At 64.4% G+C, this 165,039-nt stretch carries 144 protein-coding genes and 2 CRISPR repeat arrays (1 of these 146 cut by a window edge); of the genes, 64 read left to right on the forward strand and 80 right to left on the reverse strand.

Features of this window, described 5'->3' with window-relative positions; all coding sequences use genetic code 11:
- From C458_RS00825 to C458_RS00840, 4 genes are all read right to left on the reverse strand, one after another.
- Positions 1-568, reverse strand: the 5' portion of a protein-coding gene (locus C458_RS00825) for an ABC transporter substrate-binding protein (protein WP_008572377.1). 464 nt of this gene lie to the left of the window's left edge; the window shows 568 of its 1,032 coding nt (coding positions 1-568); it begins with the start codon at positions 566-568; its stop codon lies off the left edge, out of view.
- 256 nt (positions 569-824) lie between these two features.
- Positions 825-1,253, reverse strand: a complete 429-nt coding sequence (locus C458_RS00830) for a CopG family ribbon-helix-helix protein (protein ID WP_008572380.1) — start codon at positions 1,251-1,253, stop codon at positions 825-827.
- A gap of 348 nt (positions 1,254-1,601) precedes the next feature.
- Entirely contained in the window at positions 1,602-2,960 is a 1,359-nt protein-coding gene (locus tag C458_RS00835; protein WP_008572382.1) for a hypothetical protein, read from the reverse strand.
- Position 2,961: 1 nt separating this feature from the next.
- Positions 2,962-3,570, reverse strand: coding sequence for a hypothetical protein (locus tag C458_RS00840; RefSeq protein ID WP_008572385.1), 609 nt, complete (start codon positions 3,568-3,570; stop codon positions 2,962-2,964).
- Between the two features lie 110 nt (positions 3,571-3,680).
- Between C458_RS00840 and C458_RS00845 the strand changes: the two genes are divergently transcribed.
- Together C458_RS00845 and C458_RS00850 are read left to right on the forward strand one after the other, a co-directional pair.
- On the forward strand, positions 3,681-4,253 hold the full coding sequence (locus tag C458_RS00845; RefSeq protein WP_008572388.1) for a hypothetical protein: 573 nt from the start codon (positions 3,681-3,683) through the stop codon (positions 4,251-4,253).
- A 38-nt stretch (positions 4,254-4,291) separates the two neighbouring features.
- A complete protein-coding gene (locus C458_RS00850; protein WP_008572389.1) occupies positions 4,292-4,750 on the forward strand; it encodes a hypothetical protein in 459 nt (152 codons plus the stop codon).
- A 22-nt stretch (positions 4,751-4,772) separates the two neighbouring features.
- Here C458_RS00850 and C458_RS00855 read toward each other — a convergent pair whose 3' ends face one another.
- The 5 genes from C458_RS00855 to C458_RS00875 all read right to left on the reverse strand — a co-directional run bounded on the left by C458_RS00855 (position 4,773) and on the right by C458_RS00875 (position 11,022).
- Entirely contained in the window at positions 4,773-5,252 is a 480-nt protein-coding gene (locus C458_RS00855) for a high-potential iron-sulfur protein (RefSeq protein ID WP_008572391.1), read from the reverse strand.
- A gap of 159 nt (positions 5,253-5,411) precedes the next feature.
- A complete protein-coding gene (locus tag C458_RS00860) occupies positions 5,412-8,084 on the reverse strand; it encodes a heavy metal translocating P-type ATPase (protein ID WP_008572393.1) in 2,673 nt (890 codons plus the stop codon).
- A gap of 95 nt (positions 8,085-8,179) precedes the next feature.
- A complete protein-coding gene (locus C458_RS00865; RefSeq protein WP_008572394.1) occupies positions 8,180-9,589 on the reverse strand; it encodes a hypothetical protein in 1,410 nt (469 codons plus the stop codon).
- Entirely contained in the window at positions 9,586-9,843 is a 258-nt protein-coding gene (locus C458_RS00870; RefSeq protein ID WP_008572395.1) for a hypothetical protein, read from the reverse strand. The genes C458_RS00865 and C458_RS00870 overlap by 4 nt, the downstream gene beginning before the upstream one ends.
- 114 nt (positions 9,844-9,957) lie before the next feature.
- Complete coding sequence (locus C458_RS00875) at positions 9,958-11,022, reverse strand: hypothetical protein (RefSeq protein WP_008572396.1); 1,065 nt, start codon at positions 11,020-11,022, stop codon at positions 9,958-9,960.
- Positions 11,023-11,221: 199 nt separating this feature from the next.
- On the opposite strand from C458_RS00875, the gene C458_RS00880 reads away from it, so the two are divergent.
- A complete protein-coding gene (locus C458_RS00880; RefSeq protein ID WP_008578794.1) occupies positions 11,222-12,871 on the forward strand; it encodes a PAS domain-containing sensor histidine kinase in 1,650 nt (549 codons plus the stop codon).
- Between the two features lie 84 nt (positions 12,872-12,955).
- On the opposite strand, the gene C458_RS00885 is transcribed toward C458_RS00880, so the two are convergent.
- Positions 12,956-13,372, reverse strand: coding sequence for a VOC family protein (locus C458_RS00885; RefSeq protein ID WP_008572398.1), 417 nt, complete (start codon positions 13,370-13,372; stop codon positions 12,956-12,958).
- Between the two features lie 171 nt (positions 13,373-13,543).
- Between C458_RS00885 and C458_RS00890 the strand changes: the two genes are divergently transcribed.
- From C458_RS00890 to C458_RS00915, 6 genes are all read left to right on the forward strand, one after another.
- Positions 13,544-13,912: a hypothetical protein gene (locus C458_RS00890; RefSeq protein ID WP_004040984.1), complete on the forward strand. Its 369-nt coding sequence runs from the start codon at positions 13,544-13,546 to the stop codon at positions 13,910-13,912.
- A 422-nt stretch (positions 13,913-14,334) separates the two neighbouring features.
- Positions 14,335-14,766, forward strand: a complete 432-nt coding sequence (locus tag C458_RS00895) for a type IV pilin (protein ID WP_008572399.1) — start codon at positions 14,335-14,337, stop codon at positions 14,764-14,766.
- A gap of 240 nt (positions 14,767-15,006) precedes the next feature.
- Positions 15,007-15,453 carry a type IV pilin gene (locus C458_RS00900; RefSeq protein ID WP_008572400.1) on the forward strand — a complete coding sequence of 149 codons (447 nt, stop codon included), beginning with the start codon at positions 15,007-15,009 and terminating at the stop codon, positions 15,451-15,453.
- A 174-nt stretch (positions 15,454-15,627) separates the two neighbouring features.
- Entirely contained in the window at positions 15,628-16,977 is a 1,350-nt protein-coding gene (locus C458_RS00905) for a M20 family metallopeptidase (protein WP_008572402.1), read from the forward strand.
- 6 nt (positions 16,978-16,983) lie between these two features.
- Entirely contained in the window at positions 16,984-18,099 is a 1,116-nt protein-coding gene (locus tag C458_RS00910) for an aminotransferase class V-fold PLP-dependent enzyme (protein ID WP_008572405.1), read from the forward strand.
- Positions 18,100-18,161: 62 nt separating this feature from the next.
- The gene (locus tag C458_RS00915) at positions 18,162-18,638 is read left to right on the forward strand and encodes a YbaK/EbsC family protein (RefSeq protein WP_008572407.1); all 477 of its coding nucleotides are present in this window, start codon (positions 18,162-18,164) and stop codon (positions 18,636-18,638) included.
- A 186-nt stretch (positions 18,639-18,824) separates the two neighbouring features.
- On the opposite strand, the gene eif1A is transcribed toward C458_RS00915, so the two are convergent.
- Positions 18,825-19,109, reverse strand: a complete 285-nt coding sequence (gene eif1A / locus C458_RS00920) for a translation initiation factor eIF-1A (RefSeq protein WP_013035036.1) — start codon at positions 19,107-19,109, stop codon at positions 18,825-18,827.
- Between the two features lie 980 nt (positions 19,110-20,089).
- Here eif1A and C458_RS00925 point away from each other — a divergent pair.
- Positions 20,090-21,340, forward strand: a complete 1,251-nt coding sequence (locus C458_RS00925; protein ID WP_004040991.1) for an orc1/cdc6 family replication initiation protein — start codon at positions 20,090-20,092, stop codon at positions 21,338-21,340.
- Positions 21,341-21,936: 596 nt separating this feature from the next.
- On the opposite strand, the gene C458_RS00930 is transcribed toward C458_RS00925, so the two are convergent.
- The 3 genes from C458_RS00930 to msrA all read right to left on the reverse strand — a co-directional run bounded on the left by C458_RS00930 (position 21,937) and on the right by msrA (position 24,599).
- The gene (locus C458_RS00930) at positions 21,937-22,527 is read right to left on the reverse strand and encodes a hypothetical protein (RefSeq protein ID WP_008572411.1); all 591 of its coding nucleotides are present in this window, start codon (positions 22,525-22,527) and stop codon (positions 21,937-21,939) included.
- Positions 22,520-23,344, reverse strand: a complete 825-nt coding sequence (locus tag C458_RS00935) for a ParA family protein (protein WP_008572414.1) — start codon at positions 23,342-23,344, stop codon at positions 22,520-22,522. The genes C458_RS00930 and C458_RS00935 overlap by 8 nt, the downstream gene beginning before the upstream one ends.
- 721 nt (positions 23,345-24,065) lie before the next feature.
- Positions 24,066-24,599 carry a peptide-methionine (S)-S-oxide reductase MsrA gene (gene msrA / locus C458_RS00940; protein ID WP_008572415.1) on the reverse strand — a complete coding sequence of 178 codons (534 nt, stop codon included), beginning with the start codon at positions 24,597-24,599 and terminating at the stop codon, positions 24,066-24,068.
- 141 nt (positions 24,600-24,740) lie between these two features.
- Between msrA and C458_RS00945 the strand changes: the two genes are divergently transcribed.
- On the forward strand, positions 24,741-25,145 hold the full coding sequence (locus tag C458_RS00945; protein WP_008572417.1) for a CBS domain-containing protein: 405 nt from the start codon (positions 24,741-24,743) through the stop codon (positions 25,143-25,145).
- Positions 25,146-25,172: 27 nt separating this feature from the next.
- On the opposite strand, the gene surE is transcribed toward C458_RS00945, so the two are convergent.
- Positions 25,173-26,060, reverse strand: coding sequence for a 5'/3'-nucleotidase SurE (surE, locus tag C458_RS00950; RefSeq protein ID WP_008572419.1), 888 nt, complete (start codon positions 26,058-26,060; stop codon positions 25,173-25,175).
- Positions 26,061-26,479: 419 nt separating this feature from the next.
- On the opposite strand from surE, the gene C458_RS00955 reads away from it, so the two are divergent.
- Positions 26,480-26,776 carry a winged helix-turn-helix domain-containing protein gene (locus C458_RS00955; protein ID WP_008572421.1) on the forward strand — a complete coding sequence of 99 codons (297 nt, stop codon included), beginning with the start codon at positions 26,480-26,482 and terminating at the stop codon, positions 26,774-26,776.
- Between the two features lie 54 nt (positions 26,777-26,830).
- Here the strand turns inward: C458_RS00955 and C458_RS00960 are convergent, their stop codons facing one another.
- From C458_RS00960 to C458_RS01005, 10 genes are all read right to left on the reverse strand, one after another.
- Positions 26,831-27,868 (reverse strand): lipid II:glycine glycyltransferase FemX, encoded by a 1,038-nt coding sequence (locus C458_RS00960; RefSeq protein WP_008572423.1) that lies wholly within the window; start codon positions 27,866-27,868, stop codon positions 26,831-26,833.
- An 88-nt stretch (positions 27,869-27,956) separates the two neighbouring features.
- Entirely contained in the window at positions 27,957-29,045 is a 1,089-nt protein-coding gene (locus C458_RS00965; RefSeq protein ID WP_008572424.1) for a GNAT family N-acetyltransferase, read from the reverse strand.
- Positions 29,046-29,315: 270 nt separating this feature from the next.
- Positions 29,316-30,632, reverse strand: coding sequence for a hypothetical protein (locus tag C458_RS00970; protein WP_008572426.1), 1,317 nt, complete (start codon positions 30,630-30,632; stop codon positions 29,316-29,318).
- A gap of 96 nt (positions 30,633-30,728) precedes the next feature.
- On the reverse strand, positions 30,729-31,784 hold the full coding sequence (locus C458_RS00975; RefSeq protein ID WP_192815231.1) for a polysaccharide deacetylase family protein: 1,056 nt from the start codon (positions 31,782-31,784) through the stop codon (positions 30,729-30,731).
- Entirely contained in the window at positions 31,777-32,862 is a 1,086-nt protein-coding gene (gene wecB / locus C458_RS00980) for a non-hydrolyzing UDP-N-acetylglucosamine 2-epimerase (protein WP_008572429.1), read from the reverse strand. Before wecB ends, C458_RS00975 begins: the two co-directional genes overlap by 8 nt.
- Positions 32,859-34,286: a nucleotide sugar dehydrogenase gene (locus tag C458_RS00985; RefSeq protein ID WP_008572431.1), complete on the reverse strand. Its 1,428-nt coding sequence runs from the start codon at positions 34,284-34,286 to the stop codon at positions 32,859-32,861. The genes wecB and C458_RS00985 overlap by 4 nt, the downstream gene beginning before the upstream one ends.
- Positions 34,283-35,341 carry a Gfo/Idh/MocA family protein gene (locus tag C458_RS00990; RefSeq protein WP_239638819.1) on the reverse strand — a complete coding sequence of 353 codons (1,059 nt, stop codon included), beginning with the start codon at positions 35,339-35,341 and terminating at the stop codon, positions 34,283-34,285. The genes C458_RS00985 and C458_RS00990 overlap by 4 nt, the downstream gene beginning before the upstream one ends.
- Positions 35,338-36,441, reverse strand: coding sequence for a DegT/DnrJ/EryC1/StrS aminotransferase family protein (locus C458_RS00995; RefSeq protein WP_008572435.1), 1,104 nt, complete (start codon positions 36,439-36,441; stop codon positions 35,338-35,340). Before C458_RS00995 ends, C458_RS00990 begins: the two co-directional genes overlap by 4 nt.
- The gene (locus C458_RS01000) at positions 36,438-37,013 is read right to left on the reverse strand and encodes an acyltransferase (protein WP_008572437.1); all 576 of its coding nucleotides are present in this window, start codon (positions 37,011-37,013) and stop codon (positions 36,438-36,440) included. Before C458_RS01000 ends, C458_RS00995 begins: the two co-directional genes overlap by 4 nt.
- Before the next feature lie 182 nt (positions 37,014-37,195).
- Entirely contained in the window at positions 37,196-37,783 is a 588-nt protein-coding gene (locus C458_RS01005; RefSeq protein WP_008572439.1) for a metal-dependent hydrolase, read from the reverse strand.
- Positions 37,784-38,144: 361 nt separating this feature from the next.
- Here C458_RS01005 and C458_RS01010 point away from each other — a divergent pair, with 361 nt between their 5' ends.
- Both C458_RS01010 and C458_RS01015 read left to right on the forward strand, forming a co-directional pair.
- Positions 38,145-39,224, forward strand: coding sequence for a DUF354 domain-containing protein (locus C458_RS01010; protein WP_008572440.1), 1,080 nt, complete (start codon positions 38,145-38,147; stop codon positions 39,222-39,224).
- Between the two features lie 199 nt (positions 39,225-39,423).
- On the forward strand, positions 39,424-40,482 hold the full coding sequence (locus C458_RS01015) for a glycosyltransferase family 4 protein (RefSeq protein ID WP_008572441.1): 1,059 nt from the start codon (positions 39,424-39,426) through the stop codon (positions 40,480-40,482).
- A 46-nt stretch (positions 40,483-40,528) separates the two neighbouring features.
- Positions 40,529-42,665: a CRISPR direct-repeat array (repeat unit 30 nt; unit sequence GCTTCAACCCAACAAGGGTTCGTCTGAAAC).
- A gap of 100 nt (positions 42,666-42,765) precedes the next feature.
- On the opposite strand, the gene cas2 is transcribed toward C458_RS01015, so the two are convergent.
- The 9 genes from cas2 to C458_RS01060 all read right to left on the reverse strand — a co-directional run bounded on the left by cas2 (position 42,766) and on the right by C458_RS01060 (position 55,581).
- Positions 42,766-43,026 (reverse strand): CRISPR-associated endonuclease Cas2, encoded by a 261-nt coding sequence (gene cas2, locus C458_RS01020; protein WP_004064679.1) that lies wholly within the window; start codon positions 43,024-43,026, stop codon positions 42,766-42,768.
- Position 43,027: 1 nt separating this feature from the next.
- Entirely contained in the window at positions 43,028-44,020 is a 993-nt protein-coding gene (cas1b, locus tag C458_RS01025; protein WP_008572446.1) for a type I-B CRISPR-associated endonuclease Cas1b, read from the reverse strand.
- A gap of 2 nt (positions 44,021-44,022) precedes the next feature.
- A complete protein-coding gene (cas4, locus tag C458_RS01030; protein WP_008572448.1) occupies positions 44,023-44,571 on the reverse strand; it encodes a CRISPR-associated protein Cas4 in 549 nt (182 codons plus the stop codon).
- The gene (locus tag C458_RS01035; protein ID WP_008572450.1) at positions 44,568-47,213 is read right to left on the reverse strand and encodes a CRISPR-associated endonuclease Cas3''; all 2,646 of its coding nucleotides are present in this window, start codon (positions 47,211-47,213) and stop codon (positions 44,568-44,570) included. Before C458_RS01035 ends, cas4 begins: the two co-directional genes overlap by 4 nt.
- The gene (cas5b, locus tag C458_RS01040) at positions 47,213-48,007 is read right to left on the reverse strand and encodes a type I-B CRISPR-associated protein Cas5b (protein WP_008572452.1); all 795 of its coding nucleotides are present in this window, start codon (positions 48,005-48,007) and stop codon (positions 47,213-47,215) included. The genes C458_RS01035 and cas5b overlap by 1 nt, the downstream gene beginning before the upstream one ends.
- 1 nt (position 48,008) lies before the next feature.
- Positions 48,009-49,088 carry a type I-B CRISPR-associated protein Cas7/Csh2 gene (gene cas7b / locus C458_RS01045; RefSeq protein ID WP_008572454.1) on the reverse strand — a complete coding sequence of 360 codons (1,080 nt, stop codon included), beginning with the start codon at positions 49,086-49,088 and terminating at the stop codon, positions 48,009-48,011.
- A gap of 1 nt (position 49,089) precedes the next feature.
- A complete protein-coding gene (gene cas8b / locus C458_RS01050) occupies positions 49,090-51,252 on the reverse strand; it encodes a type I-B CRISPR-associated protein Cas8b/Csh1 (protein WP_008572456.1) in 2,163 nt (720 codons plus the stop codon).
- On the reverse strand, positions 51,239-52,045 hold the full coding sequence (cas6, locus tag C458_RS01055) for a CRISPR-associated endoribonuclease Cas6 (protein ID WP_008578786.1): 807 nt from the start codon (positions 52,043-52,045) through the stop codon (positions 51,239-51,241). The genes cas8b and cas6 overlap by 14 nt, the downstream gene beginning before the upstream one ends.
- 158 nt (positions 52,046-52,203) lie before the next feature.
- Positions 52,204-53,580: a CRISPR direct-repeat array (repeat unit 30 nt; unit sequence GCTTCAATCCCACAAGGGTTCGTCTGAAAC).
- A gap of 150 nt (positions 53,581-53,730) precedes the next feature.
- Positions 53,731-55,581 carry an asparagine synthase-related protein gene (locus C458_RS01060; RefSeq protein ID WP_008572460.1) on the reverse strand — a complete coding sequence of 617 codons (1,851 nt, stop codon included), beginning with the start codon at positions 55,579-55,581 and terminating at the stop codon, positions 53,731-53,733.
- A gap of 305 nt (positions 55,582-55,886) precedes the next feature.
- Here C458_RS01060 and C458_RS01065 point away from each other — a divergent pair, with 305 nt between their 5' ends.
- Complete coding sequence (locus C458_RS01065) at positions 55,887-57,689, forward strand: hypothetical protein (RefSeq protein WP_008572463.1); 1,803 nt, start codon at positions 55,887-55,889, stop codon at positions 57,687-57,689.
- A gap of 156 nt (positions 57,690-57,845) precedes the next feature.
- Here the strand turns inward: C458_RS01065 and C458_RS01070 are convergent, their stop codons facing one another.
- Entirely contained in the window at positions 57,846-58,172 is a 327-nt protein-coding gene (locus C458_RS01070; RefSeq protein WP_008572465.1) for a NifU family protein, read from the reverse strand.
- A 448-nt stretch (positions 58,173-58,620) separates the two neighbouring features.
- Between C458_RS01070 and C458_RS01075 the strand changes: the two genes are divergently transcribed.
- Both C458_RS01075 and C458_RS01080 read left to right on the forward strand, forming a co-directional pair.
- Positions 58,621-60,141, forward strand: coding sequence for a lipopolysaccharide biosynthesis protein (locus C458_RS01075; protein ID WP_008572466.1), 1,521 nt, complete (start codon positions 58,621-58,623; stop codon positions 60,139-60,141).
- 454 nt (positions 60,142-60,595) lie between these two features.
- A complete protein-coding gene (locus C458_RS01080) occupies positions 60,596-63,334 on the forward strand; it encodes a hypothetical protein (RefSeq protein WP_008572467.1) in 2,739 nt (912 codons plus the stop codon).
- Between the two features lie 192 nt (positions 63,335-63,526).
- Here the strand turns inward: C458_RS01080 and C458_RS01085 are convergent, their stop codons facing one another.
- The 3 genes from C458_RS01085 to C458_RS01095 form a co-directional block, all read right to left on the reverse strand.
- Positions 63,527-64,576, reverse strand: coding sequence for a DUF1616 domain-containing protein (locus C458_RS01085; protein WP_008578782.1), 1,050 nt, complete (start codon positions 64,574-64,576; stop codon positions 63,527-63,529).
- A gap of 73 nt (positions 64,577-64,649) precedes the next feature.
- Positions 64,650-65,771, reverse strand: a complete 1,122-nt coding sequence (locus C458_RS01090) for a glycosyltransferase family 2 protein (protein WP_008572469.1) — start codon at positions 65,769-65,771, stop codon at positions 64,650-64,652.
- Between the two features lie 345 nt (positions 65,772-66,116).
- On the reverse strand, positions 66,117-67,373 hold the full coding sequence (locus tag C458_RS01095; protein ID WP_008572470.1) for a polysaccharide deacetylase family protein: 1,257 nt from the start codon (positions 67,371-67,373) through the stop codon (positions 66,117-66,119).
- Positions 67,374-67,766: 393 nt separating this feature from the next.
- On the opposite strand from C458_RS01095, the gene C458_RS01100 reads away from it, so the two are divergent.
- The 4 genes from C458_RS01100 (at position 67,767) to C458_RS01115 (ending at position 71,703) form a co-directional block, all read left to right on the forward strand.
- Positions 67,767-69,200 carry a twin-arginine translocation signal domain-containing protein gene (locus C458_RS01100; protein WP_008572471.1) on the forward strand — a complete coding sequence of 478 codons (1,434 nt, stop codon included), beginning with the start codon at positions 67,767-67,769 and terminating at the stop codon, positions 69,198-69,200.
- 72 nt (positions 69,201-69,272) lie between these two features.
- Entirely contained in the window at positions 69,273-69,548 is a 276-nt protein-coding gene (locus tag C458_RS01105) for a hypothetical protein (protein WP_008572472.1), read from the forward strand.
- The gene (locus tag C458_RS01110) at positions 69,545-69,973 is read left to right on the forward strand and encodes a type II toxin-antitoxin system VapC family toxin (RefSeq protein ID WP_008572473.1); all 429 of its coding nucleotides are present in this window, start codon (positions 69,545-69,547) and stop codon (positions 69,971-69,973) included. Before C458_RS01105 ends, C458_RS01110 begins: the two co-directional genes overlap by 4 nt.
- 1,286 nt (positions 69,974-71,259) lie before the next feature.
- Entirely contained in the window at positions 71,260-71,703 is a 444-nt protein-coding gene (locus C458_RS01115; RefSeq protein ID WP_008572474.1) for a hypothetical protein, read from the forward strand.
- 78 nt (positions 71,704-71,781) lie between these two features.
- Here C458_RS01115 and C458_RS01120 read toward each other — a convergent pair whose 3' ends face one another.
- On the reverse strand, positions 71,782-73,080 hold the full coding sequence (locus tag C458_RS01120; protein ID WP_008572476.1) for a hypothetical protein: 1,299 nt from the start codon (positions 73,078-73,080) through the stop codon (positions 71,782-71,784).
- A gap of 394 nt (positions 73,081-73,474) precedes the next feature.
- Positions 73,475-73,714 (reverse strand): hypothetical protein, encoded by a 240-nt coding sequence (locus tag C458_RS01125; protein ID WP_004978002.1) that lies wholly within the window; start codon positions 73,712-73,714, stop codon positions 73,475-73,477.
- 201 nt (positions 73,715-73,915) lie between these two features.
- Here C458_RS01125 and C458_RS01130 point away from each other — a divergent pair, with 201 nt between their 5' ends.
- On the forward strand, positions 73,916-74,527 hold the full coding sequence (locus tag C458_RS01130; protein ID WP_008572478.1) for a hypothetical protein: 612 nt from the start codon (positions 73,916-73,918) through the stop codon (positions 74,525-74,527).
- A gap of 58 nt (positions 74,528-74,585) precedes the next feature.
- Entirely contained in the window at positions 74,586-75,302 is a 717-nt protein-coding gene (locus C458_RS01135) for a hypothetical protein (protein WP_008572480.1), read from the forward strand.
- A 28-nt stretch (positions 75,303-75,330) separates the two neighbouring features.
- Here the strand turns inward: C458_RS01135 and C458_RS01140 are convergent, their stop codons facing one another.
- The 3 genes from C458_RS01140 to C458_RS01150 form a co-directional block, all read right to left on the reverse strand.
- On the reverse strand, positions 75,331-77,100 hold the full coding sequence (locus C458_RS01140; RefSeq protein ID WP_008572483.1) for an archaea-specific SMC-related protein: 1,770 nt from the start codon (positions 77,098-77,100) through the stop codon (positions 75,331-75,333).
- Positions 77,097-77,885, reverse strand: coding sequence for a rod-determining factor RdfA (rdfA, locus tag C458_RS01145; protein ID WP_008572485.1), 789 nt, complete (start codon positions 77,883-77,885; stop codon positions 77,097-77,099). The genes C458_RS01140 and rdfA overlap by 4 nt, the downstream gene beginning before the upstream one ends.
- Before the next feature lie 64 nt (positions 77,886-77,949).
- Positions 77,950-78,747 (reverse strand): V-type ATP synthase subunit D, encoded by a 798-nt coding sequence (locus C458_RS01150; protein ID WP_008572486.1) that lies wholly within the window; start codon positions 78,745-78,747, stop codon positions 77,950-77,952.
- Positions 78,748-78,854: 107 nt separating this feature from the next.
- On the opposite strand from C458_RS01150, the gene C458_RS01155 reads away from it, so the two are divergent.
- Complete coding sequence (locus C458_RS01155) at positions 78,855-79,838, forward strand: ABC transporter ATP-binding protein (protein ID WP_008572487.1); 984 nt, start codon at positions 78,855-78,857, stop codon at positions 79,836-79,838.
- A complete protein-coding gene (locus tag C458_RS01160; protein WP_008572488.1) occupies positions 79,835-80,686 on the forward strand; it encodes an ABC transporter permease in 852 nt (283 codons plus the stop codon). Before C458_RS01155 ends, C458_RS01160 begins: the two co-directional genes overlap by 4 nt.
- 6 nt (positions 80,687-80,692) lie before the next feature.
- On the opposite strand, the gene C458_RS01165 is transcribed toward C458_RS01160, so the two are convergent.
- The 5 genes from C458_RS01165 to C458_RS01185 all read right to left on the reverse strand — a co-directional run bounded on the left by C458_RS01165 (position 80,693) and on the right by C458_RS01185 (position 87,966).
- Entirely contained in the window at positions 80,693-83,128 is a 2,436-nt protein-coding gene (locus tag C458_RS01165; RefSeq protein ID WP_008572489.1) for an amino acid permease, read from the reverse strand.
- Positions 83,129-83,252: 124 nt separating this feature from the next.
- Entirely contained in the window at positions 83,253-84,719 is a 1,467-nt protein-coding gene (secY, locus tag C458_RS01170) for a preprotein translocase subunit SecY (protein ID WP_008572491.1), read from the reverse strand.
- A gap of 183 nt (positions 84,720-84,902) precedes the next feature.
- Entirely contained in the window at positions 84,903-85,625 is a 723-nt protein-coding gene (locus tag C458_RS17640) for a hypothetical protein (RefSeq protein ID WP_008572493.1), read from the reverse strand.
- An 864-nt stretch (positions 85,626-86,489) separates the two neighbouring features.
- Complete coding sequence (locus C458_RS01180) at positions 86,490-86,945, reverse strand: hypothetical protein (RefSeq protein WP_008572495.1); 456 nt, start codon at positions 86,943-86,945, stop codon at positions 86,490-86,492.
- A 103-nt stretch (positions 86,946-87,048) separates the two neighbouring features.
- Positions 87,049-87,966, reverse strand: coding sequence for a DUF106 domain-containing protein (locus C458_RS01185; RefSeq protein WP_008572496.1), 918 nt, complete (start codon positions 87,964-87,966; stop codon positions 87,049-87,051).
- A 237-nt stretch (positions 87,967-88,203) separates the two neighbouring features.
- Between C458_RS01185 and C458_RS01190 the strand changes: the two genes are divergently transcribed.
- Positions 88,204-88,944, forward strand: coding sequence for a helix-turn-helix domain-containing protein (locus C458_RS01190; protein ID WP_008572497.1), 741 nt, complete (start codon positions 88,204-88,206; stop codon positions 88,942-88,944).
- A gap of 112 nt (positions 88,945-89,056) precedes the next feature.
- Here the strand turns inward: C458_RS01190 and C458_RS18760 are convergent, their stop codons facing one another.
- Both C458_RS18760 and C458_RS01195 read right to left on the reverse strand, forming a co-directional pair.
- Positions 89,057-89,185, reverse strand: coding sequence for a hypothetical protein (locus C458_RS18760; protein ID WP_255348185.1), 129 nt, complete (start codon positions 89,183-89,185; stop codon positions 89,057-89,059).
- A 72-nt stretch (positions 89,186-89,257) separates the two neighbouring features.
- On the reverse strand, positions 89,258-89,485 hold the full coding sequence (locus C458_RS01195; protein ID WP_008572498.1) for a hypothetical protein: 228 nt from the start codon (positions 89,483-89,485) through the stop codon (positions 89,258-89,260).
- Between the two features lie 353 nt (positions 89,486-89,838).
- Between C458_RS01195 and C458_RS01200 the strand changes: the two genes are divergently transcribed.
- Genes C458_RS01200 through C458_RS01210 form a run of 3 tightly spaced genes read left to right on the forward strand, consistent with a single transcriptional unit; the run spans position 89,839 to position 92,718 of the window.
- Positions 89,839-91,305 carry a sodium-dependent transporter gene (locus C458_RS01200; RefSeq protein ID WP_081603301.1) on the forward strand — a complete coding sequence of 489 codons (1,467 nt, stop codon included), beginning with the start codon at positions 89,839-89,841 and terminating at the stop codon, positions 91,303-91,305.
- A gap of 1 nt (position 91,306) precedes the next feature.
- Positions 91,307-91,630 carry a hypothetical protein gene (locus C458_RS01205; protein WP_008572500.1) on the forward strand — a complete coding sequence of 108 codons (324 nt, stop codon included), beginning with the start codon at positions 91,307-91,309 and terminating at the stop codon, positions 91,628-91,630.
- A complete protein-coding gene (locus C458_RS01210; RefSeq protein ID WP_008572501.1) occupies positions 91,627-92,718 on the forward strand; it encodes a proline racemase family protein in 1,092 nt (363 codons plus the stop codon). Before C458_RS01205 ends, C458_RS01210 begins: the two co-directional genes overlap by 4 nt.
- A 30-nt stretch (positions 92,719-92,748) precedes the next feature.
- Here C458_RS01210 and C458_RS01215 read toward each other — a convergent pair whose 3' ends face one another.
- Together C458_RS01215 and C458_RS01220 are read right to left on the reverse strand one after the other, a co-directional pair.
- Complete coding sequence (locus tag C458_RS01215) at positions 92,749-94,215, reverse strand: MATE family efflux transporter (RefSeq protein ID WP_008572502.1); 1,467 nt, start codon at positions 94,213-94,215, stop codon at positions 92,749-92,751.
- The gene (locus C458_RS01220) at positions 94,212-94,802 is read right to left on the reverse strand and encodes a TetR/AcrR family transcriptional regulator (RefSeq protein ID WP_008572503.1); all 591 of its coding nucleotides are present in this window, start codon (positions 94,800-94,802) and stop codon (positions 94,212-94,214) included. The genes C458_RS01215 and C458_RS01220 overlap by 4 nt, the downstream gene beginning before the upstream one ends.
- 148 nt (positions 94,803-94,950) lie before the next feature.
- Between C458_RS01220 and C458_RS01225 the strand changes: the two genes are divergently transcribed.
- Entirely contained in the window at positions 94,951-96,963 is a 2,013-nt protein-coding gene (locus C458_RS01225; protein WP_049897156.1) for a histidine kinase N-terminal 7TM domain-containing protein, read from the forward strand.
- Between the two features lie 37 nt (positions 96,964-97,000).
- On the opposite strand, the gene C458_RS01230 is transcribed toward C458_RS01225, so the two are convergent.
- The gene (locus C458_RS01230) at positions 97,001-98,164 is read right to left on the reverse strand and encodes a pyridoxal phosphate-dependent aminotransferase (protein ID WP_008572505.1); all 1,164 of its coding nucleotides are present in this window, start codon (positions 98,162-98,164) and stop codon (positions 97,001-97,003) included.
- A 144-nt stretch (positions 98,165-98,308) separates the two neighbouring features.
- Between C458_RS01230 and acs (C458_RS01235) the strand changes: the two genes are divergently transcribed.
- From acs (C458_RS01235) to C458_RS01265, 7 genes are all read left to right on the forward strand, one after another.
- The gene (gene acs / locus C458_RS01235) at positions 98,309-100,225 is read left to right on the forward strand and encodes an acetate--CoA ligase (protein WP_008572506.1); all 1,917 of its coding nucleotides are present in this window, start codon (positions 98,309-98,311) and stop codon (positions 100,223-100,225) included.
- Between the two features lie 143 nt (positions 100,226-100,368).
- Positions 100,369-102,135, forward strand: a complete 1,767-nt coding sequence (locus C458_RS01240; protein WP_008572507.1) for a bacterio-opsin activator domain-containing protein — start codon at positions 100,369-100,371, stop codon at positions 102,133-102,135.
- Between the two features lie 198 nt (positions 102,136-102,333).
- Positions 102,334-104,334 carry an acetate--CoA ligase gene (acs, locus tag C458_RS01245; protein ID WP_008572508.1) on the forward strand — a complete coding sequence of 667 codons (2,001 nt, stop codon included), beginning with the start codon at positions 102,334-102,336 and terminating at the stop codon, positions 104,332-104,334.
- 51 nt (positions 104,335-104,385) lie between these two features.
- Positions 104,386-104,823 (forward strand): DUF4212 domain-containing protein, encoded by a 438-nt coding sequence (locus C458_RS01250; protein ID WP_008572509.1) that lies wholly within the window; start codon positions 104,386-104,388, stop codon positions 104,821-104,823.
- Positions 104,820-106,469 (forward strand): VC_2705 family sodium/solute symporter, encoded by a 1,650-nt coding sequence (locus C458_RS01255; protein ID WP_008572510.1) that lies wholly within the window; start codon positions 104,820-104,822, stop codon positions 106,467-106,469. Before C458_RS01250 ends, C458_RS01255 begins: the two co-directional genes overlap by 4 nt.
- 3 nt (positions 106,470-106,472) lie before the next feature.
- Positions 106,473-106,961 (forward strand): universal stress protein, encoded by a 489-nt coding sequence (locus tag C458_RS01260; RefSeq protein ID WP_008572511.1) that lies wholly within the window; start codon positions 106,473-106,475, stop codon positions 106,959-106,961.
- Positions 106,962-107,028: 67 nt separating this feature from the next.
- The gene (locus C458_RS01265) at positions 107,029-107,244 is read left to right on the forward strand and encodes a hypothetical protein (RefSeq protein WP_008572512.1); all 216 of its coding nucleotides are present in this window, start codon (positions 107,029-107,031) and stop codon (positions 107,242-107,244) included.
- A 72-nt stretch (positions 107,245-107,316) separates the two neighbouring features.
- Here C458_RS01265 and C458_RS01270 read toward each other — a convergent pair whose 3' ends face one another.
- The 5 genes from C458_RS01270 to C458_RS01290 form a co-directional block, all read right to left on the reverse strand.
- Entirely contained in the window at positions 107,317-107,733 is a 417-nt protein-coding gene (locus C458_RS01270) for a hypothetical protein (RefSeq protein ID WP_008572513.1), read from the reverse strand.
- Between the two features lie 491 nt (positions 107,734-108,224).
- On the reverse strand, positions 108,225-109,892 hold the full coding sequence (locus tag C458_RS01275) for an MFS transporter (RefSeq protein WP_008572514.1): 1,668 nt from the start codon (positions 109,890-109,892) through the stop codon (positions 108,225-108,227).
- Complete coding sequence (locus tag C458_RS01280; RefSeq protein ID WP_008572515.1) at positions 109,882-111,291, reverse strand: metallophosphoesterase; 1,410 nt, start codon at positions 111,289-111,291, stop codon at positions 109,882-109,884. Before C458_RS01280 ends, C458_RS01275 begins: the two co-directional genes overlap by 11 nt.
- Positions 111,288-112,688, reverse strand: a complete 1,401-nt coding sequence (locus tag C458_RS01285; protein ID WP_008572516.1) for a TIGR00341 family protein — start codon at positions 112,686-112,688, stop codon at positions 111,288-111,290. Before C458_RS01285 ends, C458_RS01280 begins: the two co-directional genes overlap by 4 nt.
- A 54-nt stretch (positions 112,689-112,742) precedes the next feature.
- Positions 112,743-113,246: a hypothetical protein gene (locus C458_RS01290; RefSeq protein ID WP_008572517.1), complete on the reverse strand. Its 504-nt coding sequence runs from the start codon at positions 113,244-113,246 to the stop codon at positions 112,743-112,745.
- 168 nt (positions 113,247-113,414) lie between these two features.
- Here C458_RS01290 and C458_RS01295 point away from each other — a divergent pair, with 168 nt between their 5' ends.
- Positions 113,415-113,879, forward strand: a complete 465-nt coding sequence (locus tag C458_RS01295; protein ID WP_008572518.1) for a DUF1269 domain-containing protein — start codon at positions 113,415-113,417, stop codon at positions 113,877-113,879.
- A 529-nt stretch (positions 113,880-114,408) separates the two neighbouring features.
- On the opposite strand, the gene C458_RS01300 is transcribed toward C458_RS01295, so the two are convergent.
- A complete protein-coding gene (locus C458_RS01300; RefSeq protein WP_008572520.1) occupies positions 114,409-115,656 on the reverse strand; it encodes a tyrosine-type recombinase/integrase in 1,248 nt (415 codons plus the stop codon).
- Between the two features lie 206 nt (positions 115,657-115,862).
- Between C458_RS01300 and C458_RS01305 the strand changes: the two genes are divergently transcribed.
- Together C458_RS01305 and C458_RS01310 are read left to right on the forward strand one after the other, a co-directional pair.
- Positions 115,863-117,332 carry an APC family permease gene (locus C458_RS01305; protein ID WP_008572522.1) on the forward strand — a complete coding sequence of 490 codons (1,470 nt, stop codon included), beginning with the start codon at positions 115,863-115,865 and terminating at the stop codon, positions 117,330-117,332.
- Entirely contained in the window at positions 117,325-118,131 is an 807-nt protein-coding gene (locus tag C458_RS01310; protein WP_008572524.1) for a universal stress protein, read from the forward strand. The genes C458_RS01305 and C458_RS01310 overlap by 8 nt, the downstream gene beginning before the upstream one ends.
- A gap of 915 nt (positions 118,132-119,046) precedes the next feature.
- Here the strand turns inward: C458_RS01310 and C458_RS01315 are convergent.
- The gene (locus C458_RS01315) at positions 119,047-119,862 is read right to left on the reverse strand and encodes an IclR family transcriptional regulator (protein ID WP_008572526.1); all 816 of its coding nucleotides are present in this window, start codon (positions 119,860-119,862) and stop codon (positions 119,047-119,049) included.
- Positions 119,863-120,261: 399 nt separating this feature from the next.
- A complete protein-coding gene (locus C458_RS01320; protein WP_008572529.1) occupies positions 120,262-121,509 on the reverse strand; it encodes a Zn-dependent hydrolase in 1,248 nt (415 codons plus the stop codon).
- A gap of 412 nt (positions 121,510-121,921) precedes the next feature.
- On the opposite strand from C458_RS01320, the gene C458_RS01330 reads away from it, so the two are divergent.
- The 4 genes from C458_RS01330 to C458_RS01345 are packed head-to-tail and all read left to right on the forward strand — an operon-like array spanning position 121,922 to position 127,619.
- Positions 121,922-123,595 (forward strand): ABC transporter substrate-binding protein, encoded by a 1,674-nt coding sequence (locus C458_RS01330; RefSeq protein WP_008572531.1) that lies wholly within the window; start codon positions 121,922-121,924, stop codon positions 123,593-123,595.
- A gap of 15 nt (positions 123,596-123,610) precedes the next feature.
- Positions 123,611-124,570 carry an ABC transporter permease gene (locus C458_RS01335; RefSeq protein WP_004064568.1) on the forward strand — a complete coding sequence of 320 codons (960 nt, stop codon included), beginning with the start codon at positions 123,611-123,613 and terminating at the stop codon, positions 124,568-124,570.
- Positions 124,570-125,469: an ABC transporter permease gene (locus tag C458_RS01340; protein ID WP_008572536.1), complete on the forward strand. Its 900-nt coding sequence runs from the start codon at positions 124,570-124,572 to the stop codon at positions 125,467-125,469. Before C458_RS01335 ends, C458_RS01340 begins: the two co-directional genes overlap by 1 nt.
- Positions 125,466-127,619, forward strand: coding sequence for an ABC transporter ATP-binding protein (locus C458_RS01345; protein WP_008572537.1), 2,154 nt, complete (start codon positions 125,466-125,468; stop codon positions 127,617-127,619). The genes C458_RS01340 and C458_RS01345 overlap by 4 nt, the downstream gene beginning before the upstream one ends.
- A 39-nt stretch (positions 127,620-127,658) precedes the next feature.
- Here C458_RS01345 and C458_RS01350 read toward each other — a convergent pair whose 3' ends face one another.
- Entirely contained in the window at positions 127,659-128,348 is a 690-nt protein-coding gene (locus C458_RS01350) for a DUF1028 domain-containing protein (protein ID WP_008572539.1), read from the reverse strand.
- 368 nt (positions 128,349-128,716) lie between these two features.
- On the opposite strand from C458_RS01350, the gene C458_RS01355 reads away from it, so the two are divergent.
- Entirely contained in the window at positions 128,717-128,911 is a 195-nt protein-coding gene (locus C458_RS01355; RefSeq protein WP_004043247.1) for a hypothetical protein, read from the forward strand.
- Positions 128,912-128,940: 29 nt separating this feature from the next.
- On the opposite strand, the gene C458_RS01360 is transcribed toward C458_RS01355, so the two are convergent.
- The 3 genes from C458_RS01360 to dgoD form a co-directional block, all read right to left on the reverse strand.
- On the reverse strand, positions 128,941-129,537 hold the full coding sequence (locus C458_RS01360; RefSeq protein ID WP_008572545.1) for a SprT-like domain-containing protein: 597 nt from the start codon (positions 129,535-129,537) through the stop codon (positions 128,941-128,943).
- A 1,142-nt stretch (positions 129,538-130,679) separates the two neighbouring features.
- Positions 130,680-131,450: an IclR family transcriptional regulator gene (locus tag C458_RS01365; protein WP_008572547.1), complete on the reverse strand. Its 771-nt coding sequence runs from the start codon at positions 131,448-131,450 to the stop codon at positions 130,680-130,682.
- A gap of 66 nt (positions 131,451-131,516) precedes the next feature.
- Positions 131,517-132,671, reverse strand: a complete 1,155-nt coding sequence (dgoD, locus tag C458_RS01370) for a galactonate dehydratase (RefSeq protein WP_008572549.1) — start codon at positions 132,669-132,671, stop codon at positions 131,517-131,519.
- A gap of 120 nt (positions 132,672-132,791) precedes the next feature.
- Between dgoD and gfo6 the strand changes: the two genes are divergently transcribed.
- Both gfo6 and C458_RS01380 read left to right on the forward strand, forming a co-directional pair.
- Complete coding sequence (gene gfo6, locus C458_RS01375; RefSeq protein WP_008572550.1) at positions 132,792-133,865, forward strand: D-xylose 1-dehydrogenase Gfo6; 1,074 nt, start codon at positions 132,792-132,794, stop codon at positions 133,863-133,865.
- 81 nt (positions 133,866-133,946) lie between these two features.
- A complete protein-coding gene (locus C458_RS01380; RefSeq protein ID WP_008572552.1) occupies positions 133,947-134,594 on the forward strand; it encodes a bifunctional 4-hydroxy-2-oxoglutarate aldolase/2-dehydro-3-deoxy-phosphogluconate aldolase in 648 nt (215 codons plus the stop codon).
- An 82-nt stretch (positions 134,595-134,676) separates the two neighbouring features.
- On the opposite strand, the gene kdgK2 is transcribed toward C458_RS01380, so the two are convergent.
- Complete coding sequence (gene kdgK2 / locus C458_RS01385) at positions 134,677-135,633, reverse strand: 2-dehydro-3-deoxygalactonokinase KdgK2 (protein ID WP_008572553.1); 957 nt, start codon at positions 135,631-135,633, stop codon at positions 134,677-134,679.
- Positions 135,634-135,734: 101 nt separating this feature from the next.
- On the opposite strand from kdgK2, the gene C458_RS01390 reads away from it, so the two are divergent.
- On the forward strand, positions 135,735-135,986 hold the full coding sequence (locus C458_RS01390) for a hypothetical protein (RefSeq protein ID WP_008572554.1): 252 nt from the start codon (positions 135,735-135,737) through the stop codon (positions 135,984-135,986).
- A gap of 859 nt (positions 135,987-136,845) precedes the next feature.
- Here C458_RS01390 and C458_RS01395 read toward each other — a convergent pair.
- From C458_RS01395 to C458_RS01405, 3 genes are read right to left on the reverse strand one after another with little or no spacing between them, the layout of a single operon-like run.
- Complete coding sequence (locus tag C458_RS01395; RefSeq protein WP_008572555.1) at positions 136,846-137,427, reverse strand: hypothetical protein; 582 nt, start codon at positions 137,425-137,427, stop codon at positions 136,846-136,848.
- Positions 137,424-138,179, reverse strand: coding sequence for an ABC transporter ATP-binding protein (locus C458_RS01400; protein ID WP_008572556.1), 756 nt, complete (start codon positions 138,177-138,179; stop codon positions 137,424-137,426). Before C458_RS01400 ends, C458_RS01395 begins: the two co-directional genes overlap by 4 nt.
- Complete coding sequence (locus tag C458_RS01405; RefSeq protein ID WP_049897153.1) at positions 138,176-139,057, reverse strand: ABC transporter permease; 882 nt, start codon at positions 139,055-139,057, stop codon at positions 138,176-138,178. The genes C458_RS01400 and C458_RS01405 overlap by 4 nt, the downstream gene beginning before the upstream one ends.
- A gap of 107 nt (positions 139,058-139,164) precedes the next feature.
- On the opposite strand from C458_RS01405, the gene C458_RS01410 reads away from it, so the two are divergent.
- Both C458_RS01410 and C458_RS01415 read left to right on the forward strand, forming a co-directional pair.
- On the forward strand, positions 139,165-139,872 hold the full coding sequence (locus C458_RS01410; protein ID WP_239638817.1) for a hypothetical protein: 708 nt from the start codon (positions 139,165-139,167) through the stop codon (positions 139,870-139,872).
- Between the two features lie 321 nt (positions 139,873-140,193).
- Positions 140,194-140,901, forward strand: coding sequence for a hypothetical protein (locus tag C458_RS01415; RefSeq protein WP_049897152.1), 708 nt, complete (start codon positions 140,194-140,196; stop codon positions 140,899-140,901).
- A 580-nt stretch (positions 140,902-141,481) separates the two neighbouring features.
- Here the strand turns inward: C458_RS01415 and C458_RS01420 are convergent.
- Complete coding sequence (locus C458_RS01420) at positions 141,482-141,805, reverse strand: hypothetical protein (protein WP_004064542.1); 324 nt, start codon at positions 141,803-141,805, stop codon at positions 141,482-141,484.
- Position 141,806: 1 nt separating this feature from the next.
- Positions 141,807-142,163 (reverse strand): helix-turn-helix domain-containing protein, encoded by a 357-nt coding sequence (locus C458_RS01425; protein WP_008572560.1) that lies wholly within the window; start codon positions 142,161-142,163, stop codon positions 141,807-141,809.
- 222 nt (positions 142,164-142,385) lie between these two features.
- On the opposite strand from C458_RS01425, the gene C458_RS01430 reads away from it, so the two are divergent.
- The 4 genes from C458_RS01430 (at position 142,386) to C458_RS01445 (ending at position 144,599) form a co-directional block, all read left to right on the forward strand.
- Positions 142,386-143,333: a hypothetical protein gene (locus tag C458_RS01430; RefSeq protein WP_008572561.1), complete on the forward strand. Its 948-nt coding sequence runs from the start codon at positions 142,386-142,388 to the stop codon at positions 143,331-143,333.
- Between the two features lie 432 nt (positions 143,334-143,765).
- On the forward strand, positions 143,766-143,996 hold the full coding sequence (locus tag C458_RS01435; protein WP_049897151.1) for a hypothetical protein: 231 nt from the start codon (positions 143,766-143,768) through the stop codon (positions 143,994-143,996).
- Between the two features lies 1 nt (position 143,997).
- Entirely contained in the window at positions 143,998-144,393 is a 396-nt protein-coding gene (locus tag C458_RS01440; protein WP_008572563.1) for a hypothetical protein, read from the forward strand.
- 5 nt (positions 144,394-144,398) lie between these two features.
- On the forward strand, positions 144,399-144,599 hold the full coding sequence (locus C458_RS01445; RefSeq protein ID WP_008572564.1) for a helix-turn-helix transcriptional regulator: 201 nt from the start codon (positions 144,399-144,401) through the stop codon (positions 144,597-144,599).
- Between the two features lie 8 nt (positions 144,600-144,607).
- Here C458_RS01445 and C458_RS01450 read toward each other — a convergent pair whose 3' ends face one another.
- On the reverse strand, positions 144,608-145,402 hold the full coding sequence (locus C458_RS01450) for a winged helix-turn-helix domain-containing protein (RefSeq protein ID WP_008572565.1): 795 nt from the start codon (positions 145,400-145,402) through the stop codon (positions 144,608-144,610).
- Between the two features lie 219 nt (positions 145,403-145,621).
- Here C458_RS01450 and C458_RS01455 point away from each other — a divergent pair, with 219 nt between their 5' ends.
- Complete coding sequence (locus C458_RS01455) at positions 145,622-146,542, forward strand: halocin C8-like domain-containing protein (protein WP_008572566.1); 921 nt, start codon at positions 145,622-145,624, stop codon at positions 146,540-146,542.
- A 108-nt stretch (positions 146,543-146,650) separates the two neighbouring features.
- Complete coding sequence (locus C458_RS01460; protein ID WP_008572569.1) at positions 146,651-147,343, forward strand: hypothetical protein; 693 nt, start codon at positions 146,651-146,653, stop codon at positions 147,341-147,343.
- A 1,830-nt stretch (positions 147,344-149,173) separates the two neighbouring features.
- Here C458_RS01460 and C458_RS17655 read toward each other — a convergent pair.
- Positions 149,174-149,980, reverse strand: coding sequence for a TrmB family transcriptional regulator (locus C458_RS17655; protein ID WP_008572571.1), 807 nt, complete (start codon positions 149,978-149,980; stop codon positions 149,174-149,176).
- Positions 149,981-150,139: 159 nt separating this feature from the next.
- Here C458_RS17655 and C458_RS17660 point away from each other — a divergent pair, with 159 nt between their 5' ends.
- Complete coding sequence (locus C458_RS17660) at positions 150,140-150,766, forward strand: small multi-drug export protein (protein ID WP_239638816.1); 627 nt, start codon at positions 150,140-150,142, stop codon at positions 150,764-150,766.
- Between the two features lie 440 nt (positions 150,767-151,206).
- Here the strand turns inward: C458_RS17660 and phnE (C458_RS01470) are convergent, their stop codons facing one another.
- Genes phnE (C458_RS01470) through phnD form a run of 4 tightly spaced genes read right to left on the reverse strand, consistent with a single transcriptional unit; the run spans position 151,207 to position 154,665 of the window.
- Positions 151,207-152,001, reverse strand: a complete 795-nt coding sequence (gene phnE, locus C458_RS01470) for a phosphonate ABC transporter, permease protein PhnE (protein WP_008572575.1) — start codon at positions 151,999-152,001, stop codon at positions 151,207-151,209.
- A complete protein-coding gene (gene phnE, locus C458_RS01475; protein WP_008572576.1) occupies positions 152,001-152,801 on the reverse strand; it encodes a phosphonate ABC transporter, permease protein PhnE in 801 nt (266 codons plus the stop codon). Before phnE (C458_RS01475) ends, phnE (C458_RS01470) begins: the two co-directional genes overlap by 1 nt.
- A 1-nt stretch (position 152,802) precedes the next feature.
- Complete coding sequence (gene phnC / locus C458_RS01480) at positions 152,803-153,642, reverse strand: phosphonate ABC transporter ATP-binding protein (RefSeq protein WP_008572577.1); 840 nt, start codon at positions 153,640-153,642, stop codon at positions 152,803-152,805.
- On the reverse strand, positions 153,643-154,665 hold the full coding sequence (gene phnD, locus C458_RS01485) for a phosphate/phosphite/phosphonate ABC transporter substrate-binding protein (protein ID WP_008572579.1): 1,023 nt from the start codon (positions 154,663-154,665) through the stop codon (positions 153,643-153,645).
- 426 nt (positions 154,666-155,091) lie between these two features.
- On the opposite strand from phnD, the gene C458_RS01490 reads away from it, so the two are divergent.
- A complete protein-coding gene (locus C458_RS01490; protein WP_008572580.1) occupies positions 155,092-155,910 on the forward strand; it encodes a hypothetical protein in 819 nt (272 codons plus the stop codon).
- A gap of 125 nt (positions 155,911-156,035) precedes the next feature.
- On the opposite strand, the gene C458_RS01495 is transcribed toward C458_RS01490, so the two are convergent.
- On the reverse strand, positions 156,036-156,686 hold the full coding sequence (locus C458_RS01495) for a ribonuclease HI family protein (protein WP_008572581.1): 651 nt from the start codon (positions 156,684-156,686) through the stop codon (positions 156,036-156,038).
- A gap of 411 nt (positions 156,687-157,097) precedes the next feature.
- Between C458_RS01495 and C458_RS01500 the strand changes: the two genes are divergently transcribed.
- Positions 157,098-157,817 carry a hypothetical protein gene (locus tag C458_RS01500; RefSeq protein WP_008572582.1) on the forward strand — a complete coding sequence of 240 codons (720 nt, stop codon included), beginning with the start codon at positions 157,098-157,100 and terminating at the stop codon, positions 157,815-157,817.
- Between the two features lie 72 nt (positions 157,818-157,889).
- Here C458_RS01500 and C458_RS01505 read toward each other — a convergent pair whose 3' ends face one another.
- Positions 157,890-158,522 carry a TetR/AcrR family transcriptional regulator gene (locus tag C458_RS01505; RefSeq protein ID WP_008572583.1) on the reverse strand — a complete coding sequence of 211 codons (633 nt, stop codon included), beginning with the start codon at positions 158,520-158,522 and terminating at the stop codon, positions 157,890-157,892.
- 481 nt (positions 158,523-159,003) lie between these two features.
- Here C458_RS01505 and C458_RS01510 point away from each other — a divergent pair, with 481 nt between their 5' ends.
- Genes C458_RS01510 through C458_RS01520 form a run of 3 tightly spaced genes read left to right on the forward strand, consistent with a single transcriptional unit; the run spans position 159,004 to position 163,626 of the window.
- Positions 159,004-160,392, forward strand: a complete 1,389-nt coding sequence (locus tag C458_RS01510) for a COG1361 S-layer family protein (RefSeq protein ID WP_008572585.1) — start codon at positions 159,004-159,006, stop codon at positions 160,390-160,392.
- Positions 160,392-162,908, forward strand: coding sequence for an RND family transporter (locus tag C458_RS01515; RefSeq protein WP_008572587.1), 2,517 nt, complete (start codon positions 160,392-160,394; stop codon positions 162,906-162,908). Before C458_RS01510 ends, C458_RS01515 begins: the two co-directional genes overlap by 1 nt.
- A gap of 28 nt (positions 162,909-162,936) precedes the next feature.
- Positions 162,937-163,626 (forward strand): hypothetical protein, encoded by a 690-nt coding sequence (locus C458_RS01520; protein WP_008572589.1) that lies wholly within the window; start codon positions 162,937-162,939, stop codon positions 163,624-163,626.
- Between the two features lie 18 nt (positions 163,627-163,644).
- Here C458_RS01520 and C458_RS01525 read toward each other — a convergent pair whose 3' ends face one another.
- Entirely contained in the window at positions 163,645-163,866 is a 222-nt protein-coding gene (locus tag C458_RS01525; protein ID WP_008572591.1) for a hypothetical protein, read from the reverse strand.
- A gap of 142 nt (positions 163,867-164,008) precedes the next feature.
- On the opposite strand from C458_RS01525, the gene C458_RS01530 reads away from it, so the two are divergent.
- Positions 164,009-164,761, forward strand: a complete 753-nt coding sequence (locus C458_RS01530) for a pirin family protein (protein ID WP_008572594.1) — start codon at positions 164,009-164,011, stop codon at positions 164,759-164,761.
- Between the two features lie 79 nt (positions 164,762-164,840).
- Positions 164,841-165,039, forward strand: a 199-nt coding sequence (locus C458_RS01535; RefSeq protein ID WP_008572596.1) for a VOC family protein, incomplete at its 3' end; no start/stop codon positions are given.

A 165,039-nucleotide genomic window follows, 5' to 3' on the forward strand; every position in this document is an offset into this window, starting at 1 on the left:
TCGCCGGCGGGACTTTCGATTTGTTGATGACGGCGTCCATCTCGCCGAGGTCAAGGTCCTCCTGAATCCAGTACCGAAGCACGATGTCCGGAACGCTCCCGTCCGGCGGAGCCCCGAACCTCACCTTGCGACCGTGTTCCTGTTCGAAGCTCTCGAACGCGGCGTTCCCCTCCCGTTCGTAGCGGTCGACGAGATCGGAAGTTCCGAGGATCTTGAACCCGTTTCGCGAGTTCGCGGCGAGGATCCCCGCGTCGGTTCCCTTGTCGGTGAGGACCATCGCCGGCGTGATTCCGAAGAGCGCAACGTCGACGTCCCCGCTGGCGAACGCCTTGACGACGCTCGGCCCGGAGCTGAACCGCTCGATGGTGACATCCGCCGGAAGTTCATCGTAGTAACCCTCCTGTTCCATCACGTAGTGTTGCATGTTCGGGTAAATCGGGACGTACGCGACAGTCAGAGAGCCGAGTGAGTCGCCACCACCCCGACCGAGACAGCCGGCGACTCCCGTCCCGGCGACCGCACTTGCGCCCGCCCCCTGTAGCAGTCTTCGTCGCGTGAGTTCGACCATTGTATTGCTAACTCTGAACTAGAATATAATAACTTCTGTGATTCTATCATTGAGTATTATTAAGTAGAGAGTGACACGGTCGAACGATACACCGACGACGACGCCTCTCGCCGGTCGAACAGAGCATCTACCCGTTCAGCGTTCGCTACAGCGGTCCACTGATGAAGAGAGAGCCCCGCTAACAAACTACCCAAGCGCTACGACCAATCTGTCCGGGTGAGGCGACAGCGTGGGGTCCGAACGTGGGACAGAGAATTCAGCGCATATCCGCGAGCGGACCGAAGTCGTCGACCGGAAGCACCGAGTAGTCGACGGTAAGCGTATCTTTCGTCGCTCTGATTTTTCCGACGAACGTCGAGATGTCTTCGAGCGACCCCTCGAGAACGAACAGTTCCATACAGTGGTGCCCGCCGACGTGGCTGTGGAAGTTCGACGCAACGATGTCCTCGTACTCGTGGCGGAGTCGCATCATCTTCTCTTCGACGCTCGTCGTCTCGTAATCGAAGACGACAGTTACGACGCCCATCAGTTCGCGGTCTTCGAGTTTCTTGTCCTCGAACTCACCGAGGAGGTTCCGACCCGCCTCTCGGAGCACTTCGCTCCGACCCGTATATCCGTGGTCCTCGGAAAACTGGTCGATTCGCTCGAGTAGTTCCTCCGGCATCGAAACGCTAACGACGGCCATATAACAATCAAACCGCCATCAAATATTAAACCTTATTATCGGGTTGGGTAGCGTTGCGACGGAGGACACCCAAACGTTGCCAATCTCCCGCGTTTCACCGAGGCGAGGAGGTGCTATCTAAGGAGCACCTCACCCGGTGTTCGTCCATCGAGCGCTCGATTCGGTCGAGTGTGATAGTAGTGCGCGGGTTGCATGAACCAGTTGTGAGCGCCCCTATGACTCGCCATCCACGGGTTATCGAAGCGGTCGTCTCGAGAGGTTCCGAGAGTCGATGCAGAGACGCGACAGTCGGACCGGTTACCGTTCAAACAGTTCGCGGGGATACGACAAAACGGAAGAAACGACTCGTCAGCGGCCGACGCCGCCGCGCTCGGCCGCGAGCGTCCCGAGCACCCACGCGCTCGCACCCGGCGTCTCGCGCGCGGCGAACTCGGTGGTCGCGTACTGCGCGAGCGCGTTTCGCGCGGCCCGAGGGTCGCCGTCCTCGTAGTAGTCGTCGCGGAAGTAGCCGTCCCCGCGGCCGATCTGGTGGGCGATATCGACCAGCGCGCGACGCGTCAGGTGGGGGTTCGACCTGTCTGACCGAGCGGCTTCGAGCGCTTCGAGCGCGCCGAGTTTCGCGTCCCTGACCGCGGCCGCGGAGTCGACAGTTTCGTACCGGCCTCGCTTGACCGCCGTGACGGCGTCTTCGAACGCGCGACGATGCGTCTCGGCGGTGTGGGCACCCACGAGCGCCGTGGCGAATCGCCTGCTTCGGAGGCCGTTGCGGGCGTCCCGAAGCCCGCGTTCGACTTCGACGAACGTCTCCACCAGCAGGTCTTTGGCCGGTGTGGATTCGAGTTTCTCGGTGTCGAACCCCTCGCCCTCGACGACGGCTTCGAGCCCTCCCTCCTCGGGGTACTCGGCCCGGCGGTCCTCGGTGATTCCGGCGAGCGAGGACGCGGTCGACTCGAACGCGTCGGTGAAGTCTACCGGGTCGGTAATCGACGCCAAGTAGCGGTCGCGGACGTGGCGCGCGCCGTCGAGCGACGCCCGCGCGGACTCGACCGCGTCGAGCAGTTCACCGGCTCGCGGGGCGCTGGCGGCGTAGCGGCCGTACTCGTCGGCGTTGTCGAGGTACCGGACCGCGGCCGCGACGAGGTCTTCGACGGCCTCGTACACGACGAGCGCCCGGTCGGGTTCGTCGCCGAGGTAGCGCGTGCCGAGCCTGAACGACTCGATGTCCGCACGGACCGATTCGGCCTCGTCGCGCACGTCGGCCTCGGTGAGGTCACCGACCGCGGCGTCGTAAGTCCCCTTCGCCATCGCCGCGGCCCCGCGAGCGTAGCGCAGTCCCCGAAGCGCCTCGAAGGGCGACTCGTCGGCGTCCGAGGGGGCGAGGTCCTCGGCGGCGTCCGCGTACGCCTCGGCGTAGACGTTTCGGACGGCCTCGTTCGGGACTTCCTCGGGAGACATCGTCTCGGGGCAGGAGTCGAGGAGTTCGCGGGCGCGAGCGCGGCCCCGTTCGAGGAACGAATCGGCAATCGGGACCGGAACGCGGGCCGGGAACGCCGGCGACCCGAGTTCCATGACCTCCCGGAGCGCCGCCGGGTCGAGGGCCGGGTCGTCCGATTCGGATTCGCCCGCGTCGAGCGCGGTACAGCCCGCGAGTCCGGCGACGCCGACCCCGGCGAGCGAGGCGAGCACGTCGCGTCGCGTCCGGGGCATCTCAGGCGTCCTCCGTCTCGGTTCGGAGCGACGGCGGGAGGCGACAACTGCTTCCGCCGCCGTGTCCCCAACTCGACTCGCCCTCCGAGGAGTAGGGCAGTCGGACCAGCGAGGCGACGACGTGGCGGTCCTCGACGGAGCACTCGACCGACGCATCTCGGAGCGGGTGACAGAAGTCGAGGTGGACGACGCTGTCCGGCGGGTGCGTGACGTACAGCAGTTTCACCCGGTGGCAGGCGTCCACGCGGTGCTGGGTGATGACGAGCGTCTGCGCGTCGAACTCCGTCTCGTCGATGAACGCGCGGGCCGCGTCGGCGTCGGCGGGGTCGGCCGCGAAGGTCACGTCTTCGCGCTCCTCGTCGGTGGTGACGAGGAAGTCGTCGAGGTACGACGACCCCGTTTCGTCGTCTCGGGACGCGTCCCGGAAGATGGCGCTCTCGGCGTCGTTGCGGAGGCGGAGCTGGTCGTAGTCGGTGACGAGTTCGTCCGGGGAGGGGCCGTGCGGCTCGTCCGAACTGGAACTCGACCCCTCGCCGGAACAGCCGGCGAGCGCGGCGACGAGGGACGCGCCGCCGGCGTGGAGGACCTGTCTGCGAGTCGGCAGGGACATCTGTCGGTTTTCCAACCGAACGCCGGCGGTATGTGCCTTCTGGTGTGTCGGGCCTCCGGCGGGCGAACCGCGGGACATTTCCCCGACGGTCGCCTCGTCTCAGCCGACAGATGCGCGAGGACGAGTTGGCGACGCGGGTGGTCGAACATTTCCGGGCGGCCTTCGACGACGTGGAAATTCACCTCGAAGAGCCGTACGACCACTACGGGAACCGCGGCGTCGCCGACGTGTACGTCAGGGTGCGGACGCCCGAACCGGTGGATTACCTCATCGAACTCAAGGCCGACGCCGCCGTCCGCCACGCCACCGGCGCGAACGAGATACTCCGCCAGTACCGCCGCATGGAGCGCTACTTCTACAAGGACGACGAACACGCCATCCGAACGAAACTCGGCCGCGAGGGGCCGGGCGTCCACGCGCTGTTGCTGTTCGCGCCGACGAAACGCTGCGTCGAACACGTCCGGGAACACGCCGCCCTGTACGAGTCGGTCGACCCCGACGCGACCGTCGAGGGCGTCGAGGCCGTCCGCAAGGTGGCCTTTCTGACCAACCTCGACCGCGCGCCCGGGGGCGAACTCGGTTTTCTTTCTCTCAACGGGCCGCTCGCGTTCGACTCGGTCTCCTTCCGCGAGGCCGTCCCGTCGGGGTCGCGCCTCGCGGACGCCCTCTGGGGCGACGACTAGCGGACACGCTCATACACCCCCCGTTCGTAGGGGCGGGCATGGGAACGATTCGAGAGTCGGTTCGAATCCCGTTGGGGGACCTCCGTCAGCAGGTCGCTGACACCTTCGGCGTCGCGGCGTCGCTCGTCGAGATACACGGCATCCGGCTCGAAGACGGGGCGCTCGAAGTCGACGCGAGCTATCCCGACGGCGAGGACGTGCCGGTGGTCGAGCTGTTCGTCACCGACCCGGCCGGGAACACCGAGTCCTACGTCACCGAGTTGGACGGCGCGAAGAACCTCCTCATCGCCGGCGAGGACGTGCTCGTCGAACTCGTGGACTACGACCCCGAGCGCGGCGAGGTGTTCGTCTCGGTGAAACACCGACAGGACGGCGAGCTGGTGACCGTCCTCGGCTGCGGCGAGAAGTGGGTGATTCCGGTCGAGCGCGACGGCGTCGAGGAGTCCATCCGCTGTCGGATTCAGAGCGCCGTCGGGCCGACGGACGAGGAGTCCTGACCGCGGCGGAGAGTCGGACGCGCTACCCCTCGTACTCGACGTAGGAGACGCAGTAGCCCTCGGGAGCGATTTCGCCCGCGACGATGGCGCACGCGCCCGCGCCGTCCCCGTTTTTGTCCTCGATGTAGTACCGGCAGGTCGAACACTGCCTGCCCTCGCTCGGTTCGTCCTGATACGAAACGGCCTCCTGCGACGAGAGGCTGTCGGGGTTGCGCTGCGTGCCGTCGAGCGAGGTGGCCGTCGCGTACGCCTCGGGGACGCCCCCGGTCGACCCCGACGACTGCGTCGTGGTCGCGGTCGCCGTCGTCGTCTCGGTCGCGCCGCCACCGCCGCCGGAACAGCCGGCCAATCCGGCCATCGCGGCGGTCCCGGTGAGCCAGATGAACCGTCTCCGGGTGCGTCCCGCGTCGGTCTCGGCGGTCTCGCCGGCGTCTCGACTCCGCGTCGGTCGGGCCGGTCGCTCGCTCGCGTCTCTGCGTGGCGTCCGCTCGTCGTCGTCCATGCCAGTCTCCGACGCGCGGCGTCGGGAAAACCGAACCAGCCGTTTCTCGTGTGGCAAGAATTGCGGACGCGTTGATAGTGTCACGCCACTAAGTAGCGCGGATACGCGAATCCGGCAGGGACGGACCGGAAAAGCCGGAGACGGTCAGCCTCCCGCGACTCACTCGTCGGGCCGAATCCGGGCGAGTCGCATCGCGTTGCCCGTCACGCCCATGGTCATCCCGGCGTCGCCCGCGAGGACCGCGAGCGCGACCGAGACGTAGCCGAAGGGGACGCCGACCGCGAGGACGGCCTTGATGGCGAGCGACGCCCAGATGTTCTGCCGGATGACGTTGTTCGCCCGGTGGGAGAGTTCGTAGAGGTACGGGAGCTTCGAGAGGTCGTCGGCCATGAGGGCGATGTCGGCCGTTTCGAGGGCGGTGTCGGTGCCGGCCGCGCCCATGGCGACGCCGACGGTGGCCGTGGCGAGCGCCGGGGCGTCGTTGATGCCGTCACCGACCATGGCGACCGAGCCGTACTCGTCGAGCAGTCCCTCGACGGCGGCGACCTTGTCCTCCGGGAGGAGGCCCGCGCGGAAGTCGTCGACGCCGACCTGCTCGGCGATGGCGCGGGCGGTCCCCTCGTTGTCGCCGGTGAGCATGACGACCGAGAGACCGGCCTCGCGGAGCTTCGCGACCGTCTCGCGGGCGTCGGGCCGGACCTCGTCGGCGACGGCGACGACGCCTTCGAGGTCGTCTTCGGTCCCGACGACGACGACCGTCTTGCCCTCGGACTGGAGGCGCGGAATCGTGTCCTCGACGAGGTTGAGACAGCCGTGGCGGTCACAGAGCTGTCGGACATCCTCGGAAAGTTCCTCGCCGGGACCGGTGACGTGGACGTGTTCGAGGTCGAAGCCGAGTTCCTCGAAGAAGCCGGGCTTGCCGGCGAAGTGCGGGACGCCGTCGAGGTCGGCGCGGACGCCCTTGCCGGTGACGCTCTCGAAGTCGTGGACCTCGCGGCCGGCGACGCCCGTGCCCTCGGCGTGGGAGACGATGGCCTCGCCGATGGGGTGTTCGCTCCGGGATTCGAGGCCGCGGGCGCACCGCAGCACGTCCGCTTCGGAGTTGCCGTTGAGCGGGACCACGTCGGTGACGGTGAGTTCGCCCTTCGTGAGCGTGCCCGTCTTGTCAACGGCGACGGCCTCGACCGAGCCCATCGCTTCGAGGTGCGTGCCGCCCTTGATGAGCACGCCGTTCTTCGCGGCCGACGTGATGCCCGAGACGACCGAGACGGGCGTCGAGATGACGAACGCGCAGGGGCAGGCGAGCACGAGCATCGTGATGCCGTAGACGAACCACGTCACCCAGTCGAGGCCGAACGCGATGGGCGGAATCGCCGCGACCGCGACCGCGACGACGACCATGAGGGGCGTGTAGTACGACGAGAAGCGCTCGACGAACTGCTCGCGTTCGGTCTTGTTGGCCTGCGCGTCCTCGACCATCGAGACGATGCGCGAGAGGGTGTCGTCGCCCGCGGCGGACTCGACGCGGACTTCGAGGTAGCCCGCCTCGTTGACGGTGCCCGCGAACACCTCGTCGCCCTCGGCCTTGTCGACCGGGACGGACTCGCCGGTGATGGGGGCCTGATTGACCGCGCTGTCGCCTTCGACCACCGTCCCGTCGACGGGAATCTTCTCGCCGGGCTTGACGGCGACCACGTCGCCGACGACGAGTTCCTCGACGGGGACGACCGTCTCGACGCCGTCGCGGAGGACCGTCGCCTCGTCGGGCGAGAGGTCCATCAGTTCGCGGAGGGAGTCGCGCGTGCGGTCCATCGAGTAGCGTTCGAGCAGTTCGGAGACGCTGAAGAGGAACGCGAGCGTCGCGGCCTCGAAATAGAGGCTCGTCGGCCCGGAGATGAGGCTGGCGGCCACGGCGCTGAGAATCGCCGTCGACATCAGGAAGTCGATGTCGAGGCTGCGGTTCTTCGCCGAGTAGTAGCCGTTGCGGAGGATGGCCTGCCCGCCGACCGCGGCCCCGAGGACGTACAGCAGTTCGGCGGCCGTGAACGAGACGCCGAGGACGCTGGCGACGACGAGTTCCAGCCCGAGCAGGTACTCAACCGTGATGCCCGCCGCGAGGAAGCCGCCGCTTAGCCACGTTTTCACCGCGCGCGTGCTGCGCCAGACGCTCTCGCGGTCCGCGTCGGCGCCGCCGCCGTGGGAGTGCCCGTGACCCTCGTCCCCGTCGTCGGCGTCGGTTCCGGTGACCTCGTAGCCCGCGGCTTCGATAGCCGAGACGACCGCATCGAGGTCCGCGTCGGCCGCGAGCGTGACGACGGCGGTCCCGGTCGTCGGGCGCGTCTCGTACGACAGCACGCCCGGCGCGCCGCGGAGCGCGTTCTCGACTTTCCCGGCGCAGGAGGCGCAGTCCATGTCCGGCACGGAAACCGACACCTCGCGCGTCGAGGGGCCGTCTTCGACGGCGTAGCCCGCGCCCTCGACGTTGCCCCGGATGTCGTCGGGCGTGGTCCGGTCGGGGTCGTACTCGACGACGAGTCGGCCGGTCGTCGCCCGCGGGTCGATATCACCGACGCCGTCGAGTTTCCGGACGCTCGTTTCGACCTTGCTCGCACAGGACGCGCAGTCCATGTCGGGGACGCTGAACTCCGCACGGACCGCACCGGCGGATTCGCCGGCCGAGTCGCCGGACTCCGTCTCGCCGGGCACTCCCGATTCCGACGCGCCCTCGACCTCGCAGGCGTCGTCGCACCCGCCGTTGTCGCCGCCCCGCGGGTCCGTGGACGCGTCCGCCCCGTCACCGGGGCCGGGGTCGCGTCCGTCGTGTTCGCTCATACTCGGCAGTAGTCAGCGACTGGTTAATAATTCACCTGTTAGAAAACGGGGGTTAGATATTTTGTCTTCACAAATTGAAGCCAATCAGTTAATAATCAGAGGAACGGGGGGTTCGCGGTCGGCAGCGAGATGAGCCACAGGCTGAGAATCGTGTAGAGAATCATCACCGCGACGAAGGGGAACTGGCTCCGGACGGCTTGCAGTCTGCTGGGGAAGGTTCGGTAGGCCTGCGAGTGCGCTACCCACACCGCGAGCAGGTGGCCGAGGAGAACGAACGCGACGTTCAGGCCGCCGAACCACGCGGGGAGCGTGAGCACGACCGGGTTCGCCGGCGACGACAGCGGCGACGACAGGGCGTGGACGAGCATCGGTGACAGCGAGACGAAGAAGCCGACGTAGTGCGCGAGGTGGTAGCCCGCGGCGATGGCGAGCAACGAGGGCGCGAATGTGACCGCGAGGTCGAGCGGCGTTTCGAAGGTGTCGATGCGGCGGGCGGTCACCCGCGCGGCGAGGACGTAGAGACCGAGGAAGACCCCGAAGCCGCCGAGGTAGAGCAGTCCGTAGACGAAAAGCGGCGGGAGGCCGACGCCCGCGAGCCACCGGATGACCGCCGCGCCCTGTTCGGTCGTGACGAAGCCGCTGAAGGTGAGTTCCCAGACGAGGACGACCGCGACGGCCACGTCACCGAGGTCGGTCAGGTCGTCGTCGGTGACGAGTCGCATCCCCGGCAGGCGGAACGAGAGGCCGTCGTCGTCGAGGCGAACCGGCGCGACCCGGCCGTAGAAATGGAGGAAGACGGAGACGGGGTCGACCTTGTCGAACCACGCGTCCGCGCCGACGACGACCGCGCCGGCGAGCGTGACGACCGAGTAGGCGACGAGCGCGGTCGCGAGGACCGAGGGCCGGGTCGTGACGGCGGTCGCGGTCTCGACCCAGACGAGCGCGAGAATGCCCGCCACCGCGGGCCAGCGACCGAGTCGTTCGGGGTACGAGACGAAGCCGTTCGGAACCGCCGAGACGACGGTCCGCCACGGGTTCAGCGCGCGCCACGTATCAGCGACGAGATACGAGAGCATCGTGTAGCCGGCGCGGAGCCCCGCGAAGACGACGATGACGGCGAAGTTGACGGTCGGGACCTGCGGGCCGGTGTAGCCGAGGAAAACCGCGAGCGCGAGGACCGCGAGGCCGAGGACGCCGCCCGCGACTCGGAGCGCGCGCAGGAGTCCGTCCGAGACGCCCGCATCGGGACCGGTCTGCCACAGGTGGACGCGCTCGATGAATCGGCGGTCGGTGACGAAACTGGCGAGGAGCGCGGAGGCTCCGACGGTCGCGCCGCCGGTGGCGAGATAGAGCCACCGCGGGACCGCGAGGTTGTCCTGCGACGCGCCCGCGAGTCCGACCGCGGCGTTGCTCGCGGCCGCCGGGTCCGCGAGGAGCGACAGGAGACTCGCCAGCAGGAGACCGAGACCGAATCGTCTGAGGGAGATGGGTCGGAGTGGGGTCATGATGCGAAGACGATAAACAGCATGAGGAAGCCGAAGTACAGCAGCACGATGACGCCGAGCGCACGGACGCGGAACGACTTGAGTTCCGCTTCCTCCTCGTGATACGCCTCGCGGTACGCCTCGACCTCCGCGGCGTCGAGGTCGTCGGGGTGTCTCGCGCCCCGGTGGAGGACCAGCAGTCGCTCGGTCGGGTACGCCTCGCCGCACGCTGTGCAGGTGTGGCGGTCGCGCGTCGCGTCTGTGTCCGTGGTCATCCGAGAGTCACCGAGAGTTCGGGGTTGTTGGCTTCTGAACGTTTCCATCGCGGGCGTCCGCGTCGGGGTGTCCGGGTCGCCCGACGGGGGATGAGGCGGCGACGAAGCGACACCTCAGACCTCGAACCGCATCGGCTCGAACGCCATGAACGCCGTCTCGTAGCCGTCGTGGCGGGCCACCTGCGGCGGCACGTCCACAGAGAGCGTCAGCGCGTCGCCGGATTCGACGGCCTCGACGCCCGTACCGTAGTGGTAGCTGAGGTCGGGGTCGAGCGTCCGGTCGAGTCGCGCCCCGTCGAGCACCGCGGTTCCGTCGCGTTCGAGCGTGGCCCGAACGCCCATCATCGGCAGGACGAACTCGTTGTGCGGCGTCCGCGCCGACACGTAGAGGTACGCGCCGTCGACGCCGAACCGGGAGCCGTCGTCGACGACGAAGGCGTCGAACAGGGCGTCGGCGCTCGTCCGCCGGCCGAGGTGGCGACCGGGGAGGTCGCTGACGGCGGGGGCTTTGCCGGTCGGAACGCCCATCATCTCCATCGCCGGGACCGCGCCGCGCGACCCGGCCTCGTCGCCGAGGCGGCGCAGTTCCACGTCGTAGAGGTCGTCCGTGTCGAACGCGAACTCGAACGTCGCCGTCTCGGCCGACTCGAACCGCCCGGCGAACGAGCCGGTTCGGGAAAGCGAGGTGCCGCCGACGTGGACGCGGGCCTCGTAGTCGCCCTCGCCGTCGAGGACGTAGTTCGAGCCGTAGTGCATCCCCATCTGCTGGGAGAGCATCGGGTAGGCGACCTCTTCGCTCACGAGGTCGCCGTCGCGGAGAATCTCGATGGAGACGCCGGCGTCCAGCGGGAGCACGGTCCCCGTCTCGGCGTCCCACAGCGACGCCATGAGGTGAATCGAGTCGTCGGCCTCGACGACGGTCTTCTCGAGGTCGGAGCCGGCGGCGGTCCAGAAGCGATGGGGGTACGAGTAGGTGAGCGCGACGCCGTACGGGCCGGCGGTCGTCTCCCCGTACATCTTCATCCCCTCGGTGACGGCGGGCAGGTAGACCGCCGCCGGCCGGTCGTCGACGAGCGGCGGGTCGCGCCACGCCGACTGTTGTTCGAAGCCGCCGAGACAGCCCGCGGTGGCGGCGAGTGCGCCGATGCCGAGTGTCTTGAGTGCGTCTCGTCGTTTCATGGTGTCTCGATGGCGTCCCGCCGGCTCGTGGTGGGCATGGTTACGATGTCGCGCGTCTCGGGAAGCGGTAGTCACCTTCGCTAGCGTCCCGGTGGCAATGTCGGTTGCGCTTCCGCGTCGGGTTTCGAGGGGTGGTGCCGTCGTTATCAACCGCCGGATTACCGCACCACGTTTATATTTTCGCTCGCGCTCCGTTCGGATGATGAACGACTCGCCGCTCGACGGTCTCGACGCCCGCGCCATCGCGCTGGCGTATCTCGGCTTCGGGACCGCGGGCATCCTCGGCGGCGAGCTACTCCTGTCGGCCACGCTGGGTGCGCCCCCGGCCCCCGAAGCCGAACTCGTCAAGGGACTCGCGTTCGTCGCCGTCTCCACCGCGTTCGTCTGGGCGCTCGTCTCCCGGAAGAACCGTCGAATCGAGCGCCAGCAGGCGTCGGTTCGGTCGTCGCTGGATCAGCTTCGGACCGTGGTCGCCGCGTCCCCGGTGCCGATTATCGCGGTCACGCCCGAGGGGCGCGTGACGAGGTGGAACGACGCCGCCACTGAGACGTTCGGCTGGGGGCGCGAGGAGGTGCTCGGCGGACCGCTCCCCTACAACGCGGGCGAGGACAGCGAGGATAGCGAGGAGATTATCCGGCGAACCATCGCAGAAAACGGCCTCTCGAGCGTTCAAGTCGAGCGACAGCCGGCGGACGGCGACCTCCGCGAGTTTCGGCTTTCGACGGCGGTCGTCCGCGACGCCAACGGCGAGGTGGCCGAGGTCGTCGGCGTCTTCGTCGACGTGACAGAACAGCAGCGGCGGGAGCGCCGCCTCCGCGAGTTCGAGCAGGCCGTCGAGCAGGCGGGCCACGCGATTTACCTCACCACGCCGGACGGGGAGATTACGTACGTCAACCCGGCGTTCGAGGAGACGACGGGCTACGACGCCGCGGAGGTCATCGGCGAACCGGCGTCGATACTCAGTTCGGGCGAGATGCCGGAGACGTACTACGAGCGACTGTGGCGCGCCCTCCAGTCCGGCGAGACGTGGCAAGAGCGAATCATCGACCGACGGAAAAGCGGCGAGCTCTACACCGCGATACAGACCATCGCGCCCATCGAGAGCAACGGCGACATCGACGGCTACGTCGCCATCCAGTCCGACGTCACCGAGTCGGAGGTGACCAGGCAGCGACTCGGCGTCCTCAACCGGATGTTCCGGCACAACCTCCGAAACCGGATGAACGTCATCGAGGGCTACGCGGAGCTGATTCGCCGGAACGAGGCCACGGACACCGACGAGGAACTCGCCGAGGCTGCCGAGGCCATCGTCGAAGCGGCGGACGACCTCGCGTCGCTCTCCGAAAAGGCGCAGACGGTCTCGGACGCCCTCGAATCCGAGGGGACGCCGCGGCGCGTCTCGACGCTCGTCGAAGACGCCGTGTCGAGGGCCGAATCGACGTATCCGGAGGCGGCGGTGCGGACGGACATCGAGACGGGGCTCTACGCGCGAGTCGACAGCCGCGTCGGCGCGGCGCTCGACGAGCTAATTGCGAACGCGCTCAAACACGGCGGCGAAACGGTCCATATCGACGTGTGCCGAACCGAAGCCGACGACTCGAAACTCGTCGTGCGCGTCGACGACGACGGGCCGGGAATCCCCGACGAGGAGTGGCGAGTCATCAAGCGCGGCGAGGAGACGCCGCTCGAACACGGGACCGGGATGGGCCTGTGGCTGGTCCACTGGGTCGTCAAGAAAGCGGGCGGGAGCATGGAGTTGGAACCGTCTTCCCTCGGGGGGACGGCCGTGACGCTGAAGCTTCCAATCGGGTCGGAGCGGCCGCGGGCGTGGTCTCCGACCGACGAGTGACCACACCAGCGCCCTAGTATTGCAGTTCGAGAACAATTCAGCGGCGAGTTTCGAGCGGCGAGCCCGTCGAACGAAGCGGCCGGGTCAGGCGTCGAGGAGTTCGACGAGATTCCCCTCGGGGTCGCGGACGAACGCGATTCGCGTGCCGGTTTCGGTCGTCTGCGGTTCGCTGAGCGTCTCGGCGTCGGCCGGGAGTTGAGCGACCGCGGCGTCGACGTCCTCGACCGAGAGCCCGAGGTGGGTCGCGCCGGGACGGTTGAGCGTCGGTTCGTCGGTGTCGGTGCCGACCGGGTCGTACTCGACGAGTTCGACGCGCACGTCGCCGCCGTCGAGGTGGGCGAAGCGCGCCGACGCGCCGTCGACGGAGACGGCGGTGGCGAACTCCTCGCCGCCGACTTCGAAGCGGGAGAGGACCGGCAGGTCGAGCGCGTCGCGGTAGAATTCGAGCGTCGAATCGAGGTCGCGGACGGTGAGACCGACGTGGTGTGCGCTGGAGTTCACGGTTCGTCTGCGCGCGCAGAGCCCCAAAGGCGCTTCGCTCGGAACGCGGGGCGACGCGAGTCGGTCGGTGTCCGGACCCGCGCCGCCGGAGACCGTATCGCATATACCCGCTCGGCCGCCCAGATAGGGTACGATGGAACCGACAGGTGCGCGACGCGAGGTGGTGCGACCGTGAGCGAACCGTTCGTCGAGTCGCTCCCCGGACGGGCCGTCCCCAAATCGTTCGTCGCCGAACTCGAGACGAAGGAGGCGATTCAGCAGGCCGTCGCCGTCCGCGGCTACAACATCGAACGCGACGGCGAGACGGTCCAGCACGCCTACCAACTGGTCGTGAACGTCCGCGGGAAGTACATCCTCGGACTGCACCTCACGAACGGGACGTGGCGCGTCGTCTTCGACACGCGCGACCACCCGAAACTCGCACAGGAAGGCCCGCGCGCGGCCTACGAGGCCGTCCACGACGCGCTCTACGAGCGCGCGCCCTCCGACGCGAAGATAGATTTCGAGTCGACGCCGCGCTTCTGGAACGCCTCCCAGTAGGCCGTTTTCCCGACGTTTTCGACCGCCTCGGCGTTTCGAGTCGCGTGAGCGACGCGTATGGGACGCGCGCCGCGGCCGACACCCTCCCGAACCCACACCACCATGTCCGCAGAAATCGGGAGCGCAACAGTTCGAGCGGGTGCGTCGGGCGAGCGAGAGAGCCGGATCCGCGTGTGTAGCGCGTCAGGTCGGCGGTTCAGCACCGACCGCCTCTGCTGGTGGTACGCAGGTGGGATGGAACGGCTTAAACCCCGAATTCGACGGTTAGGAGCGTCCTAACCCCTCGAATAGACCGGTAAGTCGCTGCGAAATTAAATATATCCGGAACATACGGAAGGCCAACAGGAGCCGGAACATGTGGCCGCTCGCGGTCCCGTGCAGGTGGGCACGAGGTGGGTCAGAGGCCGGTCCTGGGTAGAACAATGGATATCAAGAACTTCCTTAGCGAATCACGCGCAGTCTCGCCGGTCATCGGCGTCATCCTCATGGTCGCGATTACCGTCATCCTCGCGGCCGTCATCGGTACCTTCGTCCTCGGTCTCGGCGACCAGGTCGGTGACACCGCCCCGCAGGCGAGCTTCAGCTTCGACTACGATGGTGCACAGGAAATCACAATCACGCACGAAAGCGGTGATTCCATCGCCAGCGACCAACTGAGCGTCGTCATCCCGTCGGACTTATCGTCGCCAGTCATCTCGAAGAATGATGGCTCCGACGACAGCATGAACGCCGGTGACACCATCGTTGTGGACCTCGACGACACTGAAACTCTCGACGACGGCGACGAAGTGCGCCTCGTCTGGACCTCCGAATCCGGTTCCAACTCCGCGACCCTACAAACGTACACGCACTAAACGGTCCGCGGCGACACAACCGACCGAATCTCAATTTTTTCGAACGTTACACCGTGAGCGATAGCACCAGCCGATTCTGGTACGAATCACGCATGAGACGTGAAACGCCTTCTCAATACTAGTTTATAGCTTCGGAGAACGTCAGTAAACTTGTTAGGTTAGAACGCAGGCGTTCGAGGACCGATTCGTATTTTTCTCGACGGTCGCCTCTCGTCCGGCACACCTAGGAGAAACACAACTATGCAAATCAAGAGAATCTTCACAGAATCGCGCGCAGTCTCGCCGGTCATCGGCGTCATCCTCATGGTCGCGATCACCGTCATCCTCGCGGCCGTCATCGGTACCTTCGTCCTCGGTCTCGGTGACCAAGTCGGTGACACCGCTCCCCAAGCGAGTTTCACGTTCGACTACGACGGGCAGACGGAACTGACCATCACGCACGAAAGCGGCGCGCAGATTGACGGCGATTTAGTCACTATCGCGGGAAATGTCAACGTCACTGATGCTGGTGACGCAAACAAGTGGTCGAGCCTCGGCTCAGACACCATCAGCGCGGGTGAGTCCGTCGTCGTCCAAGACGACACTGCAAGCGATGGGTTCGAAAACGGCGACACCGTCCGCGTCGTCTGGACCTCTCAATCCGGCTCCAACTCCGCGACCCTCCAGCGGTGGACCTACAACGCCTGATACCGGAATCAGCACCGCACCCCACCGCATCCCATCCCATCCCACTCTCCCCCACTCGGAGTGACGATTTCTTTCGGACCTGTCCCACAGAGGCACCCGTATCTCGCCCCACCAATATTGTATTTTTAGCACAAACTTATTCGTCGTCAGTACGTACATCCGGACAGAGAGCTCATGTCCAGCGACCCACCCGCCGCCGTCGCCTCCCTCCGCGAGCACCGCGAGGACATCGTCGACCTCGCGGCGACGCTCGTCGGCCACGACACGCAGAACCCGCCGGGAGACACGCGGGGCCTCGCGTCGTGGGTCGAATCGTTCTTTTCGGAGCTCGGTATCGAGGCCGAGCGCGTCACCTCGGACCCGAGAAAGCCGAATCTCGTGGCGACGCTCCCGGGCGCGACAGACCGGACGCTCGTCCTGTTGGGACACCTCGATACGGTCCCGTTCGAGGCGGCCGAGTGGACGCGCGACCCGCTCGGTGAGCGGGCGGGAAACCGGCTCTACGGGCGCGGCGCGACCGACATGAAGGGAGCAGTCGCCGCGATGCTCGCGGTGGCACAGGCGTACGTCGAAACCGACACGACGCCGGCGACGACCCTCGTGTTCGCGTTCGTCAGCGACGAGGAAGTCGCCGGGAGCGCGGGGCTGCCGACGCTGCTTGACCGGCGCGGGCTCGCCGCGGACGCCTGCGTCATCGGCGAGACGACCTGCGAGAGCGACCGCCACTCGGTGACCGTCGCGGACCGGGGGAGCATCTGGTTGGAACTCGAAGCGACGGGGACCGCCGCCCACGGCTCCCGACCGATGCTCGGTGAGAACGCGATTCACCGGCTCTACCGCGCCGTGAGCGACATCGAATCGACGCTCGCTGATTACCGATTCGAGTTCGACCCCGCGGTGCGGGCGCTCGTCGACGAGTCCGTCAAGCACTACGCGCCGCGATTCGGCGCGGACGCGGCGCGAGAGCTGTTCGAGCGCCCATCGGTCAATCTGGGCGTCCTCTCGGGCGGCGACCGGGTGAACGTCGTCCCCGACGCGGCGCGGGCGAAACTCGATATTCGCGTGACGGCGGGCGTCGAGACGGCGGCGGTGCTCGACCGCGTTCGAGAGGTGGTCGCCGGTCACGACGGCGTCGAGACTTCGGACGCGGACTGGTCGGTCGGGACGTTCGAAGACCCCGACAGCGCGCTGGCGAACGCCGTGGTCTCGGTCGTTGAAGGCGTCACCGGCGGGCGTGCGTACCGCCGGAGCGCGACCGGCGGCGGCGACGCGAAGCGAATGCGAAACGCCGGCGTCCCGACCGTCGAGTTCGGGCTGGGGACCGAGACGGCGCACGCGGTCGACGAGTTCACCACCGTCGAGGCGCTCGTCGGCAACGCCGAGGTGTACGCCCGCCTCCCCGACGAGTTGTTGCGGCAATTCGATAGTGGTACCAGAACGTTTGATTCGACGGGCGTATCACCAGCAGACACGACTCCTTCGCGGCGCGACCGACGAGAAAACACCCCCGATGACACCCGATAACGCACTATGACACCCGACGAACTCCGAACGACGATTCCGGCCCTCGACGACGTCACGTATCTCAACACCGGCGCGCACGGCCCGAGTCCGCGCCCCATCGTGGAGCGCGCGACCGAGTTCCTCGAATACCACGAGTACGAATCGCCGGGCGACGACGGCCCCTATCCGACCGCGTTCGACGCCTACGAGGCCGTCCGCGAGGACGTGGCCGCGTTTATCGGTGCCGAGACCGAGGAGGTGGCGCTGACCCAGAGCACTACCGACGGCATCAACCGCATCGCCACCGCGCTCGACTGGGAGCCGGGCGACGTGGTCGTCCGAACCGACCTCGAACACCCGGCCGGCATCCTCCCGTGGCGGCGACTCGAACGCGAGGGGGTCGAAGTCCGCGTCGTCGAGAGCGAGGCGGGGCGGCTCGATATGGACCAGTACGCCGAGGCCGTCAGCGACGCCAAACTCGTCTGTTTCAGCGCCCTAACGTGGAACTACGGGACGCGACTCCCCGTGCGCGAACTCACCGATATCGCCCGCGACGCCGGCGCGCTGTCGGTGGTCGACGCGGTCCAGTCGTTCGGCCAGTACCCCGTCGCCGTGGACGACTGGGGGGCTGACATCGTCGCCGGCGCGGGCCACAAGTGGCTGCTCGGGCCGTGGGGCGCGGGCTTCCTCTACGTCCGGCGCGAGGTCGCGGAGGGCATCGAACCGCACGCCGTCGGCTACCGCGGCGTCACGGAGCCGAACGCCGACGGGCTCGACTTCGCGCCCGGAGCGAAACGCTTCGAGGTCGGAACCACCAACCCCGCGCCGCACGTCGCGCTCCGAGAGGCTATCGACATCGCCGAGCGCGTCGGCCTCGACCGAACCGAGGAACACGTTCGCGACCTCGCAAGCCGGTTCATCGAAACCGTCCCGGAGGGACGGCTGTTGAGCCCGCACGACCCAGAGTCGGGGCTGGTTTCCTTCGAAGTCCCTGACCCGGAGGGGGCGGTCGAACGGCTCAAATCGGCGGGGGTTGTCGTCCGGACGCTTCCCGAACCGACGGCGGTCCGGGCGTCGTTCCACAACTTCAACGACGAGTCGGACGTGGCGGCGCTTCGCGACGGACTCGACGGGGAGTGGTGAGTGCAGCGCAGTATCTGCCACGGCGGTAAACGTTCATATCCACCGACGCGGAAGCCCTGGGCATGCATCCCACGGCACGCAAGTTTGCCGACCAAGTACGCGATTCTCACGGCTTCGAAGCGACCATCGAGGAGTTCCCCGAGGGAACCAAGACGGCCGACGACGCGGCTGCGGCCGTCGGCTGCGACGTCGCCCAAATCGTCAAGAGCATCGTGATGCGCGTGGGCGACGAGACGGTCGTCGTCCTCACGAGCGGTGCGAACCGCGTCGATGAAGCCTCGCTCGGCTCCGAGTTCGATGCCGAACAGGGCTCGGTTCGAAGCGCCAATCCCGACGAAGTGAAAGCGGCGACCGGTTGGAGCATCGGCGGCGTACCGCCGACCTGCCACGCGACCGACTGTCCCGTCCTCGCGGACCCGACGTTCGAGTCGTTCGACCGGATTTGGGCCGCTGCGGGAACCCCCGAAGCCGTGTTCCAACTCACGCCGGACGACCTGCGGGCGCTCTCCGCGCCGCGGTTCGTCGACGTGTTCGAGTGAGGCGAGCGCAGAATCGAGGCGGACACCCGATGCGGTCCGCCGCGGACCGCGACGAGAACAACACCACTATGTCCGCTGTTCTGGTCGGTCGGCGTGAAGTGAGTATCGCTGGAGAGAAACTCCGAGGCTATCGTAGAGCCGCGGCTGGTCGTCAGGCGAGATAAACTCTCCTTTCGGAGAAAATGATTACTGAATGTGGCCTTCGCGCCGAAGTTGGTCCGCGTCCTCGCCGGTGTAGCGCCATTCGATGTTGGCTTTCTCGTCCTGCCAGTCCCACGGTTCGACGAGCACGACGTCGCCCTCGTTGATCCACGTGCGGTACTTCATTCGGCCGGGGATGCGGCCCATGCGGTTCTTTCCGTCTTCACAGCGGATTCGGACGTGGTTGCCACCGTTGTGCTCTGTGACGACTGCGAACAGCTCGTTGTCGTTGGGCATTCGAAGGTTTCGACGCCCTTGATTTTCACTCACATTCTTGCTCGGGGACGGAGACGGATAACTTATCGGATACTCGTGATAGCAAATGTCACGGCGTTGAAACGGAGTGATTGCAGTTTCGAACACCACGTTGTCCGCTGTTTTCCGACAGATTGGCCGCCAAGAGAGGAAGATACATCGTGATAACTACTCACAAACACTGTTCGAGGTTTCGTTGGAGATTCCGTTGGGGGGCCATGTTCGCGGTCGGCCATCGCCGGTTCGTCGTTGGGTGGCCGCTGAGTCGACACTGAGTCGTCGCTGAGAGCAGGCGGTGACGAGGTCATCCACGATTCCCCTACAACACCACTTCGTCCGCAGTTGTTCGTCGTCTCAGCACCTAAAAAGACGCTTTTACCGGCTCACGGAACTTCGTAGAGTCACAGAGACCCACGGAGAGCGGATTCCGTCGGTAACCGAAGGCAAGCGACGAAGTCAGTCGACTCGACCGGACGAGACAAACCGCGCGATCGTGTGACGACCCGCGTCAACGAGCGGTCGAGACGTGTTCGGTGAGTGTTGACACAGACACCACGTTGTCCGCTGTTCTCGATGAATGTGAGTGTGAAGACGAGACGGTTGGTACGACGGGGAACACTCACACCACTTTGTCCGCTGTTCTCGGTGCGAAGCGGTACCCCCCGTCGGCGTGAGACGGCTCGTTCCACGGATTCTCAATCGGGGAGATTAGTTTAGATTCAAAGATAGACGAATAAAACAGGCCGTCCTCAAACAGCTGCTATATAACTAGAATAGTTATCCGTATTACGGACTCAGTTTAAGTTATAGTATTATAAATCTTTCTCTATATCAAGACAAACAAACTCGTCCACTTGTTCCACCGGTTACCGTCGTCTCCCAGAACAGCGGACAAAGTGGAGGGGGTGTGTCCCCGCCTAAGTATATAAAGAACGAGAACAGCGGACACTCCGGACGCGGTGGTTTTATCAATGAAGTGGTCGAACCGTGGTAGTATGCCCCTATTCGAGCGGGACACCGAGATCTATCGGGACCGGGACGCCCTCCGCGAGGATTACCAGCCCGAGGAACTCGTGGGGCGTGACGAGGAACTCCGTACCTTCCAGGCTGCGCTGCAACCGGTTATCAACGGCGAACAGCCCAACAACATCTTCCTCTACGGGAAGACCGGCGTCGGCAAGACCGCCGCGTCGCGGTACTTACTCGGTCACCTCCGCGAGGACGCGAGCCACTACGACGACATCCACCTCACCGTCGTCTTCCTGAACTGCGACGGACTCACGAGTTCGTATCAGATTGCGACCCGCCTCGTCAACGAGTTCCGGTCGGAGTCGAACCAGATCAGCACGACGGGCTACCCGCTCGGCTCCGTCTACGAGATGCTCTGGCAGGAACTCGACGACTGCGGCGGGACGATAATCATCGTCCTCGACGAAATCGACCACGTCAACGACGACAGCATTCTCTACCAACTTCCGCGAGCGCGGGCCAATGGGAACCTCGACGCGGCGAAGGTCGGACTCATCGGCATCTCCAACGACTTCTCGTTCCGCGACGACCTCTCGCCGAAGGTCAAAAGCTCCCTGTGCGAACAGGAGATTCACTTCCCGGCGTACAACGCCAAGAACCTCCGAGCCATCCTCGAACAGCGCGCGAAAGTGGCGTTCCGCGAGGGCGTCCTCTCCGACGAGGTGATACCGCTCTGTGCCGCCTACGGCGCGAAAGACGCCGGGGACGCCCGCCAATCCATCGACCTGTTGATGAAAGCCGGCGATTTGGCCCGCGACGACGACACCGACCGCATCGAAGAAGAGCACGTCAAACGTGGTCGGCGGGCCCTCGAACGCGGCCGCATCAAGGAGGGAATCAACGGACTCACCGAACACGGCCACCTCGTGCTCTACTCGCTTTTGACGCTCGAACTGGAGGACGAGACGCCGATTCGTTCCCGCGACGTTCGCCCCCGCTACACCCGGTTTACCGAACTCGCCAACCGCGACCCGCTCGTCCCGCGGCGGATGCGCGACCACCTCAGCGAGCTCGCGATGCTCGGTATCGTCTCCGTCACCGAGCGAAACGAGGGTCGACGCGGCGGGACGTACCGCGAATACGCCCTCGATATGGACGTCGGGCTTATCGTCTCGGCCATGCGCGACACCATCGAACTCGTCGGCGTTCACGAGACGGTCGAACCCTTCCTCGACGGCGACAAAACGAGCACGCTCGACGACTTCATCGAGCAGTAGGCAGGTCGACGCTCAGTACCGCGGACATCGTGGTGTGACCTCGCATCCGGTTTCGGTGGCACATCCGGTTTCGGTGGAACAGTTCCCCGTGGCGGCGTCGGCACGACTGGTCGTTGACCTGCTCTACGGAAACGTGGTTCGCCGGATGCGCCGACCGCTCGGATTCAGTCCCGACCAGTCGGAACACCACTCTGTCCGCAGTAATCCGGCAACGTTAGCCGACTACTGAAACAGCGGACATCGTGGTGTGGCCGTCCGCCCACAACGAGCCATCCCCCCGGTAGCAACGCTCTGTGCGGCTCGTCATCGTCACAACAGCGGACATACTGGTGTTCGATATCGCGTTTTTACCGTGTAAAATCGACCTGTGGTCTCGGGGCTGTGACAACAGCGGACGCGGCGGTGTTCGCCAGTCGCTTATCTCGTTCGTCGTCGATTGTCGCTGGTCAGTCGGCAGTCGGATGACGGACCACGGGTCTCGAACACCACGTTGTCCGCTGTTTTCCGATGTCAGGGACGGTTTTATGCCTCTTCCAGCGCGCTTGTCCCGCTCCGCGCCATCACCGCGCGGTCTCCCCCGCCTCGTTTGCCGCGCGTCACTCGTTGCGACGTTCGAGGACGGCATCGGCGATTTCTTCGGGGTACTCGGCGGCGACGCGGACGAGCGCGTCGTGGAACTCGCGGCCGGTCAGGTCGCGCACGTCGTGTTCTCGGCGGAGGAGCGACTCGACTTCGAACTCGGCGTCGTCAAGTCGGTCGAGCGTCGCGGTTCGGACGTAGATGCTCTTTGCGGTCGTCGCCTCGAACTCGAACGCCGGGCCGCCCGCCGTCTCCGTCGCCTGCTCCGTGTCGACGGCGCTTTCCGCCCCGTCTGTCTCGGCGTTCGATTCAGTTGCCTCTTCGGCTTCGTCGCCGTCGTTCCTCTCAACGACTTCGCTGCCTTCGCCCGCGTCATCGCTCTCGCTCGCTTCGTCTGACTCCGGGTCGGATTCGGCTTTCGAGTCGGGCGCAGAGTCGCCCTCGCCCTCGGATTCGGATTCGGATTCGACCGCTGGTTCGGGTTCCGACTTCTCGGATTTGGCAGTGGTGCCCTCGTCCGCGGTCCGCTCGCCGTCGGATTCTGCGTCCGGTTCCGACTCGGATTCCATCGCCTCACCCAGGCCGGCGAATCGGTTCTCCTTAGGCATCGTCGGTCCCTCCGTGCTCGACGATTTCCGCGAGCCGGTCGAGCCGGTCTACCATGTCGTTCGACGGGTCGTACTCTCGGAGGGTCTTCCCGTCGCGCCAGGCGCGACTGAACGCGATTCGGTGTCTGATGCCCGGCCCCTTGGAGTCGGGGTCGTCGAACAGGTTCGAGCGGGCGAACGGCGGGATGAACTGCTCGAAGGGCGAGTCTTCGAGGTCGCGGATGATCCGTTTTTCCTCGTTGTTTCCGGTGAGGTCGTTCGGGACGATAGCGAGGATGTCGAGGTCGACCTCGCGGCGAATCGGGCCGATCTGTTGTTCGAACATCCGCTCGAAGCCGCTCACGCTCGGCTCGCTCATGAGGAGCGGGACGACGACGTTCCCGGTTCCGATGAGCGCCGCGTCGGACAGCGGGCCGAGGCTCGGCGGCGAGTCGATGACGATGTAGTCGTAGTCGTCGCCGAGAAGCGGGTCGACGATTCGACGACGGACCCAGAGCATGCCGAACGTCGAGTTCCGAACGCGGTCTTCGATGTCGTCGAGGTCGACGTGAGACGGGAGCACGTCGAAGCCCTCGCGGTCGCGTATCACTTCGCGCACGTCGATGGGTTCGTCGTCGGTCAGCACGTCGCCGATGTTCGGCTCCAACGACTCGTAGTCGTCTTTCAGCCCGACGCCCTCGGTCGCGTTCCCCTGTTGGTCGAGGTCGACCAACAGCACGTCGTTCCCCCGCGCGGCGAGCGCGTCGGCGAGGTTGATAGCTATCGTCGTCTTTCCGACTCCGCCCTTCTGGAGGGAGACGCTCACGGCTCGCGACACCTATCTGCCCTCCCGCGGAACGCGATGTTCACACATTGCACACAGTCTACGCTGTGTCTGCTGTTTGGGCGGTGCAAACTCCGTCTGAACTGCGGACTGTTCGGACATCTGGAGGCTCGAACGGACGTTCCGCGGCATGCCACATAATTTTATCCACGACTTTTGAACCGTTGGGACTTCGTCTACATTCTGCACCCTTTATACCTTCTACAATTTCTACAAATTGTAAACGTTCGGCCATCGACGGCCGGTGACTCGCCTCCGTTCCGTCCTGAGAAGTCTCTACTTCGCTCACCGTGTCCGATTCTCGGGCATCGCTCGCATTCTTTGCTGTTCTCACAGCGTACGAATCTCACGCGGTGAAGGCTGTCTAAAGATTCTACAATTTCTACAATTTGTAGGATGTATACAAATTCTAAATTTCGGGAGCAGTACGGAATTCGCGAGCGGTGCGAACCGCGTGGACGGTTTCGACTGCCTTCGCTGTTCGCACCGGTTGAACTGCTCTGACTGTCGAGACCGCTTTGACTGTTCAGACTGCCCCGACTGTCCGCGCTCTCCTCACGGTTTCCACCGCGCTCGAAGTCCGCCCGATTTCGACTGTTCGAACGCCGCCTCCGACGTTGCACGGGTCACTATGTTCACCAGAAATCGATCACTCAGCGGCGCTATCGAGAGAATACTGCGGACATGGTGGTGTCCGCCGGCCGCCACATCCGGCTCAGTTGGCGAGTTTGTCGGCGAACTTCTCGCGGACTTTCTCGACTTTCGGGCTCGCGTGGAACTGGCAGTACGCGTCGTTGGGGTTTTTCTCGAAGTAGTCCTGGTGGTGTTCCTCCGCCTCGTAGAAGGTCTCAAGCGGAACTAACTCCGTGACCACCTCGTCGTCGTACTCCTCGTCGAGCGCCTCGATGTAGGCCGACGCCTGTCGCTTCTGGTCGTCGTCGTGGAACAGGACGATAGAGCGGTACTGCGTCCCCACGTCCGGCCCCTGTCGGTTGAGTTGGGTCGGGTCGTGGACCGCGAAGAACACGTCGAGCAGTTCGTCGTAGCCGACGACCGCGGGGTCGTAGTCGACCTGCACGACCTCGGCGTGGCCGGTGCTCCCCGAACAGACCTGCTCGTAGCTCGGGTTCTCCGTCTCGCCACCGGCGTAGCCAGAGGTGACCTCGCTGATGCCGTCGAGTTCCTTGAACGCGGCTTCGACGCACCAGAAACAGCCGCCGCCGAACGTCGCAGTCTGTGTGCTTCCCATAGCCTCGGTTACGTCGCCGGGGAATTAAGCCCCGCGGCGGGGGCAGTCGCGGCCGGGGCCCGCGGTCGTCATCCCGATGTACCCCTCCACGAAACTGTACGCGAAGCCAACATTTATCCGCCCCGTCTGTCAGCAATTACCATGGAAGACGTATTCGTCGCGAGACTCATGTCCACGACCCTCCACACGGTCACGCCAGACACGCTCGTCGAAGACGCGGCGCAGTTGATTCTCGACAACAACATCAGTTCGGTCATCGTCGTCGACGAGAACAACCGACTCGAAGGCATCCTGACGACGACGGACTTCGTCGACATCGTCGCCAAGAGTCAGCCGAAAGCGCAGACGACCGTCGAGCGGTACATGACTACCGACGTGATTACCGCGGGCGCGCAGGACTCCATCCTCTCCGTCGCGGAGTCGATGACAGAACACGGCTTTCACCACATGCCCGTCGTCGACGAGGAGGAGGGCGTCATCGGGATGATTGCCACGTCGGACCTCGCCGCGTACCTCTCGCAGACCGGGCAGTTGGCGCGGTCGTAACGCGGTCGCTTCCGGCTGACTTCCGCGCTACTCCACCTGTTCGGAGAGGCTCTCGACGATGCTCGCCAGCCGCGGGTCCGTCGCGTGGCCGTGGTGGACCGCCAGCGGCGAGACGCTTACCTCGCCGTCGACCATCGCGCGGCGGTCGCTCCCGACCGGATAGCGGTCGCGGTGTTCGTCGTCGAGCGGGAACGGGTTCTCGAAGCCGACGGAGTCCGGCCACGAAATGTCCTGTAACCGGACGTACACCTCGTCGTCGTCGAGGTCGTGTTCGCGGTCGCCGTCCGGGAGCGCGCCGGCGTCCGGGTCGTGGTCGACCTGCTGGTCGTAGTCCGCGAAGGGGCGGGTCACGCGCATCCGGGGGCTCGGCACGTCGGCGGGGGCGTTGACGTTCAGGAGGTCGACTTCGTCGAACACGTCGGTGCCGAAGACGCGCTCGGTCAGGGCGCGGGCGACCCGCGCGGGGCGGGAGAAGTCGTACTCCTCGGGCGGGTGACAGAAGAAGTCCCGGGCGTGGTAGCTGGAGACGGCGATGGCGGGCGTCCCGAGGAACGCGGCTTCGACGCCCGCGCCGACGGTCCCCGACCGGCCGACGACGTAGTTGCCCGCGTTCGGGCCGTCGTTGATACCGGAGACGACGATATCGAAGTCGGCGTCGAGGCCGCGAAGGGCGTAGGCGACGCAGTCAGCGGGGGTTCCTTCGAGAGCGTACCCCCACGGGTGGTCGCGGCGGACCGCGTGTTCGTTGCGGGCGCGGCCGACGCCGCTTTGGTTCTCGGCGGGCGCGACGACGGTCACGTCGCCGACGGCGGTGAGTTCCTCGCGCATGGCGGCGATGCCGGGCGCGTCGATGCCGTCGTCGTTGGTGAGGAGGATTCGGAGGGGAGACGAGGTGTCGGTCATCGAGTCGTGCATTTCCGCCGGTCGCCGTAGCTATTCCGAATTCTGAGCCGAGGTCGCGTCCTCCCCCGCGTCGCCGTGCCGCTGCATCGCCGTGCCGCTGCACCGCCGCGTCGCCGTCGACCGCCGAGCCTACTCCATGCCGACGGGCGCTCGACCGAACTCCTGTCAGCGTCACATCCACAAAACCGAGACACTCAGGAATAGACGAATATAATTCAAACGATGACTTTATGTAATTAAGTTCGTACTAACGAACGAATGCGCACCGAACCGATGCGGCCGGCACGCCGGGCACCCGCCGACATCGCGGTTAACGTTCCGTTAACTCGTCTGTTTTCGGTAGTTTCGTCTCTGTCACGGTCGGCGGTCCCGTCCTCGTTGGCTGTCACGACCGCCGACCGCCCCGCCGCCCTAAGCGAGGTGAGCGTTGCGTGAACTCCGCCGGTGGAACCGACGACGTGCCGTGGGACGACGTGGGCTTCGTCATCAGCTCTCGCTACCGCGTCTCCGTCCTCGATAGACTCTCGGAGGGGCCGGCGACGCCGACGCAAATCGCCACCGACTCCGAGAGCGCGGTCGCCCACGTCTCGCGGGCGTTACAGGAACTCAGAGACCGCTCGCTCGTGGAACTGCTCGTCCCGGAACAGCGCCGAAAAGGGCGGGTGTACGGCATCACCGACGACGCCGAGAACATCTGGCACGTCATCCAAACACAGCAGATGGCGTGAGCGCGGTCGCCCGCGTCTCGCGGGCGCTGCGGCGCGTCGTGTGACCCCGACGACTCACTTCGTGGCGATTCGCTCCGACCCCTTGTTCAGGAGCTGGTAGGTCCGCTTTGCGAGGTTCATCCCGACGCCGGTCGACTCGACGACGTAGTACGGGACGAGTTCGCCGCCGAACTTGGATTTGTAGTTGCAGAGCCGCTCCGTGTTCGCGCCGACGAGGTCGTACTTCGTGACCGACGCGAGCGCCTCGTCCTCGACGATGTCCTCGATGATGGTCCAGTGGAGCAGGCTGTTGATGCTGACGCCGTCGTACTCCCCGCGCGCGCCGCCGAGCCAGAAGTAGCCCACCTCGGCGGAGAAGGGAACTATCATCCCGCTGAGGTACTCGCCGTCGGGGTCGCGGGCGACGTACACGCGACACCGGTCGCCGAGGTTCTCGACCAGCGACTCGACGAACTCCCACGGCATCCCGAACGGTTCGTCCTGCTCGTCGTACCGCGAGACCACGTCGTCGTAGACGACGCGAGCGCCGTCGAGTCCCTCGTCCGCGATGGTGACGTCGAGTTCGCGCGCCTGCCGAATCTCGCGGCGGAGGCTGCTGCTGAACTGGGCCTGTATCTCGTCGAGCGAGCGCCCGCCGAGGTCGAGTCGGTAGGTGAAGGAGGGCTTGACCGCGAAGCCGGTCCACTCGAACGGGCGGGGGTCGAGGTACGCCGGCGAACAGAGCAGGCGGACGAACGTCCGGTTCGAGCGGATGCCGAGCTCCTCGACCACGAGGTCAGCGAACTCGCGGTTCACCGACTCGTAGGCGCTCTGTTTCGGGCTGTTCGGCATCATCACCGGGCCGATGTACGGAATCGCCATCGACGGCGGCGGCGAGACGACGACCCGTCCGAGGGGGTTTCGGCGGACGAACGTCGGGAACAGCGCGACCGGCTCTTGGCCCTTGAAGACGCCGAACAGGTGCATCTCGCCGTCGAAGTGCTCGTCGATGGCGGCGAGCACCGCGGGGGTGTGGAAGACTTCGGTGCCCGACGAGGGGAGCGCGGCTCCCCACTCGTCGAGGCTCAGGGGTTCGATACGGAGTTGTGACATGTGTCGTGGTCGTGTGGGTGGATGGTCGTCGGTCGGTGCGTGGGTTGACGCGTCGGTCGGTGCGTCGGTCGGCTCGTCGAGCGGGTCGTCATCGGTGGAGGAACCCCGAGACGAGCCGCGACGGGAGGCTCGTCCCGTTTCCCCGGGACAGCATCTCGATGCCGGGGCCGAGGCGGCTCTTGTACAGGTGCGCGATGGTTCTGACCGGGAGCGCGCCGTGTTCTATCTGGTAGAACGTGACGAGCTCGGGGTTGTACTTGCTCTTGTAGCGGTTGAGCCGGCGGTTGTTCGCGCCGACGAGGTCGTAGCGGCGCATCCCGGCGTCCATGCCGTCGCGCATGATGCGCCAGTCCAGTAGGTCGTTGACGTCGATGCCGAAATCGAGCTGGGGGCGGACGCCGCCGAGCCAGCGGTAGAGCGTGTCCCCGTACTGGAGGACGACGATTCCGCTCACGAACGCCCCGTCGTACCGGAAGACGTAGGGCCGGACCTGCCCCGTCGGAAGCGCGTCGTACAGGTCCATGACGAACTGCGGCGGCACGTCGAACGACAACTCCTGTTCCTTGTAGCGGTTCTTGACCAGCGTGAGAATCGAACAGATGTCGTCGCGGTCGCCCTCCTCGATACCCGAGACGAGCTTTCGACCGTCGCGGATGTTCCGGCGGGCGCTCCGGCTGAACGACATGAGGAGGTCGTCCTCGCCGCGGGTCAGGTCGACGTTGTAGGTGTACTTCGGCGACACGTCGCAGCCGCCCCACAGGAACGTCCGCATGTCGGTGTAGTAGTCACCGACGCGGACGTGCGTGTAGCTCGGGCCGATGTGTTCGCCCAGCCACTCGGTACAGCCGTCGATGAACTGGTTCCTGCGGCGCTCGAACTTCCGGCTCTTGATGTTGCCGGCGTCGAGCATCACCGGTCCGAGGTAGGGGACGCCGATGTGCGGCGGCGGCGAGAACGCCGTCTTGACCAGCCCCTTTCGAATCTCGAAGACGGGGAACAGGCCGACCGGCTCCTCGGTCTTGTAGCCGACCAGCAGGTGGAGCTTCGAGTTCGAGTAGTTCGCTTGGAGCCGAAGCGCCTCGTACTGGTGAAAGAGGCTGGCCTGACTCGACCGCTCGACGTACGTGTCCCACTCGTCGCGGTCGCGGTCGTCGAACTCGACGATTTCGATGGTCATAGACTGCGGGCCGACCGGCGGTCTTCGCACTGCGTCCGTTGTCGTCGACAGCATCGGTTCCGGGCGACGCCTCCGAGGCGTCCGGTCCGACCGAACCGGCCGAAATAAGCCGATTCACCGGCCGATTCGGCGGCCCCGTAAATCGACCCGCGATTCGGTCGGGTCGCGTCGGCGTGTATCATTCGAAAAGACATTCTCGAACTACTGTGACGGGAGGACGGGGATTTGTTATGAAGCGACTAGCCGGCGTTCGCGCCGGCCTACACGCCGTCAGGGACTCTCTGCCGCCGCCCGTAGGCGCTCGATACCGTCGGCGTCGATGCCGTAGCCGTGCGTCGGTTCCCCGGAGATTCTGGTGGCCACGTACTCGGCGATGGCGTAGGCCATCCACGCCTGACACCACCGCATGAGCGTCATGCGCTTGGTGTAAAAGCGGTGTTTGCGGAAGTAGAACCGTCCCTCGGACGGGACGTACATGTTCGCGAGCGCCCAGTCGATGGCGCGCTCGGCGCGGTCGTACTGCCCGGCGTAGGTGAACACGAGGATGCCCTGCGCCGTCGCGTGGATATCCCGCGGGTAGGGGTTTTCCTCGTCGAAGTTCGGCGCGCCGTCCTCGTCGAACAGCTCGCGGGCGTAGAAGTCGAGGCCGCGGGCGAGCGTGTCGTCGTACCGGCCGCTTTCGACGACCTGCTCGTAGCGCTGGAAGCACTCGACGATGAAGCCGTTGTGGTGGTTGTCCATCGAGAGGTGCGAGGCGCTCGCGGGCTCGCGGTAGTACCACCCGCCGCGGTCGGTCTGCTTCGACGCGACGAAGTCGTACACTTTCTCGGCGCGCGTCAACAGCTCGTCGTCACCGAAGTGGTCGTACAGCTCGACGAACAGCCGCGCGCCGATGGCCAGCGCGTTGAGCGTGTAGCTGTCCTTCGGGTGCGAGAGGTAGTAGTCCATGACCGCGCCGTCGTCTTTCGGCCGGTAGTTGAGGTCGTCGAGCAGCACGTCCACGGCGGTCTTGGCGATGTCCGGGTAGTCCGGGTCGAACTCCCGGCCCGCGAGGAGCGCCTTGACGCCGTAGGCCGTCGAGACGATGTTCGGTGAGTGCGGAATCCCCGACCGCGGGCCGTTGCGACCGGAGATGTGCTGGATGACGTGGCGGTGACTGCCGGCGAAGCCGCTGTATCCCTTGGCCTGGTTCTCGACGAGCCACTCCGTCAGCGCCGCCGCGTCGTCGCGGTACGTCTCCGCCGGGCGGTCGCCGTCGAACCGCTCGGCCAACTGGGCGCGGGTCCGGTTCGCCATGGCGAACAGCGCGATGCCTTTGAAGTTCCGGCGTTGCTCCACGAGGAACAGCGGGCGGACGTTGACGGGCGAGCGCTTGATGAACTCCTGGACCGCGAGGTTGAACCAGCGGTTGTCGATGGGGACCGAAAGCAGGAGCCTGCTGCTCATGCCGTCGCCGTAGTCCCAACCCTTGTAGTCGCGGTCGCGGGCGTAGTCGAGCACGTCGTCGAGCACGTCGACGTACCGCTGGAGTCGTTCCGTGTCGGCCGCGTCGTCCCCGTCGCGGTGATACTGCGTTGGTTGTTTCATGGTACAGAATAGCCTCTCTGAAGGGTGTTGGCTGTCCGAGAGGTCGCCCGCTCGTGGCTTTGTTATGGGGCCGATACCGACCGACGACGCCGAATTCTACGGCGAGAGCGAGCGGTTCGCGCCGCCGGCGGTCGCGTTGTCGGTGGTCGCGCTGTCGGTCGCTCTCCCGTCCGATTCCTCGCCGGCATCGTCGGAGTCGCCGGAATCGCGCTCGGCGAGGAACTCGCGGTAGTAGTCCGCGACGGGGCCGACCCACGCGCCGCGGTCGAGCGCCCGTTCGACGATGCGGCGGTAGAGCCGGCGGTAGCCGGGGAACTCGTCTTCGTTGAAGTACCGCGGGTGCCACAGCACCGTCATCACGGCGTCGTTCGCCTCGGCCTCGTCCAACAGGCGCTCGCACTCGGCCCACGCCTCGTCGAACGCCGACCCGGGGTCGGGAAGCGACACCTCCATCAGCGTCAGCGGGAAGACGACGAAGTCGTCGTCGAAGGGGCGGAACGGCCGGTAGCCGTGCTGGAAGCCGTGTTCCGAACTCGACCCGGGGCTGGCGTCGTACTTCAGGCCGAGTTCGCGGTGGTAGCGCCATGTGTTCGGCCCAAGTTTGAGGTGGTGCTGGCGGCCGCCGACGACCTCGTGGCCGAGCACCGCTTCGAGTTCGCGCTTCTCGGTCCGGAGGCGGTCGAAGTCGTCGCACGACCGGAACGAGCCGTGGATGCCGACCTCCCAGCCTCCCTCGTCGAGGTCGCGGACGGCGTCGGCTATCGACGCCGAATCGAGGTCGTACCGGCCGAGGTGCTCGACCCAGTTTTTCGGTTCGAGCCAGTCCGACAGCGACCCCGTTTCGAGCAGGCTCGGCTCGTTGAGGAAGTAGAACGACGAGCGGACGCCGAGGTCGCGTTCGAGCGCCACGATATCCTCGAACTGCCAGTAGGGGTTCTCCCGCCGGAGGAGCGTCCGAAGGTGGTAGCCGGGGTTCGACTTCGCCGCGTAGTACAGCCCCTGATACGTCTTGTACGGGCGGTCCACGTCGTGAGTCAGACAGACCGCGAAGCCGGGACCGGAGTCGACGGGCCCGCTCGGTTCCGAGGCGGTCACGCGCGACTCACTTCGCGCGTCCGCATCTCCATCTCCATCTCCCGTCTTTTCACGCATCCTCGTACTCCGAGAGCGCGGCGACGATTCGCTCGGCGGCGCTCCCGTCGCCGTACAGCGACGGCTTTTCGGGAAGCGGGTCGTCGTCGGCCAGCGCCGCTCGAATCGCGGCCCCGTCCGCGCCGACGAGGACGTTCCAGCCGGCGTCGACGGTTTCGGTCCACTCGGTCTCGTCGCGGAGCGTGAGACACCGGGTGTCGAGGTAGAACGCCTCCTTCTGGACGCCGCCGGAGTCGGTGGCGACGCGCTCCGCGCCGTCGAGCAGGCGGACGAAGTCGAGGTAGCCGACCGGCTCCACGAGGACGACGTTCTCGGCGTCGGCGAGCCGCGACCAGAGGCCGCTGGCTTCGAGCGCGCCCTCGGTCCGGGGGTGGACCGGGAACACGACCGGGAGCTCCGACGATACGAGCCCCTCCACGATGCCTTCGAGGCGGTCGCGGTCGTCGGTGTTGGCGGCGCGGTGGACCGTCGCGAGGACGTACTCGCCGTCGCGGAGGTCGAGTCCGTCGAGTATCGACGACCGCTCGCGGGCGGCCTCGCGGACCCGGAGGACGGCGTCGTACTGCACGTCGCCGGTCACGGAGACGCCGTCGCGGATGCCCTCGGCCGCCAGCGTCTCGGCGGCCGACTCGGAGGGCGCGAACAGCAGGTCCGAGCAGTGGTCGGTGAGCACGCGGTTGACCTCCTCGGGCATCGCCCAGTTGTGGCTCCGCAGGCCGGCCTCGACGTGCGCCAGCGCGGGCTCGCGCTTCGCGGCCACGAGCGCCGCCGCGAGCGTGGAGTTGGTGTCGCCGTAGACGAGCACCACGTCGGGGGCTTCGTCGGCGACGACGGCGTCGAGCCGGGTCATCATCTCGGCGGTCTGGGTCGCGTGGCCGCCCGAGCCGACGCCGAGGTTGTAGTCGGGTTCCGGGATGTCGAGTTCCTCGAAGAACACGCCCGACATCGACTCGTCGTAGTGCTGGCCGGTGTGGACGAGCACCTCGTCGTGGTCGCGTCTGAGCGCGTCGGAGACGGGGAACGCCTTGATGAACTGCGGGCGCGCGCCGACGACCGAGAGCACTTTGAGACGGCTCATCGGCCCGACCCTCCGTGCGGCGCGTCGGCCGCAATCTCGGGGTTGACCTCGGTTTCGGACGGCCCGCCCCGCGGTCCGCCGCCGATTTCGTACACGCGGTGGCCGATGTCACCGAGGGTGCCGCGGCCGTCGACGACGACGAGGTCGTCGAAGGCGGTCCAGTCGATGCCGTCGAACTCCTCGTGCGGCGTGACGACCACGGCCGCGTCGATGGCGCGGGTCGGGAGGTCGGAGAGCGCGACGGGGGTCGCGCCGAACGAGGCGACGACCTCGTCGGAGAGCATCGGGTCGACCGCGAGGACGGTCGCGCCGAGGTCGTTCAGTCGGTCGATGACGCCCGCGGCGGGCGTCGCGCGGGTCTCGGCGACGCCGGGGCGGTAGGTGACGCCGAGGACGGCGACGGTCGCACCTTCGACGTCGCGTCCCGCCGCGGCCAGTTCGTCGCGGAGCTTGTCGGCGGTGAACGCCGGCATGCTGTCGTTGACTTCGCGGGCGGTCAGGAGCAGGGGCGTCTCGGCCTCGACGCGGCTCGTGATGAAGTACGGATACCACGGGATGCAGTGGCCGCCGACGCCCGGGCCGGGCGCGTGGATGTCGCAGTACGGCTGGGTGTTGGCCGCGTCGATGGCCTCGGTCACGTCGATGCCGAGGTCGTCGCGGAGCCGCGCGAGTTCGTTGGCGAGCGCGATGTTCACGTCGCGGTAGACGCCCTCGAACAGTTTCACGGCCTCCGCGGTCGTCGCGTCGCGCACGGGAATCACCTCGTTCGCGGTTATCTCGCCGTAGACGAGCGCCGCCACGCGGGTGCTCTCGGCGTCGACGCCGCCGACGATTTTCGGATGCGACTCGGTGATGTCGCGGAGCGCCCGACCCGACGAGGTCCGCTCGGGGCAGAACGCCACGCCGAACGCGCCGGCCGCGAGGCCGCTTCGGTCCGCGAGATACGGGACCACGAGGTCGCTGCTCGTCCCCGGCGGGACGGTGCACTCGACGACGACGAGGTCGCCGGGCGCGAGGCCCCGCGCGATGCTGTCGAGGACGGCTTCGAACGCCGCGAGGTCGGGTTCGCGGTCGTCGGTCAGCGGCGTCGGGACGATGACGACGTGAATCGCCGCGGACTCGGCCGCGGCGACGCCGTCGGTGGTCGCCCGGAGCGCGCCGCGGTCAACCTGTTCGGCGACTAACTCGGGGAGTCCCGGTTCCTTCGCGACGTGGCACGCGCCGTCGTTGACGCCGCGGACCACGTCCTCGCTGATGTCGACGCCGGTGACGGTGCCCGTCGCGCGGGCGTAGACGGCCGCCAGCGGGAGGCCCATCTTCCCGAGGCCGTACACCGCGACGGGGACCTCGCCGGCGCGCAGGGCCCGCGTCTGTTCGTCGGGCGAGCGGTCGGAGCCGTACAGTCCGGGGTGTTCGCGGCTCATCGCTGACCCTCCGAGGGTTCCGTCGTCTCAGCGTTCTCCGCGCTCTCCGCGGTTTCGATGCGCTGAACCGTAGATTCGGCGTCGGCCTCGATGCGCCGGGCAAGGCCGATAGCGCGCAGGCCGTCGGCCGGCGAGACGAGGACCGGACCGCCGTCGGTCGCGGCGTCCACGAACGCCTGTAACTCGCGTTTCAGCGGCTCGCCGGTGGAAATCATCGGCTGTTCCATCACCACTTCGTGGCGGTAGCGGACGCCCCCGTTGTCACGGAGGTAGTCCGGGCGCGACTGGCGGAAAATCTGGACCGACTGGTTCAAGTAGTCCACCCGGATGAGCCGGTCGCGCGCGGTGATGTCGAGGGTCCGCGTCTTCTGCTGGGTGAGCCGACTCGCCGTGAGCGAGGCGATGACACCGTTCTCGAAGGTCACCTGCGCCGTCGCGTACTGCTCGTCGGGCGTGGCGGTCGCGGCCACGCGGTCGGCCTCGGCGTCGACCAGCGAGAGCACCACGTCGATGTCGTGAATCATGAGGTCCATGACGACGCCGTCGCCCATCTCGCGGTTCAGCGGCGGGCCGAGTCGATTCGCGGTGATGGCGATTGGCTCGACGCCGTCGAGGAGGTCGGGGAGGGCGCGGACGGCCGGGTTGAACCGCTCGATGTGGCCGACTTGGAGCACGACGCCGCGCTCTTCTGCGAGCGCGGCCAACTCCGCGCCGACGCCGAGGTCGTCGACGAAGGGTTTCTCGACGAGCGCGTGGACGCCGGCGTCGATGCACTGCCGGGCGACCGACGCGTGGTAGGGCGTCGGTACTGCGACCGTCACCACGTCCACGCGGTCGAGCAGGTCGTCGATGCCGTACGCGTCGGTGCCGAAGTCGGCGGCGACCTCGGCGGCGCGCTCCGTGTCCGCGTCGGCGACGCCGACCAGTTCGACGCCGCGAAGCTCCGCGTAGACCCGCGCGTGGTTGGTCCCCATCGACCCGACGCCGATGACGCCCGCGCGGACCGGGCGCTCGCGGCCGCCGTCGGTTCGCAATCCGGCTGAGTCTCGGCTCACCTCGCCACCTCCGCGTAGTTGGCGACCGCAGTTCCGACGCGCTCCACGTCGGCCTCGCTGAGCCCGGGGTGGACCGGCAACGAGAGCACCCGTGTCGCGGCCTCTTCCGCGACGGGGGCCGACACCGTGAGGTGTTCGTACGCGGGCTGTTTGTGGACGGGCTTCGGGTAGTAGACGCCCGTCGCGATGCCCTTCGCGTCGAGGTACGATTTGAGGGCGTCGCGCTCGATGCCGTCGCAGGCGACCGTGTACTGGTGGAAGACGTGGGTCCGGTCCGGCGGCGTGTGTGGCGTCGTGACCGGCGAGTCGTCGAGGTACTCGGTGAGCGCGGCGGCGTTGGCCTGTCTCGCGCGGGTGAACTCGGGGAGGCGTTCGAGCTGGACTCGGCCGATGGCCGCGGCGATGCTCGTCATGCGGAAGTTGTGGCCGACCTCGGCGTGTTCGTAGCCGGAGACGCGGCCGTGGTCCACGAACCGGGCGGCGCGCTCTGCGACGTCGGCGTGGGTGGTCGTAATCATGCCGCCCTCGCTCGTGGTCATGTTCTTCGTCGGGTAGAACGAGAAGCACGCGGCGTCGCCGAGGGAGCCGACGCGCCGTCCCTCGACTGCCGCGCCGTGGGCCTGCGCGGCGTCCTCGACGAGCAGGAAGTCGTACTCGTCTGCGAGTTCCGCGAGCCGTGTCATGTCCGCCGGGAGGCCGTAGAGGTGGACCGCGATGACCGCGTCCACCCGCTCGCCGGCTCTGAGTCGCGCTTCGAGCGCGTCGGGGTCGATGTTGTACGTCCGCGGGTCGATGTCGACGAAGTCCACCTCAGCGCCCGCGAAGGCGACGGCGTTGGCCGTGGCGATGAACGTGAAGGGCGCCGTCAGGACGCGGTCGCCGGGGCCGACGCCGAGCGCGTGGAGCGCGGCGTGGAGCGCCGTCGTTCCGTTCGAGGTGGCGACGCCGTGGTCGGCGTCGCAGTAGTCAGCGAACTCCCGTTCGAAGCTCCGAACCTCGGGGCCGTCGGCTATCATGCCGCTTTCGAGGACGGCCGCGATTCGGTCCCGTTCCGCCGCCCCGAGCTGGGGCGCGGCGATTGAGATGTGGTCTGCACTCATCGTCGTATCCTGTTTTCTCCCCGCAGTTGCTCCGGCAACTCGCGGTGGACGGCGGGGACGCCCACGGCGAGGGTTCGCGGCGGCACGTCGTTCACGACGAGCGCGCCGGCGGCGACGAACGCGCCCTCGCCGACCGTCACGCCGGGGAGGAGCGTCGCGTTCGCGCCGATTGAGGCGTGGTTTTCGATTCTCGGGCCGACGAGTTCCGCGTCGGTGCGGACCGGATAGGGGTCGTTCGTCATCACCACGCCCGGCCCGACGAACACGTCGTCGCCGATGCGGGTGTTGGTGGGGATGTAGACGTTCGTCTGGATGCTCACGCGCGACCCGATGGTCGTGGTGCCGTCGACGACCGTCTCGGTCCCGAGGAGGACCCCGTCCCCGATGGTCGTGTGTTCGCGGACGAGCACGTTGTGGCCGGTGACGAAGTCGTCGCCGATGGTCACGTCGTCGTAGACGATGGTGCCGGCGCGGATTCGCGCCCGGTCACCGATGACCGGGTCGTCGCCGTCGCCGTAGCCGATGGTGACGCCGTCGTCGACGTGGGACTCGACGCCCACCTCGGCGCTCATCGTCGTTCACCTCGCGTCGGTCGCGCTCCGTCGGCCGTCTGTGTCGACTCGGCGGTCGACCGAATCGACTGGAAAATCTGGAATCTCATATCATGTCGGCGGGGAGTCTGCCTGCCTTAGCGAAATTCAGTCTCGGTGAGGGCTTTGTTATGGAGTGATTGCCGCCCGGATTCCGGTCGCAGTCACTTCGTAACGCCGCGGCGGATTCCGGTCACGGAACGCTTGAGAAGCGCCACGCCGGGCGCGCCGTCCCCGAGCCAGAGCCAGACGGCGCTCCCGAGCAACGCGAGTTCGAACGCGACCAGCACCCACGCCTCGGGCCGCGCGAGGAAGACGACGAAGCGGCGCAGGTAGAACCACGTCTGGGCGAAGAAGCCCCCCATCGACGACTCGCTGCCGTGGGACAGCGGCCAGAGGAACGCCCGAATCACGCCGTAGTTCCCGAAGAAAAAGCCGTTGAACAGCAGGTCCGCGGGGATGTGCGAGAGATAGCCGAGTGCGAAGGCGACCCCGACCGTCGCCGCCCCGTAGCGCCGCGCGACGGCCACGACGACTATCGAGACCGGCACCGAGACGAGAATCGAGTGCGCCATCGAGATACCGCTCGGGAGGACCCCGAACGACCACGCTAGCGGCTTGTCGACGAGGTCGGGAAACTGCGTTCCGACGAGCACCGCCAGCGCGGCCCAGCCGTCGAGTCGCCGGCCGGTCACCCGCGCCCACAGCGAGACGAGGATGTAGCCGACGGCGGCGTGTTCCCACGGGAACATCAGCGGTCGCTCCCGGCCGGTCGGCCCGTCGTCGGGTCCGTGCTGGCGGTTCGTCGTCGCGGGGTGAGAGTGGGGATAGGCGTCTGAAACATTTGGCTTGTGGGGCGCGTCGCGGTCGGTTTGGAGGGCGGGGATGCTGTCCGCGTCGGGGAGTGGACTGCCCGTCCGCGTCGATGCAGACGGGCGAAACGGCGCGCGAGCGCCCGGTCAGGGAACCCGAGTGCTCGTCCGGGTTTTGTTATGGCGATCGTAACGGCCTCGGGTCGGTCGTCGCGGCGGCGACTCGGCGTCTCTTCGACCGACTGCGACGGGTAGACGCCGTATAACTACTCCCGCGCGGCGCGTGGAACTTCCAGAGAGTATGCGATACCTGTTCTTCACCAACACGCCCGCGCACGTTCACCTCTACAAGTACGCCGTCAGAGAGCTTCAGGCGATGGGTCACGACGTGCTCGTCCTCGGCCGCGACTACGGCTGTACCACGGACCTCCTCGAGTACTACGACCTCCCGCACGAGATTTACGGCTCCTGCGGGACGACCAAGTACTCGCTTTTCAAGTCGCTCCCGTTCCACTACGTCAACATCTTCCGGGCCGTGCGGCGGTTCAAGCCGGACCTCATCTTCGGAATGGGCGGCTACGCGGCCCACGCCGGGGCCGTCTCGCGGACGCCCGTGATTCTCCTCCTCGACTCCGAGCCGACCTCGCTGGACCACGTCGTCTCCCGGCCGTTCGCCAAGGCGATTCTGACGCCCCACACCTTCGGGAAGGACCTCGCGGACAACCACTACCAGTTCCGCGGGTTCAAAGAAACGGCGTATCTCCACCCCGACGTGTACGAGCCCTCGGTGGACATCCGGGCCGAACTCGGCCTCGACCCCGACGAGAAGTTCGTCGTCGTCCGGTTCAACGCGTTCGGCTCGCACCACGACGTTGGCCACGGCGGCTTCACGCCCGAGCGCCGCCGCGAACTCATCGAGCTGCTGGGCGAGCGCGCGACCGTCTTCGTCCTCGACGAGAGCGAGGAGCGCCGCGACGGCGACCTCGACACCCGCCCGTTCGACTTCCACCCCGCGCTCGTCCACGACGTGCTCTCGGAGGCGAGCCTGCTCGTCGCCGACACCCAGACCATGGTCACCGAGGCGGCGCTCCTCGGGACGCCCGCCATCCGGTCGAACTCCTTCGTCGGCGACGACGACATGGGCAACTTCGTCGAACTCGAACGGCGGGGGCTCATCTCCAACCTCAAATCGTTCGACGACGTGCTGGCCCGCGCCGACGAACTCCTCGCCGACGACGGCGCGAAGGCCCGCTGGGCCGCAAAGCGCGACGCGTTCCTCGCGGACAAAGTCAACCTCACCGAGGTCATCGTTCAGGTGGCGCTGAACTACGGCTCCGTCGAGACGGTCGACTCGCTGACGCGACACACCATGCCGGCGTAGTCGGTCTCCCTCCGCGCGTTCCTCGCCTCTCCGCGGTCGTTCAATCGACCCATAACTAACCGCCGAACCACCGAATTTTCCCGCAGTGACCGTCGCGCTCGCGCCCGTCTCGACGCGTCTCACCTCACCTCACCTCGCGTCCGCGCCGCGTCCCGTGACTCGGTCCGCGACTCCTCGACTGCGACCCCAAACTCAACCCATGACACCCAAGCAAACACTCCTCATCGTCGGCCCGAAAGGCACCGGCGGCATCGACCGCTACATCACCGAACAGCGTCGCTACCTCGAAGACCGGATGGACGTGCGCGTCTACACCCGCTACACCGCGCCGAAGGGCGAGGGGCTCGAACTCGCCGCGCGGATGCTCCTCTCGTCGCTCGTCGCCGTCGCCCTGTTTCCCTTCCAGCGACGCCCGGACATCGTCCACGTCCACTCGTCGCACACCTACTCGTTCTACCGCGCGGCGTTCTTCGCCCTGTTTTCGAAGTTCGTCTGGGGCGTCCCCGTCGTCCTCCACATCCACGGCTCGTCGTTCGACGACTTCCTCGCCACCGACTCGCGGGTCGTCCGCCGACTCCAGTCGCTCGTCTTCGACGCCGTCGACGACGTGGTCGTCCTCTCGGAGTACTGGCGCGGCCTCGTCTCCCGACTCGCCGGCGAGGAGAAAGTCCACGTCATGGCCAACGCCGTCGAACCCGCGGAGTACGACCCGACGTACCCGACCGACCCCGTCCACCTCGTCTTCGTCTCGAACCTCATCGAGCGCAAAGGCATCCGCGAGTTCCTCGACGCCGTCGAGAGACTCGAATCCACGCCCGGCCTCGACTTCGAAGTGAGCATCGGCGGCCGCGGCCCCCACGCCGACCGCGCCGAGGCGGTCGCCGCCGCCCACGACAACGTCTCGTACCTCGGATTTCTCTCCGAGGAAGACAAGCGCGACCTCATCAGCCGCGGGACCGTGTTCGTCCTCCCGACCTACGCGGAGGGGCTTCCGATCGCCATGCTCGAAGGCATGGCCGGCGGCAACGCCATCGTGACCACGCCCGTCGGGAGCATCCCCGAGGTCATCACCGACGACCGCGGGATTCTCGTCACGCCCGGCGACGCCGAGGAACTGGCTCGCGCGCTCGCCCGACTCGTCTCCGACCCCACGGAGGCCGTCCGCATGGGTCGGACGAACCGGGCGGTCATCGAAGCGCGCTACTCGTGGCAGTCGAACGCGGACGAGTTGGTGGCGATGTACGCCGAGGCGGCGTAGCGCCCGTGTCTGTTTCTTTCACGCGCTTTCGTCTTAATGACTCTCCGATTTAATCCCACACGGGCTCGTCTGAAACACAATGAAGAAGCCAAGAAAACAGCGAAAGACTCGCTTCAACCCAACAAGGGTTCGTCTGAAACACGTCTGTCCCCTGCCGGTCGATGTGGCGCTTGATGCTTCAACCCAACAAGGGCTCGTCTGAAACCAGGCCCTCAAACAAGCCGTCGCAGAGGTTAGAGTCGCTTCAACCCAACAAGGGTTCGTCTGAAACTGGTGGAAGGGTGGAAAAACAGAGCTCGTCGACGAGAGCTTCAACCCAACAAGGGTTCGTCTGAAACGAGTCGTCCGAGTCGAGCCGCGAGAGGGTTGCGCGGCTTCAACCCAACAAGGGTTCGTCTGAAACGCTACCTGTCCGCACAGGTCGCAACAGGCGTGTCAGCTTCAACCCAACAAGGGTTCGTCTGAAACTGGAGAGCCGCGGCGAGGCGACTCTCCGGACCCACGCGCTTCAACCCAACAAGGGTTCGTCTGAAACGAGATGACTGCCCGCGACGGGTCTTCGGTGCAGTCGCAGCTTCAACCCAACAAGGGTTCGTCTGAAACAGGGAAGCGTCCGACTGCCCGGTTCTTCGATGTTCCCGCTTCAACCCAACAAGGGTTCGTCTGAAACACGTCAACGACTCCGATGCAGCAACAACGGCCCAGAGCTTCAACCCAACAAGGGTTCGTCTGAAACCGCTTGCGGCACACGACTCAATCCGGATTGACAATGCTTCAACCCAACAAGGGTTCGTCTGAAACGGTAAAAGCAACCGCGACCATGGACGACCGTTCGGTCGCTTCAACCCAACAAGGGTTCGTCTGAAACCCGTGTCGTGTGGTTAGAGGGACAGTGCAACCGCGCTGCTTCAACCCAACAAGGGTTCGTCTGAAACGCTACGACATTCGCGCCCGCGTCTCGTCGGGGGGAGCTTCAACCCAACAAGGGTTCGTCTGAAACACGGTTTACAAATATTGGGGAGACGCTGGACGCGGGGCTTCAACCCAACAAGGGTTCGTCTGAAACGGTTCCGGGGTCTTCGGGGAATTCCCCCTCAAAGTTGCTTCAACCCAACAAGGGTTCGTCTGAAACTGCTTTTCGTGTTCCTCGACGCGAGAGAGGACGCCATGCTTCAACCCAACAAGGGTTCGTCTGAAACTACCAAGGCGAGACCGGGGAGGGCCTCATGGGGACGCTTCAACCCAACAAGGGTTCGTCTGAAACACGAGAGCAGGCCGCCGTGGAGGTACATCCACCGGCTTCAACCCAACAAGGGTTCGTCTGAAACTGGGGGTGTAGAAACAGCGGAGTAGAGGTTACTTCGCTTCAACCCAACAAGGGTTCGTCTGAAACAGTAGTCGATTCTCGGAAGTGCTCACACCGTACTGAGCGCTTCAACCCAACAAGGGTTCGTCTGAAACTGGACCAGTATGTCTAATCGGCGGCGAAAAATAGGCGCTTCAACCCAACAAGGGTTCGTCTGAAACCAGTCATGGTCTTCCTCTAACTTGTCGATGGTAGCCGCTTCAACCCAACAAGGGTTCGTCTGAAACGCGGGCGGGTCGTCAGAGTTCTCGGTGAGTACGACGAGCTTCAACCCAACAAGGGTTCGTCTGAAACGACTCGTCCTTGCCGACCATAACCCCGAGGTGGTGGCTTCAACCCAACAAGGGTTCGTCTGAAACGACCATGACTACGCAACTCTACCTCACGGCACTTCCCGCTTCAACCCAACAAGGGTTCGTCTGAAACACTCGCTCGAACACCCGAGCGAGGCAGAGTAGCCGCTTCAACCCAACAAGGGTTCGTCTGAAACGGCCATCGGCAGTATCATCGGTCAGAACCCCGCGACTGCTTCAACCCAACAAGGGTTCGTCTGAAACACAACACGGGCTACACCGACCGTTCAAACAGGCAGGGCTTCAACCCAACAAGGGTTCGTCTGAAACTCCGGCTCTGTGGTTAGTGACATGGTCGTGTGTAGCTTCAACCCAACAAGGGTTCGTCTGAAACACTTGTATGGCAAGTGCCATAGAAGACATCGAAATTGCTTCAACCCAACAAGGGTTCGTCTGAAACCGGTTCCCGAGGACTTCAAGGAAGGAGTCAACATGCTTCAACCCAACAAGGGTTCGTCTGAAACCATGCCCGATATCACGGACACAGACCCTCTGAAGGAAGACTATGATAAAGAAGTTCCGTCGACCTTCAGTAACCCGAGTCGACCGGGGGGTCGACGGAAGTCAGAGGAAGCGTTTCTCGTCGGTCGGGTCATCGCCGTAGACCGAGCGGTCGAGAAGTGTATCCGAGGACAGTTCGTAGATGATCGTTGACTCACCCGGCTTCAACAGGTCTTCGACCTCGTTTCGAAGCGTCGCTAAGTCACCTTCTGAAATCTCGCCTTCGAGCACGGAGTTCTGAACGTGCGTCAGATAGCGCCGCCCAAGTTTGAGCGCTTTGTGCGTCCGTTCGGCTTCGAGGTCGTACACCATCACGACGTACATCTTACCACCACCGTTCGAAGGGTTCGTACTCTTCGCCGGCCAACAGATGCTTCTTCAGTTTGTACGCTTCGAGTCGCATCAGGTACTGGTAGCTCACCTTGCGATTGAGTTTCGGATGGTCGACGGTACGCTCAAGCGTCTCTTCGAACGCTTTCGTGTACGTCTGTCGACCTCCTTCGTTGAGAAGGCAGGACCCGAGTTCAGTCTCGAAATCGTCCGGCGTAATCTGATTTCTGTTGATGAGTCGAAACAGCACCCGATCAGCGAGGACGGGTTTGAACAGGTCGGCGAGATCGAGCGATAACGAGTAGCGACGCTCTCCGGGTTCGTGGAGATAGCTGATCGCTGGGTCGAGCGCAGTCGCGCGAATCGCCGTGACGCAGTTGGCGTAGACGAGCGCGTTGCCGAACGAAATCAGGCTGTTGATCTCGTTCGGCGGCGGGTTGTATTCCCGGCGTTCCAACCGGAACTCGTCGGGGAGAATTCGATTGAAACTCCGGTAGTACGCCTTTCTGGCAGTCGCTTCCACGCCCATGAGTTCGTCAATCGGACGCGTCTGGTCGACGCGCGCCGACGCGGCGTCCAAATCGCCAATCTCAGCCTCTAACCCTCGATTCCGGTTGTTGTAGTAGACGACGTTCGTCCGCATATTGTGGATGCTCGCCGAGACCATTGCCGCCGCGAGCCGCCGCCTGTGGTCGGTGTCCTCGTACGCACGGACTTGCTCGACGACCGTTCGACCGGAGGTCTGCCCGCGCTTCGGCATCACCGAGCCCGCGTAGTAATCCTCCCAGCCGAAGACGTGGAGTGCGACCGTGCGCTGATTGAGAAACGACATCAGTCGGGTGTTGAAGTCGATTTGTCCGTGCAAGAAGAACGCCTCCGCGTTCTCTATCGGGACGTACTTCTTGTCGCCGGCTTCGGTGACGAGCCTGAGCGTGTCGTCGCTTCGTTCGAGTCGACCGTCGGAGAATACGTGATAGTTCCTGTCCATTGTCAACACCAGCAGAAGTCGTGGTACGCACACGACTCGCAGAAGGGCTTTCGCTCGGCGGGCGGCGGCGAAGGTCGGCGTACGAGTTCGTGAATCGCACGAATCGACGACTCGACTTTTTTCGCTCGTTCTTCCGTGAGCTCGACCGACTGCCGGCGGCGCTCTCGCGGGTGGGCGAGGACGCCATCACGACGAACGCCGGCGACTCTGTCGAGATACCACAGGTAGTACGACAGTTGCATTTCGGCGGGCTCGGTGAGCGCCGACGAGGGTTTGACTTCGACGACTCGACCGTCGTCGAGCAAGTCCAGTGAGATCATTCCGAGGCGGAGGCTCTCCCGTTTTTCGTCGTACGCGGTCTCGTCGACCCGAGTTCCTCTCACGACGGTCGTGTTCTCGCGGTCGATTTCGAGGCTCCGGCTTTCGAACCAGAGCTCCCGCTCGCAGACGTAGTAGTACTGCATCATCACTCCGGTGACGCGAAACGGCTCGGCGACGGGCGCTCCCCGTGCGGTCGCGAGCAGCCGGTCGACCGGATCGCTCGTCGTCATAATATCCGGTTGTCGACGCTACTCTCTGCGACCAGTCCGGTCGTCGAATCGAAGTAACTGTCGTGCCGGCTGTCTCTCGTGTCGATCCACCGCGTTTCAGTGTCTTCGTGAATACGCGCTAAGCCGCTGAGTGCCTGTGCCTCCTCCGAATCGCTCCGATATATCGGAATCGACACGGTCGCTTCCTTTAGACTATCAATAAGTTGGCGTACCCGCTCGAACTCGTAGTCCCGCCACGCGGCTCTGGCGGCTTCGACTCGTTTTCGTTCAGTGGCGGTCCGACAGACGACGACCTCCACGCTCCGCCGCTTTTCGATCAGCGACAACTCCGCGAGATCGTCCGCTCTCGCGTGGTTCACGTACTCGACGTATGCGTCTTTTCCGACGTTCTTCTCGTCGTGGAGTCGACGGTAGTACTCTTCGACGGCCGTTTTCGAAACCTCCGCTTCCGGAATCGTGCCTTCGCCCCCACCGATATCGTCGAGCGTCTCGGTCGCAACGGGGAGTAGCGCCGTTCCTCGGTTGTACACCGCTTCCGACGGCGTCTTCGTCTGTTCGTCAGGCGCTTCGAGCCACCAGATGACGACGCGACCGCGGTCCCTCTCGAACGAACGGTTGCAACGTCCGGCGGCTTGGACGATGTTGTCTATGGGTGCGAGGTCTCGGCAGACGCGGTCGAAACTGATGTCGACGCCGGCTTCGACGAGCTGGGTCGAAACCACGACGAGCGAGCATCCTCGTTCGGTGAGCAGTTTCGCGGTCTCGATGAGCCGAAGTCGGTCGACCGGACGTAATCGAGTGGAGAGGTGGAGGACTGGCCGCCCTCCGGCGTCGGCGACCCGCTCTGCGACTGTCGCCACCTCTATGCCCGTACTATCTCGGTCGGTGCTTTCGAGCACGTCGGCGTAGACCGACCCGACTGACATCGCGTCTGACAGGGCCTCGGTGACGTGCGTCGTCAGCGCTTGTGCACTGTCGATCGTGTTGCAGATTGCGAGTACCGACTCCGTTTCACCAGCCTCGTCGCTTCTGGTCCCATTGGCTCCGGCACTCCCGTCGACTATCTCACTTGCCGCCTCGGCATACGATTTCGGTTCTTCTCGTGAGTCGATATACCGAGTCGCTGAGTCGTCCAGTTCGTACCGGACGCGTTCTGTCGCTTCGAAGTACGTTTCGGGTGCGGAGACCAGCTCAGTCGCGTCATCGAATAATTGCGGTTGCGTGGCGGTCATGGCGATAACCGTCGCACCGTACTGCTCGGTGAGCATTCTCACGAGCCGCGGAACCAACTTCCACCAGTCCAACGGGAGACTCTGCGGTTCGTCCAGCACGACGACGCTGTTCCGGAGGGCGGGGAGCTTCATCGACTGTCTGTTGGCCGGTCCGGCGAGGCTTTCGAACAGTTGGACGAACGTCGTCACCGTCATCCCGGCGCGCCAACTCTCCGCCAGCATCCCGGCGATGTCGTCGTTCGCGTCCGCTTCGTCGGCACTCTCGTCGCTTTCATCGACGATTGTCGCCTCCGAAAGATGATGGTGCGCGGTCAGCAACCGCCCGGTCGTATCGACTTGATATATCTTTTCGACCTCGGCGACGACTTGGTCAATGATGCTCGTAAACGGGAGCGCGTAAATCACGCGCTTCTGACCGAGCCGGTCACGAACGCTGAGAGCAGCTGTCAGGCCGGTAAGCGTCTTCCCCATCCCGGTTGGAAGCGTTACCGTTCCGACCCCACCGTCGGCGTCGGCGAACGATTCGACGTTCGACAGAACTGACGCTCTCGCTTTCCCTCGGAGGAAATTCAATCGCTCGCCCCGGTTCCCGTGTTGGTCGGAGTCGGCGGTTCGCTCTATCGACTCGATGTACTCGTCGAGCCGCTCGAACGTTGGCTTCTCTGCGTCGTAGGTTCCCGCGGACGCGTCGGAACCGCTCGCGGCCGCCGCGGCGCTCGTTTTGTCAGCGAGGACCAGCGACCCCCAACACTCTAGCACAAGCCCGTAACAGCGCTCTGAGAGCGTTTCACGGTTAATCGTCGTTGCGCTCGACCCCGTCGATTTTCTGACTTCCGTCAGGAGTTCCCTGAACGAACTCCGGAACGACGACCATGACCCCTCCCCGACGGTCGCGCTCTGGAACACCTCTCGTGCGAGCTCCGGCACGTGCTCGTCGATGTCTTTGAGCTGCTTCGCAATCGCCACCTGTTGCATCTCGGCGGCGTTTTGGTTCCCCCGCGAAACGTTCTCGCGGCGGTTCGCCCGACTGAAGACGTACGCCGCAACGTCGGGGAGCCGACCGTGGTGTTTTGCGACCGCGACGAAGCCGGCGAGACAGGTCTCCGAGTCGAAATTCTGGGCGCTGAGCGCGTAGTACGCGGCGAACGAGCCGAGCGGCGCGTGGTAGCGGTACTGCTCGTATCTCGGTTCGCTCGACCGTAACAGGTAGTCCTGAAAGTACGTCGTTGCCTTTCCGAAGTCGTGCACGTATGCGAGCGTTTCGACGACCGCTCGGAGCGGTTCGTCGGCCGGCGTCTTCGCGTCGCCCGGAACGATGTATCCGACACGTCCGGCGACATCCTCGAGATGGTCGACCAGCGGAACGCCGTCGTGAACGTCGTTCGGCGGGTGAGAGTACCGCTCCGTCATCAGACGAACACCACGTTCCGGCCGTCGACCTCGACGCTGTCAACACCGTCGATGACCAGCGGTTCCGCGTCAGGGTTGTACGCGTACGTCGTGAACTCCGTCGTCGTTCGGCCACCGGCGTCCGCTTGCATAAACGCGGGTGATTCTTCCACCTGGCACCGCGTCCCTTCCCGCAGCACAACATCGTCCACCGCGTTCGGAACAGCGGAGTCTACTTCGACTCGGCCGGCTTCGGAGCCTGACTCGATATCGAACTCGCCGTGATAGTCGATTTCTGCGAGGTGTTCCGACAGACCGAGGCTCGGAACGTAGTGTGACTTCCCGGCTTCCAGTAGCTCTCGGAGCTCTCTGTACCGAGCGGTTTCTGCGAGCCATACGTCGACTCGGTAGGCGGGTTCGACGAGCACCTCGTAGTTGTGTTGTTGGCGGAGCGCCGTCGGATTCGGTAGCTTCACGCTGATTTTCCCGCGACCGTTGAGCGACTGTAAGTTCCCGCCCGCGGTCGACAGCGTGTTCATCGGCATATTGAGCGTTCGAACCGCCCGAACTGGCTCGATTGCAATCTCCGACGAATCGGGTGCGAACAGGTCGTAGTAACCGTCGCGTTCGATTCCGAGCACGGCCGCGAGCAGTCCGGCCACTGTCGTCCGCGGGATGATGCGGTACGTCTGCTTGACGACGTTCCCCTCGACCCGCCGGAAGTGCCCCCACGGACCGCTGACAGTGAACGACAGACAGCGGTCCGGACGCCCGCCGTCGTCACCGACCCACTCGTCCAACGATTCCTGTTCCATCTTATGCGGCGTCGCCAGTCGGAAGCGTCTCGGTGTGTTCCTCGTAGACGTCGACGACCTCGACGGCGTCGTCGCCCACGGCCTCGCGAAGCGCCCCGTACAGGAGCTCGGAACTCCCCACGTCTCCGTCGTACGAGATGTCGAGGATATCGCTCGCGACGATTCGAATCCGGTTAATCCGGGCACTCGCGGCCGCCAGTCGGTCGATGAATCCGTCGATTTCGAGGGTGAGGTCCCGAACCGTTCGGAGTTCCTCGTCCGGCTTGGAACGGTCGTCGTCGAGGACGAGGTCCCTGTCGAGACCGCCGAGGTGGAAACTCTCGTCGGCGTACTCGACGCGGCAGTAGAGCCGCGGTTCCTGACCGACTTTGCTTCGGCTTATGGTCTGATTCTTGATGGCTCGCCAACAGAGCGTGTCGAGTCGCTCGACGTCGCCGACGGTGAGGTTCGTGTCGGCGGCACCGTGTTCGTCGACGAGTCCGTGGAACCGGATGAGTCCGTACTGTATCCGGTGGTCGTCGAGGTCGAACCCTCCCTGCTGTTTGTTATCCTGCGTGGCGATAACGCTCGTGAGACTGTCGTACTCCTCGTTTTCGTTGACCGCGTGCATCGACTTCCCCGGCGAGAACTGCACGGGGCCGGTGAAGTGGTCGGGGAGGTGCTTTGCGTACACGTCGTCGGTATCGACGGACATCGTCGCGCCGAAGTATCGAACGTCGACGCTGTTGTCGAGGAACCCGCCGAACACGTCGTTTCGGAACCGCTCTGCTTCGTCGCCATCGTCGAGATCGTATTCGTCCGGTTCGACGTCTTTGAGGCGGTCTTCGAGGAGTTTACCCCGCGTGTACTGGTTCCCCTCGCGCTGGACGTTCCTGATGTAGACGCCGTGACCGTCGTCGTCCAACTGGTCGCGGAGATAGCGTTTCAGCCGAACGTCGGTGACGATGGCCTGTTGGGTCTGCGGGTCGATTCGCGGCCGGTTAGAGCCGCTGAGCGGATTCCCGTTCGGATTCGCGTCGACCGCGTCGTACAGGAAGACGATTTCCGAGCGGTTCGTGACGGCGTCGTTCGTGTCTGACATCTTAGTATTCCTCGTCGGCGGGGAGTTCGTCGTTCGCGTCGCTGCTCTGTTGGTTCCAGTCGGGATGGTCGTTCATGCCGTAGGTCACGCCGAGGGCGTAGTAGAAGCGGAGGTCGTCGGTGTCGATTTGCCAGTCGTCGGGGTCGGGGTCGAGAACCGTCTCTCGGAGTCGGTCGACGATGTGCTCGGCTTTCGTCCCTGGGTAGCTCTTTCCTTTCTTTTTTTCTTGGCGCGTGTAAGTCAGGGTCTTGGCGACGGTCTCCTGAGTGACTTTCTTGATTCGCGCTCGCGTGATTGACTTGACCGGGTACTGGTCGACGAGCGTCGTGGACCGGTCCTCGGAGTACTCCTGGTAACTTCCGATGTCTCCGACGAGCGCACCGAGAAGGAACGCCCCCCGGCGCTCGCTGGTCACGGAGTCTTCGTCGTCGTCGTGTGCCGGCGAGAGCGCGGGCGTCTCGTTGATGAACGATTCGAGTTTCTGTTCGGCGGGGGAGCCCCCGTCGGCGATAAGGATTTCGTCTAGTGTTGGCATCGTCAATCTCCCGTAGGTCGGTTCGCGGGTAATCCGGATTTTCGCGGGGTCGTTCGTCTTCAACAGTTCGAGTTCGCCATCGGCGAGCGCACAGAGCTGTGCAAACTGGCTGGCGACCAGAAACGACGGAAACCCCTCGAAGTCGTCGTCTGACTCCCCGTCGATGATTCGGGTGACGTACTCTTCGAGCAGCACGTCGACGGCTATCGCGTCTCCGCTCAGTACGCTCACGAGCGCTTCGATTCGCGGGTCGTCCGCGTCCGCTTCGGCGTCGTCCCGCTCTGCGAACGTCTGATAGAAGTACCACCCTGTCGAAACCGCGTGGAGTTGGTCGTCGTTCACCGACAGCAGCCCCCACTTGTCGTTTTTCGGGAGTGGTGCCGTCCAGTCGGTGTCCGAGTTGAACGCGGACGCGTCTCGGACGAATCGATTGTGGGTGAACGCGAGTTCTTTCGGATAGTGTAAGCGGCCGTTCAGCGTTTCACCGAAGACGTCATACCTGGACATCTGGTGTGGCATGACCGCCGAGACGTAGAACCGGAGCCTCGTGTCGGCGTCGTCGAGTTCTCGTTCCTCCATGTACGCCTGCTCGATTGGTGTCGCGTCACCGCCGTCTTCGACTGCACTAAACAGCATCTCGTAGAGGCGATACACTCGCTCTGGCGTCAGCCGTCCGAAGAAATACGGCAGATAGTACACTTTCGCACCGAACGTCCGATACGTACACGCCTCGACGAACGCCTCGGCGTTCATCACCGTTACTGCGGCGTCCTCCGAGATTGGGTGGGCACGCCACGCGTTTTCGATATCCAGCCCCGGGAACTTTTCGAGTTGCTTGCCAAGGAAGTAGTTCTGTGGATCTTCCGCGGTTCCAACCGTTCGGGAGGGTCGCCCGGTTACGATATCGGTCGCATCTCCCGATGAGTCGTCGGCCTTGTTCTTCGTGACGAGTTTCGATAGTTTGCGTTGGCGCATCGCCTCGTTGAACGCGGCGATGTCGCCGGGCCATCGATAGTCGCCATCTCGTTCGGTCTTTACTTGGACCGTCAACAGCGCGGTTGCAGATTCACCACCTAACGCTCGAACGACCGCTTCTTCGATGGCTTCGAGCGCAGCGTCCCGTGTTCCAAGCTCAGCGAGACGGTCGATAACCCAGCCGTCCGGGTGTTCACTGGCAGCAGTCGCGACGACGTCGTCGGTCGCCCATTTCGTGAGCCGTTCTTTGGCGTATCGCGCGAGCTTTTCGGGGTCGCTGTTTCGTCCGGCTTGATGGGTGATACTGTGGTCGATTCCGCGCGCAGCCGGGTATTTTGAGTGTCCTACCTGTTGAATCAGGTCTTCCGTGTACCGCGTCACCAGTACTGGCCCACGGGCATCGTCGGCTAACTGTGGTTCGTCTCTCGAGAGATCGACGCGAACGACGATGAGACTGTCGTCCGTGTCTACGAGGTCCCGTGCCGCATCCGGTGTGAGATACGGGGCGTACTCTCCGCCACCCGTCGTGGCGAGCGTGTAGAGTTTCCCGTAGAGGTACTGCAAATCGCGGAGCGAGCCGACCGGTGAATCCGGGAGCTCGTCGACCAACTCGTCTTCTGGATATCGGTCGCGAAACTCGCTAGGCGAAAGCATCGCGCTCCTCTCCCATCGTCTCACCCGGACGAGTTCGCTCTGCAACGTTCATGAATCCGAGTCCGAGCGAGTTTCGCTCTCCCAGCCCGCAGTCGAGCGCGAGGTTCAGATGTCTCCGGTGGTCGTCGTCTCGAACGGTGTATTCGAACTTCCACTTGCTCAGGACGTAGGTCATCTCTTGTCCCTCGGTCACGGTCAACGGAAGTGCGAAGGTCTTCAATAGCTCGTAGCCGTCGAACAACTCGCCCGAGACCTCGCTCGGTCCGGGGAGATGGTCGTGAGCGAATCGGTCGTGTTTCTGGTCGAGGTTCGCCTCCAACTGCTCTCGAAGTGGGGCCGTGGTGTGTTCCGGCCGCCAGAACGTCGCGGTATCGCCACCGGGATGGTCGATTCCGTACTCGTCGCACCGCCACGGCGGGATTCGAATGAGGAGCCCGGTCCCGGTTTCGAGCGTCCCCCTGGTCCCTGGCTCGCCCACGTCGGGTTCGAGGGATGTTACCTCGTCGACGTGAAACGGCATCTCACCGACGTTGAACTCTCGGTCGTCGAGCAGATTCGCCGCCACGTTCGCGAGTAGTTCCTCGTCGGGAGACGCGACCAGCAACTTCCGGTCGTCACCTTCCCGCATATTTCGAGGCGGAAACGGATTCGAGTAGGCGAATCCCGGCGGCTCGCCGGAATCGTGTCGTTCTCCGTAGACCGTCCCGTCGAGCGCGTTCCAGATTCGCCCGCGAATCTTGTGATGGTAATCGTTCTGATACGCGGCGTCGGAACGCGCTGATAAGTGAGCCATAATCCGCACCGTTACCCGACGCCTCCTTGTGTACTCATTGCTGTCTCCACGGTTGTTGGCTACTCGACATAAAGTTATTCCCGTCATTTGACGGGTCCGCAATAATTGAAATTAGAATTGACTGTTCGGGTGATTGTTTTCGTTGGATGGTTTTCTCTGCTTCAATCCCACAAGGGTTCGTCTGAAACGGTGTCCGGGGCTGACTGCTCGTCTTCGAGCTCGTGCTTCAATCCCACAAGGGTTCGTCTGAAACGCCGGCACCGCGGTCATCTCGGCCGCCAACTCGACGCTGCTTCAATCCCACAAGGGTTCGTCTGAAACACTCCGGCAGTACGACCCGGACACCGACACATGGCCGCTTCAATCCCACAAGGGTTCGTCTGAAACGGGCGACGACTACCAGGTCGGCGTCCGCGTCAAGCTGCTTCAATCCCACAAGGGTTCGTCTGAAACGCCAGCCTCGCGCTCGAACGCCTCCTCTGCCGAGTCGCTTCAATCCCACAAGGGTTCGTCTGAAACATTGACTATTGTACGTGACCGAGACGGCCGCCGTGGCTTCAATCCCACAAGGGTTCGTCTGAAACACGCGTCAACATCGTGTTCCGTCTCTTGACGAAGCCGCTTCAATCCCACAAGGGTTCGTCTGAAACTCGGACCGCCCGGCTGGGTGTGGGCGCATGGGCTGTCCGCTTCAATCCCACAAGGGTTCGTCTGAAACAACGTTCACCCGACCTACGGTTCTGATGCAGTAAAAAAGCTTCAATCCCACAAGGGTTCGTCTGAAACACCCGCGAGGAAGATGAACAGTACGGCGAAGAAATAGCTTCAATCCCACAAGGGTTCGTCTGAAACTGTCGAGGTAGTTCCCGATTGGCGTGTTGCCGCGATCGCTTCAATCCCACAAGGGTTCGTCTGAAACGGGCGGCCGTATAGAACTGTTCAACGAGCTGCAGGCTTCAATCCCACAAGGGTTCGTCTGAAACACTCTCGGAATGTAAATACTGCTCTCGGCACAGAGCTTCAATCCCACAAGGGTTCGTCTGAAACGTGAAAGCCCCGAGGTGTCCAGTTCCATCCCGAATGCTTCAATCCCACAAGGGTTCGTCTGAAACTGGTGACGCTGTCGGCCGAGGCGGCAAAGTACGGCGCTTCAATCCCACAAGGGTTCGTCTGAAACTGACGTTGACTGTGGGGGCGGCGACTAATGCCGAAGCTTCAATCCCACAAGGGTTCGTCTGAAACGCGCGTGGTGGCCGCCGGTAGCTATTTTCAAAGCGGCTTCAATCCCACAAGGGTTCGTCTGAAACNGCTTCAATCCCACAAGGGTTCGTCTGAAACGCGCGTGGTGGCCGCCGGTAGCTATTTTCAAAGCGGCTTCAATCCCACAAGGGTTCGTCTGAAACTATTGTCCCAGTCTTCGACATCGGCCACGCACGCGTCGCTTCAATCCCACAAGGGTTCGTCTGAAACCCGGCGCGGGACTCTACATCAAGGACAAGCTCCTCGCTTCAATCCCACAAGGGTTCGTCTGAAACCGTCCCGAAATCACGGGCGTAACGTCGCGTACGAACCGAATTCAAAAGAACGTTTCCGTCGACCCTCAGTAGTCCTCGCTCCCCCGGGGGTCGACGGAAACGAATCTCAGTTCCACACGACTGGACAGTCCATCGAGTGGTTCGAGTAACTCAGTCGGCCGGTTGCGGCGCGTCTTCGGCTTCCGCCGCACCGACGGAACCCTCCTCGACGCCGCGATCTTCGCGGTCGATATACTTGCGGACCCAGAGTTCGCCGGTGATGATGCCGGAGATGGCGCTCATGTGTTCGGCTTCGCCCGTGCGTTCCTCGCGTTGGAGGCGACGAATTTCGGCGGCGTCGAAGTACGGACGCTCGCACGCGGAGTCGAGTAGGTCGTCGATGCGCTCGCGGAGCGCGCGGTTCGTCCGGTACCAGTCGCCGATGGTGGAGCGGCCGCCGTAGGTGTGGACGTCACCGACGAGGCGCTCGCGGATGCGGTCGACGGAGGTGCCGACGACGAAGCCGGCGGCGTGTTGCCACATCGGGCGCGCCGGCGGCACTTTCGTCCGTTCGTAGGGGATGGCCGCGAGTCGGCTGTCGAGGCGGCGGACCAGTTCGACCTTCGGGTAGGCCGTTCCGGCGGGAACCTTCCCGTTGGTGAGTGGAATCGAGCCGACGCGGTGCGACAGCGGCATCCGCGTCACGGCTTCGAGGAACTCGGTGTCGCTGAACGGGACTCGGGTGCCGGCCTGGCTCTCGGCGATGGGGTTGCTGGCGAAGTCGCACCGCGGGAAGTAGTTGCGGTAGTAGCAGTCCATCGCGGTGCTGAAGAGGTCCGGCTGGTCGCTCTTGCGAACCTCCTCTCGGTAGGTCGTCATCGGGTCGAACTCCGTCCGCAGGAGCCGGCGGGCGTCGTCCACGTCGATGCGGTGTTTCGCGCGGTAGAGCGCCGCCTCGGGCGACTTGCTCCCCTCGACGGCGGCTCGGCCGATGCCGTCGCCCATCATCCCGCCCTGTCCGCAGCCCTCGATGAGCACGTCGGGCATGTCCTCGATGTTGAACACGTTCGCGAGGTTGACGAACGTGGAGAGACCGACCATCCCGCTGGTCAGTTGGACCGATTTGTCGAGCGAGTCGACGAGGGCGTCGGACTCGACCGGCACGCGCCGGTTTTCGAGGCCGAGCACCGCAGAAACCTTCGCGGCGAGTTCGAGGTTGCTCCCGTTCGCGGGGTTCGAGTCGTAGGTGTAGGTCGTGAGGTCGTGGTAGCGGCTGAGCTCCCCGGCCATCGAGCGACTGTCGAGGCCGCCGGAGAGCCACAGGCCGATGTCGCCGTCTATCGTGTCGGCCATGTCGGCGATGACGTCCTGATAGGCCGCGGTGAGGTCGTCGAGGTAGGAGTCGTCGGGGCTCTGTTCGAACGTGTGATGCCAGTAGGTGTCGAGCTCGGGCCCCGCGTCGGCCCGGTAGTCGAGGACGGTCCCCGAGGGGAGGAACTTCACGCCCTGCACGAGCGTCTTGTCGCCCCAGACGTGCCCGATCATGAGCAGGTCGCTGATGGCGCGTTCGTCGACCTGCGGGTCGTCGAGGAGGGTCGTCAGCGCGCCGACTTCGGTCCCGAAGGCGAACGGCTCGCCCGCGACGTAGAAGCACTGTCGCGTCCCGAGTTTGTCGCTGGCGAGCACGACGCGCTCGTCGTCGCCGTCGACGCCGACGACGAGGAACGAGCCGTCGAGTTCGGGGAGGAGCGCGTGCGGCTCCTCGAACAGTCGCTCGAACAGCCCGTCTACGTCGAGTTCGAGTTCGTCGAGGTTCGTCACCGCGCCGTATATCGCTCCCACGCGCGGGCCGTCCTCCCAGACGGTACAGCCCTCGGGGTCTCTCGCGCCGTGGTGGAGCACCGAGACGCCGAAGCGGCCGGTCGACCGCGCCGCCGACTCGTACCAGTCTTCGCGGTGGAGTTCGGCCGCGCAGGCGTCGAGCGTCGCCGCGTCGAGCGCGCCGCCGACGAAGCCGGTCATCGACGGCCCTCGCGTTCGGTTCGCCCGGCGGTCTGCGGCGTGACTGCTGTGAGTGACATCGTTGTCCGATATCCGCGTGCGTCGGGTTTTGTTATCACGCACCTATACGGCCGCGTGGCGGTGTCGAACGCCGCCGAACCGAACGGTAGCTCGGCTTCGTCGGGCCTCTGTGCCGGCCGGACCCTCGGCGTTCGTCTGTTCGGCGCGCGACGCCCGAAGAAAAACACCGGGAAGAACACCTCTCACGCCGCCTGAGTCGATTACACGCTCAATAACAAACTACGCGACTCGCCTTCTCTCACGGGATGACGCAACGTGATTCGCGGCTCACGAGAACGCTCCTCCTCGTCGGATTTCTCGCGATAGCCGTCGGCATCCTCGTCGCTCGCACGTCGCCAGCGCGCGCGTACGAGGTCTCGATTTACCAGTCGACCCCGGCGGTGTTCTGGGTCGGCGTGGCGGTGGCGGTGCTGACCGCGCTGGTCGTGGTCGTTCGCGCCCCGAACAGTCGGTTCGCGGCCGGCGGGGTGGCGCTGGCGGCGCTCGCGATAGCCGCGGTCTCCGCCCTCCCGCTCGTCCGAGCGTACCACTTCTACGGGTTCAACGACTCGCTGACGCACCTCGGCTGGGCGAAGTCGCTCGTCTCCGAGACGCTGACGCCGCTGGACATCGTCTACCCGAGCGGCCACGTCTCGGCGGGGATGGTCAGCGCCGCCCTCGGCGTCGAAATCACTACCGCGATGATGCTGGTGGTGTTTTTCGTCTCGGCCGTCTACCTCGTGTTCGTCCCGCTCCTGGTCTCGCTCGTCGTTTCCGACCGGCGGGCGGTCCTCATCGCCGTGTTCTCGGCGCTGTTGTTCCTGCCGGTGAACCTCAACGGCTTCAAGCTCATGTTCTTCCCGTACTCGATGGCGTCGTTCCTCGGCTTGGTGCTTCTGTACCTCTTCTTCAAGCACCAGTTCTCCGGCACCGACGCCGTCGAGAGCCGGTGGCGCGGCCACGTCACGCCCGTCTCCGTCTTGTTCGCCATCGGGACGGTCGCGCTGGTGTCGTACCATCTGCAAGTCGCCGTCAACTATCTCGTGTTGTTCGCCGTCGCCGCGGGCATCCAGCTCGTCCAGCGCTGGCGGACCCCGGATGCCGTCGCTGAACAGCGCCCGGTGTACGGCCTGACGCTCGTCTTCGCCGCGGCGTTCGTCTACTGGCTGACGCAGTACACGGTCGGCTTTTCGACCGGCGGCCTGTTCGTCGAAGGGATACTCGGCATCCTCTCGGGAAGTTCCGAGGCCGGGACGGCCATCTCCCAGCGCACCGGCTCCGTCACAGCCGTCGGCGGCGGTATCTTCGACGTGTTCGTGAAGCTGTTCCTCGTGAACGCGGTGTACGCCCTGATAACTCTCGGTGTCTTCCTCGGCGTCCTGTTCGGGCGGTTCTCGCGGCTGTCGGCTCAGGGCCGGTCGGTCCTGCGGACGCTGACGTTCAGCCTCGTCGTGTTGGTGCCGTACTTCTTCGCGCACCTCCTCGGAGTCATCTCGGAGACGAACTTCTTCTTCCGACACGTCGGCTTCGCGATGATTCTGTCGACCGTCGTCGGGAGCGTCGGGCTGTTCTACGCCTTCGAGTGGCTCTCGGGGACGGAGTACTGGTCGAAGTACGGGGCGGCGGTCAGGACGGGCGCGCCCGTCGCGTTGGCGCTCGTCATCGGGCTCACGCTCATGGTGCTGTTCCCGTCGCCGTACATCTACCTGCCGTCGAACCACGTCCCCGCTCAGCAGATCGGAGCGTACGACACCGCGTTCGGGATGTCGGACGAGGATATTCGGTACGTGGGCATCCGCGGGAACCCCGACCGCTTCGTCGACGCGCTGCCCGACAGCCCCACGCCGGCGCTCGGTTTCACGACGCCGGACGAGGCACTCACCGACCTGCCGAGTTACTACGACGGCCCGCGATATCTGATGGTCTCGAAGACCGATCACGACCGCGAGGTGGTCGCGTACCGCGAGCTCCGCTACTCCGAGGCGAACCTCACCGCGGTCCAGAATCAGCCGAACGTGAACCGCGTCATGTCGAACGGCGCGGCCGACCTCTACTACGTGTCCGGGTAGCGACACCGAGTCCGAGTTTTCGTTTTTCGCCGCCGTAGCTGCTGCCGTCGATTTCGCCGCTCCGGCCGGTGCCGCCGCTGTCTCTTCCGTTCGGTCGCTCGCCCGCTTCGACCCGCGGGTCAGAAAAACGAGGGGAGGTGTCGACGCCCCACCGGCTCAGAACGGCGGGTTGTAGTCCTCGTACTCCTCCATCTGGTCCATCTCGTCGGTCTTCGACGGCATCACGGCGGCCCGCGGGCCGCTGGCCTGTCGCACGGTCACTTCGGAGATGTCGTCGACCTCGGCGGCGATGCGCTGTTTGATGGCCTTCATCGTCATCGGCGCGATGCCGCATCCGGAGCACGCCCCGCCGATTGCGATGGTGACCTCGCCCGTCTCGTCGTCCACGTCTTCGATTTCGAAGTGCCCGCCGTGTTCCTGAATCTGCGGGACGTTGTTGCTCAGGTAGTTCCGGGTTCGTCGCTCGAGTGATTGCGCGCTCATATTACAGGTGAACGTACGGCTTTATTTATAATAAATCTGTCCTATTAGGGGTACCTAAATTAGGGGTATATAGCGCTTGCAGCGCGGTTTTAGGCGATACGAATATTTTATACTCTGATTCTTATCATTTTTCGCGTGGCCTAAAACTCCGCGACTTTCAACTTCCGCTTCGACTCCGGGAGCCCCCACACTCGTCGGCGTCCGTGGGCGTTGTCGTCCGGTCGCTCACCATCTCGATTCCCTCGGTCGCCGTCACTCGCCGTCCGGCCGTCGGGTCCGTCGTCCCGTCAAACAGCGCCTAATTCCCGCGGCCGCGGGGGCCGGGGCTCCCGCGGAATCCAGTAGCGAGTCAATAATTAATCGCCTCGTGAGCCGATGTGTAGCCGAGTGTTACCGTTCGTGAATACGCCGGGTCGTCGTCGAAGCGGCGTCCCGAGAGGTGCCTTCGATGAGAGATAGGATACGCTCGGTCGCCCGGACGATTCGCCGCCGGTTCGTTCCCGGCGACGACGACGGCGACCTCGCAGAGCGGACGGTGAAAAGCGGGATGTGGGTGTCGGCGATGAACGTCCTCGACCGGGTGCTGAAGGTCGTCATGTTCATCGTCCTCGCGCGACTGCTCGGCCCGGAGGCCATCGGGCTGATGGGCATCGCGCTGCTCACCATCTCGGCGCTTCTGAGCCTGACGAACCTCGGCATCGACGCCGCGCTCATCCAGCGCGTCGACGACGACGTCGACGACTACCTGAACACGACGTTCACGCTCGAACTCCTCCGCGGCCTGCTGATGAGTTCGATTCTCTACTTCGCGGCCCCGTCGCTCGCCTCGCTGTTCGGCGAGCCGGCCGCGCGGGACCTCATCCGCGCCATCGCCCTGGTCCCGATTTTCCTCGCGCTGCGGAACCCAGCGATGGTCTACTTCAAGAAGGACCTCGCGTTCCACAAGGAGTTCGCCTACCGGGTCAGCGGCACGACCGCCTACGTCGTTGTCGCGCTCGGCTACGCCGCGGTCAGCCCGACGGTCTGGGCGCTCATCTTCGGCTACCTCGCGGACGCGGGCGTCCGGTCGGTCGCGACCTACTTCCTGCACCCGTACCGCCCGCGTCCCGCGCTGAACCGGGCGTACGCCGCCGAGCTCATCGGCTACGGGAAGTGGGTCACGGGGTCGTCCATCGTCGAGTTCCTCTACGGGCAGGGCGACGACGCCGTCGTCGGCTGGCTCCTGACCGCGACCTCGCTCGGCTACTACCAGCTCGCCTACCGCATCTCCAACGCGCCGGCGACCGAAATCGCCGTCGTCGTCTCCAGCGTGATGTTCTCGACGTACTCGAAGCTCCAAGAGGACCAGCGCGCCCTCCGCGAGGCGTTCTTCAGCACCTTCCGGCTCACGGCGTTCGTCGCCCTGCCGATGTCGGTCGGCATCTACCTCGTCGCGCCCGCCTTCGTCGGCGCGTTCCTCGGTGCGGACTGGCTTCCGATGGTGCTCGCCATGCAGATTCTCGTCGCCTACGGGCTCTTTCGGACGCTCTTCGCGACGTTCAACCCCGTCTGGCGCGCCGTCGGCCGCCCCGACGTACAGACCAAACTGGGCTTCCTCCGAGTCGCCCTGCTCGCGATAGCCATCGTCCCCGCGACGAACGCCTACGGCATCGAGGGGACGGCCCTCGCGGTCACGGGCATCCTCGCGTTCCCGATGGTTCCGCTCTACGCGCGCGAGATGAAGCGAACGCTCGACACGACCTACCGACGGTTCCTCCGGGAGCTTTCCTATCCCGTCGCGGCCAGCGGCGCGATGGCGCTGGCGGTCCTCGCGGCGCAGAACCGCGTCGGGTCGCCGCTCGTCGAGTTCGCGCTCCTCGTTTCCATCGGCGTCGTCGCCTACGTCGTCAGCGCCGCGTCGCTCATGACGCTCTTCGACTGGCGGGTCAAACAGAACCTCCGGGAACTCGTCTCGGTGATGTCGAAGTGACGGCGTCGCCCGGCCGACTCGGCGGACCCGACGAGCGGTCGATTCGATTGACTCTCATTGCTAGCTGAACCTTCGACGTGAATCAAACCTATCAGAACCTCGTCAGAAAATGTGGGTGCGGTGAAACGAACGCCCTCGCAAGGTTCGGTGGGAGCGTAATTACCAGTTCATAGATTGATTATCCGACGAGTAGAGACGTTTCACGGGCCACGGCTGACTCGGTACGGGATACCGATTTACTCCGTATAGTCTCGATTAAGCGGTTGTTTCACGGACGCAATCCGCCCCATAACCATATTTGGTTGATACTATTATGTGAGAATATAAGGTGTGTCTTTGATATACAACTGGTAATTAACTGGGTTCCATCCGAATCAATCCCGAAAGTAACCGTAGCTAACTAGATTATACCCTGCAATAATGATTATCACCTTAACGAGGGCTTTCCTGAGATATGGTACGACTAACCGATGGAGACGACGACGAATCCGCCGCGGATTCGGACTCCATCCTCGAATCGCAACTCAACAGGCGGAACTACCTCAAACTCGGTGCGATGGCCGCATCGACTGCCCTCTCTGCCGGCGTCGCGTCGGCTGCGTCTGGACCAGAGGAGCGCTTCGGTATCCAATGGGACCGCGTCGTCAACGCGGTGGACGACCTTGGAATGGACCCCAACGGAAACGAACCGATAGACGACCAACTCGATTCCGCGTACGAGAGCGGGACGCTCATCGAATTCCCTCCGGGTGAGTACCTCGCCACCGAGACGCAGTACTGGAACGACGATGTCTCCCGCTTCGGGATGGTCGGCACCGGTAGCTCTCACAAGGACGTGCAGTTCGTCTTCCCGTCGGGCAACAACGGCGAGAAGTACCGGTTCCTCGAAATCACGAGCGGGGACCACCACGTCCTGAAGAACTTCTCCATCCAGCAGACCGACGACGACACCACCACGGCGGACATCTGGATGATAAACGACGACGGCGGCCTTATCGAAGACGTCGAGTGGCTCGGTCGCACCCCCACCGACAACGACGCTCGCCGCCAGCTCCTCGCGTACGACTGTTCCTCCGTCGACGGCGTGAACGTCGCCCGCCGCGTCTACATGCGCGAGGGCGCTGAACTTCCGGGCTACCCCGACGGCGTCGCGGGCATCCGCGTGCAGGGCGGTTCCGTCGGCGAGATTCGCCTCGTCGACTGCCACATCGAACAGCGCGGGTCGTCGTCGTTCCGCGCGACCCACACTCGCGGCGTCCTCCGCGTCGAGGGCGGGCTGTTCAAGAACAACGACAACACGAACATGCGCATCTCCGCGGGCGACCATCCGACCAAGACCTCGTGGATTAAGGGCGCGACCGTCATCATGGACGCGGACAACCTCAACGAGCACGCCCGCGACGGCGACAGCCTCGACAGCCCCGAGGGGCTCCGCATCGACTCCACCGGCAACGGGTACGCGGGCGTCCTCATCGAGGACTGCGACTTCATCTTCAAGTCCTGCCCCACCTCGCGCGGCGTCGTCTCGTCGCCGACGTGGGCCGGCCACGGCGGCTTCACCCTGCGCAACTGCCGCATCCAGAACGACACGTCGGTCCAGACGATTCACGCCGATTCCGTCGACACCGACACCGCGGACAAGCCGTGGGGTGTGAACCTCGAAAACGTCTCCATCACGGGCAGCACGCGGTCTCAGCCCGCCGGCGCGGCGGTCTGCATCGACAACGACCGCAACGGCTCGACCGTCCAGAACAGCTGTATCCACTTCCCGAACGGCGACGTGGACGGCGTCCTCGTCAACGACGCCACGAACTGCGAAATCGTGGACTCGAACATCAACGTCACCGGGCAGGCGACGGTGTTCAGCGGGGCCGACGTGGACACGAGCAACATCACGAGCGGCGATTCCTGTCCGCTTCCCAGCGCCGACGGGAGCACCGGCGGCGACTCGTCGACAACCGACGACTCGACGGATTCGACGACGGATTCGACGACGGACGACAGCACGACCGAACCCCTCCCGAACGAGCTTCGCCTCGTCGGCACGGGCACGACGACCCAGTACGAGTTCACGGTGACGGACTCGCTCCAGGCGTCGGGCGACACCATCGAGGAGTGGGACGACATCGAAAGCGGCACCGCGACCGGTTGGATTACGACCGACGGCGTCGAAGACGCCTATACGTTCTCCGGCGACATCGACTCGTTTTCCTTCCTCGAAGGCGAGTCCGAGATTCACGTCAACGGCGAGCGGGTGACCGAGAGTACCGTCACGGGTGCGACGAGCGACTCGTCGACCGACGGCTCGACGGATTCGAGCACGGACGGTTCGACCGACGACTCCACGACCGACCTCTCGCACGAACTGCGTCTCGTCGGTACGGGCACGCAGACCCAGTACGAGTTCACCGTCAGCGACGCGCTCGAAGCCGCCGGCGACACCATCGAGACGTGGGACACCATCGACGGCACCGCCGCCAGCGGGTGGATTACGACCGCGGGCGTCGAGGACACGTTCAACTTCGCTGGAAGCGTCACCTCCTTCGGCTTCGTCGAGGGCGAGGCCGAGATTTACGTCGACGGCGAGCGGGTGACCGAGAGTACCGTCACGGACGCCGTGACCGACTCGGGCACGGACGGTTCGACCGACTCGGGCACGGACGGTTCGACGGATTCGACCGACGACACCACCGACAGTCAGAACGAACTGCGCCTCGTCGGCACCGGTGCCGAGACGCAGTACGAGGTCACGGTTAGCGGCACGCTCGAAGCCTCGGGCGACACCATCGAACAGTGGGACGACGTGTCCGAAAGCTCCGCGACGGGCTGGGTGACCACCGAGGGCGTCGAGGACGTGTACGCCTTCACGGGCACGATTACGTCGCTGTCGTTCCTCGAAGGCGAGGCCGAGGTCTACGTCAACGGTACGCGGGTCGACCCCGCCGTGTTCTCCCTGCCGAACACCCTCGTCGTCGAGGGCGACGGCACGGAGACGACGTACGACTTCATGGTCTCCGGCGACATCCTGAACGACCCGCTCGTCGGGCCGACGGAGAGCGACGACAGCCTCACCAACGGCAAGGCGAAGGGGTCGGTCACGGACGGTATCGACGCCTTCCGGTTCTCGGGCGACATCACGAAGATGAACCTGGCCGGCGACGCGGCGCTGACGTTCGAAGACAACGACGGCTGAGGCGACGCGGGAAAACGACACGACGGCACAGCACGGACACAGAAACTACGCGCGGCGCGCCGCTCGCGCGGTGACGCCGCAGACGACAGAGGCACCCACGTTCGCATTCCGACGCGGTTTTTTCGATGCTCTACTCGACGACCGAGCGACCGCCAGCTTCGCCGGGGCCGACGCGCCGCGGGCGAGTTCGCGTTACGCGTCGTCGCCCGCGTCGTCCGCGCCGCCGGCGGTCGGCTCTTCGGTCACGGTGACCCAGACGTACGCCGAGCGGTACGCCGTCTCGGTGCTCGGCTCCGCCGGCGCGTCGCCCTCGTACAGGAAGTAGGTGAGCCGGAGGTCCTCGCCGGTCAGCGCCGGGGCGAAGCTGTGGCGGGTCCGCCACGTCTCGCCGTCTTCGACGGTCTCCGTCCGCGACCCGAGGACTTGCCGTTCGACGACCGTCACCTCGCCGTTCGACCGCTCGACTCGCTGGAGTTCGGCCACGAGCGTGTAGCTCGTTGCCTCGCCCTCGGCGTTCCCGACGGAGACGAATAGGTCGGTCTGTTCGTTGACCGTCAGCGCTTCGGGGTAGTCGGCGGCGACGAACTCCCCCCCGGCGTCCCGTGTGAGAAGCGACAGGCTCGAATACGACTCGCCCGCCCCCGGCGCGACGAGCGCGTAGCTCAGGCTCGCGACGGCCACGATGACCGCGAAAGCGAGCGCGACGTTCAGAAGCGAGTCCACCCGCGAGGGCTGGTCGAACGACCGAACCACGTCGGCGTACCAGCGACGCATCGGAACGCGGAACCGCTCTGCTTCGGGGAGTCGCTGCCGCCGGGCTTCGCCGGCCGCGAGGCCGACGACGATGACCGCCGCCAGCGCGAGGAGGACGGGCGCGGTGTCCAACCCGACGCCGGTCCAGAGGAGCGTCAGCCCGACGACCGGCAGCAGCGCGACGCTCATTCCGAAGGCGAGCGCGAGGCGCTCCGTGAGGCTGAGGTTGGGCTGCCACTCGAACCGACCGAACGACGGTCCCTCGGTGGGCGCGTCCGACGACCCGGCGGGAAACAGCGCGAGCAACAGCGCGTACCCGGGGAGAAACAGCAGTACGGGGAGTCCGACGAGCGCTTGGACGGTCGGAACGACGTTGAGCGCCGCGACGAGACTACTCGCAACGACGATTACCAGCGCGAAGGGCACGTCCAGCGAGAGTTCGCCGAGCGCCCGGTTTAACCGTCCTTTGCCGTGTGATGTAGACCCCATTACTGGATAGATGACGCGACTAGGCTGTTGTTATTGAGCGCCTCACGCCCCCGATTTCGGCGGTACGAGGTGACTAACCTCCGAGTACCTCGCGGTCTGCGACACCGTCGGTCTCGCTGTCTCCCCGCTGGTCGCTCTTGTCGTCGCCGCCGACGCGAGACGACCGCGAGTCGCTCGGTTCGTCCCGCTCGAACGACGCGGACGGTGCCGCCGCGACCCGTAATCGCTCGTTCTCGCGGCTGTCGAAGAGCATCGCGCCACCGAGGGATGCGAAACCGGCGACGGCCCCGGCGAGCGACAGCCGACCCGGACGCTCTCCCGACGCGACGCCGCCGACCAGTCGGAGCACGCCGGCGAGGACGCCCACGACGCCGAGCGCGTAGAGGACCGCCACCGGATGGACCCCACCGTCGAGATATCGAACGCGGAGCCGCCAGAGGAAGTCCCTGAGCAGGAGGAACGACAGTCCGGGGACGAACGTCGAGTACCTGATGCCGCTTTCCTCGTCGCCGTAGCGGGCGCGCATCGGCACGGTCGCGACGCGTTTCCCCGCGACGTTCAGGTGCACGAGCAGGTCGTTCAGGAAACCGTACTGGTCGTACAGCCGGTCGAACTCCAACTCCGAGAGCGCGTCCGCCGAGACGGCCGTGTAGCCGTTCTGCGGGTCGCGGATGTGCCAGTAGCCGCTGGCGATGCGCGTCAGGCCCGACAACAGGAGGTTGCCGAACAGCCGCCACGGCGGCATCCCCCGGCGGGTGTCCCGCGCGGCGAGTCGGTCGCCGACGGCGTAGTCGGCGTCCCCGTCGACGACGGGGTCGATGATGGCGGGCATGATGTCCGGGTCCATCTGGCCGTCGCCGTCCATCACGACGACGATGTCCATCCCGTCGACGAGGGCACGCTCGTAGCCGGTTTTGACGGCCGCGCCGCGCCCGCGGTTGACCGCGTGTCGAATCGGAACGACGCGCCGGTCGAGCGACGCGCCGCCGTCGGCCGCGGCGACGACGGGCGCGGCCTCCCGTTCGTTCGCGCGCGCGGCGTGCCGCCGAATCACCGCCCACGTCCCGTCGGTCGAGCGGTCGTCGACGACGTAGGCGCGGTCGACGAACGCGGGGAGCGTGTCGATGACGCCGCCGACGAACCGCGCCTCGTCGTACGCGGGGACGACGACGCCCACGGCGTTACCGCGGTACATCGCCCCTCGCGTGCGACCCCTGTGTTGAACGCGGCGTGTCGACCGGTCCGCCGCCGTCGGGCGCGTCGTCCCGCGGCCGCGAATCGAGTTGGAGAGTGCGTAGGAACATCGATACTTCGACCCGCAGATTGGGCGGTTCGGGTCTTTGTTAGTCGTCAGCAACACGTACGTAAATGCGACTTTCAGGCGTTCCTGTCGGTCGGAACGGGTCTCTAACGTTCAGCGAGACGTGACTGACAGCATCCGTATCACGTCCGTCGAGACTATCTCGAAAATCAACATGTCGGCCGTGCTCGAATCGGTCTCCCGCGCTGCACGGGTCAGCGTTTCGGGCGAGTCGCCGCGTCAGACCGTGTCTCGAATCGACTCCCAGTAGCTCGACGCCGTGACCACGTCCAGCCCGAGTTCGTCCACGTAGTCAATCGTCTCGGCGAACGCCGCCGGGCTGACGGAGCGCCCCTTCCCGGTCACGTCGTGGTACATGAGCACCGCGAGCTGGTTGTACTGCGCGGCGAAGTCGAGCGCCTGCTTCGCCGTCTTCACGTCGTCGCCGTCGGTCCGGCCGACGATTTGCGGGTCGGAAACCGCACCCGTCGGTCCACCGACCGTCACGAACCCGAGGTAGTGGTAGTCGCTCGCGGCGTCGAGCGCCGATTCGTCGTACCGGCCGTACGGCCAGATGATGAAGTCGGCCCCGCGCTCGAACCCGTTTTCGACGAGCCACGCCTTCGACTCCCTGATGCTCGCGCGCTGGTCGACCGGCGAGAGGTCGCGGAACGAGTCCGACCGCTGGGGGTGGCTCACCATGTCCCAGCCGGCGTCGACCATCTCGTCCATCCCGTTCCGGGGAATGCGGTGGCTCGACCCCACGGTCCACGGGATGACGCCGACGACGCCGGGGAAGCCGTGGGACTCCAGTATCGGATACGCCGTATCGTACTGGCTCCGGGTGTTGTCGTCGAACGTTATCATCACCTTACCCGCGTCGGCCCGGGGTTTGGCACGGAGCGAGTCGACGTAGAACCGCGCCGTCGTGCCGCCGCCGGTGTACAACTGGATGCTTATCTCGGTGACGTTCGTCAGGTCCGGCGACCCGGTGACGCGCCGCGGCCCGAGGTCGAGGCGCTGCCAGCCCGCCCGCCAGATGTGGCGGCCGAGAAGCAGCGTGTTGTCGTAGTCGGGTGCGGCGAGGCGAACCGTGATACCCTCGGTGTCGGGCGTTTCGAGGTTGACCGCCAGCGAGAGGTCCGCCCCGGAGAGGTCGATACCGCCGTCGAACGCCCGGTAAATCCACACCCGTTCGTCGGCCGGCGTCGCTTCGAGCCGGAGCGACTGAGACCCGCAGTAGACGACGTCTTCCTCGACGGCGAGCCGCCCCGCGAACGTCTCCCACCGGCGCTCGTCCTCGAAGTCGTCGACGAGCCATCCCACGTCTCTGAACCGCTCGCGGCTGTTGAACGCGACCGCAAGCGGGTCGCCCGGCGCGTCGACGCTCGGGTCGTCGTAACTGAAGCGTGGGGTCGGAACTGGCGGCTCGCTGGTCGCGGTCGCCTCGGGCGTTCCGGCCGGTTCTCCACCCCTCGCGACACAGCCGCTGAGCACGGCGGCGCCCAGTCCGAGGTATGAACGCCGTGACAGATTCATACGGATAACTGTCGCCACGAGTGGATAGTAATGCGACTCGTAATTTCCATCGCCCCGGACTGAACGCGTCGAAAACTGCGGCGACGCCGGTTTTGTCCCGTGTTTTCGTACGTCTCCTTCCCCGGACTCGCCGCCACCGACGAGCCTTGATTCCGCGCCCCTCGCGACGTCAGCCACGGTTACACACCGTTTACCAATCACCTTCCCCGTCCAACTGACGGGAAACATGTGCAACCGATGTTGGTCCCTCTCTCTCCCGCTTTCATCTCGCCCTTCGAGACGACTCGACGCCGATGCACGGGCGCCCGATAGTCGCCCGGAACGCCGCGAGCGCACGGGGGTTCCCCGCCGGTGAAGCGCAGAACCTATCTGCGGACGCTCGGCGCGGTCGGCGTCGGGGCCGCGCTCGCCGGCTGTAACACGCCGGACGAGGAGACGCCGACCGAGACGCCGAGGCCGACCGAGGGGACGCCCACGCCGGAGCCGGAACTCACCGTCTTCGACGCGGTCGACGACCTCGGGATGGACCCGACGGGCCAAGAGCCGGTCGACGACATCCTCGACGGGGCGTACGGCGACGATACGGCCGTCGAGTTCCCGCCGGGCGAGTACCTCATCACCCGCGAGCACGACTGGGACCGCGGCGTCTCGAACTTCCAACTCGTCGGCCTCGGCGACTCGCACACGGACGTGCAGTTCGTCTTCCCGCCGGCGGACCCCGGCGAGCGGTTCCGGATGCTCCGCATCACGAGCGGGACGGACCACGTCCTGAAGAACTTCTCCATCCAGCAGACCGACGACGACACCACGAGCGCCGACATCTGGCTCGCCAACGACGACGGCGCGCTCATCGAGGACGTCGAGTGGCTCGGCCGCACTCCCACCGACAGCCACGCGCGCGACCAACTACTGCTGTTCGACTGCACCTCGGTCGAGGGCGTCAACGTCATCCGGCGCGTCTACATGCGCGAGGGCGCTGCGCTCCCCGGCTACCCGAACGGCGTCGCCGGGATTCGCATCACCGAGCGGTCGGTCGGTGAGGTCAGGATGATAGACTGCCACATCGAACAGCGGGGGTCGTCGTCGTTCCGCGCGACCCACACTCGCGGCGTCCTCCGCGTCGAGGGCGGACTGTTCAAGAACAACGACAACACGAACATGCGCATCTCCGCGGGCGACCACCCGACGAAGACCTCGTGGATTAAGGGCGCGACCGTCGTCGTCGACGCCGACAACCTCAACGAGCACGCCCGGGATGGGGACCGACTCGACAGCCCCGAGGGGCTCCGCATCGACTCGACGGGACACGGTTACACGGGCGTCCTCATCGAGGACTGCGACTTCGTCTACCGGTCGAGTCCGTCCTCGCCGGGCATCATCACCGTCCCGACCTACGGGAGCCACGGCGGTTTCACGATGCGTAACTGCCGCATCATCAACGACACCGGCGTCCAGACCATCTACGCGGGCCCGGTCGACACCGACATCGCGCGGGAGCCGTGGGGGATGGTCCTCGAAAACGTCACCATCTCGGGGGCGTGCGAGAGTCAGCCCTACGGCTCTGCGGTCGTCGTCGACGAGAACCGAAACGGCTCTCGCATCGTCGATAGCTGTATCTACCTGCCGAACGGCCGGGTCGGCGGCGTGCTCGTCAACCGCGCGTCCGACTGCGCTATCGAGCACTCCAGCATCAACGTCAGCGGCCCGCCGACCCGGGCCCGGGGCGTCGAACTCGCGCTCGACGACGTGTCCTACACCGCCACCTGCGCGTTCCGCGACGAGTGAGCGGGCGTCGGTCCGTATTCCTCCCTCGGATTGGTAGCAAACCTTACCCAGTAGCATGTTCTACCAACGGATATGGTCACGTCGGTGAAGATGGACGACGACACGAAATCCCGCCTCGAGCGGATACAGGCCGAAATTCGGCTGCAAACCGGGAAACGAGTGACGCAGCAGGAGGTCTTGGCGCGACTCGTCGAGAACGCCGTCGAGTCCAAGGCGGACCTCATCGACTCGTTCCGCGAGGAGCGCGTCCCGCTTTCGGAGTCCGAGCGCGAACAGTTCCACGACGGGATGGTCTCGTCCGGCATCACGACGACGGAAGAAGACATCGACGACGTGCTCTACGGATGAGCGTCTTCGTCGATACCGGCGTGTTCTTCGCCCACCACGATACGGATGCCGACCGGCACGACCAAGCCGTCAGCGCGTTCGACGAACTGTTCGACGGGGAGTTCGGACAGCCGTACACGAACGACTACGTTCTCGACGAGACGGTCACGCTCACGCGCGCTCGAACGGGTTCGTTCGAGGCTGCGGACACCGTCGCCAGTCGCATTCTCGGCGAGGACCCGTTTCCGAACGTGTTCGAGACGCTTCACGTCGACCCGGACGACGTCCGGGCGTCGCTGGAGACGCTCCGTCGATACGAGGACCACGACCTCAGCTTCACCGACGCGACCATCGTCTCGCTGTGTGAGTCTCGTGGCATCGACGCCGTGTTGAGTTTCGACACGGATTTCGATGGGCTCGTCGACCGCATCGAACCGGGGTACTAAGGTGTCAGTTCCGGGCTGTTCGAGCCGAATCAGTGGTGGCTCTCCTACTGCTTGGTATAAGTACTAGTCCAAGGATTCACTTTTTCTCATGGGTGCTTGTGAATCGAATTAGTGTCCACTACCAAGGATGCGACTATGCGGAAAGACTAAGGACCAAATAGGATATATTTGGGTAATGGTGAATTATCGTGGCAGATGATGATGAAGACAACCCTATCGTTTCTAATTCGAAAGCCTGCTTAGAATCTAATTGCACCTCTCGAGTGGGGAGACAACACGACTACTGCCCAAAGCATAGAGATTGATTAGTACTTGGTTGGTCCACCCACTATTGCTGGCGGGACCATTCATTCTCAGCCAGCTTTTAAAATTAATAGTTAACCCCGATAGCTTATCGAAGACGCCAACCTCTGAGAATGCGATTGGCGACGTTGATAAAACAGCTACGAGATCAATCGCAATTTTTTCTGTTGTATTAGTAGTGATTCGGTTCACTCTCCCGGATGGCACTGGACACAGATTGGACTCGTTGGAATCAACAGCAATCGTTTTTCTTACGCTCTCTGCGGGATTTTTAGTGATTGCATTTGTGCTGGAGTTATGGGGCTCCGTTACAGTCTTTCTTTTTAATTCGCAACTCACAGCGCATCGGTATGCTGGCTTATTGCTATTTAGTGGATTATACCCGATTCTGGAATTGAACGTTCAAGGACCTGTTCCGTCATCATTTGGTTTATTCGTTGTGATTGGCTGGTTCCTTTGGATTATTCATGAGATTGACTACATTTTCATCTCCGAACGGAGAGAGTGGGGATGTAACGAATACAGTTCCAGAGTAGGATATCTAAAGTCCAACTTAGGGTCTCTACAAGAACAGGCGCGTGAGTCACTGAGAGATTGGCACTAGTCGTGACTCATCTGGATCTCCTGTGATAATATCGCACACCACAATATAAATTTTTTATAATTATAATATCTAGAATGAAGATACTATCGTATCGACAACGCCCGCTCCACTCACCCGCCACTTCAGAACACGCTCCAAATCTCAACAGCCCGCAGAGCGGTGATACGATGACACCCGGACGACTCACCGGCCCCTGACGCTGAGTCCCGGCGTCAGCGTGATACCGGTCCCTCGGTCCCGCTGCAACCCGACAAATGTATTTGCAATAACATTTATCCGGACGTGCGCCGCAGTTCGACCTATGGTTCGGCTCTGTCATCGGTACGGTCCCGGACGGCTCCCGTACGCCGGGCGAAACGATATCGGCGGCGGGATAGCGATGGCTGCAACCGGATTGTTGGCAATCTCCCTCTGGTTCGGTGCTGCGGGGCTGCTGACTCTCGTCGGCGCGATGAACGGGACGCTCGGGTTCGTCTTCGGTCTCGGACTGGTGGCCGTTCCGGTGGCGATACCGACCTCGTTTATCGTGGGCACGTTGCTCTGGCGACGGCTCCGACCCGACGGCGACCGCCAACGATACGGTGCGCTTTTCGGCGGGCTGACTGCACTCGGAAGTCTTGTCACGGGCGGATTCGGGCCCGCGTTCCTCGTCGGCGTCTCGAACTTCACCCGCGGTGAGATGGTTCTACTGGACGCGGTCGTCTTCACCGCGCTACTGCTGCCAGTGAGCGTGGTTTTCGCCGTTATCGCTGCCGGTTGGTTGGTCGTTCCACTCGGCGCGTTCGGCGGATGGTATCACGAGCGCGCGAAGGCGCGCTCCTGACGCGAACCGACTGCTACCCGTGTTCCGCGGCGTTCCACAGCGCCGCAGCGAGCGCCCGGGTAATGACACCCGGACGACTCACCGACCCCTGACGTTGAGTCCCGGCGTCAGCGTGATGCCGGTCCTCGGTTCTTCTGATTCGTCACCGCCACCGTCGCGGCCGGCGGTCGATTCCGTCTCGCCATCGTCGTCGCCCCGGTTGAACAGCGCGTGGTGCACGTAGCGGGCGAAGGGGACCGGGTCGTCGAGGCGCGCGAGGTCGAATCTCGGCTCGCGGTAGATGGACGCGCCGACCTCCCAGACGGTCTTGAGGAACGACGGGCGCTCGACGAGCGGCGAGTCGTCGCGGCGGACGCTCAGCACGTAGCCGAGTTCGCCCCAGAGGTAGTGGGTGCCGACGCCGAGTTCGTAGCCCGGTTCGATGCGGTGTTTCTGCCCGGTCGCCTGCAGCCAGTAGTAGTACGGGAAGTCGGCCCCGGCGCGGACGGTCGAGGGCAGCGACTGCCACATCCGGGGGTTGATTTCGATGAGTTTGAACTCGCCCGTCTCGGCGTCCTTGAGGTACTCGATGCACGCGAGGCCGTGCCAGTCGATGTGGCCGAGGAGCTTTCGCGCGACTGATTCGAGTTCGGGGTCGTACACCGAAGTCCGGTAGACGCCGCCGCCGCCGGTGTAGGAGTTCCCGCGAATCTGGAGGTGTTGGAACGTCGCGAGTGGCTCCCCGTGGTCGTACAGCGCCGCGAACATGTACTTGTCCTCGGTCGGAACGTAGTCCTGTACGATGGGGTCGTGTTTCATCTCGGCGTATATCTCGTCGGCGTCGGGTCGGTCGCCGGGCCGGACGTGGCGGACGCTCTTGACGATGTCGTACTCGTGGGGGTCGTAGCTCTCGACGTACTCGCCGGCGACGACGTTGTACCGCGGCTTGATAATCGACGGCTCGTCGAACGCCTCGACCTCGCTGAACAGGCGGGTCCGCGGCATGGGGACGCCGGCCTCGACGGCGGCCTCGTAGAGGAGCGCTCGGTCGTGGACCCGGCGGAGCGTCTCGAAGTCGGGGACGACGAGGTCCACGTACTGCTCGAACTCGTCGCGGTACTTCGAGAAGACGTAGCCGTCTTCCGGTCGCGTCGGGATGACGGTCTTCACGTCCGGGCGGGCGGCGATACCGACGAGGGCGTCTTTGTAGGCCACGAGGTCGTCTTTCGGCGCGGGGATGCGGACGAGTTCGTCGCAGAAGCGAGACGAGGCCGCCGGCGTGTCGTCGTGTTCGGAGGCCATGACCGTGTGGACGCCCCGCTCGCCGAGCGACCGGACGCAGGTGTAGTTACCCGATGGAACGAGTACCGATTCCCGGGCGTTCGCGCGTTTGGACATACTCGAACCGTCGCGCGGTGACGGAATTAGTATGGGTCGGCTAACGGATTCGGGGTCGGTGACGGGAGCCGATTTGTCCCGGGTGGCTCGGGAACCGGGCCGCCCTCGTCCACCCGTGACGGGCCCGGACCGCGCCGTCGGGCGAGCATCTCCGTGGCGACCGAACTGTGGATTCGGACGCGACGAACCGGATTCGATTCGTGAATGTCGAGCAATCCGACGGTTTCGAGTCGGTTATCCACAGCATACCGGGGAACTGGCGAAACTGTCGCCCCGGGACGACCTGATCGAGTTGGCGAGGCAGTCGCTCTCGACCGAAAGACAAAGAACAGTTAGCAGTTCGGCGCGGTGTCGCGCGAGGCGACGACTCAGATGGCGCGGCCTGACCGCCGCCTCAGAGCACGTCGTCGTCGAGGCCGCCGGGGTCGCCGGCGGTGTCGAAGAGGTTGTTCTGGGCGCTCTGGACGAAGTCGGACTGGACGCCGTCCTCGTCGTCGACGGGGGCACCGTAGGCGTCCATTCCCATCGAGAGGAGCTCCTCGACGGCCTGTTCTTCGCTGATGAACTCTTCGTCGACGAGCTGTTCGAACTCGACGAGCAGTTCGTCCGGGAGATTGACTTCTACGACGGGCATAGAGACGCGTTCGTGCTCGACATACTTGAGCGACCGGGTGTGAGTAATCGCGTCGTGGGGTCGGGCCGTGAGCTGTCGTCGGGAGCGACACTCCGCGTCGCGCGTCAGTCACAACCGCGTGTCTTATCAGTTCTCCGTCGGACCCTCAACCCGACGAACGTCGGGGCGTCGATTGCCGACGCCCCGGACCGAGGGACCGACGTGACACGCGACACAGACCCGGCGACTGACGACGCCACCCCGGCCGAGAGCGACGCGCTCGGCTGGCTTCCGGAGCGCGTCGAACTGCCGAGCGACGAGTGGGTCATCTACCCCCCCGGCGAGCCGCGGCCGGCGAACTTCGCGCTCCGCTTCGAGAAGGCCGTCCCCGCGGTGCTCGTCGGCGTCGACTCCGGCGACTCGCCGGGCGTCCACGTCCTCCCGCACCCCGGCGGTCTCTCCGTCTCGGCCCGGTTCGGCGGGGTCGTCGACGACTCGGTCCGCGAGTTCGACCCGCCGGCGTCCGATGCCGAGCGCGGGGCGGTCGCCGCGTGGACGCAGACGTGGGTCGAGCGCGTGGACGACCGGGCCGAGCGGGCGCGCATCCGGACGGCCTGCGCGCCGGTCCCGAACGCCGGCGACCGCGTCTCGCGGGCGCTCTTCGACCACTTCGGGAGCGCGGACGCCGTCGCGGCCGCGGTGCTCGAACGGGATACGGCCGCGCTCAGGCGCGCGTCCGGTGTCGCCGAACAGACGGCGACCGACTTGGTCGTCCACTACGGCACCGACGCGGAGTGGGAGCACTACCGCCGCCACCGCGACGCCGCCCCGTGACTCAAATCGCGATTTGACTCTCACGTAGGGTTATTTCCGTCCGCGACGACTTCCAGGTATGTCCCTGACACGACGCACCGTCCTCGGTTCGGCCGCCCTCCTCTCGTTTGGCCTCCTCACCGGCTGTGTCGGCAACGGCGGGTCGGACGACGGCGCGACGACTGACGACGAACGGACGGACACGCCGACTGACGACCCCACGACCGACGAGCCGACGGACACGACGGACGACCTTCCGGACGGAAACGGCACCGACGACGGAGCCGGCGGCACCCGCCCGTCCGGCGGTCCCGGCATCTCACTGGTCAGCGTCGACGACACCCCCGACGTGCCCGTCGAACACGACATCGAGATAACGGAGGACCTCGCGACCGACGAGCACCCGCCGCAGGTCCGCATCACGCTGACGAACACCGGCGACGAGGTCGTCGAGGTCGGTGAGGGAAGAACGGTCTTCTTCCAGTACGTCTCGGATACGACGAACGACCTCATCTTCCTCCCCGCGGACGGCGAGTACCCCGCCGAGGCGGGCTGTTGGCGGCTCGAAGACCACATCGCCGTGACCGATGAGTATCGGATTCTCTCGTTCGACCCCGGCGAATCGCGGTCGGCACTGGTGGACCTCTACGGCGTCGCCCAGTCCGAGGGCGACGAAGCGAGTTGTCTCCCGGTCGGGGAGTTCCGCTTCGAGGCGAACTTCGCCACCGGCGGGCTCTCGGGGTCCGACGACGAGAGACGGGAGGCGACGTGGGGGTTCTCGCTCACGCTGGAGTGAGCCGGTCGCGGGTGTCTCGGCACTCGGCTCACTGTGCAGCCGAGTCCGAGACGACAGACCAGTCCGAGGGGTCGATGTCGCGGCCCGCAACGGCGCTGTGTTCGGGATACGCCGTCATGACGAGATACGTCGCCGTCCCGGAGAGGTAGTCGGTCAATCGCCCGAGGTTCTCGTCGGCGATGCCGCCGAGGCGGTCCACGAGCATGACCGGGACTCGCTCGGCCACGTCGAACGCCTCGTAGCCCGCGAGCGCCGTCGCCAGCCCGAGGAGTTCGACCTCGCCCTCGCTGAGCGCGCCGAGCGACGCCTCGCGGCCGTCGCGGGCGACGACGAGGTCGAACTCGCTCGTCAGCCGCGCGCTCTCGAATCCCGTCTCGAACAGCGGGACGATTTCGCGAATCGCGTCGTCGAACGAATCTCGTGTCTCTTTCTTTATCTCTTGTTTTCGCCGTCGGAGGCGGGTTATCTCCTCGGTCAGCGACTGTCGCTGTGAACGCAGCGATTCGAGCTTTTCGGCCTCCGATTCTGCCGATTCGAGTTCAGACCTCGCGTCGTCGAGACGCGCGCTCGCGTACTTCAGCTCGCTTTCGATATCGGTTACCTGTTCGGAATCTGATTTGATTTGCTCGCGGAGGTAGTCGATACGCTCGGCGAGTTCGGCGTCGCGTTCGCGCGCGTCGTCGAGGCGGCGTTCGAGGTCCGACCGGCGCTCGCGGAGCTCTCGGAGTTCGGTCCGAAGTTCCCGTTCGCGTCGGCGTCGCTTCTCGCGCGACTCGACGCGCTCGGTGAGTTCCTCGACGCGCTCTCGGCTGGCTTCGGCCGCCGTGGTTCGGCGTTCGATACGCTCGGCGAGTTCGTCGAGCCGCTCGGTCACCGACGAGGCGTCCGTCTCGGCACCGCAGACCCAACACGCGAGTTCGTCGTCGACGAGGCCGTGGGTCACGTCGGTCAGCAGTTCGGTCCGGTCTTCGGCCACGACTCGGCGGTTCGCGTCGTAGACGCCCCGGAGAAGCTCGATATCGCGTTCCTGCCGGTTGAGTTCCCGCTTCGCCGCGTCGAGTTCGCGCGCCAGTTCCTCGTCGTCTTCCACGTCGAGTCCGTCGAGTTCCTCGTTGCGCGCGTCGAGTTGTTCTCGGACCCGCTCGGCGGTCGATTCGAGTCGGTCGATGCGGCTCTTGACGCGGGAGCGCTCCGCGCGGGCGTCGCTGAGCGCCTCGCGCGTCTCGTCTTCGCCGGCGGCGTCGGCCGCCGCGCGCTTCGCCTCCAACTCCTCGACCTCGGCTTCGAGTTCCGACACCCGTCCGGTCAGCGTCGGCAGGCGGTCGGCCGCGTCTTCGGCCTCCGAGAGCGCCTCGTCCACGCGGTCGCGCTCGCGGCGCGCCTCGGCGATGTTCGCGTCGATGTCCTCGAAATCGAGCGGTCGCGTGAGGAGGGGTTCGAGGTCGTCGCCCTCGCGGACGGCCCGCCGAATCTCGTTTTCCTCGCCGAGGAACGCGAACAGGTCGGCGCAGACGCGGTCGGCCTCGTCGGACAGATACGGCTCGCCGGTCGTCCGGACGCGCCCCCCGTCTCGGGCCAACTCGACCGCGTACTCTCCGTCGTCGGTCGAAAGCGAGACGCGACCCTCGGTCGCGCCCTCGGTCAGCGGCGACGCCGTCCCGAGGACGGTCGCTATCGCGGCGAGAAAGCTCGATTTCCCCTGCCAGTTGCTCGCGCGGACGGCGTTCAACCCCGGTTCGAGCGTCGCGCTCCCGCGTCGAATCCCGGCGACGTGCTCCACGTCGAGGTGCCAGCTCATGCCATTCCGGCGGCCGCGACGAGTTCGAGCGCCGTCCCGGTGTACTCACCGAGCGCGAGGCCGGCGCTGGAGAGCGCGCCGATGGGGAGCACCGCCCGGAGCCGCCCGCCCGAGTCGGCCCCGCCGTCGGGCGCGACGCCGGTCTCGCGGACGGCCTCCTCGGCCATTTCGTCGGCACCGGCGTGGTGCTCCTGACAGACGAACCCGCGGTCGAGCGCGTCTTCGAGCGGGACCCGCGTCGGGCACTCCGCGCAGGACACCTTCACCTGCACGTCGACGCCGGCGTCCTCGGCCCCGGCGAGTCGCCCTTTCTTCCCCAGCGACGCGAGCGCCGACTCGGCCTTCTCTGCGACCGTCTCGCGCGCGATATCGACGCTGTTTCGCTCCCAGTCCGAGGACGCCTCGACGGTCGGCTTCTCGCCGTCGAGGCAGTCGTTGAGATGGCGTCGCATCGTGCTCCACGACGCCATCGCGCCCGTCACCTCGTCGGCGTCGATGTCGTCGGTGGCGAGGTCCGCGGCCACGTCGCCGTAGTCGAGTTCGTCGTCACCGACGAGTGCCTCGTACTCCGCGTCGAGGCGCACGTCGGTCACGTCGCGACCGTTCCGCTCGTAGACGCGCGCGAGCAGTCGCTTGTTGAACCACGTCGTGAGCGACTTGTATCCCTCGCTTTCGCCGCCGTCGGCCCCGGTCCACCGCGCCAGCAGATAGTCGTCGACGGAGTCGTACCTGCCGGTCGGCGCGGCGAGTCCGTACCGTTCGATTGCCACGTCGACCTTGCACATTGTCTCGTTGCACGGAACTGGTGGCGCGACGGTAATAAGACTACGCTTGGCGGGTGACCTCGTCTCAGTCGCGGTCGCCGCCGTCGGTTCGTCGCGTCTCCATCCCCCGCTCGTTTTCTTGCTGTTCTGCTTCCCGTTGCTCGGCTTCCCGTTGCTCGTTTTCTTGCTGTTCTGCTTTCCGCCGTTCTGCTTTCCGCCGTTCCGCTTCCCGTCGCTCCGCTTGCCGTCGTTCGTTGCGCTGTTTGGTCCGGAACTGTCGGAAGCGCTCTTCCTGTTCGCGTTCGTCGAGGTACCGGCGGATATACCGCTTTTCCACCTCCAACTCCGGGATGAGCCGCTGAGTGAGGTAGTTGACGCGGAGCCGGAGCCGCCGAATCTCCGCGAGGAGGCGCAGGAGAACCGCCCGCATCTCCGCCAGTCTGACGACGTCCTCCACGACCGACTCGTAGGAGCCGACGAGTTCGTCGTCGAGCGCGCTCGTACCGAGGACGCCGTACCCTCGCCCGTCGAGCGACCGCCGCGCCGACGTGCTCAGAAAGAACGGGACGGTCAGCCCGACGAGCTTCGTCTCGGAGATGATGAGCTCCGTGTGAGCGCTCCGCGCCTCCGAGAGCGTGCGAAGCGCGATTTCGCCCTCCCGCTCTGCGCCCCAGACGTGGAGGTCCGTCGCCTCGCGGAACGCCTCGTCGGTCTCGCGGCGCAGTTCCGTCCACCGGTCCAAGAGGTCGAGGAGGACGAAGACGAGACTGTCGCGTCGGCGTTCGAGGATGCGTTCTCCCTTCCGCGCGAGCGCTAACTCGTCGGTCACCGAGAGCAACTCGCGGTGCGTCGGGGCCGTCCGCCGGTGTCGCCGGTTTGGCATTGTCTACGATACGGTCGTCCCGACGGTTGATATAGTTGTGTCACCGACACGTATCCGGCCTATTTGACAAGGACTAAGCCGTTGTCAATATCGACTCGAACACGAGTATGTCCAGACACGCGGCCGCCGAGTCGACGCGCCCGGCGGTCACGGCGACGGCCGTGCGGAAACAGTACGGCGACACTGTCGCGGTCCGGGACGTGTCGCTCGACGTTCACAACGGGGAGGTGTTCGGGCTCATCGGTCCGAACGGAGCCGGGAAATCGACGCTTATCGGTCTGCTGACGGGGACGCGAACCCCGACCGAGGGCTCGATTCGGGTGTTCGGTGAGTCCCCGACCGCGGTCGACCGCTCGCGGCTGAGCGTGCTCCCGCAGGAGTTCTCGCCTCACCGGCGGCTCACGGGCCGCGAACTCGTCTCCTACTACGCCGGGCTCTACCCCGACCCGCGACCGGTCGACGAGGTGCTCGACCGGGTCGGCCTCGACGCCGAGGACGCGGCGACGGCCTACACCGACCTCTCGGGGGGTCAACAGCGCCGCGTCTGCGTCGGCGCAGCGCTCGTCAACGACCCCGAACTCCTGTTTCTGGACGAGCCGACCACCGGCATCGACCCCGCGGGCCGCCGCGACGTGTGGGACCTCGTCGACTCGCTGGCCGACGACGGGACCGCCGTCGTGCTCACCACGCACTACATGGCCGAAGCCGAACACCTCGCCGACCGCGTCGGACTCCTCACGGACGGCGAACTCGTCCGCGTCGGTCCGCCGCGGGACCTCGTCGAGCGCTTCGGCGGCGAGACCCGACTCGCGGTTCGGACCGAGCGCCCCCGCGCGCTCGACCTCGACGCGACGCCCCTCGACGGCCGCCGGTACGGCGACTACGAGTACCGCTTTTTCGACGCCGGTCCCGACGACCTGACCGCGATGCTCGACCATCTCGACGCGGCCGCTGTCGCCTACGAGGAAGTGAGCCTCGTCCGCCCGACGCTGGAGGACGTGTACCTCAACCTCGCCAGCGAGCGCGGCCACGACTGCATCGCGAGCGCCGGTCCGGCGGGCGTCGCTGGCGACGCGGGGGTGACGCGATGAGCGCGACGGAGGCGGGCGGAACGGACGAGACGCCCCCGGCGGCCGAGACGAAAAGGACGGGCGACGGCGGTCGGTCGCGCGCCCTCGCCGAGGCGGCCCGACGGGTCCGCTCGGAGGCCGTCGCCGAGACGCGCGCCTTTCTCCGGCGGCGGACGGCGGTCTTTTTCACGTTCTTCTTCCCCGTCTTCATCGTCCTCATCTTCGGCGTCCTCGTCAAGACCGGCGCGACCGACGGTCTGTTCTCCCGCTCGGACACCTACTATCTGCCCGCGTACCTCGGCGTCGTCGTCGTGTTGACGCCGCTGTCGCGGGTCGGAAGCACCGTCGCGCGAAACCGAGCGTCCCGCCGCTTCGAGAAGCTGGCGACGACGCCGCTGTCGCGTCTGGAGTGGCTCTCCGCGCACGCGGCCGTGAACGTCGCGCTCATCGGCCTCGCGGGCGTCTTCCTTGTCGGCGTCCTCGCCGCCGTCGGCGACCTCGGCGCGGCCCCCTCGCTCGGCGGCGACGCGCTGGTCGTCGCCTTCCTCGTCGTCGGCATCGCGCTGTTCTGCGGGCTCGGCTCCCTCGTCGGCTCGCTCGCGGACTCCGAAGACGGCGTCATCGCCGCCAGCAACGCCGTCGGCATCCCGATGGTCCTCCTCGCGGACACGTTCGTCCCCGCGTCCAGACTCCCCGCGGCGCTCCGCCCGGTTATCGACGCGCTCCCGCTCACCTACTTCGCGCGCGGCGTGCGCGCCGCGGTCGCCGGCGGCGAACTCCCGACCGCCGTCTTCGACCTCGCTATCCTCTGTGGCTTCACCGTCGCGCTGTTCGCGCTCTCGGCGCGACTGCTTCCGTGGCGTGAGTGAGACCGCTCACTCGCCGCCACTGTTCGGGACGTGGTAGTCGTCGCGCCGGTGCTCGAACCACCGCGTCACCCACGAGATAACCCCGAGGTCGCGCTTCGCCATGATGACCGTGCTCGCGGCGTCGCGGCCGACCGTCTCCGGAATCGCGCCGAAGACGAGCTGTTGGAGCAGGCCCTCTCTTGTCGCCCCGATGACCGTCAGGTCGAACGCCTCGGTCGCGGCGACGATGGTCGCCGCCACGTCGTCGCCCTCGCGGACCGAGGTCGTCACCGACACGTCGTCACCGAGCGCCGCGGCCGTCGAGTCCACCCGGCGCTGGGCGTCCTCGCGGGCCGCCTCGTCGGCGTCGGGCGCGACGACGTTCATGACGTGAACCTCGGCGTCGTTGGTCCGCGCGATGGCGCGGCACACCTCCGCGGCGAGTTCGGCGTGCGGGCCGCCCGCGGTCGGCAGGAGAATCGAGTCCACCTCGCCGTCCGTCGGGCCGATGCGCTCGACGAGCACGTCGCAGGGGGCCTTGGTCACGACCTCGTCGACGTTGCTCCCGAGGATGTAGTCGCGGCGGCGACCCCGGCCGCGCCAGCCCATCAACACCGCGTCGCTGTCGTGTTCCTCGATTGTGTTGAGGATGGCCGTTCCGGCGTCGTGGCCCAGTCTGACGGTCCCGCCGACGGGTACGCCGGCGTCGGTCGCCAGCTCCATCACGGCGGCGATGGTCTCGCGCTTCTCGTCGACGAACCGCCGCCCCTCCGAAATCGGCGTCTGCGACGGCACTTCGACGGCGCTCATCACGAGAATCTCTGCGTCGCGGTCGCGAGCCACGTCGATGGCGGTCCGCATCAACTGCGCCGCGTTGTCGGGGTTGGCAATCGGGACGAGCACCTGCGACTCGCGCCGCTCGGGGGCGCGTTCGGTCACGACGGTCGGGGTCTCTTCTTCGAGCTTCTCGGCCTCCTTGCCCTCGGAGTAGCCGTAGTACACGACGAGTCCGAGCGCCATCCAGACGGCAGTGGTCACGAGCGCGACGAAGCCCTCCGACCCCGCGCCGAGCCCCGGCGTCAGCCCGAGTTCGAGGAGCAGGAACGGCGTCAGGATGAACTGGAGGACGATGCCGATGAGCGGGGGCCACGGCATGTACGGAATCTCGTACGTCCGCGGGAGGTCGGGGTGGGTCGCCCGCATCTTGACGACGGTCCAGTTCACCTGGATGAACAGGAAGATGAACATGATGTCGGCGGCGGCCGCGACGCTCTCGATGGGGAGCAACACGGCCATGAGGCCGATGAGGACCGCCGAGAGACCGATTGCCCAGTGGGGCGTCCGCTTGTCGCCGTGGATGCGCCCGAAGAAGCCCGGGAGGACGCGGTCGCGGCCCATGGCGAACGACACCCGCGACGAGGAGTAGATGGTCGCGTTGAGCGCGCTCATCGTCGCCGCGAGCCCGGCGAACAGGAGCAGCGGGACGCCGTACGGGACGAACTGCCCGGCGGCCTCGATGATGCCGAGTTCACCGAGGTTCCCGAGGACCTGCCACGTCGGCGCGGCGGTCGAGAGCCCGGCGCGACTCGCGAGTTCGGCGGTCACGTCGATGCCGCCGATGGCTGCGAAGGCGACGAGGACGTAGATGGGGACCACGATTGCCATCGAGTAGAACACCGCCTTCGGGACGTTGGTGCCGGGGTCGACGACCTCCTCGCCCGACTGGACGATTATCTCGTAGCCCTCGAAGGCGATGTAGGTGAATCCCATCGCGCCGATGACGCCGACGAGGCCGTTCGGCGCGAACGACGGGCTATCGAAGAACGTCGCCGTCCAGTTCGGCTCGCGCACCGTCGCGAGGATGCCGAAGGCCACGAAGACACCGAGAATGAGTATCTTGATGGTCGTGACGACGACGCCCGCTTTCCCCGTCTCCTCGGCCCCGCGGTAGTTGATGTACGCGAACGCGAGCACCATCGCGACCGCGAGCAGTTTCTCGACGAGCAGGCGGTCGACGAGTCCGAACAGGACGAACCCGTCCGGCAGACCGGCGAACACCACGAAGAACTCGGTGAGGAAGACGCCGAACGTCACGGCGTAGAGCGCGCACGCGACGGCGTGGGCGAACCAGCTCATCCACCCGGCGTAGAAGCCGTTGGGGTCGGCCAGCGCCTCTTTCACCCAGAGGTAGCCGCCGCCGGCCTCGGGGAACGCCGCCCCGAGTTCGGCGTAGGAGACGGCGGTGAACATCGCCACCAGCCCGTTGAGTACGAACGCCACCGTGAGCGCCGGACCGGCGAGTCCGGCCGCGAATCCGGTCAGCGCGAAGACGCCCGCGCCAATCATCGCGCCGACGCCGATGAACGTGATGTCGGCGAGACTCATGTCGCGCGAGAGCTCCGTTTCCACCGACTCCTCAGGGGGAGCGTCGCCGCTCCCCGCGGTCGATTGCGTGTCGGCCATCAGGTGAACCCTCGAAGGCCGGATAGAAAAATCCCGATGGGCGACGGGCCGCGTTCGAGCCGCCGTCGCCGGGTTCTCACCCGCAGAATGCGGGTGTTTTTCGACCGGGGTGCGTTCCGGCGCGTTACCCGCCGAACATCGTCCGCATCATCGGGTGCATCTCCATGAGCTGTTCCTCCGCGATCTCCTCGTACAGCTTGTACGTGATGGAGACCGTGAGGAGGAGCGAGGTCCCCGAGACGCCGCCGATGGTGCCGAGCATGTTCGCCATGACGGCGAGCAGGCCGACGAGGACGCCGCCGACGACCGTCACCTGCGGGATGTACCGCTCCATGACCCGCTCTATCACCTGCGGGTTGCGTCGGAAGCCGGGAATCTGCATCCCGGAGTTCTGAATCTGCCGCGCGGTCGCTTCCGGGCCCATGTCGGCGGTCTCGACCCAGAAAATGGAGAAGATAGCCCCGCCGACGAGCATCAGCGTCAGGTCGATGGCGACGCGGACGAGAATCTGCCACGGCTCCTGGGACGCCGACCCGAGCCACCACATCCACTGGCTGGGCGCGTGAATCGGGTTCAGGTAGTAGAACAGGCCGCCGGTGACCTGCCCGCTCGTGTACCGGCCGAGCCACGCGGGCATGCCGGCCCACTGGCTGTTGAGGATGCGCCCGACGAACTGGACGTTCGCCTGCAGCGCGCGGACGAAAATCATCGGCAGGACGCTCGCGTAGATGAGCTTCACCGGGAAGCGACCGCGAGCGCCCTTGACGCGGGCGTGCGAGAGCGGAATTTCGACGCGGACGCTCTCGGCGTAGACGACGATACCGAAGATGAGAAGCGTCGTGACGAGCGGGACGACGCCCCCCACGCCGAACAGGAGCGCCTGTACCCCGCCCGCCGTCGCGAGCGACGGGACCGCCTCGGTTCCGGCGAGGACGTGGGCCCACTCGGAGACGATGCCGGTCGTCGACGCGCCGATGGCGGGGTCGGCAAAGAGGCCGCCGACGAGACGCTGGCTGACGCCGGCGATGATGAACAGGCCGACGCCGGAGCCGACGCCCCACTTGCTGACGACCTCGTCCATGAACAGCACGAGCGCGCCGCCGGCGAATATCTGCGCGAAGATGAGCCACTTCACGCCGACCGCGCCGACGCCGAGGGCGCTCGCGACCGCGGGGTCGGCCGGGAGGTAGCCCCCGGCGAAGACGATGGGGAGGCCTTGGAGGGCAATCATTCCGAAGACGAGCAGTTTCTGGAGGCCCTGATAGAGGATTTGGTCGCCCGGGTCGTCCGTGTCGAGGCCGAGCAAGTCCCCGCCTTGCAGCAGTTGGAGGACGATGCTCGCGGTGACGATGGGACCGATACCCAACTGGAGGATGGTTCCCTGTCCCCCGCCGAGGATGGAGCGGAACTGTCCGAAAACGTCCTGGCTCCCGGTCCCGACGCCGAACAGCGTGACGTTCGTCAGGAAGAAGTACAGGACGAGAATCCCGGCGGTCCAGCCGAGCTTTCGGCGGAACGGGACGTGACTCTCCGGGCGGGCCACGGCGGGCATCCGACTCAGAACCGGCGCTGCGGTGTCTTTCCAACTCATGGTCGATTGCGAGTGGCTGTTGGCGATTGCATGGTCTGTCGCGCCGACCGGCGTCGTCACTACGCGAGCGGCGTCAGAACGGGGGCCGCACGGGGGCCGCACCGGACGCCGTCGCTGTGCTCGCGAATCGGCGGTTCAGTCAGTCGTGGCCAGTCGTCGCGTATAACTGTATCGATGCGGTGACTATCCGTCCGCCGGCGTCGGTGTCGGCGGAGACGCCGCGGGACCGGCCGCCGAAACCGCCTCGTCGAACGACTCGCGCGGTTCGGCGTCGACGACGCGGAGCGGACGCCGCCGCCCCGCTCGGTCGAACGCGGCCACGCAGTCGTCGTCCCACGGCGGGACCGCGACGAAAACGACCTCGCGGAGCGTGTCGCGCTTCGTCGCCGCCAGCGGTCCCCACGGGTGCGAGACGAACTGCCCCGGCGTCCGTCCCGGCGCGGTCGAGAGGTCGACGCCGAAGACGCCCCGGACCGCCGCGCCGGCGCTCGGGTGGACGAAATGGCTGAACACCGGTCGGGTCGCGTCGAGCGACTCCGCCCCGTCTAACTCGCCCGCGGCGGTCGTGCCGAGCGACAGCGATTCGCGGCTCGGTTCGGCCCGCGCGGCCCGGTTCAACAGCGCGTCGAGCAGTCCGCGAGTGACGTAGACCGCCTGTCGCGTCGGGTCGCGTTCCGGGCCGACACGTCGTTGAGTGCGCCACGGCCCGACGAGGCGGGTGGCGACGGCGACCCACCAGAGGCCGACGCCCAGCACCTCGGCGTCGCTCGCGGCTCGGAGCCCCCACTGGAGGTGCGGAACTCCGAGTCGAAGCGTCGTGACCTGCACGGCGAGTCCGGCGAGGACGAGGGCGGCCCCGACTGCGGTGACGAGACGAGTGAAACGGGCGACGGAAGCGCGGTTCATCGGTGTGCTGTGGTCGGGCAGCCGCGGTGTCGTTTTCGGTTTGGCAATCACTAAGTGGTTGTCGGCTGTTTCGAAAGATCAGTCCTTGAAAAAGACTATAAGCGTCCACGCCAAACCACCGATTGCCGTGTTTCACGGCCACGAAGCGGCCAACTGCTATCCGTCGTCTTCGATCTGACAGCCCCTTCGGTGGTTTAGCCTGCCCGGTGTCGCCACCGTTGACCGCTTCGACACGCGACACCCCATCCGGCGCACTCCCCCTTGTTTCGGCATCGCGTCGGCGGGTGCGCGGTCGACAGCCATGACGAGTCCGCAGCCGCGATCGCCGGTCGAACGCTCGCTCGCGCGAACGGCGCTCGGTGCCGACCTCGCGTCGGCGGCGGCGCTCGCCGTCGCGGCCGTCGTGTTCCGCGGCCCCGGCGGACGACGCCGACGCCGTCGTCAGCGACCTCCTGTTGGGCGTCGCCTGTACCGGCCCGTTAACCGCTCGCGGCGCGTGGCGGCCTCTCCGACGCCACGAGGTCCGCGGGTACCCTCGTCGGACCGTGGCTCGTCGGCGTGTCGTTCGACCCCGGCGCGGGTCACCTCCTGATGTGGGTCGGCGTCGTCGCGGGCGGCTGCGTCGTCACGACGCACGCCGCGCTCGCGCGTGCCACCCCCTTGACCCGCTTCGCGGCCGCTCGTCGCCCGGCTGTTCGACGTGACACTGACACGCCTTCTCGCGCAAGAGTGACTCGAACGCTCCACAACGCGAGCGATGCGTCTCCCCTGCGAGCGTTGGTGCGCTGGTGCGGTCCGCCTCGCGGGCGGCGCTCAACCGCGGCGCTCAACCGCTGAGCCGACCCCGGGGCCGGCGACGGAAACTCAGTTCGCGCCGGCCTCGGGGCCGATGAGAATCCAATGGAGCCGGTCCTCTCCGCCGGGGTGGCGCTCCCACCGGACGTGGTAGACGGCCGGCCCGTGCGGGCACGACGGACAGCCTTCGGCGCACGGCGCGCGCTTGTGGATTTCGAGGTAGCCCGCGTGCGGCACGACTCGCGTGAGCACCTCGTCCGGCCCGCGGACGCGCTCTATCGCCGCCTCACGGTCGAGCGCGTGGCCGCTTCGGTCGCCGGGGTCGTCGCCTTCGCCCCCGTCTCCGCCTCCGCCTTCCCCGTCGCCGTCGCGGTTTTCGCCCCTGTTGCGGCGTCCGCTCGGCGCTCCGCGTGCCCGACCGTTTTCGACGTACTCGACGAGCGCCTCGATTTCGCTTTCGACGAGTTCGGGCGTCGTCGCGGACGAGTCGCTGGGCTCTCGCCGCTCGGGTTCGTCGCGGTCCATGCCGAACTCTCGTCGCGGCGTCGGTTTATACGAACCGATTTGAAAATCACTTAGGGGTTGTCACAATCTCCTCGATGCGATTTTCGAGGGCAGTTCGCGTCGCTCACGAAGAGGTCGTGGACTCCGAGTCCGAGCGAGCGGTCCCGGAGGGGTCGATACCGAGGAACTTCTGACAGAGCTGTCTGGCGGCGAACGAACAGAGGAAGTACCAGACGATCCACGCGGGCATGGGGCCGAAGACGGCGTCCTGCCAGCCCACTCGGCCGACGAGCGGGAGAATCATGTGCGCGGAGCCGGCGGCGACGTGGCCGCCGCGGACCTTCCAGCGCATCCAGAGGAACGCCGGGATGGTGACGAGCATTATCCAGACCATCGGCTTGAACTGCGCTTTCATGACGCTCCACTGGTCGCTCATCGCCTCCATCTGCTCCGCCTCGATGCGTTCGAGCGCGTCGTCGTCGCCGCGCTCTTTCGCCGCCTCCCGGCGCGACTTCAGGTCGTCCATCCGGGCCCGGTGGCGCTCGAGGAGTTCCGTGTCCTTCAGCCGGTCCTGCATCACGGTCGAGTAGAGGCCGGTCGCCGCGGCGAGGACGATGACCACGGCGTAGAACGGTACCGAGTGCGCCAGCGCCCCGAGCACGACGTTGTCGATGCCGGCGACCGCGTTTCGGACGCCGGCGTTCCAGTAGCCGGCGAACAGGACGACGACGCCGAGCGCGCCGAACTTGTCCCACCGAGACCACGACGAGTCGGCGTCGTCGCCCTCGTCTTCGGCTCCGGAGTCGCGCGATTGCAGTTTCGAGGCGATTCGGTCCGGGTCGGACAGGACGAAGCCGCCGGCCGCGGCGTCGGTCAGGACGCCCCGCTCGATGAGGCGACCCCACTGACCGCTCGACAGCGCGTCGTTCACGTCGCGCCAGCGGAGTTCTTCGGTCCCCCGTTTCGACCGTTCGACGACGACCGAGACCGCCTCCCGCATCGCCGGATTGTCCAGTAACGTCTCTAAAGAGTCCGCGGGCATTCACTCGCCCCTATTCGTGCGGTCGTTATCAACGCTTCCCTCCGCCGGAACGCGGACCCGGTGACCGCCGCCGACCAGGTGGGCCCTAACCGGTGGCCGCGGTCGCACTGGCTTGCGGTTCTCGAATGTGATATGCAGCCCGGCCTGCTCCGGCCGACGACCACGGTCGGTCGCGCTCCACTACCGGCCTCCCATGGTCGGTTGAATATATACTACGCGGGGGCGTAACCGTCTCGTATGTCGAACGCTAGCGCACCGACTTCCGAACTCACGGGCCCGACCAGACTCACGCTCAAGGTCTGGCACCCGGACTGCTGGACGCTGGAGGTGACGGAGAACGTCGACGCCGGCGTCACCGCTCACACCGTGTACAACACGCCCGACGACACCGTCAAGGGACACTTCACGGTCTACGCCGACCGGGTCGAGGATATCGACGATTTCGTCCGCGCGACCGAGCGGTCGCGGCTGACCGACTCCGTCTCGGAGTTGAGCCCTCGCCACGAGTTCGACAACGGCGCGTCGAACGTCGGCAACACGACGCGGGAGTTGATGGTCGAGTACGACCCCGAAAACAGCATGACTGACTCGCTTCTGTCACACGGCTTCGTCCACGACGCGCCCGTCCGCGTCGACGACGGCTGGGAGTACTGGCCGGTCATCGACACCGCCGACCGGGCCGACCTCCGCGAACGCCTCGACTCGCTGGAGGCGGCGAAGCAGGCCGAAATCATCGTCACCAAGGTCACCTCGGTCGCCGGCGCGAAAAACCACGTCTCGCACCAACTGGACAAGCTCTCGAACCGCCAGCGCGAGGTGTTCGAACTGGCCTGCCGGCGCGACTACTACGCGTGGCCGCGGGAGACGACGACGCGAGAGTTGGCCGACGAACTCGACATCTCGAAGACCACGCTGCTCGAACACCTCCGGAAGGCCGAGGCGAAACTCCTCAACCAGTATGCGGAGTCAACTACGTAGCGCCGTCGACGACGCTCGTTATCCGATTCGATAACTAAACCGCCGGATTACTCCGGACACGGTGGTGTCCGTTCGCCGGGTCGCGTCCGCGGTCGCGGCCGCGTCTTTGCGGTCAGTCGGCCCCCTGTGGCGCGCGCCACTCGCAGTCCGTACAGCGTTCGATTCCGTGTTTCACCTGCGTCTCCGAGTCGCACTCCGGGCACCGCTGGGCCGACAGTCGCTCCGTGGTCGCGTTCCTCATAGCCGGATTCTCGGCGGAGGGTGAGTTATACTAGTGTCTGTCCATGGGAGGGTGCACCTCGCGAGGGCTCGTTCACCGCGCGCGTCGCCGCTCGCGGTCGTCGCTCGGGCGGTCGTACACGCCGCAACTCCGACTTCGGAGTTCGCCCGCGCGCTGGAGTCGGCTACAGGCGTGTTCTATCTCGATCGGATGGCCGTCCACCTCGGCGAGTATCTCGTCTATCGGCGTCGGTCCACGGCGGTCGAGAAGTGCGAGTACCGCCCGCTCGACCTCGTCGGTCCGCTCGTCTCTCACGCGCACCGACGCGCTTCCGAGTCGCGTCTCGTTCCGCGTTCGTCCCTCGGTGTCCGGTCGTCTTCGACTCGCTCGTCGCTGGTCGTGACCATACCGGTGGTGTCCGCTTCGCGGTTATATACCCATCCCCGACTATGATACGGTCCGGTCGACGATTCGGGTCGAAACTTCCCAGCTGTTGATGTTTGGTTCCTAATCCTCAAACCCATAGATAACTCCTGAGGTGGGTCAATTTCGGAATATCGTGGGAATACTAAACCCATTACAACAGCGTTCATATACATTTTCTATTGACGACCCCGACCATAGTAGCACATCTGTATAACTACCTTCTGTTCAAGCGTTTGGGTAGGATTATCATGTCAGACTCAGAGGCGAGAACGGCGAGAGAAGAGTGGGGAAGCCGGTTCGGTTTCCTCATGGCGATGCTCGGCGCGATGGTGGGCGCGGGCAACATCTGGCGCATGCCGTTTACGACGGGCGAAAACGGCGGCGGTGCCTTCCTCGTGGCCTACATTCTCCTGTTGTATCTCATCGCGGTTCCCGGGTTGATGGCCGAGACGATGATCGGCCGCTACACGAACCACGGGGTCATCGGAGCGTTCAGGAAGGTCCTCGGGAGCAAGCGGGCGCAGGGTCTCGGCCTCGTGGTCCTCATCGTCAACGTGGCGCTGATGTCGTACTACGCGCCCATCATCGGCTGGGCGCTCTACTACGCCGGCCATTCGGTACTCATGACGTTCACTCAGCCGGGATTCCAGCCGCAGGCGTTCTGGGACGGCTTTATCAGTAACCCGGCGCTCGTCGTCGGGACGCACACGGTGACGATGGCCGGTTTGGCCGGCGTCCTCGTGTTCGGCATCCGCCGCGGCATCGAACGCGTCGTGAAGTGGATGATTCCGCTGCTCGTCGTCGCGCTCGTGGCGGTCTCGATTCGCGGCATCACGCTCCCGGGCGGCATGGAGGGGGTCGCGTTCGTCTTCACGCCTGATTGGGGCTATCTCACCCGCGGCAGTACGTGGGTCGCCGCGCTCAGTCAGGCGCTGTTCTCGACGGGTCTCGGGTGGGGTATCGCGCTGACCTACGGGAGCTATCTCAGCCGATACGACGACGTGCCGCTCGGCGGCGGCCTGTTCACCGCCATCGGGAACACGAGCATCGGTCTGCTCGCGGTGTTCGCCACGTTCCCCGTCGTCTTCGCGTTCGGGCTCGAACCGAGCGCCGGGTCGAACCTGCTTTTCATCTCGATGGCGCAGGTGTTCCCCGAACTCCCCGGCGGGAGTCTGTGGGCTATCGTGTTCTTCGTCTCCTTTTTCTTCGCGACGTTCACTTCCGGCCTCGGCATCACCGAGGTCGCCGTCACCACGGTCTCCGAGGAGACGCGCCTCTCGCGGACGGGGGCCGTACTCGCGTCCTGCGGCGCGATTTGGCTGTTCGGCCTCCCGAGCGCCTACTCGTCGGCGTTCCTCGGGCAGATGGACTTCATGTTCGGGAGCTTCGGACTGCCGCTCGCGACGCTGTCTATCATCGCGCTCGTCGCGTGGAAGTTCGGCCCCGAGCGCGCCCGCGTCCTCGACCTCAACCGTAACGCCGGCGTCTACGTCGGCGCGTGGTGGAACCCGGTCGTGAAGTACGTCATCCCCGTCGTGATGGTGTTCATCCTCGGCTACGGCGTCTACTCCAGCATCGGAACCGCGAACCAGCGGTTGATGCTGCTCGGCGTCGCGTTCATGGCCGGACTCGTCGTCGTGAGCACGCTCGTGATGAGCGTCGTCGGCGACGAGCCGCCGTCCGGTTCCGCGACGGTCCCGGGAGGTGACGACTGACATGGCGCTTTCGACGCTCACCTGGGTCTCGATGCTCGTCTCGCTCCTCCTGTTGCCCGGCGTCGCGGCCGCGGTCCTCGTCAGGTCGCTCCGCACCGAGGAGCGCAAACTCGCGCTCTTACGGGAACAGGGCGATGTCGATAGCTACTCCCCGCGGGCGCTTTCCGACCTCCGCGAGTGGATTCGCGCGAACCCCGACGACCCCTACGCGCCGATTGCCCGTCGCCGCTACAACGAATGTGTGCGGTCGCTTCGGGGGATAGACGAGCCGCACTACGACTGGTCCGACGAGGAAATCGCCCGGCTCGAACTGGTGGACGAATGAACGCGGACTCCGACGCAGGCTCCGGAACCGACGCCGACGCTGACACCGAGTCCGTTCGCGCGCGCGACGACCTCGCGTTCGACGAACTCACCACGGACGCGTCGTTCACGACCATCGACACGCACACCGAAGGCGAGCCGACCCGTATCGTCGTCGGCGGCATCGACCGCGACGCGCTCGCGGGCGACTCGGTCCGAGAGCGCCGCGACTCGTTCGCCGAGACACACGACTGGGTGCGCGACCTGCTGATGCGGGAGCCCCGCGGCCACGACGACATGTTCGGGGCCGTCGTCGTCGATGCCGACCGTCCCGACGCGGACGTGGGGGTCTTCTTCATGGACAGTCGAGGCTACCTCGACATGTGCGGCCACGGGACCATCGGCGTCGTCTCCGCGCTCCTCGAACTGGGCCGACTCGACCGACGCGAGACCGTCCGCGTCGAGACGCCGGCCGGACTCGTCGAGGCGACGCCAGAATACGCGTCCGACGGCGGCGTCGAGCGCGTCACGATAGAGAACGTCCGGTCGTTCGTCTACGACGAGGCGACCGTCTCGGTCTCGTTTCTCGACTCGCCGCTCCGCGTCGATGTCGTCTACGCGGGCAACTTCTTCGCGCTGGTCGACAGCGACCAACTCGGTCTGCCCGTCGAACCGCGGCACGCGGCGGCGTTCGTCGATTGGGGCCTCGAAATCCGCGACGCCGTCAACGAGCGCCTCGATATCGTCCACCCGCTCACCGGCGAGGAGGGGTCGGTCTCGATTACCGAGATATACGGCACGCCTGACGAGGTGGACCGGAGCATCGTCGTCTTCGGCGAGGGACAGGTCGACCGCTCGCCCTGTGGGACCGGGACGTGCGCGAAGATGGCGCTCCTCCACGGCGCGGGCGCGCTCGACATCGGCGAGTCGTACATCCACGAGAGCATCGTCGGCACGCGCTTCGAAGGCAGACTCGTCGCGGCCGACGAACGCGACGGCGTGACGCTGACGACGCCGCTCATCACCGGGTCGGCCCGAATCACGGGAAAACACACGTTCGTCAAGGACGCGAAGGACTCGCTTTCCGGGTTCAGTATCTCGGCCGAGTAGCGGGTTCGGCCGGACCGCTCTTCTTCGCCTTCAGTCCATCCCGCTCGATAGCTCCACGTCGTCGTTCTCCAACTCGCCGCCGGCCGGCGTCCCGCGGACGTCGCCCTCGCGCCAGGTTCCCCGGCGGAACCAGAGCCACGCGATGGCCGCGCCCACGACGTTCGAGATGAAAAAGGCGATCCAGATGCCCCGAACGTCGGTGCTCCCGAGGAACCAGAAGTCGGTCGGCAGGAGCCCCTGCGACGCGACGAAGGCGACCGGAAGCCGGATGCCGGCGAGCGTGACGACCGAAATCACCGCGGCGATGAGGGTTTTGCCCGCGCCGCGGAAGCCGCCGGTGAACGCCCGCATGATGCCGATGAAGCCGAACGACAGCGAGACGTATCGCAGGAACTCCGCGCCCACGTCGAGCACCTCGGCGTTGGTGGTGAACACCGAGACGATGGGTTCGGGAACGAAGAAGATGGCGACGCCGAGCAGGCCGAGGACGAAAAACAGCCCCTTGGCGGCGACGTAGTTCGCCTGCTCCGCGCGGTCGTACTTCCCCGCGCCGATGTTCTGGCCGGACATCGTCTCGACGCCGCGGGCGACGGCGATAGCCGGGAGGAAGATGACCGAGAACACGCGGGTCCCGATACCGAACGCCGCGACGACGGAGGTCGAAAACAGCCCGACGACGATGAGAAGCGCGTTGATGGAGAGCGCGCGACCCGTCCCCTCGATGCTGGCGGGGATGCCGATGCGGAGAATCTTCCGCAGGTACTCGAAGTCCGGGCGCATGTCCGTGAGGTGAATCTGGATGCCCCTGCTCCCCGACACCATGATGGCGATGCCGACGACCATCGCGAGGACCCGCGAGATGACGGTTGCGATGGCCGCGCCCTGAATCCCGAGCTGGGGGAACTGAACCGGCCCGAGCGCCCATCCGTTGATGAAAAACGGGTCGAGGACGACGTTGAGGACGACGGTCCCGAACATCACGAGCATCGGCGTGATGGTGTCGCCCGCCCCGCGCATCAGCGAGATGAACACGAAGAAGCCGAACATGAACGGCAGGCCGAGCGCGATGACCTGCATGTAGGCCGTCGCGCCCGGCAACACGTCCGGCGAGGCCCCGAGGAAATCGAGGAACGGCCGGACGAGCGGGTAGCCGAACGCGCCGAGCATCGCGGAGCCGAGGAGCGCGAACGTGACGGTCTGTGAGGCCGCGTACTCGGCTTTGTCCGTCTCCTCGGCCCCGGTGTGCTGGGCGACGAGGACGCTCCCGGCGACGGACAGCCCCATCCCGAGCGAGATGAGGAGAAACACCATCGGGAAGGCGAACGAGATGGCGGCCAGCGCCTCCGTCGAGTACTGGCCGAGCCAGAACGTGTCCGCGAGGTTGTACGCCGTCTGGAGGAGGTTCGTGACGACGATGGGGAGCGACAGATAGAGAAGCGGCTTGATGATGCCGCCCTCGGTGAGGTTGAGCTCGTCTTGCCCCTTGAACAGACTCATTCGTCCACCCTCGCGTCCGGCCGCCAGCCGAGGTGGAGTTCGAGGGCGTCCTCGACGATTCGTCGGGTCTCGGCGGGGTGCTCGTCGAGCGCGACGACGCGGGCGTGCGCGCCGTTGCTCATGGTCGTGATGAGCCGCGCAATCTTCTCGGGGTCGGTCTCGTCGAACTCTCCGCCGGCGACGCCGTCGCGGACGATGTCTGCGACGACCTCCCGCATCACGCCGTCGAAGTCGAGGAAGCGCTCGCGGAACAGTTCGTGGTAGGGCGCTTGGGCCTTCAGTTCCATGACCGCCACGGGAAAGCCGTCCGCTCCGGGGTTTTTCGGGCTGAACACCGCATCGAGAACCGTGTCCAGACGCGTCCGCGGGTCGGCCGACTCGCACGACAGCTCCGACTCGAACCGCCCGATTAAGTCGTCGAGAAACGCGTTCAAAAGCTCCTCTTTCGTGTCGAAATGGTAGTGAATCGCGGCGCTCGTCACCGACGCCTCGTCCGCGATTCGCTGTACCGTGAGGCCGGCGTACCCGTGTTCGCAGAGCGCCCGATTGGTCGCTTCGAGTATCTCGGCTCTGGTCTCTGCGTCCATCTTCTGTCGGGCTTACTAACCGGTCAGTTAAGAGGCTTTGGACCGCGAATCTCTCCGTCAGAGCATCCCACAGCCGTCCGACTGCCGGTGTCTCTAAGTAGCCGAGTCGGCTACCGACGTAGTAGTGACCTTCTCGTTGTCACCGTACGTGGGTGCGCTTTTCCTCGCGGCCGCGATATCCGCCGGCGTCGCGAGCTACGGGTGGCGATACCGAGACGAACCGAGCGGTCGGTGGTTCATCGCCCTCACGGTCAGCGCCGGCTGTTGGTCGCTTTTCGAGGCGTTTTTCCTCCTCGCTGACTCGCCGTTCACCCGGCTCCTGTGGTTCGCGCTGGAGCCGGTTCCGGCGGAGTCGTCGGTGTTTTTCACCCTGCTTTTCGCCCTCGAAATCGCGGGCTACGAGCGGTGGGTCTCGCGGCGGACCGCCGCGCTGCTCGCCGTGTGGCCCGTGTTGACCATCGCGGGAGTGACGACGAACGCCCTCGGCGTCCACGCGCTCCTGTGGGAGTCGCTGTCGTTTGCGACCGCCGGCGGAATCACCGCGACCGAGGTCGTTCCCGGGCCGCTGTTCTGGGCCGACGTGGTCTACAGCTACGTCGCCATCGGAGCCGCGCTCGTCGTCCTCGGTATCCACTGCCTCCGGAGCCGACAGATATACAGAAAACAGGCGCTCGTCCTGTTCGTCGCAATCCTCACACCCGCCGTCGTCGGCGCCGTTTATCTCCTGCGACCGTTTATGCCCGCCAACCCCATCGCCGTCTCGTTCGCCGCCACGTCGTCGCTGCTCGCCGTCGGGCTCTCGCGGTACCGCATCCTCGACATCAGCCCAATCGCGCGCGACCTCGTCATCGAGCGGATGGCCGACCCCGTCATCGTCGTCGACCGAAAGGCCAGGCTGGCCGACAGCAACCCGGCGGCGAGGGCGCTGTTCGACGTTTCGCACTCGTCGCTCGGCTCAGCCCTCGCCGACGCGTTCGACCCGGAGACCGTCGAGGCGCTCGAATCCGGCGGGGAACTGCGAGTCGTCGACGACAACGGCGAGGCGCGGCACTTCGAGGTCGACCGGTCGGCCGTGACCGACGGTCGAGACGCGGTTCGCGGCCACCTGCACATCCTCCACGACATCACCGAGCGCCGCGTCCGCGAGCGGTGGTTCCGCGCGCTCACGGAGAACGCCTCCGACCTCATCTTCGTCCTCGACGCCGACGGCTCGGTCACCTATCTGAGCGACTCGGCCGCCCAGACGCTCGGGACCGACGAGGACCCGAGCGAGGTGCAGTCGCTGCGGCGGTTCCTCCACCCCGACGACGAGGACGCCGCCATCGAGACGTTTCGGGAGGCGTTGCAGCGCCCCGACGAGGACGCCACCGCCGAACTCCGGTTCCGCAGTTCGACCCGCGGGTGGCGCGTCTTCGGCGTCCGGTGTCGGAACCTCCTCGACGACCCCGTCGTCGGCGGCGTCGTCGTCAACGCCCAGGACGTGACCGACCGACGGAAGCACGAACAACAGCTCGAAACGTTCGCCAACGTCGTCTCCCACGACCTGCGGAACCCGCTGAACGTGGCGGAGGGCTACCTCGAACTGGTGAAGGAGGCCGACCGCCCCGACCCGGACCACGTCGAGCGAATCGAGTCGGCCCACGAGCGAATGGGCGAAATCATCGCCGACGTACTCGCGCTCGCCCGCGGCGGGACGGTCGACGAACACGAGACGGTTTCGCTCGACGCCGTCGCGGCCGAGGCGTGGACGAACGTCGAAACCGGGGCCGCGACGCTCGATATCGTCGAGAGCGCGTCGTTCGACGCGGACCGAACCCGACTGCTCCAGCTGTTCGAGAACCTGTTTCGAAATTCCATCGAACACGTCGGCGACGGCGTGACGGTCACGGTCGGCGCGACCCCCGACGGCTTTTTCGTCGCGGACGACGGCCCCGGTGTGCCGCCGGCTGACCGCCCGAAGCTCTTCGAATCCGGCTTCACGACGGCCGACGACGGCACCGGCTTCGGCCTCGCCATCGTCCGCACCATCGCGGACGCTCACGGCTGGTCGGTCGGCTACGAGGACGTTGCGGACGCCGGCGCGCGGTTCGTGATTCGCGGCGTCGAGCGCGCCGGGGACTCGGCGCAGGAGCCGAGTCCGGCGTCGTCGGACGACGCCTGACGACGGCTGAGTTGGCCGCTACTGGACCGCCGCCGAGCTACCAAAAGCGGTTCTCGTCGAGCCGCCGCAGCGCCTCCTCGATGGTCGCCTCGTTGCGGGAGAACGTAAACCGGACCCAGTCGGCGGAGCCCTCGGTGTAGAAACTGCTCCCGGGGACGACCGCGACGCCGGCCTCGCGGACGAGTCTGTGGGCGAACTCGGTGTCGTCGTCGTCGCCCGGGTAGCGCGTCAGCATGTAGTACGCGCCGTCCGGTTTCACGGGGTCGAGGCCGACCTCCCGGAGGCCGTCGTACAGCAGTTCGCCGCGGCGCTCGTAGGACTTCGAGAGGTCGTCGTAGTAGTCCGCCGGGAGCGATAGCGCCTCGACGCCCGCCCGCTGGAACGGCGTCGGCGCGCAGATGCTCGTGTAGTCGTGGACCTTCCGCAACTCGGCCGACAGCGGTTCGGGTGCGAGCGCGAACCCGACGCGCCACCCCGTCACGGAGTACGTCTTCGACAGCCCCGTGCAGACGACGGTCCGCCCGGCGAGGCCGTCGATTTCGACGGGGCTGACGTAGTCGTCGGCGTAGACGATGTGCTCGTATATCTCGTCGGTGACGACGACGAGGTCTTCCTCGGCGGCGACCTCCGCGACGAGTTCGAGTTCGGCGGGCGAAAAGACGTTTCCCGTCGGGTTGTGCGGGTGGTTGAGAATCAGCACGGACGCCTCGTCGGCGGCGTCCCACAGCGCGTCGGCGTCGAGTTCGAGGCCGTCTGTGATGTCGAGCGGCATCGGCTCCCCGCCGGCGAACTGGACGGCCGGGATGTAGCTCTCGTAGGTCGGCTCGAAGTAGATGACGCCGTCGCCGGGGTCGCAGAGCGCGAGGAGCGTCGAGACGACCGCCTCGCTCGTTCCCGTGGTGATAGTGACCTCCGTTTCGGGGTCGTAGCGGACGCCCTTCCAGTCGGCGTAGCGCTCCGAGACCGACTCGCGGAGTTCCGGCAGCCCCCAGGTGATGGTGTACTGGCTCGACGTGTCGATTGCCCCTTTGGCGGCCTCCTTCACGCTCGCCGGCGTCTCGTCCTCGTCGGGAATACCCTGCGAGAGGTTGATGGCGTCGTGTTCGTGCGCCTCGCGGGTCATCTCCCGGATGACGGACTCGCGGGTTCCCGCGACGCGCTCGCTCCCGATTCGTCGAGAAAAGGGGGACGGTGTCGGCATACGTGGGCTGGGACCGGCTGCCACAAGAAGCTTGGCGGACGCGCTCGACGCGCCGGGTCGCCCACCCCGACGAACGTTTTAATGCGATGAGGCCGACGTACCTCCTGTATGTCGAACCGTCGTGGGCCGGACTTCGAAACGAGGATGGCCGAAGACGAGGAGATCGACCCCCCGTCGTCGTTCGTCGAGCAGGCCACCGTCACCGACGACTCGGTCTCCGACGAGTTCGAGGAGAACTGGCCCGACTGCTGGGCCCGAGCGGCGGCGACGCTCGACTGGTTCGACCCGTACGAGTCGGTGCTTCCGGACGACGAACCCCCGTTCGAGTGGTTCGCCGGCGGGACGCTGAACGCCTGTTACAACTGCGTGGACCGCCACGTCGAAGCCGGGGCGAAAAACCGCGTCGCCATCAAGTGGGAGAGCCACGTCGGCGAGACGCGGACGTACACGTATCAGGACCTCTACCGCGAGGTCAACGAGTTCGCGGCCGCGCTCCGCGCGCAAGGCGTCGAGGAGGACGACGTGGTCACGCTCTACATGCCGATGATTCCGGAACTCCCCATCGCCATGCTGGCGTGCGCCCGCATCGGCGCGCCCCACAACGTCGTCTTCGCGGGGCTGTCGGCGGACGCACTCGCGACGCGACTGGAGAGCGCGGATTCGGCGTTCCTCGTCACTTGCGACGGCTACTACCGGAGAGGGAGCGCCATCTACCTGAAGAGCAAGGCCGACGACGCCCGTCTCAAGGCCGCCCACGACCTCGAAGAGATGGTGGTCGTCGAGCACCTCGGGGAGACCGAACACCTCGGCGCGGGACAGCACACCTACGACGAACTCGTCGACGCCCACGCCGGCGCGGCGGTCGCCCCGGTCGAACGCGACGCCGACGACGTGCTGTTTCTCATCCACACGTCGGGGACCACTGGGGAACCGAAGCGGGTCGAACACGTCACCGGCGGCTACCTCGCTCACGTCGCGTGGACGTCGCAGACGGTGTTGGACCTCACCCCCGAGGACACGTATCTCTGCACGGCGAACATCGGCTGGATTAGCGGCCACTCGTACGTCGTCTACGGGCCGCTGGCGCTCGGTGCGACGGCGGTCATGTACGAGGGGACGCCGAACTACCCGGAGCGAGACCGCATCTGGGACCTCATCGAGGAGAACGCCGTCGACGTGTTCTACACGGCTCCGACGGCGATTCGCTCGTTCATGAAGTGGGACACGTCGCTCCCGGCGTCGCGGGACCTGTCGAGCCTCCGCCTGCTCGGAACCGTCGGCGAACCCATCGACCCGCGGGCGTGGCACTGGTACTACGAACACATCGGCAACGGGAACTGCCCCATCGTCGATACCTGGTGGCAGACCGAGACCGGCGGGATGATGATTACGACTCTGCCGGGCGTCGAGAAGATGAAACCCGGTTCAGCCGGGCCGCCGCTCCCCGGCGTCGGCGCGCGGGTCGTCGACGGCCGCGGCGAGGAGGTCCCCGTGAACGAGGCCGGCTATCTCGTTCTCACGCGCCCGTGGCCCGGGATGCCGCTCGCCCTGCGACACGGCCACCGCTGGGGCGAGGAGGCGGCGAAACTCGACGTAGACGGCTGGCACTACTTCACCGGCGACGGCGCGAAAGTGGACGACGACGGCTACATCACCGTCCTCGGCCGCGTCGACGACGTCATCAACGTCTCGGGCCACCGCCTCGGAACGATGGAAATCGAGTCGGCCATCGTCGGCGTCGAGGGCGTCGTCGAAGCCGCCGTCGTCAGCGTCGACGACGCCGAGACGGGCGGCATCCACGCCTACGTCACGCTGGAGACGGGCGTCTCCGGTGACGACGACCTCCGCGAGCGAATCGCCGCACACGTCCGCGAGCGCATCGGGCCGATTGCCACGCCGGACGCCGTCGTCTTCACGCCCGACCTCCCGAAGACGCGCTCCGGGAAGATTATGCGCCGGTTCCTCGAAAACATCACCAACGGCGAGGAGTTCGGCGACACGTCCGCGCTCCAGAACCCGGAAATCGTCGGTGAACTCGAATCCATCGTCCGTGACGGCTGACGACGTTTCGGGCAATTCTCTCTAAGCGAAACGCAGTGACTATCGTTCGGGAGCGACTTCCACGCTGATTGTCGCTTTCACCATGTCGGTTCTGTGCTCTCATCGGAAGCTTTAGTTCGCTTATCGACAGTGTTGCGAAACGAATGCGGGACGGAACCTCCGAACCGACGCCGCTGTCGGCGGGCGGGTACGAGCGACTGCGACGGGCGACCGAGACGTACCGCGAGGACCTCGTGCTCCGCCTCGGCGCGGAAGTCGGCCTCACGCCGGCCGAGATGAGTCGGTTCGAACCCGCACACGTAACTCAGCGGCGACACCGGGGAACGGACCTGTACTTCCTCGCCGTCCCGACCGACGGACGGGAGGCGTATCTGCCGAGCGAGGTCGAACACGACGTTCGGAAGTACGTCACGACGACCGGCATCGACGAGACGGAGCGAGTGCTTCCGGTCACGCCGCGGCGTCTCCAGATGCTCGTGGCGTCGATCGGCACGCGCGCCGCCGAGGAGACCGGCCGCGAGGAACTGGCTGAGGTTTCGACTCGCGACCTGCGACGGCACTTCGCCCGAACGATGCTTGCCGACGGCGTCCCGCCGAGCGTCGTCATGCGAATCGGCGGCTGGGACCGTCTCGAGACCCTCGCGCCGCTCCTCGGTGAACCGAGCGAAGACGAGGTGCTCGATGCGCTCTCGCCGGACCCCGCCGACGGCGGCAGTCGTGCCGTCAGCGGCGACCCCGACCGAACGCGTCAGGTCATCGAAGCCGCGCGAAGCGTCGGGTCGGCGCTCTCGGCGGTGAACACGCGCAGCGAGGTCGAACAGGCCGTCTGTGACCGACTCACCGATTCAGACCGCTACCGTTTCGCTTGGATTGAATCGGGCGAAACCGACGCGCGAACGTCGCGCACCGCCGCCGGTCTCGACGAGCTGTCGTTCGAAGCGGTCCGGGGGTCGCTCGCCGGTCGCGGCACCGACTTCACTCGACGCGCGTGCGACACCCGCGACGTGCAGACGGTGCGTCCCGACTCGCTCCCGAACTCGGAACCCGGGCCGATTGCGGTCGTTCCGCTGGCGCACGGCGACACCGCCTATGGAGCGCTCTACGTCGCGCTCGACGGCCAAGCGGTTCCCGACGCCGAGGCGGACGTACTGGTGACGCTGGGTCGCCACGTCGGACAGGCAATCGCCGCCGCCGAGCGTCGGAAGCTACTCCTCGCCGACACAGTCGTCCAACTGGAGTTCGAATCCTCTGACGAACGGGATGTGCTCGTTCGACTCTCCGCGGCCCTCGGCTGTTCGGTTCGGCTCCGCGGCGTCGTCCCCATCGAAGAGCGGTCGTTGCTGTGTTTCCTCACCGTCCGAGCGGCGACGACGGACGCGGTGTTCGACGAGTTGCAAACGACGGACGCCGTCGAGCACATCCGCCTCATTCGCGACCGAGGGACGGAGTCGCTCCTCGAAGTCGCGCTCTCCGCGGGGTCGACGATTACGACGCTCACCTCCTACGACGGCACCGTCTCGCGGTTCGTCGCGGAGGACGGCGTCGCCCGTTTCGTCGGCGAGTTCTCGAACGAAACGCCGCTCCGAGACGTGCTGTCCGACCTGACCGACGCCTATCCCGCCACCGAACTCGTCGCGAAACAGGAGGTCGAACGGCCCACGCGGAACACCGCCGACTTCCGGGCATCGCTCGTGGCGCGACTCACCGACAAGCAAGAGTCCGTCCTGCGGGCGGCCTACCTCGCCGGCTATTTCGAGTGGCCCCGCGGCAGTACCGCCGAAGACCTCGCCGATTCGATAGATATCTCGTCACCGACGCTCCACCAGCACCTCCGAACCGCACAGCAGAAGCTCATGACCGCGTTCTTCGACGACGACACCGACGAACGCGCTTCGACCCTAGACCCTTAGGCGTGCGACGAATTAGCACACGAACGTCCGTTATTGATTGATGGATTATTAAAATTTATAGACAATAGTCTGTGCCGTTCATCTGTGGCTCTGAAGCCTATACGCGCGCCCACAGTCTATTATGTATAATCGTGGTGTTAATTTTCGATAATTAGTTATCCTACTTATGCCCTTTGTCGAGACTCGTTAGCACGTACTATGGCAGACGGTGACGCTGAACTGGAGGCACGGCTAGCAGAACAAGACGAGTTCGAACCCACCGAGGAGTTCGTCGCGCAGGCGAACGTCTCGGACGCCGGTATCTACGACGAGTTCGAGGAGAACTGGCCCGACTGCTGGGAGCGCGCGGCCGACCTGCTCGACTGGGACGAGGAGTACGACGAGGTGCTGGACGATTCGAACCCGCCGTTCTACGAGTGGTTCACGGGCGGCGAACTGAACGCCTGTTACAACTGCGTGGACCGCCACGTCGAAAACGGGGACAAGAACCGCGTCGCCATCAAGTGGGAGGGCGAACACGGCGAGACGCGAACCTACACNTACACCTATCAGGACCTGTATCGCGAGGTGAACGAGTTCGCGGCGGCGCTGCGCGACCTCGGCGTCGAGGAAGACGACGTGGTCACGCTTTACATGCCGATGGTTCCGGAACTCCCCATCGCCATGCTGGCCTGCGCCCGCATCGGCGCGCCCCACAACGTCGTCTTCGCCGGATTCTCCGCCGAGGCGCTGGCGACGCGGATGAACGCCGCGGACTCTCGGTTCCTCGTCACCTGCGACGGCTACTACCGCCGCGGCGACCCCCTCGACCACCTCGACAAAACCAACGAAGGACTCGACAGCGTCGACCACGGCGTCGATGCCACGGTCGTCGTCGACCGACTGGGCGACGACGGCTTCGGCCACGACCTGAAGGGCAACCAGCACGACTGGGACGACCTCCTCGACGAACAGAGCGGCGAGCGAGTCGCGCCGGTCGAACGCGACGCCGAGGACATGCTGTTCCTCATGTACACCTCGGGCACGACGGGACAGCCGAAGGGGGTCAAACACACCACCGGCGGCTATCTCTCCTACGCGACGTGGACTTCGCACGCCGTGCTCGACATCGAGAGGGAAGACACCTACTGGTGTTCGGCCGATATCGGCTGGATTACGGGCCACTCGTACATCGTCTACGGGCCGCTCGCACTCGGTTCGACGACGGTGATGTACGAGGGCACGCCCGACTTCCCGAACCGCGACCGGATGTGGGAAATCGTCGAGAAGTACGCCGTCGATATCTTCTACACGGCTCCGACGGCGATTCGCGCGTTCATGAAGTGGGGCAGCAAGTACCCCGAGTCGCGCGACTTGTCGAGCCTCCGCCTCCTCGGGACGGTGGGCGAACCAATCAACCCGCGCGCGTGGAAGTGGTACTACGAACACATCGGCAACGAGAACTGCCCGGTGGTAGATACGTGGTGGCAGACCGAGACCGGCGGCATGATGATAACGACCCTGCCGGGCGTCAAGAACATGAAACCCGGGTCCGCCGGGCCCCCGCTGCCGGGCATCGACGCCCAAATCGTCGACACCGACGGCGACGAAGTCGAACCCGGCCGGGCGGGCTATCTCACGGTGAACAAGCCGTGGCCGGGGATGCTCCGGACGCTCTACGACAACGACGAGCGCTACGTCTCCGAGTACTGGGCGGAGTACTCCGACACCGACAGCGACGACCCCGACGACTGGGTCTACTTCCCCGAGGACGGCGCGAAAGTGGACGACGACGGCTACATCACCGTCCTCGGCCGCGTCGACGACGTTATCAACGTCTCGGGCCACCGCCTCGGGACGATGGAAATCGAGTCGGCCATCGTCGGCGTCGAGGGCGTCGCGGAGGCCGCGGTCGTCGGCGGGAATCACGAGGTGAAGGGCGAGGCCGTCTACGCCTACGTCATCACCGAAGACGGGTACGAGGAGGGCGAAGACCTTCGTTCGCGCATCATCGAGGGCGTCGAGGACGCCATCGGCCCCATCGCCAGACCCGAACAGGTCGTGTTCACGCCGGAACTGCCGAAGACGCGCTCGGGCAAAATCATGCGTCGCCTGCTCGAAGACGTGGCGAACGGCGCGGAACTGGGGAACACCTCGACGCTCCGGAACCCGGAGGTCGTCGAGGAGATAGCGGCGAAGGTCGGCGCGCGGGGCGACTGACCCGCCGCCATCGGCCGAGCGTATCGAGAGTAACCACGACACGACGAATCTATGTCAAGCGAAACCACCGAGTCAGAGATTGACTCACACGTCGAGAGCACCGACCGGAGCACGGCTCCGAGACACGACGAGATAGACTACCTGTCGCGGGAGGTGAACCTGCTGAAGCCGAGCACCCCGTTCATGCGAGACCACCTGAAAGTAATCTGGACCGGCTTCATCGCGTGGGCGCTGCTCACGTTCGGACCGCCGGTGCTCACCTACGTCGCACCGGCGACGATGACCGCACGGCTCCCGGTCATCGGCTTCCCGATGCATTACTTCCTCGTCGCCGTGTTGTCACCGACGAGTTCGCTCGTGCTCGCGTTCGTCTACTCCCGCAAGCGCGACCAGCTCGACGAGCGCTACGGCATCGACCACACCGCCTCGCAGATGCGCTCGAAGAGTGAGAGCGAGGCCGCCGTCGCCGACGGAGGGCGCGCCGAATGACGCCGAGCGTGTTCCTCCAGTCGGGCGACCTGCTCCCCGAGGCGCTCAACATCTCGTTCAAACTCGTACCGGCTATCATGGTCGTCGGGATGTTGACCCTGTTTCTCGCCATCGGCTACGTGTTCAAGGTCGCTGACACCGAGGGGATGTGGGTCGCCGGTCGGTCGATTGGCAACATCGAAAACGGGATGGCAATCGGCGCGAACTGGATGTCTGCGGCGTCGTACCTCGGGTTAGCGGGGCTCGTCGCCCTCTCGGGCTTCTACGGGCTCGCGTTCATCATCGGCTGGACGGCCGGCTACTTCGTCCTGCTCATCTTCCTGGCCGCGCAGATGCGCCGGTTCGGGAAGTACACCGCACCCGACTTCGTCGGCGACCGATTCAACTCCGACACGGCGCGGGCAATCGGCGCGCTGACGACCATCCTCATCGGGTTCGTCTACTCGGTTGGGCAGGCCCGCGGGATGGGTCTCGTCGGGTTGTACGTCTTCGGGACCGACTACGTCACGATGGTCATCGTGATGATGGCGATTACGGTGGGCTATCTGACCATCTCCGGCATGATGGGCGCGACGAAGAACATGGCCGTCCAGTACGTCATCCTCATCATCGCCTTCCTGACGGCCGTCTACGTCGTCGGCTTCACCGGCGGCTACTCGACGGTCCTCCCGCACATCGAATACGGCCAACTCATCGGCGAACTCTCCACCGAGTTCTCCGAACCGTTTGTCAACGCCGGGTTCTACCTCTGGATTGCCACGGCGTTCTCGCTCATCTTCGGCACCTGCGGGCTCCCGCACGTGTTAGTGCGGTTCTACACGGTCGAAAACGAGAAGACGGCGCGGCAGTCGACCGTCTGGGGGCTGTTTTTCATCCTGCTCCTGTACTGGAGCGCCCCGGCGCTGGCGGCGTTCGGCGTCGACCTCTACGACGCCTCCCAGTACGGCCCGACGTTCGCGGCCAACGGCGGCATGAGCGGCGGTGAGGGGGACCTCATCGTGGTACTCGCGGCGCAGCTTTCGAACCTGCCGACGTGGTTCGTCGGCCTCGTCGCGGCCGGCGGCATCGCCGCCGCCATCGCCACGACGGCGGGGCTGTTCATCACCGCCTCGTCCGCCGTTTCCCACGACATCTACACGAACATCATCAACCCCGACGCGACCCAGCGCCAGCAGGTGTTCGTCGGCCGGGCGACCATCGTCGCGCTCGGCGTCATCGTGACGATAACCGCGTTCGACCCGCCGGCGCTCGTCGGCGAACTGGTCGCGCTCGCGTTCTCCCTCGCGGCCATCGTGCTGTTCCCGATGTTCTTCCTCGGCCTCTGGTGGGAGAACACGAACCGTCAGGGGGCGCTGGCGGGCATGAGCGTCGGCCTCACGCTCTGGGTCGCCGCCGTGGTCAACGACCTCATCTTCCACTTCAGCGACCTCTTTGCCGAGTTCGTGCCGGCCATCGGCGCGGCGCTGGTCGGCACGCCGCTGGTGTTCGTCATCACCATCGCCGTCTCGATGGCGACTGACGAACCGCCCGAGCGAATCAAGAAGATGGTCCGGCAGTGTCACAGCCCCGAACCGATGGGTCAGCAACAGTCCGCAGAAGACGTCGTCATGAGCGCCGACGGGGGCCAGTCCCCCGCGGACGATTAACCAATGTACGAACACATCCTCGTTCCGACTGACGGAAGCGACGCGGCGGAGTACGCCGTCGAACAGGCGGTCGACATCGCGTCGAAGTACGGCGCGACGGTTCACGCGCTGTACGTCGTCGACGTCGACGCCACAAGCTACTCGCTGGGAACGGAACAGGTCGACCGCATCCGGCAGGGCCACCTCGACGACATGCCCGAAGTGAAGGAGGCGGCCGACGCGGCCACGGGCTACGTCGCCGACGCCGCCGCCGAACACGGACTGGCCGTCCGCGAACACGTCGTCCCGGGCGAACCGGCGCGCGCCATCAGGAAGTTCGTCGAGGACAACGACATCGACCTCGTCGTGATGGGCTCCCACGGCCGTTCCGGCCTCTCCCGGGTCGTTCTCGGAAGCGTGACCGAACGCGTCCTCCGGCGGACTCGACTCCCGGTGCTCGTCGTCGACGTCCACGAAAAGAAAGCGGAACCAGACGCGGAAGCGGACGCGTAACGATGTCCGACACCACCCGCGCGAAGACGAGCACGTCGCCCGCGACTCCCGGCGAGGTGCCCCGTCGATGAGCCTCGCGGAGGCGGTTCGCACCCACGTTCGGGAACACCGCTCGGGCATGCTGACCGACCTGCTGTTCGCCCTGGCGTGGGTGACGGTCGTTTCGGTCCTGTTCGACGTGCTCGACGGGCCGCAGTGGGCGTTCTACCTCTGTATGGGTGCGGGCGTCGTCGCGTACTTCGGCTTCTTCGCGTCGGTCGAAGCCGCGCGCGAGAAGCGCTGACGACGGATTCACTCCCGGACTCTCTTCTCGTCCTGACTCGGGGCGGTTGCGGATTCTCGCTCGCCAGCGCGGTCACTCGTTCGTCGCCGTCGCCGACGGCGGACCTGATGTCGTCAGCGCCGCGCCGACCCTCGCACCCGCGCCGCCGATGAGTGCCGACAGGCCGAACCCGAGCACGCCGACGACGAGGCCGGCGAAGAACACCGCGGTCAGCGACATCGACGACCGTCCGTCCAGATAGCTCCACGAGACGAACGCCGCCGCGACGAGACCGTCGACGGTGAGCGTCGTGTTGTACGGTTGCTGTGACGCCCCGGTGTTTTCGACGGTGACGTTCACCGCGACGGCGCTTCCCTCGTAGAGCGTCGTCGGCGTCACCGAGAGGTTCGAATGCGTGATATCCGCGCCGTTCGTGACCGCCGCCGCGCCGACCGGCACCCACGCGATGAGCGAAATCACTGTCACGAGCGTCAGCACGAGTGTGCTCACCCGCTGTCGCGTTATTCCGACCCCCCCTCGTCATCGAGTGTTCGCCTCTCTGTCCGTCCTGCCGTGGCGCCTGATTCCCTCAAATCTCATACTACTGCCAAATACGGATTCACGTCCGATAATTAGGTGATACAGACTAACGGGGATATTGTATAACGATGCCGAATAAAATCAGGCCATTGAATATAAATATTTTAAATATAATTTCGAATCCAACTTTGTTGTGTTTAATACTTGCACGATTATTTATAGAAACATTTTACAAATTCTAGGATTTGTATTTTGAGGGTTGAATTGAGATGTCTAGATGAGTCTTCTCAGTCATCTCAAAATTTAATATTGATAGTTTTATACATTATTGTCTGGTAGGGGAGTTATCAAAATAAATATTTTGAACGACGGTCTCACGCCAGTCTGCTCGTTCGACGCACTGTTGTCACGACGCCGACAGCGATGAGAGCGACGGCAGCGAGCGACGCTGTGCTCACGGCTCACGGGCCGCCGCTGGTCCCTCCGTCCGGTAGAAGCGTCGAAACGAGGAGCACGAGCAACACGAAAAGGGCGAGGAGGAACAGCGTCGCCCGCTGTGCCTGCACTATCGCGGCGTCGAACACGCCGGCCAGTAGCTCCCGTTGCGCCGGCGTGAGGCCGGCGAGAAACGCCCGTTGGGTCCCTTCGGTCGCCGTCTCGGCGGCGGTTTCCAGCGCGGCGACGAGCGCCCCTCGCTCGCTCGCTGACACGCTCGCGCCCGCGGCGGCCAACACGCCGTCGACGACGCCGTCGTAGAACCGCCTGAGCAGGTACGTGCCCACGATGGCGGTCCCGAACGAGTAGCCGAGCATCATCGTCGCGTTCAACAGCCCGGACGCCGCCGCCGAGTCCCGCTGGTCGACCGCCGAGAGCGTCATATCGATGAGCTGTGCCATCACGAGGCCGAGCCCGAGGCCGACGAGCGCCATCGGCACGGCGAGCTGTGCGACTGTCGCGTCCAGCGCCGTCTGCGACGCGAGCGCGAGCACGCCGAGTCCCATGAGGACGACGCCGGCCTGAACCAGCAGTTTCGGTGCGACGAACCGCCGCCAGCCGGTCGTGAAGACGGACGCGACGAACGTCGCAACCGAGAACGGGAGCATCGCGACGCCGGTCTCGAACGCGGTGTATCCGGCCCCGGTCTGGAGGAAGAACGGGACGACGAAGATGAACCCCGCGAGGACCAGCGACCGCGCGGCGTTCGTGGCGATGGCGGCGGTGAACGCCCCGTTCGACAGGAGGTGGACCGGGACGAGCGGCGACCCTCCCTCGCGCTCGACGCGGCGCTCGTACTGGACGAAGGCCGCGAAGACGCCGACGCCGATGCCGACGAGCCAGACGGTCGGAGACGCGCCGAACAGGTCCAGTTGCACGCCGCCGACGACGAACGGCCGGCGGGCCGCTAGCCAGCCGTACCGCCCGGCCAAGAGGACGCCGGCGACGAGGGCGGTCGTCCCCGCCACCGAGAGGAGCGTACCGCCGATGTCCAGTTTCGTCGGCGTCTCGTTCAGGGACGCCTCCGGGAGATACCTGACGAACGCGAGCGCGACGAGGACGATTAGCACCTCGATGCCGAACCCCCAGCGCCAACTCGCAAACGTCGTGACCGCGCCGCCGAGCAGCGGCCCGAACGCGGCACCCGCCGCGTTCACGCCGGCGAGGATGCCGAGCGCTTTCGCCCGGTCCGCGCCCTCGTAGCTGACGAGGAGGACGGTGAACGTCAGCGGGAGCAACACGGCGGCGGCGGCCCCCTCGATGACCGACCAGCCGACGTAGAGCACGACGACGTTCCAACTCAGTGCCGCCAGCGTCGTCCCGACGCCGTACACGAGGAGCGTCGCGGTCATCAGCCGTCGAACCCCGTACATCGACGACAGCTTGCCGCCGGGGAGAATCAGCGCCGCCATGACCATCGCGTAGAACGAAATCGCACCTTGGACGACCGTGACGGTCGTGTCGAGGTCGGTGACGATGGACGGAATCGCGACGTTCATCAGCGTCGAGTCGATGACCCCGATGAACATCGCGAGACTCACCGCCACGGCCGGCCCCCAGTACGCCAGCCCGCTCGCCGAGTCGGTCCTCGCTCCCCTCTCGTCGAGAACGTGCGCGTTCGCGTCAGAGTCCATCGTCCTCGATACCACGTCTCGTTCGATAACCCTCTCTGCGCACCGGACGCCTCGGAGCCTCAGTAGTCGCGTCACCGCCACTCGGGTTCGTTGCGGCCGCGCCGCTTGATTCGGTGGTCGGTCGGACGACCGTCCGGGACGGAATATCGTCTTCCCGCCTCGGCGCTGGTGTGACGAGCCGTTGGAACCGCGTCTCCTCGTTCGGTGCGTCCTTCGCCACGCGTTCGTAGTCGACGGCGACCCCGCCGTCTTCCGTCGCGGACACGCGCACGTAGTTGAGTTGGTACCACGAGTAGAAGACGGGCGGGAGGACGCCGAACGCGGACTCGACGCGCCGCAGTCGCTTCAGCCACGTTCCCGTGTTGACGACGACCCCACCGTCGAGTTCGGTGACCGCGGGCCGGTGGGTGTGGCCGTAGACGAACACCGCGATTGTCGGGTCCGACGCGAACAGCTCTCTGGCCGCCGTCAGATAGGAGTCCGCCGCCGACCCCCGTTCTTCCGGTCGGTCGATGCCGAACCGCCGGAGCGTCTTTCGAACGTCCCTGGCGAGGACGAAAAGCGGTATCGCGACGAGCAGCAGCAACAGCGTGACGGCGAGGTTTGCGGTCAAAAGCAGGTCGACCAGCGTCCCGACCGGGCCGAACAGCCCGAGGAACCGTTCGATGAGGTCCATTGGGAGCGACCAGACGCCGGCGGCGTCGAGCGCAAACGCGAGCACGTAGAGAAATCCGACGTTGAACAGGAGGAGAAACGGGGCGGAGACGTATCTGAGCCACGGGCTCATCTCCCGATAGAAGTAGTTCGACAGCATCCACGCGGGAATCTGCGTCATCGGCGTCACGGCCTGCACGTCCTTGAGCCAGTTGAACTTCCCGCGCTCGGAGAGCCGGCCGGCGCGGCTCGTGACCTGTCTGTTGACGAAGTAGCCCGGCGGGTTCGCGTGGGGGTTTCCGAAGTCCGGAATCCGGTTGTTGGGGTCCCGCTGCATCCCGTGTTCGACGTAGACGATGGCGTCACCGACGCGCCGGGTTATCGAGACCTCCTGCCGGAGCGTGACGTTGAACTCGGCCAACCGGTCGACGTACTCCGGGTAGGCGGCGAGTTCGTAGTCGTGATTTCCGGGGATGAGCGTGATGGGGACCCGGTCGCCGGTCGCTTCGAACTGGTCGAACAGCTCCGGATAGCGGCCGACGAGCGCGTCGAACTTGTCGAGGCCGTCGATGTCGGTGAACTCCCACAGCCCGAACGCGTCGCCGTTGATGATTAGCTCGGCGTCCTCGTCGGTCGCTTCGAGCGTCCGCAGGAACGACAGCAGTTCGTCCAGAAAGTCGACCTTCCCCAGTTGCTCGTCGCCGCCGATGTGGAGGTCGCTGATGAAGTAGTACGCGTCGGTCACGGCCGTCCCTCCGGAGTGCGAGCGAACGGGGGTCGGTCGGGGAGGGCTGACGGGCGGTCGAGAGAGATATTCACGGGAGCAAGCCCACCGGTCGAGGCCTGTGTTGCCGTGTCGTCGGAGACCTGCGCTTCCACGAAGCCGACTCTGACGACCACGTCCCGGCCCAACTCCGCGGTCAGTTGGTCGTCGAACCGCTGTGCGAGGTCGGGCGGCGCTTGCAGGTCCCGCGGAATCCCGACCAGCACGTCGACTCGCGGCTGGTTCCCGAGGAGGTAATCGATGGGCCGGTAGTCGACCGTGACGCTGACGAGTTCGACGCCCTCGATGTCCGCCTCGTCGAACTGCCGCTGGAGTTCGGCCTGCGTCTGTCGCTCGAACGACGCGGTCTGGAACGACGCGTACGTCACCCCGGCGAGGACGAGCGAGAGCACGGCGATGCCCACACCGATGACGGCGATACGGGTGGCGACCGACGTTCTGACGCCCTCCCGCTCGTCGGCGTCGAGCGGTTTGAACCCCGACAGATAGAACAGAATCAGCGCCGAGAGGTTGATGGCGAGGAGGTTGACGACGACGAGCACCGCGCCCGCGACGGCGACTCCGGGGAGTCCGAACGCGATACCCAGCCCCGATGTCGCCGCCGGCGGGACGAGCGCGACGGCGATGGCGACGCCGACGAGCGTCGACCCGGACCCGCGCATGATGCTTATCGCCCCCGCGATACCCGACCCCAACGCGAGAAACAGCGACAGGACGTTCGGACTGGTTCGCTCTGCGACCTGCGGTATCTCCTGAATATCGACGCCCGGCGGAATGAGAATCGTCTGCTGGAGCACCACTCCGAGCACCGCGGCCGTCGCGATGGCCGCCGCGAGGCCCGTCACCTGGAGGACGACGCCGCGAGTCGCCATCCGTTGGTCGGCCAGTATCGCTCCGACGGACGCCGAAACCGCCGGTCCCATCAGGGGGGCCACGACCATCGCGCCGATAATCGTCGCCGCGGAGTCGAGAAGCAGTCCCGTCGCGGCGATGACCGTGCTGAGTATCAGGAAACTGAAGAACGTCGAGTTCGCCGGCGCGAGGTCCTCGGCCCTGGCGTGGAGTTCTTCGCGGGAGATTCTGAGCCCGGGAAAGCGCTCTTTCAGAGCCGAGAGCCGCTGCGAGACGACCGTCTCCGTGGGGAGCACGATGGTGTAGCTGTCGTCTCGGACGCCCGCGTTCGTCAGCTTTTCCATCACCGTCTCGACGCCGCCGGGCGGGACCGGAAACTGCACCATCGCCTCGAAGTCGCCCCGGCCGACCTCCTCGAAGACGGCGTAGTCGACTCCCTGTCCGTCGAGCGACTCCAGTACGCTCTCTCGGCTCCCCCGGGGTATCAGCACCTGAACGAGTCGCATACGGGATACAACGTCACGAAGCACCAAATAATATGAGTGCTTTGATAGGATACCTCACCCGCTTGTCTCGCTCGGCGTATCGGCAACGGCGAGCGTCTCCCCGATGGCGTCGATGAACGCCCGCTCGGCCGGGCTGACCGGCCGGCCGCCCAGTCGGAGTATCCCCCCTTCGACCCCGGCGTCCGCGACCCGTTCGGCGCACCAGCGAACGAACCGTCCGTACTCGTCTCGTTCCGCCGGGGTCGCCCGCGCTCGGATGACTGCCGTCGCTTCCCGGCAGTGGTCGTGCGCGCGAGCGATTGCCACCGGGCGAGTGAAATCTCGCGTCTCCGCGTCGCGTCGCACCCGGTCGGCGTTCACCCGGACGAACCCGGCGACGTGGGTGACGAGCTCCGACTCCGGGCCGAACTCGTCGGTGTGTCGGAGAGTCCGACGAATCGTCTTCAGCTCTCGCCGCAGGCCGCCGTTCGAGGCGACGACGACGCCGAACATCACCTCGACCGGCGTCTGCGCGAGCGTCCGCCACTCCGCGGGCGTGAACGACTCTCGATCGGTCATACCGGAGATTGGCGGGCGGAGACCATAGAGATGCGGGTCCTCGCGCCCCGTCGGATTACTGGATACGAGACAATCACAACCTCGATAAACGCAGTTTATTATGCTTTCCCGCTTACGTGTGAGTGAGTTGATGAGATGAGTTCACTAGTCGTACTCGCGTTCGATACGATGGACGGCGCGGAGAACATGCGGGAGAAACTGTACCACCTCCAGAAGCGCGAACTGATTACGATAGAGGACGCCGCCATCGCCGTTCGAAAAGAGAACGGGCAGGTGAAGGTCAAACAGGCACAGAGCCTCGTCGGCGTGGGCGCGCTCGGGGGGTCGTTCTGGGGACTTCTCATCGGCGTCATCTTCTGGATGCCGTGGCTCGGGATGGCGGTCGGAGCGGTGACGGGCGCGCTCAGCGGGAAGTTCACGGATATCGGCATCGACGACTCGTTCATCAAAGAGGTCGCGAACACGGTCGAACCCGGAACCTCCGCGTTGTTCCTGTTGTCCCGCGGCGCGCAGACGGACCGAATCAAGGCGGAACTGTCGGACGACGAGTTCGAGATTATCGAGACGAACCTCTCGCCCGAGGACGAAGACCGACTTCGTGAGGCGTTCGCCGCCGAGGAGATTGCGGGATAGATTCCGAACGGCCACAGGTGACCGTCTGCGCGGTGCCGAGAGCGTCGTCCACGCCTGACGACGTGTGCGCCGGACACTCCGGAGCGGTCTAGTTTACCCTTTTCGCGATTCCCGCTTCGTCCTGTTCTCTCGGAGACGTGCGACGAATATCTGTGAACCGCCTCAGACGGACGTTTCGACGCTCGCAAGTGTCTTACTCCCCGGAACGTGAGTCTCTATACTTTACAAAGGTAGTCGTGTAACAAAAACATCGGTGAGTCATCATTATCGGGGGTGAACGAGTGTCCGATGGCTGCGTAGTCTGCCAGCGATTCGTGAGAAGAACGTCTCTCTGGACTGAGCAGAGCGTTTCCGTCGAACCGCCGGTCCGTTCCGAACGCTGGCGGCTTTTCAGTACAGAAATGCGGTCGCATCGCTGTCGGTCTGCATACCCTCGGAGACTCCCACCACGAGATAGTTGTATATCGCGACATATGATTTATCAGGCCGCCGACCCACCTCGTGTCTCACGCAGCGACCGGCGCGACAGTCACTGCGGCATCTGCGTCTCGACGGTCGCAGACTCGCCGGCGGACTCGAACACCGCTGCCAGCGTCTCGCGCATCGCCTGCCGGCGGAACGACCGGCGGCGCTCCTCGGAGAGGTAGTTCGACATGACGACACCGGCGCTTTTCGACCCTTGGTCGGCGGCGACGCCCTCCAACTGCGCGAGCATCTCGTCGACCGCTTCCTGATATGCCGTGTACCAGAAGCGCCGACAGAGTTTCGCGGTCGGAACCTCGCCGTCGACGGTCACGCCCGCCTCGTCGGCGAGGCGCTTGAACCGGCGGTTGACCGTCTCGCGGGCGATGTGACCCGAGGCGGCCCGCGAGGAGGGAAACAGCGCGCCGTTCCAGTCGTCGTCCGCGGCGAGCGCGTCGATGCGCGCGGCGACGGCGTCGACGCCGTAGAGGAGCGCGACGGTTCCCGGCCCGTTTTTGCGCTCGTCGAACGCGATGTGGGGGTCGTCGCCGGAGAGGGCGAGCTGGGAGGCGCGGAGCGACGCGAGTTCGTTCGGTCGCAGCCCCCACCCGGCGAGTCCGAGGACGAGAAGCCGGTCTTCGAGGTCGTCGGCGACGGCGTACACGTCGCTCACTTGGTCGGCCGTCATCGTGCGGTTGTCGGGTTGGCCCTGCTCCCAGCGGAACTGTTTCGCGGCGTTCTCGACGGGGTTGTACCGCGCGCGCCGGAAGTCGACGAGGTACTCGTAGAACGACCGGACCGTCTGGAGGTATTTGAGCTTCGTTCCGTCCGTGGCGAGCTCGGCGTCGAACTCGTCGAGGACCGCGAGACAGCGGTCTATCTCGTCGGGCTCGGCGTCGCGGTCGTCGAGCCGGGAGAGCAGGTCCGCCGACCCGTACCGGTCGCGGTAGATTCGGGCGAACCGCGCGAGGTGGGTGCGGCGGGTCGGCAGCGTCGAGTCCGCGAGGCCGCGCCGCGATTCGAGCATGTCGAGATAGGACTCGAACGCCTCGACGGTGCGGTCGTCGTCGACGCCCCAGTCGTAGCTCTCGTCGTCTCCGTCGCCGAGGCCGACGACCTCGACGAAGAACTCCCGCGGGGTGAGGTCGTGTTTCTCGCGGAGCGCGTAGGCGATGCCCGACCAGCCGCGTTCGGTCAGCCACGCGTAGGTCGGCACGTCCCGCGTCGGGTCCATCCCGTCGCGGTCCATCGCGGGCGCGATGGTCTCCCAGTAGAACGCTTCGAGCTCGTCGAGCGACTTCCGTGACCAGTTCACCGCGGCTCACCCCGCCCGAACCGGCCGCCGCGTCGCGTTCCGTGCGCCATCGTTCTGTATGCAGGGCGTGCCGCGGACGGATTAACCCTTTCTCTCGTCGGGGGCGACGACGCACCGCCGGCGGTGTCGCACCCACCGGCCGACCGACTGCCCTCAATATGACGGGTAGTAGATATATTGGGGAGCCGTGATAACAGGGCGTTACAATGTCCGATGGAAACGACGGCGGTTCGGTGCTCGGGGCGGACCCGCCCGACGGCGGGGAACCGGTCGGTGACGCGGACCCGGCGGTCGATGTCGGGGCCGCGGCCGACGAGGTGACGGTCCTCGAAAGCGGGACCGAGTTGGAGCGAACGATCGGCCTCCGCGGCGGGTTGGCAATCGGTATCGGGACCATGGTCGGCGCGGGTATCTTCGTCTTCCCCGGTCTCGCCGCCGGGCAGGCGGGCCCCGCGGCCGCGCTCTCGTTCGCGCTCGGGGCGGTCATCGCGCTGTTGGTCGCGCTTCCGACCTCCGAGTTGGCGACGGCGATGCCGAAAAGCGGCGGCGCGTACTACTTCATCTCCCGCGGGATGGGGTCGGCGTTCGGCGCGGTCGTCGGCATCGGTCTCTGGCTGGGGCTGGTGTTCGCCTCGGCGTTCTACCTCGTCGGCTTCGCGCAGTACGCCATCGCCGTGCTGGCGGAGTTGGGCGCGGCGTCGATGGTTTCTGACCTGCCGCTCGTGGCGACGCTCGGCGTCGGCTTCGGGCTCGTCCTGACGGCGCTCAGCATGTTCGGGACCGAGAACGCGACGAAGCTGCAAAACGGTATCGTGAGCCTGCTTCTCGGCATCCTCCTCGTGTTCCTCGTCTACGGCTCGCTCGACACGCTCGGGCTGTTCGGCCGGCGGACCGTCCCCGAGGAGTTCATGCCCTACGGGACGCTCAGCATCTTCACCACGGCGGCGCTCGTGTTCACCTCGTACCTCGGGTTCGCGCAGGTGGCGACCGTCGCGGGCGAGATAACGAAGCCCGGCCGGAACCTCCCGCTGGCGATGGTCGGGTCCGTGGTCGTCGTCGGGGTGCTGTACGTCGTGACGATTCTCGTCTCGACCGGCGCGTTCGGGAGCGCTAGACTCGCCACCTTCGGCGAGACGGCCATCGTCGAGGTCGCCCGCTCGTACCTCGGCTTCCCCGGCGCGGTCGCCATCCTCGTCGCCGGGCTCTTCGCGACGGTGTCGAGCGCGAACGCCTCGATTCTCAGCTCGTCGCGCGCGCTCTACGCGCTCAGCCGCGACGCGCTGGTCCCGCCGCAGCTCGCGCGAATCAACCTCCGGTACGGGACGCCCCACGTCGCGCTCGCGCTCGTCGGCGGGCCGACGGTCGTCCTCGTCGCCGTCGGCCGGACGGAGGTGCTCGCAGAGGTCGCGTCGTTCCTGCACCTCGTCACCTACGGGCTCATCTGCGTGGCGCTCATCGCGCTCCGTCAGTCGAACCCCGCGTGGTACGACCCGTCGTTCCGCGTCCCCGGCTACCCGGTCGTCCCGGTGCTCGGGGCGCTCGCGAGTTTCAGCCTCGTCGCGTTCATGCAACCGCTCTCGCAGGCGGTCGGCGTCGTCGTCGCGCTCGCGGCGCTGGCGTGGTACTTCGTCTACGCCAGAGACGTGCGCCTCAAGGGGGTGAGCTCAGATGCGTAATTCCGACGACGTTCGCGTGCTCGTCCCCGTCGCGGTGCTCGAAGGACAGGTGATTCCTGACCAACTGACCCGTCTGCTCTCGGGGACGACGGTCGTCATCCTCGCGTATCACGAGATTCCCGAGCAGACGGCCCCCGAACAGGCCAGAGAACAGTTCGAACCGAAGGCGCGCGAGGAGCTCGACGAGCTCGTCTCGGTGTTCGAAGCCGCCGGTGCGACCGTCGAGACGCGGCTCGTGTTCACCCACGACGCCGACCAGACGATGGAGCGCATCGCCACGGAGGCGGACTGCGACGCGGTGTTGCTCTCGAACCCCGCCCCGATTATCGACCGCGTTATCGTCCCGGTAAAAGAGGATATCAACCTCGAAACGATTACCAAGGTCGCCGCGGCCGTCGGGAGACACGAGGATATCGAGCTCACGCTGTTCCACGCCGCCGAAGAGGACGCCGCGGTCTCGGACGGCGAAGACCTGCTCAGCGAGGTCGCCAACGAACTGGCCGCCCTCGGGGTCTGCCGCGAACACATCTCGCGCGTCGTCGTCGTCGCCCAGAACCCGCTTCAGGCGCTCATCGAAGCCGCTGACGACCACGACGTGGTCGTGATGGGCGAGGAGAAACCCACGCTCCGCGGTCGGCTGTTCGGTGAAACGTCCGACCGCGTCGCCGAACAGACGGTCGGTCCGGTGCTCGTGGTCCGGCGACCGCTCGACACCGAATCCGGTGAGCCCGACGAGCCCGACGAGCCCGACGAATTTGACGCCCCCGGCGACCCCGGCGACAACGCCGACCCGGCGTGAGAGAACCACCTCGTCCCTCTCTGACGCTCTCGTTATAGTATTGCGACAACAAAACATGTTTTATGGAAAGCGTTGATTGATGAGATAGAATTAGAAATTTTGAACACTTCACAAATTTCACAATTTGTAGAAATTTCATTTTATTACGTTTAGTATAACCCACTGGGTCGGTCCGCTCGTATCGCCGTTACCGTTCGAAACAGTTGGACATTCAGGCGACGGATATACCATATCTGGCACCGTATTATTGTTTGTAATATACAATATCCTCGCGACCAGAAGACCGTGTTCGACTGCTCTTCCGCGTCTCGACTCGTCCGATCGGTGCGGAGTGTTCGTCTATCGACGACGAACTCGGCCGGTCCGGTCGTGCGCGGACGACATTCGAACTTCGGCGTGCGGAACTGTGTCGCGTGACCGCACTTGCATTACACACATAGCCTCGTAATAGAATTCGGCTCGTCCGTCGGGGTGATAGTCGTCGTCCGCCCTTCGGTGAGGCGTCTCGGTTGCGGTGACGATTTCGGAGACTAGCTGGAATCTCGTGTCTCGTCGAATATTCGTCGACTGATTATCTATTCGCGTTCTTATATAGTCAATACTGCGGGCTATCAGTTGTTGTCTCTGGACTCCTCGACGTTCCGCTCTCGCAACTTTTGGGGGCGTGTTGACCGTCCGATGGTCGAAAACGTCACTCTCGACTGACGGACGGCGTCGACGGTCCGAGTGCGGCTTCGACACCGCAGCGCCGAGATTTGAGAGCGGGGGAAGTCCTCGGCCCACCGCTCGTCCCATTTCGGGGTCTTCGACTCGACCGCGACGCGGTCGAGACCGCCGGTTCTCCGTTTGTGAACCGGACGGGAGGTGTCGACGTGAAGACGACTCCGGCGTGCTGTCCGGCGAGGACGCGACCGACTAACTGAACGTCGGGAAGTCGTCGTCGGACTCCTCCATGTTGACGTTGACCTCGATGACGTTGGCGGTGTTGACGACGCTCTCGATGAGTTGTTCGTGGTACTCGGGCTGTTTCATCCGGCGGACGGGCCCGGAGACGCTGATGGAGCCGAGGACGCGTCCGTGGCGGTTCGTTACCGGCGCGCCGATGGCTTGCAGGCCCTTGATTTCCTCCTCGTCGTTGAGCGAGTAGCCCCGGTCGCGAATCGTCTCCAACTCCTCGAAGAGCTCCTCGCGGGTCGTGATGGTCGCCTCGGTCTTGCCCGGCAGGCCGTACTGGTCGATAATCCACTCGACGCGCTCTTTGGGAAGGTGGGCGAGAATCGCCTTTCCGGTCGCCGAGAAGTGGAGGTAGTCGGCGCGCTGGAGCTTGTTCACCTGGTAGTCGCTCCCGACGGCCTTCTCGCCGCTCACCTTGTAGAGGTTGACGCCCAGCCCGTGCTGTTCGGTCGCTAAGTGGGCGTACTCGCCGGTCTTCTCCGCGAGCTCTTCGATTTCGGGCTTGCCGATGCGGTAGAGGATGTTCTGGTATCGGACGTACTCGCCCACGAGGAGGAACTGCAGCGACAGCCGGTAGGTGTCTCCTTCCTTCACGACGAACTTCTCGGCCCGCAGCGTGCTCAGGTAGTTGTAGACGACGCTCTTCGAGAGGTCGAGGTGGTTTGCCAACTCGGTCACTCGCGCGCCGTCTAGCTCTTCGAGCGCACGAACGACATCGAACGCACGAGACACCGTCTTCAGGGTCCGCGGCGAACCGGTCGTGTGTTCGTCTGCCATAGTCCAGTTCGAAGCTCCCGCGCCATAGATGTTTGTATTTGACGAACGTTCACTTTCGAGAGAACCGATAAATCGCACTGATTGCCGCAACGTAGCGCTATTTCGGGGTCAATAAAACTGAATTCGACCTTATCACGGGCTGAAACAGCGAACTCGACCGCTGATTAGTTCTGTTCTCATTCCACAAACGATTCGATGTGTTACGTGACTCGATTCGCCTCGAATTGTGTGAATAGCGGGTCTTCAGCGGCTCTACTCGGTGATTCGTGTTTCGCCCGAGCGAGCGGTTTCGACGACGCGGCCGTCGCGGAGATGCGAGAGTCACCGACTCGGACTCGCCAGTCGCAGCGGTCCATCGGAGCACGGAAACGAACACACAGTCGTCGTCCGGCGGCCTCGTCACTCGGTCGCGAGGTCTGCGAGCGCCCCGGCGAGCACGCGGGTCGCGTCGGCGCAGTCCGCCCAGTCGGTCCACTCGCGGGGGTTGTGGGAGATGCCGTCGCGGGAGGGGGCAAAGAGCAGCGCGGCGTCGGTGACGGCCGCGACGTGCATGGTGTCGTGGCCCGCCCCGGAGTGGAGGTCGAGGGTGTCGAGGTCGGCGTCGGCCCCTGCGTCGTGGAGCGCGGCGCGGCAGCGCTCGCTCATCTCGACGGGCTTGCGGTCCCACGGGTGCGAGAGCGCGGTTTCGACCGGGCGCTCGGCCCCGATGCGGTCGAGGCTCGCTTCCGCCTCGTCGATGACGTACTCGATGGAATCGTACGCCACGTCGCGGATATCGACGGTCAGATCGACTTTCCCGGCGATGACGTTGGGCGCGTTCGGTGAGACTTCGAGTTTGCCGACGGTTCCGACCGCGGTCTCCGAGACCTCGCCGCGCTCGTTCGTCGCGCGCTCCACGTCGAGGACGAACTCGCTGGCGGCGGCGAGCGCGTCCGACCGGTCGCCCATGAGCGTCGACCCGGCGTGGTCGGCCTCGCCCGTGATTTCGACGGCACAGCGCGAGAGGCCGACGATGCTCGTGACGACGCCGGCCGGGACCGCCGCGTCTTCGAGGCGTTCGGACTGCTCGATGTGGAGTTCTATCCACGCGTCCCAGTCGGCGGCGGCGACGCGCCCGTCGCCCCGGTAGCCGATGTCAGCGAGGGCGTCACCGAGCGGAATCCCGTCGTCGTCCTCGATATCGAGCGCCTCTTCGACGCCGAGTTCCCCGACGGCGACCGCCGACCCGATGAGGCCGCCGCCGAACCGCTGGCCCTCCTCCTCGGTGAAGTTGACGACCTCGACGGGGCGGACCGGCTCGACGCCGGCGTCCTGCATCGCGCGGACGCTCTCCAGCCCCGCGTAGACGCCGAGCGGGCCGTCGAAGATGCCGCCCTCGGGGACCGAATCGAGGTGGCTCCCCGTGGCGACGGGGGCCGCGTCGGGGTCCGCGCTCTCGGGTTCCCATCGGCCGACGATGTTGCCGACCTCGTCGATGGTGATGGAGAGACCGGCGTCCCGGAGGCGCTCGCAGAAGAACTCTCTCGCCCGCCGGTCCGCCTCGCTGCCGGTCAGGACCGTCCGCCCCCGACCCTCGTCCGTCGGGACGGCCCCGAACTCCGCGTTCGACTCGATGTCGCTGCGGAGTCGCTGCTGATTGACTCGCATGGTTCCCGGATTCGGGACTCACCCTATTTTATTGTTTGGAATTCGGTCACATGCATGACAGCACCGGTCAGTCGCGAACTCTCCGAAATCAGCATGCACGGTGCGCTGGATGTGGGTTCTCGGACTCTGCCCCAACCATGCCGCTCGAAGACGCCCATCGGCACGGCTCGGTCGCTCGCGACCGACCTGCGGGCCGTCGTCGGGTCGTCGATTTGGCCCGTCGCCTGTGAGGAGGTGGGTTGACGTTCTGGGAGTAATCCCGGACGTGACCGGGAGGAATTGGTCATTCCACAGTTCCCTCTCGTCCGGCGCTCGAAATGGTATCTGGTGTTACACCTCTCTCGTCTCGATATGATGGTCGTACTCACACAACCACAATTTTTATCACACAGTAGCGGATTTGAGGGTCTGTATGCAAGAGAATGGCAAGGGGAGCGACTCCTCCGACAGCACCGGCGACGGCACGCGTCGCAGTCGGTTCGACCGCCGCACTTTCCTCGGGGCGGCGGCGACGACCGGCGCGGCGGCGCTCGCCGGGTGTACGGGCGGCGGTTCAGACGACAGCACGACCGCAGACTCGGGCACTTCGGGCGGAAGCGACGACACCGAAAGCACCGAGACGACCGCCGCGAGCGGCGGGAAGCAGGGCGGTACGCTCCAGTGGGGCGGCGCGGTGCCGGTGCAGGGTCTCGACCCGCACATCGACACCTCCGCGGCCTCGAAGCGCGTTCTGGAGAACATCTACGAGGAAGTCGTCGCGCTGCAGGACGACTACTCCATCGAACCGCACCTCGCGGAGTCGATGGAGCAGTCCGACGACAACACGGTTCTGACGTTCAACCTCCGGCAGGGCGTCACCTTCCACAACGGCAAGGAGATGACCTCCGAGGACGTGCTGGCGAGCTACGAGCGCGTCCAGAACGGCGACTACCTCGCCACCGGCTTCTTCGACTACGTCGAGGAGCTTCGCGCCCCCGACGACTACACCTTCGAAGTCCAACTCACCGAACCCTTCGCGCCGTTCCTCGCGAAGATGGCGACGGCGGAACTGTCGGTCATGCCCGCCGAGAACGCCGAGAAGGACATGGTCGAAGAACCCATCGGGACCGGTCCGTACGTGTTCGAGAGCCGCGAAATCGAGACCTCGTTCACGATGTCGCGCAACGAGGACTACTGGGGTGCGTCCGACGAGGACGGCCCGTTCATCGACACCATCGTCAAAAGCGAGGTGCCGGACCCGAGCGTCCGCCTCCAATCGTTCCTCGCCGGCGAGTACGACTTCATCAACGGCATCGCGCCGAAGGACGTCTCTCGCGTCGAGCAGGCCCCCGACGTTCGATTCGAGAAGCAGTTCCCGAAATCGCTCGTCTACCTCGGTCTGAACTGCGACGTGGCCCCGTTCGACAACAAGGACGCCCGCCTCGCGCTCGACTACACCATCGACAAGGAGAAGGTCGCTGAAGCGGCGCTCTACGGCACCGGCCAGACCACCGCGTCCCCGGCGACGCCCGGCAGCCCGTGGGTCAACCCGGACATCGAACCGCGCCCGCGTGACCTCGAGAAGGCCCAAGAGCACCTCGACGCCGCCGGCATGTCCGACGGATTCACGGCGACGTTCAAGATTCCGCAGTCCTACCCGACGCAGGTGCAGGCCGCGGAGGTCATCGCCGCCGACGCCGCCGAGGTCGGCATCAACCTCGAAATCCAGCAGATTACGTGGAGCACGTGGCTCTCGGACGTCTACTCCAACCGAGACTTCCAGGCGACGACGAGTTCCTACCTCGCGCTCTGGTACCCCGACGTATCGTTCTACAAGTTCCTGCACCCCAACGGGGCGTTCTTCTTCACTAACTGGGAGAACGACGAGTACAACGCGCTCGTCGAGGAGGCGCGCACCATCTACGACGAACAGGAGCGCGCCGAACTCTACCACCAGGCGACGGAGATTCTCCACGAGGAGCGCGCGGGTCACCTCTTCCTGTGGTGGCAGCCGAGTCTCTACGGGGCCGCCTCGCAGTACAAAGGCGACATCGGCGCGCCCGACGGGTCGACGCTCCAGTTCGGAGACAACTGGCTCGACCGCTAACAGAGATTCCACACAATGTCGATGTACAACTACGTCGTTCGGCGCGTCGGGTTCATGGCGGTGACGCTGTTTTTCGTCACGCTCATCGCCTTCGCCGTCACCAACATCCTGCCCGGTGACGTGGCCCTGCTCATCTTGGGCCCCAACGCGACCGAACAATCGCTCGAAGCGCTCCAAACCCAACTGGGACTCAACCGCCCGCTGTACGTGCAGTACATCGACTGGGTCGTCGGGCTCCTCCAGGGGAACATGGGCGAATCGCTCCGGTTCGGTGAGCCCGTGGCACAGCTCATCGCCGAGCGGCTTCCCCGGTCGATGATGCTCGCGGTCGCCGCGACGCTCGTCGCCGTCGTGCTGTCGGTTCCGCTCGGCGTCTACGCCGCCGTCAACCAGAACGAAGCGCCCGACGTGAGCGCCTCGATGTTCGCCTTCGTCGGCATCTCGATGCCGATTTTCCTGTGGGGATTGGTGTTCATCCTGGTGTTCGCCGTCTGGCTGAACCTCTTTCCGACCGGGGGGTACGTCTCCCCGAGCGAGGACCTCGTCGGGTCGCTGACGCGACTCGTCCTCCCCGCGGGGGCGATGGGCTTCGCGCTCACCGCCTACATCATGCGGATGACCCGGTCGTCGATGCTGGAGGTGCTCAGCGAGGAGTACATCAATCTCGCGCGTGCGAAGGGGATGAGCCAGCGGGTCATCGTCCTCAGACACGCGCTCAAGAACGCAATCATCCCCGTCATCACCGTCATCGCGTTCCAGTTCAGCTACGCGTTCGGCGGGGTCGTCGTGTTAGAAGAGGTGTTCTTCTGGCCCGGCATCGGTCGGCTGACGCTGACCGCGATTCAGAGCCGCGACATCCCCCTGATTCAGGGGTGCATCCTCGTGGTCGCACTCATCTACATGTTCTCGAACTTCGCCGCAGACCTGCTGTACGCGTACTTCGACCCCCGTATCCGCTACGGAGGTGACGACTGATGGCGACCGAACGGGAGACCGACCGCGGTCGCTTCACCGTCACGCAGTCACAGCGCGACCGCATCGCCCGGTTCGTTCGGAAGTTCCGAAGCAACACGAAAGCGATGCTCGGCTTCTCCATCGTGGTGCTGCTCGTGCTCGTCGCCATCTTCGCGCCGGTTATCGCGCCGTACCCCATCGACGCGACGAACATCGAAGACCGCTCGCAGGCCCCGTCGGTCGAACACCCGTTCGGCACCGACGACCTCGGCCGCGACATCTTCAGCCGCGTCGTCATGGGGAGCCGAATCTCGCTGTACGTCGGCTTCGGCGCTATCTCCGGCGCGCTCGCGGTCGGCGCGGTCGTCGGCGTCGTCGCCGGCTACGCCGGCGGGCTAACCGACGAGATACTGATGCGCGTCATGGACGCCGCGATGGCGTTCCCGCCCGTGTTGCTCGCGCTCACGCTCCTGGTCGTGCTTGGCCCGGACTTGAGCAACGTCATCATCGCGCTGGCGTTCGTCTACACGCCGTACATCGCCCGCGTCTCGCGGAGCGCGGCGCTGGCCGAACGCAACGAGGCGTACGTCGAGGCCGCCGTCGCCCGCGGCGAGAGCGACTCGCGAATCGTCTTCAGCGAGGTGTTCCCGAACTGCATGGCTCCCATGCTGGTGCAGGGTTCGCTGAACGTCTCCTTCGCCATCCTCGCGGAGGCGAGCCTGTCGTTCCTCGGCCTCGGCGCGCAGCCGCCGCGGCCGTCGTGGGGGCTGATGATTAACACCGGTCGCGGCTTCATGGAGACCGCGCCGTGGATGTTGTTGTTCCCCGCGTTGGCTATCGGCATCGCCGTCGTCGGGTTCAATATGCTCGGCGACGGACTGCGCGACGTGCTCGACCCCAAAGTGGAGGCGATAGAATGAGCGCACCCAGTACCGCGACCGACGGCGAGGCCGACGACGGCCCGCTGCTCGACGTGCGCGGACTCAGAACCGAGTTCCGCACCGAGGGCGGCCCCATCGTCGCCTCCAACGAGGTGTCGTTCTCGCTCGACCGCGGCGAGACCATGGGTCTCGTCGGTGAATCGGGCGCGGGCAAGTCCGTGACGGCGCGGTCGCTCATGCGACTCATCGACTCGCCCGGCGAAATCACGGGCGGACAGGTCGTCTTCGACGGGGAAGACCTCCTCCAGAAGACGGACGCCGAGATGCGCGACATCCGCGGCAACCGCATCGCGATGATTCCGCAGGACCCGATGTCGTCGCTCAACCCGGTGATGACCGTCGGCGAGCAGATTACGGAGACGATTCGCCGCCATCAGGACGTCACGAAATCCGAGGCGCGTCGCCTCGCGGTCGAGTCGATGGACGACGTCGGCATTCCCGACGCCGAAGAGCGCATCGACGACTACCCCCACGAGTTCTCCGGGGGGATGCGCCAGCGCGTCCTCGTCGCCATCGGTTTCTCCTGCGAGCCGGACCTCATCATCGCCGACGAGCCGACCACCGCGCTCGACGTGACGACGCAGGCGAAGATTCTCGACCTGCTCAACGAGATGCAGGAGCGCGAGGGGACGGCCGTACTGATGATCACCCACAACCTCGGCGTCGTCGCCCAGACGTGCGACCACGTCGGCGTGATGTACGCCGGCAACCTCGTGGAGACGGCCGAACTCGACGACCTGTTCGACCGCCCGCGACACCCCTACACCCGCGCGCTCATCGACTCCATCCCGGAGGTCGACACCGACTACGACGAACTGCCGACGCTCGACGGCGCGATGCCCGACCTCGGGAACCTCCCGAGCGGCTGTAACTTCGCGCCGCGGTGTCCGCACGCCACCGAGGCGTGTCGGACCGGCGGCGACCCGTCGCTCGACGCCGTCGGCGACGACTCCTCGCGCGCGGCGTGTCTGCACGCCGACGACCTCGACCTCTCGGAGAGCACGGTCCCCGAAGCCGGGACCGGCCGCCGCGACATCGACCGGAGCGGCGAGCCGCTGTTCGAGGTTCGGAACCTGAAGAAGTACTTCGACGCCGGCGAGGGCATCTTCGGCAACGTCCACCTCTCGTGGGAGGGCGGCGGTCTGCCGACCGTCGAACGCCGGCACGTCAAGGCCGTCGACGACGTGAGCTTCGACGTCTACCCCGGCGAGACCGTCGGGCTCGTCGGCGAGTCCGGCTGTGGCAAGTCCACGGTCGCTCGCACCGCGCTCCGGCTCCTCGAACCGACCGACGGCGAGGTGTACTTCGAGGGACAGCCGCTCCACGAGCTCGGTTCCTCGGAGATTCGGAGTCTGCGCCGCGAGATGCAGATGATATTCCAGGACCCCCAGAGCTCGCTCAATCCGCGGAAGACCGTCGGCCAAATCGTCGGGCGCGCGATGGAGAAACACGGCATCGCCACCGGCGAGGAAAAGCGCGAGCGCGTGGGCGACCTGCTCGAACGGGTCGGCCTGTCGCGGGCCGCCGCGAGCAAGTACCCCCACGAGTTCTCCGGGGGCCAACAACAGCGCGTCGCCATCGCGCACGCGCTCGCGGTCGAACCGAAGCTCATCGTCTGCGACGAGCCCGTCTCCGCGCTCGACGTGAGCGTGCAGGCGCAGATTCTCAACCTCCTGAACGAGATTCAGGACGACGAGAACATCTCGTTCCTGTTCATCTCGCACAACATCGGCGTCATCCGGCACATCTGCGACCGCGTGGCCGTGATGTACCTCGGGAAGATAGCGGAGTTCGGGAGCATCGAGCAGGTGTTCTCGCCGCCGTTCCACCCCTACACGGAGAGCCTCCTGTCGGCGGTCCCCCACGCGAACCCGGACCGCGAGACGGACCGCATCCTCCTCGAAGGGAGCGTCCCGAGCCCCATCAACCCGCCGTCGGGCTGTCCGTTCCAGACGCGCTGTCCGAAGAAAATCGGCGACGTCTGCGAGCAAGAGTTCCCGGAACTCGAAGCCGTGGACGGCGGCGACCACTACATCTCCTGTCACCTCTCCGAAGAGGAGATGAGCCAGCGCGACTCGTTTATCACGCCGTCGAAGCGCGCGGAGACCAGCCCGGCCGACTCGGACTGACGCCGCCCGCGCGGTCACTTTTTTAGCGCCGCAGTCGACTCAGTACTTGACGCCGAACTCCAGAATCTCGTCTGGGTAGTCACCGAACTGCGCGTCCGTCTCTCGTCGAATCCGGGCTTTCGCGCGCCGCGCCTCCGCGAGCAGATCGCGCAGGTCGGCCACCGGTTCGTCGGAGAGGTCCACGCGGAGGTTGTGGTAGAACTCCGGCGTCGGCGCGTGGACGAGCAGCGCGGCGCTCAGCTCGCCGCGGTCGTCGCCGCCCGCCGCCTCGCCGGCTTCGAGCGCCGAGACGAGTCGCTCGGCCATGTCGCCGTCGGCGGCCTCGTAGGCTTCGGCGGTCGCCTCGACGACACTCTCCCCGGCGAGCATATTGCCCGCAACGGTGTAGTCGTCGCCGACGCGGTGGCCGGCCCACGAGACGCACTCGCCGCCGGTGAAGGCGAACTCGCCGCCCGAGCCGACGCCGTGGACTTGTCGGTAGGCGGCGTGGTCGTCGTCGTCGAGGAGCGATTCGAAGGCGCCGTCGATGCGCTCGCCGGCTTCCGCGCGGGCGACCGCGTCGCGGCCGTGTTCGGGCTTCGTGTACGACTGCGTGACCGCCGCGCCGCCGGCGCTCACGTAGGGGCAGGTCGCGCCGACGGCGACGGTGCCGGTCGTCACCGCCGCGCCGTAGACGTTCGCCTCGGTGTCGCGCGCCGCTATCGAGAAGGTTCCTGGGACGTGTCGCATGGGTTCGATACTGGTTTCCGGTCACGCTCGCGCGGTAAATACTCTCCTCTCGCAGCGCGTGGTAACGGTGGCGGCCTCCCGATTCCGTCGGGTTCGAGTCCCTTCTCGCTTCTCACAGACTACGTAGTATTTCTGATAAACACCAATTCTTAGTAAAATCATTTCTTAGCTACGACCTATTTCAACTCGAATATTCTACTATCTGCCTCAAATATTTGCATTGTTTTCATATATTTATTTTATTGCCACACTCTAACTCTCTTGTCTTCAATGGCTACGTAGTATTCGTGAACTCAGCAATACCGCTGTCTCTCACGAGACGACAGTCGCCTCCAACGCTTATGTTGTCGCGGTGGCAAAATCGACGTATGAGACTCGGCATCGGTCGAACCGGCGTGGTGATTCTCGTCGCGCTGTTCGTCATCCTCGGCGCGGAGGACGTGTACGTTTGGGCTATCGCCGGGACCGTTCCCGGCGTCGAGTTCTTCTTGGCGCTCGTGTTCGTCCTCGCGGTCGCCTTCGTGGCGATTCGGGAGGCGCGGGCGCACCCGCCGAGCCGATAGTCGCTCGCGGGGCGGGCGACTCCCGCCTGCTACTCCTGCCGTTTTCGACAGTGTAGCGGCGCTTCGCAACACGCGGAGCGATAGGCCGACGACTCGCGGACCAGTTTACACTCGCGGTAGCGGTAGGCCGCGTCAGCGCCGCAGACCTCGCAAGAGAGGATGTACTTCGGCTCCGCGAACCGGCGGACGCGAACCGGGGCGTCGACCGCCTCGGCGCGGCGTTTGAACGCCGGTCCGTGGTCGGTCGCGCCGAACGCCTGAAACTGCTCGACGTGGACGAGTTCGTGCCGGAGCGTCGCGGACCACTCCTCGCGGTCGAACGACTCGAACGCCCGCCACGACAGCGACATCGTGCATTCGGGCGGCGTCGACTCCCCGACCCCGTTCGCCCGTGTACTCCAGTCGATAGCCCTCCCGACGCTGGCGTTCTCGATAGTCGGGGTCTTCACTGCGGCCGCGCGACGTTTCGCCCGCGTGGACACTTCCCAGCAGACGGGGCCGAGCATCACGTCGAGACCGTGCGCTGCGACCGCGCGCGTGCAGTACGCCCGAGACCACCGAATCAACCCCTCGTGACTCTCGACTGCGTCGTACGTTTCGGCCGCCCGCTTCGTTCCGTGGGTCACGCTCAGGTTCGCCGTTCGAAACCGACGGTCATGGCTGTTTCGCCTCCGCTGAGCGTTCTGTTGACGCTGGCTTGGTCTCGCAGTGACCACGGCCTTCGCTGAGGTCTCGCGGGGGGCGGTTGCCAGCCTTCTCCTTGCCGAGGCTGTGTTCGCGAAATGTGGGTTTCGAGGTTAATACGTCAACTTTCACATTTCGATGCATACCTACCTTCGAAAGTAAGATATTTGAGATATTTGCTGGGCTGATATTTCGATTCTACCTCCGAAACCCGTGGCTCTGAGAACGAACCACTAACGAGCGACGCCTGTTTTCTTGGTATCGAAGACTTGCTCGACCGGTCGGTGAGTTCGAGTTGCGACTTACCCTTGTAGACTGTCAGTTGTTACTACCTATCTGACTGTGAGTCTTTTTTGGCTAGTCGAGCAGTAGCCTTCATAACTGAATATCTGAACGATATTCGTGATTAAGATTTCACTGTCGATGTCAACCGCCAGTACCGGACAGGCTGGCACATCTTCACGGTATATTATTGTCTAAAATAAGCAATAGTCTCTGGCGTGAACTGCTGCTTGACGATGCAGCGTTTGGACTGTATGGCACCGGTAGACTGCTCCGGTTCTCTGTTGACTCCCGGAGAAACACGACCTCTCAACCGATGTATCTCTCGGAGGGATTACGGAATCCATTGACTGCTGCCCTTCTATTTTGCTTGGCCGGTATGTTTGACTACGTTGAGCGAAAGTTCATCCAAACGCATCCCCGCTCACCACATGCGAGTCACTCAGTTCCACAACCGTAAGCCAGTCGCCGCGCGTGAGTGCCTATACATGTGTATATTAATCAAAATACTACTCCTTCGAACGACCTGTCAAACTCACTTGCCCGGTTCACGAGTTCGACCTCGAATCCACGATGTCTAATTACATTGCTATGTGTGTAATTCAATTCGCCTTTTTCCACCGACCACCCCACAGAGCCACATATACAGATAGTTCATCGTTGTTCACCAGTAGAGAACACTTTCCGGCCCATGACCGGCCTAGCGATCCGCTATCTTGTCCCTCATGAACTTTATAGGCATCTATTCCGGTCTCAGTACCCGTATCTCTCACGCCGGGGTTGTTAACTAATAGAAAACCTATCAGTCGATAGAGAGTTTATTCTCCACGTCCTTCGCTCCGCTGACGACCAATCCGACGGTGTCCTCTTCGAGACGCTTTCCGCTCATTCGCGGAGGAGGGCCGAGGACTTCGATTGCGCCCAACGGTCGACCATCGTCGTCGAGGACCGGTGCGGCGACACCGCGATAGTCATCCGATTGCTCCTGTCTGTCGTATGCGACTCCTTGGTCGCGAATCGCTTGGAGCTTGGACTGCAACTCGTTGCGTTCGGTAATCGTATTCGCAGTCTCCGAGGAGAGCGAGTCGTGGTCGAGAAACTCCGCAACCTCGTCTTTGTCCATATTGGCGAGGATTACCTTCCCGGCCGCCGTCGCGTGCAATGGTCGTATCTCTCCCTCCTGGTCCGGAGTGTCTACATCCGCTGGCACGGCCGTGAACATGTAGAGGCAGTTCCACTCACTACCCTGTCCCGGAACGACCAGACAGACCTGCTCTCGCATGGTGTTGGCCAGTTCGACCACCCGTGACCGGGCGACCTCGTATATCCGCTGGCGTCGCCTCGCGTAGACGCCGAAACTCACGAGTTCGAGTCCGATTTCGTACCCCCCGTCACGTCGCATGACGTAGCCGATAGCTTCGAGCGTCGCGAGGTGCTTGTGGACCGCCGGTTTCGAGAGGTCGAGCGCCCGCGCAATCTCCGTCAACGTCGGCCGGTCGCGACTCCGTATCGTCTCGAGGATTCGATGGCTCGTCATCGTCGCCTTGATTCCGTAGTCGTCTGCGCTGGGCATACCCTCCGACACTCGACCGACGTACAAATAAGTTGTTAACAGTTAGTGAACGACCGCGGCGGCCGGTCACCACTCGGCGACGCTGCCGTCTTCGTGACGCCACACGGGGTTGTGCCAGTTGACCGGGCGTTCGGCCTGCTTTCGGATGTACTGTTCGTCCATCTGTATTCCGAGCCCGGGTTCGTCAGGAACCGCAACGTAGCCGTCTTCGTACTCGAACGCACTCTCGTCTTCGAGATAATCCAGCACGTCGTTCCGTTGGTTGTAGTGGATGTTGAGGCTCTGTTCTTGGATGAGCGCGTTGGGAGAACAGGTGTCCACCTGGAGGCACGAGGCGAGCGCAATCGGCCCGAGCGGACAGTGCGGGGCGAGCGCGATGTCGTACGCCTCGGCCATCGCTGCGATTTTTTTGACTTCGGTAATACCACCCGCGTGGCTGAGGTCCGGCTGAATCAGATCGACCGCGCCGTTCTCGAACACCTGCTTGAAATCCCAGCGCGAGTACATTCGCTCGCCCGTCGCAATCGGAATCGTCGTGTGGTGTGCGATTTCCGGGAGCGCGTCGTTGTGTTCGGGGAGAACGGGCTCTTCGATGAACATCGGCTCGTACGGTTCGAGCGCCTTCGCCAGCCGCTTCGCCATGGGCTTCGAGACGCGCCCGTGGAAGTCGACGCCGATGTCGATTTCGGGGCCAACGGCCTCCCTGACTTCTTCGAGTCGATTGACCGCCGCTTGGACCGACGCGGGCGTGTCAATCCGTTCGAGCTCCGCCGTGGCGTTCATCTTCACGGCGGTCAGCCCCGCCTCGACTTTCAGTTCGGCCTGTTCTGCGACCTCCGAGGGGCGGTCCCCGCCAATCCACTGATAGACACGCATTCGGTCTCGCGTCGCCCCCCCGAGCAGTTCGTGGACCGGTGCTCCGAAGCGCTTCCCTTTGATATCCCACAGCGCCTGGTCGATGCCCGCAATCGCGCTCATCAACACCGGACCGCCGCGATAGAACCCACCCCGGTACATCGCTTGCCAGTGGTCTTCTATCGCCGCGGGGTCCGTTCCAAGGATGTAGTTGTCCATCAGCTCCTCGACGGCGGCCCTGACGCTGTGAGCGCGTCCCTCCACGACTGGTTCGCCCCAGCCGACGACGCCGTCGGTCGTCTCCAACTTGAGAAACAGCCATCGCGGTGGCACCTCGAACAGTTCATACTCTGTAATCTTACTCATGGGGGTCGATACGCATGCGTTGGAGTGTCCCTCGAAAAAATCTTTCTCTCGGACTGTGACGCCGGTGCTCGCCCTCGAACCCTCGATATTATACCTACTCGTCCATGATGTGCAACTCGTATGTCGTTAGAAGCGTTCCTCGATGATTTCGAGCGCCGTAACTGGCAGCGTGTTTCCGACGGGACGGTCCGCATCGCAGTCATCGGGCTCGGGTGGTGGACCGTCGACCAAGCGATTCCGGCTATCGATGCGTCCGAGTTGTGCGAGACGACCGTCACCGTCAGTAGTACCTCGGAGAAAGCGAAACGGGTTGCGGCCGGCGTCGAAACGGCGACACACGGTCTCTCGTACGACGAGTTCCACGCCGGCGACGCCGCCGCCGCCTACGACGCGGTGTACATCTGCTCGCCCAACGCGCTTCATCTCCCGTACGCGCAGACGGCCGCCGAGTTGGGAAAGGCCGTCCTCTGCGAGAAACCGATCGAAGCCAGTAGTGAACGCGGGCAGCAGATGGTCGATGCGTGTGACGAGGCGGGCGTTCCGCTTATCGTCGGCTACCGCATGCACACCGAACCCGCGATTCGACGCGCGCGAAAGCTGATTCGAGACGGCGTCATCGGCGACCCGGTCCACGCCATCGGGACGAACTCGCAAGCGATGCTCGAACTGATTTCCGACCCGAATCAATGGCGGCTCGACCCCGAACTGGCGGGGCCGGGGGCGACCGTCACGGACATCGGCATCTATCCACTCAACACCTGCCGGTTCCTGCTCGATTCCGATCCGGTTGCCGCGCAGGCGTTCATGCAATCTTCTCACGACGCGTTCGACCAAGTGCCCGACGAGCACAGCTCGTTCATGGTGGAGTTCGACGACGGAACGTACTTGGCCGCGACCGCCAGTCAAAACGCCCAAGCGACGACGAGCCTCCGAATCGTCGGGACCAACGGCGAGATTCTCGTCGAGCCTGCCTTCCACATGGAAACCGAAATCCGAGTGACACGCGACGACGTTTCGGTCACGCTCGACACGCCGCAGGTCAATCAGATGACCGAGTTGTTCGACTACGCCGCAGACCGCATCTTGACCGACGCGCCGATCGGTCCCGACGGCGAACACGGCGTCCTCGACATGCGACTCATCGAGGCCATCTACGAAGCAGGCGAGTCCGGCCGTGTGGTCACGCTCGACTGAGCCGTCGGCTCGACGGGGCGAGGTGGTATCGAGAGACGGGGCGACCACCGCGTTTAAACCGTTCGTCCGAGAGGAGCTAGTATGAGCCACCACCCAGCACGCCGCATTCGGGAGACCGGCCTCATCGCCATCATCCGTGGAACCGACGCCGACACGGCGATCGAAACCGTCGAAGCGCTCACGCGCGGCGGCGTCTCGACCGTCGAAATCACCGCGAACACGGACGGCGTCCTCGACATGCTCCGCGACGTGTCCGCGTCGTTCACGGCGGACGAGGTCACCATCGGCGCGGGAACCGTCCTCGACGGCGAAACCGCTCGCGCGGCGCTGCTCGCAGGTGCGGAGTACTTAGTCACGCCGACGTTCGACGAGGGGGTCATCCGGACCGGTAACAGGTACGGTGCCTCTTCGATGGTCGGCATCGCGACACCGACGGAGGCGGTCAACGCCTACGAGGCCGGTGCCGAGATGGTGAAAGTGTTCCCGGCCGGAACGCTCGGCCCCGGGTTCGTCTCCGCACTGGGCGGGCCGCTCGGACACATCCCGACGGTTCCGACGGGTGGCGTTGACCTCGATACCGTCGACGAGTTCTTCGATGCCGGAGCGACTGCCGTTGGTGTCGGCAGCGCAATCGTAGACAACGACGCCGTCTCGCGCGGCGATTTCGCGACCATCGAGACCAACGCGCGTTCCTTCGTCGAAGCGGTCGAACGCGCACGCCGCGACTGACGCACCCCACCGCTCGGAAGTTCGGCGTTCCCCGTCTCAGCGCGGGCCGCGCGGCGAACCGAAACGTTCAGCGAAGGTGTCGTTATCGGTCGATTCCGGCGTCGCCTCCGCGGAGGACGCGTTCGACCTCGTCAGGCGTCACGACCGCGAGGTCGCCGTGAACTGTCCGTTTGAGCGCGGCGGTCGCCGCACCGTAGGCGAGCGCGGTCTGGACTGATTCGCCCGCGATGAGCCGCGACAGGAACGCGCCGACGAACGCGTCGCCGGTCCCGATGGCGTCGACCGTGTCCGTCTCGAAGACCGGTTGCTCGTACACCGCTCCGCCGTGTCGGGCGAGTGCACCGTCTTCCCCGCGAGTGACCACGACCGTCTCGAAATCGAAATCGCCGGCCAACTCCGATGCGAGTGTCGGCGCGTCGTCGTCGAGTTCCAGAACAGCGCGGATGTCTCGTTCCGCGGCGACGAGGATGTCAATATCGGGGAAGAGCGATTCGCACGCGTCGCGTGCGGCGGACGGCGACCAGAGCTTCGACCGGTAGTTGAGGTCGAACGCGGTCGTCGTCCCCGCTTCGGTGGCCGTCTGCAGAAGCTCGCCGGTCGTCTCCCGAAGCGTCTCGGAGAGTGCGGGCGTGATGCCGCTCGTGTAGAACGCCGCCGCATCTTCCACGGCTTCGACGGCGAGTTCGTCCGGTCGCGCGGTCGTGACTGCCGCATCGGCGCGGTCGTATATGACGTTCGTCGGACGCGGCGCGCGCCCCTGTTCGATGTAGTACGCGCCTTGGCGCGCGTCGTCGTCCCAGCGGACGTACGGCTCGACGCCGTGCGTTCGGAGTTCCGTGGTTACGCGTCGACCGAGCGGCGAGTCTGGAAGCTTCGAGAGCCACGCGGCGGAGCAGCCGAGGCGGGAGGCGGCGACCGCGACGTTGCTTTCCGCACCGGCGGTCCGGAATTCGAGGGACCGGGCGGTCTCGATTCGCTCGCCCTCCGGCGGGCTCAGCCGAATCATCGTCTCACCGAACGTGACGAGTTCAGCCGTCATCGACGCCCCTCGGCGGTTTGCGACCGGGTCTCGCGTTCGATAGCGGAGGCGTTCACACCGACAGTTAAGCCGTTCATGTGTTCGCACGACTGTCTCTCACGGTGGTACTTCACTATTGGCGAACGACGGACGGACAATGGCACGAACAGTACATCGACGACACGAGCGTCGACCTTTCGACGGTCGGTATCGACCCGACGCGTGCGGGAGATATCTTGCTAAACCGCGGTGATTTGCTGTTCGACGACAGTGACTACGAGTACAGACTCACGGCCGTCAATAGCGTCGGCGAGGCTGACTCGACCATCGTTCGGGTCGCGACCGATGGTTCGTCGAACGCGGCGATGGACTAGCCATGTAGATTGTTCACTGTGGGCTAACACTTCGGTGTCGATACCGCCAGCGGGTTTCAAACGGCTCGGTCGTGTGACCGCGACTATCGGGTCGTTGGACCCGCGGATAGACTGATTCGTCCCATCTACGGGGCGATATAGCGGACTGGCCGGACGGAAGCCCAGCGTCGCTGTAAGATGCTACGCAGACGGGGTCACTATCTCATCCGCAGTGCTTGAGCTACCTCCGCATTCGGATAGTATGCAAAGCGCATCTGGGTTACTCTGTCGTGCTTCCGTGGCACAGTATGTTACAAAGGTGGTTTTGTAATATTTAGTTCGTTTTTCAGTCTGCCACTCCTCGCGGTTCGACAGGAGGCCGACCCGCCGAGCGGGGAGTGGATTTGCGCTCACCGAGAAAGACTCTCCTCGGAACTTGCCGTTATTCTAGTTCTTTCTCCCAGATAATTGCTATAATTACACAATACGATCTGCGAGGCCCAATGAGGTCACACAACGTTGTGGTGATTTCCAGAAGGAGGGCGCACGTACTATAACAACATATCTTGAGATATTTTGGCAACTCGATATGAGATATCAAATATATATGCGGTACAATCAGATTAACTAAATCCGATAACGGTCGGACGATATCAATGCGAGCTACTCGCGATGTACTAGTTTGGACGAATCCTCTGTCTGCTCACTGCTGAACCACTCTGAGTTGCCTAGTGTTGTTTTATTTATACAATATGAGTTGGTGGTGATGTGGGTCTCGGAAGCTAGAGTGTTGCGCTATCTGCAAATACTCGCGAATACTCACGTGACTTCCCTTTCGAGGAATCCGACGAAGCCGAACTGCGCTATGATTCCCTCTCAGCTAGAACGGTAACCGTCTCTTCTCGTCGATACTGAGACGGAGCCGGTAGTCGAGTGCATTCCAGTCGTCACCCGTCGCGTATCGTGACGCTTTGCGCTCGAACCGATCGACGACGTATTGCGTCCCCGCACCCGAGAGGTCGTCGCCGCGGAGTTCGTATCGCCTGCTGACGCTCTCACCGGCATCGAGCGGCCGGGTTATCGGCGTCCCGTCCAGCGATAGTGATGACCCGCCGCGACCGACTTCGACGCGGGTGCTAGCCTCGTACGACGGGGAGAACAGCGTCGTCTTCCACGTGCCTTCGCCGGGCGTCAGCGAGGGTGCGAGTGCGAGCACACCGAACGGCCAGACGCCGTAGCTCCGGATTCGAATCGGGTCGTCGGCCGTGTTCTCCAGCGAGAGCGTGAGCGCCGCAGGATGTTCGATCGTCGCGTCAGCGACCGCGAGGTCCACTGACAGCGAGAGCCCTTCCAGAGGCGTCTCCACAGCCGCGTCGGCGATTCGATACTCGGTGTCACCCAGACACCCGGAGAGACCAGCGACCGACAGTGTGCTCGCAGTCACGAACGTCCGACGCTTCATCGCCGGTCACCTCCGTCGTCGGCACGGGCGTCGGTGAGTTCGACGAACACGTCTTCCATCGTCGCGTCGTTGGGTGATGCAGTCCGTGCTCGGAGGTCGTCGAGCGTTCCCTCGGCGACCAACTGTCCCCCGTGGAGGACGCCGATCCGGTCACAGACGAGTTCGACCTGCCCGAGAACGTGACTGGAGAAGAACACGGTCGCACCACGCTCGTTCTCCTCGCGGACGATTTCCCGGACGCGTCGGACGCCGTGTGGGTCGACCCCGCTGAACGGCTCGTCCAAGATGAGCAGGTCCGGGTCGCCGACGAGCGCCATCGCGAGCGCCAACCGCTGTTCCATTCCACTGGAGAAGCCACCCACCTCGTCGTCGACGGCATCACCGAGGCCGACGCGTTCGAGGAGGTTCTCCGGGTCGTCGCCGGCCCGCTTCGTCTCTGCGATGAGGGCGACGTGCTGACGTGCGGAACGGTCCTCGTAGAGGCCGAATCGGTCCGGAAGCACCCCTACGCGGTCGTGAACCGCCACGACATCGCGTCGTGGGTCGTGGCCGAGGACGCGAACCGTTCCCGAAGTCGGTCGGAGATAATCGAGCAACAGACCGATCGTCGTCGATTTCCCAGCGCCGTTCGGGCCGAGAAATCCGTACGTTTCGCCGCGCTCGACCACGAGGTCGAGGCTGTCGACGGCGCGAACGTCGCCGTACTTCTTGGTCACCGTTTCGAGTTCGATTGCGGGCTCCGCCGAGTTCACAGCGCGTCACCCCGGGTGAACGCACGTCGGGCGAGGGCCACTGGCACTACCACCCAGACGAGCAGGACGGCCAGACTCAATGCGGGATGGAGGTACCACGGGCCACCGCCGTCGAACGCCGCTTCGACGACGAAGGCGTTCACCGAAACCCCCGGTTCGAGTTTGGTGTAGACGATGTGGAATAGCTCCGTCGAGTTGCCGACGCCGAGAAACCAGTTCGTCAGAACGTTGTACGCGCCGTCGGGGGTCAGTCTGAGCGCGAGAAATAGCGGTCCGCTCGCCGGCGCGTCGTATGGGTCGACCGGAACGCCGGTGACGGCAGTATAGACCGACGTGACGATCCGACTCCAGAACACCGTCGCGAGGAAGTACGCGAACACTCCCGTCGCAGCGGTCACGGTCCGCCGGGCGACCGTCGAGACGAAGACGCCGATTGCGACCATCACTCCGGCGAATAACAGCGTCGCGACGAGCGTCCCGAGGAAGGGAAGCAGCGCGAACGTGCCGTGTTCGATGAGGCCGATAGCGGCGAGAACGAGCGTCGCCGCGACGGCCGCCGTCCCGACGCCCACGAACCGGCCACCCGTCTTCCCGAGGAGAATCTGCGTCCGCGTCAGCGGCAACCCGAGGAGGAACTTGATACTGCCCGTGGTTCGTTCATTGATGAGCGACTGATACGACAGGAGGAGGGCACCGATGGGGAGGAACAGATCGACGCCGATCTGGACGTACCCGATAGTGATGTTTCGCCCGACTGCGTCCCACCCGGCGTATGTCGGTCGGAACCCCCAGAGGACGACAAGGAGCGCGAGTATCCACGCCCCCTTGGAGGTGAGCACTGTCCGGTATTCGCTGCGTGCAAGCGGGGACCACCGCATGACTGGAGAGACACGAAGCCGTCACAAAAATCCTGTTTGTTCGATGTATCGGGGCCCGGCTCCGAAGCGGAATAAGATTTTTACTTCTTTGAACGCGTTTTGCCGCCGTGTCCCCCCGCAACGACGACCCTCCGAGAAACCCATCCGAACGGACAGCACGCAGCCACATGGTCGCCGCGTTCAAACATCTTGTCGCCGCGCTTTCGGTGCTGTACGCCGTGTTCAGCGCAGTCGTAACCTCCTATCCATCGGTTGAACGGATTTGGACGGGAATCGTCGGACGACACCGAACGACTTCGCTTATCGCAGTTCTATCGGCACCGATAACCGCGAGTGTTGTCGGTCTCCTGATTTGGAGTACGTATGGGTATCGCCACGTCGAGCACGTCGTCATCGGTGACACCCACAGTCTCAGTCAGTGGGTTGCAGGTCTCTGGAGCACCACTGGACCCACCGCTGTCGCCCTCCTCGGGTTGATTACGCTCGTGGCGCTCGCGACAAGCCTCTCGACGAAAAACTCGGGGTTGGTGCCGACGATAGCTCTCGTGATGGGCCCCATCTTCGGGATTGGTCTCTCGAGATACGGACTGCCGATTGCGCACTTCTCACCGAGTAACCTTCATCGGCTTTTCGGCACGACGGCGATGCACTTCGAGACAGTCGGTGCCGTCGAGACGCTCGCAACTGCGCTGTTCCTCGCACTACTCTGGGGTATCCCCATCGGAATCCTTGGATTCGCCCTCGGCACTCTAGCCCGACGAATCGGCCGTCTCCTCCGCCCCAACGATGGACAGTCCGGGGTTCCAGGGGCATGAAACGAGCTGAACGATTCACGGCCAGAGTATCTCTTAATCAGTAGGCGATAGTGAATGCTCACGGACGCCGATGCGGGGTCGGGAACGCCCCCGTGAGTGACCTCTCCAATGAGCCGTCTCATTGACGGAATTCACGTCGGGACCGTTCACCTTCCTCCTCGGTGGCGCTCTCCTCCCCCGAAACAACGGCACTGATGACTTATTTTCCGAGCCAGAAAACCAGCGTCGGCGGTTATACCATCGGGCCTCTTTCTCTCATCCATGGGAGTCCTCCAAGCCCTCCGACGGACACCGGGTGCGCTTAAGCGTGCTCCGGGTCTGTTGGTCCCACAACTGATCGTGTTCGCGCTGCTAGTACCCCAGCTGCTGTTGCAGTCGTCGTATCCACTCGTCTCGACGTTCTACTCGCTGGGTATTTCGGCGGTTCTCCTCCTCGTGACGCCCTTCATCCAGGGCGGCATGTTCGGGATGGCCGACGAGGCCCTGACCACCCGTAGCTCGCTCTCCCGTTTCGTCGCCGACGGGAAGGCCAACTATCTCTCGTTGCTGATCGCCTACGTCCTCTTGCTCGTCGTCAACGGCGTCATCGGTGCGGTCGGTGTCGCGGCCGGCTTCGGGGCGTTCCTGACGCACGGCTCTATCGGGACGGCGTTTATCGGTCTGGCGGCCATTGCGGGACTCCTGTATCTCGTCGTGGCGTTCTTCGTCCAGTTCTACGGCCAGGCCATCGTCATCGACGGTGCGTCCGCAATCGACTCGTTCAAGCGGAGTTACCGCGTGGTCCGGGGGAACCTTCTGGCGACGGTCGGGTACATGCTTCTCGCACTGGTCATCGGCGCGCTTTCCGGTGGTGTCTACGCCGGCGTCTCGCTCTTGGCTAGCGCCGACGCCGCCTCGGCGGCCGGTCTGCCGACGCTCTCGACGCCCCTCCTCGTCGTCGTGGGTCTCCTCGCGGCGGTCATCGGTAGCGTCGCGTCGGCGTTCATGCTCACGTTCTCCGTCGCCGTCTACGACGAACTGACCGGGTGAACCACGGCGCACTACGCAGCCGTTCGTTCGCCCGCAAGCACTCTGTTCCCGTCTGGTGGAACAGATTATTGATCTTCTCAGCGTGGCGGTTTCGACGGATTTCCTATCTCGAACGCGCGCATTGACCCCTGTCTATTGCGACGAACGCACTTCCTCCGTGTCCTGCGACGCTATCAGCTCATGGACGGTGTTCGCTCTCTTCGTTTCCCTTCTACCGGCGGCTACCGTTGCGATTGTGTTCGTTCCGCTGACCGTGGTCGTCTGGCTCTCTTATCGAGGGCGGCGTGACGCGATTGCGGAGCAGTACGAGCGTTCAAGCGGCGACCCGACGGCAAGGTGAGCTCTCTCTTGTACTTCTGATTCCAGCGGATTGTCGCTTCGAACGAGCGGTCGACGTGAACGACGAACCGCCGTTGCTGACTGATGTCTCCTTATCGGAGAATTGAGACAACTCCCTCAAGAGAGACGTTTCCGGTCTGTCGGACGACCTCCGGGCGCTATCACCTGTCGCTGGATACAACGACGCCACAGTTCCGGGATGACGGCACTATCGAGCGGAACTCGAAGCGATAGCAGTGGTTCAGGGTCGGCTATAAAGCGAATAGAGGATACAGACCAGTCCGACGACTTCGATGAGTCTGTTCAGTATGGGGACGTAGTACGTGTACACAACCGGGCCAAACCCGAGCGCGGTTCCGGCCGATGCGACCGTCAACGATATCACGAACGGTACGGCCGTGAGGAGGACCAGTCCAACCGCGAGCCACAGCATCGGCTGGCTTCGATTGCGTCGGTATCCGCGGTAGGCTTGAAAAACGATGGCAAGGCTGAGAACCAACGCCAGTAGCGTCACCGCCAGCAACACGAGGTAGTTCACGTACAGGTCCATGCTGGGTTGAACCATTTCAGATTCCCTCCCAGAGGTCGGTGAAGCGGTCGGCCGGGTCTTCGGCCCGCCCCGTGTCGAGACTCACTGAGATGTCTCCCTCGTCCACTTCGACGGTAAGACTGTCGAGTCGCGCCTCGAAGACGCTGTAATGGTGGCCGCGTTCACCGATTTCGGTCTGTTCTGCGAGTAAGTCACAGTCGATGAGCCGCTCCGTGCGCCGGTATATCGTGGGTAGGGAGGCATCACATCGATCGCTCAAGGTTTTGGCGGACATCGGTTCGATGCTCGTCTGAGCGAGGATCGCACGCGCGTACTCGTCATCGAGGAGCGCGAAGATTTCCTCGGCGGAGGGCTCCTCACTCACGTCGAACACTTCAGGGCGGAGCAATTAATACCCTCTACTCTTTTTCCAGGCCAGAAAGTCGACGGCCCCACTTTAGCGTCTCGCTGCCATCGTCCCACCTGCCGGTCTCCGTATCGGTCCTCCTGTCATTCGTCAGGCCCCCAGAATGGGCCTCCTTCCCCCGCACGCGATATTTTCCGAACCAGAAAAGCACCCGTGGGTTTGAACTCACGGGACGGAGAAGCGCGGTGTATGGTCCTCCACGTTCGACAGACTGTGTCCGACGGACTCGGACGCGTTCTCACGCGAAATGGCCTCCTCCTCGTGACGACCTTTTTCGTTGCAGCTGTTCTCCAAAGCGCGTTTGTCTGGGTGTTGGCGACCACGTACGTCCCGCTCGGGATGGCCGGAGCGGCGTCACCACCAGGGACGCCGGCACCCGGGACGGCCCTCCCGTCGCTGGTCTCAGCGAGCGCCGCGCTCCTCGGCGGGCTCACTGGCGGCGTACTGACGGTACCGATACAGATCGTTGCGGTTCGTTCGCTCGTCGACGACGGGCGCGGTCACCTCCCGGAACAGCTGGTGTTCCGAAATCTTGGCTGGGCGACGCTGCGACTGTTCATCGCCACGTTACTCAGGGTACTGGCCATGTTCGTTCTGACCTTCCTCGTTGTGATCGTCGTCACTCTCGGGACGGTCGGGGTCTTCGCCGTGCTTCCCGAATCACTGCGGACGACGCTCGTCGGTGCGTGGTACACACCTCTCCTCGTCGTTCCAGCGATACTGGTGGGTCTGCTGCCAGTCGGGTTCGTCCTGTTGACGTTTGCGTTTGTCGAGCAAGAAATCGCCGTTCGCGACGCGACGGTCACGACGGCGTTCGTCCAAAGTTGGCGCACCGTCGCTGGGAACCGCCTCCGACTGGGTGCTGCCCTCATCGTTCCCTACGGAATCAATATGGCGTTCAGTCTGCTTCTCGGACAGGTCATGCCGGATGCGACGTTCGGTTCACCGACCTTCTTACTCACTCAGACGGCACTCTCGGTGGAGTCTTCGGTCGTCTCGATAGTCATTCTCGGTATCACCTCGCAGGCGTGGGTTCAACTCACCGGTGTTGACGGTCCGCTAGCCGACTACTGGGCTGATAGGGCAGCGGATTCACAGCACTCTGGCGAGGGAGCAGCGAGGAACGCTGTCGAGTGACCCGATAGAGAGCGTCTCGACGAGCGGTTGTGCGAGCCGTCGAGTGTGAGATAGACTCCGTCGTTTGATTCGAGGCGGAGCTTCTTGTCGAAAACCGCGGTTGCGGGAGCGAGTTCACTCTCGAGTCGTCTGTTGCTGCTCCGGCGTCGAGTTCGAATCGGTCCCTGCCGAACGCCCCTCGGAGGGTGGACACGGTACGAGACCACCGAGACGAATACGTTCGCGACGAACGCCTCCGCGCGCCCTTACAGGGTCACTCGGCCTGGGTACCGGAGCTGCTCACACGCTGTCAACCGTGGTGTTCGTCGGGGATTTCGAACCCGACGAGAGTCGCCGCTGTGACTGCCGTCGTCATCGAGCGGGTGACGTGTCCGCTTGACATTATGCAAAGCAGCCTTTACATTTATGTTGTTGGAGACACACGTTTTTCGTATGGTAAACAGTCCGGTGCGCGCTTATGGTGCGCTGCTCGTCGTCGTCGCGGCGGCGGTCAGCGGCGCTGTCATCCTTTCTGGATTCGTCGCAATCGACTTCGTGCTCGACACGGTTACGGTGTGGGGCTATATGGCCGCTGTCGGCGTGATGATCGTCTGTGCGGTCGTTAGTTGGCTGACCGACCTCCCCGGAATCCTGTCGAGCGAGTTCGGAAGTGGGGGGCGGTGAGATGTCGCGGTGGCTCCCACCGACGTACAGTTTCCTGCTGTTCGTCGTTCCGGCGCTCCTGTCGGCGGTCGTCTCTCCCTTTCTCGGTGCGGAACCCTCTCCCTCAGTCGGTACGTTAGTCGTCGTTCCCGCGGTCATCGCCGTCTTCGCGAACGTCGGATACGCGGTTCGAAGCGGGTCGTCCTCCGACAGCGTGGTCGACGAACGCGACGTGCGCAACATCGACCGCGCGCTCAGTACGACCGGCGGAGTCATGCTCGCGTCGTTAGTCGGCGTGTTCGTGTCGTACGCCCTCAGTACCCGGCCGGTCCCGAGCGCAGTCACCTTCCTCGCGGTCGCAGGTCTCGGGACGATGTTCTGTGTCCTCGGCGCGACCGAGTTCCGACAGCGCGTCTGACACCGATGGAGAACGACATCCGAGTGAAGCGGGCCGAAGAACACATCACTCAAGAGGAACTGGCGACTGCGGTCGGCGTCAGCCGACAGACCATCTACGCCATCGAACACTCGCGGTACGACCCGTCGCTCGAACTCGCGTTCAAGCTCGCGCGCTATTTCGATTGTTCCGTCGAAGAGCTGTTTACACCGGAGCTCGACGGATGAGCGCACGGTTACTGCGTCGCTTTCGGCTGGTCGACCGGGGTCGAATCGGCCTTGAGCTCGCGGTACGTCTGCGTCGCCCAACCAATCGCCGAGGCCGTATCGTTGAACAGCACGCCCGTCGCACCGGCCTTCGAGTACGACACGAGCGCGCACGTCCGGTCCGCCCCCTCACCGAACAGGAGCAGTCCGAACGGCAGCGAGGCCGACGTTTCGTGGAGGCGGACGCATGAGGCCCGACGCGCGCGTCGGTACTCGTCGGGATACGTCGTCCGCAGGCACTGATGGACTTGCGGAGGCACGACGAGTTCGACATCGGCCTCTCGGCGCGTGGCGTGCTCGTGGCACACTTCGACGTACTGTTGTAACACGACCGGGGTGTAGCCGCGTAGCGACTCCGCCTCGCGCATCGTGTCGAGGAGATGTTGCAGTGGCTTGTCCGGAACGTGCGGCTCCGAGGACACGAGCGTCGCCCCGTCGTACATCGGTAGCTCGCCGTTCGCGCCTGATGGAACTGCCGACCCGTGGGAGTGCGCTTCGGTCACGCCATCGAGACACCGTCGAGTCCGTTTGCACAGCCGATACACCGGCCGACCGAGCTCCGTCAGCCGGTAGCCGCTCGACGGGTCGCGGACGACCATCGACGCCGCTTCGAGTTCACCGATTGCCCGGTCCACCGTCGAACGAGAGACCCCGAGCGTCGCCTCTAATTCCGGCTTGGATAATGCGCGATCCGAAAGCGACTCTAAGACGTCCCACCGGCGGGTGACGAGGTCGATTATCTCTTCGGTGGTTGGAGACGGCATCACCGACAACTTTTGACCTTCATTACTTGACATTTCTGTTGACTGAAATCCGGATTACAGTCACCACTTCCGAACTGCACCGTCTCCGCAGAGCGTGACGGATTCGTGCAGTTGCTGTGTCGTTACGTCACCTCGTGCGCGGCGACCGCAGTCGGTGCGGCTCTCTAACGGTCCATGACGCAATGTGTATCCCCGCCATGGTGTCGATTGGGTAACACGATGACCCGAGCTAACGACAACGAACACGACAGTAACGAACAGGAGACGAGCGGACTCAACCGACGCAGTTTCGTTCGTCGCGCCGGCGCGGTCGGGACGGGGCTCGCGTTGTCCCCTGTCGCCGCCGGGAACGCCGTCGCTGCCGAGAACATCAGCATTCTCGACGGCAAAGCTGAGGCGAAAGTGGCGACTCGGTTGGCGAAGAGCGACGAGTTCGACCGTCTCGAAGCGAAGGCGAAGTCCCGTGACGGGACGGTGTCTCGTGGCGAGTCGGTCACCGTCGGCGAAGTCGAGGTCGCCGCCGACGACGCGCCGGACGGCGAGAAGATTCACCGGTACGTCGTCGAGTACCCGGTCAAGCACCCGAACGACGACGCCGAAGCCGCCGTCGTGCTCGCCGAAGACGCCACGTCGGGTTCGCTCATTCTGAGCGTTCTCGATTACACGCACAAGACGAAAGACGGATTCACCACCCGTATCGAGCGATTCGACGCCGGAGCTGGTGAACAGACGGTGTCCGCCGCGAACAACTCCGACGGCTTGGTGGCTACCGAACTCGACCTCGATGCCGATGCGACTCGGCGGGCCGTCAACAACGTCGACACGAACGCCGTCATCGACGAGATTTACGACGGGTTCACCACGGGGAGTGACCTGACGAACCTCGCGTGGGACCTCCTCGACGACGACGTCGATGTCGACGGCTGTTACGCCTGTGGGTTCGCCGTCGGCCTCACTTGTAGCGTCGGCTGCGCGGCGACCGGCGCGTTCATCTGCGGGCTCACCGGGATTGCAGTCCCCATCGCCGGTCTGACCTGTGTCGGCTTCGTCGGTATCATCTGCGACGTGGCCGACGCCCTCTCCGGATGCGGCGAAGCCGTCGCTGAAGAGGTCTGTGCTGACCGGACGAACTGGTGCTAAGTAGGGGCAGTGACATACGTGTCTCTATCCCGCGTCACGAACGACCTCGGTAGCCGACTGCGTCGAGACGAGTACACTGGCTCGAATCGGTGTTGGGCCTGTACGGCGGTGAACGTTGCTCTCTCGGCACTCGTCGCGGTCGTCTTGATTCCGCTGTCCGGTGTCGCGGCCCTTGTGGCGTTGACCGGGGCGCTCGCGACGGTGTACTTTCGAGGCTACCTCGTTCCGGGCACGCCGGAACTGACGAAGCGCTACCTGCCGTCACGGCTCCTCGCGTGGTTCGGCAAGCAGCCGCTGACGGTGTCACGCGAGGAGAGCACCGACGCATGGCTTCTTTCGCAGGGGCTTTTACGCGAGTCCTCGGATGGTGACTTCGCTCTCGACCCGGAGTTCAAAGCGTCGCTGGCCGCGGTTGACCCGCCGCAGTCGCCATCGGCTTCGATCGCACGCGACATCCTCGAACTCCCTCCGACCGACGGCTCGTTCACCAGCCAGCAGGGCCGCTACACGCTTTCGGACGACGGCGACCCTATCGCGGCGTGGCCGTCCTCGCTTGCGCTTGACGCGGACCTTCGGGCGAAAGCGGTCCTCTCGGAGCAATATACTGGGTGGAACGAACGTCCGCCGGACGAAATCGCCGCCCTCCTCCGAAGCGTCCGCGCAACGGTTGACCGCTGTCTTCGGTGTGACGAACCGACCGAATACGAGCAGGTGACTCACGAGACGTGTTGTGCGTCCGTGACCGTCGAGCGACTCACGTGCCCGCAGTGTGACGAGTCACTGGTGGAACTACGTCGCTAACTCTCGCGCGAGTCACCCCGTCGACCAGGACGCGACGCGACAGCCGTTCCCCAAACTCGACCGTTTATTTCCTCCCGTGGGCCGAACGTGTGACCCAAACACCACATCCGCCGAAACCGGTCGTCCCCAATCCACGGTCTATCGTCTTCTCTGGGAAGCACTCCACAAGCTCTGGGGACCGTGACTATCGTTCTCGACGAGATTGACCACGTACACGTTCCCCCGCCGGATTGTCCGTGCCGACAACAACGGCTACATCGACGGCCAACCGGGCCTCATCGGGAACCGTACCGACTTGACGTGCCGGTAGCTGATATCGACTATCCGATTCCAGAACAGTCGCTCACAGACGGTCAGGTAGCGAAAACCGACAGCCTACAAAGGTAAGTCACAGCTCGAACCTCCCGACCGGTCGAGCAACTCATCGCACGGAAACAAGCGTCGCTCGTTAGTGACTCGTTCTAAGAGCCAAGGTTTTCGGAGTTAGCATAAATATAACATCAAAATACTATTTTCGGTTACCTCATTGTCGGTGCCAGACAACGAGGATTAGCAAAATATCGGCAGGTCTGCGAGTTCAGGTGATAAATTATATATCGCTATACCAAATGTCGGGGGTGCGTCGCACAGAGTTTCGGAGGATGGGTTATTTTTGCGCTTTTCTAGGGCTTTTCGTGGTTCGGGCAGGCCATGTTGGTGTGTTGTACGGTAGATTCCTTCGTCAGAAAACTCGTGGCATCCTCAGCTGAGTCAGAGTTTCTTCTAATGACTGCTTGACTTCCTTTAGTGGCCGGACTTCAGGAACGACGAGTTCTCGTTGTGGATTTCCTTGACTAAGCAGTGTGCGCTGGCAGTGACATATCCACGAACATCGTCGTCAAAGCGATTGCGCCACGTTCGAGAGATAACTGGCTCGTTAGGAATTTGGTCGAGACCGAATACATCGGCAAGTTCTGGATGGTGGTGAGAGACCGAGAGCTGTCTCCAGTGATTTCCAGATAAATAAAGAGCGACTCACAGGGCATAACAACTCAGACAGCTGACAACGTTTTGAAAACCATACTTGGCGGACGAGCGTGCACTGATTTAGGATCTTTAATTGATAACTACCGACTGGGACGCTTATTCACTCTTGGATTCGGCAATGAGTTGGCCATCACCGTAGACTCTCACTATAACTCCAGTGAGAACGAACTGGACGAACTCATTTGACCGCTGACGTTCGGTTTCAGTGGTGATAAATAAATTCTCAATGGCTCGAGAGTGATCGATTTCGTATTTTGCAGCGATAGTTTCCATGTCGATTTTTGTGATAGTCGAGACTGCCTTGATAATTGTGCCATGGAGAAAGCCAGGTCCCTCCCAATCGTGATGGGTAGAGTAGTGTTTTGTCGTATTATTATCGTTCGATAGCCATCCGTATTCAGTCATAATGAATCTCCCAACGCGAGTGCAATGCCAATGTCACTACTCATATGCATGGATCAGGACGGTATCGGTAAATATGCTCTCGAACAAAGGAACACATAATATCAGTTTTGTTATAATATTCGGGTACAGGATGAGGTACTTAAGTACAGATAACCGATGATCAGAGAATTTTGCAAACAACATTGTGAGTATTTTGTTCGGAAGAGTAGACGATTGCTGTGGCCTCGTTATGGGATCTCATCTCCGAGGTTGTGGCAACTGAAATAAACGATCTATAGCGGTCAATTACCTCTAGTGGTACCCTCAGCCACAAATGGAAATGTTCCTATCTGACGGTTCAAGGTAGGACAGATACCAATATATTCTCCGTCGTCTCATGACCCAAAGAGTCGAACATTACTAGAAATTGAATTGGTCTGCTTCATTCCAATATTCGATAAATGACGACTTGACCAATTTAGTGAACTCTGGATCATCAATCTGAGTTATACCAAGAATCGATCGTGGATCAAACGGATCAGCAACGTAGACAGCAAGGTTAGTTTGATCTATTATGTCTAATGAATTATATACCCTCTCGGAGACACGGACCTCGAAATTGGGGTACTTATCAACACTAGTAGATATGTCATCGACAAACTCACTCGGAAGTGTATCAACTAGTTGGGGGGTCATGAGTATCTTGAACTGAATTTCCTTCTCTAAGATATCGCCAAAATACGACCATATCTCATCACTTGTCTCTTCAAGACCGAACAAACCTCCAGCACTCGCCGTCCACGTCATCGCCCATTCATCTGTTACACGGTTGGCTCGGTTAGCTAAGCCATCGAACAGTGACCGTGCATCCTCGTCTGCAATCCAGAACCTCCCGTCGATGGGTGCCTTTTGCCCGATCTGTGCAAGTAGGTCAGTTGCGGTTGACTCGAGCTGTGCCTGCTTGACTTCTAGTTCTTGTTTTTGTTCTTCCAGCAGGCGCGACACAACTAGTTCAGGATCGACAGGGCTGTATTCTCGAGGACGTGAATTCGGTTCCCTCCGCACTAGTTTGCGTGATTCAAGACTGTTGAGTACATCGTAAATTCGCCCCATTGGGACATCACTTTGATCTGCGATCTCTTCTGCTGTGCCGTTACGAAGCTCGAGAAGCGCGGTATACACTCGTTCTTCGTAGCTTGAGAGGCCGAGATCACAGAGACTTGCCATACCCTGTCTCTGTGACCAACCAGTAAATGGGTTTCAATTTTGTGCAATCATTACACCTCTTAGTGGCTCTCATCTTCTCCCCCAAATTTGCAAATAAACATATATAATGTTTCGGTATGTTCGGGAAAGGATATACGCTAAACGACTGAATAGCAGAGCGTGAAGAAGAGATTGGTATCCCAATTAGTAAGCCCAAGTCGCCCGAAAACCTGTTTCTCGGTCGTTGGTGGAGGTATTCTATTAGCTATTCACCTGACAGGCCTAAGCCCAATGTCTTCGATAGGAATCAACCCAATCCTAATTGGTGAGTTTTCTCTCGAAGAAAGTCTTCAGAACACCAGTCCGCTTGTCCAATACCTGCTTGTGTTCATTTTTGCGGCTACTCCTGCGTTGGAACTGTGGGCAGTAATTCCTGTGGGGATCGCATTAGGGATGAACCCGCTCGGAGTAGCCACATTCGGATTTTTGGGGAATATTATACCTGTATATCTTATAATCATATTTTTCACGCGAATCAAAAGCTGGCTACAAGTAAGGGGTTACATTGGCAAAAAACCAGCCCAATCGAGAAAACGATCCTATAGGTTTTTCAAAAAATATGGGGTTCCAGGGTTTGCTGTTGGCGCTCCTTTCCTAGTTGGAGTCCATGTTGCTGCGTTTCTAGTTCTTACAATGGGTGCGAAGAAACGAGGGGCTTTGCTGTGGATGACGGTCTCGATTGCCTTTTGGACGATTGTTCTCACTACCGCTTCCTCAGCTTTGTACGTTAAAGGAGCACTCATTTAATGTCTAATACGAGCCGGATTTTGCTGCAAATAAGACACGCATCAATACCATCCTCCGAAGTTGTGGTCGCACTGTCTCGGCGTCTGAAACCTGGTCTGTGTATGCTTCCCCGCCTATTACTCCGACCCTGTTGGTCCAACACCCTTGGGGTGGTAGCTGACTGGATGGGTTATCGTCGTCGGACTGGCTCTTGTCGTGGGTGGAGCGGAGTACGGAGTTCGCCACATCAGGAAGGGTAACAACGGATCAGGCCCCGTACAAACACGACAGAGGGGCACAAAACGAGAGCAAACGGGTCCCGGACGGTGCATCCGGCAGGCAACGATGGACAGACGCGAACGGGGAGGTGGAGACTCCGTTTCAGTACTGCCTCGTCTGGTCGGCTGCGTGGCTCTCCATTACGCGTCCACAGCGAACAGGACGGCGGGGAGTCTCGCCCGTCACCGGACGAGTGCCCTCGTGTACGCCGAGAGGCTCTCGGTCGCGACGACGACGCCGAGGATGACGAGCAGCACTGTCGCGACCGATTGCCACGCGAACGCGTTGACCGCTCGGAACAGTTGGACGCCGATTCCGCCCGCGCCGACGAACCCGAGTACGGTCGAGTCGCGGATGTTGATATCCCACCGATAAATCGAGAGCCCGACCAACGCGGGTTTCACCTGCGGAAGGATGCCGTAGAGCAACACCTGCACCGAAGACGCGCCGGCCGCACGGACCGCTTCCACTTGGCCGAAGTCGATTTCCTCGATTTCCTCGCCCAGCAGTTTCCCAAGGAACCCGACCGAGCGGAACGCGATGGCGACCGCGCCCGCCAGGGGTCCCGACCCGAACATGACGACGAAGAACAGCGCCCAGATGATGGTGTTCACCGACCGACTCACGGTCACGATGAGCTTTCCGAGCCAGAAGGTCACGGCGTTCGGAGTCGTGTTCTCGGCGGCGAGCAGCGCCACCGGGACTGAGAGTACCAGCGCCCCGATGGTCCCAAGCGCGGCGATCTGAATCGTCTCGACCAGCGGTTCGACGATGCGAGTGGTGTACGCCACGTCCGGCGGGTACATCCGGGTGAGGAGGTCGGCCACCTCCCGAGGAATCGTGTCCGGTCTGACGATGCCGATGTCCATGAACTGCCACGACCCGACCACGGCGACGGCGGCAACCAACGTGAGGACGAAGCGGCTGATTCGCCGCCGCCGGTCGAACCGTTCCCATCGGCGCTCGTCGGTCGCCATCAGTTGTACCTCCGTCGGACGACCGCGCTCACGCCTTCAGCCACCAGCACGACCGCGATGATGGCCAGCAGAATAGCCGTGACGTACTGGTAGTCGTAACGGTTGAACGCGGTCAGGAGGACCGATCCGATTCCACCTGCGCCGACGATACCGATGATAGTCGACGTGCGGATGTTGATGTCCCACCGATACACCGACAGTCCGGCGAACCGCGGGATAATCTGCGGGACGACCCCGTACAGTAGCGTCTGAACCGGCGACGCCCCGGAGGCCCGCACCGCATCAACGGACCCCATGTCGATGTCTTCGAGGTCCTCGGCGAGCAGTTTCGAGAAGAAGCCGACCGTCTTGAACGTAATCGTGAGGATGCCCGCCAGCGGCCCGAACCCGATGGCCTTGACCGCGATGATGGCGATGATGATGGCGTTGAACGCCCTGGAGATTGAGATGAACCCCCGATTAATCGCGTACAACGGCTTTGGCGAGAGGTTCTCCGCGGCCATGAACGCAATCGGGACACTGAGGACGATGCCGGTGAGCGTCGAGACCATTGCCATCGCGACGCTTTCGAGCATCTTCCCGACGATTCGGTCGGCCTGTCGTGGGGTCGCAGACGGGGGGAAGAAATCACCGACGAGGGAGACGGCGCTTCCGAGTCCCTGTGCGATCCGTCCTGGGTCGGCACCGACTCCGAACCCCGACCACACGAAGAAGCCGAGAACGCCGGCGTAGACCGCCCACTTCAGCTCTCGACGCCGAAAGACGGTCGGGCGTTCCCAGGTTCGTTCGCCGGCCGCCACGTTAGGTCTCCCCCCGTAGCGACCGGTCAACATTAGCGAGGACAGCCTCTTTTTCGCCCGCTTCGGCGGGTACATCCGCGTTCTCACCGGCGTTGTCGGGGACCTCCGCACCGCGGTACACCTGATCTAACCCGCGGTCGTCGAGCGCTTCCGGGGGTCCCTCGAAGACGAGTTCGCCGTCGTGGAGGCCGACGATGCGGTCAGCGTGCTCCATCGCGAGGTCGACCTCGTGGATGTTGATGAGCACCGGAACTTCGCGCTCGGCGGCGATATCCGTCAACAGCCGCATCACCGTCTCAGATGTCTCCGGGTCGAGACTCGATGTCGGCTCGTCGACCAGCAGAATCTTGGGCTGTTGAATCACGGCCCGCGCGATGCCGACGCGCTGGCGCTGGCCGCCGGACAGTTCGTCGACGCGTTTGTTCTCCATGCCGTCGAGGCCGACTCGTTCGAGAATCTCGTAGGCTCGTTCGATGTCTTCCGCCGGGAACGACCGACGGAACGCCTTCCAGGCCGACACGTACCCCAGCCGGCCCGTGAGGACGTTCTCCATCACGGTCAGCCGCTCGACGAGGTTGTACTCCTGGAATATCATCCCGATGTCCCGGCGGGCCGACCGAAGCGCATCGTCGCCCAGTTCGGTCAGCTCCGTGTCGTCGAGGTGGACCTCGCCGTCGCTGGGCTCGGTCAGCCGGTTGATACACCGGATGAACGTGCTCTTGCCGGCCCCGCTGGGGCCGATCATGGCGACGGTCTCGCTCCCCTCGACGGACATCGTGACGCCCTTCAGCGCCTCGTCGCCCGTCGGGTAGGTCTTCCGGAGGTCGGTTACCCGGAGCATCTACGACCCGAGCGCGCTCTCGGTGTACTCGACACCGTTGTATCCCTGGATAATCATGATGTCTTTGAACACCGTCCGGTAGTCGATGGGGACGAACTGGTCGTAGCCGGTTCGGTTTTCGAAAGCCGTCCCCGCGAAGTCGGATTCGAGGTACGCCCGCCGAATTCCCTCCTGTATCTCGGGTTTGAGGTTGTATCGGTACGCGACCGGGCCGTTCGGGAACGGCGCGGACGCCCACACGATTTTGAAGTCGTCGAAGCTGAGGTCGCTTTGGGCCTCGACGGTGTCCACCATACAGGTCGAACAGATGGGGCCGGCGTCGTAGTCGCCGGCGGCGATGCCGCGGGTCGTGTTGCCGTGCCCGCCCGAGAAGTTGACCTCGTAGTCCTCCTCGGCGGTCACGCCGAAGTATTGGTCGAACAGCGCCGACGGTGCCTGGTGTCCGGAGTTCGACGCGGGCTCGGAGTGGCCGACCCGCACGTCGTCGCGGGCGAAGTCCTCGACGCTCTGAATGTCGTCGGCGTCGGCGCGCGTGGTCGCGAACAGCCGGTATCCGAACAGTTCGTCGGGCGTGAGACCGGCCGCGAACGGGACCGCCCCCGCCAGGTTGACGGCGAAGGCCGTCGTCCCGGTCGAGAAATTCGCGATGTGAGCCCGTTCGGAGCGCATCGCTTCGACGGACGCCGCGTAGCTGTTGACCTTGCTGAACTCGACGGGTTTGCCGGTCTCCTCTTCGATGCGGTCGAAGACGGCCTGAAAGTCATCCTCGAACCGGCCCTGAACGTCCTCGCTCGGGCTCTCGGTGAACACGAGGGTGTCGGGGTCGAGCCACTCGTCTTCGTTGTCGGGCGTCTCTTGGACGGGCTGGCCGTGAGGAATCTCCTCGACCTCGCGGTTACGCATGGTTTCGAGGTCGACCGTCGACCCGCGCTGGTAGTCCTCGTCGACCAGCGCCGTCGACAAGTAGTTGTTTTCCTCCCAGGCTGGGTTCGCCGGGTCGAAACTGTTCGCGTCTACGAGCATCGGGTCGCCGCCGGAACCGCCGGAACCCGAACCGCTGGACCCGCCGGAGCCGCCGGAACCGCCGGAACCACCGGAGTCGCTATTTCCGCCGCCGGACGCGGAACATCCCGCAAAGCCAGCGGCGAGCGCGGCCGCCGATGTCTTCAGAAACGTCCGCCGTCGCCTGCCGTTATCGTTTGTCATCGAGTGGACAGCAGGATTGACTACTGATATAAGTTATGTAATTTTGATATATTTGGGTAAATATATTTTGTGATAGTCCCGTCGGTACGGTCGAATGTGTACCACTCATTCGAGTCCGTGTGGCTCAGTAGAGTACGTAGCAGCAACAACAGATATGTTGGTCTTCATAGATTATGTAGCGTTCCGTTCCTCATGTATCAGAATACCGATACTAGTTTATGCACGCTCCCCCAGGCGGAGTGTATGCCCGTGCGCACGCTCGTCGACCGCCTTCGTGAGCCCGCGTACACCGAGTCGAAGCGATGTCTCCCGTGTACCGCGGTCAACCTCGTACTGCTTGGACTCGCGGTCGGTCTACTCTGGGGTCTCAGCCCCGTTGCCGCGGTACCCGTCGGTGTCGCCGGCGTCACGACCATCTGGCTCCGCGGCTATCTCGTGCCCGGAACGCCCACACTGACCCGCCGCTACCTTCCAGCGTCGGTCCTCGCCGCGTTCGGGGCGGCATCGACCCCCATCTCGACGGTGGTGCCGCCGGACGCTGACCCCGTCGAGAAACTCGTCGGGTTCGGCGTCCTCCCGGCAGATCCCGGAGACGACCCCGAACTCACACCGTCGTTCCGAGCTACGTGGCACGAAGCCGCGGAACACCTCGTGGACGACCCCAGAGCGATCAGTAGGGCGGTCGCGGCCGTGGCCGCAGTCGACCATCAGGAGGTCACAGTAGCCGGGTCGGACGGCGGTGGGGTCGTGGTGACGGCCGACGGGTCGTGGGTCGGGCAGTGGCCCTCGCAAACGGCACTCGTTGCCGACCTCGCGACCGAACGAGCGCTCGCCGGTCCCGGCTGGGACGCGCTTGACCGAGCGGACCGGGTCGACCTCGCCGCTCGGATACGAGGACTGACCGAACACTGCCCGACCTGCCGCGGGCCGACCCGTGTCTCCGACGAGACAGTCGAGTCGTGCTGTCACACGACCGCTGTTATCGCGGTCTCGTGTACGGACTGCGGCGACCGCCTCGCCGAGTTCGACCCGTCGCCGTCGCCGTTCGCGCCCGAGTCGTGAATAGGGCGGCTCGGAACGAGCCGTCGAGGGGCGGCGAAAGGGGATACCGGAGGACGCGGACAGCACTCGCCCGAACCGGTACAATCGGTCTGTTCTTCGCGGAGTTCGCGGTGTCGTCGCCCCAGTCAAGGCCCCAACGCCGCGATATCGGCACCGACCGTCGCCAGCGCGTCGGCGGGGTTCGGGTCGCTATCGGCCAAGTGCGTGTACCGGTGGTTCGGAACCTCCGAGAGCGCCGCAGCGATGGACTCGCTGTACGTCTCGACGCCGGCCTCGGTGGGGTCGTTACCGCCCCATACATCGCGGATGACGGTCATCGAGTCGATTCGAACGTCCACGCTGTGTGGCTCGTAGCGGGACAGCAGTTCGGACAGGCCGAGTTGGAGGGCGACGTACTCGGCGGTGTTGTTCCCGGTCCGAGAGCCGACGGGGCGACCGAGTCGGGCGAGTTGGGTCTCCTCCGAGTCCATGATGACCGCGCCCGCGCCCGCGGGACCGGGGTTACCGCGTGAACTGCCGTCGACGTACAGGACGAACGAATCGTCAATCGACTCAGCGACGGGCGGGTTGGCGAGTTCTGCTGCCGACAGTTCACCGAGCGCGCGTCGCAGCTCTCCCCGTGTCGTCTCGGGGTCGAACAGGCCGCCGTAGCCGGATACCGCGTCGTCGATGGCGTCGGTGGCTGCGGCCACCTCGTAACCGACGCCCGCGAGCACCTCGTCGACGAGCGCGGCGAGCGGCGAGAGATGCTCGGCGGGAAGCGGCTCCTCGGTCACGGTTCCGGGGCCTCCTTCCGGTCGCCGGTCCGCGCCCTCACACCACGGGTCTCGGTTGCGTTCGTCGGCCCGTCGAACAACTGCATATCCGTTCTCGGTCGTCGAGCGGCATAATCCCTTCAGGTGGTTCGCCCACTCGCTCGATGTCGTCTGTGACCGGCACCGGCGGACGTTCGCAGGTATCGAAGCCTGTGCGGCCGACGACGATGCGACAGACGGGTTCGGATGTCGGCGCGCGGCGGGTGAGGCGCTCAGAGCGCACACCCAAAACTATCCGTCTCGTCGTGGAACGAATCAGTCATGAAACCGTATCCGTCGACGCCTCTCCTCGTCGATGCCCCCGAGGAGTTGCTGTCGAGCGGTCACCTATGGCTCCGCGAGCACGTCGCCGGCCCCCGACTACGATTTCAGATGAAGTCGTCGGGTCGCCTGCTGTTCGGGGACCGAGATTGCGTCTTCGACGACGTGCCGCCGCCGCACGAATGCGCCGTTCGACACGTTCGAGAACGATTCGACCGCGACGCATTTCACGACGCAGTCGATGAGCCGAGGTCGTACGTCTTCTTCGGCGTCGCACCGTGTCACGTCGGTATTGACTACGACTGGGAGCGAATGCCGCCGTTTCTCGGTCGGGCCATCTGGAACGAAACCGACGAACGACTCGTTCCCATCGACGAGTCCGAGCGAGTGTTCGAACGGCTGGGTCTGACGCCGGTAAACACCTTCCGGAAGGAACTGAACGTCCGGGATTTTCACCCCGACCGGTTCGATATCCCCGAGTCAGCGTGGTACGACGGCCCCGCCGCGGGGGTTATCGTCGAGAACAGACGCGGTGGTCGCGCACTCATCCGAGGGTCCGTCCTCGACGAGGTGGACGACTACGAGCCGATACGAGGAGAGCCGGACGCAATCGCCGCCGACCTCGTAACCGACACGCGGGTCCGCCGAGCCATCGAAGCCGCCGAAGCGGCTCGGCAGTCGCCCACGACCGACGAAGTTCACGCACGCGTGTTCGAGACGGCTGTTCGAGAGGCGTACGGCCGACTCGACCGGGGCCGCGTCGATTGGAAGCCGTTGCGGTCCGCAATCGGGTCGGCCGTCGCCGAGAAACGCAGTACGCTAACCGAGTGAGTGAACTGCCAGTTGAGAGCCCGCCTCGACCGAGTAACTCTCCGTGCGCGGGGAGCTAAGCGACGACGGTTCTCAGGCGTCTCCACTGTCACCGGCTTCCTCGTCAGCCAAGAGCCTGTACTCGATATAGCTATCCAGCTCCGACCGAATGGAACGGGAGGTCCCTGTCGTCACCCGTTCGAAGGTGAGTCCGCTAACCAGCGTCACCAGAAAATCCGTGACTAGTTCTGGGTCCACCGCTCTGAAATCCCCTGCTTCGATGCCGTCTCGTAGTATCTCCCGTATCGTTTCGCGGAAGACGTCTTGGGACTGATTGAAACACGCTCGGAACGCTTCGTCTTGTGCCGCCTGCATCCGCAGTTCCGTCAGTACCGTTTCGTAATCCCGAATCTCTCGTTCGTCAGGTCCGGGGATGACTTGGTCGAGGAGGGTCCGAAGTCGGGTTTCTGGGTCTCCGTCGTCACTGACGGGCATCCCAACCTGTACGACTCGGTTCAGAAGGTAGTCGAGAAGGTCCAAGAGAACGTCGTCTTTTCCATCGTAATGGTAGAAGACCAGCCCTTCTGATTTGGAAAAGTGCCGACTGATTCGGTCAATCGTAAGGTTGGCATATCCGTGTTCGGCAAGGGCTTCAAACGTCGCTTTCAAAATCTCGGTCTTGGTATCTTCAGGCTCATCGGCAAAAAGAGGGCCCCGTTTGTCCATACTATCCGATTCCCCCTGCACACAATTAGCGGTTACCCTCTCTGGACGACTCGGCTCTGTGATTGAGTCACCTGCCAACCCTGTCGGGGGGTATCTATCCATAGACCGGTCGTACCTGTGTTTCGGAGTCGTCTCCCCCATCCGCATTGAGGGTGCTACTGGCCGAGACCGACACATTAATCCGTCCGCTCGGGATTTGACTAAGTACTCAGTAAGGATGACACAGAATATACTTCGGAGCTCACGGTTGTTGACCGTCGCGCTTACGACCGTCCTCGTCATGGGACTGGTTGCCGGCGCGATTCCCGCCGTTGCGACCGCCCAGACATCGCAGTCTGGAAGCGTCGTTGGGAACCCAGATATCACGTTTGCAACTTCGTCCGGAACGCTCTCTGCGGGCACGACTGACGAGCTCGCAATCTCGGTCGTTAACCGCGGTCTAATTATCGAACACGGTCCATCGCAGTACGAAGAGGAAGTGATGACTGCGAGGGGATTAACGTTCGAAATAGACGACGAAAACGCTCCAATCGACGTCCAAACCGGGCAGGTCTCTCTCGGAAACTTCCCGACTGGAAGCACCGAGAAGACAATCTCGGTCACTATCCCGGAAGACGCTGCACCGGGAACCTATCAACTCCCGGTCACCTACGAGTATTCGCACACTCGCCAGCTTCGGTATAGCTCCAGCGGAACCACTGAGGGAACCGATTCCACGCGAACGGAGACCGGCACGATAACGATTCGAATCAACGACGACGCTCGGTTCGAAATCGTCGAGACAAACGCGACGACGCAAGTCGGTGATGACAACGACATCTCGTTCACGCTCAGGAACACCGGCTCGGAAATTGCGAAAGCCGCGACTGTGAACGCAGAGTCACAGAGTAGCTCCTTGACGTTCGAGTCCGGCGACACGTCCTCGACGACATCTGTTGGCGACTGGGAGTCGGGCGAAAACCGGACGGTTACGTACCGTGCCGCGCTCCAATCCGGCTCCGCCGCGCGCGCATATGCGCTGGACCTCGTGGTCAATTACGACGACAGTGACGGTATCAGCCGTACGTCCAATCCGATTACGACCACTGTCGAGTCGCTCCCCGAGCAGTCGTTCGCCTTCTCGGGCGTCTCCTCGTCGCTCCGAGTGGGCGAAGATGGAGAAGTCGTCGGCACGGTCGAGAACACCGGCCCTAACACGGTTCGAAGCGTGACTATTCGGCCGGTTGACAGTTCGGAAACAGTCATTCCGGGTGAGGACTCCACTGCCGTCGGGTCGCTCGCACCGGGCGAATCCAAGTCCTTCCGGCTCCCGATGGAGGTTACGAGTGAGGCGGAGGCCGGCGACAAATTACTCAATGTCGAGGTTCGGTATCGTGACGGCGACGGAGACCAGCGGACCTACGACAAACTCGACCTCCTGACGACTATCGGCCCGGACCGAGACGAGTTCGGACTCGCGGTTTCCGACCGGACGATTACCGTCGGTAAATCGCGGGTCGTCACCGTCGAAGTGACGAACAACCTCAACGAGACGGTCACCGATATCGAAGCGCGTCTGTTCGCTGACGACCCCCTCAGCGCCGCTGGTTCGGACACGAGCTACATCGAGTCCTTAGAGCCCGGTGAGTCCGCGACGCTGGCGTTCGAAGTGACGGCGTCGTCGGCGGCGACGGCGGGAAGCACGTACCCCATCTCGTTCGACTTCCGCTACACGGATAGTGACGGCAGCACGCACCTCACGGACACGTTCAGGAAACCGTTGGATGCCGTTCAGCCCCAGAACAGCGGCGTGTCGCCGATGACGCTCATCTTAGGATTGGGGGTGGTTGTCGCAGGCGGTGTCGCAGTCGTCTACTGGAGGCGGAAGTAATGTCACTGGCTGAGAGGATTGAAACGGCGACCGAACGCCTCAACACGACAATCGTGGATCGCCCACGCGTAGTTGTCGTCGCCTTTTTGCTGCTCACCGGTGTGTTCATCGGCGGGTTAGGGTCTGTGCAGATGAGCGCTGGCGGACTCGACGCGTTCACGGATGACTTACCCGAACAGAAAACCCTCGATGAGGTCGAACAGAACTTCGAGCAGCCGTTCCAGACGGATGCTCAGACGACGACGCAACTCATTCGGACGAAGAGCAACGTTCTGACTCGGGAGGCGCTCGTCCGCGACGCTCGCCTGCTCGAACGCGTTGCCGAACACGATGAGTACCGAATGGAATCGGCTCGTGGCCCGGCTCCAATCATTGCGCAGCATCTCAATCCGTCGGCGACGACACCGGCAGACTACCGGCGAACGCTCGAACGGGCGACTCCGTCCGAAATCAGACAGGCCGTTCGCGAACTCGACGACTCGTCCCGACTGTCCGGAGTGGTCTCGAACGATTTCAATCCGACCAGCGTCTCCGCGTCTGCCTCGATTACGACGATTTCGCATGACTTCCCGGGGAGCTTCGGTGACGACGACCTGACTGCTGTCCAGACGGACCTCCAAGCGATTGCTGACGACACGCCGGGCGACGTTCGCGCGTTCGGGTCGGGGACGACCGAAACAGAGATTTCGCAGTCCGTACAGGACTCGCTTCTGATCGTGATGCCCGTCGTAATCCTGCTGTTACTCTTCTTCTTGGTGGTCGCGTATCGCGACCCCATCGACGTGCTGTTGGGACTGGTCGCACTCGTAATGACGATTATCTGGACGTTCGGATTCCTCGGCTATTCGGGGATTCCGTTTAGCCAGCAGATGATTTCGGTCCCGGTGTTACTGCTTGCGGTCGGTGTCGACTTCGGCATCCACATTATCAACCGCTACCGAGAAGAGACCGAACGCGGGTTCGAAGCGGTCGAAGCGATGCGAGAAGCGAACGCCCAGCTCCTCATCGCGTTCGTCATCGTCACCGTGACGGCGGTGTTCGGATTCGGTGCAAACGTCATCTCCGACCTGACGCCGATTCGGAATCTGGGTATCGCCTCGGCGGTCGGGATTATCTTCACGTTCCTTATCTTCGGGCTGTTTTTACCCGCAACCAAGTTGGTGTGCGACAACGTGCGCACGCGGCTCGGAGTCCCGGAGTTCAACACCGCTCCGATCGCGTCAGAAGAATCGGCCCTCGGACGAGTGTTAGCGTTCCCTGCGCGGGTGAGCCAACACGCCCCGGCAGTGATCGTCTTGGTGTTGCTGCTATCGAGTAGTTTGATGGGCGCGTACGGGGCTGGCGTCGGCACCTCGTTCGAAAACGAGGACTTCCTGCCGCCCGAGGAGCTTCCGGCCTACGTCACAGGGCTACCTGAGCCGTTCAGCCCGGGCGAGTACACGATTACGTCAACCATCAACTTGCTCGATGATAAATTTGGGAGCAGTCAGGGGAGCACGGTGAAAATATACGCCCGAGGGAACTTCAAGGAAGATCACGCGCTCGAAGCCCTCGCAGCTCCGAACGACGATCCCCCGGAGTCGTTTGCAGTTGGACCCGGTGGGCAGGCAGAGGCACAGAGCATCGTGACGGTCATTCAATCCCACGCGGAGCAAGACGAAGAGTTCGCCGCCTTAGTCGCCCGGAACGACCAGAACGATAACGGGATTCCCGACCGGAACCTCGAACGAATTTACGACGAACTGTTCGCTTCCTCAGCGAGTGGGCGGGCCGAACAGTATCTCACTGAAGATTATCGGTCCGCACTGGTCGAATATCAGACTGACTCCGATGCGTCACAGACGGAAGTGACAACTGGTGGGGAAGAAATGGCGGATGAGTTCCAGTTTAAAGCAACGTCTACGGGAGATGTCGTCGTCCGCGCAGCGGTGATGGACCGCATCTTCCAGTCTGCGATTCAGGGACTCGTCCTCGCGGTCGTCCTGACCGCCGTATTCCTCGTGGCGATATACGGTGTCCTGGAGCGGAAACCGCTGCTCGGCGTGGTCAACGTCTTCCCGATACTGATCGCAATCGCGTTCTTGCTCGGGACGATGCGGTATCTGGACATCACGCTGAACGCGCTGACCGCGACGATTCTCTCCATCTCGGTCGGGGTCGGCATCGCCTATTCGGTGCACACGACCCACCGCTTCATCGACGAGTTCGACGCGACGACGGGCGCGCACGAAGCGATGATGATCACGCTGACCGGAACGGGAGGCGCGTTGTTCGGCAGTATGCTGACGACCGCGCTGGGGACCGGCGCGCTCGCGCTCGCCATCACCCCGATTCTCGGCAACTTCGGCGTCCTCATCGGCCTGAGCGTCACGTATTCGTTCTTGGCGGCGGTAATCGCACTCCCGCCCGCAGTGTTGCTCTGGGAACGCATACGGCAATGGGACCTCGACCTGTTGGCGCGACTCCGTCCGAGCGACGGCCGCGAGGGCACGGATCAGACCGCACCGCGGGGATAATATCGGTGCGCACGCAACCCGGTGACGAATGAGCGATTCCGACGAAAACGAGGCCGCCGTGACGTGGACCGCGGAGGTGAGCGGCCTGCGCGGGCTTCCGACGCGAGTCGCGTTCAACGGCGTCGATTTCGGCCGCGTGTTGTGGTGGTCCCTGTTCGCCGTCGTGCCCGTCGCCCTGTTGATTGTCGGCGTGTTCGTCGGAGACCGCGGTCTGTTCTCGTACTCCGTGTACGCCGCAGTGATGCTGACCGCAACCCTACAGTTTTCCGAGCGGTTCATCCGCATGAGCGTCGCGGTCGACGACGACGCCGGCGAACTCGAGAGCACCTACCACATGGGCGACCCCTCGCTGTTTCGGAGCGACGAGGACGTGACCACCTCGCTTTCGGACGTCGAATCCGCCCGGTTCGTGACGCTCGGCGACCGGACCGCGGCCCGGTTGTACTACGAGAAGTCGTTCGTCAACGAGCCCTCGATGTTTCTCGTTCCGGACGGAGTCAAAGCCCGGTTTCGCGAGGTACTTCGACGACACGACGTTTCGATTTCCGCGGATTCGACGCCGAAATCGGTCGATTGGGTGTGGGTCCGATTCGCCGTGACCGCCCTCTTTTTCGGGGCGATTCCGCTCGGCACCGTCTTCGTCTGGCCCGCCAGCTCGGTTCCCTTCCTGTTGGCCGTCTTCGGACACGCCGCGTTCGTACTTCGGCAGGGATGGTGACCGTGAGTTGGGATGGACTCAGGACAGAAGTGAGAGCAAGTCGAGGAGCGTCTGTTTCACCCGTTCGTTCGCGACCGCGTGGCCGACCGCGAACATGAGACAGACCACGACCCCGACCGCGGCCGACGCGAGGACGCCCGAGTCGGCCGGGCCGAACACGGAGACGATTCCGGCCGCGACGATGCCGCTCAGGACGACGAACAGCCAGTTTCGCCACGACGACCACCGACTCGAATTCATTCGACTAATCCATCGGTTGTCAGGAACAAAACGGTTGTCACCGGGGCGCTCGCTCGGAAGCCAGTCCGGTGACACCGATGTCACCTGCTTTCGGTCACGTCGCCGAGAAGGTATATAGATTCGACGCGTAGGTGCGCACGTAATGAAAGTCGGCTCCGAGACGAAACTCTACAAGGCGGAGCGAACCGACGTGTCCCAGAATCAAGGGAAGTTTCGGACCTACTTCAACTTCCCCGGTCGCGCCCTCCCGGACCACGCGGACCACGGCTACGGCCCGCTCGCGACCATCGTCGAGTCGTTCATGGACCCCGACACCCACATCGCGATGCATCCCCACCGCGACGAGGAAATCATCTCGTGGGTGCCCGCCGGCGCGATGCGCCACGGCGACCAAGACGGCAACGACCTCGTCACCGACGCCGACCACCTGATGGTGATGAACGCGGGCGAGACGTTCTGGCACGAGGAGTTCACCCGCGCGGACGACCCGCCGCTCCGGATGCTCCAGATGTTCGTCCGACCCCACAGCCTCGGGCTGGAGCCGAACATCCAACACGAACCCATCGACGCCCCCGTCGAGGGCGAGTGGCGACACCTGTTCGGCCCCGAGGGCTCCGACGCGCCGCTTTTCGTCCGCAACGAAGTGGACCTGTTCGACCTCCGACTCGACGCCGGGTCGAGCGCCGACCTCCCCGAAATCGAAGGGCGAGACGCGTACTTCTACGTGTTCGACGGCGCGGTCGAGGCCGCCGGCACGCGCTTCGGGAAGACCGAAAGCGGCCTGCTCGTCGATGACGCCGGCCTGACGCTCACCGCCGACGAGGACGCCACCGTCGTCGCCTTCCTGGTCGACCCCGACGCGCCCGTCACCCGACAGGGGACCATCGGTCGCTGACCGCGGTCCCGACGCGCCGACCCGTCCCCGCCGCGAAGCGCCGCCACCTAACACACTCTCCAACACCCCGCCCAACTCGATGCTCACAGACACCGCCGGAATCCACCACGTCACGGGAATCGTCCGCGACGCGCAGGCGAACGTCAACTTCTACGCGACGACGCTCGGCCTGCGCCTCGTCAAGCAGACGGTGAACCTCAACGAGAAGTTCACGCGTCACCTGTTTTACGGCGACGAGACCGGGTCGCCCGGGACGGCCCTGACGTTCTTCCCGTACC

Source organism: Haloferax sp. ATCC BAA-644 (assembly GCF_000336975.1).
In the GTDB taxonomy this organism is placed as follows: domain Archaea; phylum Halobacteriota; class Halobacteria; order Halobacteriales; family Haloferacaceae; genus Haloferax; species Haloferax volcanii.

Excerpts from the sequence above, each read along its gene's own strand:
- C458_RS00830 (WP_008572380.1), bottom strand. The coding sequence starts at position 1,253 with ATGGCCGTCGTTAGCGTTTCGATGCCGGAGGAACTACTCGAGCGAATC.
- C458_RS00835 (WP_008572382.1), bottom strand. The coding sequence starts at position 2,960 with ATGCCCCGGACGCGACGCGACGTGCTCGCCTCGCTCGCCGGGGTCGGC.
- C458_RS00840 (WP_008572385.1), bottom strand. The coding sequence starts at position 3,570 with ATGTCCCTGCCGACTCGCAGACAGGTCCTCCACGCCGGCGGCGCGTCC.
- C458_RS00845 (WP_008572388.1), top strand. The coding sequence starts at position 3,681 with ATGCGCGAGGACGAGTTGGCGACGCGGGTGGTCGAACATTTCCGGGCG.
- C458_RS00850 (WP_008572389.1), top strand. The coding sequence starts at position 4,292 with ATGGGAACGATTCGAGAGTCGGTTCGAATCCCGTTGGGGGACCTCCGT.
- C458_RS00855 (WP_008572391.1), bottom strand. The coding sequence starts at position 5,252 with ATGGACGACGACGAGCGGACGCCACGCAGAGACGCGAGCGAGCGACCG.
- C458_RS00860 (WP_008572393.1), bottom strand. The coding sequence starts at position 8,084 with ATGAGCGAACACGACGGACGCGACCCCGGCCCCGGTGACGGGGCGGAC.
- C458_RS00865 (WP_008572394.1), bottom strand. The coding sequence starts at position 9,589 with ATGACCCCACTCCGACCCATCTCCCTCAGACGATTCGGTCTCGGTCTC.
- C458_RS00870 (WP_008572395.1), bottom strand. The coding sequence starts at position 9,843 with ATGACCACGGACACAGACGCGACGCGCGACCGCCACACCTGCACAGCG.
- C458_RS00875 (WP_008572396.1), bottom strand. The coding sequence starts at position 11,022 with ATGAAACGACGAGACGCACTCAAGACACTCGGCATCGGCGCACTCGCC.
- C458_RS00880 (WP_008578794.1), top strand. The coding sequence starts at position 11,222 with ATGATGAACGACTCGCCGCTCGACGGTCTCGACGCCCGCGCCATCGCG.
- C458_RS00895 (WP_008572399.1), top strand. The coding sequence starts at position 14,335 with ATGGATATCAAGAACTTCCTTAGCGAATCACGCGCAGTCTCGCCGGTC.
- C458_RS00900 (WP_008572400.1), top strand. The coding sequence starts at position 15,007 with ATGCAAATCAAGAGAATCTTCACAGAATCGCGCGCAGTCTCGCCGGTC.
- C458_RS00905 (WP_008572402.1), top strand. The coding sequence starts at position 15,628 with ATGTCCAGCGACCCACCCGCCGCCGTCGCCTCCCTCCGCGAGCACCGC.
- C458_RS00910 (WP_008572405.1), top strand. The coding sequence starts at position 16,984 with ATGACACCCGACGAACTCCGAACGACGATTCCGGCCCTCGACGACGTC.
- C458_RS00915 (WP_008572407.1), top strand. The coding sequence starts at position 18,162 with ATGCATCCCACGGCACGCAAGTTTGCCGACCAAGTACGCGATTCTCAC.
- C458_RS00925 (WP_004040991.1), top strand. The coding sequence starts at position 20,090 with ATGCCCCTATTCGAGCGGGACACCGAGATCTATCGGGACCGGGACGCC.
- C458_RS00930 (WP_008572411.1), bottom strand. The coding sequence starts at position 22,527 with ATGCCTAAGGAGAACCGATTCGCCGGCCTGGGTGAGGCGATGGAATCC.
- msrA (WP_008572415.1), bottom strand. The coding sequence starts at position 24,599 with ATGGGAAGCACACAGACTGCGACGTTCGGCGGCGGCTGTTTCTGGTGC.
- C458_RS00945 (WP_008572417.1), top strand. The coding sequence starts at position 24,741 with ATGGAAGACGTATTCGTCGCGAGACTCATGTCCACGACCCTCCACACG.
- surE (WP_008572419.1), bottom strand. The coding sequence starts at position 26,060 with ATGCACGACTCGATGACCGACACCTCGTCTCCCCTCCGAATCCTCCTC.
- C458_RS00960 (WP_008572423.1), bottom strand. The coding sequence starts at position 27,868 with ATGTCACAACTCCGTATCGAACCCCTGAGCCTCGACGAGTGGGGAGCC.
- C458_RS00965 (WP_008572424.1), bottom strand. The coding sequence starts at position 29,045 with ATGACCATCGAAATCGTCGAGTTCGACGACCGCGACCGCGACGAGTGG.
- C458_RS00970 (WP_008572426.1), bottom strand. The coding sequence starts at position 30,632 with ATGAAACAACCAACGCAGTATCACCGCGACGGGGACGACGCGGCCGAC.
- C458_RS00975 (WP_192815231.1), bottom strand. The coding sequence starts at position 31,784 with ATGCGTGAAAAGACGGGAGATGGAGATGGAGATGCGGACGCGCGAAGT.
- wecB (WP_008572429.1), bottom strand. The coding sequence starts at position 32,862 with ATGAGCCGTCTCAAAGTGCTCTCGGTCGTCGGCGCGCGCCCGCAGTTC.
- C458_RS00985 (WP_008572431.1), bottom strand. The coding sequence starts at position 34,286 with ATGAGCCGCGAACACCCCGGACTGTACGGCTCCGACCGCTCGCCCGAC.
- C458_RS00995 (WP_008572435.1), bottom strand. The coding sequence starts at position 36,441 with ATGAGTGCAGACCACATCTCAATCGCCGCGCCCCAGCTCGGGGCGGCG.
- C458_RS01000 (WP_008572437.1), bottom strand. The coding sequence starts at position 37,013 with ATGAGCGCCGAGGTGGGCGTCGAGTCCCACGTCGACGACGGCGTCACC.
- C458_RS01005 (WP_008572439.1), bottom strand. The coding sequence starts at position 37,783 with ATGTTCCCGTGGGAACACGCCGCCGTCGGCTACATCCTCGTCTCGCTG.
- C458_RS01010 (WP_008572440.1), top strand. The coding sequence starts at position 38,145 with ATGCGATACCTGTTCTTCACCAACACGCCCGCGCACGTTCACCTCTAC.
- C458_RS01015 (WP_008572441.1), top strand. The coding sequence starts at position 39,424 with ATGACACCCAAGCAAACACTCCTCATCGTCGGCCCGAAAGGCACCGGC.
- cas2 (WP_004064679.1), bottom strand. The coding sequence starts at position 43,026 with ATGTACGTCGTGATGGTGTACGACCTCGAAGCCGAACGGACGCACAAA.
- cas1b (WP_008572446.1), bottom strand. The coding sequence starts at position 44,020 with ATGGACAGGAACTATCACGTATTCTCCGACGGTCGACTCGAACGAAGC.
- cas4 (WP_008572448.1), bottom strand. The coding sequence starts at position 44,571 with ATGACGACGAGCGATCCGGTCGACCGGCTGCTCGCGACCGCACGGGGA.
- C458_RS01035 (WP_008572450.1), bottom strand. The coding sequence starts at position 47,213 with ATGACGGAGCGGTACTCTCACCCGCCGAACGACGTTCACGACGGCGTT.
- cas5b (WP_008572452.1), bottom strand. The coding sequence starts at position 48,007 with ATGGAACAGGAATCGTTGGACGAGTGGGTCGGTGACGACGGCGGGCGT.
- cas7b (WP_008572454.1), bottom strand. The coding sequence starts at position 49,088 with ATGTCAGACACGAACGACGCCGTCACGAACCGCTCGGAAATCGTCTTC.
- cas8b (WP_008572456.1), bottom strand. The coding sequence starts at position 51,252 with ATGCTTTCGCCTAGCGAGTTTCGCGACCGATATCCAGAAGACGAGTTG.
- cas6 (WP_008578786.1), bottom strand. The coding sequence starts at position 52,045 with ATGGCTCACTTATCAGCGCGTTCCGACGCCGCGTATCAGAACGATTAC.
- C458_RS01060 (WP_008572460.1), bottom strand. The coding sequence starts at position 55,581 with ATGACCGGCTTCGTCGGCGGCGCGCTCGACGCGGCGACGCTCGACGCC.
- C458_RS01065 (WP_008572463.1), top strand. The coding sequence starts at position 55,887 with ATGACGCAACGTGATTCGCGGCTCACGAGAACGCTCCTCCTCGTCGGA.
- C458_RS01070 (WP_008572465.1), bottom strand. The coding sequence starts at position 58,172 with ATGAGCGCGCAATCACTCGAGCGACGAACCCGGAACTACCTGAGCAAC.
- C458_RS01075 (WP_008572466.1), top strand. The coding sequence starts at position 58,621 with ATGAGAGATAGGATACGCTCGGTCGCCCGGACGATTCGCCGCCGGTTC.
- C458_RS01080 (WP_008572467.1), top strand. The coding sequence starts at position 60,596 with ATGGTACGACTAACCGATGGAGACGACGACGAATCCGCCGCGGATTCG.
- C458_RS01085 (WP_008578782.1), bottom strand. The coding sequence starts at position 64,576 with ATGGGGTCTACATCACACGGCAAAGGACGGTTAAACCGGGCGCTCGGC.
- C458_RS01090 (WP_008572469.1), bottom strand. The coding sequence starts at position 65,771 with ATGTACCGCGGTAACGCCGTGGGCGTCGTCGTCCCCGCGTACGACGAG.
- C458_RS01105 (WP_008572472.1), top strand. The coding sequence starts at position 69,273 with ATGGTCACGTCGGTGAAGATGGACGACGACACGAAATCCCGCCTCGAG.
- C458_RS01110 (WP_008572473.1), top strand. The coding sequence starts at position 69,545 with ATGAGCGTCTTCGTCGATACCGGCGTGTTCTTCGCCCACCACGATACG.
- C458_RS01115 (WP_008572474.1), top strand. The coding sequence starts at position 71,260 with ATGGCTGCAACCGGATTGTTGGCAATCTCCCTCTGGTTCGGTGCTGCG.
- C458_RS01120 (WP_008572476.1), bottom strand. The coding sequence starts at position 73,080 with ATGTCCAAACGCGCGAACGCCCGGGAATCGGTACTCGTTCCATCGGGT.
- C458_RS01125 (WP_004978002.1), bottom strand. The coding sequence starts at position 73,714 with ATGCCCGTCGTAGAAGTCAATCTCCCGGACGAACTGCTCGTCGAGTTC.
- C458_RS01135 (WP_008572480.1), top strand. The coding sequence starts at position 74,586 with ATGTCCCTGACACGACGCACCGTCCTCGGTTCGGCCGCCCTCCTCTCG.
- C458_RS01140 (WP_008572483.1), bottom strand. The coding sequence starts at position 77,100 with ATGAGCTGGCACCTCGACGTGGAGCACGTCGCCGGGATTCGACGCGGG.
- rdfA (WP_008572485.1), bottom strand. The coding sequence starts at position 77,885 with ATGTGCAAGGTCGACGTGGCAATCGAACGGTACGGACTCGCCGCGCCG.
- C458_RS01150 (WP_008572486.1), bottom strand. The coding sequence starts at position 78,747 with ATGCCAAACCGGCGACACCGGCGGACGGCCCCGACGCACCGCGAGTTG.
- C458_RS01155 (WP_008572487.1), top strand. The coding sequence starts at position 78,855 with ATGTCCAGACACGCGGCCGCCGAGTCGACGCGCCCGGCGGTCACGGCG.
- C458_RS01160 (WP_008572488.1), top strand. The coding sequence starts at position 79,835 with ATGAGCGCGACGGAGGCGGGCGGAACGGACGAGACGCCCCCGGCGGCC.
- C458_RS01165 (WP_008572489.1), bottom strand. The coding sequence starts at position 83,128 with ATGGCCGACACGCAATCGACCGCGGGGAGCGGCGACGCTCCCCCTGAG.
- secY (WP_008572491.1), bottom strand. The coding sequence starts at position 84,719 with ATGAGTTGGAAAGACACCGCAGCGCCGGTTCTGAGTCGGATGCCCGCC.
- C458_RS17640 (WP_008572493.1), bottom strand. The coding sequence starts at position 85,625 with ATGAACCGCGCTTCCGTCGCCCGTTTCACTCGTCTCGTCACCGCAGTC.
- C458_RS01180 (WP_008572495.1), bottom strand. The coding sequence starts at position 86,945 with ATGGACCGCGACGAACCCGAGCGGCGAGAGCCCAGCGACTCGTCCGCG.
- C458_RS01185 (WP_008572496.1), bottom strand. The coding sequence starts at position 87,966 with ATGCCCGCGGACTCTTTAGAGACGTTACTGGACAATCCGGCGATGCGG.
- C458_RS01190 (WP_008572497.1), top strand. The coding sequence starts at position 88,204 with ATGTCGAACGCTAGCGCACCGACTTCCGAACTCACGGGCCCGACCAGA.
- C458_RS18760 (WP_255348185.1), bottom strand. The coding sequence starts at position 89,185 with ATGAGGAACGCGACCACGGAGCGACTGTCGGCCCAGCGGTGCCCGGAG.
- C458_RS01200 (WP_081603301.1), top strand. The coding sequence starts at position 89,839 with ATGTCAGACTCAGAGGCGAGAACGGCGAGAGAAGAGTGGGGAAGCCGG.
- C458_RS01205 (WP_008572500.1), top strand. The coding sequence starts at position 91,307 with ATGGCGCTTTCGACGCTCACCTGGGTCTCGATGCTCGTCTCGCTCCTC.
- C458_RS01210 (WP_008572501.1), top strand. The coding sequence starts at position 91,627 with ATGAACGCGGACTCCGACGCAGGCTCCGGAACCGACGCCGACGCTGAC.
- C458_RS01215 (WP_008572502.1), bottom strand. The coding sequence starts at position 94,215 with ATGAGTCTGTTCAAGGGGCAAGACGAGCTCAACCTCACCGAGGGCGGC.
- C458_RS01220 (WP_008572503.1), bottom strand. The coding sequence starts at position 94,802 with ATGGACGCAGAGACCAGAGCCGAGATACTCGAAGCGACCAATCGGGCG.
- C458_RS01230 (WP_008572505.1), bottom strand. The coding sequence starts at position 98,164 with ATGCCGACACCGTCCCCCTTTTCTCGACGAATCGGGAGCGAGCGCGTC.
- acs (WP_008572506.1), top strand. The coding sequence starts at position 98,309 with ATGGCCGAAGACGAGGAGATCGACCCCCCGTCGTCGTTCGTCGAGCAG.
- C458_RS01240 (WP_008572507.1), top strand. The coding sequence starts at position 100,369 with ATGCGGGACGGAACCTCCGAACCGACGCCGCTGTCGGCGGGCGGGTAC.
- C458_RS01250 (WP_008572509.1), top strand. The coding sequence starts at position 104,386 with ATGTCAAGCGAAACCACCGAGTCAGAGATTGACTCACACGTCGAGAGC.
- C458_RS01255 (WP_008572510.1), top strand. The coding sequence starts at position 104,820 with ATGACGCCGAGCGTGTTCCTCCAGTCGGGCGACCTGCTCCCCGAGGCG.
- C458_RS01260 (WP_008572511.1), top strand. The coding sequence starts at position 106,473 with ATGTACGAACACATCCTCGTTCCGACTGACGGAAGCGACGCGGCGGAG.
- C458_RS01265 (WP_008572512.1), top strand. The coding sequence starts at position 107,029 with ATGAGCCTCGCGGAGGCGGTTCGCACCCACGTTCGGGAACACCGCTCG.
- C458_RS01275 (WP_008572514.1), bottom strand. The coding sequence starts at position 109,892 with ATGGACTCTGACGCGAACGCGCACGTTCTCGACGAGAGGGGAGCGAGG.
- C458_RS01285 (WP_008572516.1), bottom strand. The coding sequence starts at position 112,688 with ATGCGACTCGTTCAGGTGCTGATACCCCGGGGGAGCCGAGAGAGCGTA.
- C458_RS01290 (WP_008572517.1), bottom strand. The coding sequence starts at position 113,246 with ATGACCGATCGAGAGTCGTTCACGCCCGCGGAGTGGCGGACGCTCGCG.
- C458_RS01295 (WP_008572518.1), top strand. The coding sequence starts at position 113,415 with ATGGACGGCGCGGAGAACATGCGGGAGAAACTGTACCACCTCCAGAAG.
- C458_RS01305 (WP_008572522.1), top strand. The coding sequence starts at position 115,863 with ATGTCCGATGGAAACGACGGCGGTTCGGTGCTCGGGGCGGACCCGCCC.
- C458_RS01310 (WP_008572524.1), top strand. The coding sequence starts at position 117,325 with ATGCGTAATTCCGACGACGTTCGCGTGCTCGTCCCCGTCGCGGTGCTC.
- C458_RS01315 (WP_008572526.1), bottom strand. The coding sequence starts at position 119,862 with ATGGCAGACGAACACACGACCGGTTCGCCGCGGACCCTGAAGACGGTG.
- C458_RS01320 (WP_008572529.1), bottom strand. The coding sequence starts at position 121,509 with ATGCGAGTCAATCAGCAGCGACTCCGCAGCGACATCGAGTCGAACGCG.
- C458_RS01330 (WP_008572531.1), top strand. The coding sequence starts at position 121,922 with ATGCAAGAGAATGGCAAGGGGAGCGACTCCTCCGACAGCACCGGCGAC.
- C458_RS01335 (WP_004064568.1), top strand. The coding sequence starts at position 123,611 with ATGTCGATGTACAACTACGTCGTTCGGCGCGTCGGGTTCATGGCGGTG.
- C458_RS01340 (WP_008572536.1), top strand. The coding sequence starts at position 124,570 with ATGGCGACCGAACGGGAGACCGACCGCGGTCGCTTCACCGTCACGCAG.
- C458_RS01345 (WP_008572537.1), top strand. The coding sequence starts at position 125,466 with ATGAGCGCACCCAGTACCGCGACCGACGGCGAGGCCGACGACGGCCCG.
- C458_RS01350 (WP_008572539.1), bottom strand. The coding sequence starts at position 128,348 with ATGCGACACGTCCCAGGAACCTTCTCGATAGCGGCGCGCGACACCGAG.
- C458_RS01355 (WP_004043247.1), top strand. The coding sequence starts at position 128,717 with ATGAGACTCGGCATCGGTCGAACCGGCGTGGTGATTCTCGTCGCGCTG.
- C458_RS01365 (WP_008572547.1), bottom strand. The coding sequence starts at position 131,450 with ATGCCCAGCGCAGACGACTACGGAATCAAGGCGACGATGACGAGCCAT.
- dgoD (WP_008572549.1), bottom strand. The coding sequence starts at position 132,671 with ATGAGTAAGATTACAGAGTATGAACTGTTCGAGGTGCCACCGCGATGG.
- gfo6 (WP_008572550.1), top strand. The coding sequence starts at position 132,792 with ATGTCGTTAGAAGCGTTCCTCGATGATTTCGAGCGCCGTAACTGGCAG.
- C458_RS01380 (WP_008572552.1), top strand. The coding sequence starts at position 133,947 with ATGAGCCACCACCCAGCACGCCGCATTCGGGAGACCGGCCTCATCGCC.
- kdgK2 (WP_008572553.1), bottom strand. The coding sequence starts at position 135,633 with ATGACGGCTGAACTCGTCACGTTCGGTGAGACGATGATTCGGCTGAGC.
- C458_RS01395 (WP_008572555.1), bottom strand. The coding sequence starts at position 137,427 with ATGAAGCGTCGGACGTTCGTGACTGCGAGCACACTGTCGGTCGCTGGT.
- C458_RS01405 (WP_049897153.1), bottom strand. The coding sequence starts at position 139,057 with ATGCGGTGGTCCCCGCTTGCACGCAGCGAATACCGGACAGTGCTCACC.
- C458_RS01420 (WP_004064542.1), bottom strand. The coding sequence starts at position 141,805 with ATGGTTCAACCCAGCATGGACCTGTACGTGAACTACCTCGTGTTGCTG.
- C458_RS01430 (WP_008572561.1), top strand. The coding sequence starts at position 142,386 with ATGGTCCTCCACGTTCGACAGACTGTGTCCGACGGACTCGGACGCGTT.
- C458_RS01435 (WP_049897151.1), top strand. The coding sequence starts at position 143,766 with ATGGTAAACAGTCCGGTGCGCGCTTATGGTGCGCTGCTCGTCGTCGTC.
- C458_RS01440 (WP_008572563.1), top strand. The coding sequence starts at position 143,998 with ATGTCGCGGTGGCTCCCACCGACGTACAGTTTCCTGCTGTTCGTCGTT.
- C458_RS01445 (WP_008572564.1), top strand. The coding sequence starts at position 144,399 with ATGGAGAACGACATCCGAGTGAAGCGGGCCGAAGAACACATCACTCAA.
- C458_RS01450 (WP_008572565.1), bottom strand. The coding sequence starts at position 145,402 with ATGCCGTCTCCAACCACCGAAGAGATAATCGACCTCGTCACCCGCCGG.
- C458_RS01455 (WP_008572566.1), top strand. The coding sequence starts at position 145,622 with ATGACCCGAGCTAACGACAACGAACACGACAGTAACGAACAGGAGACG.
- C458_RS17655 (WP_008572571.1), bottom strand. The coding sequence starts at position 149,980 with ATGGCAAGTCTCTGTGATCTCGGCCTCTCAAGCTACGAAGAACGAGTG.
- phnE (WP_008572575.1), bottom strand. The coding sequence starts at position 152,001 with ATGGCGACCGACGAGCGCCGATGGGAACGGTTCGACCGGCGGCGGCGA.
- phnC (WP_008572577.1), bottom strand. The coding sequence starts at position 153,642 with ATGCTCCGGGTAACCGACCTCCGGAAGACCTACCCGACGGGCGACGAG.
- phnD (WP_008572579.1), bottom strand. The coding sequence starts at position 154,665 with ATGCTCGTAGACGCGAACAGTTTCGACCCGGCGAACCCAGCCTGGGAG.
- C458_RS01490 (WP_008572580.1), top strand. The coding sequence starts at position 155,092 with ATGCCCGTGCGCACGCTCGTCGACCGCCTTCGTGAGCCCGCGTACACC.
- C458_RS01500 (WP_008572582.1), top strand. The coding sequence starts at position 157,098 with ATGAAGTCGTCGGGTCGCCTGCTGTTCGGGGACCGAGATTGCGTCTTC.
- C458_RS01505 (WP_008572583.1), bottom strand. The coding sequence starts at position 158,522 with ATGGACAAACGGGGCCCTCTTTTTGCCGATGAGCCTGAAGATACCAAG.
- C458_RS01510 (WP_008572585.1), top strand. The coding sequence starts at position 159,004 with ATGACTGCGAGGGGATTAACGTTCGAAATAGACGACGAAAACGCTCCA.
- C458_RS01515 (WP_008572587.1), top strand. The coding sequence starts at position 160,392 with ATGTCACTGGCTGAGAGGATTGAAACGGCGACCGAACGCCTCAACACG.
- C458_RS01520 (WP_008572589.1), top strand. The coding sequence starts at position 162,937 with ATGAGCGATTCCGACGAAAACGAGGCCGCCGTGACGTGGACCGCGGAG.
- C458_RS01525 (WP_008572591.1), bottom strand. The coding sequence starts at position 163,866 with ATGAATTCGAGTCGGTGGTCGTCGTGGCGAAACTGGCTGTTCGTCGTC.
- C458_RS01530 (WP_008572594.1), top strand. The coding sequence starts at position 164,009 with ATGAAAGTCGGCTCCGAGACGAAACTCTACAAGGCGGAGCGAACCGAC.